Source organism: Vogesella lacus, from assembly GCF_979366295.1.
In genome coordinates this window covers 168,570-354,091 of sequence record NZ_CEETQT010000004.1, presented here as the reverse complement: position 1 = coordinate 354,091, position 185,522 = coordinate 168,570, and the positions used below count along the sequence as shown (strand labels likewise).

General features: G+C 61.5%; 171 protein-coding genes, 3 tRNA genes, 1 pseudogene and 1 riboswitch (1 of these 176 only partly in view). Of the genes and pseudogenes, 72 read left to right on the top strand and 103 right to left on the bottom strand.

The genetic code is table 11. The features are described from left to right. From ACZ9W6_RS07450 to rsmD, 6 genes are all read right to left on the bottom strand, one after another. The coding region (locus tag ACZ9W6_RS07450; RefSeq protein ID WP_465190462.1) for a GTP-binding protein at nucleotides 1-202 on the bottom strand (202 nt) is incomplete at its 3' end. Between the two features lie 33 nt (nucleotides 203-235). Then, nucleotides 236-310 (bottom strand) — tRNA-Thr (locus ACZ9W6_RS07445). A gap of 11 nt (nucleotides 311-321) precedes the next feature. Next, a tRNA-Gly gene (locus ACZ9W6_RS07440) sits at nucleotides 322-395 on the bottom strand. Between the two features lie 51 nt (nucleotides 396-446). Further along, nucleotides 447-531 (bottom strand) — tRNA-Tyr (locus ACZ9W6_RS07435). A gap of 130 nt (nucleotides 532-661) precedes the next feature. Then, nucleotides 662-913 carry a YfhL family 4Fe-4S dicluster ferredoxin gene (locus ACZ9W6_RS07430; protein ID WP_465190461.1) on the bottom strand — a complete coding sequence of 84 codons (252 nt, stop codon included), beginning with the start codon at nucleotides 911-913 and terminating at the stop codon, nucleotides 662-664. A gap of 75 nt (nucleotides 914-988) precedes the next feature. Beyond that, nucleotides 989-1,546, bottom strand: coding sequence for a 16S rRNA (guanine(966)-N(2))-methyltransferase RsmD (gene rsmD, locus ACZ9W6_RS07425; protein WP_465190460.1), 558 nt, complete (start codon nucleotides 1,544-1,546; stop codon nucleotides 989-991). Between the two features lie 170 nt (nucleotides 1,547-1,716). Between rsmD and ftsY the strand changes: the two genes are divergently transcribed. The 4 genes from ftsY (at nucleotide 1,717) to rpoH (ending at nucleotide 5,461) form a co-directional block, all read left to right on the top strand. Next, on the top strand, nucleotides 1,717-2,886 hold the full coding sequence (gene ftsY / locus ACZ9W6_RS07420) for a signal recognition particle-docking protein FtsY (RefSeq protein WP_465190459.1): 1,170 nt from the start codon (nucleotides 1,717-1,719) through the stop codon (nucleotides 2,884-2,886). A 38-nt stretch (nucleotides 2,887-2,924) separates the two neighbouring features. After that, nucleotides 2,925-3,578, top strand: coding sequence for a cell division ATP-binding protein FtsE (gene ftsE / locus ACZ9W6_RS07415; protein ID WP_465190458.1), 654 nt, complete (start codon nucleotides 2,925-2,927; stop codon nucleotides 3,576-3,578). After that, complete coding sequence (ftsX, locus tag ACZ9W6_RS07410) at nucleotides 3,575-4,483, top strand: permease-like cell division protein FtsX (RefSeq protein ID WP_465190457.1); 909 nt, start codon at nucleotides 3,575-3,577, stop codon at nucleotides 4,481-4,483. Before ftsE ends, ftsX begins: the two co-directional genes overlap by 4 nt. 117 nt (nucleotides 4,484-4,600) lie before the next feature. Next, complete coding sequence (gene rpoH / locus ACZ9W6_RS07405; protein WP_465190456.1) at nucleotides 4,601-5,461, top strand: RNA polymerase sigma factor RpoH; 861 nt, start codon at nucleotides 4,601-4,603, stop codon at nucleotides 5,459-5,461. 48 nt (nucleotides 5,462-5,509) lie between these two features. Here rpoH and ACZ9W6_RS07400 read toward each other — a convergent pair whose 3' ends face one another. Genes ACZ9W6_RS07400 through ACZ9W6_RS07385 form a run of 4 tightly spaced genes read right to left on the bottom strand, consistent with a single transcriptional unit; the run spans nucleotide 5,510 to nucleotide 10,058 of the window. Beyond that, the gene (locus tag ACZ9W6_RS07400) at nucleotides 5,510-7,243 is read right to left on the bottom strand and encodes a PglL family O-oligosaccharyltransferase (RefSeq protein WP_465190455.1); all 1,734 of its coding nucleotides are present in this window, start codon (nucleotides 7,241-7,243) and stop codon (nucleotides 5,510-5,512) included. A gap of 55 nt (nucleotides 7,244-7,298) precedes the next feature. Continuing rightward, entirely contained in the window at nucleotides 7,299-9,101 is a 1,803-nt protein-coding gene (locus ACZ9W6_RS07395; RefSeq protein WP_465190454.1) for a PglL family O-oligosaccharyltransferase, read from the bottom strand. A 60-nt stretch (nucleotides 9,102-9,161) separates the two neighbouring features. Further along, the gene (locus ACZ9W6_RS07390) at nucleotides 9,162-9,590 is read right to left on the bottom strand and encodes a pilin (protein ID WP_465190453.1); all 429 of its coding nucleotides are present in this window, start codon (nucleotides 9,588-9,590) and stop codon (nucleotides 9,162-9,164) included. Between the two features lie 39 nt (nucleotides 9,591-9,629). Continuing rightward, nucleotides 9,630-10,058 carry a pilin gene (locus ACZ9W6_RS07385; protein WP_465190452.1) on the bottom strand — a complete coding sequence of 143 codons (429 nt, stop codon included), beginning with the start codon at nucleotides 10,056-10,058 and terminating at the stop codon, nucleotides 9,630-9,632. Between the two features lie 197 nt (nucleotides 10,059-10,255). On the opposite strand from ACZ9W6_RS07385, the gene bioA reads away from it, so the two are divergent. The 3 genes from bioA to proB are packed head-to-tail and all read left to right on the top strand — an operon-like array spanning nucleotide 10,256 to nucleotide 14,358. After that, nucleotides 10,256-11,608: an adenosylmethionine--8-amino-7-oxononanoate transaminase gene (bioA, locus tag ACZ9W6_RS07380; RefSeq protein ID WP_465190451.1), complete on the top strand. Its 1,353-nt coding sequence runs from the start codon at nucleotides 10,256-10,258 to the stop codon at nucleotides 11,606-11,608. An 18-nt stretch (nucleotides 11,609-11,626) separates the two neighbouring features. Next, nucleotides 11,627-13,198, top strand: a complete 1,572-nt coding sequence (locus ACZ9W6_RS07375) for a hypothetical protein (RefSeq protein ID WP_465190450.1) — start codon at nucleotides 11,627-11,629, stop codon at nucleotides 13,196-13,198. A gap of 41 nt (nucleotides 13,199-13,239) precedes the next feature. Continuing rightward, nucleotides 13,240-14,358: a glutamate 5-kinase gene (gene proB, locus ACZ9W6_RS07370; RefSeq protein ID WP_465190449.1), complete on the top strand. Its 1,119-nt coding sequence runs from the start codon at nucleotides 13,240-13,242 to the stop codon at nucleotides 14,356-14,358. A gap of 73 nt (nucleotides 14,359-14,431) precedes the next feature. Here proB and ACZ9W6_RS07365 read toward each other — a convergent pair whose 3' ends face one another. The 5 genes from ACZ9W6_RS07365 to ACZ9W6_RS07345 all read right to left on the bottom strand — a co-directional run bounded on the left by ACZ9W6_RS07365 (nucleotide 14,432) and on the right by ACZ9W6_RS07345 (nucleotide 18,067). Continuing rightward, complete coding sequence (locus ACZ9W6_RS07365) at nucleotides 14,432-14,827, bottom strand: hypothetical protein (RefSeq protein WP_465190448.1); 396 nt, start codon at nucleotides 14,825-14,827, stop codon at nucleotides 14,432-14,434. 104 nt (nucleotides 14,828-14,931) lie between these two features. Beyond that, nucleotides 14,932-15,966, bottom strand: coding sequence for a Holliday junction branch migration DNA helicase RuvB (gene ruvB / locus ACZ9W6_RS07360; RefSeq protein ID WP_465190447.1), 1,035 nt, complete (start codon nucleotides 15,964-15,966; stop codon nucleotides 14,932-14,934). Nucleotides 15,967-16,151: 185 nt separating this feature from the next. Continuing rightward, nucleotides 16,152-16,937 carry an outer membrane protein OmpK gene (locus tag ACZ9W6_RS07355; RefSeq protein WP_465190446.1) on the bottom strand — a complete coding sequence of 262 codons (786 nt, stop codon included), beginning with the start codon at nucleotides 16,935-16,937 and terminating at the stop codon, nucleotides 16,152-16,154. 156 nt (nucleotides 16,938-17,093) lie between these two features. After that, nucleotides 17,094-17,417, bottom strand: a complete 324-nt coding sequence (locus ACZ9W6_RS07350) for an MGMT family protein (RefSeq protein ID WP_465190445.1) — start codon at nucleotides 17,415-17,417, stop codon at nucleotides 17,094-17,096. After that, nucleotides 17,417-18,067 (bottom strand): MBL fold metallo-hydrolase, encoded by a 651-nt coding sequence (locus ACZ9W6_RS07345; protein WP_465190444.1) that lies wholly within the window; start codon nucleotides 18,065-18,067, stop codon nucleotides 17,417-17,419. The genes ACZ9W6_RS07350 and ACZ9W6_RS07345 overlap by 1 nt, the downstream gene beginning before the upstream one ends. A 236-nt stretch (nucleotides 18,068-18,303) precedes the next feature. On the opposite strand from ACZ9W6_RS07345, the gene gap reads away from it, so the two are divergent. Beyond that, on the top strand, nucleotides 18,304-19,314 hold the full coding sequence (gene gap, locus ACZ9W6_RS07340) for a type I glyceraldehyde-3-phosphate dehydrogenase (RefSeq protein ID WP_465190443.1): 1,011 nt from the start codon (nucleotides 18,304-18,306) through the stop codon (nucleotides 19,312-19,314). A 103-nt stretch (nucleotides 19,315-19,417) separates the two neighbouring features. On the opposite strand, the gene ACZ9W6_RS07335 is transcribed toward gap, so the two are convergent. From ACZ9W6_RS07335 to ACZ9W6_RS07325, 3 genes are all read right to left on the bottom strand, one after another. Then, nucleotides 19,418-19,861 carry an Lrp/AsnC family transcriptional regulator gene (locus ACZ9W6_RS07335; RefSeq protein ID WP_465190442.1) on the bottom strand — a complete coding sequence of 148 codons (444 nt, stop codon included), beginning with the start codon at nucleotides 19,859-19,861 and terminating at the stop codon, nucleotides 19,418-19,420. A gap of 301 nt (nucleotides 19,862-20,162) precedes the next feature. Further along, nucleotides 20,163-21,803, bottom strand: a complete 1,641-nt coding sequence (locus ACZ9W6_RS07330; protein ID WP_465190441.1) for a sulfatase-like hydrolase/transferase — start codon at nucleotides 21,801-21,803, stop codon at nucleotides 20,163-20,165. 59 nt (nucleotides 21,804-21,862) lie between these two features. After that, on the bottom strand, nucleotides 21,863-23,881 hold the full coding sequence (locus ACZ9W6_RS07325; protein ID WP_465190440.1) for a BCCT family transporter: 2,019 nt from the start codon (nucleotides 23,879-23,881) through the stop codon (nucleotides 21,863-21,865). A gap of 302 nt (nucleotides 23,882-24,183) precedes the next feature. On the opposite strand from ACZ9W6_RS07325, the gene phoB reads away from it, so the two are divergent. From phoB to tal, 3 genes are all read left to right on the top strand, one after another. Then, nucleotides 24,184-24,873 carry a phosphate regulon transcriptional regulator PhoB gene (gene phoB, locus ACZ9W6_RS07320; RefSeq protein WP_465190439.1) on the top strand — a complete coding sequence of 230 codons (690 nt, stop codon included), beginning with the start codon at nucleotides 24,184-24,186 and terminating at the stop codon, nucleotides 24,871-24,873. 3 nt (nucleotides 24,874-24,876) lie between these two features. Continuing rightward, nucleotides 24,877-26,184: a phosphate regulon sensor histidine kinase PhoR gene (phoR, locus tag ACZ9W6_RS07315; protein ID WP_465190438.1), complete on the top strand. Its 1,308-nt coding sequence runs from the start codon at nucleotides 24,877-24,879 to the stop codon at nucleotides 26,182-26,184. Nucleotides 26,185-26,339: 155 nt separating this feature from the next. After that, the gene (gene tal / locus ACZ9W6_RS07310; protein ID WP_465190437.1) at nucleotides 26,340-27,401 is read left to right on the top strand and encodes a transaldolase; all 1,062 of its coding nucleotides are present in this window, start codon (nucleotides 26,340-26,342) and stop codon (nucleotides 27,399-27,401) included. Nucleotides 27,402-27,463: 62 nt separating this feature from the next. Here the strand turns inward: tal and ACZ9W6_RS07305 are convergent, their stop codons facing one another. Then, nucleotides 27,464-28,321, bottom strand: a complete 858-nt coding sequence (locus ACZ9W6_RS07305; protein WP_465190436.1) for a LysR substrate-binding domain-containing protein — start codon at nucleotides 28,319-28,321, stop codon at nucleotides 27,464-27,466. 96 nt (nucleotides 28,322-28,417) lie between these two features. Between ACZ9W6_RS07305 and ACZ9W6_RS07300 the strand changes: the two genes are divergently transcribed. Beyond that, on the top strand, nucleotides 28,418-29,350 hold the full coding sequence (locus ACZ9W6_RS07300) for an EamA family transporter (protein ID WP_465190435.1): 933 nt from the start codon (nucleotides 28,418-28,420) through the stop codon (nucleotides 29,348-29,350). Further along, on the top strand, nucleotides 29,319-29,522 hold the full coding sequence (locus ACZ9W6_RS07295; RefSeq protein WP_465190434.1) for a 2-hydroxymuconate tautomerase family protein: 204 nt from the start codon (nucleotides 29,319-29,321) through the stop codon (nucleotides 29,520-29,522). The genes ACZ9W6_RS07300 and ACZ9W6_RS07295 overlap by 32 nt, the downstream gene beginning before the upstream one ends. Before the next feature lie 92 nt (nucleotides 29,523-29,614). Here ACZ9W6_RS07295 and ACZ9W6_RS07290 read toward each other — a convergent pair whose 3' ends face one another. After that, nucleotides 29,615-30,370 (bottom strand): methyl-accepting chemotaxis protein, encoded by a 756-nt coding sequence (locus tag ACZ9W6_RS07290; RefSeq protein WP_465190471.1) that lies wholly within the window; start codon nucleotides 30,368-30,370, stop codon nucleotides 29,615-29,617. Nucleotides 30,371-31,080: 710 nt separating this feature from the next. Next, nucleotides 31,081-31,614 (bottom strand): PAS domain-containing protein, encoded by a 534-nt coding sequence (locus tag ACZ9W6_RS07285; protein ID WP_465190433.1) that lies wholly within the window; start codon nucleotides 31,612-31,614, stop codon nucleotides 31,081-31,083. 250 nt (nucleotides 31,615-31,864) lie between these two features. Here ACZ9W6_RS07285 and ACZ9W6_RS07280 point away from each other — a divergent pair, with 250 nt between their 5' ends. The 3 genes from ACZ9W6_RS07280 (at nucleotide 31,865) to ACZ9W6_RS07270 (ending at nucleotide 34,583) form a co-directional block, all read left to right on the top strand. Next, entirely contained in the window at nucleotides 31,865-32,314 is a 450-nt protein-coding gene (locus tag ACZ9W6_RS07280; protein WP_465190432.1) for a hypothetical protein, read from the top strand. 174 nt (nucleotides 32,315-32,488) lie between these two features. Further along, nucleotides 32,489-33,685 (top strand): winged helix-turn-helix domain-containing protein, encoded by a 1,197-nt coding sequence (locus ACZ9W6_RS07275; RefSeq protein ID WP_465190431.1) that lies wholly within the window; start codon nucleotides 32,489-32,491, stop codon nucleotides 33,683-33,685. A gap of 76 nt (nucleotides 33,686-33,761) precedes the next feature. Further along, nucleotides 33,762-34,583, top strand: coding sequence for a hypothetical protein (locus tag ACZ9W6_RS07270; protein WP_465190430.1), 822 nt, complete (start codon nucleotides 33,762-33,764; stop codon nucleotides 34,581-34,583). 183 nt (nucleotides 34,584-34,766) lie between these two features. On the opposite strand, the gene ACZ9W6_RS07265 is transcribed toward ACZ9W6_RS07270, so the two are convergent. The 3 genes from ACZ9W6_RS07265 to ACZ9W6_RS07255 form a co-directional block, all read right to left on the bottom strand. Further along, nucleotides 34,767-38,093: a DNA translocase FtsK gene (locus ACZ9W6_RS07265; protein ID WP_465190429.1), complete on the bottom strand. Its 3,327-nt coding sequence runs from the start codon at nucleotides 38,091-38,093 to the stop codon at nucleotides 34,767-34,769. A gap of 115 nt (nucleotides 38,094-38,208) precedes the next feature. Then, nucleotides 38,209-39,132, bottom strand: coding sequence for an EamA family transporter RarD (rarD, locus tag ACZ9W6_RS07260; RefSeq protein WP_465190428.1), 924 nt, complete (start codon nucleotides 39,130-39,132; stop codon nucleotides 38,209-38,211). 89 nt (nucleotides 39,133-39,221) lie between these two features. Further along, nucleotides 39,222-40,127, bottom strand: coding sequence for a LysR family transcriptional regulator (locus ACZ9W6_RS07255; RefSeq protein WP_465190427.1), 906 nt, complete (start codon nucleotides 40,125-40,127; stop codon nucleotides 39,222-39,224). 179 nt (nucleotides 40,128-40,306) lie between these two features. Here ACZ9W6_RS07255 and ACZ9W6_RS07250 point away from each other — a divergent pair, with 179 nt between their 5' ends. After that, nucleotides 40,307-40,483 carry a hypothetical protein gene (locus ACZ9W6_RS07250; protein WP_465190426.1) on the top strand — a complete coding sequence of 59 codons (177 nt, stop codon included), beginning with the start codon at nucleotides 40,307-40,309 and terminating at the stop codon, nucleotides 40,481-40,483. A 74-nt stretch (nucleotides 40,484-40,557) separates the two neighbouring features. On the opposite strand, the gene ppc is transcribed toward ACZ9W6_RS07250, so the two are convergent. Further along, nucleotides 40,558-43,266 (bottom strand): phosphoenolpyruvate carboxylase, encoded by a 2,709-nt coding sequence (gene ppc, locus ACZ9W6_RS07245; RefSeq protein WP_465190425.1) that lies wholly within the window; start codon nucleotides 43,264-43,266, stop codon nucleotides 40,558-40,560. 52 nt (nucleotides 43,267-43,318) lie between these two features. Between ppc and ACZ9W6_RS07240 the strand changes: the two genes are divergently transcribed. From ACZ9W6_RS07240 to ACZ9W6_RS07220, 5 genes are all read left to right on the top strand, one after another. Continuing rightward, nucleotides 43,319-44,212, top strand: coding sequence for an AEC family transporter (locus ACZ9W6_RS07240; protein WP_465190424.1), 894 nt, complete (start codon nucleotides 43,319-43,321; stop codon nucleotides 44,210-44,212). A gap of 176 nt (nucleotides 44,213-44,388) precedes the next feature. After that, nucleotides 44,389-45,324 (top strand): hydroxymethylbilane synthase, encoded by a 936-nt coding sequence (gene hemC, locus ACZ9W6_RS07235; protein ID WP_465190423.1) that lies wholly within the window; start codon nucleotides 44,389-44,391, stop codon nucleotides 45,322-45,324. Between the two features lie 3 nt (nucleotides 45,325-45,327). Then, on the top strand, nucleotides 45,328-46,062 hold the full coding sequence (locus tag ACZ9W6_RS07230; protein WP_465190422.1) for a uroporphyrinogen-III synthase: 735 nt from the start codon (nucleotides 45,328-45,330) through the stop codon (nucleotides 46,060-46,062). A gap of 144 nt (nucleotides 46,063-46,206) precedes the next feature. Continuing rightward, nucleotides 46,207-47,241 carry a uroporphyrinogen-III C-methyltransferase gene (locus tag ACZ9W6_RS07225; protein ID WP_465190421.1) on the top strand — a complete coding sequence of 345 codons (1,035 nt, stop codon included), beginning with the start codon at nucleotides 46,207-46,209 and terminating at the stop codon, nucleotides 47,239-47,241. Between the two features lie 3 nt (nucleotides 47,242-47,244). Further along, a complete protein-coding gene (locus ACZ9W6_RS07220) occupies nucleotides 47,245-48,453 on the top strand; it encodes a heme biosynthesis HemY N-terminal domain-containing protein (protein WP_465190420.1) in 1,209 nt (402 codons plus the stop codon). An 87-nt stretch (nucleotides 48,454-48,540) separates the two neighbouring features. On the opposite strand, the gene ACZ9W6_RS07215 is transcribed toward ACZ9W6_RS07220, so the two are convergent. Further along, nucleotides 48,541-49,242 carry a pseudouridine synthase gene (locus tag ACZ9W6_RS07215; protein WP_465190470.1) on the bottom strand — a complete coding sequence of 234 codons (702 nt, stop codon included), beginning with the start codon at nucleotides 49,240-49,242 and terminating at the stop codon, nucleotides 48,541-48,543. A gap of 132 nt (nucleotides 49,243-49,374) precedes the next feature. On the opposite strand from ACZ9W6_RS07215, the gene ACZ9W6_RS07210 reads away from it, so the two are divergent. From ACZ9W6_RS07210 to ccoG, 5 genes are all read left to right on the top strand, one after another. After that, a complete protein-coding gene (locus ACZ9W6_RS07210; RefSeq protein ID WP_465190419.1) occupies nucleotides 49,375-50,511 on the top strand; it encodes a GGDEF domain-containing protein in 1,137 nt (378 codons plus the stop codon). 88 nt (nucleotides 50,512-50,599) lie between these two features. Next, the gene (locus tag ACZ9W6_RS07205; protein ID WP_465190418.1) at nucleotides 50,600-51,109 is read left to right on the top strand and encodes an N-acetyltransferase family protein; all 510 of its coding nucleotides are present in this window, start codon (nucleotides 50,600-50,602) and stop codon (nucleotides 51,107-51,109) included. Beyond that, nucleotides 51,106-51,729, top strand: coding sequence for a LysE family translocator (locus tag ACZ9W6_RS07200; RefSeq protein ID WP_465190417.1), 624 nt, complete (start codon nucleotides 51,106-51,108; stop codon nucleotides 51,727-51,729). Before ACZ9W6_RS07205 ends, ACZ9W6_RS07200 begins: the two co-directional genes overlap by 4 nt. Before the next feature lie 80 nt (nucleotides 51,730-51,809). Continuing rightward, a complete protein-coding gene (locus ACZ9W6_RS07195; protein ID WP_465190416.1) occupies nucleotides 51,810-53,648 on the top strand; it encodes a diguanylate cyclase in 1,839 nt (612 codons plus the stop codon). 99 nt (nucleotides 53,649-53,747) lie between these two features. Beyond that, nucleotides 53,748-55,127, top strand: a complete 1,380-nt coding sequence (ccoG, locus tag ACZ9W6_RS07190; RefSeq protein ID WP_465190415.1) for a cytochrome c oxidase accessory protein CcoG — start codon at nucleotides 53,748-53,750, stop codon at nucleotides 55,125-55,127. Here the strand turns inward: ccoG and ACZ9W6_RS07185 are convergent. Together ACZ9W6_RS07185 and ACZ9W6_RS07180 are read right to left on the bottom strand one after the other, a co-directional pair. Continuing rightward, a complete protein-coding gene (locus ACZ9W6_RS07185; RefSeq protein ID WP_465190414.1) occupies nucleotides 55,124-56,434 on the bottom strand; it encodes an aminotransferase-like domain-containing protein in 1,311 nt (436 codons plus the stop codon). The genes ccoG and ACZ9W6_RS07185 overlap by 4 nt on opposite strands. Nucleotides 56,435-56,501: 67 nt before the next feature. After that, nucleotides 56,502-57,290 carry a substrate-binding periplasmic protein gene (locus tag ACZ9W6_RS07180; protein ID WP_465190413.1) on the bottom strand — a complete coding sequence of 263 codons (789 nt, stop codon included), beginning with the start codon at nucleotides 57,288-57,290 and terminating at the stop codon, nucleotides 56,502-56,504. A gap of 154 nt (nucleotides 57,291-57,444) precedes the next feature. Between ACZ9W6_RS07180 and ACZ9W6_RS07175 the strand changes: the two genes are divergently transcribed. Together ACZ9W6_RS07175 and ACZ9W6_RS07170 are read left to right on the top strand one after the other, a co-directional pair. Continuing rightward, a complete protein-coding gene (locus ACZ9W6_RS07175; RefSeq protein ID WP_465190412.1) occupies nucleotides 57,445-58,050 on the top strand; it encodes an FMN-binding negative transcriptional regulator in 606 nt (201 codons plus the stop codon). Nucleotides 58,051-58,349: 299 nt separating this feature from the next. Beyond that, nucleotides 58,350-59,999 carry a methyl-accepting chemotaxis protein gene (locus ACZ9W6_RS07170; RefSeq protein ID WP_465190411.1) on the top strand — a complete coding sequence of 550 codons (1,650 nt, stop codon included), beginning with the start codon at nucleotides 58,350-58,352 and terminating at the stop codon, nucleotides 59,997-59,999. Here ACZ9W6_RS07170 and ACZ9W6_RS07165 read toward each other — a convergent pair. Beyond that, nucleotides 59,996-60,871, bottom strand: a complete 876-nt coding sequence (locus ACZ9W6_RS07165; RefSeq protein WP_465190410.1) for an HD-GYP domain-containing protein — start codon at nucleotides 60,869-60,871, stop codon at nucleotides 59,996-59,998. The genes ACZ9W6_RS07170 and ACZ9W6_RS07165 overlap by 4 nt on opposite strands. Before the next feature lie 258 nt (nucleotides 60,872-61,129). Between ACZ9W6_RS07165 and ACZ9W6_RS07160 the strand changes: the two genes are divergently transcribed. The 8 genes from ACZ9W6_RS07160 (at nucleotide 61,130) to ACZ9W6_RS07125 (ending at nucleotide 68,615) form a co-directional block, all read left to right on the top strand. Further along, nucleotides 61,130-62,125 (top strand): class I SAM-dependent methyltransferase, encoded by a 996-nt coding sequence (locus ACZ9W6_RS07160; protein ID WP_465190409.1) that lies wholly within the window; start codon nucleotides 61,130-61,132, stop codon nucleotides 62,123-62,125. A gap of 80 nt (nucleotides 62,126-62,205) precedes the next feature. Beyond that, nucleotides 62,206-63,750 (top strand): diguanylate cyclase, encoded by a 1,545-nt coding sequence (locus ACZ9W6_RS07155; protein ID WP_465190408.1) that lies wholly within the window; start codon nucleotides 62,206-62,208, stop codon nucleotides 63,748-63,750. Between the two features lie 15 nt (nucleotides 63,751-63,765). Beyond that, nucleotides 63,766-64,263, top strand: coding sequence for a YgjP-like metallopeptidase domain-containing protein (locus ACZ9W6_RS07150; RefSeq protein ID WP_465190407.1), 498 nt, complete (start codon nucleotides 63,766-63,768; stop codon nucleotides 64,261-64,263). 108 nt (nucleotides 64,264-64,371) lie between these two features. Continuing rightward, on the top strand, nucleotides 64,372-65,991 hold the full coding sequence (locus ACZ9W6_RS07145) for an NAD(P)/FAD-dependent oxidoreductase (RefSeq protein ID WP_465190406.1): 1,620 nt from the start codon (nucleotides 64,372-64,374) through the stop codon (nucleotides 65,989-65,991). 287 nt (nucleotides 65,992-66,278) lie between these two features. Then, complete coding sequence (locus ACZ9W6_RS07140) at nucleotides 66,279-66,929, top strand: YiaD family glycine zipper/OmpA-like lipoprotein (protein WP_465190405.1); 651 nt, start codon at nucleotides 66,279-66,281, stop codon at nucleotides 66,927-66,929. A gap of 34 nt (nucleotides 66,930-66,963) precedes the next feature. After that, nucleotides 66,964-67,203, top strand: coding sequence for a Lar family restriction alleviation protein (locus ACZ9W6_RS07135; RefSeq protein ID WP_465190404.1), 240 nt, complete (start codon nucleotides 66,964-66,966; stop codon nucleotides 67,201-67,203). A gap of 30 nt (nucleotides 67,204-67,233) precedes the next feature. After that, nucleotides 67,234-67,950 carry a substrate-binding periplasmic protein gene (locus ACZ9W6_RS07130; RefSeq protein ID WP_465190403.1) on the top strand — a complete coding sequence of 239 codons (717 nt, stop codon included), beginning with the start codon at nucleotides 67,234-67,236 and terminating at the stop codon, nucleotides 67,948-67,950. Between the two features lie 20 nt (nucleotides 67,951-67,970). After that, nucleotides 67,971-68,615, top strand: coding sequence for a tetratricopeptide repeat protein (locus ACZ9W6_RS07125; RefSeq protein WP_465190402.1), 645 nt, complete (start codon nucleotides 67,971-67,973; stop codon nucleotides 68,613-68,615). Here the strand turns inward: ACZ9W6_RS07125 and ACZ9W6_RS07120 are convergent. The 3 genes from ACZ9W6_RS07120 to ACZ9W6_RS07110 all read right to left on the bottom strand — a co-directional run bounded on the left by ACZ9W6_RS07120 (nucleotide 68,599) and on the right by ACZ9W6_RS07110 (nucleotide 74,338). Next, the gene (locus ACZ9W6_RS07120; RefSeq protein WP_465190401.1) at nucleotides 68,599-70,509 is read right to left on the bottom strand and encodes an ABC transporter ATP-binding protein; all 1,911 of its coding nucleotides are present in this window, start codon (nucleotides 70,507-70,509) and stop codon (nucleotides 68,599-68,601) included. The genes ACZ9W6_RS07125 and ACZ9W6_RS07120 overlap by 17 nt on opposite strands. A 182-nt stretch (nucleotides 70,510-70,691) precedes the next feature. Further along, nucleotides 70,692-72,512, bottom strand: a complete 1,821-nt coding sequence (locus ACZ9W6_RS07115) for a phosphoenolpyruvate carboxykinase (GTP) (RefSeq protein WP_465190400.1) — start codon at nucleotides 72,510-72,512, stop codon at nucleotides 70,692-70,694. Nucleotides 72,513-72,703: 191 nt separating this feature from the next. Next, entirely contained in the window at nucleotides 72,704-74,338 is a 1,635-nt protein-coding gene (locus ACZ9W6_RS07110; RefSeq protein ID WP_465190399.1) for a methyl-accepting chemotaxis protein, read from the bottom strand. Nucleotides 74,339-74,549: 211 nt separating this feature from the next. Here ACZ9W6_RS07110 and ACZ9W6_RS07105 point away from each other — a divergent pair, with 211 nt between their 5' ends. Continuing rightward, the gene (locus ACZ9W6_RS07105) at nucleotides 74,550-74,831 is read left to right on the top strand and encodes a hypothetical protein (protein WP_465190398.1); all 282 of its coding nucleotides are present in this window, start codon (nucleotides 74,550-74,552) and stop codon (nucleotides 74,829-74,831) included. A 74-nt stretch (nucleotides 74,832-74,905) separates the two neighbouring features. Here the strand turns inward: ACZ9W6_RS07105 and ACZ9W6_RS07100 are convergent, their stop codons facing one another. The 7 genes from ACZ9W6_RS07100 to ACZ9W6_RS07070 form a co-directional block, all read right to left on the bottom strand. After that, nucleotides 74,906-75,124, bottom strand: a complete 219-nt coding sequence (locus ACZ9W6_RS07100) for a YdcH family protein (RefSeq protein WP_465190397.1) — start codon at nucleotides 75,122-75,124, stop codon at nucleotides 74,906-74,908. 115 nt (nucleotides 75,125-75,239) lie between these two features. Continuing rightward, entirely contained in the window at nucleotides 75,240-79,367 is a 4,128-nt protein-coding gene (locus ACZ9W6_RS07095) for a DEAD/DEAH box helicase (protein WP_465190396.1), read from the bottom strand. Nucleotides 79,368-79,450: 83 nt separating this feature from the next. After that, the gene (gene hemL / locus ACZ9W6_RS07090) at nucleotides 79,451-80,728 is read right to left on the bottom strand and encodes a glutamate-1-semialdehyde 2,1-aminomutase (protein ID WP_465190395.1); all 1,278 of its coding nucleotides are present in this window, start codon (nucleotides 80,726-80,728) and stop codon (nucleotides 79,451-79,453) included. Between the two features lie 181 nt (nucleotides 80,729-80,909). Further along, complete coding sequence (locus ACZ9W6_RS07085) at nucleotides 80,910-81,233, bottom strand: thioredoxin family protein (protein ID WP_465190394.1); 324 nt, start codon at nucleotides 81,231-81,233, stop codon at nucleotides 80,910-80,912. 33 nt (nucleotides 81,234-81,266) lie between these two features. After that, the gene (locus ACZ9W6_RS07080) at nucleotides 81,267-81,638 is read right to left on the bottom strand and encodes a hypothetical protein (RefSeq protein WP_465190393.1); all 372 of its coding nucleotides are present in this window, start codon (nucleotides 81,636-81,638) and stop codon (nucleotides 81,267-81,269) included. Nucleotides 81,639-81,749: 111 nt separating this feature from the next. Next, the gene (locus ACZ9W6_RS07075; RefSeq protein WP_465190392.1) at nucleotides 81,750-82,370 is read right to left on the bottom strand and encodes a hypothetical protein; all 621 of its coding nucleotides are present in this window, start codon (nucleotides 82,368-82,370) and stop codon (nucleotides 81,750-81,752) included. A 37-nt stretch (nucleotides 82,371-82,407) separates the two neighbouring features. Beyond that, nucleotides 82,408-82,818 carry an EamA family transporter gene (locus ACZ9W6_RS07070; RefSeq protein ID WP_465190391.1) on the bottom strand — a complete coding sequence of 137 codons (411 nt, stop codon included), beginning with the start codon at nucleotides 82,816-82,818 and terminating at the stop codon, nucleotides 82,408-82,410. 102 nt (nucleotides 82,819-82,920) lie between these two features. Here ACZ9W6_RS07070 and ACZ9W6_RS07065 point away from each other — a divergent pair, with 102 nt between their 5' ends. Continuing rightward, on the top strand, nucleotides 82,921-83,805 hold the full coding sequence (locus tag ACZ9W6_RS07065) for a LysR family transcriptional regulator (RefSeq protein ID WP_465190390.1): 885 nt from the start codon (nucleotides 82,921-82,923) through the stop codon (nucleotides 83,803-83,805). A gap of 47 nt (nucleotides 83,806-83,852) precedes the next feature. Here ACZ9W6_RS07065 and ACZ9W6_RS07060 read toward each other — a convergent pair whose 3' ends face one another. The 5 genes from ACZ9W6_RS07060 to ACZ9W6_RS07040 form a co-directional block, all read right to left on the bottom strand. After that, nucleotides 83,853-84,314: a CYTH domain-containing protein gene (locus tag ACZ9W6_RS07060; protein ID WP_465190389.1), complete on the bottom strand. Its 462-nt coding sequence runs from the start codon at nucleotides 84,312-84,314 to the stop codon at nucleotides 83,853-83,855. Continuing rightward, complete coding sequence (locus ACZ9W6_RS07055) at nucleotides 84,304-84,714, bottom strand: DVU_2496 family lipoprotein (protein WP_465190388.1); 411 nt, start codon at nucleotides 84,712-84,714, stop codon at nucleotides 84,304-84,306. Before ACZ9W6_RS07055 ends, ACZ9W6_RS07060 begins: the two co-directional genes overlap by 11 nt. Further along, nucleotides 84,714-85,133 (bottom strand): CopD family protein, encoded by a 420-nt coding sequence (locus tag ACZ9W6_RS07050; protein ID WP_465190387.1) that lies wholly within the window; start codon nucleotides 85,131-85,133, stop codon nucleotides 84,714-84,716. Before ACZ9W6_RS07050 ends, ACZ9W6_RS07055 begins: the two co-directional genes overlap by 1 nt. 129 nt (nucleotides 85,134-85,262) lie before the next feature. Continuing rightward, nucleotides 85,263-86,075 carry a M48 family metallopeptidase gene (locus ACZ9W6_RS07045; RefSeq protein WP_465190386.1) on the bottom strand — a complete coding sequence of 271 codons (813 nt, stop codon included), beginning with the start codon at nucleotides 86,073-86,075 and terminating at the stop codon, nucleotides 85,263-85,265. 22 nt (nucleotides 86,076-86,097) lie between these two features. Next, nucleotides 86,098-86,262 (bottom strand): rubredoxin, encoded by a 165-nt coding sequence (locus ACZ9W6_RS07040; protein ID WP_465190385.1) that lies wholly within the window; start codon nucleotides 86,260-86,262, stop codon nucleotides 86,098-86,100. A gap of 60 nt (nucleotides 86,263-86,322) precedes the next feature. On the opposite strand from ACZ9W6_RS07040, the gene thiD reads away from it, so the two are divergent. From thiD to ACZ9W6_RS07020, 4 genes are all read left to right on the top strand, one after another. After that, nucleotides 86,323-87,171 (top strand): bifunctional hydroxymethylpyrimidine kinase/phosphomethylpyrimidine kinase, encoded by an 849-nt coding sequence (gene thiD / locus ACZ9W6_RS07035; RefSeq protein ID WP_465190384.1) that lies wholly within the window; start codon nucleotides 86,323-86,325, stop codon nucleotides 87,169-87,171. Next, complete coding sequence (gene thiE, locus ACZ9W6_RS07030) at nucleotides 87,168-87,785, top strand: thiamine phosphate synthase (RefSeq protein ID WP_465190383.1); 618 nt, start codon at nucleotides 87,168-87,170, stop codon at nucleotides 87,783-87,785. Before thiD ends, thiE begins: the two co-directional genes overlap by 4 nt. 75 nt (nucleotides 87,786-87,860) lie before the next feature. Beyond that, nucleotides 87,861-88,418 (top strand): arsinothricin resistance N-acetyltransferase ArsN1 family B, encoded by a 558-nt coding sequence (locus tag ACZ9W6_RS07025; RefSeq protein ID WP_465190382.1) that lies wholly within the window; start codon nucleotides 87,861-87,863, stop codon nucleotides 88,416-88,418. A gap of 51 nt (nucleotides 88,419-88,469) precedes the next feature. Continuing rightward, nucleotides 88,470-89,258, top strand: a complete 789-nt coding sequence (locus ACZ9W6_RS07020; protein ID WP_465190381.1) for a DinB family protein — start codon at nucleotides 88,470-88,472, stop codon at nucleotides 89,256-89,258. A 36-nt stretch (nucleotides 89,259-89,294) separates the two neighbouring features. On the opposite strand, the gene ACZ9W6_RS07015 is transcribed toward ACZ9W6_RS07020, so the two are convergent. The 3 genes from ACZ9W6_RS07015 to ACZ9W6_RS07005 form a co-directional block, all read right to left on the bottom strand. Further along, entirely contained in the window at nucleotides 89,295-90,878 is a 1,584-nt protein-coding gene (locus ACZ9W6_RS07015; RefSeq protein ID WP_465190380.1) for a GGDEF domain-containing protein, read from the bottom strand. Nucleotides 90,879-91,031: 153 nt separating this feature from the next. Next, nucleotides 91,032-92,198: a benzoate/H(+) symporter BenE family transporter gene (locus ACZ9W6_RS07010; RefSeq protein WP_465190379.1), complete on the bottom strand. Its 1,167-nt coding sequence runs from the start codon at nucleotides 92,196-92,198 to the stop codon at nucleotides 91,032-91,034. A 111-nt stretch (nucleotides 92,199-92,309) separates the two neighbouring features. Further along, nucleotides 92,310-93,752 (bottom strand): hypothetical protein, encoded by a 1,443-nt coding sequence (locus ACZ9W6_RS07005; protein WP_465190378.1) that lies wholly within the window; start codon nucleotides 93,750-93,752, stop codon nucleotides 92,310-92,312. A gap of 125 nt (nucleotides 93,753-93,877) precedes the next feature. Between ACZ9W6_RS07005 and ACZ9W6_RS07000 the strand changes: the two genes are divergently transcribed. Continuing rightward, on the top strand, nucleotides 93,878-95,332 hold the full coding sequence (locus ACZ9W6_RS07000; RefSeq protein WP_465190377.1) for an aminotransferase-like domain-containing protein: 1,455 nt from the start codon (nucleotides 93,878-93,880) through the stop codon (nucleotides 95,330-95,332). A gap of 23 nt (nucleotides 95,333-95,355) precedes the next feature. Then, nucleotides 95,356-95,700: a hypothetical protein gene (locus ACZ9W6_RS06995; RefSeq protein WP_465190376.1), complete on the top strand. Its 345-nt coding sequence runs from the start codon at nucleotides 95,356-95,358 to the stop codon at nucleotides 95,698-95,700. 72 nt (nucleotides 95,701-95,772) lie between these two features. Here ACZ9W6_RS06995 and ACZ9W6_RS06990 read toward each other — a convergent pair whose 3' ends face one another. Then, nucleotides 95,773-96,513, bottom strand: coding sequence for a sporulation protein (locus tag ACZ9W6_RS06990; RefSeq protein ID WP_465190375.1), 741 nt, complete (start codon nucleotides 96,511-96,513; stop codon nucleotides 95,773-95,775). 131 nt (nucleotides 96,514-96,644) lie between these two features. Here ACZ9W6_RS06990 and ACZ9W6_RS06985 point away from each other — a divergent pair, with 131 nt between their 5' ends. Then, on the top strand, nucleotides 96,645-97,745 hold the full coding sequence (locus tag ACZ9W6_RS06985) for an NAD(P)/FAD-dependent oxidoreductase (RefSeq protein ID WP_465190374.1): 1,101 nt from the start codon (nucleotides 96,645-96,647) through the stop codon (nucleotides 97,743-97,745). 8 nt (nucleotides 97,746-97,753) lie between these two features. Here ACZ9W6_RS06985 and ACZ9W6_RS06980 read toward each other — a convergent pair whose 3' ends face one another. The 8 genes from ACZ9W6_RS06980 to ACZ9W6_RS06945 form a co-directional block, all read right to left on the bottom strand. Then, nucleotides 97,754-98,287, bottom strand: a complete 534-nt coding sequence (locus tag ACZ9W6_RS06980; protein ID WP_465190373.1) for a hypothetical protein — start codon at nucleotides 98,285-98,287, stop codon at nucleotides 97,754-97,756. Then, complete coding sequence (locus tag ACZ9W6_RS06975) at nucleotides 98,284-99,060, bottom strand: substrate-binding periplasmic protein (protein WP_465190372.1); 777 nt, start codon at nucleotides 99,058-99,060, stop codon at nucleotides 98,284-98,286. The genes ACZ9W6_RS06980 and ACZ9W6_RS06975 overlap by 4 nt, the downstream gene beginning before the upstream one ends. Then, nucleotides 99,041-99,838: an MOSC domain-containing protein gene (locus tag ACZ9W6_RS06970; protein ID WP_465190371.1), complete on the bottom strand. Its 798-nt coding sequence runs from the start codon at nucleotides 99,836-99,838 to the stop codon at nucleotides 99,041-99,043. The genes ACZ9W6_RS06975 and ACZ9W6_RS06970 overlap by 20 nt, the downstream gene beginning before the upstream one ends. A gap of 72 nt (nucleotides 99,839-99,910) precedes the next feature. Then, a complete protein-coding gene (locus ACZ9W6_RS06965; protein ID WP_465190370.1) occupies nucleotides 99,911-101,071 on the bottom strand; it encodes an E22 family MetX-like putative esterase in 1,161 nt (386 codons plus the stop codon). Between the two features lie 127 nt (nucleotides 101,072-101,198). After that, nucleotides 101,199-102,890, bottom strand: coding sequence for a pyridoxal phosphate-dependent decarboxylase family protein (locus ACZ9W6_RS06960; RefSeq protein ID WP_465190369.1), 1,692 nt, complete (start codon nucleotides 102,888-102,890; stop codon nucleotides 101,199-101,201). Between the two features lie 195 nt (nucleotides 102,891-103,085). Further along, complete coding sequence (locus tag ACZ9W6_RS06955) at nucleotides 103,086-104,021, bottom strand: hypothetical protein (RefSeq protein WP_465190368.1); 936 nt, start codon at nucleotides 104,019-104,021, stop codon at nucleotides 103,086-103,088. A 160-nt stretch (nucleotides 104,022-104,181) separates the two neighbouring features. Further along, nucleotides 104,182-105,798: a DUF4214 domain-containing protein gene (locus tag ACZ9W6_RS06950; protein WP_465190367.1), complete on the bottom strand. Its 1,617-nt coding sequence runs from the start codon at nucleotides 105,796-105,798 to the stop codon at nucleotides 104,182-104,184. Between the two features lie 99 nt (nucleotides 105,799-105,897). After that, on the bottom strand, nucleotides 105,898-106,503 hold the full coding sequence (locus ACZ9W6_RS06945) for a LysE family translocator (RefSeq protein ID WP_465190366.1): 606 nt from the start codon (nucleotides 106,501-106,503) through the stop codon (nucleotides 105,898-105,900). 145 nt (nucleotides 106,504-106,648) lie between these two features. Here ACZ9W6_RS06945 and ACZ9W6_RS06940 point away from each other — a divergent pair, with 145 nt between their 5' ends. Both ACZ9W6_RS06940 and ACZ9W6_RS06935 read left to right on the top strand, forming a co-directional pair. Continuing rightward, nucleotides 106,649-107,092, top strand: a complete 444-nt coding sequence (locus ACZ9W6_RS06940) for an Lrp/AsnC family transcriptional regulator (protein ID WP_465190365.1) — start codon at nucleotides 106,649-106,651, stop codon at nucleotides 107,090-107,092. 199 nt (nucleotides 107,093-107,291) lie between these two features. After that, entirely contained in the window at nucleotides 107,292-108,608 is a 1,317-nt protein-coding gene (locus ACZ9W6_RS06935; RefSeq protein ID WP_465190364.1) for a methyl-accepting chemotaxis protein, read from the top strand. Between the two features lie 42 nt (nucleotides 108,609-108,650). Here the strand turns inward: ACZ9W6_RS06935 and rsgA are convergent, their stop codons facing one another. Then, nucleotides 108,651-109,715: a ribosome small subunit-dependent GTPase A gene (gene rsgA / locus ACZ9W6_RS06930; protein WP_465190363.1), complete on the bottom strand. Its 1,065-nt coding sequence runs from the start codon at nucleotides 109,713-109,715 to the stop codon at nucleotides 108,651-108,653. A gap of 378 nt (nucleotides 109,716-110,093) precedes the next feature. Between rsgA and ACZ9W6_RS06925 the strand changes: the two genes are divergently transcribed. Then, the gene (locus ACZ9W6_RS06925; protein ID WP_465190362.1) at nucleotides 110,094-110,402 is read left to right on the top strand and encodes a hypothetical protein; all 309 of its coding nucleotides are present in this window, start codon (nucleotides 110,094-110,096) and stop codon (nucleotides 110,400-110,402) included. On the opposite strand, the gene ACZ9W6_RS06920 is transcribed toward ACZ9W6_RS06925, so the two are convergent. The 3 genes from ACZ9W6_RS06920 to ACZ9W6_RS06910 form a co-directional block, all read right to left on the bottom strand. Then, complete coding sequence (locus tag ACZ9W6_RS06920) at nucleotides 110,344-110,781, bottom strand: VOC family protein (protein WP_465190361.1); 438 nt, start codon at nucleotides 110,779-110,781, stop codon at nucleotides 110,344-110,346. The two genes, ACZ9W6_RS06925 and ACZ9W6_RS06920, sit on opposite strands and share 59 nt — an antisense overlap. Next, nucleotides 110,778-111,971 (bottom strand): MFS transporter, encoded by a 1,194-nt coding sequence (locus ACZ9W6_RS06915; RefSeq protein WP_465190360.1) that lies wholly within the window; start codon nucleotides 111,969-111,971, stop codon nucleotides 110,778-110,780. The genes ACZ9W6_RS06920 and ACZ9W6_RS06915 overlap by 4 nt, the downstream gene beginning before the upstream one ends. A 272-nt stretch (nucleotides 111,972-112,243) precedes the next feature. Continuing rightward, nucleotides 112,244-113,044 carry a substrate-binding periplasmic protein gene (locus ACZ9W6_RS06910; protein ID WP_465190359.1) on the bottom strand — a complete coding sequence of 267 codons (801 nt, stop codon included), beginning with the start codon at nucleotides 113,042-113,044 and terminating at the stop codon, nucleotides 112,244-112,246. A 355-nt stretch (nucleotides 113,045-113,399) separates the two neighbouring features. Here ACZ9W6_RS06910 and ACZ9W6_RS06905 point away from each other — a divergent pair, with 355 nt between their 5' ends. Next, nucleotides 113,400-113,891 carry a DUF4405 domain-containing protein gene (locus ACZ9W6_RS06905; protein ID WP_465190358.1) on the top strand — a complete coding sequence of 164 codons (492 nt, stop codon included), beginning with the start codon at nucleotides 113,400-113,402 and terminating at the stop codon, nucleotides 113,889-113,891. Nucleotides 113,892-113,897: 6 nt separating this feature from the next. Here ACZ9W6_RS06905 and ACZ9W6_RS06900 read toward each other — a convergent pair whose 3' ends face one another. Then, a complete protein-coding gene (locus tag ACZ9W6_RS06900; RefSeq protein ID WP_465190357.1) occupies nucleotides 113,898-114,743 on the bottom strand; it encodes a LysR family transcriptional regulator in 846 nt (281 codons plus the stop codon). Nucleotides 114,744-114,854: 111 nt separating this feature from the next. Between ACZ9W6_RS06900 and ACZ9W6_RS06895 the strand changes: the two genes are divergently transcribed. Continuing rightward, nucleotides 114,855-115,577 (top strand): SDR family oxidoreductase, encoded by a 723-nt coding sequence (locus ACZ9W6_RS06895; protein WP_465190356.1) that lies wholly within the window; start codon nucleotides 114,855-114,857, stop codon nucleotides 115,575-115,577. Nucleotides 115,578-115,597: 20 nt separating this feature from the next. Here the strand turns inward: ACZ9W6_RS06895 and ACZ9W6_RS06890 are convergent, their stop codons facing one another. Next, a complete protein-coding gene (locus ACZ9W6_RS06890; protein ID WP_465190355.1) occupies nucleotides 115,598-116,386 on the bottom strand; it encodes an AraC family transcriptional regulator in 789 nt (262 codons plus the stop codon). Between the two features lie 93 nt (nucleotides 116,387-116,479). Here ACZ9W6_RS06890 and ACZ9W6_RS06885 point away from each other — a divergent pair, with 93 nt between their 5' ends. Both ACZ9W6_RS06885 and ACZ9W6_RS06880 read left to right on the top strand, forming a co-directional pair. Continuing rightward, nucleotides 116,480-117,694, top strand: coding sequence for an MFS transporter (locus ACZ9W6_RS06885; RefSeq protein ID WP_465190354.1), 1,215 nt, complete (start codon nucleotides 116,480-116,482; stop codon nucleotides 117,692-117,694). Nucleotides 117,695-117,888: 194 nt separating this feature from the next. Continuing rightward, a complete protein-coding gene (locus tag ACZ9W6_RS06880; RefSeq protein ID WP_465190353.1) occupies nucleotides 117,889-118,170 on the top strand; it encodes a hypothetical protein in 282 nt (93 codons plus the stop codon). 323 nt (nucleotides 118,171-118,493) lie between these two features. Here the strand turns inward: ACZ9W6_RS06880 and ACZ9W6_RS06875 are convergent, their stop codons facing one another. After that, nucleotides 118,494-119,810 (bottom strand): serine hydrolase domain-containing protein, encoded by a 1,317-nt coding sequence (locus ACZ9W6_RS06875; RefSeq protein ID WP_465190352.1) that lies wholly within the window; start codon nucleotides 119,808-119,810, stop codon nucleotides 118,494-118,496. Nucleotides 119,811-120,531: 721 nt separating this feature from the next. On the opposite strand from ACZ9W6_RS06875, the gene ACZ9W6_RS06870 reads away from it, so the two are divergent. Further along, nucleotides 120,532-121,434, top strand: coding sequence for a hypothetical protein (locus tag ACZ9W6_RS06870; RefSeq protein ID WP_465190351.1), 903 nt, complete (start codon nucleotides 120,532-120,534; stop codon nucleotides 121,432-121,434). An 86-nt stretch (nucleotides 121,435-121,520) separates the two neighbouring features. Here ACZ9W6_RS06870 and hutH read toward each other — a convergent pair whose 3' ends face one another. From hutH to hutC, 5 genes are all read right to left on the bottom strand, one after another. Continuing rightward, the gene (gene hutH / locus ACZ9W6_RS06865) at nucleotides 121,521-123,056 is read right to left on the bottom strand and encodes a histidine ammonia-lyase (RefSeq protein ID WP_465190350.1); all 1,536 of its coding nucleotides are present in this window, start codon (nucleotides 123,054-123,056) and stop codon (nucleotides 121,521-121,523) included. Between the two features lie 87 nt (nucleotides 123,057-123,143). After that, entirely contained in the window at nucleotides 123,144-124,832 is a 1,689-nt protein-coding gene (gene hutU / locus ACZ9W6_RS06860) for a urocanate hydratase (protein ID WP_465190349.1), read from the bottom strand. 58 nt (nucleotides 124,833-124,890) lie between these two features. Further along, nucleotides 124,891-125,823, bottom strand: coding sequence for a formimidoylglutamase (gene hutG, locus ACZ9W6_RS06855; RefSeq protein WP_465190348.1), 933 nt, complete (start codon nucleotides 125,821-125,823; stop codon nucleotides 124,891-124,893). A 4-nt stretch (nucleotides 125,824-125,827) separates the two neighbouring features. After that, complete coding sequence (hutI, locus tag ACZ9W6_RS06850) at nucleotides 125,828-127,063, bottom strand: imidazolonepropionase (protein WP_465190347.1); 1,236 nt, start codon at nucleotides 127,061-127,063, stop codon at nucleotides 125,828-125,830. 182 nt (nucleotides 127,064-127,245) lie between these two features. After that, complete coding sequence (gene hutC / locus ACZ9W6_RS06845) at nucleotides 127,246-127,974, bottom strand: histidine utilization repressor (protein ID WP_465190346.1); 729 nt, start codon at nucleotides 127,972-127,974, stop codon at nucleotides 127,246-127,248. 82 nt (nucleotides 127,975-128,056) lie between these two features. Here hutC and ACZ9W6_RS06840 point away from each other — a divergent pair, with 82 nt between their 5' ends. Both ACZ9W6_RS06840 and ACZ9W6_RS06835 read left to right on the top strand, forming a co-directional pair. Further along, nucleotides 128,057-128,923 (top strand): D-hexose-6-phosphate mutarotase, encoded by an 867-nt coding sequence (locus ACZ9W6_RS06840; protein WP_465190345.1) that lies wholly within the window; start codon nucleotides 128,057-128,059, stop codon nucleotides 128,921-128,923. Nucleotides 128,924-128,957: 34 nt separating this feature from the next. Beyond that, on the top strand, nucleotides 128,958-129,560 hold the full coding sequence (locus ACZ9W6_RS06835; protein ID WP_465190344.1) for a hypothetical protein: 603 nt from the start codon (nucleotides 128,958-128,960) through the stop codon (nucleotides 129,558-129,560). A gap of 64 nt (nucleotides 129,561-129,624) precedes the next feature. Here ACZ9W6_RS06835 and ACZ9W6_RS06830 read toward each other — a convergent pair whose 3' ends face one another. Then, entirely contained in the window at nucleotides 129,625-130,350 is a 726-nt protein-coding gene (locus ACZ9W6_RS06830; RefSeq protein WP_465190343.1) for a 16S rRNA (uracil(1498)-N(3))-methyltransferase, read from the bottom strand. Nucleotides 130,351-130,497: 147 nt separating this feature from the next. Here ACZ9W6_RS06830 and ACZ9W6_RS06825 point away from each other — a divergent pair, with 147 nt between their 5' ends. Continuing rightward, nucleotides 130,498-131,289, top strand: a complete 792-nt coding sequence (locus ACZ9W6_RS06825; protein WP_465190342.1) for an inositol monophosphatase family protein — start codon at nucleotides 130,498-130,500, stop codon at nucleotides 131,287-131,289. A 128-nt stretch (nucleotides 131,290-131,417) separates the two neighbouring features. Here the strand turns inward: ACZ9W6_RS06825 and ACZ9W6_RS06820 are convergent, their stop codons facing one another. The 4 genes from ACZ9W6_RS06820 to ACZ9W6_RS06805 all read right to left on the bottom strand — a co-directional run bounded on the left by ACZ9W6_RS06820 (nucleotide 131,418) and on the right by ACZ9W6_RS06805 (nucleotide 135,831). After that, nucleotides 131,418-132,506: a tetratricopeptide repeat protein gene (locus tag ACZ9W6_RS06820; RefSeq protein WP_465190341.1), complete on the bottom strand. Its 1,089-nt coding sequence runs from the start codon at nucleotides 132,504-132,506 to the stop codon at nucleotides 131,418-131,420. A gap of 102 nt (nucleotides 132,507-132,608) precedes the next feature. Next, nucleotides 132,609-134,198 (bottom strand): SEL1-like repeat protein, encoded by a 1,590-nt coding sequence (locus ACZ9W6_RS06815; protein ID WP_465190339.1) that lies wholly within the window; start codon nucleotides 134,196-134,198, stop codon nucleotides 132,609-132,611. Nucleotides 134,199-134,419: 221 nt separating this feature from the next. Beyond that, a complete protein-coding gene (locus tag ACZ9W6_RS06810) occupies nucleotides 134,420-135,313 on the bottom strand; it encodes a DMT family transporter (RefSeq protein ID WP_465190338.1) in 894 nt (297 codons plus the stop codon). Next, nucleotides 135,310-135,831, bottom strand: a complete 522-nt coding sequence (locus tag ACZ9W6_RS06805; RefSeq protein ID WP_465190337.1) for a MarR family winged helix-turn-helix transcriptional regulator — start codon at nucleotides 135,829-135,831, stop codon at nucleotides 135,310-135,312. The genes ACZ9W6_RS06810 and ACZ9W6_RS06805 overlap by 4 nt, the downstream gene beginning before the upstream one ends. Nucleotides 135,832-135,919: 88 nt before the next feature. Between ACZ9W6_RS06805 and ACZ9W6_RS06800 the strand changes: the two genes are divergently transcribed. Together ACZ9W6_RS06800 and ACZ9W6_RS06795 are read left to right on the top strand one after the other, a co-directional pair. Next, entirely contained in the window at nucleotides 135,920-136,792 is an 873-nt protein-coding gene (locus ACZ9W6_RS06800; protein ID WP_465190336.1) for an EamA family transporter, read from the top strand. A 70-nt stretch (nucleotides 136,793-136,862) separates the two neighbouring features. Continuing rightward, entirely contained in the window at nucleotides 136,863-137,474 is a 612-nt protein-coding gene (locus ACZ9W6_RS06795) for a nitroreductase family protein (RefSeq protein WP_465190335.1), read from the top strand. Nucleotides 137,475-137,477: 3 nt separating this feature from the next. Here the strand turns inward: ACZ9W6_RS06795 and ACZ9W6_RS06790 are convergent, their stop codons facing one another. The 6 genes from ACZ9W6_RS06790 to rarD (ACZ9W6_RS06765) all read right to left on the bottom strand — a co-directional run bounded on the left by ACZ9W6_RS06790 (nucleotide 137,478) and on the right by rarD (ACZ9W6_RS06765) (nucleotide 143,009). Next, nucleotides 137,478-138,620: an MFS transporter gene (locus ACZ9W6_RS06790; RefSeq protein ID WP_465190334.1), complete on the bottom strand. Its 1,143-nt coding sequence runs from the start codon at nucleotides 138,618-138,620 to the stop codon at nucleotides 137,478-137,480. Nucleotides 138,621-138,713: 93 nt separating this feature from the next. Next, nucleotides 138,714-139,352, bottom strand: coding sequence for an alanyl-tRNA editing protein (locus ACZ9W6_RS06785; protein ID WP_465190332.1), 639 nt, complete (start codon nucleotides 139,350-139,352; stop codon nucleotides 138,714-138,716). Next, nucleotides 139,349-140,230 carry a GNAT family N-acetyltransferase gene (locus ACZ9W6_RS06780; protein ID WP_465190331.1) on the bottom strand — a complete coding sequence of 294 codons (882 nt, stop codon included), beginning with the start codon at nucleotides 140,228-140,230 and terminating at the stop codon, nucleotides 139,349-139,351. Before ACZ9W6_RS06780 ends, ACZ9W6_RS06785 begins: the two co-directional genes overlap by 4 nt. 36 nt (nucleotides 140,231-140,266) lie before the next feature. Continuing rightward, nucleotides 140,267-141,541, bottom strand: coding sequence for a GNAT family N-acetyltransferase (locus tag ACZ9W6_RS06775; protein ID WP_465190330.1), 1,275 nt, complete (start codon nucleotides 141,539-141,541; stop codon nucleotides 140,267-140,269). After that, a complete protein-coding gene (locus tag ACZ9W6_RS06770; RefSeq protein ID WP_465190329.1) occupies nucleotides 141,541-141,738 on the bottom strand; it encodes a hypothetical protein in 198 nt (65 codons plus the stop codon). Before ACZ9W6_RS06770 ends, ACZ9W6_RS06775 begins: the two co-directional genes overlap by 1 nt. Nucleotides 141,739-142,097: 359 nt before the next feature. Continuing rightward, nucleotides 142,098-143,009 carry an EamA family transporter RarD gene (gene rarD, locus ACZ9W6_RS06765; RefSeq protein ID WP_465190328.1) on the bottom strand — a complete coding sequence of 304 codons (912 nt, stop codon included), beginning with the start codon at nucleotides 143,007-143,009 and terminating at the stop codon, nucleotides 142,098-142,100. Between the two features lie 382 nt (nucleotides 143,010-143,391). Between rarD (ACZ9W6_RS06765) and ACZ9W6_RS06760 the strand changes: the two genes are divergently transcribed. Together ACZ9W6_RS06760 and ACZ9W6_RS06755 are read left to right on the top strand one after the other, a co-directional pair. Then, nucleotides 143,392-146,892, top strand: coding sequence for an indolepyruvate ferredoxin oxidoreductase family protein (locus tag ACZ9W6_RS06760; protein WP_465190327.1), 3,501 nt, complete (start codon nucleotides 143,392-143,394; stop codon nucleotides 146,890-146,892). 90 nt (nucleotides 146,893-146,982) lie between these two features. Further along, nucleotides 146,983-147,447, top strand: coding sequence for a GNAT family N-acetyltransferase (locus ACZ9W6_RS06755; protein ID WP_465190326.1), 465 nt, complete (start codon nucleotides 146,983-146,985; stop codon nucleotides 147,445-147,447). Here ACZ9W6_RS06755 and ACZ9W6_RS06750 read toward each other — a convergent pair whose 3' ends face one another. Continuing rightward, nucleotides 147,448-147,675: a hypothetical protein gene (locus ACZ9W6_RS06750; RefSeq protein WP_465190325.1), complete on the bottom strand. Its 228-nt coding sequence runs from the start codon at nucleotides 147,673-147,675 to the stop codon at nucleotides 147,448-147,450. A 246-nt stretch (nucleotides 147,676-147,921) separates the two neighbouring features. On the opposite strand from ACZ9W6_RS06750, the gene ACZ9W6_RS06745 reads away from it, so the two are divergent. After that, nucleotides 147,922-149,643, top strand: coding sequence for a GGDEF domain-containing protein (locus ACZ9W6_RS06745; RefSeq protein WP_465190324.1), 1,722 nt, complete (start codon nucleotides 147,922-147,924; stop codon nucleotides 149,641-149,643). A gap of 49 nt (nucleotides 149,644-149,692) precedes the next feature. After that, nucleotides 149,693-149,837: riboswitch (FMN riboswitch) on the top strand. A gap of 172 nt (nucleotides 149,838-150,009) precedes the next feature. Beyond that, nucleotides 150,010-150,636, top strand: a complete 627-nt coding sequence (gene ribB / locus ACZ9W6_RS06740; RefSeq protein ID WP_465190323.1) for a 3,4-dihydroxy-2-butanone-4-phosphate synthase — start codon at nucleotides 150,010-150,012, stop codon at nucleotides 150,634-150,636. A 55-nt stretch (nucleotides 150,637-150,691) separates the two neighbouring features. On the opposite strand, the gene ACZ9W6_RS06735 is transcribed toward ribB, so the two are convergent. The 6 genes and pseudogenes from ACZ9W6_RS06735 to ACZ9W6_RS06710 form a co-directional block, all read right to left on the bottom strand. Next, entirely contained in the window at nucleotides 150,692-151,771 is a 1,080-nt protein-coding gene (locus ACZ9W6_RS06735; protein ID WP_465190322.1) for an NYN domain-containing protein, read from the bottom strand. A 63-nt stretch (nucleotides 151,772-151,834) separates the two neighbouring features. Continuing rightward, nucleotides 151,835-152,581, bottom strand: coding sequence for an SDR family oxidoreductase (locus ACZ9W6_RS06730; RefSeq protein ID WP_465190321.1), 747 nt, complete (start codon nucleotides 152,579-152,581; stop codon nucleotides 151,835-151,837). Nucleotides 152,582-152,584: 3 nt separating this feature from the next. Next, on the bottom strand, nucleotides 152,585-153,178 hold the full coding sequence (ruvA, locus tag ACZ9W6_RS06725; RefSeq protein ID WP_465190320.1) for a Holliday junction branch migration protein RuvA: 594 nt from the start codon (nucleotides 153,176-153,178) through the stop codon (nucleotides 152,585-152,587). A 45-nt stretch (nucleotides 153,179-153,223) separates the two neighbouring features. Further along, nucleotides 153,224-154,138, bottom strand: coding sequence for a UbiA family prenyltransferase (locus tag ACZ9W6_RS06720; protein WP_465190319.1), 915 nt, complete (start codon nucleotides 154,136-154,138; stop codon nucleotides 153,224-153,226). 129 nt (nucleotides 154,139-154,267) lie between these two features. Next, the gene (gene ampD / locus ACZ9W6_RS06715) at nucleotides 154,268-154,819 is read right to left on the bottom strand and encodes a 1,6-anhydro-N-acetylmuramyl-L-alanine amidase AmpD (protein ID WP_465190469.1); all 552 of its coding nucleotides are present in this window, start codon (nucleotides 154,817-154,819) and stop codon (nucleotides 154,268-154,270) included. A 99-nt stretch (nucleotides 154,820-154,918) separates the two neighbouring features. Next, a pseudogene (locus tag ACZ9W6_RS06710) lies at nucleotides 154,919-155,296 on the bottom strand (GNAT family N-acetyltransferase); the annotation flags it as partial. A 168-nt stretch (nucleotides 155,297-155,464) separates the two neighbouring features. Between ACZ9W6_RS06710 and ACZ9W6_RS06705 the strand changes: the two are divergent. After that, a complete protein-coding gene (locus tag ACZ9W6_RS06705; protein WP_465190318.1) occupies nucleotides 155,465-156,004 on the top strand; it encodes a hemerythrin domain-containing protein in 540 nt (179 codons plus the stop codon). Nucleotides 156,005-156,074: 70 nt separating this feature from the next. On the opposite strand, the gene ACZ9W6_RS06700 is transcribed toward ACZ9W6_RS06705, so the two are convergent. From ACZ9W6_RS06700 to ACZ9W6_RS06685, 4 genes are all read right to left on the bottom strand, one after another. Then, a complete protein-coding gene (locus ACZ9W6_RS06700; protein WP_465190317.1) occupies nucleotides 156,075-157,619 on the bottom strand; it encodes a DHA2 family efflux MFS transporter permease subunit in 1,545 nt (514 codons plus the stop codon). Between the two features lie 9 nt (nucleotides 157,620-157,628). Next, nucleotides 157,629-158,816, bottom strand: a complete 1,188-nt coding sequence (locus ACZ9W6_RS06695) for an EmrA/EmrK family multidrug efflux transporter periplasmic adaptor subunit (protein ID WP_465190316.1) — start codon at nucleotides 158,814-158,816, stop codon at nucleotides 157,629-157,631. Between the two features lie 157 nt (nucleotides 158,817-158,973). Beyond that, nucleotides 158,974-160,380 (bottom strand): efflux transporter outer membrane subunit, encoded by a 1,407-nt coding sequence (locus tag ACZ9W6_RS06690; protein ID WP_465190315.1) that lies wholly within the window; start codon nucleotides 160,378-160,380, stop codon nucleotides 158,974-158,976. A 79-nt stretch (nucleotides 160,381-160,459) separates the two neighbouring features. After that, nucleotides 160,460-160,966, bottom strand: a complete 507-nt coding sequence (locus ACZ9W6_RS06685) for a MarR family transcriptional regulator (protein ID WP_465190314.1) — start codon at nucleotides 160,964-160,966, stop codon at nucleotides 160,460-160,462. 171 nt (nucleotides 160,967-161,137) lie between these two features. Between ACZ9W6_RS06685 and argH the strand changes: the two genes are divergently transcribed. After that, nucleotides 161,138-162,520: an argininosuccinate lyase gene (gene argH / locus ACZ9W6_RS06680; protein ID WP_465190313.1), complete on the top strand. Its 1,383-nt coding sequence runs from the start codon at nucleotides 161,138-161,140 to the stop codon at nucleotides 162,518-162,520. Between the two features lie 67 nt (nucleotides 162,521-162,587). On the opposite strand, the gene ACZ9W6_RS06675 is transcribed toward argH, so the two are convergent. The 7 genes from ACZ9W6_RS06675 to ACZ9W6_RS06645 form a co-directional block, all read right to left on the bottom strand. Next, the gene (locus ACZ9W6_RS06675; RefSeq protein WP_465190312.1) at nucleotides 162,588-165,089 is read right to left on the bottom strand and encodes a TonB-dependent siderophore receptor; all 2,502 of its coding nucleotides are present in this window, start codon (nucleotides 165,087-165,089) and stop codon (nucleotides 162,588-162,590) included. A gap of 42 nt (nucleotides 165,090-165,131) precedes the next feature. Next, nucleotides 165,132-166,085: a FecR family protein gene (locus tag ACZ9W6_RS06670; RefSeq protein WP_465190311.1), complete on the bottom strand. Its 954-nt coding sequence runs from the start codon at nucleotides 166,083-166,085 to the stop codon at nucleotides 165,132-165,134. Continuing rightward, nucleotides 166,078-166,569, bottom strand: a complete 492-nt coding sequence (locus tag ACZ9W6_RS06665) for a sigma-70 family RNA polymerase sigma factor (RefSeq protein ID WP_465190310.1) — start codon at nucleotides 166,567-166,569, stop codon at nucleotides 166,078-166,080. The genes ACZ9W6_RS06670 and ACZ9W6_RS06665 overlap by 8 nt, the downstream gene beginning before the upstream one ends. A 168-nt stretch (nucleotides 166,570-166,737) precedes the next feature. Continuing rightward, on the bottom strand, nucleotides 166,738-168,018 hold the full coding sequence (locus ACZ9W6_RS06660) for a PepSY-associated TM helix domain-containing protein (protein ID WP_465190309.1): 1,281 nt from the start codon (nucleotides 168,016-168,018) through the stop codon (nucleotides 166,738-166,740). A gap of 95 nt (nucleotides 168,019-168,113) precedes the next feature. After that, nucleotides 168,114-170,570, bottom strand: coding sequence for a TonB-dependent siderophore receptor (locus ACZ9W6_RS06655; RefSeq protein WP_465190308.1), 2,457 nt, complete (start codon nucleotides 170,568-170,570; stop codon nucleotides 168,114-168,116). A 100-nt stretch (nucleotides 170,571-170,670) separates the two neighbouring features. Next, nucleotides 170,671-171,597 carry a FecR domain-containing protein gene (locus ACZ9W6_RS06650; protein ID WP_465190307.1) on the bottom strand — a complete coding sequence of 309 codons (927 nt, stop codon included), beginning with the start codon at nucleotides 171,595-171,597 and terminating at the stop codon, nucleotides 170,671-170,673. Further along, nucleotides 171,597-172,076 (bottom strand): sigma-70 family RNA polymerase sigma factor, encoded by a 480-nt coding sequence (locus ACZ9W6_RS06645; RefSeq protein ID WP_465190306.1) that lies wholly within the window; start codon nucleotides 172,074-172,076, stop codon nucleotides 171,597-171,599. Before ACZ9W6_RS06645 ends, ACZ9W6_RS06650 begins: the two co-directional genes overlap by 1 nt. A 215-nt stretch (nucleotides 172,077-172,291) precedes the next feature. On the opposite strand from ACZ9W6_RS06645, the gene ACZ9W6_RS06640 reads away from it, so the two are divergent. Further along, nucleotides 172,292-172,552 carry a hypothetical protein gene (locus tag ACZ9W6_RS06640; RefSeq protein ID WP_465190305.1) on the top strand — a complete coding sequence of 87 codons (261 nt, stop codon included), beginning with the start codon at nucleotides 172,292-172,294 and terminating at the stop codon, nucleotides 172,550-172,552. Nucleotides 172,553-172,657: 105 nt separating this feature from the next. Continuing rightward, entirely contained in the window at nucleotides 172,658-173,482 is an 825-nt protein-coding gene (locus tag ACZ9W6_RS06635; protein WP_465190304.1) for an AraC family transcriptional regulator, read from the top strand. 1 nt (nucleotide 173,483) lies between these two features. On the opposite strand, the gene ACZ9W6_RS06630 is transcribed toward ACZ9W6_RS06635, so the two are convergent. After that, nucleotides 173,484-174,062 (bottom strand): LysE family translocator, encoded by a 579-nt coding sequence (locus ACZ9W6_RS06630; protein WP_465190303.1) that lies wholly within the window; start codon nucleotides 174,060-174,062, stop codon nucleotides 173,484-173,486. A gap of 220 nt (nucleotides 174,063-174,282) precedes the next feature. On the opposite strand from ACZ9W6_RS06630, the gene ACZ9W6_RS06625 reads away from it, so the two are divergent. The 4 genes from ACZ9W6_RS06625 (at nucleotide 174,283) to ACZ9W6_RS06610 (ending at nucleotide 178,286) form a co-directional block, all read left to right on the top strand. After that, the gene (locus ACZ9W6_RS06625; protein WP_465190302.1) at nucleotides 174,283-174,714 is read left to right on the top strand and encodes a hypothetical protein; all 432 of its coding nucleotides are present in this window, start codon (nucleotides 174,283-174,285) and stop codon (nucleotides 174,712-174,714) included. A gap of 9 nt (nucleotides 174,715-174,723) precedes the next feature. Next, nucleotides 174,724-175,332, top strand: a complete 609-nt coding sequence (locus tag ACZ9W6_RS06620; protein WP_465190301.1) for a superoxide dismutase — start codon at nucleotides 174,724-174,726, stop codon at nucleotides 175,330-175,332. Then, nucleotides 175,329-176,219, top strand: a complete 891-nt coding sequence (locus tag ACZ9W6_RS06615; protein WP_465190300.1) for a ZIP family metal transporter — start codon at nucleotides 175,329-175,331, stop codon at nucleotides 176,217-176,219. Before ACZ9W6_RS06620 ends, ACZ9W6_RS06615 begins: the two co-directional genes overlap by 4 nt. Before the next feature lie 345 nt (nucleotides 176,220-176,564). Then, nucleotides 176,565-178,286, top strand: coding sequence for an ATP-binding cassette domain-containing protein (locus tag ACZ9W6_RS06610; RefSeq protein ID WP_465190299.1), 1,722 nt, complete (start codon nucleotides 176,565-176,567; stop codon nucleotides 178,284-178,286). 118 nt (nucleotides 178,287-178,404) lie between these two features. On the opposite strand, the gene pgi is transcribed toward ACZ9W6_RS06610, so the two are convergent. The 5 genes from pgi to zwf form a co-directional block, all read right to left on the bottom strand. Further along, entirely contained in the window at nucleotides 178,405-180,048 is a 1,644-nt protein-coding gene (gene pgi, locus ACZ9W6_RS06605; RefSeq protein WP_465190298.1) for a glucose-6-phosphate isomerase, read from the bottom strand. Nucleotides 180,049-180,086: 38 nt separating this feature from the next. Further along, nucleotides 180,087-180,941 (bottom strand): transcriptional regulator HexR, encoded by an 855-nt coding sequence (gene hexR / locus ACZ9W6_RS06600; protein ID WP_465190297.1) that lies wholly within the window; start codon nucleotides 180,939-180,941, stop codon nucleotides 180,087-180,089. Beyond that, nucleotides 180,934-181,920: a glucokinase gene (locus tag ACZ9W6_RS06595; protein ID WP_465190296.1), complete on the bottom strand. Its 987-nt coding sequence runs from the start codon at nucleotides 181,918-181,920 to the stop codon at nucleotides 180,934-180,936. The genes hexR and ACZ9W6_RS06595 overlap by 8 nt, the downstream gene beginning before the upstream one ends. Further along, entirely contained in the window at nucleotides 181,901-182,578 is a 678-nt protein-coding gene (pgl, locus tag ACZ9W6_RS06590; RefSeq protein WP_465190295.1) for a 6-phosphogluconolactonase, read from the bottom strand. The genes ACZ9W6_RS06595 and pgl overlap by 20 nt, the downstream gene beginning before the upstream one ends. 115 nt (nucleotides 182,579-182,693) lie before the next feature. Beyond that, nucleotides 182,694-184,166, bottom strand: a complete 1,473-nt coding sequence (gene zwf / locus ACZ9W6_RS06585) for a glucose-6-phosphate dehydrogenase (RefSeq protein WP_465190294.1) — start codon at nucleotides 184,164-184,166, stop codon at nucleotides 182,694-182,696. Between the two features lie 260 nt (nucleotides 184,167-184,426). Between zwf and edd the strand changes: the two genes are divergently transcribed. Further along, on the top strand, nucleotides 184,427-185,522 hold the 5' portion of the coding sequence (gene edd / locus ACZ9W6_RS06580) for a phosphogluconate dehydratase (protein ID WP_465190293.1). It continues 746 nt past the right edge of the window; only the first 1,096 of its 1,842 coding nucleotides appear in the window; the start codon lies at nucleotides 184,427-184,429; its stop codon lies beyond the right edge, outside the window.

The window sequence follows — 185,522 nt, the reverse complement described above, 5'->3', positions numbered from 1 at the left end:
CGTGAGCGGTATTAATGGTAATACCACGTGCTTTTTCTTCTGGCGCGCTGTCGATCTGGGAGTAGTCCTTAGCTTCGCCACCGAACTTCTTGGACAGAATGGTGGTGATAGCTGCGGTCAGAGTGGTTTTACCATGGTCTACGTGACCGATGGTGCCAACGTTCACATGCGGTTTTGTCCGCTCAAACTTTTCCTTAGCCATGGCAATTCCTTGACAAGCGATTACTAGAAAATATGGTGCCCATGGGCAGAATTGAACTGCCGACCTCTCCCTTACCAAGGGAGTGCTCTACCCCTGAGCTACATGGGCCTACTTTATCCTGGAGCGGGTGAAGGGAATCGAACCCTCGTCGTAAGCTTGGAAGGCTTCTGCTCTACCATTGAGCTACACCCGCCTACTAACCTGGCCGATCTTCCGATTCAGCACCAAGACATTAATTTTATTCTGGTGGCGGGAGAAGGATTCGAACCTTCGAAGGCAGAGCCGTCAGATTTACAGTCTGATCCCTTTGACCGCTCGGGAATCCCGCCGCTGAAGAAGCCCGAATATTATAGACGGGCTTTCAGGTCGTCAACTTTTTTTTCAAAAAAAATCGAAATTTCTTTGAAAAAATTTACCACAGACCAAGCGCACAACAATTGACCGTGGAAAAACAACAACTTAAGCCTTGCCGGTAATTACCAGATACTTCTGATGCAACTGCTCTTGCGTTTCCGGATTCGACGGATCAAGCGGAATGCAATCAACCGGACAGACTTGCTGGCACTGCGGCTCGTCGTAATGACCTACGCACTGGGTGCAAAGATCAGGATTGATTTCGTAGATTTCCTCACCTTGCGAAATTGCATTGTTCGGGCACTCTGGCTCACAGACATCGCAATTGATGCACTCGTCGGTAATCATCAAAGACATAGTAAATTCCTCAAGTATTAACGGATGAATTCTGGCACCGGGCCAACACTGTCGCAAGCCCACGCCGTTATATGCTTATTCGGCCCCATCGGCCACAGCGAGCAACATAAAGCTCACCGCCCCGGCCCGACCTTGCCGGTGTATATCCCAGCCTTGCAGATCCAGCGCCTGATCTGCTTCAACATAAAGCAGGCCACCTGGTTTCAGGCGCGAGCGCAACTGCGCCATCAGCGGCTGCTGCAGATTTTGTGCATAGGGCGGATCCAGGAAAATCACATCAAAACACTCTGTAACATTCCGCAACCACTGGACTGCATCAGCAGCCAACAGTTCGACTTCCTGCGCCCCCAACAATTGTTTCGCTGCTTTCAACGCGGCAAACGCCTGTCGGTCCTTTTCTATCATTACGACTCGGGCTGCCTCTCTAGACGCCGCCTCAAAGCCCATTGCACCACTGCCGGCAAACAGGTCAAGACAACTCGCGCCATATAGATAGTCAGCCAGCCAGTTGAAAACCGTTTCACGCACGCGATCAGGGGTTGGCCGCAAACCGGCAACATCCGGAAATGCCAGCATGCGCCTGCGGTATTTGCCGGCGATGATCCTCACCTTGTTAGATTTTTGCTGGGCCATCTCAGCTCGCAGTAACAACAAAGCCCGAGATTCTACTGCATTTTGCCTTGCAATCTGTTTGCAATACATCAACTTGCTCGATCACGTGTCGATCTTGCTGCAGCTTTATGTGCGTATGCGCTTTTGCCGGTACAATCGCGCAAGCTCACATTTATTGTCTGTATATAAGCATGTTCAGTTTCTTCAAGAAAAAAACCCCACCACCGGCCACACCGGAAATTCAGCCAGAACTGCCAGTGCAGTCTCAAGCCGTTGTAGAGACGCCGGCACCTGCACCTGCACCTGCACCTGCACCTGCACCTGCACCTGCACCTGCACCTGCACCTGCACCTGCACCTGCACCTGCACCTGCACCTGCACCTGCACCTGCACCTGCACCTGCACCTGCACCTGCAAATTCTGCGGCACCCGCTGAAAACACACCACCAGCCAAGCTCAGCTGGACCGAACGACTTAAAGCCGGCCTCGCCAAGACCCGCGACAAGCTAGGCAAGCAGCTTGCCGGCCTGTTTGGTGGCGGCAAGATTGACGAAGATCTTTATGAGGAGCTGGAAACAGTTCTGCTGACTTCCGATATGGGCATGGACGCTACCAGTCATCTGCTGAAAGATGTGCGCGAGCGCGTCAGCCTGCGCGGCCTCAAGGATTCCAGTGAACTCAAGGGCGCGTTGAAAGACTCCTTGCAAGAGCTGATCCAGCCTCTTGAGCAGCCGTTGCGCACGGATGGTCACAAACCCTACGTCATCATGCTCGCCGGCGTGAACGGTGCCGGCAAGACTACCTCCATCGGCAAGCTGGCCAAGTACTTCCAGGCACAAGGCAAGTCGGTAATGTTGGCCGCAGGTGACACTTTCCGTGCCGCAGCTCGCGAGCAGCTGATGGCCTGGGGCGAACGTAACAACGTGACCGTTATTGCCCAGCAAAGTGGCGATGCCGCCGCCGTCTGCTATGACGCCATGCAGGCTGCAGTCGCGCGTGGCATTGATATCGTCCTGGCAGATACCGCCGGCCGCCTGCCGACTCAGCTGCATCTGATGGAAGAGATCAAGAAGGTCAAGCGCGTCATCCAGAAGGCACTGCCGGATGCACCGCACGAAGTGATTCTGGTACTGGATGCCAATATTGGTCAGAACGCACTCAATCAAGTTGTGGCCTTTGATGATGCGCTGGGCCTGACGGGCCTGATCCTGACCAAGCTTGATGGCACAGCCAAAGGCGGCGTGATTGCCGGCATTGCCAAGCAACGTCCGATTCCGCTGCGCTTTATCGGTGTCGGCGAAGGCATTAACGATCTGCGCCCGTTTGTCGCGCGCGACTTTGTCGATGCCCTGCTGGACTGATTGCGGCCAACCTTGAACCCTTGCGGAGTCCTGTTTGCATGATTCGATTCGACCAGGTAACCAAACGCTATCCCGGTGGTCACGAGGCGCTGAAGAATCTCAGCTTCTCGGTTGACGACGGTGAAATGGTTTTCCTTGCCGGCCACTCCGGTGCCGGCAAGAGTACCTTGCTGAAACTGATTTCCGGTATTGAACGCGCCACATCCGGCCAGGTTTTTGTCAACAACCAGAACCTGAGCAAGCTGCGTTCAAGCCAGCTGCCTTATGTCAGACAGCATATCGGCATTGTCTTTCAGGACCACAAAATACTGTTCGACCGCTCGGTGCTGGATAACGTCATGCTGCCGCTGGACATCATCGGCTTCGATCGCCGCGATGCCTTGCGCCGCGTGCGTGCGGCACTCGACAAGGTTGGCCTCGCCGGCAAGGAAAAAGTCATGCCGATTCGTCTGTCAGGTGGTGAGCAGCAACGTCTGTGCATCGCGCGCGCCGTCGTGCATCGTCCGAGCATCCTGCTGGCCGACGAGCCTTCAGCCAACCTTGATCGCGCCTATGCGCTGGACATCATGGAGCTGTTCAAGTCATTCCATCAGGTCGGTGTGACCGTCATGATTTCCGCTCATGACGAGACGCTGATGGAAGACTACGGTCGCCGCATCATCCGCCTGCGTGAAGGACAATTTGCCGCATGAAACATTATTTCTACCTGCACTGGCAAAGTGCCTCACGCGCGCTGCAACGCATGCTGCGCCAGCCAGTAGGCAATCTGCTCAATCTGCTGATGCTGGCCGTGGCACTGGCACTGCCCTGCTCCTTATACCTGATGGTCAACAGCTCGCAGCAATGGCTGGGTCAGCTGAATACCACACCGCAGATCACGCTGTTCATGGAGTTGTCCAGCGAGGCCGCCGATCTGGCTGCGGTCGAAAGCAGCCTGAAAAGTCATCCGAAAGTGGCAAACTTCGAGTTCATCGACAAAAGTCGCGCCTTGCAGCAGCTTGAACAGCAGAGCGGCCTGACGGCAATCAGCGAAGGCTTGGGCAATAATCCGCTGCCACACGCCTTTGTGGTGACGCCGAAGGCACTGGAGCCCGATAGCCTTGATCTGCTGCAGAAAGAACTGTCGGGCCTGCCTATGGTCGAACTCGCACAATTTGATGGCCTATGGGCGCGCAAGCTGCATGCCCTCGTCAGCCTGCTGGAACAGCTGACCTGGCTGTTGGCCGCCGTCTTTGCCGTCGCCATGGTGCTGATCAATCACAACACCATCCGCATGCAGATCTTGTCGCGACAGGAAGAAATCGCTGTCTCCAAGCTCATCGGTGCCACTGACAGCTTTATTCGCCGCCCCTTCCTGCACCACGCAGCCTGGCAAGGACTGTTCGCTGGCCTGTTGTGCTGGGCGCTCACCAGCTGGCTGACTCATGCGGCCAACCCTGCGCTGCTCGAGTTCTCGTCGCTGTACGGCATTAGCGCCAGACTGCTGCCACTGGACTTGGTCCAACTGCTGCAACTTCTCGGCATTTCCATACTACTCAGCATCTTTGGCGCACGCCTGGCTGCTGATAGTCATTTGCGACGCGTTCGCCCAAGTTAAGAGTTTTCGCCAATCACATTCATTAACAATGGCGATTGGCGAAACTTTTGGCCTTCTGGCACTCTCAATACACGAGTGCTAAGATAAAGCCGTCTTCTGTAGGAGGTCAGAGTATCCATGTCCACTATTGCCCTGCCCGTATTGTCTTCCAATGGCAGTCTGGAGCATTACATCCAGACCGTTAACAGCGTCCCGATGCTGACACCGGAAGAAGAGTTCGAGCTTGCCAGCCGTCACCAGCAACACGGTGATCTGGATGCGGCGAAGCGCTTGGTGATGTCTCACCTTCGTGTTGTGGTTTCCATCGCTCGCGGTTATTCCGGTTATGGCCTGCCACAGGCTGACCTGATCCAGGAAGGCAATATCGGGCTGATGAAGGCCGTCAAGCGCTTCGAGCCGAATCGCGGCGTGCGCCTGTTCTCTTTTGCCGTGCACTGGATCAAGGCCGAGATGCACGAGTTCATCCTGCGCAACTGGCGTCTGGTCCGCATTGCCACCACCAAGCCACAGCGCAAATTGTTCTTCAATCTGCGCAGCATGAAGAAAAGCTTTGCCGCCCTCAGCGATGCCGAAGCTCAGGAGATCGCTGCCGATCTGGGTGTCAAGCCTGAAGAAGTGCTCGAGATGGAAACGCGGATGAGCGGCCAGGATATTGCCCTGCTCGCCGATGACAATGACGAAGATGGTTACGCGCCGATTGACTGGCTGGCTGACGCGCATAACGAACCCACCGTCACACTGGAGCGTCGCGCTTTCGATCATCTGCAAAGCGATGGTCTGCTGGATGCGCTTGCCACGCTGGATCCACGCAGCCGCCGCATCATCGAGGCCCGCTGGTTGGCCGATGATGGTGGTGCTACCTTGCATGATCTGGCTGCCGAGTTTGGCGTGTCTGCCGAGCGCATTCGCCAGATCGAGGCCAAGGCACTGGGTAAAATGAAGCTGGCACTGAGTGCCGGCGCAGTCATCGACGCCTGATGCCGCTACTGCCGAAAAAAAAGACCGCCGCTGGCGGTCTTTTTTTATTCAGTTACCACTGGTTTGCCGGAAATGCTCAACCTGCAATTGCAGACTCGCCCAGGCCGGCTCGCTGGTAGCCAGAGCACGACTGAAGAATTGTGCGTAAGTCGGAAACGAGGCCAGTGCCATCTGCATGGTCAAGGCGGCTTCGCGTTGCTTGCCCTCTAGTGCCAGAAACTGCGCTTCCTTACGCAAGACATCCGGATACGGCCGCATTCGGACCATCTGCGCAATCCACTGTCGCTGCTCAGGCGGCGTTTGTGCCGATGGCCTCACCACATCATCCAGCATTGCCATTGCATGAAAGGCAAACAAAGGCTCCTTGCCGGCGATCTCCAGCAAGGCCTGCTGCTCTTCGGGCTGGCTCGGCTGATACAAGTCCTGAAGATTAACGTAACGGATACTGCCGTAGACCGACAGAAACAGCATCAATACGGCAACACCTTGCAGCAAGCGCGGGCAAGAGACCTCAACGCTCGGATTACCCGGCGCCAGCGCCAGAGCGATTGTCAGTACCGCAGGAAAATACAGATACCACAGCGGGTATTCCAGCATGCTGTGTGTCAGCGAGATCCCCAAAAGCAGCAAGGCGAGCTGATGATGAGGCTTGGCTTGCTTACCAAAGAATGGCAGCAATACCCAGAGCAAGCCCAGAGCAAACACGGCAAAGCCGATAGCCCCCATTTCAGCCAGCAAATTCAGCGGCAGGTTGTGCGAATTGGTAAACAGCCCGCTATTGACACCACTATCGGCAAAAATCGGCATCAACTGCAAACGCACACTCTCGGCGGCAAACTGCGACCAGCCAATGCCGAACAGCGGCGCGTGGACAAAACTCAACCACGCCTTATGCCACTCCGCCAGTCTTCTTGCCCCCATTCCATCAGAGTTGGCCGCAAGACGCTGGATACCGCTTGCCCCATGCGTGCCGCCGTCGGCAAACAACCACTGCCATAGCGGCTGGGCAAACTGCATGGCGAACAAGGCCAAAGCCGCCAGAGTCAGCCATAATAATGCCTGTCGTGTCGTATTTTCTCTGAATCGCCAGTGCCAGATCGCTGACACCCCCAAGATGATCACGATATAAAGCAGGGCCGTGCGCGAGCCTGCAATCGCCACAGAAAAGCCCAGCCATAACAGTAGAGCAATCGCCATCACGCGTCCGAGTCGGCCGATTGCTGCCAACCATGCCACGGCAACCATGCCCCAGCTCAGATAATGTGCGTATTGGTTACGTTGCCCGATATGGCCAAAGATATTACTGGTCGGATGCGCGCTGTCATAAAAGAGTAGCCCGCCCAAAGACTGGACCAGGCCACTCCACTGGATGATGCCGATCAGCGATTGCAACAGCGCACCGATAACCAGCCCCCAACAGAGATAGACAAGTAGTAATTCTTCGCCGATTTCCTCTCGCAGGCTGGCCAACGCGATGGCCAGCATTGCCAAAGCCAGAAAGGACAGTGCCACCGCGTAATTCATGCCCGGGAACATGATGGCCACCAGTTGCGGCTGCAGCGCCCAAACCAGCGCGAGCAGCACCAGCCAGATCGCCACTCTGGGAATCCCGAGTATTCTGGCAGGCGACAGAATCGCTCCCAGCGCAGCCAGAATCACAACGGAAATCTCGCCCCACCATTGCGGCAGGGGCAAATAGTGAAAGCGGGACAAAAACGGTAAAAACGAGATGGCCAGCAACAATCCGGCTGACAATCTCAAGCGTGAACTTCGCTCAAACATGATCAGGACCAGCTACAGAAAACGCGAGCATACCTGAATGCCCCGAGCTTGACTCTCATGGCAAGGGTCGATCCAGATAACTGCTGGCGACACTGGCCACAGCTGCCTTGTCGCCCTTCTCTTTGGACAGTTTTACAGCCGAAAATACCAGCTGTTTCAATGGCTGAATCTCGTGCTCCCGATATTGCGACAGTACCAGCAACATGGTTGGCAAACTTGCCGGATAAGCAGAGATTGCCATCGTCATCGCATCTTTCGCACCAGCCGGATCTGCGGCCAATGCTCGCAAAATCGCCAGATTGGTCAGCAGGGAGGGATATGGGCGGTATCTGACCATTTGTTCGTAATGATGCAGCTTGATGGCGACATCGCTGGCGGTAGGCACCAGATAGTTACTCAACGCAAGCTCGGCCTCGAAAACAAAGAAGGGGTTGCGCGCAACGGAGAAAATTCTGTCGACACTCTCCGCATTGACCTTAGCGTCGGGACCCGGCGCCTGGCTATCCAGAATCGTCCGGTAAGCCGGGTAGGCTGTCAGCAAATACCCTGCGGCCAAGATCACCAACAGCAACTGCCCCCACCAGCGCATGCGATAGCGTATTTCCAGCGCAATGACCTCTCTGGGACTGAGTGCCAGTACAAAAAAGAAAACAACCAGAAACGGCAGATACCACAAGGGATATTCAAACAGCGAGTGGATCAATAACACCACTGCCAGCATCAGCAGGAAAACATTCTCCGGGCTGTGATTACGTGGCAGCAGATATGGCCACAGACAATAAGCCACTGCAGCTGCGGCAAACAAGGTTGCCGGCCAACCTGTCTCTGCAAGCAGCTGGAAGAACAGATTATGACTATGGGTAAAAAGACTACTCTCAGGCACCTTGGCAAAGCCACCAAATGCTTCAAGCCATGTTGAATAATAAGCCCACTCACCAAAACCAACTCCAAACCATGGAAAGTGCTGTGCCAAGAGCCAGGCTTTTTGCCACTCGACCTGCCTACGCTCACCAAAACCTTCCCCAGCGAGCCGCGCCAAGCCGGAACCCAATGCTCTGCCAGTAAGGGCATCTGCGATGACAGGCCCTAAATACTGCATCAGCAGTGTCAGAGCTGCCCAAACGGCAAGCCGGATCGCCAGTGCGCGACTTTGCAATTTCAAAAAAAACACAACCGAAAAACAAAAGAATGCCATTGCATAGGCGATGGGCAATCGGCCACCACTCCAGGCAATGACAGTAGCAAGCACCAACATGATCGCCAGCGCCAAGGCACCGGTTAGGACTTTACGCTGCCACAGGTAAACGGCAGCCAACCCTGACCAGGTAAGAACATGAGCCAGCTGATTACGCTGCGAGATGTTGCCGATGATGTCGTGATTTACTGTAAACATCAGCCAGCCTCTGGCCAGCTCGGCCAGCTGCAGCAACTGCAGCAGAGCAATGACAGATTGCAACAAGCCACTAGCCAGGACTGCCCAGGCCAAAGCCCCGACAATCCGCTCTCTTGATAGCGTTTGCTGCAAAGACGCAAAGATACCTGCAGCAAAGATGGCCATCAGAATTGCTGCCATTTCCGACATCGGCAACAGTCCGGAATGCAGCGCGCTGTAAGGCAGAAAAACCAGCAACCACCAGCTGATTGCCAAGACAAGAAACGGAGGCAGATGCCAAGGCTCATTACGGCACAAAGAGTTACGCCCAAACAAACCGCAAGCACCGGCCAGCACTATCATCAATATCGCTGTCGCATTGCTCCCCCAATCCGGCATTGGGGCATAGCGCATCACATTCAGAAAAGGCAATACACTGATAGATACCAGTGCAGCAAGTAGTAGATGATCAGTTTTGATTTTCATGAATACACAAAACAGAAATGGGGTGCCAAGGCACCCCATTTATTAACTTAAAGCACGATATTAGCTGCGGCAGCTAGCAGGCAGCCATTTTGCCTGCAAGATAGTACCGGACGCAGCGCAAGCCCAAGTGATGGAGCCGGAAGACGCGCTCGGAGTAATTGTCAATTCAGCATTGGACGCCACCTTAGCGTTGTAAGTAACAGTAATGACACCAGAGGTACCCACAGCAACAGAAACAACCGCATTACCTTTGATATCGGTAGCCGAAGCCATACCAGCTGAGGCATTGGTGGTCGGCATAGCACCATTAGCCGAATAGTATTCAGTAACCGCTGTCTTGGCAGAGCCAGCCAGCTGCAGACCTTCAGAAACGTGCGCACGCTTGGTGTAATCCTGATAAGCAGGAATTGCAATAGCCGCCAAGATACCGATGATCGCCACAACGATCATCAGCTCGATCAGGGTAAAACCTTGTTGTACTTTCTTCATGGTGAAAATCTCCTAAGAAAACTAAAAAACAGCCTCAAATCAATCACGACAATTGCTTGGCATCAGACGATCGATGCCGGCATCACCATGACACTTCCAAACGAATGCCCCAGAAACATTTTCCAGGGGCTCAAGCCACATATGCGCACCACTGGATACTTTCTGATTTAGCTCAACCTGTATCAGTACAATGCTGCCTGATGCAACCAGATCCAGCCGGGTAATGGCTTGTCCCCAGTAATCCGTGGCTGAAGCGATCCCGGCAGAAGCATTACTGCCAGGCCAGCTTCCCATGCTTGCACGATACTCCTCGACCGAAGCACGCACGCCAGAAGCGATACTCAAAGCCTCAGTCAAATATGCTCTGCGAGTATAATCCTGATAAGCCGGAATGGCTATGGCAGCAAGAATGCCCACAATTGCTACCACAATCATCAGTTCTAAAAGCGTAAAACCTCGCTGCATCATGCTGCCCCATAATCCAGCGAAGCTGCTGGCGAAAAAACATCAGCAAAACCCGTACCAGTTTAATGCAAAGCAAGACTATGCCAACCTGGCGCAGAACCGTATTCTCCAGTCCCGAGCATTCATCACGTAACAACTGACAACGCATGACAACTTCAGTCATGATTGTGCCGAAAATTGTCAGTTACGAAAGCCCAACCATGTCCCTTAACCACGAATGGCTAGCCCGCAGCAAGCAATCCGTCTGGCACCCCTGTACCCAGATGAAACGCCATGAAACGCTGCCTATCATCCCCATCGCCAAGGGCGATGGTATCTGGCTGGAGGACTTTGATGGCAATCGCTATATCGATGCAGTCAGCTCCTGGTGGGTCAACCTGTTTGGCCACAACCAGCCCAGGATCAAGGCGGCATTGCACGATCAGCTGGAACAGCTTGAGCACGTGATTCTGGCAGGCTTTACGCACCAGCCAGTGATTGAATTATCCGAAAGGTTGGCCGCACTCAGCGGCCTTAGTCACGCCTTTTATGGTTCGGATGGCGCGAGTGCCACTGAAATTGCCCTGAAAATGAGTTTTCATTACTGGAAAAATCAGGGACAAACCGCCAAGCAACGCTTCATCTCGCTGGAAAACAGCTACCACGGGGAAACCATGGGTGCGCTGGCCGTCACCGATGTACCGATTTTCTCGTCGACCTATGCGCCGCTGTTAAAAGAAAACATCCGGGTGAGCACACCTGACTGGCGCCAGGCAGGCAGTGGTGTAAGCCCGATCGAACATGCCCATCATTGTGCCGACCAGCTGGCCACTCTGCTGGCAAATGAAGGTAGCACAATTGCCGCCATCATCCTCGAGCCATTGGTGCAGGGCGCAGCCGGCATGGCGATGTATGACCCGGTTTATCTGCAACGCGTACGCCAGCTGTGCGATCAATACGCCATTCACCTGATTGCCGACGAGATTGCAGTAGGCTTTGGCCGCACCGGCACGATGTTTGCCTACCAGCAGGCAGATATCCGCCCTGACTTTCTGTGCCTGTCCAAAGGCATTACCGGTGGTTATCTGCCTCTGTCCTGCGTCCTGAGCACTGACCAAATCTATGATGCGTTCTATCACGATGAAATCAGCCGTGGTTTTCTGCACTCGCACAGTTATACCGGTAACGCCCTGGCTTGTCGGGCAGCACTGGCCGTGCTCGACATTTTCGAGCAGGACAACATACTCGAACGCAACAAAGAGACAGCAAGCTGCTTCAGCAATATTCTGGCGCCCATCGCCGCACATGGTTCGGTACAAAACTTCCGGCACTGTGGCATGATATGGGCATTCGAGGTCGTCAGCGATCGGGCCGATTTCAGTGTTGCCAGCTTCCAGCTGGCACTACAGCAAGGCTGTCTGCTGCGCCCTATCGGCAATACGGTTTACATCATGCCGCCCTATATCATTGAACAGTCTCATATGCTGCAAATCCGGGATACCTGCCTGCTGATACTCGAACAGCTGGGTAGCACAACCGGGACTGACAGCAAGGCAGACACTGTGCTGCCCTGAGTCCAATCTGGAATCGCCATGCGAAGCCTGAACCTGCCAAAAGCCAATGACGATGCCGCCTTGGCGATGAGTGACCCGGACGAGCTGGCCAGATGGCTGGCCATGCTGCCCTTTGCCCAGCCGCAATACTGCGCCCAGTTACTGACTGAGCAAGTCGAACAGCTATTGCAATGCCAGCTTGAGCTGTCACGACGGATTCAGCTTCGAACGCACTTTCTGCAGACCATCGAGAAAATCCTGCCGGCACTACGGCAAGAGCAGCGCCATTACCTGCTGGTGCAGCCATCCCGCTCCTGGAAGTGTGCGGAAACCGCACAAAGCCTGTGGTGGTCATTGCATCGTCTCGACAAGCTGATTGTGGTCGAACGCTACGCCAGCAACTGGCTGCTGGCACGCTATCGCAGCAAGATTTCTTTGTTGACTGATGCGATGCACAGCGCACGGACGCTGGCTTTCCACAGCGCCAGCGACTATCTGCCACTGCCACAGGGCTACTGGCATGATCTTTATCAGCTATGGCAACTGGCATGCGAAGAGTCACCAGAGGAAGAGCGCGAATGCCGCTTGCAGGACGGGCCTGCCGTGCTGTTCCGCCAGATTGTCCTGCTGGGCATGACGGCCAGCAACCGCTTTGCCCAGGCCGAGCAGGAGCAGCTGCAAGCCATGATCCGCAAGTATGCGCCGCTGCTGGCCCTGCATCCGGCTGACGATAATCAGCAGGCTGCCTTCCTGTTTCATCCGGAACTCGACGCCCCGCCACGCTTTGTCAGCGGCAAGCGGCCCGCACTCGAAAGCCATAACTTCTGGTGGCATGCCGACACCAACGCCATCCTGCCCTTGCTGCACGAACGCATCGCCGTGCTGACCCGCATGCACTTTGCCCAGAAAAGTCATGACACGGCCGACGAACGTTTGCTGACCAAGAATCTGCTGCAGCAATGGAAAAGCCCGCAGACCCGACGCAGTACCCGCTATCAGAAACATGAGGAAATACAGCTGGTCAGCCAGATACAAGCCTGCTGGTTTGCGGCCAACCTTGATAACTGGCAACCGCCCTCCTGGGACAACACTGGGGACGATAGCGAAAACACATCAACAGCCCCTGCACCACCTCCGCCGCCAGCGCACTACAGCATGGTCAACCTCAGCAGCCAGGGCATGCAGCTGCGCGGCATGCACAGCCAGCACAATATCCGCTGCGGCGAACTGGTGATGCTGCGTACCGGCGAACAATCGTGGCAGCCCGGCCTGATCCGCTGGATCAACAACATCCACCACGGCACCCTGCTCGAATTCGGTGTCGAGTTCATTGCCCAGCGCGCCAATGCCGCGATGACCATTCCGGTCATTACCTTTTTGCAAGACCGGCCGCAAATGGCCTTGCTGCTGCCAGCCATCGATGTGCTGGATCAGCCCAGCCTGTTGCTGCTGCCCGGGCGGCAATTCGAAGACCTGAAAGAGTTCCGGGTATTCAGCAGCAAAGGCGAACAGCGCCTGCGTCTGACCCGTCTGTTCCAGCAAAGCAGCTTTTATCAGCTGTGCGAATTTCGCTACGAGAGCCAGCCTGCCGCACCGCACCATCCGCAATAGTTCGGTTACACTGCCTGTTTTGCCATTCTCGGGAAATCAGCATGCAATCGGTCATTCATAGTGCGACTCGCGTCGTCATCAAGGTCGGCTCCAGCCTCGTCACCAATGATGGCAAAGGCCTGGATATGGCCGCACTGGCACGCTGGGCCAGCGAGATTGCCGATCTGAAACGCCGTGGCAAGGAAGTAGTGCTGGTTTCCAGCGGTGCGATTGCCGAAGGCTGTCAGCGCCTGGGCTGGGCCAAACGCCCGAAGGCAGTACACGAGCTGCAAGCCGCCGCCGCGGTAGGCCAGATGGGGCTGTGCCAGGCTTACGAAAGCGCCTTCCGCGAACATGGCCTGAAAACCGCCCAAGTCTTGCTGACCCACGAAGACCTGTCCGACCGCCTGCGTTACCTCAATGCCCGCACCACGCTGTCTACCCTGCTGGCGCTGAATGTCGTGCCCATCATCAATGAAAACGACACGGTAGTGACCGACGAAATCCGCTTCGGCGATAACGACACGCTGGGCGCACTGGTAACCAATCTGATCGAAGCCGATGCGCTGGTGATCCTCACCGACCAGAAAGGCCTGTATACCGCCGACCCGCGCAAAAAGCCGGATGCCGAATTCGTGCACGAAGCGCGTGCCGGCACGCCCGAGCTGGAACAAATGGCCGGTGGTGCCGGCTCCAGCGTCGGTACTGGCGGCATGTACACCAAGATCATCGCCGCCAAGCGCGCCGCACGCAGCGGTGCCGATACGGTCATCGCCTGCGGTCGCGAAGCCGATGTGCTGTCGCGTCTGGCCGATGGCGAAGCCATCGGCACCCAGCTGATTGCCGCCACCAGCCGCCTGGCCGCCCGCAAACAGTGGCTGGCCGATCATCTGCAGCTATCCGGCAAGCTGGTGCTGGATGATGGCGCGGCACTGGCCGTACGTGAAAAAGGCACCAGCCTGTTGCCTATCGGCGTGCTGGCGGTGGAAGGTTCTTTCCTGCGCGGCGATGCCGTAGTGTGCTGCGACCAGCAAGGTGCAGAAGTCGCGCGCGGCCTCGTCAACTACAGCTCGGAAGAGGCTCGCCTCATCATGCGCAAGGCCACCCGCGATATCGAGGGCGTACTCGGCTATCTGGTCGAGCCCGAGCTGATTCACCGCGACAATATGGTCACCCTGTAAACAAGGTTGGCCGCAATGAAAAAAGCCCGGAATCTCCGGGCTTTTTTCATTGCGGCCAACCTTTGCTCAGGGATCAGGACTGATCCGGCTTGTCGTGGCGCGACTCGATGGCACGCACGATCACATAAGCCACCATGGTGCACAGGAAAAACAGCAGCATTACCCAGGCGATCTGCGACAGCGTATCAATGGCCGTGCGGTAAATCTGCACCGTCCAGCGCACACCGGTCATCTCTACCGCATTCTCGCGGCCATTCGGGATGAACTTTTCCAGATCCCAGATGCGCACACCGCCGGACACGCCGACCACCACAATGGCGAAGCTCATATACTTGCGCCAGGCCTCACCCAGCTCGGGGCCGACAATGCGTGCCAGAATGGTCTTCATCGCCCCATCAAAGAAGCGCACCACCAGCACCGAAGTCACCAGTGCCACCCCCAGCGTTACTGCCAACATGGCATAGAACATTACCTATCCTCACAATTTGCCGACTTGTTCCAGCCGCGCATTGTACGTCGAAGTCAGCGCTTTGCCTCAGCTTCACACCTGCCGGCCGTGGCAAGCCCGCCACATCAATCCTTCTGTGGCAAACCAAAATGCTGGTAAGCCAGCGCCGTCGCCATGCGGCCGCGTGGCGTGCGCTGCAGATAACCCTGCTGGATCAGATACGGCTCGATCACGTCTTCGATGGTATCGGTCGACTCGCCAATCGCCGCCGCCACATTGTCCAGCCCGACCGGGCCGCCACCGAATTTTTCCAGCACTGCCGACAACAGCTTGCGGTCCATCACGTCGAGGCCAGCCGGATCGACATCCAGCATCTGCAAGGCGGCATCGGCGATATCCGCCGTCACCACGCCATCAGCTCTGACCTCGGCATAGTCGCGCACCCGGCGCAGCAGGCGGTTGGCAATCCGCGGCGTGCCGCGGCTACGCCGGGCGACTTCGAAGGCACCGTTGCCGGACAGCTGTACATTCAGCAGACCCGCCGAGCGGCTGACAATCTTGGTCAACTCTTCGGCGTTGTAAAACTCCAGTCGCGCCACGATGCCGAAACGGTCACGCAGCGGATTGGTCAGCATGCCGGCACGGGTGGTGGCACCAACCAGGGTAAACGGTGGCAGATCGATCTTCACCGAGCGCGCCGCCGGGCCTTCGCCGATCATGATGTCGATCTGGTAGTCCTCCAGCGCTGGGTAAAGGATTTCCTCAACCACCGGGCTCAGGCGATGAATCTCGTCGATAAACAACACATCGTGCGGCTCGAGATTGGTCAGCATCGCCGCCAGATCGCCCGCGCGCTCCAGCACCGGGCCGGACGTCTGGCGCAGATTGACGCCGAGTTCGCGCGCCACGATGTGCGCAAGCGTGGTCTTGCCAAGGCCGGGCGGGCCGAACAGCAACACATGATCGAGCGCTTCGCCGCGACGTTTGGCGGCCTCGATGAAGATTTCCAGTTGCTCGCGGGCTTTTTTCTGGCCGACATACTCGTCCAGCAGCTTGGGACGCAGCGCGCGCTCCAACGCTTCTTCCTGCTCCGAGGCTTTTTGCGGGGTGACAAGGCGGCGCTCGGGGGCTCCACCGATCAGTTTGTCGGTTTCAATCATGGCAGGCGTCCAGCATGGCAAACCGCCCGATTCTACCACCGCCCCTGCCGGCAGGCGTTTTTCTGCCGGCTGTAATCTTGCGGGTTCACTACTTTGCGCTGGGACAAACCGCTGTTGTCAGGTGACTACAGCTTTTGCAGGCATGAAAAAAGCCGGGCAAGCCCGGCTTTTTAGACTGTCACGACTTAGAAGTTGTACTTCACGGTGGTGATCAGGGCATTCTGCCAGCTGGCAGAGCCCAGCTTCTGGTCAGCGTAACGGTAGGTCAGGCCACCGGTCACGTTCTTGGTGGCATTCCACCACAGCGATACGGCGCCGTTGTGGGCAACCTTGTTACCGGTTACCACGTTGCCGTTCTGCGCCATGGTCAGGAACTTGTCTTCGCGATCGAATTCGATCTCGTGCCACTGGGTAACCATCATGTTCTGGCCAGCAACATTGAAGCTGTAGCCCAGTACCCAACCGGCCATCATGCCGTTGCGGTCAGCACCGATGCCCTTTTTCAGTTCCTGGTGTGCGCCGATGAAAGGCTTCACCCACAGATTGCCCTTGCTCAGGCTGGTACCCAGACCAACAACACGGTTCTGGTCGAAGAAGCCGCCATCACGGAAATCGTACACGTGAGCGTAAGCCTGAACCGGCAGGCCGGCTACAGTAGCCACGTTGGCGCGAGCCACGATCTTGGAAGCGTAGCGACGGTTCTGGCCGCCAACTTCGTTATCGGATTGGGTCGGGTTTTCGATGTCCACGAAACCATACAGCTCGCCCCAGTTACCGCCCATGCCGCCTTCAGCTTCCAGGTAGCCAAAGTCCTGCTTCTGGCCGAATGGGCCGCTGCCGGTACGTGCTTCGGTACCGTCAGACCAGTCCAGCCAGTTGGCGCTGATGTTGCTGAAAGAGTAGTCGGCGTGAGCCAGCGATGCACAGCCGGCCATTACTACGGCTGCCAGCACTTTGCGAGTCATCTTCATGGATTATTCCCTTGTTGTATCAATTCTGCCGATGTCCTGAACGGCAGGGGCGCGGATACTAGCAAGGTGAGGGCGTGACGCGAAGGCATGTGGCCGATTCATGCAAGATGCTGTCGCTTTATCGCGTTTTAATTACATTTAGCTGAAATTTGATAATTATTTCCGCATAAAGCTATGCACTGGCCATCCAAACTGACGCAAATCGATACTGCCATTGGCACGAAAGGCTATGCCTTCCGACTGCAGCAGCGCACGCTGCAAGTCGGCTTCGGGTGTGCCGGGGCGCGCCAGGCGGCCGCTGCCGGCCACCACGCGGTACCACGGCAACTCGTCTTCTTCATGTGCGGCCAACAGTTTGCCGACATGGCGCGCATGACGCGGATAACCGGCCAGCGCCGCCAGCACGCCATAGCTGCTGACCTGACCCGGCGGAATCTGACGGATACAGGCCAGCACGGCGAGTCGGAAGGCGGCGTCCATCAACCGTAGCGCCGGTCAGCCACAAAGGGATTGTGGCGGCGCTCGGCACCGATGGTGGTAAACGGGCCATGACCGGGGACGACCTTCATGTCCTCCGGCAGCGCGAAAAGCTTGCTGCGAATCGCGTCTATCAGTTGTTCGTGATTGCCCATCGGGAAATCCGTGCGGCCGATCGAACCCTGAAACAGCACATCGCCAACAATACAAAGGTTGGCCGCACGGCTGACAAACACCACGTGGCCGGGGGTGTGGCCCGGGCAGTGCAGGACATCCAGCACCTCTTCACCGACTGTCACCTGATCGCCCTCTTCCAGCCAGCGCTCCGGCGTCAGCGGCTCGGCACGCGGAAAGCCGAACATGGTGCCTTGGCTTGGCAATTGATCCAGCCAGAACGCCTCGGCCTTTTGCGGGCCTTCGATGGCCACGCTCAGCTGGTCGGCCAGCACCCGCGCTGCGCCGGCGTGGTCGATATGGCCGTGGGTCAGCAGCAGCTTTTCTACCGTCAGCCCTTTGGCCTCGACGGCTGCCACGATGCGGCCAACGTCGCCACCGGCATCGACCACCGCGGCCTTGCGGCTGACATCACACCAGATCAGCGAACAGTTCTGCTGGAAAGGTGTTACCGGAATCACTTGAAGTTGCAAGGCCATGTGAAAAGTCCTGACAAGGTTTATCAATAAGGAATGGCAACATTGTGTCATGCGCTCAGGCCGCGGCCAACCTTGCGCAAACGGGACCTTGTTGGTAGTCCGTCGCCTACAAAAAAGTAATCTATTGAGTACAAGGCCGGATAGCGCAAGGATAGATGCCATACATCACGCCAGCGCTGGCACAGCATGCCAAGCGCACTGGCGAAAACAGACTGTCATACTCGAGGTACAACATCATGGCACTGAAACTGGCTATCAACGGTTATGGTCGCATCGGCCGCATGGTTCTGCGCGCCTGGCAGGAAAACTTTGCCGACAAGGATATCGAGATCGTTGCGATCAACGATCTGGGCAAACCGGAACTGCACGCTCACCTGACCAAGTACGATTCCATTCATGGCCCGTTCCCGGGTACCGTCGCGCTCGAAGGCGACAAGCTGGTCATCAACGGCAAGCCTATCCAGCTCTTGTCCGTGCGCAACCCGGCCGAGCTGCCATGGGGCGAGATGGGCGTAGACATCGTGCTGGAATGTACCGGCATCTTCACCAAGCGCGACAAGGCGGCCCTGCATCTGCAAGCCGGCGCCAAGAAGGTACTGATTTCCGCGCCGGCCGATGATGCCGACGCCACCATCGTGTACGGCGTGAACCACGACATCCTGCGCAGCGATATGCAGGTTGTCTCCAACGCCAGCTGCACCACCAACTGTCTGGCCCCGCTGGTCAAGCCGCTGAGCGACGCCATCGGCGTAGCCCACGGCCTGATGACTACCGTGCATTCCTACACCAATGATCAGGTGCTGCTGGATACCGAACACAGCGATCTGCGCCGCGCGCGTTCTGCCGCGCTGTCGATGATCCCGACCAAGACCGGTGCGGCTGCAGCCGTCGGTCTGGTACTGCCGGAACTCAAGGGCAAGCTGGATGGCTTCGCGGTGCGCGTACCGACCGCCAATGTGTCGCTGGTTGACCTGACCTTTACCGCCAGCCGCGATACCACCGTAGCCGAAGTGAACGAGATCGTGACCGCTGCGGCCAATGGTGCACTCAAAGGCGTGCTGGAAGTGAATACCCTGCCGCTGGTTTCCATCGACTTCATGCACAACCCGGCATCCAGCGTGTTTGATGCCACCCTGACCCGCGTGATCGAAGGCCGTCAGGTGAAAGTGCTGTCGTGGTACGACAACGAGTGGGGTTTCTCCAACCGCATGCTGGACACTGCCCAAGCCTGGGTAGCGGCCAAATAAGTTTTGCCGGTGCCCGTGTGGAGCGGGCACCAACGTTCTTTGGTTTCTGTTGCTTCTTCGTGCACGGCACAACTGGCCTGCCCCTCACCGGGCAGGCATTTTTTTATTCTTCGTCGCGCGGCATCGGCATTCTGGGCGGGATAGGCGTGTCGATGATGATGGAAGTCTTGGTGTCGCCATACTGCATCAGGCGGGCGATCAGCTCTTGCAGACTGCCCATATTCGCCACCGCAACCTTGATCATCAGCCCGCTGGTGCCGGTAATCGAATGACACTCGATGATCTCGGGCATCTCGCGCAGGGTATCCAGCACGCTGTAGTACTCGAGGTTTTTCACGGTCAGCTCGATCAGGCACAGAATGGGCAAGCCCAGCTTTTCCGGGTTGATGATGGCGCGATATGCAGATAACACACCGGATCGTTCCAGCTTCTCCACTCTTTCCGCAACAGCAGGCGCAGAAAGACTCACGCGCCGCGCCAGCTCGGCATAGCTCAGACGGGCGTTTTCCTGCAGTGCAACAACGATTTTGCGGTCAAATTTGTCCATACCTTCGATTCAAAAGCAGAAGCTGGAAAAATACATTGTATACAAACTACGAAGCGAGAAAATCCTTCGATTACCCATTATCCCTCCCACAGCCTCCACGTACAATTCGCCCCGTGTTGGTGGCAAGGGTCCGCGCCCGAACCCCGACTTTCTGGATCTGTTAAGGATGTCTGCCAGGCAGACGTCTCTGAACTGTTCTGGTGATCTCTTTGTCCCTGGTCTTAGTGTTTGGGGCCCGAATGGCCGCAAACCGACCCTTAGTCGCCTGCTCCTCGCTGGAGCAGGCTATTTTTTTGCCTGTTCAGCGCAGTTGCAGCCAGTCGCTAAGCAGCAGCGGCTGGCCATAATGCAGACGTCCGCCCTTTTCCGCCAGCGGCATCAGCCCGTTATCCTGAAACAGCAGCTTCCCCAGCAGATAGTGTTGTCCCGCCCGCCATTGCGGATTCTCCACCCGCACGCCCAGTCTTGCGGCCAACCAGTGCGCCGCCTCGTAATGGCTGATATGACTTTGCGCCGCCAGCGTCTGCAACGCGCCTTCCGGGGCCTCGCGCGCCAGTAACAGCATAGGCACATCGGCAACCTCCGGCCGCAAATCATTGTGACCCCAACGCTGTTCTTCGCCGAGCAACTGGCCGTGATCGCCGGTAATCAGCAGATAACGCTCGCCCTGCAACGCCTCGAAACGCTCGACAATCTCGCCCAACACATCATCGGCGTACAGCAAGGCATTATCGTAGGCATTGCCCTTGCGCTCGGCGTAAGGCAGCGATTTGCCGGTCGGCCAGCGCGCAAACTGCGGATGCTGCTGATAGTTCTGTTCGTACGGACTGTGGGCGCTGCGCAGGTTCAGCATCACGAAGGAAGACTTGCGGCCAACCTTGTGCTCATCCAGCAAGGCCGGCAGGGTGTGGTCATGCTGGCGCGCAAACCGCAGCGGATGGTCTTCGCGGCTGATGGCGGTGTCGATGTACTGGCTGCCGACATAAGCCAGCAATTTGGATTCCTGCGCCGACAGCCAGTAAGTGCCAAAGCCCTGCTGCCGCGCCAGCCGGAACAGGCTGTAAGGCTGCTGGCGCAACAGTTGATGCTGGCCCGGCTGGCTCACCAGATTGACGAAGCTCGGCAAGGACACCGCCGTCGCCACCCCAGCCGCAATGCCGGGCCGCGCCAGCAAACCCGGCACCGCGGCCAACCTTGGCGTGGTAGGCCGCGCATAGCCCAGCACACCCAGCCGGCTGCCGCGCAGCGAATCCACCATCACCACCCAGACATGACGCGCGCTGGCCGGCTGGTAATGCAGGCGATACGCCGCCACCGGCGGCAAGGCCAGGGGCTTGTGCTCGCGCCCGGCCAGCCGCACCACGTAAAAGGCAAAACTGTTGAGGCTGTTATGCAGGCTGCTGCGCGTCGGCCCCGGCTGGAAGGCATCCAGATCGCGATAGGTGGCGCGCCACGGCTTGGCCAGCAGGATGGCCAGCACCAGCAGCGCGCCCAGCCATTGCCAGCGCCGCGGCAGATGCAGCCGGTAGCGCCAGTGCAGCCAGCACAGTGCGCCATAAGGCAGGCCGACTGCCAGCAGCACATGCCAGTGGTCGGCCAGATGATGACTGCCGGTTTGCCAGACTTCGCCAGGCTGGGCAAACAGGCTGACCAGCTCGTCGGCCGATACCGGCTGGCCGCTGAAAGACAGATTGCCCAGCTGCACCAGCTGCATCAGCGCCAGCAAGCCGAACAGCGGCAACACCAGCCACGGCTGGCCAAGCAGAACGAGGCCGAGCGAGAAAATCAGCAGCACGACGACATAGCGCAGTTCCAGCTCGGCAAGGTTGGCCGCAACGAATTGCTGCTGGATCACATCGTCCAGCAGCAGCAGTCCGGCGCTGGCCAGCACCATCAGAAGAATGCGCCAGCTGCGCTTGCCAAATCCTGCCTGCCACGCCATGAGTCTGTCCCGCACAAAAGGCAGTCAGACTCTGGCGGCTACAACTGGTTCGTCACTACTTATGGTGCAGTGCGGTAATGAGACGGTGCCTGTGCCAGCAAACGGGTGCGTTCATCCTGCATCAGATGCAGATAGCGCTCGTACTGACGCAGTACGTCGGCAATCACCTCGTGCGTCTGCAGATACTCGATGTTGTAACCCTCGCGGCCATCGGCAAAGAAGGTCTGCGGCACATGGCTGCTATCCGGCGTCTCGCCCGCCAGCGTGCGCTGGTTCAGCACATAAGACGGAATCGCCCTTTGCACACAACGCACGCCGTACACGAAGTCGCGCAGGTCCGGCTGACGGATACGCAGCGTTGCCACCTCCGGCGTCAGCGCCACCTCGGCGTGCACGCCCTGGCTTTCCATCTCGCTGGCAACTTGCTTCATGGCGCTGGCCACCGTCTGCTGGATGAAGCGGCCAACCTCGGCCTCGTCCGGCTGATCAAGCAGCGCACGCAAACGCTGTTTCCAGTGCTGGCCGCTCCAGAAGGCGGTGCCCGGTGCCAGTTCCTGCTCGCTATGCAGTGCATCGGCACGAAAACCGCGCCACAGCCCCAGACACAGCACCACCATTACCGCAGCAAACGGCAAGGCACTGAGCAAGGTCATCGCCTGCAAGGCCTTGAGGCCGCCTGCGGCCAACAATACGCCGGCAGTCAGGCCGAGCAGGGCCGTCCAGAACAGGCGCTGCCACAGCGGTGCGCGCTCGTTGCCACGGCTGGCAATCGCATTGACCACAAACGCCCCCGAATCAGCCGAGGTAATGAAGAACACGGCCACCAGCACCACGGCCAAGCCCGACAGGATTTCGCTACCCGGCAGGTAATCGAAGAAGCGGAACAACAAGGCATCAACGTTGGCCGCCGCCAGCGACAGCTGACCGGCCGCCTGCTGGCCATCCAGCCAGATCGCGGTATTGCCGAATACCGTCATCCACAACAGGTTGAACAGCGTCGGCACCAGCAAGACGCCGACAATGAATTCGCGCACGGTACGGCCACGCGAAATGCGGGCAATGAACATGCCGACAAACGGCGACCACGAAATCCACCACGCCCAATACAGCAGCGTCCAGCCGCCGAACCAGCCCTGCATGTCCTTTTCGCTATAGCTGAAGGTGCGGAATGTCAGCTCCACCACATTGGCCAGATAGTGGCCGGTATTCTCGCTGAATACATTCAGCAGATAGCGCGTCGGGCCGGCAAACAGCACAAACAGCATCAAGCCGACCGCCAGCAGCAGGTTCAGCTCGCTCAGGCGGCGCACGCCCTTGTCGAGGCCGGAAGCCACCGAGATCGCAGCCAAGGCCATCACCACCGCGATCAACCCGAGCTGGAAGCTCAGCGTGGCGGTATCCCAGCCGGTCAGCTCGCCAAGGCCGGCGCTGATCTGCAGCACGCCATAGCCCAGCGTGGTGGCAATGCCGAATACCGTACCGACCAGGGCAAAAGTATCCACCGCATGACCGATCGGGCCATTGATGCGCTTGCCCAGCAAGGGATACAGGCCGGAGCGGATAGTCAGCGGCAGGCGATAACGGAAACCGAAATAGGCCAGCGCCAACCCGACTACCGCATAAATCGCCCAGGCATGCAGGCCCCAGTGGTGGAAGGTCACCAGCATCGCCTCGCGCGCCGCCTCCTTGCCACCGGCCGCCACGCCTGGCGGTGCCAGATAGTGCATCATCGGCTCGCCGACACCGAAGTACATCAGGCCAATGCCCATGCCGGCCGCAAACAACATTGCCAGCCAGCTGGTAAAGGAAAACTCGGGTTTGGCATCATCCGGCCCGAGGCGGATATTGCCGAAACGGCTGGCCGCAACACCCAGCAAAAACAGCAGGAAAATGGCGACCGACAAAACATAGAACCAGCCGAAGCGCGAAATCACCCACTGCTGGGCATCCGCAAAAAAGTGCTCGGCACCGGCCGGCTGCAAGACCGCCCACAGCAGCAAAGAGAAAATCAGGACAAGCGCGGGCGCACTGACGGCCGCAACCAGGGTTGTTTGACGTGGAGACACAGCAGTATCCATGCAATCCTTCCTTGTTCAAGAGAAGTTGGCAGGACATTGCATGTCACAAGCGGCGTACACTGTGAGGATTAGGATGAGCGCGACAACAATTCGTAGAAGGTTTGCGAATCAGAGGCTTGCGACAGGCAACGAAGGACTGTCAGTCTAACACAAATATATTTTCAACAAAACTAAATGCCATTTGAGACAGCGCACCCGCTTTTTCCAATCATCTCAATTTGCATTTGGCGATGAAGTGTCATATTTCTGTAACGCTGCTTTCCTATCCTTGCCACCATTGATCATGTAAGGATGTCCCACCTATGGCTGCCAACATTCTGCTGGTCGAAGACGAACCAGCGATCCAGGAGCTGATTGCCTTCAACCTGACCCAGGCCGGTCATCACGTGCTGCGCGCCGGTACGGCCGAAGCGGCAATGATGCTGGTCAAGAACGCCCTGCCCGACCTGATCCTGCTAGACTGGATGCTGCCCGGTGCCTCGGGTGTCGAAATCGCACGCAAGCTGCGTGCCGACGAGCGTACCCGCCAGATCCCCATCATCATGCTGACCGCCCGCTCAGACGAGCAGGACAAGATCCAGGGGCTGGAAGCCGGTGCTGACGACTACATCACCAAGCCTTTCTCGCCGCGCGAAATGCTAGCCCGCATCAAGGCCGTGCTGCGCCGCCGTGCACCGCAGATGACCGACGACGCCGTCGAAGTCAAAGGCCTGCGCCTTGATCCGGCCACCCACCGTGTGCTGGGCAATGGCGGCACCATCGATCTGGGCCCGACCGAATTCCGCTTGCTGCACTTTTTCATGACCCATGCCGAGCGCGTGCATTCGCGTACCCAGCTGCTGGATCAAGTGTGGGGCGACCATGTATTTGTTGAAGAGCGCACGGTAGATGTCCACATCCGCCGCCTGCGCAGTGCACTGGAACCTACCGGCCACGACAGTCTAATCCAGACCGTGCGCGGCACCGGCTACCGTTTCTCGGTTCAGGGGTAAATCTTGAATCAGTTCCTGCAGCGCTCCCTGCTGTGGCTGTTGGCCATCAGCCTGGTCTCGCTTGGTTTCTCGCTGATCTTTGGCCACGCCATCGGTCTGCTGGTGCTCAGCCTGTCGGCACTTTGCTGGCTGAGCTTCCACCTGTTTCACATTGCCAAGCTGCTGCAATGGCTTAGCCGCCCTTCGCCCGGTCGCATCCCCGAGGGTTATGGCTCCTGGCACCACATCTTCATGTCGCTGTATCGCCGTGCGCGCAAGCAAAAGCAAAGCAAGCGCAAGCTGTCCAGCATCCTTGAGCGCTTCATCCACGCCGGCAAAGCAATGCCGGACGGCGTGGTGGTGCTTGACGAATATGACCGCATCGAGTGGGTGAATCCGATGGGTGTTCAGCATCTGGGCCTGCATCCGGTTGATGATATCGGCAGCCAGATTCTCAATCTGGTACGCCAGCCCGGCTTTCATGACTATATGGCCGAGCAGAGCTACAGCCAGCCGCTGATCATGCATACCACCAGCCCGGCCGAACGTGTGCTGTCCATTCAACTGGTGCCATTTGACACCACGCGCAAGCTGCTGCTGTCACGCGACATCACCCAGCTGGAGCGGGTACACACCGTGCACCGCGACTTTGTGGCCAACGTTTCCCACGAGTTGCGTACCCCGTTGACCGTGGTCGGCGGCTTTCTCGAAACCCTGTCCGACATGGACAATGTCGATGAAGCCACCCTGCGCCAGTTCTTGCCGATGATGCTGGAGCAATCGCGTCGCATGCAGAGCCTGGTCGAGGACCTGCTGACGCTGTCGCGCATCGAAAACAGCCCGCGCGCGATTGCCCTCGAGAAAATCGACATGCAGGCCATGCTCGAGACACTGATGGTCGAAGCCGAAGGCTTGTCGCAAGGCCGCCATCGCGTGCAGCTCGAACAGCAAAGCGAGCGCTGGATCTGGGGTCACCAGCAAGAGCTGCATTCGGCCTTCGGCAATCTGGTGTCCAATGCCGTGCGCTACACCCCGGACGGCGGCGATATCACCCTGGGCTGGCACATCCGCCCGGATGGCCGTGGCGTGTTCAGTGTGCAGGACACCGGTATCGGCATCCCGCGCGAGCACATCCCGCGCCTGACCGAACGTTTTTACCGTGTCGATCGCGGCCGCTCCCGCGGCAACGGCGGCACCGGCCTCGGCCTTGCCATCGTCAAGCATGTACTGATGCGCCACCATGCCCGTCTGGATATCCAGAGCGAGCCGGAAAAAGGCAGCTGCTTCAGCGTGATTTTCGATGCCGAACAGCTAACCAGCCCCGAGAGCTGATCTCCCTGTCAGGCAAGGCCTGCTACCGCAAGGTGGCAGGCCTTTTTGCCATGTAGTCGCTTTGCTTCACCGCGCTGACGCGCTACGATGACCTGCTCTAGCAGTGCGTGCAAAGACACGCACGCATTCCATGACACTGACTCCGGAATACCGACATGAACCGTCTGCAAGCCATCCGTCCTTTCGGCCAGCGCATCTGGCTGGACAACCTTTCCCGCGAACTGCTGCAAAGTGGCGAACTGGCTCGCCTGCTGGAGGAAGACGGCATTGCCGGCGTGACCTCCAACCCGGCCATTTTCCACAAGGCGATCAGCACCGACCCGCGTTATCGCGAAGAACTGGCCCAGCTGAAAACCGATGCCAGCCTGAGCGCCGAACAGCGTTACGAAAAACTGGTGGTGGCCGACATCCAGGCCGCTTGCGACCTGAACCTGCCGCAATACCAGGCTACCAAGGGTGACGACGGTTATGTCTCGCTGGAAGTATCGCCCGAGCTGTCGCGCGACGAAGCCGGCACCCTGGCCGCCGGCCGCCGCCTGTGGGCCGAGATCAACCGTCCGAACGCGATGATCAAGGTACCGGCCACCCGCGAAGGCATCGCCGCCTTCCAGCAGCTGACTGCCGACGGCATCAATGTCAACATCACCCTGCTGTTCTCGCTGCAGCAAGTCGAAGCGGTATGGGATGCCTATATCGCCGGCCTGAATGCCCGTCACGCCGCCGGCCTGCCGCTGGGTCATGTCAAGGCCGTGGCCAGCTTCTTCCTGTCGCGTGTTGACAGCCTGCTGGACGCACAACTGCCGGCCGAGCTGCAGGGCAAAGTTGCCGTGGCGCTGTCCAAGGCTGCTTACCAGCGCTATCAGGAGCGTTTCCACGGTGAAGAATTCGCCGCACTGAAAGCCGCCGGCGCACGTGCCCAGTTCCTGCTGTGGGCGTCCACCGGCACCAAGAACAAGGCCTACTCCGACGTACTGTACGTCGAGAGCCTGATCGGCGAAGAAACCGTGAACACCGTACCGGACGCCACCCTGGCACTGTTCCGCGACCACGGCAACGCCGCCGCCACGCTGAACACCGGCGCTGACGAAGCACGCGCCACGTTGGCCGCAGCCGCTGCTGCCGGCATCGACTTCGATGCCATCGGCGAGCAACTGCAAAACGACGGCCTGGTGCTGTTCGAAAAAGCCTTTGCCGAACTGCTGGTGCTGACTGCCTGATCCGGCTGAGACCCTATAAAAAAGCGCCCGACGGGCGCTTTTTTGCTTTTCACCCGCGGCCGCTAAACCTCTGTGCGAGCGGCAATCAGCTGTTGCAAGGCATCGAGTGCCGGCAGCTGGCGGCCGCTGCGGCGAATCATTACCGTCTCGGCCGCCGCCACCGGTTCCGGCAACAGATGGCTACGCACCGCTGCTGCCGTCGGCATCATCGCCAACAGTGCCTGCGGCACGATGGCCACGCCCATGCCGCTGGCCACGCAGCTGATCATCGCGTGATAGGAACCCAGCGCCACCACGCGGCCCGGCTGGGCTTTCTGCCCGGCCAGCCACTGCAGCAAGCGGCCACGGTAGGCACAGCCGTGATCAAAAGTCAGCAGGGTCAGCCCGTTGGCGGCGGGCAGCATCATCATGCCCGGCGGGCTGATCAGCAACAGGGTTTCGTGGCTGAAACTTTGCCACTGCAAGCCGGCCTCGCTGCCCGGGTCGCACACCAGCGCGGCATCGAGCTCGCCGGCACGCACGGCGGCTTCCAGCTGGGCACTCGGACCGGTACGCAATTCCAGCTCGACCTCGGGATATTGCTGGTGAAACTCGGCCAACAGGCTCGGCAGATGTATCGCTGCCGTGCTTTCCATCGAGCCCAGGCGCAGGCGGCCGCGTGGCGTATCGCCCGCCACCGCCTGTTTGGCCTCTTCGGCCAGTGCCAGCAGCTGCTCGGCGTAGCCGGCCAGCACCGTGGCCGCCGGGGTTGGCCGCAAGCCACGGCCGTCACGCTCGAACAGGCTGACACCGAGGCTGTCTTCCAGCTGGCGGATGCGGGTGGTGACATTCGATTGCACGCGATGCAGTCGCCGCGCAGCGGCCGTCACCCCGCCTTCGCTCAGCACGGCGCGGAAGATCGCCAGATCGGCAAGGTCCATTATCGTTCTCCATACGAGATGAATGGCTTCATATTAATTCATTATTCATGAAGTCATAGTCATGGCACAGTCAGCTCGTCCCCGACGGAGAGTGTCATGCCTACTGCCAAACCCTGGACCGCGTATGCCTTTGCTGCCGGCTGCGTGCTGATCTGGAGCAGCTTCATGCTGATGTCGCGCCTCGCCGGCTTAAGCGTACTGACGCCGTATGATGTGCTGGCTTTGCGCCTGCTGTGTGGCTGCGCGGTGCTGGCCTTGCTGCCAGCGGCACCCAAGCTGGACAGCAAGCCGCCGCGCCTGTGGCTGATGGCCGCGCTCAGCGCCATCTGCTTTCCCCTGCTCAGCTATGCCGCCGCACGCTGGGTGCCGGCCGCCCATCCGGCCTTGCTGGCCGCCGGCATGCAGCCTTTTATGCTGGCGCTGTTGCTGGTGGTGCTGGGCAAAGGTTGGCCGCAAGCCATACGCCTGCCCGGCTATCTGCTGCTGGCACTCGGCCTGGTGCTGCTGGCGCTGAATCAAACTGCGGCCAACCTTGGACAATGGCTGGGGGATGGCATGTTGCTGCTTGCCGCACTGGCCTGGGTCAGCTACGGCCAGCTGTCGCGCACCGTCACTATCAGTGCCTGGCAGCTCACCCGCTTTGTGACCCACAGTGCCACGCTGCTGTATCTGCCGGTTTACCTGCTGTGGCTGCCCAAACAGCTGCATCTGGCCGATGCCGCTACCTTGCTGAGTCAGGGGCTGTTTCACGGCATTGTGCCGACCATACTGGGCATGCAGTGCTATCTGCGTGCCAGCCAATTGCTGGAGCCGGCACAGCTGGCGGGTTTCATGGCATGGATACCGGTGGTCACCGGCGTGCTGGCCATTCCGCTGCTGGGCGAGCCGCTGTCGCCACTGCTGATGCTGGCCTTGCTGTCGGCCAGTCTGGGCGCCAGCTGGCTTTGTTACCCGCGCCTGCCTGCTTTTTTGTTCAAACCACGCGAAAGGAAACGCCATGCCTTATGTGAATATCAAGATCACCCGTGAGGGTGCCAGCGCCGAGCAAAAGGCCGAACTGATTGCCGGCGTGACCCGGCTGTTGCAACAAGTGCTGGACAAGAACCCGGCCACCACCGTGGTGGTAATTGACGAGGTGGACACGGACAACTGGGGCATAGGCGGCGAAAGCGTTACCGTGCGCCGCGCACGTGGCAGCTAAGGTAACGCCATCCCGCCTGGCTTTTTGCCCGCCCCAAAAACAGACTCGACCCTGGCGGGTCGAGTCGGGTAACAGCGGGCAAGACAGCGGTTTCAGGCAGGCTGCTTCGCCCGCTTGAGTATCGCGCCTGCCGCCTGCTGGCTATCCTGCGCGCCAACCAGTGCTTCCAGCCCTTGCTGCAGGCTGTCACTGGCCGATTCCAGCGTGCTCATCGCGCTGATGATGGCCTCTTCCGGCAAGACACCATCCTGTCGCGCCAGACCCAGTGCCACGCTGATCTGCGTGCGAACTTCACCATCCAGCTGTTGCAGCTCGCGCTGCTGTGCTGATGAGGCCAACGCCAGCAGGGTTTGTGGCAGCACGGCAAAGTCGGCCGCCACCTCGCCGCCCTCTTCCAGCGCGTGGTAAGCCTGCTGCTTGTGCATCACGTGGGCGATTTTCTGCAAGGACAGCTGCGACTGGTCGCGCACCCGCAAGACCTGGCTCAGCATCTGTTCGGATTGTTCGGCCAGCGTGGCAAAGCGCTCGCGGAAGGCTTCGACCGAGGATTTCACCTCGACGGCAATACCGCCCGCCGCACCGGCGCGCTGCTGCATTTCGTCAATCCGGCTCGACAGCGTCGACAGCACCTGCTGCACCTGATGTGCGGTGTTCTTGCTGCGCTCGGCCAGTTTGCGTACCTCGTCAGCCACCACGGCAAAACCGCGGCCCTGTTCGCCAGCACGTGCCGCCTCGATGGCAGCATTCAGCGCCAGCAGATTGGTCTGGTCGGCAATATCCGAAATCGCCGCCAGCGAGCCGGCAATGCCCTGCCATTCGCCAGCCAGCGCCTGGCTGGTGGCATTCATGCTGGTGACGCTGGTGGCAATGGTATCCAGCTGCCCGGTCAGCATGGTGGCACTGTCGAGGCTGCTGCGGGCGCCTTCGGCATTGTCGCCGGTGATGCGACCAACCTGCAGCATGGCTGCATGAATCTGGTCCAGATCCTGCTGGCTGCTGGCCAGATTGCTGCGCAGATGCGGGTTGTTGAGCGCCGACAGCCGCGAGGACAGTCGGTTGCGGCGCACGAATTCGTCATTGTCTTCCATCGCCTGGATGGCGGTATCCATCGCCGCCAGCGACTCGGCCAGCACGCCCGGCAAGCCGCCACGCTGTGGCCGGCGGCCATAGTCGCCCTTGCTGACCGAGGCAAAACAGGTGTTGACCTCCTTGAAGTAGGTCTCGACCTGATCGAGAAAATCATTGAGCTCCCACGCTACCAGGCCGACTTCGCCCATATTGCGCGTATCGGTAGCGCGGTGATGCAACTCGCCCTTGCACGCCAGCTGCAGCTGCTCGTGCAGCGTCTCCAGCAGGTGGAAAATCTTCTCGGCATTACGCCACAACAACACGCTAAGTACCGCGGCAAAGGCGACAAAACCCATGCCCAGCCACTCGTGCATGCGATCGTTGAAGAAGAAGCCGGAAACCACATACGCCAGCAAGAGCAGATTGAAGGCCAGCAACCACCAGACAACCTGGGTGCGCAATAGTGGCGGCCAACGTTTACCAGCCATTTTCATTTGCTGTTCTCCAGAGCCAGTACGAATTGCTGATAACTGCAGCCTTTCTGTTCCAGCATGTTCAAAAGCCAGGCCATCGAAGCGTCCGGCGCATCAGCCTTGCCGTTTTGCGATTCCAGCTTGCACATCTGCTCGTACACCGGTACCAGCGCGGCGATGCTGCTGCGCTTGGGCTGGCGGCGCACCGAGTAATAGCCCGCCAGACGGCCATCAGCGGTGTAATCCGGGGTGATATTGGCAAAGACCCAGTAATGATTGCCATCCGAGGTAAAGTTTTTCACGATGCCGAAAAACTCTTGCCCCGCCTGCAGCGTTTTCCACATCAGGCGGAAAACCCCGCGCGGCATGTCCGGATGGCGAATCAGCTTGTGCGGCTGACCCAGCAGATCATGCTCGGCATAACCGGCAATGCGCATGAAAGTACGGTTGGCATAAGTGATATGCCCGCTCGGGTTGGTCTTGGTAATGATCAGGTCATCCGGTGCCAGCAAGATCTCGCGGCCGCCGGATAAGCGGGTGGACGGTTTCATGGCGTATCTCGACAAGGGTAAGGTCGGGGGCACTATACCGCCGTGATGTGACTGGAATTGCCAGCAACATCCGATAATTGTGCTGTGTCAATTCCAATATCATAGTTGTATATCTTATGCAACATCCTTGCGATGCCACCTACTACCAAATAGGTAGCCGAGACGCCTTAATGAAAATTTAATATAAATGTCATTTATGAATAATATATATGTATAGAATCTTGGCATCCCCAATTTTCAGGAAATAGTCATGAATGCTGCCAAGCGTATCCGCAAGATGATGGAAGAATCGGCCGGCAATGATGCCCAGCTGGATGTGCTGAAGGATCTCGCGATGAGCTTGCAACTTGGCCAGGCATTCGAACTGTCCCGCCTGTATCAGATTGACTACCCCTATTTCAAACTGGCACTGACCCTGCTGGACGACTGGCGGCTTGATCACCACATCGCCAGCCGCAGCAAGCTGGTCGAGCGCCTGTTCTGCCTGTCGCCCGAGTTGATGCTGCCCGCCGAAGCCGAAACAGCAAGCACCTCAGAAATTGTCGCCACAGAAACGGCTGCTGCCGATACCGACAAGCAAGACGATAGCGCCAGTGCTGCACCGCCTGCATGCGAAATCGACGTCACACCGGCAGCCAGCATCGAGGCCACACCAGCCAAGACGACACGCAAGCGCAAACAAACTGTCACGCCGGCATAACATCACGACGGCACAATGATTCCTGACAAGCGTTCCGGATCTGTTTCTGCCTGTCCCTGACTGTATATGCTTTGACCCGCCACTCTCCCGGCGGGTTTTCTTTTGCCGCTTTGCGCCGGCCTGCTTGTTTGTCATCATGCGGTTACCTGCCACCGACTCTGACTGGTTGTTTGCATGACCCCGACACTGACGCTGCAACAAGCCCGCCACCTGCATCTCGCCGCCCAGGGCATGTTGGCCGCAAACCGGCGCAAGGCCGGCAAGGCCGATGTGCTCGCCGCTATCCGCCGCATGGCGCTATTGCAGATCGACACCATCAGCGTGGTCGCGCGCAGCCCTTATTTCGTGCTGTTCAGCCGCCTTGGGGCTTACGAGCCAGCGCATCTGGATGCGCTGCTGGCCGAGGGCGAACTGTTCGAATACTGGGCACACGAAGCCTGCTTTGTCCCGCGAGAAGACTATCGTTTGCTGCGCCACCGCATGCTGGACCCGGCAGCGATGGGCTGGAAGTATTCAGTCAACTGGATGCAGCAACACCGCAGCGAAATCGACAGCCTGCTCGCCCACATCCGCGCCAACGGCCCGGTACGCTCGCGCGACTTCGAGCGCAAGGGCGGCAAAGGCAATGGCTGGTGGGACTGGAAGCCGGAAAAGCGCCATCTCGAAGTGCTGTTCACCTCGGGCGAACTGATGGTGAGCCGGCGCGAAAACTTCCAGCGTGTCTATGATCTGGCCGAGCGCATCTTGCCCGACTGGGACGACGCACGTGACCTGCCAGACCCGCACACTACCCGCCTCGACATCACCCGCCGCAGCTGCGCCGCACTGGGCCTCGTCAAGGCTGAATGGCTGCGCGACTATTACCGGCTGCGCCGTGGCGAGGATGCGGCCAACCTGCGTCATCTGGCCGGGCTTGGCGAGCTGTTGCCGGTCAAGGTCAGCGGCCTCAAGGGCGAGTTTTATGTGCACCACAGCCTGGCCAACGAGCTCGCCCTGGCCGCAGAGCAGCAGCTGAGCGCCACCGCCTGCAGCCTGCTGTCTCCTTTCGACCCCATCGTCTGGGACCGCAAGCGGGCCAGCGAGCTGTTCGGCTTTGACTACCGCATCGAATGCTATACGCCGGCCGACAAGCGCCAGTACGGCTATTTCGTGCTGCCACTGCTGGTACGCGGCCGGCTGGTCGGCCGCCTTGATGCCAAGGCGCATCGCGCACAAGGCATCTTCGAAGTGAAGGCGCTGTATCTGGAAGACGGCATCAAACCCGGCAAGCAGCTGCAACAGGATATCGACCGCTGCGTCCAGCGCGCGGCCGACTGGCATGGCACGCCGCAACTGCAATGGGGCCGGCTGCCAGACGCCTGGCCGGCCTGAGCAGTCAGCTTGCCACGCTAAACCATATGTCATTGCAGTCGATATAATGGGCATCCCGCCGCGAGATGCCCACCTTATGTCCACCATCCATTCCTATCGCAGCAACCTGCTGCCCGAGCGCAAGCTGCGCCTGCAAAATGCGACCGCAGAAAAAACCGCCGCGCAGATTCGCGACACGCTGAAACGCGCGCTCGAAAAGCCCGCCAACACGACACAGCCGGCGGCCAGCCAGCAGCGCAAGGATGCGGCCAAGGCGCGCATCATGGAGCTGAAACAGCGGCTGGACCTGATGCAGCGTTTTTCAGGCCTGGGCAAAGCCAACCCGCAACAGGTCGCCCAGCTGGCGCGCGAGCTGAAAAACCTGGTCGCCCGCTACGCCGGTCTGGAGGGTGGCAGCAGCCCGCTGGGCATGACGGCGACGGCGATGCCGGCTGACAGCAACAGCACTGCCACTGACAACACGGCAGCGGCAACGGCAAGCGCAGAACAAGCTGCGGCCAACGTGGCCACGCCTGACACCACCGAGAGCAAGGCGGAAGCCGATCAGGACGAAGACGCCGCCGACAACACGCCAAACCCAAACGACGTTCCCGCCAACAACCCGCAACAGGCAAACAGCAGCAATGGCGCCGACCAGGACTTTTTCAGCGAGGCCAAAACCCTGGCCCGCCGCATCAAGGCCATGTTGCAGCAGGAAAACCGCCAACTGCATAACGAAGCCGAACAGAAGAAACTCAGGCAAGCCCGTGAGGCGATTCTGGAGATGGACAAGATGCTGCGCGATGCCGAAAGCGCCGTCGCGGCCGACAGCCAGCCCGTCGTCAGCAGCACACAATACGATGCCAGCGGCAGTGCCGGCAGCGAGGTGACCGTTAGCAGCATTTCCATCCATATCTGAAACCAGGCAGTAACTGCGGCTAACAAACAGCCACCGACACCTGACACCGCTGGCAGTAACGCATCCCTTCACCCTTGCTGGCACAGCGCTCAACGTAGTCGCCAACTGGCGAGATGGGCACAAAACGGCACAAGGGCAGCCCGCGGGCTGCCCTTGTCTTTGCTGCCTTGTCGCGCAGAATCCTCAGAACTCGCGCTGTGGTACCAGCACGGTGCGGTTGCCGTTGTTTTCCATCGCACTGACGATGCCGGCCGCTTCCATGTCCTCGATCAGCCGTGCCGCGCGGTTGTAGCCGATGCGCAGCTGCCGCTGTACCGAGGAAATCGACGCCTTGCGCGTGCGCAGCACGATTTCCACCGCCTCGTCGTACAGCGGGTCGGTCTCGGTGGCCGCGGCCAACCTGCCCTTGGCCTCGGTCTGCTCGTCGTCCGCCTCGCTCTCGCCGGTCAGCAGGCCCTCGATATAGTCAGGCTCGCCCCACTGCTTGAGGTACTCGACCACGCTGTGCACTTCCTCGTCGGTGACAAACGCCCCGTGCACGCGCTGCGGATAACCGGTGCCCGGCGGCAGGAACAGCATATCGCCCTGCCCCAGCAGGCTCTCGGCCCCCATCTGGTCGAGAATCGTGCGGCTGTCGATCTTGCTCGATACCTGGAAGGCCACCCGCGTCGGGATATTGGCCTTGATCAGACCGGTAATCACATCCACCGACGGGCGCTGTGTCGCCAGAATCAGGTGAATGCCGGCGGCACGCGCCTTCTGTGCCAGGCGCGCAATCAGCTCTTCGATCTTCTTGCCAGCCACCATCATCAGGTCGGCAAACTCGTCCACCACCACCACGATGAAAGGCAGGGTGTACAGCGGCTCCGGTGTTTCCGGTGTCAGGCTGAAAGGATTGCTCAGACGTTGGCCGCGCGCCTCGGCCGCCAGCACTTTTTCGTTGTAACCGGCCAGATTGCGCACGCCCAGATGGCTCATCAGCCGGTAGCGCTTTTCCATCTCGCCGACACACCAGTTCAGCGCATTGGCAGCCAGCTTCATGTCGGTCACCACCGGTGCCAGCAGGTGCGGAATGTCGTTGTAGATCGACAGCTCCAGCATCTTCGGGTCGATCATGATGAAGCGCACCTCATCCGGCGTCGCCTTGTACAGCATCGACAGGATCATCGCATTGACGCCGACCGACTTGCCCGAGCCGGTCGTACCAGCCACCAGCAAGTGCGGTGCCTTGGCCAGATCGGTCACAACCGGCGCGCCAGAAATATCCTGCCCCAGCGCCAGCGTGAGTTTTGACGCCGAGCGGGTGAATACCTCGGCACCGAAAATCTCCGACAGACGGATCATCTGCCGTTTCGGATTCGGCAGCTCCAGCCCCATGCAGGTCTTGCCCGGAATGGTCTCGACTACGCGAATCGACGCCACGCCCAGCGCCCGCGACAAGTCTTTGCCGAGGTTCACCACCTGGCTGCCACGCACACCGACCGCCGGCTCGACCTCGTAACGGGTAATTACCGGGCCGGCATAGGCATCAACCACCGATACCTTCACCTTGAACTCGGCGCACTTTTCCTCGATCAGGATGCCGCGGTCGATCAGGTATTCCTCGTTCTGCACCACTTTTTCCGCCTCGGGCGGACGCAGCAGCTCCAGGCCCGGCAAAGCCACATCACCGTACACCACCGGCGGTACATGCGGCTTGGCCACTGGTGGCGTGGCCAATGCGGCCTCTACCGTCGCGTATTGCGCTTCGAGTTCGCGCAGGCGCGCCAGCTTGGCAGCCAGCGCCTCGCGGCTCTCAGGGTTGGCCGCAAGCTCTTCGGCGGAGATTTCGTCCGCCGCTGCCGGCGCATACGCGGCAGGGTTCTGCCACGGTGGCAGATCGCTATCGGCACTCGCTACGCTGGCGACTGCCGCACTGCTGCGCAAAGGCTGGCTGATGGCGGCCGCAGGTGTCGCTTCAGCTGCATCGACAAAATGCCAGCCCGGGCCACCGGCCGGCTGTTCGTCCAGCGCGCGCGCCGGTACGTGGGCGGTTTCATCCGGCCAGCGCCAGCCTGTAGTCGCGCTGTTCGGTGCGGCAACATCAGCTGACAAGGTAGTGCTGACAGGCTCGCTGGCGATTTCGCGCTCGACAGCTGCTGACCACGTGGCTGCAGGTGCTGATGCAGCGGGTGTAGCGGGTGTAGCGGGTGTAGCGGCCACGACAACAGCTGCTTCCGGCAGTTCTGACTCAGGGCTGATGGTGTCGGCTGGCGGCAAAGTTTCGGTAGCCAGTGGCGCTGGCGCTACCACGTTGGCCGCCAACACTTCCGCGCTCTTCAGCTGGTAGCTCGACGCCGTCACCACGGTGCCGAATGGCGGCCACAGCGGCTGGGCGGCCTTGTTATCCGTGCTGTCTTCATGCTGTCGGAACGGCTCGTCGCTCGGCAATGCTGTCTCCAGCTCGGCCGGCAGCTCGTCTGCTGCCCTCTCCTCTTCTGCCAGCAACAGCAGCGGCGGTCGCGCGACCTCTTCTTCATGCGGCTGCAGCGCATCCGGAATCAGCAACATCGGTGGCTCTGCTGCTGGCTCTGCGACTGGCTGCGGCTCTGGTTCCGGTGTGGGCTGCGGCTCAGGCAACACCTCATCGGCCTCTCCGGCCGCCAGTGCTTGCTGCGCCTGGCGCTGCTTGAGCTCAGCCTCGCGCCGCTTGCCCAGCAAGGATTCGCGCAGCTGCTGGCGTGCCTGCTCGTTCAGCTCGGCCAGATGTTCGCTGCGGCTAGGCTCGAAATGGCCCAGCAGCGGCTCGCGGTAATCGCTTGGCGTGGTGGTGGTTTCATGCAGGACAACGAAAGGCTTGGGCGGCTCGGGAGCCTCATCGCGCTCGGGATGCAGCTGGCGCACGGCATCGCGCACCTCTTGCGGATCTATCACCGGCAGCACCGGAGCCTTGACCAGCAGCTCGCGGCGGGCGCGGCGTTCGTGTGCGGCCAGTTTCTCGCGGCGGCGCACATCGTATTGCAGATTGCGCTGCACTTCGGCCAGACCGATCACCGGCTTGGCAGCTTCGCGTTGCGGCTCAGGTTTCTTGCGGATGTAACGCGGCACGGCCAAGGGCAGCTCGAGTGTCGGCAGGGCTTCGCTGCGTGGCGGCGGCTCGACAGGCGCCGGCTGCTGGCGTCGTTCGCTCTGGCGTCGTTCGCTCTGGCGGCGTGGCTCGCTGCGTGGCAGCTCGTGGCTGAGCGGCTCCGCCGCGAGTGCGGGAGCTGCCTCTGCAGCAGGCGGCGTGACCGTTTGTGCCGGCGCGGCAGGCTCGTCCGTCTCGGCCAACTGTCGCCGGCGAGGCTGCCAGACTTGTGGCGCATCCGGCTCTTCCTGCTGCCACTGCGGCTCGTCATCCTCCTGACGCAGCGACTCGCCAGACCACCAGGCCTGCCACCCCTGTTGCAGACGGGCCTTGTCTATCCAGCCACGGTGCCAGGCATACGCCAGCGCCGCAGCCCCAATCAGTAACAAGATCAACAACCACATGCACTAATCCATCCAAAGGCTTTGATTCATGCCATATCACATGACATCGCGAAGCCGCATTGTACACGCAGTGCCCGCCCCTGCCTTGCTGGCAATAAAGTGCAAAGTACCGGCCTCAGTGCGCGCTTTTTTGCTGTAAATGCAGGCGTCTTTGCTGACGCAGGGTATGTATGCCGGTCAGCACGATGGCCGCCCAGATCGGGCCGTAAGTCAGCAGGCTGTCGGCGGCTACCGGCTCGCCCAAAAGCGTAATCGCCAGCACGAACAACAAAGCCGGCTCGACATAACCGAGCAAGCCCCACAGCCCCAGCGGCAGCAGATGGCTGGCCGCGATATTGCACAACAGCGCCACAGAGCTGAGCAGGCCCAGGCCCGGCAGCAGCAGCCAGTAGCGCGCATGTTCCAGCACGCCCCATGCTGCCGGCCCCTGCCAGACAATCCACGCCAGTGCCAGCGGGAACATCAGCAACATCTCCAGCGCAAAACCGCACACCGCATCAATGCCGCTGTAACGGCGCAAGACGAAGTACGGCGGGTAGCCCAGCACCACCAGCAAGGTTGGCCACGCCAGCCCCTGGGTGCGCCAGATTTCGTGTGCCACGCCAAGCAAGGCCAGCAGCACCGCCGCCTGTTGCAGGCGATACAGCCGCTCGCCAAACAGCGTGCGGCCAACCAGCACCATCACCAGCGGACAGAGAAAATAGCCTAGCGATACCGACACCACATGGCCGTTGAGCGGTGCCCACATGAACAGCCACAGCTGCACACCCATCAGCGCCGCCATCAAGGCCACCATCCCCAGCAGGCGTGGCTCGCGCCACATGCGTACAAACGTCGCGGCAAACAGCGGCCATTTGCCGCTCAGGCGCAAGATCAGCAGGATGCCCGGCAGCGTGCAGGCAATCCGCCAGGCAAAGATCGCCAGACTATCGAGCGGCACCAGCAGGGTGACATAGCCGGGAAGCATGGCAAACAGGGTCGAGGCCGCCAGTGACAGGGCAATGCCACGGCCGGATAGTGCAGTTGCTGAGTGGGACATGATGGTTCCGGATCGGGTTTGCCGGACATAGTGCCCAAGCCGGCACGATCTATGCAATAAGGGAATCCGGCAATCCCTCAGCCGGTCACTCAGTCAGCCCGATCTTCAAACGCGGCGCGCAGCCGTGGCAGCATGAATTCGCAGAACACCGTGTACTTGCGCGGCATGGGCTGGCGATACGAGTAGACCAGATACACCGGCCAGCGCTCGGCACGCCATGCCGGCAACACCCGCTGCAGCTGGCCGCTGCGGCAATACGGCGCGGCCATATAGTTGGGCAGTATGCTCATGCCCATGCCTTGCAAGGTCGAGGTCAGGCAGGTCAGATACGCCGAGCACTCCAGCACCGGCGCGGCCGCCAGCCAGCTGTGCTGTTCATCGCCACAGTAAAGACTCACCGGCTCGCCTGCGGCATGGCTGATCAGACCCGCAGACTCCAGCTCGGCCGGATGTTGCGGCCAACCTTGCTTTTGCAGCAGCGAAGGTGCGGCATACACGCCCTCTTCGACCACGGCCACCAGTCGCGCTACCAGCGACTCGTCCACCACATTGCGCGCACGCAGGCAGAAGTCCAGCACATCTTCGACCGGATCCTGCACCCGGTTGTCGATGTCCAGCCGCAACCTCAGGCCCGGATAGGCCATGCCCAGCTCGCCCAGCACGGTGGCCAGCACTTGCGAAGTCGACACCATGGTGCTGATGGCCAGCGGGCCGCTGACTTCCTGCTGGGTGCCATCCACCGCCGCCTGCATCTGTTCCAGCGAGCGGCGCAAGGCCTCGGCATGCGGCAGCAACTGCTGCCCCGCCTCGGTCAGCGACAGGCGACGCGTAGTGCGCAACACCAGCATCGCGCCCAGCTGCTTTTCCAGTGCCTTCAACCGCAGGCTGACCATGCTCTTGGTGCAGCCCAATACCTCGGCCGCTGCCGTCATGCTGCCGGTACGCGCAATCGCTTCAAAGGCCAGCACATCATCGGCCGGTGGCATGTGTTTCATAGCGGCAAAACTCGTGTTTAAAAGGATTTTGCTGCCTGAGCGGCGGCCAGGCTCTGCCGCATCAGGCTGGCATTATTGTTTTGAAAAACTCGACAGATAGTCAAGGTTTTGGGCGTTTATCCGCCAACACCCATCAATTAAGCTTCACTTATCAAGTCAAGGACAACAGTGAGGCAAACATGATGATCTGGCAACAACTCCCTAAGCTCTATCGCAAGACCCTGTCGGCGCTGGCGCCGTCGTGGCAGCCAGAACAGGCGCTGCCTTGCGAATTCGATGACTGCGATTGCGATGCCCGCCGCCGCGACATACAGCGCGAAGAGGCCCGCCAGCTGGTACGCCAGCGCTTTTTCTGAGCGGTGTCAGCATGAACAAGGGCAGCCCGCAGGGCTGCCCTTGTTGTGTTTACAGCAAAGCCTTGCGGCCAACCTTAGCCACTGTTACGCAGCCCGGCCGAGATGCCGTTGATGGTCAGGTGAATCGCGTACAGTGCGGCGGCGTCGTCCGGCTCCTGACGCAGACGCTCCAGCAATTGCACCTGCAGCAGGTTCAGCGCATCCAGATACGGCAGTCGGGTGTCGAGACTGCGCGCCAGCGTCGGATTGCCTTGCAGCAGCTTGTCCTGCCCGGTAATGGCAAAGAAAGCCTGCAGGGTGCGGCCGTGCTCGGCATTCAGCCGCGCAAACAGACTGTCGGCCAGGCTCTGGTCCGCCACCAGACCAGCGTAGCGGCGGGCAATCTGCAGATCGGCCTTGGCCAGTACCTGCTCCATATTGGACAGGATCACCTGGAAGAACGGCGAGGCCGCATGCAGGGCGCGCAGCTGGGCCAGGCCCTTGTCCTCGCCATGACGGGCGAGGAAGTCGGCCACGGCCGAGCCAAAGCCATACCAGCCCGGCAGCATCACCCGCGACTGCGACCAAGAGAACACCCACGGAATCGCGCGCAGGTCCTTGATGCTGGCCAGCGTCTTGCGCGAGGCCGGGCGGCTGCCGATATTCAGCTTGGCAATCGCGCTGATCGGCGTCGCCTCCATGAAGTAGGACATGAAGCCCGGCGTCTCGACCAGCTCGCGATAGGTGCGGAAGGCGGTGGCAGACAGCTCGGCCAGCACACTTTCGTCGGTATGGGCGGCGGCCACCGGTGCCAGCGTAGATTCCAGCGTGGCGGCGACCAGCGCCTCGAGGTTACGGGTGGCGTTGTCGGGGTCGGCAAACTTGGCGGTGATGATCTCGCCCTGTTCGGTAATGCGGATGCGGCCAACCACGGTACCGGCCGGCTGCGCCATGATGGCCTCGTAAGACGGGCCGCCACCGCGACCGACCGAGCCGCCACGGCCATGGAACAGGCGCATTTTCACGCCGGCGGCGTCAAACACGCGCACCAGGCGCTGTTCGGCCTGGTACAGCTCCCACTGGCTGGTCAGATAGCCGCCATCCTTGTTGCTGTCGGAGTAACCGAGCATCACCTCTTGCACCCCGCCACGGCTCTTCAGCAGTTGCTGGTACCACGGCAGCGCAAACAGCTGCTGCATGATGCCGTGCGAGGCATCGAGGTCGGCGATGGTCTCGAACAGCGGTACCAGATTCAGGCCGATGGTCGGGATGCCGCCATCCAGACGCAGCAGGCCGGATTCCTTGCACAGCAGCGCCAGCGCGAGGATGTCGGACACCGTCGCGCAGTTGGAGATGATGCACTGGGCAATCGCGCCCTCGCCCAGCTCGCGCTGCACGATGGCCGCCTCGCGGAAGATCGCCAGCTCTTTCTGGCTGTCTTCGCTGTAATTGAGGAAAGGCGAATACAACAGGCGCGGCGTGGCCAGCTCGCGCAGCAGCACGCGCACACGCGCCGCTTCGTCCAGCGCCGGGTAGTGCTCGAGGTTGGCCGCAGCCAGCAGCTCGGCCACTACGGCGGCGTGTTTTTCGGCATGCTGGCGCAGGTCCAGCGGCATCAGATAGAAGCCGAACACATCAACCGCCCGCATCAGCCGGCCCAGACGGCCGTCAATCAGCAGGCCGCTGCCGTGCGCACTCAGCGAGTCAGCCAGTACTTGCAGATCAGCCAGCAAGGCGGCGGCATCAGCATACGTTTCACCAGCTGTCCAGCGGCCGCGCTGTGACAGCCCCAGCTCGGCGGCCTTGGCCGACAGGCGGCCTTCGATGCTGGCCAGCGCCAGCCGGTACGGCTCTTCCTGACGGCTTTGTGCGGTATCCGGCGAATGTTGCGCCAGCAAATGCACGGCCATCGATACCTCGATATGACGGGACGACAGCGACAGCTCACGGTACAGCCCGGCCAGCTCGTAGAAATAATGTTTGAAGGCGACTTCGGCCTGACGCGTCACCGCATGGCGCAGCACCTTGGCATCTACATTCGGGTTGCCATCGCGGTCGCCGCCGATCCAGCTGCCGATACGCAGGAAGGACGGCACGTCGGCCTTCTTGCCCCACAACTCGCCGATCTGCTTGCCGAGTCGATCGTACAAGGCCGGCAGCGCCTGGAAGAAAGACAGCGGGTGGTAGGCGACGCCGTTTTCGATTTCATCGGCAACAGTCATCTTGAACGAGCGGATTTCGGTGGTCTGCCACAGGGCGTGAATCACGCGCTGCAGCTTGGCCTCGACTTCCTGCTCTTCTTCCGGGGTAATCTCTGGCGAAGACAGCTGCAGCAGGAATTTGCGCACGGCGCGATGGCCGTCCAGCACGCTCTGGCGCTGGACTTCGGTCGGGTGGGCGGTCAGCACCGCGCTGACGCTGGCTTCCTGCAAGGCATTGTCCAGACTGCTGAAATCGACGCCGGATTCATGCAGCTTGCTCAGCGCATGGCTGAGGCTGCCGCGCTGTGGCGCACTGCCGGCACGCTGGTGGGCGCGGCGACGGCGCGCGTGGTGCAGGTCTTCTGCAATATTGAACAGCTGCGAATACAGGCCACAGGCACGTACCAGCGCTGCCGTGGTGGCAGGCGACAGGCGCTGCACCAGTTCGTCGGTGTGCTGGTCGTGCTGTTGGGCACCGGCCGGAATGGCGCGGATTTCCTCGACGACTTCGGCGCCTTCCTGCTCCAGCAGCAGGGCCTCCAGCAAACGGTTGAGACGCGCAATGTCATTGCGCAGCGGCAAGTCCTTATCCTGATCTGTCATACTCCGATTTCCCTAATTGTTATGTGTTCCGGCATCCTGCAGGATGCGCGTCATGTCGCCAGCACTCATTCTTTTACCAGACTTCCTGCTGATCCTGTCCGGCTTTGCCCTCAGGCGCAGCAATCTTTTGTCTGCCGCCTTCTGGGCCGAAACCGAGAAATTCGTCTACTTCGTCCTGTTTCCGTCGCTGCTGTTCCGCTCGCTGGCCCGCGCCACGCTCGATCTGCAAGCCAGCCTGCCGATGCTGGCACTGGGCCTGTGCTTTACTGTCAGCGCCTTTTTGCTAGGCAACCTCGCCAAGCCTTTGTTCCGCATGAGCCAGCAGAGCTTTGCCGCCGGCAATCAGGGCGCCTACCGTTTCAACACTTATGTCGCGCTGGCGGTAATGGGCACGCTGGCCGGCAATGACGGCATTGCGGTGATTGCCCTGCTGTGCGGCGCCATGGTGCCGGTGGTCAACCTGATGGCCGTCTGGCAACTGTCGCGCGACAGCGAACAGGGCATGCTGCAAGAGCTGCTGCGCAACCCCATCATCTGGGGCATCCTCGCCGGCCTTGCGGCCAACCTGTCCGGCCTTGTCATTCCTGCCCCGCTGTTCAAAGCCATCGATCACCTTGCCGCCGCCGCACTGCCGCTGGGCCTGCTGACCGTGGGTGCCGGCCTGCGCTTTGCCGCCGTGGCGCGTCATCTCGGCCCCTTGTGCTACTGGAACATCATCAAACTGCTGTTGCTGCCGCTGCTGACGGTCAGCCTGCTGCCGTATTTCGGCGTACAGGGCATCTACCGTGACGCCGCGCTGGTGATGAGCATGCTGCCCACCGCCACTTCGGCCTACATCCTGGCGGTACGCATGCGCGCCGATGGCCAGCTGGCTGCCGCCATGGTGACCACCAGCACGCTGGCCGGCATGCTGACCCTGCCTCTGATGCTGAGCTGGCTGCGTTAAAGCCGCGACCAGCCTGGCGCAATGCAACAAAACCATCCTGCCGCAAAATACCTATGCAGTGTAATTAAACTACACGTAATGTTGCAGCTACACACACCCTGTGCGGCATCAAGGTTGGCCGCAAGCTGCATGCTAGAATGGCGGCCATTGCCTATTGTCCCGACAGGACCCGTTCCATGAAGCAACTCGTTATCGCCAGCCGCGAAAGCAAACTCGCCATGTGGCAGGCCGAACATATCAAGGCCCGCCTTGAAGCCCTCTACCCCGAGCTGACGGTCAGCATCCTCGGCATGACCACCCAGGGCGACCAGATCCTCGACAAGACGCTGTCCAAGATCGGCGGCAAGGGCCTGTTCGTCAAAGAGCTCGAAGTTGCGCTGCAGGAAGGCCGCGCCGACATTGCCGTGCACTCCATCAAGGACGTGCCGATGAATCTGCCGGAAGGCTTTGCCCTCGCCGCGATCTGCGAACGCGAAGACCCGCGCGACGCCTTTGTCTCCAATAAATACGCCAGCCTTGCCGAGCTGCCGCAAGGCGCGGTGGTCGGTACTTCCAGCCTGCGTCGCGAATCCCAGCTGCGCGCGCGCTTCCCGCATCTGACCATCAAGCCGCTGCGCGGCAATGTGCAGACCCGTCTGCGCAAGCTGGACGACGGCGAATTCGACGCCATCATCCTTGCCGCCGCCGGCCTCAAGCGCCTGGAGCTGTCCGAACGCATCCGCAGCGAACTGGCTCCGTCCGAAAGCCTGCCGGCTGTCGGCCAGGGGGCTTTGGGCATCGAGATCCGTGCTGACCGCCAGGACCTGGTCGAACTGCTGGCACCGCTCAATCACGACGACACCCACGCCTGCGTCAGCGCCGAGCGTTCGCTGTCGCGCGTACTGGGCGGCAGCTGCCAGATTCCGATCGGCGGCTTTGCCACCATCACCGACAACGTCATCACCCTCGGCGGCTTTGTCGCCCACCCGGATGGCTCGGTGATGCTGACCGCCAGCGCCAGCGCGCCACGCGACTACGCCGATGCACTCGGTCGCGCCGTCGCCAAGAAGCTGCTGGATCAGGACGCCGCCCCGCTGATCGCCGCGGTCATCGCCGAACAGCAAGGCCGCTAAGCCATGCTGCCTGTGCTGCTGACCCGGCCTGCCGGCCAGCAAGCCGAACTGGCAGCGGCACTCGCCGCTGCCGGCCATCAGCCGCATGATTTTGCGCCGCTGGCACTGCAACCCGACACCACGGCACTGGCGCAGCTGCCAAGGTTGGCCGCACAAGCCGACTGGCTGGTCTTTGTCAGCCCGTCGGCCATCGACATTGCCTGGCCGGCGCTGGCTGACACACTGGCCTCAAGCACGCGGCTTGCCTGCGTTGGCCGCAAGAGTGCCGAACGGCTGGCCGCCGCCAGCGGCCGTGCGGTGCTGTTTCCGCCGGAAGGTCTCGACAGCGAAGCACTGTTGCAGCTGCCCGAGCTGCAGACGATGGCAGGACTATCCGTATTGATCATACGCGGCGAGTCCGGCCGTGCCTTATTGGGGGATACCCTGCAGGCACGCGGCGCGGCGGTGCGCTATGTCGCCGCCTACCGCAGCGTGGCACAAGCACCGGACTGGGCCTTGTTTGACCAGCTGCTGACCCGCAATGGCCGCCTTGTCATCCAGATCAGCAGCAGCGAGATCGCCCATGCGCTGTTTGCCAGCGCCGGGGCCGAACGACGAACACAGTTGGCCGCACAGACCTTTTGCACCTTTCATCCACGCATCGCCGCCACGCTGGCCGCTTATGGCGTACAGCATTGCCTGCACGCAGCTGATGGCAGCGCGACTGCACTTATCGAAAGCCTTGCCGCACTTGGCTGAATGAGGGCATGCTGAGGCCAATCAGGGTCAAGCTTGCTGGCAGCCCCCTGCTGCTGACGTTACAATGCACACAGAATGGCGGCACGAAACCGCCCCGATTGAACCTGGGCGCAAGCCCACTCACGCATGGTTTCTCCTCGTCCTATGAGCGATAGCACACCTGTTGTTGAGACCGGCACCCGCACGCCGGCGAAACCGACCGTCAATCTGGCGCTGATCATCGCCTGCATCGCGCTGGGCGTGACCGGCTGGCAGTATCTCGAAACCCGTCAGCAGCTCAATGCCGTGCAGCAGGCGCTGGCCAGCCGTCTGGCCGATGCCGGCGGCAGTGCCAAGGCCGTGCAGCAGCAGGTCGAACAGACCCGCGCCAATACCCACGAGCTGCAAGCCAAGCTGACCCTGGTCGAAGCCCGCGTCAACGAGTCGGCCGGCCAGTACGCCACCCTCAGCGGCATGTATCAGGAGCTGACCAAGGATCGCAGCGACTGGCTGTTGTCCGAAGTCGAACACACACTGGCGATTGCCAGCCAGCAATTGCAGCTGGCCGGCAATGTCAGCGGTGCCGTCACTGCACTGGAAATGGTCAACGACCGCCTGTCGCGCTTTGACAATCCGGCACTGATTCCGGTCAAGCGTGCCGTCGCACAAGACCTCGAGACCCTGAAGGCGCTGCCCTATCTCGACAGCGTCGGCCTGACCTTCAAACTCGATGCGCTGATGCAGGGTGCCGAAACCCTGCCGCTGGTGATCGACCATCACCGCCTTGATGGCGGTGAGCTGACCACGGTCAAGCTGCTGCCAGCCAATGCGCCATGGTGGGAACGTCTGGTCGCCGATGTCAGCCAGAGCCTGGGCGAGCTGGTACGCATCCGCCGCCTCGACAAGCCTGAAGCACTGCTGCTGTCGCCGGAACAGGCATTCTTCCTGCGTGAAAACCTCAAGCTGCGCCTGCTGGACGCGCGTCTGGCACTGATCCAGCGCGATGGCGCGACTTATCAGGCCGATCTCGCCGCAGCCAAGCAATATGCCGGCCGCTACTTCGACGGCAATGCCCAGGCCACACAAAAATGGCAAAACCAGCTGGCCGAGCTGGCCGAGGTCAAACTCAATGTCGCCCTGCCCGATCTGTCTGCCAGCCTGAAAGCCGTGCGTGAAACGCAGGGCAACAAAGAGGGCTAAACCATGAGATTCGTATTCTGGGTAGTCGGGCTGTTTGCCCTCGCAGTGCTGATCGGCCTTGCCTCGACCATCAACACCGGTTACGCCATCCTGTTCGTGCCGCCTTATCGCATGGAAGTGTCGTTCAACTTCCTGATCATCGCGGTGGTGCTGCTGATCCTGCTGGCTTATGCCGTGCTGCGCCTGTTGGGCATTGCGGCCAACCTGCCGCACGAGGTGCGCACCTATCAGCGCCAGAAAAAGCTCAAGGCCTCCCGCCATGCGCTGCGTGAAGCCGCGATCTCGCTGTTCGAAGGCCGTTTCCAGCGTGCCGAGCGCGAAGCGATCAAGTCCATTGACGACGAGTATTCCGCCGAAAACCGTGGCCTCGCGTTGCTGATTGCCGCACGCAGTGCCGCCGGCATGCAGGATGACGGCCGTCGTGACGGCTATCTGGCCCGTCTCGAAGACATGCCCGAACGCATCCAGCTGGCGCGTCACATGCTCGAAGCGCAAATCCGTGTCGATACCAAACAGCCGCTGGAGGCATTGGCCAGCATCGAACGCGCCCGCGCCATCAATGCCAACCTGACCTCGGCACTGCTGCTGGAACTCAAAGTCAGGTTGCTGTTGAAACAGCCTGAGCAGATTCTGGCGCTGACCGAAAAGCTGCTGAAATCCGAGGCACTGCCAGCCGAGCAGGCACGCCGCTACCGTCTGGTGGCCTACCGCCAGCAGCTGGCCGGTTTTACTTCAGCACGCGAAGTACGCGACTGGCTGAAGAAAGTGCCGAGTGTCGAGCGGCAGAATCCTGATCTGGTAGTCGAAACGGCACGTCAGTTGCTGGCACTGGAAAGCTACGATATGGCCGCCGAACTGATTGCCAGCGCCTTGTCGGACGACGAGCAGGCGACGCCGGAACTGGCGCGCGAGCTTGGCCAGCTGGCTGGCCACCTCGATAGCCAGCGCCGCCTGACCTTGATGCGCGATGCCGAAAGCTGGCTGAAATCGCGCCCGGACGACCATATGCTGTTGCTGGCACTGGGCCGTCTGGCGCTGGCCGAACAGCTGTGGGGCAAGGCGCAGAGTTATCTGGAAGCCAGCCTGTCACTGCAGCCTACCCTCAGCGCCCACGCCGAACTGGCGCGCCTGTGCCTGCGTCTGGAAAAAGGCGAACAGGCCGCCCAGCATCAGCAAAGAGCACTGGAACTCGCGCTGGAGCAAGGCCACTAGGCGGTGTGCGCCAAAACAGAAAGCCGTCACCCAGGGTGACGGCTTTTTTACGTCTATGTTGGCCGCAAGCCCAGCCTGGCCGCCAGCTCAGAATCCCAGCAAGGCCAGTTCTTCCGATGTCAGCAACCGCCATTCGCCTTGTTGCAACTCGCCAAGCGTCAGCTCGCCCATTGCCAGGCGGTGCAGCTGCTCGACACGATTGCCTGCCGCCGCCACCATGCGCTTGACCTGATGGTATTTGCCCTGGGTAATCGCCATATCCAGCACATATTCGTCGACTTGCGCCACCATGGTGGCCGCCAATGTTTCTGTTTCATCATGCAGCAGCACACCCTCGCGCAAAGCCGCGAGCAAGTCGGCGCTGACCGGATGTCGCGTGGTCACGCGATAGGTTTTGGGGATAAGTTTGCGCGGCGAGGTGAGGCTGTGGACAAATTGGCCATCTGTGGAAAACAGCAGCAAGCCGGTGGTATCCACATCCAGCCGGCCCACCGCTGACACGCCCAGATTGTTCAGTTGCCACGGCAGCAGGCTGTAAACGCTGGCGTGATGCTGCGGCTGGTGCGAGGTTTCATAATCGGCGGGCTTGTGCAGCAACAGATACAAGGGATCAGGCAGCGGCTGCCACGGCTCGCCATCGACCTCGAGCCGGCTTTGCTCCGGGTCAAAAGCTTCGCGCCAACGCGTGACGATGTCGCCATCGATGCTGACGAGACCGGCCTCGATCAGTTCGCGACAAGCCTTGCGCCCGCCAAAGCCTTGTTGTTGCAGATATCGGTACAGTTCCATAGCCGCAAGTCTAGCATTCATGCGGCAGATTCCATGCTTTCGCGTACTCGCCTTCTATCGCACTGCAGCATCCACGGCTTGGTTCGTGTTAGAATCATCGTCTTTTTTCGATAATTTCCGACCGCCGTCAATATGAATCTTGACCCGAGCACACTGCTCGCTGCCACTGCCATGACTTATGCACTAGGCGGCTTGCTGGTTTATGCCGGCAGGGACATTTACAACTCCCGCGGCGCGGAGTGGCGCTGGCTTGGCGGCTCGCTGCTGCTGGCCACGCTGTTATTCCTGCTTGGTCATCCGGACGTCGGCAGCCTGTCGGCAGCCTGGTTGTTGCTGCTGCCGCTGGGGCATGAGCTGTTGCAGGACTCAGTAGCCCGCCAGCTCGATCTGCGACGGCCATTCTGGTGCCATCGCTACAGCCACCTGGCCAGTGCCGTGCTGCTCTTGCTGGCCAAGGCCAGCGGTCAACCCGCGTGGCTGTTATTCACCGTCTTGCTGCTGCTGATCGGTTTTCAGGCCGGCATGGCCTGGCTGTTGTTGTGCAAGCCACGCAAGCGCAGCCATGCGGCCATGCTGCTGTCGCTATCGGGCATGGTGTTCTCGACTTATCTGCTGTGGCTGAGTGGCAAAGTCCTGCTATCAGACGGTATCGCCTCCCATGATGAAGGCCCCTTGATGTTGCTGCTGCTGGCCAACGCTCTGGTCATGCAGCTCTCCATCGTGCAGATCCAGCGCGACCAGCAATATCACCAGCTCAGCAGGTTGGCCGCACTCGACCCGCTGACCGGCATCTTCAACCGTCGCACCTTTTTCAATCTGGCCCAGCGCCAGATGTCCATTCATATCCGCCATCAGCGTGCGTTATGCCTGTTGATGATTGATCTGGACCACTTCAAGAAACTCAACGATACCTACGGCCATGCCTGCGGCGACCAGGCCTTGCGTGCCGTCGCCGATTGCCTGTGCGACATCGTGAGGCAGGGTGACTTGTTTGCCCGTATCGGCGGCGAAGAGTTCTGCCTGCTGCTGCCGGAAACCTCGCTGGAGGGCGGGCAGCTGGTTGCCGGCAAACTGCTGGAGGCGATCAACGCGATTCCTGCGGCCAACGTACAGAATGCATTGCCACTGACTGCCAGCATCGGCGTCGCCAGCATGATCCCGGCTCACCCGGGCGACTGGCAGCAGCTGTTTGATCGTGCCGACAGTTGTCTGTACCAGGCCAAAAAACAGGGCCGTAATCAAGTCATTGCTGCCGGCGCGCCAAACTGAACGAAACACTGTGTTCTGGCCGGCCGGACAGATTCACAAATGACATAACATGCCGCAGAATCAGGCATCCCTATCCGGAATGCCTGCCATGAAACCTCAACTCGAACTGGCGCTCGCCACCGACCTGCCGGCGATTGTCGACATCTACAACAGCACGATTGCCGGCCGCATGGTAACGGCCGATCTGGAACCGGTCAGCATCGCCAGCCGCCAGGCATGGTTTGATGCCCACCAACCGGAACGCCGTCCGCTGTGGGTGGTGCGTGAAAACGGCCGCCTGCTGGCCTGGGTCAGCCTGTCGGATTTTTATGGTCGCCCGGCCTATAACGGCACCGCCGAAGTCAGCATCTATCTGCACGAAGACGCACGCGGCCGCGGCCTAGGCAGCGCACTGCTGGCTGAAGTCATCGAACGTGCCCCCGCCTACGGTGTAGAAAACCTGCTCGGCTTCATCTTTGGCCACAACGAGCCCAGTCTTGCCCTGTTCCGCAAATTCGGCTTTGCCGAATGGGCACACTTCCCGCGCGTGGCCGTGCTCGATGGCATCCACCGTGACCTGATCATTCTGGGCAAAGCCCTGGCAGCACCCGCAGCATGATGCCTCTCGATCAGATCCTGCCCTTTCTCGCCGCTGCCATGCTGATTACCTTGTCACCCGGCCCTGATAATCTGATGGTGCTGACGCTGGGTATCAGCCGTGGCCGGCTGGCCGGCATGGTATTCGGCCTCGGTTGCGCGCTGGGCTGCCTCAGCCACACCCTGTTGGCCGCCATCGGCATCAGCGCGCTGATTGCGGCCTCGCCACTGGCATTCGGCCTGCTCAAATTTGCCGGCGGCGCTTATCTGATCTGGCTGGGCTGGCAGGCTATCCGCAGCACCGGCAGTAGCGTCGGCAACCGTGCCGACAAGCCGGAGCGGCTGCTGACCTTGTTCAGCCGCGGTCTGATTGCCAATGCCATCAACCCCAAGGTGGTGCTGTTCTTCCTTGCCTTCCTGCCGCAATTCATTCCGGCCGGCAGCAGCAATATCGCCGGGCAAACCGTGCTGCTGGGCAGCCTGTTTACCCTGCAAGCCGCCATCCTGTTCGGCCTGCTCGGTTTTTTTGCCGGGCATGCCGGCTCGTGGCTGCAAGGCGATACCAAACGTGCGATCTATCTCGATCGTATTGCCGGCACGGTCTTCATTGCACTGGGGGCCCGTCTGGTACTGACACCCTGATCAATAGCAAAGCACGGCGGGCTGAAACTTCATAGAATTCATGCGAGAATCCCGTCATCTTCAGACGCATCAGACCCGCAATGCGCTTACCGTCAGCCCGTCACCTTGCGCCGCATACCCTGCGCGCAATCATCACCAGCACTCTGCTTGCCCTGCTGCTTTTGCTGCTTGGCGTGCTGGAGCTGACCGGCTCGCATCACGAATTCACCCGCCAGGGCTACACCCAGGCCCGCGTCAGCAATCAACTGCTGTCTGAGTGGATACAGCGCGAGTTCCGCGAGATCGAACTGGTGCAGAATACGCTGGCACGCCAGCTGACCGAAGACGATTTTCGCCTCGATAATGACAAGAGTCAGCGCAGCGCGCTTGAAACCCGACTGGTACGTGCCATGCACGGCATTCCTCAGGCTTACGATCTGATTCTGGTCGACCCGCAGTGCAAGCTGGTTCTGTCATTCAAGGTGTCACCCGGCTTTGATGCGCGCGAGCGCAGCTACTGCAAGGCACTGCAATCCCCAGCCCGTAACGACCGTTTTGTCAGCGAACGTTTCCTGACCGTGGCCGGCGATCATGTGATTCTCGCCGCCCAGCGGGTACGCGGCGATGATGGCAAAGTGATCGGCCTGATCGGCACCGCGGTACGGGTCGAGCACTTCCAGACCCAGATCAACCGCGCGATGACCGGTTCGCACAATGACATCATGGTGTTTGCCGACCGTAATCTGCAGCTGCTGGCGCGCCAACCCATGCTGCCATCGCTGCCGGAAAAGCCGATAGATGACCCCGCCGCCAGAAAAATGCTGGCGGAGAACAAGCTGCAGGCCAGCTACGAGTTCACCTCCCCGCTTGACCATCGCACCCGTCTGCACCAGACCTCACAGATCGAAAACCTGCCCGTAATCGTGACGGTTGGCATAGACAAGGATGCCTTGTATCGGCCGTGGTGGGACAAGCTATACCTGTTTGCCGCCAGCTGGCTGGTCATGGTGGCACTGATCGTGTTTGCCACCCGGCGCTATCTGCAGAACATCCGCCTGGGTGAAGCACTGACCATGCATAGTGCGGCAATCGACCATGCTACAGAGGCCATCCTGATCGCCAATGGCGATGGTGTTGTCGAGTATGTGAACCCGGCCTTCACCCGTATGTCCGGCGTCGCCGCTGATGACATTCTCCACAAACAGGAACTGGGCCAGGTCTTGCTGGGCCATCAGCCCGAACTGCTGCAGGAAATGCAGCAAAGCATCCACAAGGGCGAAAGCTGGCGCGGCGAGCTGGCCAGCCAGCACCTCAATGGCAACCAGTATTACGAGACGGTTTCGGTGGCGCCGGTACGTGACCAGAACGGCCAGCTGGTACACCTGATTGCCATCAAGTACGACATTACCCCGGCCAAGAAACTGCAGATGGATCTGGAGCGGCTGGCCAATACCGACGAGCTGACCGGCCTCTACAATCGCCGCCAGTTCATGCAGCGTGCGCACGAGGAAATCGCCCGCAGCCAGCGCTGGCAGCGCCCGCTGACCATCGCCATGCTTGATCTGGACTTCTTCAAGCGCCTGAACGATCGCTACGGCCACGGTTTTGGCGACGAAGTGCTACGCCGCTTTGCCCACTGCATCGAATACAACGTGCGTCTCGAGGATGTTTGCGGTCGCCTTGGCGGCGAGGAGTTTGCCATCCTGCTGCCCGATACCGATCGTAATAATGCACGGCTGATCATGGAGCGCGTGCGCCATGCCGTTGCCGAGATCCGCCTCGACAACCCACTGGGTGGCGAGCCGGTCAGCTTCACTGTCAGTATCGGCATCAGCGAGCTGTATCCGGGCGAGGAAACGCCAACCCCGATGATTGCCCGCGCCGATGCCGCGCTCTACCTGGCCAAACAGGAAGGGCGCAACAATGTGCGCAGCAGTTGATCTGACTCGCTGTGTCCGTCCGATGCCGCTGCTCTGTGCCTGTGGCTGAGGACCTCGCAGCGCTATGCTCGGCCATCTTTCTCTGTATGGTCCCGCATCATGGCTGCCATCTTCGTCATTGCCCCGGCTGAAAAGCTCTACCCCAAACTGGCCACCGGCCGTTACAACAACTGGCGCGTCGCCTTTGTCCTTCTGACCCAGCTGATCTACTTTGCAGCGCCGTGGTTGAACTGGAATGGTCGCCAGGCCATGCGTTTCGACTTCGACACCATGCGGCTGTATTTCTTCGACCTGATTCTGCTGCCGCAAGACTTCATCTATCTGGCTGCCGTGCTGATCATCTGTGCGCTCGGTCTCTTCTTGTGGACCATGATAGGCGGGCGGCTGTGGTGCGGGTTTTCCTGTCCGCAAACCGTCTACACCCAGATCATGCTGTGGATAGAACGCGCCATCGAAGGGCCGGCCAAACAGCGTCAGGCGCGTGACCGCCAAGGCTGGAACGCCGCGAAAATCCTGCGAAAAGGCAGCAGCCAGGCGGTAATGCTGCTGTTTTCGCTGTGGACCGGCATCACGCTGGTTGCCTACTTTACCCCAATGCGCGAGCTGGCCAGCGAGCTGGCTGTTGGCCGCATGGGTTTCTGGGAGGCCGGCTTTGCCCTCGGCTATGCCGGTTTCACCTGGCTGCTGGCCGGACATCTGCGCGAACAGGTCTGCCTGCACATGTGCCCTTATGCCCGTTTTCAGGGCGCGATGTTTGATGCCCATACCAAGGTCGTCGCCTACGATAGCCAGCGGGGCGAGCCGCGCGGCAAGCTGCAACGCCAGTCGCTTGCGGCCAACCCTGTCGGCGCAAGTGCGGTCAAGCCAAAGGGCAGCTGTGTCGATTGCGGGCTGTGCGTGCAGGTCTGCCCGACCGGCATCGATATCCGCGATGGCCTGCAATACCAGTGCATCGGCTGTACCGCCTGCATCGATGCCTGCGACGAGGTGATGGACAAGATCGGTGAGGCGCGTGGCCTGATCCGCTTTGCCCCTTACGAAGAAAACGCCGGCCCGACGCCAGCCTGGTGGCAACGCCCGCGTGCGGCGGTGTATATCGCTCTGATCAGCGCCATTATTCTGGCCTGCACGGTTGGTCTGGCGCTGCACAAGCCTTTCCGTGCCGACTTCCTGCGCGATCGAGCGATCATGGCGCGCGAGAATAACGAGGGATATATCGAGAATGTCTACCAGCTGCGCCTGATCAACAGCAGCCACACAGGCCAGCGCTACGAACTGGGCAGCCAGCAAAAAGGCATCGTGGCGATTCACAGCCCGCTGCTGGAAGTCCCTGCCAACAGCAGCCGGGACTATATTGTCACCCTGCAGGCAGACCCGGCCGAGCTGGCACCGGGCAGCCACGATGTCATCGTCAAGGTCAAACAGCTGGGCAGCCAGCTGGAGCGTGAGGAAACCCTCGGCTTCCTGATGCCGCGCTAAACGGTTGTGGTGGCCAGTGCCTCAAACCAGCGCTGTGCCGCCGCGCCTTTACCCGGAATCGCATAACTGGCGTTCAGCCGCAAACCGCGTGCACCCGGCTCGCTGAAGCAAATCGCGCCATCTTGCAAGATGATGCCGGCACGCCCTGCCCCGGCAATCAGCTGAGCCGCACTTTGCGGCAAACTCGCCAGCCACAGGAAATAAGCCCCGCCTGGCCGCTCTTGCCCTTGCAACAAAGGCTGGCACAAGCTCTGCCAAGCACTCATGCGCTGCTGCAACTTGGTTTGCAAATGCTGCAGCAAGGCCTGATGGCGATTGCCGGCCAGCAGTTCGGCCAGCACCATCTGATTCGGCAAGGGTGAGGCCAGTGTCTGCGCCTGTTTCAACTGGCACACCAGCGGCAGATGGCGGCCTGCGGCCAACCAGCCGACGCGATAGCCGGGGGTCAGCGATTTGGAGAAGGTGCTGCAGAGCAAGACGCGGCCATCGCTGTCCTGTGCCTTCAGCGGCAAGGGTGTACTGCCATCGAAGGCCAGATGCCGATAGGCATCATCTTCGATGATGGCCAGATCATGCTGCGCCGCACGCGCCAGAATGCCGCTGCGCAAATCAGCAGACAGGCTGCGACCGTGCGGATGGGCAAATACCGACATCAGCGCCAGTGCCTGCACGCCGCCCTGTTGCAGCAGCGTGTCGAGTTCGGCCAGATCCGGCTCGCCATGCGCCGGCCAGTGCCAGCTCAATACCTCGACACCGTGCGTGGCCAGCCAGTTCAGCATGCCTGGAAAGGCGGGCTGCAGCACAATCACCCGCGGCTTGGCCACACCATGCAGCACCGCCGCAAACGCCAGCGACAAGGCCTCCATACCACCACAGGTAATCAGCACCTCGTCAGCATGCAATTGCCAACCCTCGCCATGCGCGAGCCGGGCAATCTGCCTTTGCAGCGCGGGCAAGCCGCTGGCAGCAGGCTCGGCCAGCAGAGATGGATACTGGCGCATCACATTGAAGAAGATACGGCCAAGCGGGCGGGTGTCGTACAAGGCGGGGTCGATAAATGGTGTACCGGCCGGCACGGTTGGCCGCAATTCGCGGCTGCCCGACTGGGTGACAACATAGGCGCTGCGCGGTCTGGCCTCGGCAAAACCCAGCCGCTCCAGCTCGTAATACGCGCGCCGTGCGGTATTGAGGCTGACGCCGTGCTGGCTGACCAGCTGGCGCAAGGAGGGCAAGGCATCGCCGGCCTGCAGATCGCCATGCTCGATCGCCTCGAGCACCCTGTTTACCAACTCTCCGTACTTGCTCAAACAACACTCCTACCGGTCGCTGTGCGCGCATTATGACGACAAGCAAGCAGGCAGGGAATGCCAATGATCAACGCTTGCGCTTGTCGATATCGGCGAATATGGCGTGGCGCGTCTGGGTGATCAGCAACTCCAGCTCACCGGTGTCCTTCATTTTTTTCAGCTCGCGGTTGAAGCGGCTGATCAGCTCGGCCCCTTGCGGATGGCGTCGCCAGATCACGATACACAGCGGTGTACTCCAGTAGGCACGAGCCATCGGCACGATGCGCGCTGCCTGCGAAGGTGGCAGATTGATACGGTTGGTCAGCTGGCCAGCCTCGCCTTCCATCGGGAACAGGTCGATACGGCCTGCGGCCAACTTGCGCAGATTGCTGACATCATCGCTGGCAATTTCGACTTTCAGCACACCGGTTTTCTCCAGCGAGGTGAAATCGTCCGAATAGAAATTGCCGGCCGTGATACCGAAACGGTAATTGGTCAGATCTTCCAGCTTGTTCCAGCTATAACTCTCGCCCAGACGATGAAACAGCACCATACGGAAGGGCAGCACCTCGTCGCTGAACAGCAGGTCCTTCAACCTGTCCTCGTTCGGCGTCCAGCCCAGACTGCCGTCAACATTGCCGTTGCGCGCCATCTGTATCGTGCGGTTGTTCGGATACCAGCCATATTTGACCGTCACATTGCCACGGCGAAACACCTCGCTGACCACCCGGCTCAGAATGCCGCCAAACGGCAGCTTCTCGCCCATGTATGGCGGATATTCCTGATTGGAAAACTGTACGGTCAGCGGTTTCTCAGCGGCCATTGCCGGCAACACCAACAGGCTCAGCAGCAACAAGATGACTTTGCGCAAGAACATGACTGTCTCCTTCCGGATACCTGACTTCAGCGTAGTGCGCACATGGCGATAACCCAAGTTTGGCCCTGTGACTCCGCGCATTTTTGGTTCTGTCAGTAACGCTGATGACACGGCATGCTGAACGGCATGAATTAAAGCCAAGGAAAACCTGCCGATGACTCTCTATATTCCTGCCGCATTCCAGAGTGATGCTGCCAGCCATATAGCCAGACAAGCCCCGTTCGCGACCCTGCTGACCTGTCCGGAAGGTCAGTTGCCGATGATCAGCCATCTGCCGCTGATCTTCGACCCGGAGCAACCCGATACGCTGATCGGCCATCTGGCCCGCAGCAATCCGCATGCCGATGTACTGTTCAGCGCACCCTCGATTGCCATCTTTCAGGCCGAGCATGGCTATATCTCGCCCGCCTGGTACCAGAGCAGCAATCTGGTACCGACCTGGAACTACCGGGTCAGCCATGCCGAATGTCAGGCCGAAGCCGTCAGCAACGCACAGCTGCTCGCCCATCTCGAAGCCTTGGTATTCAGCATGGAAGGCCCTGATGGCTGGTCCGGACAGCAACTGGCTGACGGGGTGCTGGAAAAAATGAGCCGCGGCATTGTCGGCTTCCGCTTGCGAGTCAGCCGCTGGCAGGCCAAGGAAAAACTCAGCCAGAACCGGAATGCCGCCGACCTGACAGCCGTGATCGCCGCACTGAGCAAGGGATCGGGCGAACAACAGGCCTTGGCCGCGGCCATGCGGCAATCCGCTCAAGCGTGAGCAGCCGTTCAAAATCACTATTTATAAATTAATGCCATATGATTTATATGGCATTTTAAATGTTATCTAAAAGCAACAATGCAATGCCAGGGAGATTGATAGTTGCCGACAAGGTTTCACTCTGAATAGTCCGCCAGGCGCACCGTGGTTATACTCGCCAACTTCGCATAAATGTTAAGCAGTCATCAACAAATACTCAGGGAAGCATCCGCTATCACGTGATGAGGGCAAAAGAGCCTCAAGGCCGGCCCGGTTGATGACATGCGACAGGAACGCCATTTCAATCACGGAGCATCGTCATGGGCCGCAACTGGTCATTTGCTGTTCGCATTACGGCAGGCTTTGCCATGCTTGCCAGCATCATCCTTATTCTCGCCTTTACCGGCACCTCGGCACTGAATCGTGCCCATCGCGATGTCGAAACACTGGCAGACCAATACCTGCTGTTCAGCCAGCAAGTACAAGGCAGCCAACTGGCCATCATCAATCTGCGCCGCTTTGAAAAAGACGCCTTCATTCATCTGGCCCAGCCAGAAAAACGCCAGGACTATTTTGCCCGCTGGGAGAAATCACTGGCCCAGGCAAGACAAAAGCTGAAAGAAGCGGCCACCATCGCGGCGGCCAACGATAGCCTGCGCGACAGCAAACTGGCCGGCCTGCAACAGCTGGAACAGGAACTCGGCCGCTACGAACAGGGCTTCCGCGCGGTTTACCAGCAAGTCGAGCAAGGCCAGATCCTGGATACCATCAGCGCTGATCTTGCCATCGAGCCTCACAAAAAAGCCGTGTCCAACGCCGAAAAAACCATCATGGCGCTGGTCGACAGCATCAATCAGGAAGCCGACAGGCTGCAGCAGGAACTGACTGACAGCACTGAAAGCGCGTCGATGCTGATGCTGGTGGTGAGCCTTGGCTCCCTGCTGCTGGCCATCGCGCTGACCGCCACCGTGGTGCTGTCGATCCGCCGTCCGCTGGGCCAGATCGGCCAATTGACGCGCCAGCTCGCCAGCGAACGCGACCTTACCCTGCAGCTGCCGGATTTCGGCCGTAACGAGATCGGCCAGGTTGGCCGCAGCCTGAACGAGCTGATTGTCACCGTGCGCCAGCTGATCAGCGAATCCCACCAGCACTCGGTCCGCCTGGTGGATGCCGCCGACCATCTGGGCAAGGTCAATCACGCGCTGAATCAGGCCAGTGCCAGACAGTCCGAAGCCACTACCGAGAGCGCTGCCGCGATTGAAGAGCTGACCGTCAGCATCAGCCAGATGGCCGACAATGCCAGCAAGGTAGCCGAACAGGCCAGCCAGGCCTCGACCGCCGCCAGTCACGGCCAGCAACAGGCGGATAGGGCAGTCAGCCAGATCGAAAAGATCGCGCAAAGTCTGGGCCAGACAGCCAGCACCATTGCCAGCCTGAACCAGCGCTCCGGCGAGATTGACGGCATTGTGCGCGTGATCAGCGACATCGCCGAACAGACCAATCTGCTGGCACTGAATGCGGCGATCGAAGCCGCCCGGGCCGGCGAAACCGGCCGCGGCTTTGCCGTGGTGGCAGACGAGGTGCGCAAGCTGGCCGAACGTACCAGCCAGGCCACCAGCGAAATCAACCAGCGCATCCAGGCGGTGCAACAAGACACGGCACTGGCTTACAACAATATGCAGCAGGCCAATGCGCTGATCGACAGCGGTGTGGAAGAAACGCGCAAGGTCAGCGCGGCACTGGCCGAGATCCAGTCCTGTTCACAAGCGTCAGAACAGCAGGTGTCGGAAATCGCCAGCGCCATTCGCGAGCAGAATCTCGCCAGTCAGGAAGTGTCGGCCAATGTCGAGCACATTGCCGATATGAATAACGAGACGCGCCAGTCGGTGGCCAGCGCCGCACAATTGGCCGAGCAGCTGGGCCGCCAGTCCGGCGAGCTGGACGCCAGCCTCGCCCGCTTCCGGATCTAGCTCAGCAGCCGTTGCCACCAGCGCTGCGGGATGGCCGGCCGCAGCGCCGGCCTCACCGCGGCAGCCATGCGATACACCATCGCCTCGTCAGCCCTTGGCTGGCGCGCCGCTACCGGATCGGTCTGGCCGGTCGGCGTCACTGACAAGCTGCCATCCTTGCGGCCAACCACATAAGTCATGGTGCAGGACGGGCAATAAACCTGATCGCCCTCGCGGCTGTGGCCGGTCAGCACGATGGTCGGGCCACAGACACCACAATGCTGCAGCGGAATGCCCGGCTCGCTGTGGCCGATGATGTGATCCAGCCGCCCGGCCTGACCCAGCGCCAGCACCTTGCGGCCAACCTCTTCATCAAATTGCCCGCCAAGATTTTCTTCGATGATCTGCAAAGCGCGTGCCAGCGGCATGCCGGCACGGTAAGGGCGTGAGCTGGTCATCGCATCCAGTGCATCCGTCACGCCGACAATCCGCGCCACCAGCGGAATCGCCTGTCCGCGCAAGCCCTCCGGATAACCGCGGCCGTCCGGCGTCTCGTGATGATGCAGCACCGCTGACATCGCCAGCTCGGCCAGCGGATGCGCCTGCAGCAAGTCGGCACCGATGCGCGGGTGGGTCTTGATCACCGCATATTCTTCCTCGCTCAGGCGGTCGCGCTTGTTGAGAATCGCATCGGGAATACCGACCTTGCCCAGGTCATGCAAAAAGCCGCCCAGCTCGATACGCGCGACTTCGGCCTCGTCCAGCCCCATGCTCTCGGCCACCAGCCGTGAAAACTGCGATACCCGCCACAGATGGCCGCCGGTATAGGCATCGCGGGCCTCGACCAGCATGGCCATGGTGAACAGCGACTGCAACAAGTCTGCCGATGACATGTATTCCCCTCTTTCCGATTCAGTGCTTGTGCCGGCTGGCAATCTCAGGGTTGATGCCGCGCCCTGCGGCCAACCTCCTGCCGGTCTACATTAATCTATTGAATGTATTTTCGATTGCTTAGTCATAGTACAAAGCCGATTCTTACAACACCCGCCCACATTCCGGCAGGACAGCCCGGCCGGCTCGGCGTACAATGCGCGCATTGATTACGGCCGGGCTAGCCCCCGGCCGTCTGCCATTCCAGATTGCGAGTTACCATGTCGAACCTTTTGTCCCTGCTGCAAGACGCCCGCGCGCGTCGCGCCCCACTGCTTGCCACGCTGCAAGCCGAACATACCGACTGCTACCGTCTGTTTGACGGTGATGCCGAAGGTCGTCCCGGCCTGACGCTGGATTGCTACGGCAGCATCCTGCTGGTACAGACCCAGGACGCGCCGCTGCAGGAAGACGAACAGGCGGCCATCGCCGAGCTGGCCGCCGGCGAGGCATGGACACTGGTCTACAACGACTGCCGTGGCGAGCGCCAGGATTACGCCAACGAGCTGGACGACAATCTGCTGTGGGAAGTCCAGCACGAGCGCCAGATCAGCGAAGGCGGTATCCGCTATCACTTCGAAGCGCGTCCGCAGGGCCAGCAAGTCGTACTGAACCTCGCCCAGCGTGCCGTGCGTCGTCGCATTCATCAGGCCGCCGCCGGCAAGGAAGTGCTGAGCCTGTTTGCCGACACCGGCAGCCTCGGCATTGCCGCTTCGCACGGTGGTGCAAGCTTCGTGCAGGCCATCGATCATCAGGATTTCCGCCTGCGTCTGGCACGTGCCAATGCCAAGCTCAACAGCCTGCCAACCCGTCCGCGTAGCCTGCACAGCGATCTGTTTGCCGCCATGCGCCAGCTGTCCGGCACCGGTCAGGCCAAGGTCGTGCGCCGCAAGAAAATGCCGGCCTTCCCTGAGCTAGAAGCCCGCCAGTTCGACCTGGTATTGCTGGATCCGCCGGTCTACGCCAAGAGCCCGTTCGGTGTCGTGGACAGCCGTAATGACTACCCGGCGCTGTTCAAGCACGCGCTGCTGGCAACCCGCGAAGGCGGCCAGCTGCTGTGCGTGAACCACGCCAGCGACATCGACGGCAATGCCTGGCTGGAGCAGCTCAAGCGCAGCGCCGCCAAGGTTGGCCGCACGGTGCACGAGGCACAGTGGATTCCGCTCGATCAGGACGTACCGGCCAGCCCGCTGCTGGCCGTACTACTCGAAGTCTGAGTCCCCACCCGGCGAAAGCCGGGTTTTTTTTGCCCGATCATTTTCTACACTCCAATAAACTGTCCTGCGCGGAGCCTGCCGTGTTGCAACCTGCCTTTCCGTCGTGCGAGTCGGCCCGCCTGGCCCTGTTGCAGCAGACTGCCCTGCTCGACACCCCGGCAGAGATCGAATTCGACCTCATCGTCCAGCTGGCTGCCCGGCAGTTTGGCGTACCGATCGCGCTGATCTCGCTGATAGACAGCCAGCGGCAATGGTTCAAGGCCAAGGTCGGACTGGATGCCTGCGAAACCGGCCGCGACATTTCCTTCTGCGGCCATGTGGTTGCCGACGAGAAAATGCTGGTGGTGAACAATGCCCTGCTGGATGACCGTTTTTCGGATAACCCGCTGGTCGTGCAAGGGCCTGAAATCCGCTTTTACGCCGGCGCGCCGCTGGCCATCAGCAATGATCTGATCATCGGCACGCTGTGCCTGATCGACAGCAAGCCACGCGAATTCGATCTCGCCGCCCGCGAGCAACTGCAGGCGCTGGCCGATCTGGTTTCCGAGCTGATCCGCAAGCGCATGGCAATCGAGCTGCTGCAACGCCAGCGCAATCTGCTGATCACCATCAACCAGGCGCAGATCAGCTTTCTGCTGGAGCGCGACATGGCCGCGGCCTGTCTGAGCATTCTGGTGCCCCTGCTCAAATCCACCCAAGCCACCCTCGCCTTCATCGGCAGCATCAGCAAAAAACAGTCAGACAAACAGCAACTCGATATTCCCAGTCTCGTACACCACGACAGTGACGCCATGTCCTGGCTGACGCCGCAACTGGACTACACCGCCGGCCGCTACCAACTGGCGCGCATGGACCCGATCTTCCAGCGCGTGTTCGAAAAAGCCCAGCTGCAATGCATCCAGCCTGGCGGCGGCAACCCGGTCGGCGTCAAATCGCTGCTGGCCATCCCCTGCCAGTTTCATGATGAGGTGCTGGGGGTGATGGTGCTGATGAACCGCGCCGGTGGCTTTGACAAGGAAACCATCCAGCAACTGCAGGCCGTCTCGGACAGCATTGCCACGCTATTGCATGTACGCGAGCTAGAGGACGCGCGCCTGCACGCCGAGCAGGAGCTAGCCCGCCAGGCTCAGCACGACATGCTGACCGGCCTCTACAACCGCCGCATCCTGCTGGAGCGCTGCATGCAGTCGCTGCAGCTGTATCGCCGCTACCAGCAAAACTTCAGCATCCTGATGATAGATCTGGACTACTTCAAGATGATCAACGATAGCCTTGGCCATGCGGCGGGCGATATGGTCTTGCGCGAGGTCAGTCAATTGCTGCTGTCGCTGGTCCGCGATTCGGACACCGTCGCACGCTGGGGCGGTGAGGAGTTCTGCGTGCTGCTGCCCAAGGAGAATGTCGAGCAGGCGATGCTGCTGGCACAAAGGCTGATCAACGCTGTCGGCCAGCTGCAGATTCCGTGGGCCGACAAGACCATCCAGCTGACCATCAGCATCGGGGCTGCCGGTATGCACAATCCGCAGGAAAGCCTCGATGACCTGCTGCAAAGAGCCGACTTTGCGCTGTACGAGGCCAAACGGCTGGGGCGTAATTGTGCCCATATGGCCAGTCCGGGTGACTGATGCGTACAATGCCGCATGTCCGCGCTTATCTATCTTTCTGCCTATCCCGCCAGCCTGCAGCAGCAGGTACAAACCCTGATCGACCAACAGCAGCTGGCCGGCTGGCTGGCCAAACGTTATCCGGACGGCCATGACGTCCAGTCTGACCGTGCACTGTACGACTATGTGCAGGCACTCAAGCAACGCTATCTGAAAAACGCTCCGCCACTGGCCAAGGTGCTGTACGACAACACCATGCACCCGGTGAAAGGCACGCTGGGCACCAATGCCTTCATCTCGCGCGTGCAGGGCGGCAAGCTCAAGAGCAAGAACGAGATCCGCGTGGCCACGCTGTTTCGCGATGGCGCGCCCGAGTTTCTCGAGATGATCGTGGTGCACGAGCTTGCTCACCTGAAAGAAAAAAACCACGACAAGGCGTTTTACCAGCTGTGCTGCCACATGATGCCCGACTACCACCAGCGCGAGTTTGACGCGCGCGTGTGGCTGACGGCGCGCGAGCTAGGCCTGCTGTAAGGTTGGCCGCATGCGGCCAACGTTGTCGCCGCCACTGGCCATCGCTACAATACGCACCCTGTTGATTTTACTGAACTATTGCGGCACAGCCCGCCGCCAGGAAACCCCATGATCCGCATTGCCGAAATCAAGCTGCCGCTCGACCATCAGGAACACGAGCTGCAAGCCGCCATTCTCGCCCGCCTGGGCATCGCCGCCAGCGAGCTGGCCAGCTTCACCGTATTCAAGCGCAGCTATGATGCGCGCCGCTCTTCACAGCAGCTGATCTACATCATCGACGCCGAAGTGGCGAACGAAGCCGCCCTGCTGAAGACCCTGCGCCACGACAAGCAGATCAGCGTCACGCCGGACATGACTTACTACTATGTCGGCCAGGCCCCGGCCGAGCTGTCCAGCCGTCCGCTGGTGATCGGCTTTGGCCCCTGCGGGATTTTCGCAGCCTTGATCCTCGCGCAAATGGGCTTCAAGCCCATCGTGCTGGAGCGCGGCAAGGAAGTGCGACAGCGCACCAAGGATACCTGGGGCCTGTGGCGCAAGAACGAGCTGAATCCGGAATCGAACGTGCAATATGGCGAAGGCGGCGCAGGGACCTTCTCCGACGGCAAGCTGTACAGCCAGATCAAGGACCCGCGCTACCTTGGCCGCAAAGTGATTGCCGAATTCGTGAAGGCCGGTGCGCCCGAAGAAATCGTCTACGTCGCCAAGCCGCATATCGGCACCTTCAAGCTGGTAACGATGGTGGAGAAAATGCGCGCCGAGATCATCGCGCTGGGCGGCGAAATCCGCTTCGAACACAAAGTCACCGACCTCTTGCTGGACGAGCAGGCCGATGGCCAGAAGCAGATGCGCGGCGTGGTGCTGGCCAATGACGAGCAGATCCTGTCTGACCATGTGGTACTGGCGCTGGGACACAGCGCGCGCGACACCTTCGAGATGCTGCATGCGCGTGGCGTGTATATGGAGGCCAAGCCGTTTTCCATCGGCTGCCGTATCGAGCACCCGCAATCGCTGATCGACCAGGCACGCTGGGGCAAACACGCGGGTCACCCGATTCTGGGTGCGGCCGACTACAAGCTGGTGCATCACGCCAGCAACGGCCGCGCGGTATACAGCTTCTGTATGTGCCCGGGCGGTACCGTGGTGGCCGCTGCCTCCGAGCCAGGCCGCGTGGTCACCAATGGCATGAGCCAGTATTCGCGTAACGAGCGCAATGCCAACTCGGCGCTGGTGGTCAGCATTTCGCCGGAAGACTATCCGGGCGAAGGCCCGTTGGCCGGCATTGCGCTGCAACGCCAACTGGAAGAGCTGGCATTCAAGCTCGGCGGTGAAAACTACGAAGCCCCGGCCCAGCTGGTGGGCGATTTTATGGCTGGCCGCGCCTCGACCCGGCTTGGCGAAGTCGAACCGTCCTACAAGCCTGGCGTGAAAATGACCGACCTCACCAGCATCCTGCCGCCGTATGCGGTAGAGGCGCTGCGCGAGGCCATTCCTGCGTTCAACAAGCAGATTCGCGGCTATGCGATGGACGACGCGGTGCTGACCGGCCTCGAAACCCGCACCAGCTCGCCGCTGCGCATTACCCGTGGCGAGGACTTGCAGAGCCTGAACGTGCGCGGCCTGTATCCGGCCGGTGAAGGTGCCGGCTACGCGGGCGGCATCCTGTCGGCCGGTGTCGACGGCATCAAGATCGCCGAGGCGGTAGCCAAAGCCGTGCTGAAGCTGGCCTGAGCCGACAAACGGGCACACGGCTTGCCCGGCGGGCATTTTGTTAACAGTCCGTAAGAAAGCCTATCGAAACGCGTGGCAACCCCCAAGTTGCACGCGTTTTTTGCTGCATGCCTGCTTATGTCATGATAAAACCGCGACAAGCTGGGGTGGCAGGGCCACTTTCGGCCATGCAAAAGCTTGGCGTATCGCCAATCGCGGTCGATAACTGTTAAATACGCCGGCATTGCCGTCTGCACTGCCAGACGAGCCGCCACCCTGCATCCTGTGATTTTCAAAAAGGAATGTGCATGAATATCCCGTTCAAATCCCTGCTGCTGGCTACTGTTGCCGTAACCCTGAGTGCCTGCGCCGTCAACCCGCAAACCGGCCAGCGCGAAATGAACAAGACTGCCACCTATGGCCTGGGTGCTGCGGCTGCTTGCGGCATCGTCGGTGCCATCACCAATGGCGGCAAGGGCGCACGCAATTCGGCGCTGGCTTGCGGCATCATCGGTGCCGGTGTCGGTGCCTATATGGACCATCAGGAAAAACTGCTGCGCGACAAGCTGGCTGGCAGCCAGGTACAGGTGCAGCGTGTCGGCGACCAGATCAAGCTGGTGATGCCGGAAAACATTACCTTTGCCACCGGCAGCTCGGCACTGGGTGCCAGCGCCGTGAAGACGCTGCGTGATGTTGCCGGCGTACTGGCTGAATATCCGGATACCACCATGACCGTGTCCGGCCATACCGACAATACCGGCACCCTCGCGCTGAACCAGCGCCTGTCAGAACAGCGTGCCGGCTCGGTAGCCGCCGTGTTGCAGCAGAATGGCGTGGCCAGCAGCCGCATCCACACTGTCGGCTATGGCCCGAGCCAGCCGGTAGCCGGTAACGACACCGCCGATGGCCGCGCGAAGAACCGCCGCGTCGAAATCGCCATCAATCCGGTCAAAGCCTGAGTCTGACTGACAGCATGCGGCCAGGGTTGGCCGCATGCTTTTTTGTTATGATGCCCGCCCTATTCCGCCATTCGTGATGATCATGACCGACAATACTGCCAGCCCGCTCAAACCCTGCCCGAAATGCGGCCAACCTGCCGAAGTCGTCAAGGCCGGCTCGCGCCGTTTCTGGGTGCAATGCAGCCATTACGCCGGTCAGGGCACCTGTTCGGCCATCGGCCAGCAAGCGGACAACCGCAAGGAAGCCATCGCGAACTGGAGCAAGGTTCGCTAGTGGTAGTCAGACTCGGATCGGGAAGCCATCATGCGTTTTCTCAGTCTTCTGTTGCTATTCTCGTCATGGGCCCACGCCGAAGCTTGGCGCGTGGCCGGTGACGAGCAGTTCCCGCCTTACAGCTATCTCGATAGCGCCCAGCAAAGCAGCGGCCTCGATGTCGAGCTGGTACAGACCATTCTCAAAACCGGCAATATCGGCCACAACTTGCGGCTCTACCCGTGGGAACGCGTCAAGCAAATGCTGGCTCGCGGCGATGTCGAGATGGCCTTCCAGTTTGCCGGCACGCCGGAACGCTTTGCCCAGTACCGCCTCGTTGGCCCCATCCGCCAGGGCACGACGGTCATCATCACCCGCACCGAGTTGCCCCTGCGTCAGTGGCGCAGCTTTGCCGATCTGAAACCCTATGTCATCGGCCAGGTGCGCGGTTACAGCTATGAGCCGGAATTCGACCGCGCCGAACTGACACGCGATCTCAGCGCCCAGAATCCCGCCCAGCTGCTGGCCATGCTGCTGGCTGGCCGCGTCGACGTGATTGTCGGTGACAAGACCCAGCTGTTATTTCTGGCCAGGCAGATCAATGCCACCAATCGTCTGCGCGTGCTCGACAAACCGCTGATTGTCATGCCGCGTTATGTGGCCTTCAATAAGATGGATGAGGCACGTGCCAGCGAGTTTGCACAGGCCCTCGACAGCGCACAGAAAGCCGGTGCGCTGGATGCCATCTTGCGGCGCTGGGGCGGCTAGACCCGGCGGGAGGACGCGCCATGAAGATCCTGCCACTCGTTCTGCTATGTAGTCTGTTTGCCCTGCCCGTTTCGGCGGCAGACGAAGTCAGCATCGTCCCCGGTTGGGAAGCTTATCAGCAAGGGGATATGAGTAGCGCCCGCGCGCAGTTCGAGCTGGCTGCCCAGCAGGGCGATCGCGTGGCCGCCTACAATCTGGCGATGATGCACTGGCGCAAGGAAGGCGGACTGTCAGACCGCAAGGCCGGCCTGCGCTGGCTGCAACAGGCGGCCGATGCCGGGCTGGCCCAGGCCGAGCACGCACTGGGCGTGCTGTATGAAAGCGGCGACACCGTCAGCCGCTCGCTGCCGCAGGCGACGTTCTGGTTTGACCGTGCGGCCAACCATGGCCTGACCGTTGCCCAGATCGATCTGGCTACCCAGTTCTATCTCGGTCGTGGCGCGCCACAAGACAACAGCCGAGCCGCCTACTGGTATCTGCGCGCCGCCGAACAGGGCGATGCCGGCGCGCAATACCTGATTGCCAGCATGTATGAAAAAGGCCTTGGCGTGCGGCTCGATATCGAACAGGCGATCCGCTGGTATGCCAAGGCCGGGGTGCAGGGAGATGTGGCGGCCAGCATGAAGGCAATCGAGCTGGCCAAACGCATCAGTCCTGCGTTGTGAGCTGGCCGGCTGTCTCGCCAGCGGCCGTGCCCGAGCCGGCAGCCAAGGCCTGCTCTTCTTCGGCATCGATTTCCTCGCCTAGGAAACCGCCACTCTGATGCGCCCACAGTCGCGCGTACAAGCCGCCCTTGGCCAATAGCGCCTCGTGTGAGCCCTCTTCGACGATGCGGCCCTTGTCGAGCACGATCAGTCTGTCCATCGCCGCGATGGTCGACAGGCGGTGGGCAATCGCCACCACGGTCTTGCCTTCCATCAGCCGGTACAGGCTGCCCTGAATCGCCGCTTCGACTTCCGAATCCAGCGCACTGGTCGCCTCGTCCAGCAGCAGAATCGGTGCATCCTTCAGCATCACCCGCGCAATCGCCACACGCTGACGTTGGCCGCCAGACAGCTTCACGCCACGTTCGCCGACATGGGCATCGTAGCCGGTGCGGCCATTCGGATCGCTCAGCGTCTCGATGAAATCATGCGCCTCGGCCTTGCGCGCCGCCGCCATCATGTCTTCGTCGCTGGCATCCACCCGGCCGTACAGCAGGTTGTCGCGCACCGAGCGATGCAGCAGCGAAGTATCCTGCGTCACCATGCCGATCTGCGCGCGCAGGCTGTCTTGCGTCACCTGACTGATGTCCTGGCCGTCAATCAGGATGCGGCCGGATTCCAGATCATAAAAACGCAGCAGGAGATTGGTGATGGTGGACTTGCCGGCACCGCTGCGGCCCACCAGACCGATCTTCTCGCCCGGGCGGATGGTCAGATTCAGGCCGTCAATCACCACCCGCTCGCCACCGTAGGCAAAGCGCACCTGATCAAACTTCAGCTCGCCGCGGCCAACCTTGAGCGGCTGCGCCTGTGGCGCATCGACAATCGCCACCGGCTTGCTCAGCGTGGTGATGCCGTCCTGCACCGTGCCGATCTGCTCGAACAGATTGGCCATCTCCCACATGATCCAGTGCGAAATACCGTTCAGGCGCAGCGCCATTGCTGTGGCCGCTGCCACCGCGCCGACACCGACCTGCCCCTGCATCCACAGCCAAACCGCCGCACCGGCCGTACTGGCAATCAGCAACATGCTGAGGAAGTGGTTGACCATCTCGAAGCCGCTGACCAGCCGCATCTGACGATAGGCCGTCTGCATGAACTCTTCCATCGCGCCCTTGGCGAAATCCGCCTCACGCGAGGAATGGGCAAACAATTTGACGGTGGCGATATTGGTATAGGCATCAGTCACCCGGCCGGTCATCAGGCTGCGCGCATCGGCCTGCGCCTTGGCGGCGACGCCCAGGCGCGGCACGAAGAACTTCAGCGTCAGCAGATAACAGGCCAGCCAGCCACCGAAAGGCAATAGCAGCCAAGCATCAAAACTGCCGACCACCGCCACCATGGTGACGAAGTAGATCACGATGAAGACCAGGATATCGGCCACGATCATCACCGTTTCGCGCACGGCCAGTGCCGTCTGCATCACCTTGGCCGACACGCGGCCGGCAAACTCGTCCTGGTAAAAGCTCATGCTCTGGCCCAGCAGATGGCGGTGAAACTGCCAGCGCAGGCGCATCGGGAAGTTGGCCGCAAGGCCCTGGTATTTGCACAATGCCTGCAACGCCACCAGCAAGACACTGCCAAACAGGATGCCAAGCAGGGTCAGCAACTGCTGTTGCTGCGTTTGCCACAGACTGGCCGGCTCGACTTTGGACAGCCAGTCAACAATATTGCCGAGCATGGCAAACAGCAGCGCTTCAAAAGCACCGATGATGGCAGTCAGCACGATCATGCAGGCGATCAGGCCACGCATGCCGACCGTGGCAGACCAGATAAAGGGGAAAAAGCCGGAAGGCGGCTGTTGCGGAGGGGCAGACGGATAGGCATCTATCCGCCGTTCAAACCAGCGAAACATAAAGAACACTCCTGACCTGCACCATGGAGAATGGGCAGTAAAGGGTTTATCGGGACGCCAACGATAATCCCGATTGCATTCTTGTGCAACTATTGGCCATAAAATGACAAATCCCTGCCTTAAGCAGGGATTTGTTGCCAAGCTTGGCCGCATGCGGCCAACTATCTCGAATCAGCGCGGACTCAGGACAAGGCGGCAGCCAGTACTTTGCGACGCTCGGCCAGCGCCGCAGGCAGCTTGTCGGCCAGCTTGGCAAACCACTCGTCGTGAGCAGCCAGCTCTTGCTGCCAGGCCGTCTGATCCAGCGTCATCAGCCGGTTGAAGTGCTGCTGGCCAAAGCCGTCCAACCCTTCCCAGTTCAGGTGCTCGTAAGACGGCACAAAGCCCAGCACGCTGTCGTGGGCAGCGGCAGTGCCCTGCACGCGGCCGATGATCCATTCCAGCACGCGCATATTGTCGCCAAAGCCCGGCCAGATGAACTTGCCTTCGTCGTCTGTACGGAACCAGTTCACGCAGAAGATGCCCGGCAGCTTGTCGACCTTGCCGGCCATATCCAGCCAGTGCTGGAAGTAGGCACCCATGTGATAGCCGCAGAACGGCAGCATCGCAAACGGGTCACGGCGTACCACACCCTGCGCCCCGAAGGCCGCCGCGGTGGTTTCCGAACCCATGGTGGCGGCCATGTAGACGCCGTCTTCCCAGCTGGCCGCTTCAAACACCAGCGGCACGGTGGACGAGCGGCGGCCACCGAAGATGAAGGCCGAGATTGGCACGCCGGCAGCGTCGTTCCACGCCGGATCCAGCGACGGGCACTTGGCGGCCGACACGGTAAAACGCGCATTCGGATGCGCCGCCTTGCGGCCGGTTTCCCTGGCGATTTCCGGCGTCCAGTCCTTGCCCTGCCAGTCGATCAGATGCGCAGGGGCCTCCTTGGTCATGCCTTCCCACCACACATCGCCGTCGTCGGTCAGCGCCACATTGGTGAAGATCACGCCTTCGTTCAGCATCGCCATCGCATTCGGGTTGGACTTCACCGACGTGCCCGGTGCCACACCGAAGTAGCCGTTTTCCGGATTGATCGCGTACAGCTTGCCGTCGGCTGCCGGCTTGATCCAGGCAATGTCGTCGCCAACGGTGGTGACTTTCCAGCCGTCGTAGGTCTTGGGCGGAATCAGCATGGCAAAGTTGGTCTTGCCGCAGGCGCTAGGGAAAGCCGCTGCCACATAGCTCTTTTCGCCCTTCGGACTTTCCACGCCCAGAATCAGCATGTGCTCGGCCAGCCAGCCCTGCTCACGTCCCATGGTCGAGGCGATGCGCAGCGCGAAACACTTCTTGCCCAGCAGTGCATTGCCGCCGTAGCCGGAACCATAAGACCAGATTTCGCGGGTTTCCGGATAGTGCACGATGTATTTGGTGTCCGGATTGCACGGCCACGGCTTGTCGGCTTCGCCTGCGGCCAACGGTGCGCCGACAGTGTGCACGCATGGCACAAAGTCGCCATCCTCGCCCAGCACCTCGTAAACCGCCTTGCCCATGCGCGTCATGATGCGCATCGATGCCACCACATAAGGCGAGTCGGTAATCTCGATGCCGATATGGGCAATCGGCGAACCCAGCGGGCCCATGCTGAACGGGATTACATACATCACGCGGCCAGCCATACAGCCATCAAACAGGCCGTTCAGCGTGTTGCGCATCTCGGCCGGTTCCATCCAGTTATTGTTCGGGCCGGCATCCTCGCGTTGCTGCGAGCACACATAGGTACGGTCTTCGACCCGCGCCACATCGGACGGGTCAGAGAAGGCCGCGTAAGAATTCGGACGCTTTTCCGGGTTCAGCGGTTTCAGGGTGCCGGCAGAAACCATCAGCTCCAGCAGCTGGCGATTTTCGGCATCGGAACCATCTACCCAATGAATGGCGGCGGGCTTGGTCAGGGCAGCGATTTCGGCTACCCAGTTGATCAGTTTCTGGTGGCGGACGAAGGACGGGGCTTGCACGGACATGAACAACCTCGGTTTTGGACGGGTTTAGGGTTAACCCGTATTTTCCCGCATTTGTAGTCCGATTGCTTCAGAATTATTTTTGAAAGTCGAAAAATTCACTGTTTTTCATCTGATTAATAGCAAAAACACTGCCATTAATCACAATGGCCGGTTAATTAAACCGACCAAAGGTAATTCCAAAACTACAAGCATCACACCTTGAAGCGCGAGATGCTGTGGTCGAGCTCGCCCGACTGCTGCTTGAGCCCGCTGGCAAGGACAGCTGCCTCGTTAACCGACTGTCGGGTACTGTCGTTCATCTGCGCGATCTGCTCGACGTTCATCGCAATACCCTGGCTGGCGATACTCTGCTCTTTGACGGCACTGGCCATTTCCGCCACCTTGCCGACGGCTTCCTGCGAATAACGATGAATGTCACCCAGCGCCAGACTCACCTTGCGGGTCTCGTCTACCCCGCTGCTGATCATATTGGCCGCTTCTTGCATATTGCCGTAAGCCAGCGTGGTGTCGCCTTGCACCGCGCGTATCCGCTCGGTAATTTCGTTGGTGGCACTGGTGGTGCGCTCGGCCAGCTTGCGCACTTCATCGGCCACCACGGCAAAGCCGCGGCCAAGCTCCCCCGCACGCGCCGCCTCGATTGCTGCATTCAGCGCCAGCAGATTGGTCTGGTCGGCAATATCGTGAATCACCCGCACGATGTCGCCGATCTCGTTCGAACGCTGATTCAGCGCATCCATGGTCGAGGAGGTCCTGGCGATACTGTCGGCAATGCGCTCGATCTGCACCTTGGCCTGATCTGCCTGCATGCTGCCGCTGCCGGCAGCCAGCGAGGTACTGCGCACATGGCTTTCGACTTCGGCAGCATTATCGGCCATCACATTGATGCTGACTGTCAGTTGCTCGATTGAGGCAGCGCTGGCCGCTGCCGCCTGCGACTGCATCGCCGCCGCCTCGGTAATATCCTGATTCACGCTGGACAGACGGTCTGCCGCACCGACCAGCCGGGCAGAGTGATCATGCGACTCGGCGATCAGATGGCGGATAGTCTGCAACAGCCCATTCAGCGAACTGCCGACGCGGCCGATCTCGTTCTTGCCAAACGATGGCAGCTGCACCGTCAGATCACGCTCGCTGGCCAGCGTTTCGGTCAGCACGCAGATCTGGTCCAGCGGCTGGCGAATGGAGCGGGTCACCAGCCAGGCCACGGCAATTGCCAGCAATAGTGCCAGTGCACCCAGTACCAGCATCAGCATCCGCGATTGCGCGATCTGGGCAATCAGCTCATTTTGCCGCGCAACAACCTCGCCTTCGATACCGGATACCAGCTCCTTGGTCAGCTCTTCGGTGCCGCGAATCTGATCCTTGAACTTGTCCAGCGCCTTGTTGGCATCGCTGGTCGCGGCAAAACTGCCGGCCTGCACGCCGGCATACACCTGAGCATAGCCTTCTTCATAACCCTTCAACCGTTCACGCAGCTGCCTGAGCTTGTCGACAGCGGCCGGGGCATCGTTAGCCTTTTCGGCACTATCAACCGATTGCCGCACGGCTGCCATCGCCTTCTGCCATTTGTCGTGATACTCGGCGTGCTTCTTGGCATCGGCCAGCGTGATGAAGCTGTCTTTCTCGTAACGGCGCAAATTACCGACTTCGGCCCGGACATTCTGCACTGCCTGATTGAATGCCAGATCCTGGCCCACCAGGCGGTTCACATCACTATTGATGCTGTGAAAGGCATACAGGCCATCAGCCACGATGATCAGCAACAACAACAGCACCACGAGAAAACCACCAGTAATCCTGCTGGCTATGGAAATATTTCTGAGCATGCCTGCCTCCCGGTATGCGTTTTTGCCTGCACAACAATGCAATAAGCATCAAGCATCTGATTCATAAAGTTATTTGCTCTGGCTTCAGCATAGGAAATTTCCGTCCAGCACAACACCCATATCCACCTGACCACCGCAGGCAACACTGACAACTTGCCATTTGCCGACGCAGCGCCTTCACTTCAAGAATCACTCGATGGAGACACCTCAAATGCTGATCACCGAAGAAGTCCTGTCTGCCCACTTCATGACGCTCAGACGCACCCCCTTCCCGCATGTGCTGATCGAGCAGCGCCTGCTGGCAATGGGCGGCAGCGGGCCGGATGGCATGAGTTATCGCAAGCAGGTGCTGGCAGCGGCTGGCTGGGGCTATGACGGCCTGACCCCGTTTGCCAAGCACCCGGACCTGGCGGCCAAGGCCTTCAACCGCATTCGCGAAGTGCTCGAAGAAAACAGCAGCAAAGACAGCCTGCTCGCCGCGCTGGGTGGCTGAGTAGCCAAACAAAAACCGCCAGCCCGATCGGGGTGGCGGTTTTTCATGTTGGCCGCAGAGCGGCCCGAGCATGATCAGGCGGTTGCAGCGGCCTTCAGGATCACATACAGCTCGTCTTTCAGCTTCAGTTTCTCTTTTTTCAGATCTTCGATCTCAACGGCCGAACCCGGCTCGATGCGGGATTCCATATTCTTGATCTGCTGGTCGATTTCATTGTGCTTGTCGAACAGGCGAGTGAAATGTGCGTCCTGACCTTTCAGGCTGGTAATCAATTCGCGATATTCCGGGAACATGGGCAACTCCTTCTATTCGGGTGGTTTCACTATTGCTTCACCACCATGCTATGCCTGCACCCAATATGGGTTCTTGATCCAGAACAAGTAAAGCGGCCAGCCCGGCCGCCCGCCTTTACTCGCCGCGCAGCAGCGCCAGCAAGGCCTCGGCATCGAGCTTGGCGCTGGCATCACCACCTTCCAGCAAGCTGTCGGCCAGATCCCGCTTGGCCGCGTGCAGCGCCACGATCTGTTCTTCGATCGTGTGCTCGGCCACCAGGCGATAAACCGTTACCGGACGTTGCTGACCCATTCGATAAGCACGGTCGGATGCCTGATCCTCGACCGCCGGGTTCCACCACGGGTCGAGGTGAATCACATAATCGGCCTCGGTCAGATTGAGGCCGGTGCCGCCGGCTTTCAGGCTGATCAGGAAAATATCGCCGTCGCCCTTCTGGAAGGCATCGACACGCTCCTTGCGTGCCCGCGCCGGCGTGGTGCCGTCCAGATACTGCAGACGCACGCCCTTGGCTTCCAGCAACTGTTTTACCAGTGTCAGATGGTCGACAAACTGGCTGAACACCAGCGCCTTGTGACCGTTCTCGATCAGCTCGTCGACCAGCTTTTCGAACACTGCCAGCTTGCTGCCGGACAGCTCGCTGTCCTTCATCACCAGTTTCGGGTGGCAGCAGAAACGGCGCAGACGGGTAATCTCGGCCAGCACCTGCATCGCGCTGCGGCCATCCTCGCCCTTGAGTTCGTCGATCTTCTCCACCGCCTGCTGGCGCAAGGCTTCGTACAGATGCAGCTCGTCCGGCGACAGCGGCACCTTGTGGGTAATTTCGGTGCGCGGCGGCAGCTCGGTCAGCACCTGGTTCTTGGTACGACGCAGGATGAAAGGCTGAATCAGGTTCTTCAGTGCGATACGCGCATTGTCATCGCCACGTTCGATCGGATGGCCGAAACGCTGGGCAAAGCGTTCCTGACTGCCAAGCAGGCCCGGATTCAGGAAGCGGAACAGGCTCCACAGCTCGCCCAGATGGTTCTCGACCGGTGTACCACTCGCGGCCAACCTGAAGTCGGCCTGCAGATCCATCACCGCCTGTGCGCGCTTGGTGCCGGCATTCTTGATCGCCTGCGCCTCGTCGAGCACCACGGTCTGCCAGTGCACAGCGGCAAACTGCGCGGCATCCTGCTGCAGCAAGCCATAGCTGACCACCACCAGATCATTGGAGGCCAGGCCTGCCAACGTGCGCTGCTGATGGTAGGCGCGCACTTTCAGCGAAGGCGCAAAACGCGCGGCCTCGGACAGCCAGTTCAGCGCCACCGAGGTCGGTGCCACCACCAGCTGCGGGCCGTCGGCCGCGCGAGTCAGCAATAGCGCCAGTGTCTGCACGGTCTTGCCCAGACCCATATCGTCGGCCAGACACGCGCCCACGCCCCATTTGGCCAGCCGCGACATCCAGGCAAAGCCCTCGCGCTGGTAGTCGCGCAAGCTGGCCTGCAGCGTGTCCGGTACTTCCGGGGTGAAATCCTGCAAAGACTGCAGGCGCGATTGCTGCTCCAGCCACGCGCCGTCGGCATTGCATTCGCCGACATCGCCCAGCATGCCGGCCAGTTGCGGAGCCAGCAGCGCCGACACACGCAGGCCATCGGCGCTCTCGTGATCGGCCAGCGCCGCCAGCGCCTGCAGCCTGTCCTTCATCGCCGAAGTCAGCGCCAGCCAGTCGTTATCACCGAGCTTGAGGAAGCGGCCCGGCGTCTCGCGCAGCAAGTCCAGCAGCTCTTTCAGCGCCAGCACGCGGCCGTCGTCCAGCTTCAGCTGGCCGCCCAGCACGAACCACTCGCCCTGCTGGCGGATACCCAGTGCCAGCTGTGGCAGGCCGCGCCGGCTCTTGATGCGCATGCGCTCGCCTTCCGGCCACACGCATTGCAGCAGCTTGTTATCCAGCGCCTGCAGTTCCGACAAGACTTCGAGCGCTTCCTGCGGCTCGGCCAGCAGCCATTCGAGCGACTCGCCCTGGCTTGCGGCCAACCTTGGACAGGCGTCAACTACCTGCTTGAGCGCCTTCAGTTCTTTTTTCAGCTGGCGACGCGCACGCACCGCCTTGCCATCGATTTCGCCGACCAGGTTCTCCAGCCCCTCGCCGGGGTTGAACCAGTTGCCACCCGGCAGCGGCCGCACCAGCAATTGCAGGCGCAAGCCTTCCTGCAGCGGCAACAGATGGGCGTACAGATGTTCGTCGGCGGCAACCTTGTCGATATGCGCAGTCAGCTCGGCCATATCGGTATGCACCGGCACCAGCGGCGCGATATCGCGGATCGCCTCCAGCAATTCGTTTTTGGCAGCGCGCGGCACCGACAGGCCCTTGCCCAGCACGGCCGCAATCTGCCGCACTTCGCGGCTGATCTGGTACACCGCCAACCGCGTCGGCGTCTGTTTCAGCCAGACTATCTCGCTTTCGGCATGAATCTTGCCCGGCACCAGCGCCAGGCGGATGGTGTCGCCCTCTTCCTGCAGCTGCATGGTGACGCTGCCGGCCACCACATCGAGTCCGACATCGGGCGCATCGCTCCAGAACACGGCCGGATGCCCCACCAGCAGCGGCAAGACTTTTTCGGCATCCAGCTCGTAGCTGCTGCCGCCATGATGATGTTCGTACTGCTGACGCAAGGCGGCGATGATGCGCTCGTCTTGCGCGCTCAGATAATCCAGCGTCTCGTCGCCTTCAAACAGGCGGCGCAGCGCCACGCTGCGGCCCTTGCTCCACTGGCCCTTGCCGGTCTGCTTCTGCTCGCGGGCTTCCAGCATCGCGCCATGCGCGCCGATACTCAGCCACCAGGCCAGACGGTTCTCGGCCTGGGTCTTGCGCGGCTCGCTGCTTTTCTGGTTGCCCGGGCCGATCTGGCGCAGCGCCTGCAGCGCCTGCTGCCACGCCTCCTGCCGACGCCAGGCCTGATGCAGCGGCTTGAGGCGGAACTGGCCATGCAGCACCGTCAGCTGCGCTTCGCCGCCAAACTGGGCGGCAATCAGCGCATCGACTTCGCCGGCCAGCCACAGATAGCCTTCCTGTTGCAGCTGCTCGACAAACTGGCGCAACGCCTGCTGCCACTGCGGCGTGCGCGCCGCCTTCACATCCAGCCAGTACAGCGCCAGCGCCAGCAACAGGCCATCAAGGCCGACCAGCTGGCTAGGCTCGGGGCTGGCGATATGGCCGCCCGGTACGCCGCCTTCCAGCTGCATCAGCAGATGCTGCAGCACATAGTAGCTATGGCCCTGATGCTGGCGGATGCCGCTGCTGATCGCGCTTTTCAGCGCCGCATTGCGTGCTGTGCTGTTGTCGCTGCCCAAGAGCGCGATGCAATACAGCGCGTTGACGTCGGCCGGCAGCTCGATCTTGCGCTGGCCGGTCTGGCTCTTGAGATCCTGCAGCCATTGCTGCAGCGTGCCGACCGCCTCGCCGTGGCGGCCGGAGGCCACATGCAGCAGGAACATGCCGCTGAGGGCAAAGCCCTCGCCGCTGCTGGCTTCGCGCAGCAGCAAAGGCAACTCGCCGCGCAGCAGGTATTGCCATTGCAGCAGGCTGGTCAGCTCGTCCCAGTCGCGGTAGCCGTCATCCAGCCGCGACAGCGCATAGCGGTAGCCCTCGCGGAAGGTGTCGGCGCGATAGTTGGCCTCGGGCAGATAATCGAGCAGCAACATCACCTGGATGTCGTCCACCAGCCGGTCAAACAGCTGGCGACCGGCGGCATTGGCAAATAGCCGCTTGAACGGCGCCTGTGGCAGCGCGCCGCTGTGATGACTGGCGGCCTGCTGGTAACGCTGCAGCCAGTCCTGTGCCGGTGCGACCTTGCCCTGCAAAATGGCCAGCCACAGCTGCAGCTGGATCTGCGCGAGGTCGGGCTTGCCGCGTGCCGTGCCCGGCGAGCTCAGGTGATCGGTCAGCAGGTCTTCCCAGCCCTTGAGCTCGACGGTGTCGTCCATCAGCTGCAACAGCACGCTGTTGCGCGCATTCGGTGCCACGCGGTAAGGCAGGCCGGAGGTGCGCACGATCCAGCCCTGGTGTTCGAGATCAGCCAGGAGATTGCCGAGCTTTTCGGTATTCACCGGTTTGCCGCCCTCGTCGCGGATCAGATTCAGCTGCAATAGCGTCAGCAGGCCAGCCTTGGTCTCGCCCGCAGGCAGAAGCGCCAGTGCATGCAGCACGGCACGATGGGCGGCGGTCAGTTGGTCTACGGTCGGTACGGTGAACAGATCGGACATTCGGCAGCAATCGGCAAAATTCGGAAAAAACAAAGGCCGCACACCCGGCAAAGGTGTGCGGCCAACCTTTGGGCAGCCGGTAATTATACGCGTGTCAGCGCGCGGCGGGCGGCGGCAATGGTCTGTTCGATCATTTCATCGCTGTGGGCGATGGAGATGAAGCCGGCTTCGTAGGCCGATGGTGCCAGATACACACCCTCGTCGAGCATGGCGTGGAAGAAGGCCTTGAAGCGCGGAATGTCGCATTGCGTCGCTTCGGCGTAGCTGGCCGGCACCTTGTCGCTGAAATAGAAGCCGAACATGCCGCCGACGCTGTCGGTGGTCATCGGCACGCCGGCTGCCTGGGCGGCCTCGGCAAAGCCTGCGGCCAACCTGGCGCTCTTGGCCGACAGTGTGGCGTAAAAGCCCGGCTGGCGGATCAGGCGCAGCGTGGCAAGACCGGCAGCCACCGACAGCGGGTTACCCGACAGCGTGCCGGCCTGATAGACATTACCCAGCGGCGCGATCTTGGCCATGATGTCGGCGCGACCGCCAAAAGCCGCCAGCGGCATGCCGCCGCCAACCACCTTGCCCAGCGTGGTCAGATCCGGCGTGATGCCGTGCAGACCTTGCGCGCAACCCAAATCCACGCGGAAGCCGGTCATCACTTCGTCGTAAATCAGCACCGCGCCGTGCTGCTCGGTCAGGCCGCGTAGTGCCTTCACGAATTCGGCCGATGGCTTGATCAGATTCATATTGCCGGCGATAGGCTCGAGGATCACGCAGGCAATCTTGTCGCCCAGCTCCTTGAAGGTATCGGCCAGCTGCTGCACATCGTTGTACTGCAACACCAGCGTGTGCTTGGTGAAGTCAGCCGGTACGCCGCCGGACGACGGGTTGCCGAAAGTCAGCAGGCCGGAGCCGGCTTTCACCAGCAGGCTGTCGGAATGGCCGTGGTAGCAGCCTTCAAACTTGATGATCAGGTCACGGCCGGTAAAGCCGCGCGCCAGACGAATCGCGCTCATGGTCGCCTCGGTGCCGGACGACACCAGACGCACCTGCTCGACCGATGGCAGCAAATCGCAGATCACCTCGGCGATTTCGATCTCGCCTTCGGTTGGTGCGCCGAAAGACAGGCCGCCCACGGCCGCCTCCTGCACCGCCTTCACCACTTCCGGATGGGCGTGGCCGAGAATCGCCGGGCCCCAGCTGCCGACATAGTCGAGATACTGCTTGTCGTCGGCATCCCAGAAATACGCGCCTTCGGCACGCTTCACAAAACGCGGCGTGCCGCCGACCTGGCCAAAAGCCCGTACCGGCGAATTCACGCCACCGGGAATGACTTGCTTGCCACGTTCAAACAGTTCGAGATTGCGGGACATTGTTTTCCTTTCCGGCGACCTTGCGGCCAACCTGTCAGCTTGTCTGCCGGATGGACAACCAGCCGGCGCGATGGGGTAGCGTGAGGCACGACGGCCTCACGACAGAATCGGGCAGGATTGTCCGGCAAATCGCGGCCGACAGCCAGCCTTGCCGGCAAATACCTTGCGCTGGCGCAGCCGCTCAGGCCTGCTCGTCAGCCAGCGCCTGCAAGTCGGCCAGTGACGTTGGCCGCACCACACGGGCGATTTCGACACCATCGCGCAGCAGGATCAGGCTTGGCCACAGTTTGACGCGATAGCTGCGCCCCAGGCGGCGGCCGGGGCCGTCTTCGACCTTGATATGGGTGATATCCGCCCGCGAAGCAAAGGCCTCGCGGATAAAAGGCTGCGCGCCCTGGCAATGCGGGCACCAGTCGACGCCAAACTCCAGCAGGGTCAGGCCGGGCAAGGCGTCCACGGCGCTGCGCTCGGGCGCGTTGGCAGAATAGCTAGCGAGATAGGTCATATTGGCAGGGCCTCTTCAGCAGGAAGGCACAGACTAGCGCATTTCCGCATTGGCGGCAGCCGGCTGCTTTTTCGCCTCGGCCCATGACAACGGGCACTGGCAGTGACTGCATTCATACAGCCGCGCATAACGTGCCTTGAAAGCCGCCACCCAGTCTTCGGCCAGTGGCAGTGCACGCCAGCAGCTGCCCAGAAAATCCAGCGCGCCAAACAGCAGATAGCTGTTGGTCAACAACTGTTTTTCGCCAAACTGCAGCGGGCTGTATTTCACCTCCAGCGGCGGGAGATTCTGCCAACCCGCCGCCAACAGCATATCGCGATGCTCATTCAGGCCGTAATACGGGTGGAGGGTTTTCAGCTCGGTATCGCAGTGCGGGCAATGCAGCACGGGCGCAGGCTTGCTCATCAGCATCTTTCGGGTATCGGTGACCGGCTTGGCGGCGGGGAAACATCAATGCGGCGAGATCATAGAACAGCATCGGCATAAATGAAATGCTCAAGCCGAGGCCCTGCCCGGCTAGCCATTGAACAGATAGTAAACGCGCTGCTGGCGCGGGCTGACCAGCAACAGGCCGATACGGCCATAGGCGTAATAGCTGCCCGGCTCGGCCAGCGCCGCGCTGGCCTGCGCCGCCAGCTGTGCATCGATATCAATGCAAAAGCCGTAACGGCAAATGTAGTCGCCAAGAACCAGCTGCCGCTGCCCGGGCGGGGCGCCCCAGCGGCTGTCCAGCGGCAAGGGCGTGGCCTGCCATTGCTCGTAATCGCCGCGCCATTCGCGCCCGGCCTGATCGGCATTTGGCGGCATCTCGTCAAAAAACGCGAGGCCACGCTGGTTGATCGCCGCCGCCACCGCCGGCGGCAAAGGATAGACGCGAAAGCCGGCCTCGTTGCCGCCGGGGCCGAAGCCCCACGTTTCCTCAAGCTGATAACTGATGCGATCCACCTGCAAGGCGTCCGGCACCACCTGCAGCGCCCACAGCCGTTCATAGTGGCGATACGCAAACAGCGGCATCGCCACCAGCGCCATCAGCAGCAAGGCAAAACCGTAGCGCGGCAAATGCCGCCACGCCTGCCACAGCAAGGCAAACAGCACCACGGGGATGGCCAGCAGAATCAGGGCGATCAGATAGAACATGGCGGGCAGACAAGGTTGGCCGCAAGGCGGCGAAGGCTTATTTCTGCAGCATCAGCCACAGCCCCGTCAAGCTCAGGCCGGCACCGGCCAGCCGCGGCAAGGAGAGTGTCTCGCGAAACAGCCAGTAGCCCAGCGGCAGCAACAGCAGCGTGCTCAATACCGTACTGCTGAGCCCGGCCACGCCCATGCTCCAGCCGGCGCGATACGCCAACAGGAAGCCCAGCTCGATGCCGAGAATGCCCAGCGCCACGCCCGCCGTGCTCCAGTCCATGGCACTAAGACTGCGGCTGCCGACCGCCAGCGGCAGCGCCGCCAGACACACCAGCATGGCCAGACCATAACTGATGGCGAGGGCCAGAAACGGGTTGACCCCGGCCGGTACCTGCTTGATCGACAGGTGATAGATGATGGAGCCGGCAACCGCCAGCATCAGTGCAGCCAGATACATATCATGCTCCGCCAGAGGGTTAAGGATCACCATGCTAGCGAAGGCCGACTGCTATAGGTAGACTGCCATTTTCACGCACCATCATAAGCAAAGCTTATAACCATGGACCTCGATACCAGCCTGTTGCGCAGCTTTGTCAGCATCGTCAATCACGGCAGCATCAACCGCGCTGCCCAGCAGCTGAACAAGACCCAACCGGCCCTAAGCCTGCAGTTGCGCAAACTGGAACAACAACTGGGCAGCACCCTGCTGCAACGCAGTACCCGTGGTGTACTGCTGACAGCTGCCGGCGAGCGCCTGTTGCCGCACGCACGCCGCCTGCTGGCGCTGACAGATGGCATCACCGGCCAGTACGCCAGCGTCGCTGCGGCCAACATTCCCTTGCGTATCGGCCTGCTGGAGGATCTGGCCGGCAGCTGCCTGCCACAGGTGTTCGCCGACTTCGCCGCCCACCAGCCCGGGCTCAGACTGTCAGTCCAGCTGGGCTTGAGTGAGGGCCTGTTACACAACATGGCGCAAGGCGAGCTGGACATCGTGGTCAGCGCGCCCTGCAGCGGGCAAACCCCGCCGGCGGTGGCCGACGAGACCCACGGCTGCCCGCTGCACTGGTATGCCGACCGTTATTTCACCCTGCCCGAAGGCTCGCTGCCGCTGGTGATGTTTGCGCCGCCCTGCACCTGGCGCGATCGCATGTTGGCCGCACTCGAACAAGCCGGCCAACCTTGGCATATCGTGTTCGAAAGTGCCAGCCTGCCGGCAGTACAGGCGGCGGTGCGCGCCGGACTCGGCGTCGCCGGCCTGCTGTGCGACACCGCGCCACCCGATAGCGTCGTCATCGCCCCGCCACGCCTGCCCGCACTGGGTACCGTACCCCTGGCGGTCTACCGCCCGCCGGGCAGCCGCCACCCGCAGGCGCAGGCGCTATCTGCACTTTTCTGCCGCGCGCTGGCGGCCATCAGCCAGAGCGCCGCCACAGCCGCACCATGAAAAAAGCCGCCAGCCCATGCGGGTGGCGGCTTTTTTGCGTGAAACGCTTACCAGCGGGTAAACGGATGCTTCGACAGATGCGCATTGGTAAAGCGACCATCGAAGGTGACTTCTTCACCGATCCATGCCGGCTTGTCGAAGGCGGTGTCTTCTGATGGCAGCTCGATCTCGGCCAGCACAAGGCCGGCGTTGTCGCCGAAGAACTCGTCAACTTCCCACACGAAACCACCCAGCTCGATGCGGTAACGCAGCTTGTCGACCACCATCGGGCACATGGCGTCCATGATGGTCTGCGCCTCGGTAACAGGGATGGTGTATTCGAATTCGTGGCGGCTGATCTCGCTGATCTGTCCTTTCAGCGTCAGCCACGCCTGATCGCCGACCACGCGCACGCGCACGGTGCGTTCCTTTTCTACCGACAGATAACCCTGGCGGTAACGCACACCCTCGGCGAGGCCTCGCCAGGCCTCACCATTCACCCGAAAACGGCGCTCGATTTCAACTGCCATCTTTGCTTGCTTCCTTCTTGATCGCGCGGGCCGGGGCTTTCAGACGCCAGTCGGCCTCGCGGTAGGGATAAACATCTTGCGGCCAACGTGCATCCAGCCGGTAGACAAACCACGGCTGGCCGGGCTGCAAACGATTGCCTTTGATCGCATCGTCGACATCGCTCTTGGCGGCCTGCACGCTGCAATACACCTTGCTGCCCGGATAATGGCCATCGCTGGCACGTTGCAGGCCGGGCGGCACCTGCTCGGGCGGCAGGCGACCGGGCATGGCGGCAAGGTTGGCCGCAGGCACATCGCCCAGGTCCTGCGCAGACAGGATGAATACGCTGTCAGTACAGTCCTGGCGCTGGCAGGCGCTGAGTGTCGCGGCCAGCAAAACGGGTAACAGAATGGCTTTCATCAGAATGGCTTGACGATGACGAGGATGATCACGGCCAGCAAGACCAGCACTGGCAGCTCGTTGAACACACGGAACCAGGTATGACTCTTGCGGTTAAGGTTGGCCGCAAAGTCGCGCTGCAGCTTGAAGCAGTAGCCATGGTAGCCGATCAGCCCGGCAACCAGGGTCAGTTTGGCATGTAGCCAGCCGCCATTGATGCCGAATCCCAGCATCAGGCTCAGACCGGTCAGCAGCGCCAGCACACCCAGCGGCGTCATGAAACGCAGCAGCTTTTGCGACATCAAGATCAGACGGCTGTGTTCGGCGCTGCCGTGTTCGACCATGGCCAGATTGACGTAGAGCCGCGGCAGATAGAACAGGCCGGCAAACCAGGACACCACGAAAAACAGGTGAAACGCTTTCAGGTAGAGATAGGTCATCGCTCTGGATACGCCTTGTGAGTGCGTAATGGGTTCGGGACGCCGGCCATTGTCCATCATGCGGCAGGGCTTGTCTTGATCCAGACAAAACGGCCGCCCGCTGGCGGCCGTTCTGGCGAATCATGATGCTTACTTCTTGCGCGCCGCCTGATACAGCGGCATCACGCGTGGCAGCAGTTTTTCGATTTCCTCGATACGCTGCGGGCCGGACGGGTGAGTCGACAGGAAGGACGGGCCGCTGCCGGCACCGGCTTGCAGCATCTTCTGCCACAGTGTCACCGCCGCCGACGGGTTGTAGCCGGCGCGCGCCATCAGCTCGAGGCCGATTACGTCGGCTTCGGATTCCATGGTGCGGCTATTGGGCTTGGACAGTGTCAGGTCGGTGGCGATCGAGGCCAGATCCATCTGCCCTTGCGACAGGCCGGCCAGCTGGCCGATCACGTTCAGGCCCAGATTCTGTGCCGCTGCCTGGCTCATGCCTTCGCGGCTGTGCTCGCGCAGCGCGTGGGCGATTTCGTGGCCGATGATGGCGGCCAGCTCATCGTCAGACAGACGCAGCTTTTGCACGATGCCGCTGTAGACCATGATCTTGCCGCCAGCCATCGCGTAGGCATTGAGCTGGTCCGACTCGGTGACATTGGTTTCCCAGTTCCAGCGTGCCGCATCGGGGCGGAACACCGGCGTCTGCGCGATCAGCTTTTGCGAGATGCCGCGCACGCGACGGGTCAGCGCCGCGTCGGTATTGAGCTTGCCCGCGCCCTGGGCTTTCTGTTTTTCCTGCAGGTAAGCCTGGGCCGAGGCCTGCTCGACCTCTTGCGGCGACAGCAGCATCAGCTGCTTGCGACTGGCACCGACTTCACCGCTCTGGGTGGTATTCACACAGCCGGCCAGCGCTGCCGGCAATACCGCCAGCCAGGCGGCACGATACAGCCACTGTTGCATGGGTTTGCTCCTTGTGTGGCGCTTAAAACGCCATCATTTCAAAATCATCCTTGCGGGCATCGCAATCCGGGCAAGTCCAGTTTGGCGGGACATCTTCCCACTTGGTGCCGGGGGCGATACCGTCTTCCGGGCGACCTGCCGCTTCGTCGTAAATAAAGCCGCAAATCAGACACATCCAGGTTTGCATGGTATTCAGCCTTCCCTCGGTTAAAATCGTATTGTAAATGAACCTGAGCTGAGAAACGCCTTGAGCCAAGACATCCCCCTGCCGCCCATCGTGCTGACGCTGGCCGGCTCCGACCCGACCGGCGGTGCCGGCATCCAGGCCGACATCCTGACCCTGGCCAGCATGGGCTGCCATCCCTTGTCGGTCATCACCGCTGTCACCGTGCAGGATACGCGCGGCGTGCAGGATTTTCTGGTGATGGACGACGAATGGGTACTCGACCAGGCACGCGCCGTGCTCGAAGACATGCCGGTCTCCGCATTTAAAGTGGGGATGATAGGCAGCGTCAACAATGTCGTGGCGATTGCCGAGCTGATGGCCGACTACCCCGACATCCCGCTGATCTACGATCCGGTACTGGCCAGCGGCGCCGGCGACGAGCTGGCACGCGAGGAGCTGATCCACGTGCTGCGCGACATGCTGCTGCCGCAAGTCAGCGTGCTGACACCCAACAGCCTCGAGGCACGCCGCCTGGCGGCCAACGATGACGAAGAGGACAGCGAGCTGGCGCTGGCCGATTGCGCCAAGCGCCTGACTCGTCTGGGCTGCGACTATGTGCTGATTACCGGCACCCACGAAGCCAGCCGCGATGTGGAAAACCGCCTGTACGATCTGTCCGGCGAAGTGCGCGTCGATACCTGGCCACGGCTGAATGGCAGCTTCCACGGCTCGGGCTGCACGCTGGCCTCGGCGATTGCCGGCCTCGTCGCGCGCGGTCTGGCGGTGCCTGAAGCTGTCAAGGAAGCGCAGGACTTCACCTGGCAGGCTCTGCGTTACGGCTTCCGCCCCGGCATGGGGCAATTCATCCCGGACCGTCTGTTCTGGGCCAATGACGATACCGCCGAAGGCGAGGAAAACGACAAGGCATGAGCAAAGCCATTCACGGTCTGTACGCCATTACCCCCGACACCGACGACAGCGAACGCCTGATCGAGCAGGTCAGCGCCGTGCTCGATGGCGGCGCGCGCATCTTGCAATACCGCAACAAGAGCGAAGACCAGGTGCGACACCTGTGGCAAGCCAATATCCTCGCCAGCCTGTGCCAGAGCCGCAATGCGCTGTTCATCATCAATGACGATGTCGAGCTGGCGCTGGCTGTCGGTGCCGACGGCGTGCACCTTGGCCGCGATGACGGCGATATCGCCGCCGCCCGCGCCCGGCTCGGCCCGGCCGCGATTATCGGTGCCAGCTGCTATGACAGCCTCGCGCTGGCCGAACAGGCAGTCAAGGCCGGTGCCAGCTATATCGCCTTTGGCGCGGTGTTTCCGTCTGCCACCAAGCCGGCTGCCGTGCGCGCGCCGCTGAGCCTGTTTGCTGCCGCCAAAGCGCTTGGTGTGCCCAGCGTGGCAATTGGCGGCATCAACGCGGCCAACGCGGCCGAGGTTATCGCCGCCGGCGCTGATGCGATTGCCGTGATCGGCGGCCTGTTCGATCACGATGATCCGGCGCTGGCCGCCGAAACCCTCAGCCAGCTGTTTGCCTGACGCCGCTGCGGCCAACCTTGGCCACAGGCACGGCAATTGCATGATGTCCGGCCCAGCCTTTTGCCGGACATCAGCATGACCTCCCCGTTCATTCGCCCTGCCACTTTCGCCGATGCCGCAGCCATCTGCGCGATCTACAACCCCTATGTGCTCGACAGCAGTATCAGCTTCGAAGAACAAGCCGTGCATCCTGACGAAATGGCCAATCGCATCCGCGATGTCGCCGATATGGGCCTGCCCTGGCTGGTGCTGTGCGTGGGGCAAGACTTGATCGGCTATGCCTATGCCACGCGCTGGCGCGCACGCCCCGCCTACCGCTACGCCGTCGAAACCAGCATCTACCTCGCGCCGCACGCCGGCGGCCGCGGCCTGGGCACGCAGCTGTATCAAGCCTTGCTGCGCGACTTGCAAGCACGCGAGCTGCACACCGCGATTGCCGGTGTCGCCCAGCCCAACCCGGCCAGCAATGCGCTGCATACCGCGCTGGGTTTCAGCCAGGTTGCCAACTTTCGTGAGGTTGGCCGCAAGTTCGGCCAGTGGCTGGACGTCGCCTACTGGCAGCTGCCGCTGAGCGAGTCTGTCGGGCCGGATACCACAGCCACAGCCATGCAGCCGGAAAAAGCTTGTCAGTAGACATCGCTCAAAGTAACGTATCAAAACGTTACGTTACTTTGGGGCACAGCCATGCACAACCGTTTTGACCTGTTTCGCCAGACCGAGCTTGGCCGCCAACTCGAGGCGCTGATCTGTGCGCCGCAGCGCTACAGCGAATACGCCGCGCTATCGCGTGCCGGCCTACCGGCCGTCACCGCACTGGTGCACGAGCTGGCACAGCACTTCCCTGAGCTGGAAACCGAGCAGACCGCACGCCAGTTTTGCGGGGCGATGGTCGGCGAGGTCATGCGTCAGCATGGCCACCAGTTGCTGCGCGCGCGCGGCCGCGTGCCTGGTGGCTATTTCAGCTATGGCGCGGTGTGGTCGGCGCTGCCGGTGGCGCAGGATTTCGCCAGTCTGCTGCAGCAATTTGCCGGCATGCCCGAGCGCGTTGCCCGAAAACTGGGCACGCTGGCACCAGCACAGCGCACACAGCGCCCGGCCGGCAGCGGTTTTTGTGCGCTCGAGCATCTGTGCCATCTGCGCGATCTTGACCGCGATGCCTTTCTGCCACGAGTACAGGCAATGTTGAACGAAACCCTGCCGACCCTGCACAGCGTGAATGGCAGCATCTGGGCCGAACAGCGACAGTATCTGGCGCAGGATTACGCACAGGCCGCCGCCGGCTTTGTCGCGGCGCGCGCCAGCCTGCTGGCGATACTGGAAAACTGTGGAGAGGCCGAGCAGCAAAGGCTGGCGGTGTGGAACGACAAACGTTTGAACTTGCAGGATCTGCTGGCCGATATGGTGGCGCACGATGCCACCCACTTGCTGGAAATCGATGAATTGCTGCTGGCGCTGCAAGGCGAACAGGCCTGACAGACTTGCGGCCAACCCTAAGGTTGGCCGCAAGCTTCAGACACTCTGGCAGACGCGGTTGCGTCCTTCTTCCTTGGCGCGATACAAGGCCTCGTCGGCACTCTGCAGCAGGACGCTGTAGTTGCGCTGCTGGCGGGCATCGACCACACCGCCCGAGAAAGTCAGGCCATTCAGCGTACTGCCATCATCCGGCGAGCTGATATGGCTGGCGGCAAACTGACGCTGCAGCAACTGAACAGTCTGCTGCATCGCACCGGCGGTAGCATCAGGCTGTACGATGCAGAACTCCTCGCCACCGTAGCGCACCACGAAGCCATCGCCATAAACGCAGGCCTGACACAGTCTGGCAAACTGGCGCAGTACCTCGTCACCCGTGCCGTGGCCATGACGGTCATTCACCAGCTTGAAGTGATCAAGGTCGATCAGCGCCAATGCCATCGGCCGCCCCTCGCCCAGATATTGCCCCAGCTGCTCGTACAGATAATGACGGTTATACAGCCCGGTCAACGGGTCATGCAGCGCCTGGTAACGCAGCTCCTGCTGCAGGGCATCAATCTCGGCCAGTCGCTGCTCCAGCTCGGCATTCAGTGCCGTGGCCTGCAAGCGCGCCACTTCGGTCTCTTGCTGACGCAGCAAGGCCAGATCGCGTTCGAAACCGATGCGCAAGGCCGCCTGATGCAGCATCGCCGTGCGCTGCTGGTAAAAACGGTAGCCGAGAAACACCAGCGACAGCATCAATACCGACAGCACCCAGTACACGGCAACCGCCGACTCGCGATACAGCGCCGCCTTGCGCTGCCAGTCCTGCAGATTGCTGCTGTCCAGCATCAGCACGCTGCGATCAGCCAGCCAGAACGACAGCCACAGAAAACCCAGCACCGAGGCCAGCATGAACAGCACGATGACCAGCATCGCCAGCGGGTCACGGTCGCTGCGCATCTGCGCCGGCCAGTGCTTCTCGCGCCAGCGCAATACCAGCGGCGTCAGCAACAGCAAGGGCATGACGGTAATCAGCGTCTGCACGGTATTGCCTACCCACCAACCCTGCCACAGGGTAAAGGCATCCAGCGCCGACAGCTTGTTCATGTAAGACCAGATAAACGAGCCGCTGGCACTGCTGACACCGGAAATGAAGCAGACCACCACGAACAGCAGAATCGCCGCCAGACTGGACGGCGCGTAAGTGATATGGATATTGCGGTAGACCAGTGCCATCAACAGCAGACCCAGCGGGTTGCTGAAAGAAAACAGGACTCCCCAGCCCAAGGGCAAGCCGGACAGCATCGCTACAAGGAAGGTGGCAGCAAAAGCCAGCCAGATGCCCCAACGGAAGCCGAACCACAACACCCACAATGTAGAGATGGTCAGCGGCGGGTAGATACTGATGAAGAAATCAAGACCGCCGACTTTCACCGGCAGCTGGTACCAGGAGTCGTGCAATTGCACCTTGGCCAGCCACAGTGAAATCAGCAGGGAAAACAGCCAGGCACCAAGCAGCAACAGGCTTGGTCTTTGCCCGAAGGAGGCAAGCACGCGGCCAACAGGCAAAGCATAGCTGCTGATAGGCCTGACGTGCTGCTCGTCCTCGGCAGCGAGGAAATTGTCTTTGGGGATGCTCATGTGTCGCGTAGCAATGGCGAAAGACGCTGGCCCTATCTTGCCATTGCTGCCTTGCAAAGTCAGAAATTCGTTATCGGTATGCCACAAAGAAATGGCCGGGCTGCAGAACAGGACGGCCATATTCTATAGATATCGACGCGAAATCGCTTTTCTTTATCTGTTTGTCCGCCACCGCATCATCATGGCTAGCAAGATGCCTGCCAACAATGCCCACAAGGGGGCACCGATGCCGGCAATGGTAATGCCCGATGCCGCCACGACAAAGGTCAGCAATGCCGCCTCGCGGTCTTTTTCTGGCGTCAGTGCCGTAGCCAGCGAGCTACTCAGCGTGCCGAACAAGGCCAGCGCCGCTGTCGTGGTCACCAGCGTCACCGGCAACAGCAGCAACAAGGCCACCAGCGCGCCGCCGATGGCAGCCACCAGCAGATAACACAGCGCCGCCACCATGCCGGCCTTCCAGCGCTCGGCCTGATCCGGATGGCAATCGCGGCCGGTACACATCGCCGCGGTAATCGCCGCCAGCACCACACCGTGGCAGCCAAATGGCGCCAGCAGCGCCGACACCCCGCCAAGCAGGCTGACCGGCGCGCGCGCCGGCAAGTCAAAACCGTCGTGACGCAGCACCGCCATACCCGGCAAAAACTGCCCGGTCAGCGCCACCAGCGCCAGCGGCAGCGCGATATTGCTGAGTCCGGCCAAGGTAAATACCGGCATGGTAAACAGCGGGCCGCTGGCTGCGGCCAGGGTGGTCGTGCCGGCATGCCAGCTGCCCTGCCACCACACCAGCACACAGCCAAGGGCCAAGGCCAGCATCAGCGCATAACGCGGCAACAGGCGGCGGGCGATGAAAAACAGCAGGGTCATCGGCAGCACCAGCGTCACATTGTCGCGCAGCGCCGGTACCAGCTCGACCACAAAGCGGAACAGGATGCCGGCCAGCAAGGCCGCCGCCAACGCCGGCGGAAATCGTTTCATCAGCGCATCAAACGCGCCGCTGATGCCGACCAGCCACACCGCCAGCCCGGCCAGCAAAAAGCCGCCGACTGCCTCGGGATACGTCACCGTCGGCAAGGCGGCCAGCAACACGGCCGCCCCCGGCGTCGACCACGCGGTAATCACCGGCATGCGCCAGCGCCACGACAGATACAGCCCGGCAATGCCGGAGCCGAAAGACACCGCCCACAGCCACGAGGCCAACTGGCCCGAAGACAGGCCGGCCTGTTGCGCGGCATGCACGATGATCAGGAAGGGGCCGGAATAACCGACCAGAATGGTCAGCACCCCGGCCAGCAAGGCGGAAGGCGGCAAGGCTCGCAACATGACAGACTCCGTAAACACGATGAACCATGCTCACACGCGGGCCGGCCTGCCGCTAGCCACAGTCAGGCAAACAGCCGGCTTCCCAGCACGCTTGTTATATAAAACAGTGAATCATCGCTGCCAGTAAAGCAGCACGGAACCCGCCAGCGCCACCAGCAACACATTGGCCAGCACCAGATACAGCGCAAAGCGGATCAGCGCCTGCTCTTCCTCCCGCTCGCATTTCGCCAGACTGCACAACAGCGCCACCATCGGCAGCGAGCCCAGAGCCGCATGTCCGGCGGCACTGTTCTGCACCGCGGCCAACAGCGGCAGCCACTGCGCCGGCAGGTCCAGCTGCGCCACGGTCGGCATCATGATGGCATTGCCCCCGACATTCGAGCCGGTGATATAGCCGGCCACGCCGCCAAACAGCGCCAGCGAAGCCGGCAGCCACGCCAGCGGCAGCGCCTGCAGGCCCAGCCGCAGCCCATCCAGAAAGCCACCCTTCACCAGTAATTGCGACATCAGCAGAAACAGCAGAATGGTCAGCAAGGGCCGCTGCGCGCGTGTCAGCCACGGCGCGAATGTCGCCTGCCGCGGCAAGCGCCACAGCAGCAGCAAATCCACCAGCAACAGCGCAAGGCCGGGCGAAGCCAGCGGCTGCCAGCTGACCTGCGCGCCCTGAATCAGCCACGGCGGCAGCACCAGATTCAGCAGCTTCAGCAACAGCACGGTCAGCAGCAAGGCAAGATAGGGCCAGGCGGCTGTCGGCAAGGCCAGCACATTGGCCAGACCGGGCCGCGTGTACAGCGCACCCAGCATCAGCACCAGCGCGGCGGCGCTGACACCGGCCAGCTCCGGCCCCAACCGCGCACTGACCAAATGCAGCATCGCCACAAACAGCAATGCCAGCACCGCCGCCAGCACATACCAGGGCAGGCGACGTTGGCCGCATTGCCATAGCGTCAGCCAGGCCGCCAGCACGAAGACCGCCGCACTGCTGCCCGCCGTCCACGCCCCGAGCTGCACGGCCGGCAAGCCGGCCAGTGCCGCACCGATCACTGTGGCCAAGCCCAGCGTGCCCCACGGCATGATGCTCATGCCGGCCAGTGCCACCCGCAAGGCCGCCGGCCGCGGCAACAAGGCCAGCAAAAGCGGCACCGTCGCCATCAGCGACACGCCAAAGCCGGTCATGCTCTCCAGCAGCGGCGCGAGGCCTAGCACCAGCATCAACGCCAGTACCACGCCCTGCCAGCCCAAGCGCCCCAACCATTGCGACAAGGCCGGATTGGCACCGTTGCGCTCGATCAGGATCACGAACAACAAGCCCGGCGCAATCACGCAAGCAGTGCTGGCAAACAGGATGGCCGTGTCCTGACTGATGGCCGCCAGCACCGGCCAGGAAAACGGCTGTGCCACACCGGCCAGCCACAACAGCAGACTGAGTGCCGCGCCACCGAGCGCCGCGTGCAAGGGCGGCCGGCGCAACAACAAGATCAGGATCATGACCAGTATCACTGGCGAAAACAGCAAGAACGTCATCAGGGCATTCCACAGGTTCGGATCAGACAAGCACCCCGCCAGCCGCAAGGCTGCAGGGCAAGGAAGCGACAGCCTGCCGCCTTGAGCGGCGCTTTACTTGTCACAATCAGCCAAACAGCATGGACAAGCCGGCAACTGTTATATAAAACAGCTGCATGACCGAACTTCCGCTTTACCGGCAGATTGCCGAGCAACTGCAACAGCGCATGGATAGCGGCGAGCTGCCACCCGGCAGCCGGCTGCCGCCGGTACGCCAGCTGGCGCGCGACTATGGCGTCAACACCCTGACCGCGCTGGCCGCCTATCGCCATCTCGAGCAGCAGCAAAGCGTGATCGCGCGCGCGCGTGCCGGCTTTTTTGCCGCACTGCCGGCCAGACACACGCCACGGCCGCCGCACTCGCCACTGCCGGCAGCGGCGGCGCTGGTGGATGTCAGTTCGCGCATGAACATCCTGCTGCAGCTGAACGACGCACGCATTCACACCCAGCTGCACATGGCCGAGGCCGCGGCCAACCTTTACCCGGCACAAGAGCTGGGCCGTCGCCTGCAGCTGGCGCTGCAACGACAGCCCGAACTGATAGGTGCCCATCTGCCGCAGGCCGAACACTGGCGGCTGATGCATGCGCTGCAAAAACTCGCCTCCGAGCGCGGGCTGGATTTGCCGGCCGACGGCCTGTTGGTGACCCACGGCATTACCGAGGGCATCAGCCTTGCGCTGCGGCTGCTGACCCGCCCCGGCGACACCGTGGCGGTGGAGACACCGGTGTATTTCGGCCTGCTGCAAACCCTGCAAGGCCTGGGCCTGCGGGTGCTCGAAATCCCCTGCACGCCGGATGCCGGCCTGTCGCTGGAGGCGCTCGAATTCGCGCTACGCCACGGCCCGCCGGTACGCTGTCTGGTGTGCGTGCCGCACTTCCAGAATCCCACCGGCGCGCTGATGCCCGAGGACAACAAGAAGCGGCTGCTGACCTTGGCGCGCAAGCATGGCCTCACCCTCATCGAGGACGATGTGTTCGGCGATCTGCACTATGGCCCACAGCGCCCGCTACCACTGAAAGCCTGGGACCGCGATAACGAGGTGATTTACTGCGCCTCCTTCACCAAGAGCTATGCACCCTCGCTGCGGCTGGGCTGGCTGGCCGGTGGCCGTCATCACGCGGCGCTGTTGCAGCTGAAGGCCAGCAGCACCCTGCTCGCCTCGCCGCTCTTGCAGGTGGTGCTGGCCGATGTACTTGAAAGTGGTGATTACCGCCGGCAAAACCGCATCTTGCGCCAGCAGTTGTACAGCCAGATGCAGGCCGCCTGCCGCGCCGTGGCCCGATACTTCCCCCGCGGCACGCGGCTGCGCCCGCCGCAGGGCGGCTTGCTGCTGTGGCTGGAAGGGCCGGAAAACCTCGACAGCCAGTTGCTGTTGCAGGCGGCACTGGCCGAAGGTATCAGCTTCGCGCCCGGCCTCGCCTTTTCGACCGAGGCGCGCTTTGGCCACTGTCTGCGCATCAATTGCGGCCAACCTTACACTCCGGCTTTTGACGCCGCGCTGGCCCGGCTAGGCGCACTTGCCTGCCAGCTGACGGGAACTTGCGCCCCGTCTGGCGACTCTCTTGCTTAATCAAACCGTAAATGGAGTACACCATGAATACCCCGCGTCTGCTGTTGGCCACCGCTCTGGCTCTGACTCTGGCCGCCTGCAGCGAAGAACAGACTGCCAAGCTGCAAGCCGGCGCCAGCGCCGCCATCGGCGTCGCCGGCAAGGTCGTCAACAGCAGCGAGCCACTGGGCGAGCTGGCCAATAGCGCCAGCGCCGCCGCCGGTGTGGCTGCCGGCCTTGGCCAGAATGCCAGCGCTGCCATCGGCGTCGGCAAGCGCGTGGTCGAAGCCGCTGCCGTGCTGAACCCGGAACTGGCACAGCAGGTTGAAGAAACCAAGCAGCAAGTCGATGCGGTGAAGCAGGCCGCCGACATCCTGCAGGGCAAGTAAGCGCTGCACTGCGACAAGCAAAAGGCCACAAACCTCGCGGTTTGTGGCCTTTTTTGTTGACTGCCCGACAGCTTACAGCGGCAGACGGCTGCGCAATTCGCCCGCCCAGTCGCGGTTGGCAAAGTCGGCGCCCATCACCAGCGACACGTAGAAATCGCCGCCAAAGCGCGCATCCACCTCGATCAGCACATGCACGTCCTGACCGTAAGGGATGAAGGTCAACTCCATTTCCTGGAAGCGGAAGCTGCCGCCGCGCGCCTTCAGTTCGAATTCCTGATAGCAGCCCAGTGTCGACATCACATTGCCGATACGCGCGGTGCCGACTTCGACGTCGGTAGTCGCCAGGCCCCAGCCCAGCTGTTCGAATGCGGCCAACATCGCCGCCACTTGTGGCGTCGGCAGCACTTCGATCAGGTCGCGGTCGCTGCCATCAACAGCATTGTCGATGGCCAGATCGGTGTGGATCCACACCGGCAGCGGGCGGCCGTAATGCGCCACGGCGTTGATCGGGGTTTCCAGCGGCAGGGTGATCTGGAACGGAATCTCGCGGTTCTCGCCGCTGCGAATGGTGAAACGCTCGGCCACACGCACCGCGCCCAGCGGCAGCGCACCGCGTACCTCGTGATCGCCGGACTCCTGCTCGGCCTCGCACATCAGCACCAGATCGATCTTCTCGATGTCCTGATCGGCATTGCCGCCTTGCACCACGACCTTGCCGTGCAGCACTTCACCCGGGCGCAGACGCGGGTTTTGCAGTTGGGTATCGACCTTGGCGCCACCGACGCCGATAGAGGCAAGCAGTTTCTTGAACATGTCTGTTATTCCGTATTGTGGTGACTTCGAATAGCCTGTGACTGATATCTGCGCGGCAGGTTCCGCGCCAGGCTGCCACTTTACCCTGCGGCCAACTATCGGTACAAAGCCTGAATCAACAGGAGAGCGTCATGGAAAAACTGGACTGCATCGTGATCGGTGCCGGCGTCATCGGCCTTGCTTGTGCGCGGGCACTGGCCAAGGCTGGCCGCGACGTATTCATCCTCGAAGCTGAACAGGCCTTTGGCCAGCACACCTCCAGCCGTAACAGCGAGGTCATTCACGCCGGCATGTACTACCCCGCCGGCAGCCTGAAGGCGCTGCACTGCGTGCGCGGCAAGAACATGCTTTACCAGTACTGCCAGGAGCGCGAGATTCCGCACCAGCGGCTGGGCAAGCTGATCGTCGCCCATCGTCCGGAGGAAATGTCGCAGCTGATTGCCTTGCAGGAAAAGGCACTGGTCAATGGCGTGCCCGATCTTGTCTGGCTGGACAAGCAATCGCTGCGCGAAATGGAGCCGGCGCTGGATGCGCATGCCGCGCTGTATTCGCCCACCACCGGCATCATCGACAGCCACGCGCTGATGATGGCGCTGCTGGTCGATGCCGAAAATGCCGGCGCGACACTGGCACTGCAATCGCGGGTCACCGCCGGGCGCTGTACCGACGAGGGCATCGTGCTGATTGTCGACGGTACGGAGGTGCAGGCAAAAACCGTGGTGAACGCCGCCGGCCTGTGGGCACATACTCTGGCGGCGCGTATTCGCGGCGTACCGCACGAGATCATCCCGCGCGTGCGCTATGCGCGTGGCGTCTATTTTGCGCTGCAGGGCAAATCGCCATTCTCGCGGCTGATCTACCCACTGCCCGAGCCGGGCGGCCTCGGTACACACCTGACGCTGGATCTGGGCGGCCAGGCGCGCTTCGGCCCCGATGTCGAGTGGATCAACCAGATCGACTACACGGTAGATCCGGATCGCGCCGAGAGCTTTTACCAGAGCATTCGCCGCTGGTGGCCGGATCTGCCCAATGGCGCGCTGTCGCCAACTTATAGCGGCATCCGCCCCAAGGTCATCGGCGAAGACCGGCCGGAAGGCGATTTTCTGGTGCAGGGGCAAGAGGGGCACGGCATTCCGGGGCTGATCAATCTGTTCGGCATCGAGTCGCCCGGCCTCACCGCTTGCCTGTCGATTGCCGACGAGGTGTTACGGCGCTGCCGCCAGTACTGGTAGCCGGCGGCTTAGCTGGCCAGCCGTTCGGCCTCGGCGAGGATCAGGCGGCGGATCAGCCCGCTGACTGGGCGGATCAGATACCAGTAGGGGGCGAAACGGTAAAGGCTGGCACGATCGGGACAGTAGACGCGGGTTTCGGTCTGCAGCAGGCGGCTGTCGCCCTCATCGCGCACCCGGAAACCCAGTAAAAGGTTGGCCGCACCGGCCTGCTCGCGGCGGCCGACAAAATCATCAATGCCCGAGAGCGGCTGCAGGCCGAAATCGCTCTGCCAGAAGCGGCCACGCAGTGCATAAATCAAACTGGTTTCATCCTGCTGCAGCAGAGTGAACTCATGCAGGCCGAACGGTGGCTTGTCCTGCAAGGCAGTGCGCCCCAGCAGGCGCGCCGGCAACTCGCGCAGCCACATCGCCTGACGCAATACGGGCAAGCGCTGTTCTTCTATACGGGGAATCGCCGCCAGCAGGGCGCCAGCGGCTGGCTGGCAGCGACGCTGATGACGCTCGACAAACTGGTAGGTCGGCAGCAGCTCATCCGCGCTCATGGTTGCGACTCGGCCTGATAGCGGCCAAAGATCTGGCTATAACGGGGACTTGCTTTCAGCTGGCTGATACGCCGGTCCAGCCGCTCGCGCAGTTCGCTGTCGCGCAGCAATACGGCAGCTTCATTCGGCGGCAGGATGGCATGCAGACTGGTCTGCGGCAGACTGGTCTGACCGCGATCACGCGCCAGGGTTTTCAGATTGGACTCAAACACCAACCGGTCGGTCAACACCACATCCACCCGCCCGCTCATCAGATTGTTCAGTTGCTGATACTGATCGAGGGTTTCCAGGTATTTGCCTTCGCCCACGGCCGCCAGCAAATCATAGCCGGCAGGCAGGATATGCGATGCGCCCTGCCAGGCCAGCACCCGCCAGCGCGACAGGTCGGCGGCATCGTCCAGCGAGATCTGGCGTCGGCTCAGGGTCACCGCGACATTATCGAAGCTGTGCAGGCTACGGCTGAAGCTGCCGATCAGCAGCTCGTGCTGCTGTTGCTCGCTGCTGATGCCATACAGGCCATCAAGATTACCGCTGCGATAAGCCTGGATCTTGCGCGCATACGGCAGCTGCACGACTTCGAGCCGCAGCCCCTCGTCTTTCAATACCTCGCGCAGCAGATCGACAGCAATGCCGTCTTTGCCATCCGCCATCACCCACGGCTGGATATCCGGATAAAAACCGACCCGGATGGTTTTCATCGGCAACTGTGCTGCCAGCGGCAGGCTGCATAACGCCAGCCCCAGCAGCGACCATCTAGTCGAATGCCACGCCACCTTCGATGACCTCCAGCTCGTCCCCCACGCGGATCACGCCGCTATTGCAGGCACGCAGGTTTACGCCAAAACAGACGCCCTCTGCCAGCTTGCGATAGCCGGCCAGCGTGCGCAGCGGTTGCTGCTCGGCATGCGGCTGTGCCGTGTCGGGGTCGATGGTGGTAAACACGCAGCGGGTACACAGCTTGACCCGCTCGAACTCGACCTCACCGATGCGGATGCGCTGCCACTCGTCTTCCTCGAAGGGGAAACTGCCGCTGACCACCAGATTCGGCCGGAACTGGCGCATGCTGACACTGGCGGCCAACCTTTCGTTCAGATCCTGCAGCGAAGCCTCGCCTATCAGCAAAAACGGCGCACCATCGGCAAACGACAGCGGCGTCTCGCCATCTTTCATCCGCCGCGTACTCTCGCCCAGCCACAGCAAGCGCAGCGGCTCGCCCAGATAATCGCTGAACCAGGCATCGGCTGCGGCATCACCGGCATAGGCGGTAAAGCCGCTCTTCCACACCTGGGCCGGATGCGGCTCGGCAAACATGCTTTCGCTCAGCGGCAAGGGCGGCATGCCGGGTGCGGTCATCAGCCAGCCATCTTCCGCGTGAATCGCCTCGACCAGCACCAGACGATGATGGCTGCGCGCGGTAATCTGGCTGCCATCCGGGCGCACCACCAGCCAGACACGGTCATGCTCCAGCCCCTGCGGCAACACCCGCGCCTCATCCAGCGCCTGGCCACGGCAGGATTTCAGCGGGTGGATAAACAACTGGCTCAATTGCATGGCGCGTCTCCGGTGGCTTGGCTAGCTCACCATGGTAGCCGATGGCGAGTCGGCTAACCATGTATTACAAAATCATTTTTTCAGGAACTTGCCGATGTGCTCGGCCAGCTGCGAGGTCTGCAGCAAACCATCCAGATGGCCGCCATCCCCCTCGATCACCGCCACCTCGGCCTGCTTGCCCAGTGCCTTCAGGCGGACGGCGGCCTTGTGCGACAGCTCAGGCGGAAACAGCAGATCGGAACGCGCCGGCATCAGCAGCACCCGCGCCTTGATGCGGCTAACGTCCTGTTCGATGTTGTAACGCTGGTAGGCGCGCGAGGTGTACAGCAGCGAGTTGGCATCCACTGCCCGCGCCCGCGCCGCACCGGCCTTGTCCAGCGCGCTCTCGATCAGGTAGCGGCCGCCAAGGTTGGCCGCAGGGTCTTTGCCCGGCTCGGCCCAGCGATAGGCATATTCTTTCTCGGCCCAGCCGTGGTGGCGCGCGGTCAGCGTCACCAGTTTCAGCGCTTCGGCAAGGCCGGCCTGCGGGCCGGGGCCGCTGTAGTAATCGCCCTGCTGCCAGGCCGGGTCCAGCCGCACTGGCATCGCCCAGGCATCCAGCATCGCCAGCGCATACGGTGAAATCGACAGCCCCGGCGAAATCACTGGCACGATGCGCTCGACCATGTCCGGATACTCGACCGCCCATTCAAAAGCCTGGATGCCACCGCCCGAGGCACCCACCACCGCCTGCAGCTTTTTCACGCCCAGCTGGTCGAGCAGCGCCTTGTGCACGCGCACGAAGTCCTTGGCCGTCACCAGCGGAAAGCGCATGCCGTAAGGCTTGCCACTGGCCGGATCGATGCTGGCCGGGCCAGTGGTAATTGTATTCGGATCTTTGACGTTGAGATTGGCGAGGGTGTCGGCGCTGATCACGAAGTATTTGTCGGTATCAATTGCCTTGCCCGGCCCGATCAGGCCGTGCCAGTAGCCGGGCGCGGCATCGCTGGCCTGATAGCGGCCGGCCGCATGTGAATTGCCCGAGTAGAAGTGCGGGATGAATACCGCATTATCGCCGGCGGCATTGAGCTGGCCATAAGTCTCGTAGCCAACCTTGAGCCCGGCAATATTGGCGCCGGCCACGGTGGTATAGCTGGCAAGCTGGAACTGCTGTTTCTGCACCAGCTGCTCGTAAGCGTGGGCGCCGCTGCTGGCCAGCAAGAGCACTGCCAGCAGCCATTTCTTGTTGTGCATGATGATCTCCTCCGGAAACCGGCAGCCCATGCTGCCAGCCCGGAAGATCATGCCACTGTTATTCCATGAACAAGCCATTTGAATACCAGTGACCGCCGCCAGCACATGCCGGCGTCGTTTTTATGCATCAACCCATCAGGTGCTCGATGAAGGCATCGATATGCGCGCGCGTGCATACCGGGTTCATGAACACGGCTTTTTCGCCGGCGATGTAGTGGTAACGGCCACGCTCGTCATACTCGGAACGCGCAATCGCCTGCACCCAGTTGGTGTAGAGGCCAACCTTGCCGCGCGAGGTAAAGATGTCGCGGTGGAAGGCAGTATTGCGCGCCAGCCGCTCGCCGTAAGCCGCATCGCTGCTTTGTGCCAGCTCGTAGGCGTACTCGGCTTCGGTATCCTTCACCCACTCCGGGTTGTAGATCTTGAAGCCGACGCTAGGGCCCTGGTTTTCCTGCGCGACCAGCTTCACGTGCGGGATGGACTTCAGGCGGTGACGGAAGTAGTTGGCGTTCTGCAAGCAGTGCGCCAGCGTGATCTGGTAACCCTCGATGCCCATATAGTTGAGCGCCGCATACGCGCCGAACAGGCCGCTGGCACCACGCGAACACTCGATGGTGCTCTGCAGATGGGTCTGGCCCTGGATATCGCGTTCGAAGTAGGAGAAGTTCTCCGGATCGTTTTCCAGCGCCTTCAGGTCTTCGGCGTTCTTGATCATCACCAGACTGGAGGTGTAAGGCACATAGCCCCACTTCTGGAAGTCCACGGTGAAGGAGTCGGCGTACTTCAGCTCGGCAAAGCGTTCGACATTGCGCTGGATACCGGCCAGCGTCACCGCATTGATGCCCAGCGGGTTGGCCGCAAAATCGTAATCGAGGAAGAAAATCATCGACCAGCCAATCGCCGCATCGACGTGGATGTGCGGCTTGACCTTGATCTCGAAATGCTCGCACAGGCGATCGCGCAGCTCGCATACCGGCTTGACGCGGTCGACACCGAAGGTATCGGTAGTACCCATGGTCAGCATGATGGTCGGCACCACATGCTTGAGCGAGAAGCAGGCCACCAGCTGGCGTTCCAGATCCTCCAGATCGATGTCGTTGTTGTTACCGACCTTGATACGGATGGTCTTGTTCTTGATGTCCACGCCCAACAGCGACAGGTTGGTGGTGTTCGAGTAATGACCGCCGTGCGAGTTGATGAAGCGGTAATCCTGATAACGGCCAAGGCCGGTGTGCTTGGCGTCCGGCAGGCTCTTGCGCAGGCCAATCAGGTAGCCGTACAGATTGCAGAAGGTACCGCCCTGGGTGAAGATGCCCGTCGCCTTGGCCGGGTCGTAACCCGCCAGCAGCGCCATCTGGCGCACCACTTTTTTCTCCAGATCCTCGGCCACACCGGCGTACTCGGCGTACACCAGATTCGGGTTGGCGAGGATGCCCATCTGCGCACCGTAAATCGCCGGGTCGCACGGCATGGTGATCACGTTCTCGACGCAGGACGGGTTTTCCCAATCCTTGGACAGCGCGGCGGCAAACAGCAGTTCATCTTGCACACCCGGCGCACGCATCGCCTGTGGAATCGCCACAGTCTCGCGCAGATCAGCCATGCGCGCCTCGCCCTCGGGCCAGGCGGCGATACGCTCATCCGGCGCCAGATGGCGCGCACGGAAGTTGTTCAGCGCGGTAAAGCCGGGGTCACGGTACACCGGCCACAGCTCGGGATCACGCGAGAAATACTGTTTCTTGACGGTGTCAAACAGACGGGAAAATTCGGGGCTGACGGCATTGGCCTGCTCGTCATGCAATAGTTGGCACGGACTCATCTTGCTCACTTTTGGCAGCAACACAATAAATCATGCTTTTAATCAGTAAAATAAAAGCATGATGACTTAATCACAAACGTGCTTTTGGCACGTTTACGAATCGCCGCGGATTGTATATTGCCGAAGTAATTTGTCAAATAACTTGACCGAATATCCAGATGCCTGTCGCTGCTTTGGTATTTCATCCACTCAGCATCAAGCCTGGCTACCGCGCCAGCCTCTGGCCAGCACCGACAGCGCCAGCCGCTGCCACGCCGCATCCGCATCGAATGCGGCCAACCTTTGCGCACTGCAAGCGAGCTTGATGCTGTGGCCATCGAGCGTGGCCGCTTTCTGATCGTGCTTCGTAGCCGATGGCTCGTCCTCAGCCAGCTCCGGCGTGCCGCAATACAGCCACAGCCCCAGCGCCGCCCACTGCAGTGGCTGCAAGGTTTCGTCCGGCACCTCATCCAAGCCGAGATGCTGTGCCAGCGACAAACAGGCCTCCCAGCCGGTCAGCAGATGCAGTGCGGAAAAGTCGCGGCTGGCGAGGAACAGCTGCCGCGCCCGCTGGCGGCTGGCGCGCGCACTTTCCGTCGGCAGGCGGGCCGGTAGTTTGGCCGCCACTTGCTGCAGGCTATATTCGATATCGGCAGTAATCAGCCCCGGCCGCGTCGCTACCTTGCGCCCGGCCAGACGCTGCCACAAAGACGCCATGTCCGGGTCGTCAGCCTGACCTGCGGCCAAGGTCGGCAGCGTGTAACGGCAAGTCAGCGCATAGGCGAGTGCCGCAATCAGCTCCGGCTCATAGCCACTGCGCAGAGCGTAGGCAAGACGAATCACGCCATGAAAACCGCCCGACAAGGGATGCGCCAGCGCCGCCTGCAGCACTTGCGGCCAACATTCAGGGTGGCCCTGCAAATAACGACGCAGCGCTGCCTCGGCAGTGGCATCAGCGACGCCGTCCTGCCAGTGCGCCAGCACACGACCATCATCCTGCAGCAGCTCATAGCGGCTGGTATCGGCCGTTTGCAGCGTCTCCGCCGCCATGCCCAGCTCGCGCATCGCCTGCCACTCCATCGGCAGATGCAGGCTCAAACCCTGACGATAGCTCCCCGAAAACACCAGCCACTGCTGCAGCAACTTTGTCATGTCAGGCTCTTTTATATAAACAAATGAGTTTATATAATTTAATACCTGATTATTTTAGTCAACTAAATTCAAACTGTTTGCCAAGGCAAAGTACTGCAGCAGAAGCGACACAGGCCAGTCAGAACCCCTGACCGGCCTGCGAATTTCGATAAAAAAAGTACTAGCCGTACAGCTGGTATTCGACCCCTTGCTGGATGCCGGCCAGTGTCAATGTGTAGTTTTCCGGGCTGTCGGCAATCTCAGCCAACACCAGACCCACGGTTTTCTGCCCGGTCTGCACGGCTTGCTGATAGAAATCCAGCCCGCTGGCATCGGGTGCTCGCCCCAGTACATTCTGGTAAAAGCCGGTCAGGAGTTGCTTGAGCTGTGCCGTATTCAAGGGCTGGGCCACATCGACCTGATACAACTGCCTGAATTCTTCGGCATAGAGAAAGTCCGTCGCCATGCGCAAGGTATCTTTGCCAAGCTCGGCCTGCCGGATCCAGTAGCCCAGCCCCCCAGCATCCGGTACGCGATCAAATGCCGCCTTGTACAACCGGTAAATACCGCCAGTACTGGTTGCACCCTCGGTATCAAAAGCCAGCACCTTGTCGGCAAAACGGAATCTCTCGGCATTGCTGACCTGATCCTGTACACCGATGCCGCTGACAGTCACGTTACCCGCAGTAATATTGATGCTGTAGCTGGCACGCGCCTGGTCATAAAGCAGCGTATCCATACCTTTGCCGGCATCGATGACATTCGTGCCGCCGCCACTGCGGATAAGGTTGGCCGCGTCGTTGCCATAGATCGTGTCATTACCGCTGCCGGCATTCACATTCTCGATCAGGCAGCCGTAAGCAATACCCAAGGCATTACTGCCATCATAAGTAGCAGTCTGGCCGCCATTATTGGCAGGGGCGGCTATCGTCAGTTTGGAATAGCTGCCCGGCCGCAAGTCGATAGTGCAGTCGCTACGGTAATTGGCCAGATCCAGCAGATCAGTCCCACCTGCATCCCAGATGGTCTCGAAAAATGGTGTCGAGGGGTCGAAGCGATAAACATCATCGCCGCTGCGATAGCTGGTATTTGCGCCATACAGATGCTGGATAGCGGCAATATCCAGCACCATCGGAGTGTTGTGCCAGATGAAATAGGTATCCCAATCGCCATTGGCAGCCTGCGGATAAATATTCTTGGCATCGTTGTACGACATGACCGAGTAATTACGGTTATCCAGTTCAGCCGGCAAAAACGGGCCACTGCTGCCACCGTAGCTACCTGGGTGCTTCAAACCCAGTGCATGGCCGATCTCGTGCATCAGCGCTTCAAAATTGTAGTTGCCAAGCTGCCACTCGGTGCTGCTGGCCTCGCGCGAGCTGATCCAGACATCACCCGCCTTGGCCCAGTAATCATCCGGGTAAGACGCCCAACCCCAGGTGGAGTCCGGCAGCACCGAAGAAAATGCAAAGCGCAAGTCACCTACCTGGCTGGCACTATCGTCGGTTTCGACAAACTTGATGTTTGCCACATTGCTCCAGAGCTGCAAGGCTTGGCGAACCGCCACAATCTGGCTGCTGTTCAAGCCAAAATGCTGCCCCGTGCCAGGTTCATTCTCCGCACTATAGTTGGCTTGCCAGTAGGCACTCGCCCCATTCTGCCAGGGGAAGCTGTAGCTGATGCTGCGGTCTGCAGCCAGAGACCACTTCACCAGCTCTTCATTCAGCAGCGGGTTGATCAGGCTGTTGGTACTGCTGGTGAAATAGGCAATTGCAGAAGAATCATTCGGGCTGGGCATGGCAGACCTGCAAGAAAGTTAGACGGAAATATCGAAAAACATACTAAATGAATATTACGTCAGAACCCTGCAAGCGCCACCCTCTGCCGCTACATTCTTTCAGAACAACTGCAACAACAAACCCGCCGCAAAACCCAGCAGCAACACCCCGCACAGCCTGTCCAGCCAGCGTCGTCCGGCCAGCCCTAGCCGCATCAGCAGGCGGCCGCCGCCAAAGGCCAACAGCCACCACCAGAGTGCCGAGCCAGCAAATACGCCGGCCACCATCTGCAAACCGGCCGTAAGCGAAGGCTGACTGCCACCGGCAAGACTGGCAAATACCGCGATGAAGGACAGGATGGTCAGCGGGTTGCCGAGCGTCAGCAGCAGCGTCGACAGATAATCGCGCCACAGCGCCGGGCCGGACGCCAGCTTGGCCGCACTGCCCGCCGGCTCACGGCGCAGGGTTTGCCAGCCCAGCCAGGCCAGAAACAGACAGCCGGCCACGCCTAGCGGCTTGGCCAGCGCTGTCAGGCCGGCAATCAGCGTTGCCGACCCCAGCACGCCCGCCAGCGCAAACAAGCCGTCTGCGGTCGCTGCGCCGAGGCCGGTGACAAAACCGGCACGCGCGCCCTGACGCAGCGTGCGTTCGATACATAACAGCCCGATTGGCCCGACCGGCGCGGCAATCGCCAGACCGATCAACATGGCTTGCAGAAACAGCATATTCCCTCCCCTGACGGTGACCCGTGCATCGCCGGATCCGATAGCACAGTCTGCGCTGATCATCCGCAAGCAGCCATGCAGAACTTAAGGCAAGACGCTAATCTGCCTTTAACTTTTCCGGCCAATCATGCAAAGGACTTTTCAAATGGAAATCGACAGCAAATCGTGGGCGATTCTGGCCGCGCTGCAGGCCAACGCCCGCCAGTCACTGACCGAGCTGGCACAGAGCATAGGCATGTCGGTGCCGGCGGTATCAGAGCGGGTCAAACGACTGGAGGAGGCCGGGGTGATTCGCGGTTATTTCGCCGAGGTGATGCCGCTGAAAGCCGGCTTTGCGCTGTCGGCACTGGTCGGCATTACCGTGCCGCAGCCGGCCAAAAAGCAGTTGCTCGACAGGTTGGCCGCCATGCCCGAGGTGCAGGAATGCCACCACGTCACCGGCAATGATTCTTATGTGTTCCGGGTACTGGCGCGCGATGTCAGCCATCTGGAGGGCCTGGTTTCCCAGCTGAATGACCTTGGCGAGACCCGCACCAGCATCATTCTGTCGACACCGATCAGCCGCAAGGCCGTCTTGCCACCCAGATGAAATATATTTTGGTATAATATTGCCCCCTGCATCATGCACAAACACAGCCATAAAAGCCGTTTCCGCTGCCTATGATGCAGTAAGCGACAAGCCACCCCGCCACCGCTTGCCGCGCCAGATGCCATGCCGGAGCAGTCTTTTGCCAGCGACACCCGCTGCGGTCCGACATCGTTCCGCCCCGGGTGTCACGAGAAACGATATGTTCAACAAGAAACTGAAGCAACAGTTGGCCGCACAGGCCGAGCGCCTGCAATTGCTGGAGGCAGAAGCCCAGGCGCTGGAGCGCTCTTATGCCGTGATCCGTTTTGACCTCGACGGCACGGTATTGGAAGCGAATGACAACTTTGTGCGCAGCATGGGCTTTAGCCGCGCCACAGACATCATCGGCCAGCATCACAGCCGCTTTTGTGAACCGCAATACGCCGCCAGCGCCGACTACCGCCAGTTCTGGCACAAGCTGCAGCAGGGCGAGTTCTATCGGGGCCAGGTACGGCGGCTGAATGCACAGGGTCAGCCCGTCTGGCTGGAAGCCACTTACAACCCGATCCGCAATGCCGAGGGCGCAGTGTGCGGCGTGATCAAGTTTGCGGCCAACGTGACTGCCCGCGTCAACGAGGCAATTCATGACCGGGCCACCTTGCAGGCGCTGCACCGCTCGATGGCGGTAATCGAGTTTGATACCGAAGGTGTGATCCAGACCGCCAATGACAACTTCCTGCAGGTAATGGGCTACCGGCTGGAGGACATCCGCGGCAAGCATCATCGCCAGTTTTGCGAGCCGGACTTTGCCGACAGCGCCGAGTACCGCCAGCTGTGGGATACCCTGCGCGCCGGACGCTACTTCAGCGGCAAGGTCAAACGGCTGGCCAGGGATGGCAGCGAGCGCTATCTGGAGGCCAGCTACAACCCGATACTGGACGACCAGGGTCAGTGCATCGGCGTGATCAAGTTTGCCTCCGACATCACCGCCCGCATCCACCAGGCCAGCGAAGAGCGCGACAGCGCGCTGTTTGCCTACCAGATGTCGCAGCAGGCACAGCAACAGGCACAAAGTGGCGTCGGCCAGATCAGCGACAGCGTGCACGGCATCCGCGAGATGGCCGGCAGCATCGATACCGCCAGCCACAATGTGCATGCACTGGGCGAGCAGGCGCGCGCGATTACCTCCATCGTGCAGACCATCCGCGATATCGCTGATCAGACCAATCTGCTGGCGCTGAATGCCGCCATCGAGGCTGCGCGGGCTGGCGAGACCGGCCGCGGCTTTGCCGTGGTGGCCGACGAAGTGCGCAAGCTGGCCGAACGCACCGCCAGCTCCACCACCGAGATTGCCGGCATGGTCAGCAATATCCAGCAGCAGACCGACCAGGCGGTGCAGGATATGGGCGCCATCATCGAACAGACGCGCCAGACGGTGAATCTGGCGCAGAGTGCCGGCGACAGCATTGCCCGTATCCGAGAAGGGGCGGATCAGGTGGTCGAGGCCATCGGCCGCATGGCAGCCGGCAAACAGTAAACCCGGTGAAAACGCGGCACCAGAACAGGTGCCGCGCCACCATCAGACGCGCCCCTTGCGCTTGTCGATCTGCCGTATCGCCTTGCTGCGCTGCTTCCACACCGCCTGCTCGGCCTTGCGCTCCAGCGCGCTCTGTTCCAGCCGGCGAGCTTCCCGCATCAGCTTGTGATAATTGCCCAGCCGGTCGGCATCGACACTCGCGCGCACGGCGCAGCCCGGCTCCTGCTGATGCCGGCAATCGCGAAACTGGCAATCGGCAGCCAGCGCCTCGATATCGGCAAAGCTCTGCGCCAGCGCGTCTTCGTCCAGATCAGGCTGCAGGGTGCGCACGCCGGGCGTGTCGATTAGGCAGCTGCCATCCTGACACGGGTGCAGGCTGCGCGCGGTCGTGGTGTGGCGGCCACGGCTGTCGTCACTGCGGACTGCGCCGGTCAGCTGGCGTGCTGCGCCGATCAGGGTATTGGCCAGCGTGGATTTGCCGGCCCCGGACGAGCCAAGCAAGACCAGCGTCTGGCCCTGCCCCAGCCACGGCGACAACAGCTGGCGACTGGACTCGGCGCTACCATCCAGCGCCAGCACGTTGAGCGCCTTGCCAAGGCGATCCTGCACTGCGGCCAACCTTTCTGCCACTAGCTCGGGCGCGTAAAGATCGGCCTTGCTCAGCACCACCACCGGCGTGATGCCGGCGGCAACGACCATGCTGACAAAGCGCTCGAGCCGGCGCAGGTTGAAGTCGCCATCCAGCCCCATCACCAGCAAGGCAGTGTCGATATTGCTGGCAATGCGCTGGCGCTGACCGTGGCTGTCACGACGCAGCAGCGCGGTTTGCGGCGCGATGCGTTGCTGCAGCCAGTAGCTGCCGGCTTCATCACGCCGCGCCAGCACCCAGTCGCCAACCGCGAGGCCGGCCTCATGCTGCAGGGCCGTCTGGCTAGCCGGCAACAAGCGTGCAAGGTGTTCCTGTTCGCCATCGTGCAATTGCACGCTGTCGCGATGCACGGCGCTGATGCGCATAAGTTGGCCGCAGGCGTTCTCGGCCAGGATTTGTTGCAGGTAAAGCGGGGTCAGACCGATGCGCGCGAGGCGCGGAAAATCAAATTCTGTCATGGGGAAATCCGTGTCAGCTGCGGCGTGAGATCACGCGACAGCAAGCCTGCAAGCAGGCAAACGCGGGCAGCACAAAGCCGCCGGCACTGGCAAGACGGGGCCAGTCAACACGGGGAGTCAGGCAGGGGAAAGCTTGCGCCGGATGGCGCGGTAACAGCAGATTAGGCTGCTGCTATCAGGAAGAGGTCTTACCCGCTCCGACCGTGACTGGCAGGGTGGCAATATCCAATTTATCCATGGTCAGTCTCCTTCTGGTCGGTGGGAAAGGCTGGCAGTGTGCGCCCGCCATCAAGGTACCGTCAACGGATTTGTCATGACCGGCCGCCAGGCGTAAGCTCTGTGCTTGCCCGCTGTCGGGTATTTTGTTACGGAGAAAAAATGCACACCCTGAAACCGCGCAACCCGCTGGCGCACAGCGCCATCATGCGCAAGGGCGGCGCTCATCAGCGCAGCCACAGCAGCGCCCGCTTTGCCGGCAAACAAGCCATGCTTGCCGAACTGGACGACTGGCAAGACGATATGTACGCCGTGCCACTGGATGATGAACAGACACAAGGCACAGCGGAAGAAAAACCGGGCTGCGGCCCGGTTTTTTCATGGCAAAGGCCACTGCGGCCAACCTTGCGCCTTACTGCATCGAATGCAGGCCGATCATATTGCCCTCGCTATCGCCAATCAGCGCGATAAAGCCGTATTCGCCAATCGCAAACTTGCTGCGATACAGCTTGCCACCATTGGCCGACGCCCGCTCTGCCTCTACTGCGCAGTCTTCGCAGGCAAAATACACCAGCGTGCCACCGATGCCCGGCGGACAACCATCCATCTTCACCAGCGCACCACCGGCACCATAACGGCTCATCTCCGAGGCAAATGCCCACATCTCCAGCTCGTGCCCGCCCTCTGGCGCGTTCAGCAAGGCCAGCTCGGTGTTGAACACCGCCTGATAAAACGCTTTGGCCCGCGCCATATCCTCGACATAAATCTCGAACCAGCCTACCGGATTACCATCCATCTTCTGCTCCCTTTCCTTGTTGTCAATCAAGCGTTCTGTTTCCTTGCGGCTCACGCTGCTGCTTTCGCTTCCGCGACTTTCAGCGCCGGCTTGCTCCAGCAGGCGAAGCCCGCCAGCAAAGCCATCGCCATCGCGGCCAACAGATACGGTATAGCCGAAGACAGCTCGTACAGTGCCATGCACAGCACCGGAATCAGCACCGTCGCGCTACCCTGCGCCATGCCCAGCGTGCCGGCGGCAGCGCCTTGTTCGTTCGGCGCGACAGCATTGGCTGTCATCGCCTGCATGGACGGAAACACCTGGCCGATACCGGCAGCAATCAGCACATAGCCCAGCATGAACAGGCCCTGCACGCTACTCAAGGCCGCCAGCAGCATGCCGACACTGGCCAGCCCCGCGCCGCTCATCAGCCAGCTGCGCGGCGCAACGCGCGGCAGACGACTCACCAGCAACTGGCACAGCACCAGCGCCAAACCGACCATGCCCAGCGTCTGGCCGGTAAAGGCAGCGGCCGCGCCGTGTTTCAGCCCGAAACGGTCGAGCGCGACAAAACCGATACACATCTGCGCCGTCACAATCGCCGTCATCGCCAGAAAGCCGGCCAATAGCGGCAGGCGCAAGCGGCTGTCACGCCACGACAGCTGACTGCCGCTGGTCGCCAGCTCCTGCTTCGGCGCCGGCAGGCGGAACAGCAACAGGCAGGCGAACACGCACAATACGGCGGCGGCAAACAGCGGCATGGTCAGCCGATAGGCGGCCAGGGTGCCCAGCAAAGGCGGCCCCAATACCATGCCCAGCGCATTGGATGCGCCCAGCCGCGCCATCATGCCGGTACGCTGCTGCGGGGTAGAACAATCGGCAATCCACGCTGCCGAGATCGTCGGCACCCCGCCGTAGTTCAGGCCGACCAGCGCGCGAAACAGCAAGATGCCGCAAAAGCTCAGCCACACCGGCCACGCCCACAGCTGCAACAGATCGGCCACCAGCGCCAGCATGCAAAAGCTGGCGGTAAAGCCCCAGGCCGCCCAGCGCAACACCGGCAAACGGCCACGACGATCGCTCCAGCGCCCCCAGCGGCGCGCCGTCAACACCCAGCACAAGCCGGACAAGGACACGATCACGCCACCATGCCATTCGCTGAGGCCAAGGCTGCGCACCAGCGGGCTGATGATGGTAATAAAGCCCATCATCGCGGCAGTAAATAGCGCATTGATGATGAACAAACGAGCAAGAGAATCAGGCATGTATGGCAAGCACTCGCAAATGAGAATATCTATCGATAATATTGAATGACGTTCAAATTAACAAGACAGCAGTCATACCGGCTGCCCGTCACCTGCCCGGAACGGACTGGTTTAGCGGCTGGCTACAGGGGAATCACGAGTGAATTACGGCCGACAAGCAGACGGCATCGGGCCTGCCAGCAGCAGTCTGGCAAGGCATGACAGCCTTTTGGGGAGGGAGAAAGCAGCAGCGGCCAGCCATGGGCTGAGCACCTGCTGCTCAAGGTGTAAAGCTAGCGCCCGGGGCCGGGCACGATCTGGCGCGCCTGCTCGATATAGATTTCCTGACGGGTCTGCTCCAGCAATTTTTGCAGCTGGCCGGACTGGCGCATGCGGCGTAATTCGCGATTGAAGCGTTGTATCAGCTCGGCCGCCTGCGGATGCTTGCGCCAGATCACCACGCATAATGGCGCGGTAAAAAAAGCCTTGGTCTGCGGCACGATATGCTCGGCCCGCGCCGGCGGCAAAGCAGCACGCAAGGTCAGCATGCCGGCTTCCATATCCATCGGAAACAGGTCGATGCGGCCAACCTCCAGCTTGCGAAAATTGCTGACATCATCGCTGGTGATATCCAGCTGCAACTGACCGTTCTTCTGCAGCCGCTCGAAATCGCTGGAGTAAAAATTGCCGGCCGTCACTCCGATGCGCAAGGGTGCCAGCTCGGATAAATGCTGCCAGCCATGCTGGCGATCCTTGCGCTGAAAAAACACCATGCGCAGATGCATCACCGGCTCGCTGAACAGCAGATCACGCTTGCGCTCATCGCTCGGTGCCCAACCCAGACTACCATCCGTCTGGCCATTGCGCGCCATCTCGATGGCACGCTGGTTGGGAAACCAGTCGTAGCGCACATTGACCTGCGCGCGCAAGAAAACCTCATTGACCAAGCGTGACAGGATGCCGCCAGCGGGCAGCGCCTGCCCCATATACGGCGGATATTCCTGATTGGAAAACCTGACATTCAACCATGGCTGCTCTGCCATGGCATGGCTGGCCAGCAGCAGCAACAGGCCGTAATACCACCACCTTCTCATCCTCGACCTTTTGCCTGTTTGTTTTCGTTATAGGGTCAGCATTTTTACAATTAATAACTTTAAAATCAATCCATTAAATTTAAATTGAACAATTTATAAAGCACAATTGCAACAATGCGGCCCAGCGGGCAAACAAGACATCCTGCCAGCCTGCGGCCAAGACGCCAGAATTCCGGTATAGCCCACAATGCCGGCGAACCGGCAGGCAAAATGGCGTCATCCAGCCTAATCCTTAAGGGATTTGGCAAGGCAGCCACCCGCGCAATAACTCTTAACAGCCCGACACAATGCCGACACCGGCCAGCAGCAGGGTCGGCACTAAGCTCCTGGCATTGCCAATCTGCAAGGAGCTACCATGAAAGCCGCCCTGTCGCGCCACGCTACCCCGCTTACCACCGGCCTGTTCATCGTCTCGACGGTATCAGGCATCGCCCTGTTTTTTCACCTCGGCAGCAATCTGTTTCACAGCATGCATGAATGGCTGAGCATGCTGCTGATCCTGCCGTTTGCCCTGCATCTGTGGAAAAACTGGGGGGCGTTTGCCGGCTACCTGCGGCGCAAGCAGCTATGGCTGCCGCTCTTGCTGTCACTGTTGGCCGCACTGGCCTTTGCTTTTGCCGCCGCCGGTGACAGCCGTGGCGGCAACCCTGCCTTCAAACTCAGCAATGTCGCAATGGATGCGCCAATCAGCCAGCTTGCCCCGCTGCTGCGCAGCGAGCCGGATGCCCTGCTGGCACGCCTGCGCAGCAAAGGCTTGCAGGTACAGTCGGCCAACGACAGTGTAAAGGCGATTGCCGGCAGCAATCATCGCGAACCGATGGCCGTGCTGGCCGTCTTGCTGCCCTGAGCGATCTCAAACCGGCTCAGCCATGCCCCGGCCAGCCAGCTGCTTGTGCAGCCATTGCAAGGCCGGGCTGTCTAGCGCCTGTGCGGCATAGCACAGGCCGATGCGCCGGCTCAGCGTCGGGCTAAGCAGGGGCAGCGCCCGCACGCCCGGCTGACCCTGTAACAGCGACAGCGGCAGCAAGGCCACACCCAGGCCGGCGGCCACCATCTGCCTCGCCAGCCGCAAACTGCCCGCGCGCGCCGCCAGCGTCAGCGCCACCCCGTGTTCGCCATGCATGGCCAGTAGCCGCTGATGCGAGGGATGATCCGGGCAGGTAATCCAGTCCAGTTCGGCCAGCGCCGTGATATCCACCGCCGCAGGCAGGTTGGCCGCAGCCTCGGCCGATACTGCCAGCTGGTAAGGCTCTTCCCACAGGGGCAAAAACAGCTCGTCCTCGCAGCGGTTTTCCTCTGCGGCCAACCTCGCCTCGCCGCTACAACCCGGCTGCACGCTCAGCAACAGGCCCGGCACCTGCTGCCGGGCAAAGCGCAACAGCGCCTCGATATGGCTGTCGGCCACATCCTCCTCTACCCCCAGCGTCAGCGGCAGGCAGCTATTGCGCTGGCGAAACTGCGTCTGCAATTGCTGCGCCTGCGCCAGCAGCCGTCTGGCTTGCGGATACAGCAGGCGGGCCGCCTCGCTGACGGCGACGCCGCGTGCCTGCCGCTCGAACAGGCTGGTCTGCAGCGAGTCTTCCAGCTGGCGGATGGTGACCGACAAAGTCGGCTGGGTGATATGCAGCCTTTGCGCCGCCGCCGTGATGTTGCGCTCTTCAAATACCGCGACAAAGGCCTTCAGCTGGCGAATATCCATAGATAAATCCGATGCCTGACAGAGAAATTAATCATTTTTCAGTGTGAATGACGGCTAATACACTTTGCCCATCACTCAGTCATCCATTTTATCTATTAATCGGAAGAAGTCATGACCAAAGCTCTGATCATCATTACCGGTGCCAGCTCCGGCATCGGCGAAGCCACCGCCCGCCTGTTTGCCAGCCTTGGCCACCCGCTGCTGTTGCTGGCCCGCCGTATCGAGCGGTTGCAGGCGCTAGCCCTGCCCGCCAGCCTGTGCCGCGCCGTCGATGTGCGCGACCGTGCCGCCATCTTGGCCGCCGTGGCCGAGGCCGAGGCGCTGTACGGCCCTGCTGACGCCATCATCAACAACGCCGGTGTGATGTTGCTGGGCGAAGTCGCCAGCCAGGACCCAGTCGAATGGCAGCGCATGCTGGACGTCAATATCGGCGGCGTGCTCAATGGCATTCATGCTGTGCTACCCGGCATGCAGGCCCGCCGCCACGGCACCATCATCAATATCAGCTCGATTGCCGGCCGCAAGACCTTTCCCAACCATGTGGCCTATTGCGGCACCAAATTTGCCGTGCATGCCATCAGCGAAAACCTGCGCGAGGAAGTCGCCGGCCACGACATCCGTGTCATCACCATCGCGCCGGGTGCGGTAGAAACCGAGCTGCTCGGCCACACCAGCAGCGAGGCCATCAAACAGGGTTATCAGGAATGGAAGGCGCAGATGGGCGGCGTGTTGCGCGCCGAGGATGTCGCCGACACCATCCGCTATGCCTATCAGGCACCGCAAAATGTCTGCATCCGCGAAATCGTGCTGGCCGCCACCCGGCAGCCTGCCTGAGTCTGGCGCGCGGCCGCCACTCAAGCAGCCGGCTGGATGCTGAAGAATTCGCTGGGTACCACGCCGAACTGGCGGCGGAACATCGCGGTAAAGGCGCTGGGGCTGGCATAACCGGCATCCAGCGCCACATCCAGCACCCGTCTGCCGGCGGCCAGCTGCGCCAGCGCATGCATCAGCCGCGCCTGCCGCCGCCAGGCCCCGAAGTTCATGCCGGTGGCGCGCTGGAAGCGGCGCTGCAGCGTGCGCACATCCACGCCCAGCCACGCCGCCCAGTCTTCGCTGCTGCGCTCGTCGTCCGGCTGCGCCTGCAGCCGCTGGCACAGCGGCGTCAGCAGGTCATCATCCGGTAGCGGCAAGGCCAGTGGCAAGGTTTCCAGTACCTCGCATTCCTCCAGCAGCAGCGCCAGCAGGCGAGCGGCGCGGGTATCGGGCAGCACCGGCGGCGGGGTGCGCACCGCGGCCAGCAGCAGCTCGCGCCACAGCGGCGTGACTGCCAGCACGCAACATTGCTGCGGCATGCCGGCCAGTGCGTGCGGTTGCACATAGACGCTGCGCACCTGTGCCGGGCCTAGCATATGCACCTCGTGCCAGTGGCCGGGCGGAATGTAGATGGCGCGGCTGGGCGGCACGATCCACTGCCCGCGCGGGGTGAGCACGCGCATCACGCCGGCAATGGCGTACAAGAGCTGGGCCGTGCTGTGGGTATGCCGCACGGTGGCGTAGCCGGCGGGGTAATCCTGGGTCTTGCCTATCATCAGCGTGGCGCTGGTGAGCAGTGGCGGGTGGATATCTTCGATCAATGCAGACATGCCGTTTTCTCGATAGTTGATGCCCGTACGCAGCAAGACAGGCAGTGATGGCGATTCTAGGATGGGTGACCTTCCCCCCACAAGGAATCCGTCATGAACACCGCAACCTCCGCCGCCCCGGCTGCGGCCAACCTTGCTGCCAGCACTAACCCACCGCACTGGCGCGTGATCGGCGCCGTCAGTGTGGCGCACTTTCTCAACGACCTGATGCAGTCGCTGATCCTCGCCATTTACCCGCTGCTGAAGGGCAATTACGCGCTGAGCTTTGCCCAGATCGGCCTGCTCACCTTGGTGTACCAGTGCACCGCCTCGCTGCTGCAACCGATGGTCGGCATCGTCACCGACCGCCGGCCACAGCCTTACGCCATGATGCTGGGCATGCTGTCCACGCTGGCCGGCCTGCTGTTGCTGTCGCAGGCGACGCAATATGGCTGGCTTCTGCTGGCCGCCGCGCTGATCGGCACCGGCTCGTCCATCTTCCACCCCGAGTCGTCGCGCGTGGTGCGCCTCGCCTCGGCCGGCCACAAGGGCCTGGCGCAGTCGCTGTTCCAGGTCGGCGGCAACGGCGGCACAGCCACCGGCCCGCTGCTGGCCATGCTGTTGATCCTGCCCTATGGCCAAGGCAGCCTCGCGTGGGTGGCAGTACTGACACTGGTCGCCATGGCCGTGCTCTGGCAAGTCGGCAACTGGTATCGCGCCCAGCTAGCGCACGCAGCCCAGCGCAAGGCCAGCGTGGCGGCCAACCCGCTGTCGCCGGCCGACACCCGCAAGACGCTGGCGGTGCTGATGGCACTGGTGGTGACCAAATACACCTATATGGCCAGCCTGCACAGCTACTTCACCTTTTATCTGATCGAGCGCTTTGCGCTGCCCACCGCCAGCGCGCAGCTCTACCTGTTTGCCTTCCTGCTGGCGGTCGCCGTCGGCACCCTGCTCGGCGGGCCGCTGGGCGACCGCATCGGCCGCCGTCGCGTGATCTGGTTTTCCATCTTCGGCAGCGCGCCGTTTGCACTGGCGCTGCCACACGTTGGCCTCAACGCCACGCTGGCTTTGGTGGTGATCATCGGGCTGATTCTGTCGTCGGCGTTCTCGGCCATTCTGGTGTACGCGCAGGAGCTGCTGCCGCAGAAGGTCGGCACCATTTCCGGCCTGTTCTTTGGTCTCGCCTTTGGTGTGGCCGGCCTCGCCGCCGCCTTGCTGGGCCAGCTGGCGGATCATGCCGGCATCCAGACCGTATACCAGCTGTGCGCATGGCTGCCACTGGCCGGCATCATCGCCGCGCTGCTGCCGGAACTGCGCAAGCGCTAGCCTGATAAATCATTACCACCTGTCTGCCAGCCATAAACTGCCGGCAGACAGGCCATGCCGACCATCCCGGCGCAAAAATGACATTAAACTTGACATGATTTGCCAGCCACCACCAAGATTCGCCATCGAAAACACATGGAATATCACGAGGCAAACAGCGCTGGCACACTGGCACCAGTACCTCGTTCAGTCTGATGGAAAACCTGTCCGAAGATATTGTCAAAGGCGTGCTGCGCCTGATCGGCGCTGTCTGCCGCCTGCTGTTCTGGCTGGTCATTGACTGCGGCTGCTACCGCTTGCCGTGGTATCTGGGTTGGCCGCTGTGCCGCCTGCTGAGCTTTGGCCGCTTTCCGGCTGAAGACATCAGCGACTATTCGCGCTCAAGCCTCGGCACGCGCCTGCTGGTCGCCCTCGTCGGCCTGCTGGGCATCGCCTTGCTGATTGCGCTAGTCATCTCCCAGACCGGCAGTTACTGAGGCGCCACCCCGGCCTTGCCGTTCACTCAAGGTCGGGGGCTACAGTTGTGCTGCCAATGCGCCAAAACGGTCGCTGCCGCCCGCGCCAAATCCGCTGCGCTCTGTCTGAATGGCATCCACCGCAAGCGCCTGGCCTTGCCCACACCCGAGGCGAATCCGAAACGACGTTGGCCGCAAACTTTGCAGTCTGCGGCCAACGTTCTGAGGGATTTATCTCGGTCAATACCGGGCGGCTTTGCCTTCTGCCCAGACAGGATTCGCGATGCTGATGCCTGCAAGCAGGCAAGGCCACACCCACGTCAGCGAATGTGGCCTTGGCCCGATCAGCGCTTCATCAGATATTCGGCGACAGCCTGATAGGCCGGCAGGCTGGTCGGGTCATTGGCACTGTTGGCCGCTTGCGGGTGCGAGGCAAAGCGCACAATCACCATCTCGGCGGTCGGGTCGATATACAGCGTCTGGCCGTGCACGCCACGCGCGGCATAGGCACCGTGCGCATTATGGAACACCCACCACATGCTGCGATAACTGCCGCCCGGCAAGGCGCGATAGCCCGCCTTGGCAAAAGCCTGCTTGTCGCCGCCGGCACGAATACTTTGCACCACCGAGGCAGGGAACAAGGCGCGGCCATCAAGCTTGCCGCCATCCAGCAGCAACTGGCCGACCCGCCCCAGATCACGCAAACCGGCGCTCAGGCCGCCACCGGCAAACGGCGTGCCCTTGCCATCCACCGTCATTAAGGCCGCCTGCTCTGCCCCCAGCGGCTGCCACAGCCGCTCGCCCAGCAAGGTTGCCACATCCTTGCCGCTTACCCGCGACACAATCCAGCCCAGCACATCGGTATTGACGGTCTTGTAGCCAAAAGCCTGGCCATGCTCGCCCTGCTGGCGCACAGTCTTCAGATAGTCGAAATAACCGACCGGCCCGCGATAGCCTGCCGGCTTGGGCAAGGGGCTGGCCGCAGCGGCATAGGCCCACACATCCGCCTTCGGGTCAGCGTAGTTTTCGCTGTAAGCCAGCGCCGTCGTCATGTCCATCACCTGGCGCACCGTAGCGCTGGCAAAGGCACTGCCTTTGAGCTCCGGCACGATATCCACCACCCGTGCTCCTTCATCTAGACGCCCCTCGGCCACCAGCATCTGCGCCAGCAAACCGGTCAGCGATTTGGTCATCGACATCGCCGCATGCTTGCCATCCTCGGCCAGACAGCCGCGATACTGCTCGTACACCACCTTGCCACGATGCAGCACCAGCACCCCGTCGGTAAAGTTGGCCGCCAGCGACTCGCGCCAGCTCATCGGCTGGCTGGCCCCGCTCGGGGTAAACATCACGCCATCAATGCCCGCATCCAGCGCATACGGCAGTGCGCGTGGCGCGCCCAGCCCGCGTTTCACCTCGCGCGTCGGCAACAGCTCCTGCATATGGCAAACCGACCAGCGCATCTTGGGAAAGCTGAAAAAATTGCTGTCCGGCTGCATCACCAGCTTTGCCGGCGCGGGCGGAAAGCCCTGCATCCAGCCCATTTTCTGCGGATCAGAATCCGCATCCGTCCATGCCGGAGCCGCCATCGCCACGCCCGTGACACCCGCCAGAAACCATGCGGCCACACCTCGCTGCCAGCTGCCTTGTCTTGCTGCCATATATCCTCCTGATCCTGACCGTCCCGACCACCAGACGGCCTTGCCGGCCATCATTCCTCACCATGACTATGGCAATAAAATCAAAAACTGTATGGAAATGTGCAGGCAAACGCTGCTGACAGGCTGTGCCAGCCCGATAGCACCACCGCCACGGGGACATGGTGCGGGTGGCTGCTCCGTCAGTGAGTAGCGGTTTTTAATCGGGACGAGCAGAAAGGAAGTTGGCCGCAAGCCTAAACCCTGCCCGACGCCACCCTTGCCCGTCAGCGCGAGCCGGGCAAGCTGCTGTGCCACGGGTTTTAAGCCGCCGCTTGTCCGAGTGGCGAGCCGTTAGCGATCTGCGTGCAAATCTTTGATTTGCTCAGCGATGCGATTTGGCGGCGCCCGTGGTGCAGCAGATTGCACGGGGTTTCGAGCAGCGGCAGGCGAGCCGGGGTGCAAGGGGGCGGCGGCAAGCCCCCTGCCCGTCATGCCGGGCGGAACCGGCATGCAAAACCAGCATCCGCGCAGCGGATACAAAACCCAAAACGACGTTGGCCGAAAAACCTCACGGCATGCGGCCAACCTTGGTCATGATGAATCGCGGTGAACGTTGGGCTTCATTTCATTCAGCCCAACCTACGTGCTGCGGATATTGTTGTCACCATTCACGTGATTAGGGCTTGACATACTTCACTCAGTGAATGTAATGTTCATCAACTTCATTCAGTGAGTGAACATCATGAGTTTACTAATCAACCTTATTCATTCCGCTGCTAAGGAATTTGACGATAGAACCTATCCTCCAGAAGTCTACTATCACTTGCTCGAGCAAATTCAAAGTGCGAGCACCCCTACAGACCTTGGCCAAGCATTATCGCGGGCTATTGCGTGGAAAGATGGAAAAATCAGACGAGATCCGAATGGCCCCTACATTGCATTTCCATCCAACACACACTATCGGATCGAGAGCACAAAGCCAAATACCCTTGATGATAATCACATAAAAATTCTTTGTTCTGATGAATTTTTTAATTGGGCAGCACTAATCCGTGAACTAAATCACTTTGAAGTTAATTTGATTCTTGATCTAAATCGTCGTTTCAAACTTTGGTCTAGTGTTGTAATTCCAGTTTTTGTTTTGCATTGCTTGCGTCCACAAGTATTCCCAATTGCTGATCGGTGGGTCTTACTCGCCTACAACCTTTTCGCACTAGATCCAGATGGCTCACTTGATATCAACACGAGGGTATCTATTGAGTCATATGCAAAGTATCAGGCATGGTGGCTTCGCTTATTAGCAGAGGCAGGAATTAATCCTATGTCTGCGCAATTTAATCAACTGAAATTGATAGATTCTGGCCTTTGGTCATTAGGCAAGCGAGCTTCGGCCATAGTAAAAACTCTTGAACATGAAAAAGACGATAGCGAAAAAATCGACACTGTTACCAGTTTACCCAATCTAGAGATGGGCACTGACTCGAAAGACTTCAAACTACGAGCTATTGCATTAAGAAACAGTGGTAAAACCCAGAGACAGGCAATTATTGATGCAGCAGCAGAACTAGGAATAAAACTCAAACCATCATATATCAATTATCCAGGTAGCCACTTTGAACGTTGGAGGAAACAAGGATTGGCATGAACAAGATGTAGAAAAAGGGCAAGCCTCGCGACTTGCCCTTTTTCACATCCCCTTGCGGCCAACCTTGGCCGCAAGCTATCCCACCCTTACAGCGACGGCAGCAGGCCGTCGATGGCGAAGCGGTTGTACTCGGCACGCGAGATCAGCGCGGCGGCTTTCTCGATGTCCGGCGCGAAGTAGCGATCCTTGTCGTAGAACGATACCTCGGCACGCAGCATGGCCTTGGCGCTTTCCAGCGTTTCAGCTGCCTTGTTCGGCGCGCGGAAGTCTACGCCCTGGCAGGCTGCCAACAGTTCTACCGCCAGAATGCCGGCGGTGTTGTCGGCCATATCGCGCAGGCGGCGGCCGGCGAAGGTGGCCATCGATACGTGGTCTTCCTGGTTGGCGGAGGTCGGCAGGCTGTCAACGGAGGCCGGGTGCGCCAGCGACTTGTTCTCGGATGCCAGTGCCGCGCCGGTGACCTGGGCGATCATGAAGCCGGAGTTCACGCCGCCGTTGTTGACGAGGAACGGTGGCAGCTTGGACAGGTTGCTGTCGATCAAGAGGGCCATGCGGCGTTCGGACAGCGAGCCGATTTCGGCAATCGCCAGTGCCAGATTGTCGGCAGCAAACGCGACCGGCTCGGCGTGGAAGTTGCCACCGGACAGGATGTCGTTGTCGGCCGCAAACACCAGCGGGTTGTCGGAAACGGAGTTGGCTTCCACCAGCAGCACTTCGGAGGCCTGACGGATTTGCGTCAGGCAAGCGCCCATCACCTGTGGCTGGCAACGCAGGCTGTACGGGTCTTGCACCTTGCCGCAGTTGACGTGGCTTTGGGCGATTTCCGAGCTGTCACCCAGCAGTGCGCGGTATTGCGCGGCGGCGTCGATCTGGCCTTTGTGGCCGCGTACCTGATGGATGCGGTCATCAAACGGGGTGCGGCTACCTTGGGCGGCTTCGACCGACATCGCGCCGGCTACCGAGGCGGCGACGTACAGGTCTTCGGCGGCAAACAGGCCTTCCAGCGCGAAGGCGGTCGATGCCTGGGTGCCGTTCAAGAGCGCGAGGCCTTCTTTCGGCGCGAGGGTAATCGGCTCGAGGCCGGCGGAGCGCATCGCTACCGCGCCCGGTACGCGCACGCCGTCGACAAAGGCTTCGCCTTCGCCGATCAGCACTGCGCTCATATGCGACAGCGGGGCCAGGTCGCCGGAAGCGCCAACGGAGCCCTTCTGTGGAATCACCGGATAGATGCCCTTGTTGAACAGGGTGATCATCGCGTCCAGCACCACGCGGCGGATGCCGGAGAAACCGCGTGCCAGCGAGTTGATCTTCAGTGCCATCACCAGACGCACGGTGCTGTCTTTCATCGGCTCGCCGATACCGGCGGCGTGCGACAGCACGATGGAGCGCTGCAGCAGTTCCAGCTCTTCCGGCGCGATCTTGGTGTTGGCCAGCAGGCCGAAACCGGTGTTGATGCCGTATACGGTGCGGTTTTCAGCCAGCACGCGCGCCACGGTGGCGGCGGAGGCGTCGATGGCGGCGTGGGCAGCCGGGTCCAGTGCCAGCTGTACGGCCGGATTGCGCGCGATATGACGCAGCTGGGCCAGGGTGAATTTGCCCGGAGTAATAGTGATGGTGCTCATGGTGGTCTTTCCTGTTGCGCAGCCAGTTTCTGGCCACGACGAGTATTCGGGTGCTGCGGCCAACCTGATGAGTTGGCCGCACGCGGATTACTTGATCATCGGCAGCTTGAGGCCAAAACGCTTGGCCGCGGCCACGGCTTGCTCGTAGCCGGCATCGGCGTGGCGCATTACACCGGAGCCGCAGTCGTTCACCAGCACGCGGGCCAGACGCTCGGCAGCGGCGTCGGTACCGTCAGCCACGATTACCATGCCGGAGTGCTGCGAGTAGCCCATGCCTACGCCGCCACCGTGGTGCAGCGATACCCAGCTGGCGCCACCGGCGGTGTTCAGCAGCGCGTTCAGCAGCGGCCAGTCGGATACGGCATCGGTGCCGTCCTTCATGGCTTCGGTTTCGCGGTTCGGGCTGGCTACCGAGCCGGTGTCCAGATGGTCACGACCGATCACGATAGGTGCTTTCAGTTCGCCATTTTTCACCATCTCGTTGAAGGCGAGGCCGGCAATGTGGCGCTCGCCGAGGCCGAGCCAGCAGATACGTGCCGGCAGACCCTGGAAGCTGATGCGCTCGCGCGCCATGTCCAGCCAGCGGTGGGTGTGCTTGTTGTCAGGGAACAGTTCCTTGATCTTGGCGTCGGTCTTGTAGATGTCTTCCGGGTCGCCGGACAGCGCCACCCAGCGGAACGGGCCCTTGCCTTCGCAGAACAGCGGACGGATGTAGGCCGGCACGAAGCCCGGGAAGTCGAAGGCGTTCTTCACGCCCTTGTCGAAGGCGACCTGGCGGATGTTGTTGCCGTAGTCCACGGTCGGGATGCCCATGGCCTGGAAGTCCAGCATCGCCTGTACGTGCACCGCGCAGCTCTGTGCCGCTTCGTCGGTGAGGCGGGCGTGCAGTTCCGGCTTGGTCTGCGCGTCTTTCCACTGTTCCACCGTCCAGCCGATCGGCAGGTAGCCGTTGATCAGGTCGTGGGCGGAGGTCTGGTCGGTGACCAGGTCCGGCTTGATACCGCCGGCCTGGGCGCGTTTCACCAACTCCGGCAGCACTTCGGCGGCGTTGCCCAGCAAGGCGATGGAAACCGCTTCTTTCTTGGCAGTGTGTTCCTTGATCAGTTCCAGCGCATGGTCGATGTCACGCGCCTGCTTGTCGACGTAACGGGTACGCAGACGGAAGTCGATGCTGCTCTGCTGGCATTCGATGTTCAGCGAGCAGGCACCGGCCAGGGTCGCGGCCAGCGGCTGCGCGCCGCCCATGCCACCGAGACCGGCGGTAAGGATCCACTTGCCCGACAGGTCGTTGTTGTAGTGCTGGCGACCGGCTTCGACGAAGGTTTCGAAGGTGCCCTGTACGATGCCTTGCGAGCCGATGTAGATCCAGCTGCCGGCGGTCATCTGGCCGTACATGAACAGGCCCTTGCGATCCAGCTCGTTGAAGTGGTCCCAGTTCGCCCACTTCGGCACCAGGTTGGAGTTGGCCAGCAGCACGCGCGGCGCGTTGGCGTGGGTCTTGAACACGCCGACCGGCTTGCCGGATTGCACCAGCAGGGTTTCGTCTTCGTTCAGCTCTTTCAGGCTGGCCAGAATCTGGTCGAAACATTCCCAGTTACGCGCAGCGCGGCCGATACCGCCGTATACCACCAGACCTTGCGGATTCTCGGCCACGTCCGGGTCGAGGTTGTTCTGCACCATGCGGTAGGCCGCCTCGGCGATCCAGTTCTTGCAGTTCAGTTCGGTGCCGTGCGGGGCGCGGATGACGCGGCTGGCGTCAAAACGTGGGTCAGTCATGAAAAGCTCCTAGGGGGTTCGCTGTGTCAGGTGTTGTGTTGTAGCCAGGCGGCCAGCGTTATCGCCGCAGCTGACGCGTAATGCTCCAGGCCAGACGCGCGGCGGCTTTGGCACCGTGGCTGTCCTGATCAAAAACCGGGTTGAATTCAACAAGGTCGGCACCGGCCAGCTTGCCGCTGCGGGCAATCTTGGCCACCAGGGTCTCGACCACGCTGATGTCGACGCCGAAGCCGGCCGGAGCCGACACCGCCGGCATTTGCGCGGCAGGCAGCACGTCCAGATCAATCGTCAGATAAACGGCATCGACGCTGTCGATGAACTCGGCCAGCTGGTGACGCGCATCGGGCAGCTGCCATGGCGTCATGTCGCTGTCGAGCCGCCACTCGGCACCCAGCTTGGCCGCAGTCTCGAACAGTGCGCGGGTGTTGGCGGTTTCAGCCACACCGAGGCACAGATAGCGGAAAGGCTGGCCCAGCTCGCCACAGGCGGCGGCAATCTGCGCAAACGGCGTGCCGCTGGTGGCTTCGCCCGCGGTACGCAGGTCGAAGTGGGCATCAAAGTTGACGATGCCGATGCGCTTGCCGGCGTGGGCACGCGCCAGACCCAGCCAGTGGCCATAGGCCGTCTCGTGGCCGCCACCGAGTACCAGCGGCAGGTGGCCGGCCGCGACGATGTCGCTGACCGCTGCGGCCAACCTTTGATGTGCGGCATCCAGATCGCCGTCGTCGCACACCACGGTGCCGGCGTCGTACAGCGGCAAGGTCGGGTGGTAGGCGAGATTCGCCAACGCCTTGCGCAGCGCCAGCGGGCCATTCACCGCACCGGTGCGACCCTGATTGCGGCGCACGCCTTCGTCACAGGCAAAGCCCAGAATGGCGATGCCGGCCGGCTGGCCAGCGGCCAAGGGCTGTACCACCTGATGCCAGCGGCGGGCGGCGTCGCCCTCGGCGGCGTCGATACGGCCGCTCCACATGCTCATGTCGATAGTCATTGCATTAACCCTCGTGCTGCACCACGCCACGGAACACGCGGCGGGTCAGCGGATTGGTGCCGAGGCCGTAAACGATCTCGGCCGGATGTTCGATGTCCCACAGCAGCAGGTCGGCCACGAAGCCTGCGGCCAGCTGGCCATGCGTCTTGCCACGACCCAGCGCCTTGGCGGCGTGGCGGGTGGTGCCCAGCAGCGCTTCTTCCGGCGTCAGGCCGAACAAGACACAGGCCTGATTCATCGCCAGACGAATCGAGGCAAATGGGCTGGTACCCGGATTCAGGTCGGTCGACACCGCCATGGCCACCTTGGCCGCACGCAGCTTGTTCACCGGCGGCTTTTGCGTTTCGCGCAAAAAGTAATACGCGCCCGGCAGCAACACCGCCACGGTGCCGGATTCGGCCAGCGCGGCGACGCCAGCATCATCCAGATATTCGATATGGTCGGCCGACAGGCCGCCGAATTCGGCCACCAGTGCCGCGCCATGCAGATTCGACAGCTGCTCGACATGACCTTTTACTTTCAGGCCGTGTGCCTGTGCCGCCTCGAACACGCGGCGGGTTTGCGCCGGTGAAAAGCCGACGCCTTCGCAGAATACGTCCACCGCCTCGGCCAGACCTTCTTGCGCGGCAGCGGGGATGATCACCTCGCACACATGGTCGATATAGCCGTCGGCATTGCCGGCGAATTCCGGCGGCAGCGCGTGGGCAGACAGCAGCGTGGTAGACACTTCCACCGGCAGCGCGGCTTCAAGCCGGCGCGCGGCGCGCAGCTGCTTGAGCTCGTCACTCAGCGTCAGGCCGTAACCGGATTTCATCTCGATGGTGGTGACGCCTTCCTTCATCAGCGCCTTCAGGCGCGGCAGGCTGACGAGGGCCAGTTCGTCTTCATCGAGACGGCGGGTGGCGCGCACGGTAGAGATGATGCCGCCGCCTTCGGCCGCGATCTGCTGGTAAGGCACGCCGGTCAGGCGCTTTTCCCACTCGGCAGCGCGGTTGCCGCCGTACACCAGATGGGTGTGGCAGTCGATGAAGCCCGGCGTCAGCCAGCGGCCCTTGCCGTCGATGATCTCGCCGGCGTCGGCAAAGGCGCGCAATGCGCTGTCTTGCGGCAGCACGGCATGAATGCGGCCGTCCTTCAGCCACAGGGCGTGACCTTCGAGTGCGCCATACGGCGCAGGGTTGGCCGCATCGCAGGTGGCGAGGCGGACATTGATCCACAAGCTCTGGTCGGGTCGGGACATGGTGATTCTGCTGCTTCGATTTAATTGTATATACATTTAGACCAAGAATGCGCGCAGGTCAAGTCCAAGCTTCTGCTGCAATGCAACACAATTAATCCGGTAACAAGCAAAAAAACCTTTAAAAACAAAACGCCACATCGAAATGTGGCGTTGTCGGGCTTGTTGCTTAAATGTATATACAATTAAGTTTTGCGTACCCGCGTCTGCGAACGCAGCTTGTACTGGCTGCCCGGATGCAGCAGGCGGGCAAAGCTCACCAGATGCTTGCCCGACCAGGTACGGCGCAGCACACGCAGGCAAGGTTCGGCCGCCGTCACCTGCAACAGCCGCTGCTCTTCGGCATCCGCCAGCACCGCCTCGACGGTGTGCTCGACATCGGTCAGCGGGCAGTTGCGCATCAGCCAGGCATTCGGCGTTTCGCGGCTGAAGTCATTCAGCAGATAACCGGGCGCCCATTGCGGGCTCACATAGCGGTCTTCGATCTGGATGGCGGTATCGTCCTCGAAGTGCACGATCAGCGAGTGATATACCGGCTCGCCCATGCCCAGCTTGAGTCGCAAGGCCACCTCGTCGCTGGCGGTTTCCTCGCGCACAAACACCAGCTCGGCGCGATAGGCATGGCCACGCCGCGCGATTTCCTCGGCGATATTGTTGACGTCCAGCAGCGGCGACTCGGCCTTGCGCTCGGCCACATAGGTGCCGTCACCGGCATAGCGGATCAGCACGCCCGCCTCGGCCAGATCGCGAATCGCCTTGTTCACCGTCATGCGCGACACGCCAAACTGGCGCGCCAGCTCGACCTCGGGCGGGATCTTGGCACCGGGCGCAAAGCTGCGCTGCTTGATGCCGTCGAGGATGAAATCGCGGATGCGCAGGTAATGGGGCTTGGAAACGGGTTTGCTGGCTGTCATGGCGCTGATTGTAAATTGCTCTGGTCAAAAAGCCCAACTGGCCTTACGTTATGGCTATTGTGCACCGAACCGGAATAACACCATGACGCATCCAGTCCATCCTGATCTGCTGGTTGCCGGCGTGCGCGCCATCGAACTGGCAGACGGCGTACCCGGCCTACGCTTCACCCATGAGCTGTTTTCCGCCACCCTCAGCCTGCAGGGCGGCCAATTGCTGGATTTCACCCCCGCTGGCGGCAAGCCGCTGCTTTACCTCTCGCCTGCGGCCAACCTTGTGCCCGGCAAGGCGATTCGCGGCGGTGTGCCCTTATGCTGGCCGTGGTTCGGCAAGCACCCGACTGATGCCAGCCGGCCGCAGCACGGCGTGGCGCGTACCGCGATGTGGAGCGTCAGCGCTATTGCCCGCCACGAGTTCGGCATCACCGTGAAACTGGCCGGCCCGCACGACGGCACGCTGGAATCCACGCTGACACTGGAATTCGGCCGCAGCCTCGCCATCACCCTCAGCACCCACAATGCCGGCAAGGAGCCGCAGCGCATCAGCCAGGCGCTGCACAGCTATCTGGCGGTATCGTCCCTGCCTGACACTCGGCTGCAGGGCCTCGGCGGCCTGCCTTATCAGGACAAGCTCGACGGCGGCGACAAGATCTGGCCCGAGGGCGACTGGCAAGCCAGCGGCCCGTGCGACACGGTGGTCAACGGCGCACCGGCGCTCAACCTGCAAGATCCGGGCTGGCAGCGCCGCATCGAGATCGGCAGCGAAGGCTCGGCCAGCACCGTGGTGTGGACACCGTGGCAAGCCGGCGCAGCAGCACTAGCCGACCTGCCCGACGACGGCTGGCAGCATTTTCTCTGCGTCGAGACAGCCAATGCCGGCGCGGATAGCCGCGAAATCGCGCCGGGCGCCAGCCATCATCTGCTGCAACGCCTGACGGTAGTGCCGCTATAATCGCTTTCTTTTGTCGAACCGGATGTACAGAAGCATGCTCAAGCCCGATCGCCTCGATCGCTACCTGCCGCTGGTTTTCCCCAGCGGTGTGAAAGTCAGCACCTTTGCCAAGCACTGCCCGCAGTGCAAAACCCTGGCCAAGGCCGGCCATATGCATGGCGTGGCCCTGATGGTAGTCGACCGCGCCTTCATCCTTGCCCGTGGCACTTGCCCGCAATGCCGCCACGAGTTCGAGGTGAAATGCATGTTCGAGGACAACAAGCAGGTGCATCCGGTGATGTTGCCGACCTGGCTGATGCGGCTCTTGCTGAACTGGCACGCACGCCAGCTGCACAAGCGCGGCATGCCGCTCAAGCCCGAAGCCACGGCCGCCGGCAGCGACAGCCAGCCGGCCGACAATATCGCCCACATCCCCAGCGGGCTGATCCTGCAAAGTGCCGACCCGGCCGTGCGTCTGGCCAGCGAGCAGCTGGGCCGCTTTCTTGACCAGCCGATTCCGGCCTGGGTCGAGTATCGCGGCCAACGTTTCGACTTTGCCCGCACCATCGCACCGGCCAGCCAGCCAAGGTTGGCCGCAGACGAGCTGCTGCTGGACCGTCATCTGGTCTACAAGCCCGGCCTGCACGCCATCGCCTGATCCGGCCGCAGCAAAAAGCCCCGCTCGCTTGAACGGGGCTTTTTTCATGCTTTAGCGCGGGCAATCAGCAGTAATCGCCCCACACCGTCTGCATCGCACTGGCGGCGGCCAGCGCGGCGGTTTCGGTGCGCAGGATGCGCGGGCCAAGGCGCAGCGGCGTCCAGCCGGCCTTCAGCCCCGCCTGCTCTTCGGCCAGCGACAGGCCGCCTTCCGGCCCCGCCATCAGCCAGGCGCGCGCCGGCGCGGTGGCGATATCGGCCAGCTTTTTCTCGCCCAGCGGCGACAGCATCAGATGCACATCGGCCGGCGGCAGGCTTTGCAGCCACTGGGTGTAGCTCATGATGGGCAGCACTTCGGGGATGTGATTGCGGCCGCTTTGCTCGCAGGCCGACACCACGATTTCCTGCCAGCGCGCGATGCGCTTGTCGGCACGCTCGCCGGCCAGCTTGACGATGCTGCGCTCGGTCGCCAGCGGCTGAAACACGCTGACGCCCATCTCCACGCCTTTTTGCAGGGTAAATTCCATGCGGTCGCCGCTGGAAATCGCCTGCGCCAGCCCCAGCCACAGCGGTGACTCGCGGCTGACATCGTCAAAACGGCTGATTTCACACAGCACTTCACGCTTGGCCAGCTGGCGCAGCACGGCCTGATACTCGCCGCCCTCGCCATTAAACAGGGTGATGCTATCGCCCTCGCGCAAGCGCAAGACATTGATATGGCGCACTACCGTATCGGGCAGAGACAGCTCGAGGTTGGCCGCAAGCGGCCCGGCAACGAAAAACCTGGGCATAATTTGTTGAAAGTCTGGGTTGATGCCGGTATTTTGCTTGTTTTAGCCGTGCGGCCACAAGCCGCATGGCAACACCGCCCGAAAAACCGCTGCCGGCCAGCCGTTTTTGGCGCGGTATCCCCCAAAAGGCATTGCAAGGAGCGCATTATGCAGGTGGTAGACGAGGTAATCCGTGTCGCACGCGCCGTGGCCCAGACCGAGGTCATGCCGCGCTTCCTGCGCGTCGGCAAGACGCGCAAGGACGACGGCACGCTGTTTACCGAAGCCGACCTCGCCTGCCAGACTTACCTGCAGCGCGAGCTGCCGCGCATCCTGCCGCATCCGGTGCTGGGCGAGGAAATGACGCGCGAAGAACAGGACGCGCTGTGGGACGCCAACCCCGACGGCCTGTGGGTGGTTGACCCGATCGACGGCACCACCAACTTCGTCAACGGCCTGCCCTACTTTGCCATCTCCATCGCGCTGATGGTGCGCGGCGTCAGCCAGCTGGGCGTGATCTACAACCCGGTGTCGGACGAAATGTTCTACGCCATGCGCGGTCACGGTGCCTATATGAACGGCAACCCGCTGCCGCTGAAAACCACGCGTAACAGCATGGGCGACGCGATTGCCGCGGTCGAGATCAAATACCTGCGCTCCGGCAAGCTGGCCACCCGCATGAGCAGCGTCGCCCCCTTCGGCAGCCAGCGCAGCATGGGCTCGTCCACACTGGACTGGTGCTTCCTCGCCGCCGGCCGCTACGACCTCTATCTGCACGGCGGCCAACGGCTGTGGGATTACGCTGCCGGCACGGTGATTTTTGAAGAAGCCGGCGGCCAGCTCGCCAGCCTCAACACCGACGATTACTGGGCCGACACCATCTGGAAACGCTCGGCCATCGCCGCCCTCGACCCTGAACTATTCAGCCAATGGCACCGCTGGGTAAGACAAAACCAGTAAACCCGGCTTTACGCGACAGAAAAAAACATTGCGGCCAACCCTGGATAAAGGTTGGCCGCAATGTCTTGGTCACTCACCGGCATAGCGAACCCACAAGCACCCGCGTTCTGTGCCTGCCAACAGCGTAATCACTTGCTACCGGAGGTGCCCAGCATGTGCTCGAAGAACTTGCCCTGCCAGCGGTTGTGCCAAGCTTCTGCGGCGGCTTCATCGGCCGCCACAACGATGCCCAGACGGTAAATCCAGCTCAAGGCTGCCAATGCATCAGTATCCTTGTCCTCGCCATCCTTCAGCACTTGTTGCAGCAAGACAGCTTGCTGCTCAGGCTCCGCCTGCAGCAGTGCTGACAATAGCGCCGCCCCGGCAGCCTCCGCCGCGACCGCCTTGCCCAGCCAGAGCACTGCTTGCGATTTATCCTGCCCTACACCGCGGCCTTGGGCATGCAAGAGCCCCAGCACCAGGCTGGCCTGGCCATCGCCCTGTTTTGCCGCCTGCAGATACCAGTGGGCCGCCTCTTTTTCCTGACGCGGTAGCCGCTTGTCCAGCAAATACAGTCGGCCAAGGGCTTGCTGTGCTCGGACATCACCACCCGTCGCCGCCTGTCTGAACCAGTAAAGCGCCTGGGTGATGTCCTCTTTTTCGTAAAGTAGCGCCAATGCCAGCGCAGCACGGGCAAGACCGGCACTGGCAGCCTGACGGTAAAGTGCGATTGCCTGTTTTTCGTCCTCTTCAACGCCGCTACCCAGCTGATACAAACCTGCCAGCTCGTATTGCGCCTGACTGAGTCCTTGTGCGGCCGCCTTGCGCCACCAGAGTGCGGCAAGGCCATCATCCTTGATAACGCCATGCCCCTCACGATGCAGCCAGCCCAGCGAGTACTGCGCCATTGGCAGATTCTGCTCGGCAGCCTTGCCTATCCATTCTGCGGCAGTCAGCCAGTCTTGCGCTATGCCTTGCCCTTCCAGAATCATCAGGCCCAAGGCCAGCTGGCTCTTGGCCATTCCCTGGCTCGCGGCACGTTGCAGCCAGCGTTCGGCCTCGCGGTAGTTCTTGCCGCCATGATGCAAGATGCCCAGCTGGTATTGCGCCTCGGACTCTCCTGCGTCTGCGCGCAGCTGCAAATCATTGGGTATCGGTAATGCGGTACTGGCGGCATAAACACCCGCCGGCATTAACAGTGCTGCCAGCAATATGACTGCGCCTGACAGTTTTTTCATGATGTCTTTCTGCCTTGTTCTTGTTCAGGGTTTGCGAAGTTTGACGGTGAATGCCAGGTGGACCCACCCGGCAAGCTCGGGCATCCAGGCCTGGCCGCAAAGCTAGAGCAGGAAAAATTGGGCTGGCTCATACCCGTAGTCAACAGCAAATCGGTACATGCCTCTGGCAAGCTCTAGATCCACGCTGCCAAATAGCCCCAGCTCGTAGCACAAGCCTTTGATCATCGCGATAACTGCCACCTGGGTATTAGTCCGTTCACCCGTTTTGATCAGGTCCAAAGGATCAACATCTCTCAGCATGTTTATCACCTCGTGCAGATCTTTCCCAGATTCAAGTATGCCGATGAGGCCATCAGGCAAACTGCCTTTGCCTTGCTTGATCAAGCGATTCAGCCAGATACCGGCTTTATCGGCATCCTTGTCTGCACCCAGCCCGAAGCCGTAAGCCACCGCCATCCAGGCCATTGCCCCAATATGATTGCCCTCTGCGGCCTGCTGAAACCACTGCATGGCCTGTAGCGGATCTTTCGCCACGCCCCGGCCAAATAATGTCAGTAGCCCCATTTCATGGCGGGCATCATTATCACCCGCTTGCGCCGCCTGGTTTATCCACTTGGCAGCAGTTTTGAGGTCCTTGTCTCCGCCCTCACCCAGAATGAACATCCACGCCAGCAGGCGCATGGCCTCGGTGGATTGCCCATCTGTCGCGGCGCGCTGGTACCAGTCTTTGGCCTGCCGCAAATCCTTTCCAACCCCAAGGCCAGCGTAGTACAACATGCCCAGACGCCACTGCCCTCGGGCCGAACCCTGTTCGGCGCTCTTGCGAAACCACTGATAAGCCAGTTCCGGGTCTTTGCTGATGCCACCCAGACCATGAAGGTGCATAAATCCGAGAGCCTGTTGCCCTTCGGCGTAGCCCTGATTCGCGGCCTTGCGGTACCACTCCACGGCCTGCTTAATGTCTTGCGCCACGCCCTGTCCATACTCATACATAGCTCCTAGCCCATACTCTGCCTCGGCATAGCCCTGCTCTGCCGCCAGCCGGAACAAAGCCAGCGCCTTGTCGTATTCGACCTTGCCATCCAAACCCTGATGGTAGGCCATGCCCAAGCGATATCTGGCGCGGGCATCCGGCTTCTCGGCGGCCTGGCGTAGCCAGCGCATGGCTGCAAGCGGATCGCGCGGCAGACCATTGCCACCCTCGGTATACAGCTCGGCCAAATCCACTTGTGACGCGGTCAGTCCCTGCTCGGCAGCCTGACGCAGCCACATCACCGACTTGGCCAGATCCTGCTTCACGCCACGCCCGGACGAGTACAGCAGCGACAGATTATGCTGAGCCTCCGGATCACCCTCTTCGGCCGCCATGCTCAGCCAGTAGTAGGCGTCATCATCACTCTGCCGCACGCCCAGCCCTTCCATATACAGATAACCAAGGCTGCTTTGTGCTTCGACATGACCACGCTCGGCCGCCTCGCGATACCACTGGGAAGCCTTGAAATAATCCTGCTGCACGCCATCGCCTAACTCGTATTTCAGCCCCAGTGTGAATTGTTCATCCTCATCACCCGCTTCGGCTTGCGTCAATTGCTGGTTCAGTCTCGGTGCCACACTGCTGGCAGCCAATGCGCTCGACTGTCCACCGAGCAGCAGCATGATGATCAGGATTTTTCTGGCTAACACTCCACTCATTTCCTAACTATTCTCATGGCATTTATCGGCCTGCATAATCGCTGACATGACCGTATTTGTCAGTACCGATGGCAATAAGCCGGCAAGCCCGCCCCAAAAACATTGCGGCCAACCTTGGATCAAGGTTGGCCGCAATGTTTTATCACCATCACCTGCTGGCAAGCAGCCGGATAGAAAAAAGGCCACGTGCCTATACACGCGGCCTTTTCGCCGTTGGCGGTTTAACGGCTGACAATCAGCATCATCCCCGCCACGCTGATGGCAGCACCCAGCCAGCCGGCCAGGGTTGGCCGCTGGCGGGTGACGACCCAGATCATCGGCAACACCAGCACCGGCGACAGCGCCGACAGCATGCCGACGGTGGCGACATCGCCGCCTTGCAGCGCCACCATGATCAGCGTCATGCCAAGCCCCAGCGCCACGATGCCGTTCAGCGCCAGCTGGCCGAGCATACGCGGCGTTGGTGCGTTGTTCATGCGTGCCAGCCGGCTGCCGCTGGCCCACAGCAGCCAGTTGGCCGCACAGCCGACGCCCATGCGCAGGGCGCTGGCGGTGACCGGCTCCAGCCCCGCCGCCATCGCCGGTTTGGCGGCAAAGGTGCCGATGGCCTGACACAGGCCAGCGGCCAGCCCCAGCAGCACGCCGATTTTCAGGCTGGTGGTTTTCTCCCAGTGATGGCTCTGCGCATCGCGGCGGCCAAAGGCAATCGCCACCAGCACACCGCCAAACACCAGCACGCTGCCGATGGCGGCGGTCAGCGTCAGCTGCTCGCCCAACAGCAGCATGCCCAGTCCGACCGAAAACACCGAATGGCTGGCAAACAGCAGGCCGGTGCGGCGCGGGCCGAGGCGGTTCATCGCGGCGAACATCAGCGCATCACCCAGGAAAATCCCGGCGATGGCCGAGATCACGATGGGCCAAAGGTTGGCCGCAGCGATGGTGCTCCAGCCGCCCAGCAGATAACTGGCGCTGCCCAACAGTAGCACGAGAAAAGTCAGGCGGATGCGGCTGAAGGCAAACGCGCCAAAGTGCCGCGCCGGCGTGGCGCCGATCAGCCCGCCGGCCGCCCAGCAAGCGGCGGCCGCGACGGCTGCCAGATCATAAGGTGACATCATTTGCCGTCTGCCGCCTCCAGCCTCGCCAGCAGCTGGCGCAAGCCCTGATCCAGCGCCTGATAGCTGTCGGGCGGCAAGGGCGCGAGGATGCCGGCCATATTGTCGACGTGGGCGCTCACCGCCTCGTCGATCAGCGCAAGCCCCTGCGGCGTCAGCTGCACCAGCAGGCTGCGCGCGTCATCGGGGTTGGGCAGGCGCACAATCAGGCCGCGCTCGGTCAGCAGCTGCAGCTGGCGCGTCATGGTGCCGGACGAAATCATCAGGCTGCCGTACAGCGCGGTCGGTGCCAGACAGTAAGGCGCGCCGCTGCGGCGCAGGGTAGCGAGGGCATCGAATTCCCAGCTGCACAAGTCAAAACGGCTGAAGGTGTCGCCCAGACGCTTATGCAGCAGGGCGGCACAGCGGCCCAGCCGGCCGAGCAAGGCCATGTCGGTGGTGTCGAGTTCCGGTCGCTCTTGCTGCCATTGCTGACGGATGCGGTCTACCGCGTCGCTTTGTGGTGTTTTTTCTGTGCTCATGAATTTTATCTTTCATTCGAGATATTTATCTTGAATTCAAGTCAATTAATGCTTAGGCTGCAATATATCTTGAATTGGAGATAAATACATGTCGACGCTACTGCGCGATACGCTGATTACCGCCATCGTACCTGTTATCTGGGGCAGCACCTATCTGGTGACCACGCAATGGCTGCCTGCCGGCCTGCCACTGACCGGCGCGGTGCTGCGGGTCTTGCCGGCCGGCCTGCTGTTATTGCTGTGGCTGCGCCAGCTGCCGGCCAGACGCGAATGGCCGCGCCTTGCCTTGCTGGCCTTCTTCAATATTGCTGCCTTCCAGGGCTTGCTGTTTGTCGCCGCCTACCGCCTGCCCGGCGGCATTGCCGCGCTGGTAGCGGCCTGCCAGCCGCTGATCCTGATGGCCATCTTGTGGCTGGCCGAACGCCAGCTGCCACGCCGCCTGGCTTTTGTCGCTGCACTCGTCGGCATTGCCGGCATGGCCTTGCTGCTGAATGCCGGCGCGCACAGCTGGGACAAGATCGGCCTTGCCGCCGCCGCAGGCAGTGCGCTGGTGGTGTGTGTCGGCATGTATCTGGCCAAACGCTGGGGCAGCAGCCTGCCGCTGTTGGCGCTGACCGGCTGGCAACTGCTGCTGGGCGGGCTGATGCTGTTGCCGTTGGCGCTGTGGCTAGAGCCGCCGCTGCCGGCGCTGACTGCGGCCAACCTTGCCGGTTATGGCTGGCTGTCGCTGGCCGGCGCGCTGTTTGCCTATCTGCTGTGGTTTCGCGGCCTGCAGAAGTTGCAGCCGGTGGCCTTGGGCGCACTGATCCTGCTGTCGCCGCTGACCGCCGTCACGCTAGGCTGGTTGTATCTGGGCCAGGCGCTGGATGGCGTACAGCTGGCCGGCATGGCACTGGTGCTGGCCAGTGTGTTTGGCGTGCAATACGGCAGCCAGCCACGCCCGCTTCCCCGCGCAGCCTGAAGCGGTGCTGAAACGATTTCACCGGCAGCAACAAGCTGCCGGCCCTGATTCCCCCCACCCGGAGTTCACCATGCAAGACATCGACAAGCTGTTGCAGCAACGCCGTTCGGTCAACCATTTCGACAGCAGCCGCACGCTGGAGCTCAGCGTGATCCGCGAACTGGCGGCGCTGGCAACGCTGGCCCCCAGCGCCTATCACCTGCAAAACTGGCAGTTCATCGCCGTGCACACGCCCGAGGCCAAGGCGCGGCTGTTGCCGCATTGCTATGGCCAGCAAAAGGTGGTCGATGCGGCGGTGACCTATATCCTGTGTGGCGAGCTGGACGGCCACCAGCGCCTGTCGCGCCAGCTGCAGCCGGTCGTCGACGCCGGCATCATGTCGCTAAGTCTTGCGGCCAACCTGAACGAAAACGCCAGCGCGCAGTTTGCCGCGCCACAAGCACAGCGCGACGAGGCGATGCGCAGCGTATCGCTGGCGGCAATGGCACTGATGCTGGCCGCCGAGGCGCGTGGCCTCGTCAGCTGCCCGATGAGCGGTTTTGATGCGGCGGCGGTGTCAGCCGAATTTGGCCTGGCAGAGAATCTGCTGCCGGTGATGCTGCTGCCGGTAGGGTATGAAGCGGACGGCAACTGGCCGCAAAAGCCGCGCCGCCCGCTGGATGAAGTACTGAGTTTACGCTGAGGCTCAGGCCGGCTGCGCCGCCAGGCGCGGCTCGCGCCCCAGCAACAGCAGGAAGCTGCCCAGACACAGCAACAAGGCCAGCACCAGACCGTTATTGCCCGAATACTGCATGGCCGCGCCGCTCAGCAGCGGGCCGCTGGCGCTGGCCAGCCCCCAGGTAATGCCGAACATCGCATTCACCGCCACCAGTTGCTGGCCGCGGAAACGCTCGCCGGCACGCACCAGCGCCAGGGTATAAATGCCGCCGGCCGCGCCGCCCAGCAGCGCCAGATGCGGCCACAGCCAGTCAGTGCCGACCACCCACGGCAGGCTCAGCAACAGCAAGCCACCGCTGACCCCGCAAAAACGGTGGGCAAAGCGGCTGCCCATGCGGTCTGACAGATAGCCGACCGGCATCTGCAACAGCGCATCGCCGACAAACAGCACTGTCACCAGCATGGCCGCCAGCCGCTCGCTATAGCCGTGCTGCACTGCGTACACCGGCAACATCGACAGCATCGCCGCATCGAAAAAGGCAAAGAAAAACACCGCAGCAAACAGCACCGGTACCAGCAGTACCAGCCGTGGCGACAGGCGGCCGTGCGCCTGCTCGTCAGCGGCGGCCGGCAGACTGGCCAGCGCCAGCAACAAGGCCGCCAATGCAAACAGGCTGCCCATCAAGGCCGGCGGCAGCAGCGAATCCAGCCCGAACATGCCGATCAGCAAGGGGCCGCACAGCTGGCTGCCGGTGTAGGCGGTGGTGTAGAGGCCGATGAAGCGGCCTTTGCTGTCTGCCGGGCTGTTATCGGCAATCCAGCTCTCGCCGAAAATCACCAGCATGCCGGTGCAAATCCCGGTCAACAGACAGGCGAGAAACACTGCCGCCGAAGCAGCCAGGCCGATGGCCAGCTGAAAGGCGATGCCGCCCAGCACGATGGCCAGCAGCAGCAAGGGCTTCAGCCCCAGCCGCCGTCCCAGCCACGGCGCGACAAAGGCCGCCACGAACATGCCCAGCGCCGGCGCCGACATCATCAGGCCTATCCAGGCGCTGCCCTGGCCGGCGGCATGCAGGCGCAGCGACAGCAATGGCAGCAGAAAACCCAGCACCGCCCCCGCCAGCGCGGCACTGAAAATGATGGCGCTGACCGCCAGACGATTGTTGCCCATCTTGCAAACCCAAGCGGAAAAACCGCTATGGTGCGCAAAAAAATGATGCGCCGCAACAATGACTTGGCGGTGCCGATCAGCATGCGCCACCGCTCAGGCCAGCGTGATCTCCACCCGCTCGCGGCCCTGGCCGACGTTTTTGCGCTTGAGTGCGATGCGGCCAACCTCGCCGGTGCTTTTCAGATGGGTGCCGCCGCAAGGCACCTGCGCTACGCCGGCCACCTCCCAGTAACGCCGGCCGGCGGCCTCGTCGCTGAAGGCGCTGATGATAGGCAAGTTGGCCGCAATCACCTCCTCCACCTCGGCCAGAATCGCCGGCAGATGCGGGCTGATCGGCGCGGCCAAGGCAAAGTCGATACGCGCCTTGTGTTCGGCGATATGCGCGCCGGTCTTGGCGATGCCGGCAAAACGGCGGCAGATGATTTCCAGCACCAGCTCGGCGGCAAAATGCAGGCGCATCAGCCGGTAACGGCGCGGCCAGTCGATCAGCACTTCGACCGCGTCGCCAACCTCAAGCGCATGATGATCCGCCAGGGTATACACCAGCTCCGCGCCATCCTTGGCCGCCAGCAACACCGGCCAGCCGCCTATGCTGCCGCTGTCGCTCTCCTGCCCGCCGCTTTCGGCATAAAAAATACTGGCGTCCAGCCGCACCTGCGCGCCAGCCACCGCCACGACACGGCTGAGCTGGCAGCTTTGGTAAGGATCTTGCCAGAAGGTCTTGCTGGTCATGACGACGTCGCCCGCTCTGCGGCCAACCTTTGGTAGATATCCGGCTCGCAGCGCTCCATCAGCCGTTCCGGCCGCGCCGGGGCGACAAAGCCGTATTGCGCGTACAGGCCGTGCGCGTCGGCGGTGGCCAGCATGAAGCGGCGCAGGTTCTGCAGCCGCGGGTGCAGGTCGATGTACTGCATCAACGCCTTGCCTATGCCCTGGCCCTGCGCCTCGGGAAACACGAACACATCGCCCAGATAGGCAAAAGTGGCGTGATCCGAAATCACGCGCGCAAAGGCCAGTTGGCGGCCATCGGGCGCATAGCCGCCTATCACCATGCTGCCGGCGAGCGAGGCCTCGAAAATCTCGCGCGGCAGGCCACGGCTCCAGTAGGCGTCTTCGCTCAGATAACGGTAGACGCGGGCCTGATCCAGCTGCGTCACGTCCTCGCTGAAACGCACCGGCGGCAACGGGCCGCGCAGTTGCAGCCAGCGCTGACCGCCCGGCTCGATGCCTTCGCCGCTTTGCTGCCAGCCCAGCCGCCGGTAAAACGCCAGCGCCTCAAGGTTGGCCGCATCGCATTTCAGCGTCGGTGCTTCGCGGCAGAACAGGCTGGCGGCAGCCAGCAAGGCGCGGCCTATGCCCTGGCCACGCGCCGCATCGGCAATATAAAGATGGTGAACAAAGCTGTCGGCCTGCCACAACGCAACAAAACCCAGCAGCTCGCCCTGCTCGCCACTGGCCACCAGCACCATTTCATCGGCGGTATCGCGGTCAAAATCGGCGCTGGCGAGCTCGGCGGCCTCGCGCCAGACAAAATGCCGACGGCGCACCTCGTGATAAATCGCGCGCAACGCCGGGCGCTGGCAAGGCTGCATGGGGCGGATATGGAACATGGGTGCTCCTGACGGATGATTCTCGGGGCCGGTGATTTATTGCGGCCAACGGCACAACGATACCTCGCGGCTGGCCAGCATGAAACCGAGCTTACGGTACAAGTCCAGCGCGTGGTAGTGCTCGTCAGCAACGATGATGACACGCGGCACCTGCTGTAGCGCCTGCACCCCAAGCTGGCTGACCAGCGCGCTGGCGAGGCCCTGCCGCCGGGCAGCAGGGGCCGTCATCACCAGCTGGTAACGGGCCATTGCCTGCCAGACAAACAGACCGGCGCTGGCCAGCAATTCTCCCGCGGCAAATACGCCATGAATGGCCCCCTGGCCACGTGCCTGCAGCTGCCGGTATTGCGTCTGCGCCCCCAGCAGAAAGCGCTGATAGCCGGCGGCATCGTGTGCGCTGTCGCGTGTCTGCATCGCCAGTTGCTGCCACTGCAGCCAGTCGGCCTCGTCCTGCAAGGCACGCAGTTGCAAGCCGGCTGGCAGTGGCTGCGACTGCAGGCAATCGCGGGTTGCCATCAGCACGGCGCTTTCATCGTAGTGATAGCCGGCAGCCAGCCAGTCGGCGTAGTGCTCGCGCCGCTCATCGTCGCCACGCTGCCAGCAAAAAGTACGATGACGAACCCGGCTGTCGCTGGCAAAGGCGCGGTCAAAACGCGCCTCCCACTCGGCCCGGTCTTGCGGCGGGCTGTCCGGCAGCAAGAGATTGCCGTAGTAAAAATCCGGCCGGTGCGGACTGGCCAGCTGCCAGCAGCCCTCCAGCCGCTGCATGCGACTGTGCGGGCTTTGCAGCCGCCATTCGGTTTCGATGCCGGGCAAGGCCACCGCCAGTGCCAGCTGCACGCGCTCGCCTATCTGGCGGCTGTGGACAAAACCCAGCCGCGTCGCCAGTTGCTGCGCTGCCAGGTTGGCCGCAGCGGTGTCGGCCTCGATGCGGTGTACGCCCAGCTGATTGAAGGCCACTGTCAGCAGGCAGCCGGCTGCCTCGATGGCATAGCCCTGGCCCCACCACGCTTCGCCCAGCTCGATGCCGAAACTGGCCTCGCCGTGACGCTCGGCCAGCCGCACACCCAGCGAGCCGATCAGCGTGCCGTCGTGCAGGGTAATCGCCAGCTGCCAGTAGCGGCGCGGCTGCTCCGCCTGCCAGCCGATGAAACGCGCCAGCAGGCTGGCGCTGAATTCGGCGGTCAGCTCGGATGGCGCGTAATGGCGGCCGAAATGTTGGCCGCAGCGCAGTGCCGCATAGGCAGCGGCATCCTGCGGCACAAAGTCGCGCAGCTGCAGCCGCGCAGTAGAGAGTGGCAAATCAGGCATTACAGGCCTTTCGCGGCTGACCACTGCGTATGCTCGTGCCAGTGCGCTTCGGCCCAGGCCGGACGGGCAGCCAGATCGTCAGCGCGCGACAAGCAGCGGGGCGAGTCAGAGAGGGTGAGATGAGTGGATGAATGAAGGTGCTCGTCGCCGAGCACGTCGCGCAGCAGATGCCGCGACAGGCTAAAGATCAGTGCCATGATGGCTTTCCTTGTAAAGAGCGTGGCCGCTGGGGCCGGTAACCCGCCCGGGTGGGCGAGAAAAGAACGAGCGGCCATTGTTGACAAGCCATTACGCCATTGTCAACACCGTTTGACTTTGGCATGTGATTGCCATCACCTGTTGCGCACGGGCTGCCGGCCGTCGGCGGCAAGGAAATCTGCGGCATGTCTGGCTCCTTTTGGCCATCAAGATGGCCGAAAGATAGGAGCCTGCGGCATGGCCGTCTTGCGACTTTCGGCGAATCGCATCGCCGCTTCGGCCAGTGCCGCGCAAGACACCCGGCCATGCAAAAGGCCAGCCCGGACGGGCTGGCCTTTTGGCAGTAATCAAGCAATCATCAGGCTCGCGCCAGACGTTTTTCCTTCCAGTAACTGAACAGGCCGTGGCCCGAATACAGCGCCAGCGCCGCCCAGATCAGCGCAAAGCCGATGGCACGCTCGGGGCCGAAAGGCTCGCCGTACAACAGCACGCCCAGCATCAGCTGGATGGTCGGGCCGAGATACTGGATCAGGCCGACGGTGGCCAGCTTCAGTCGGCGCGCGCCGCTGGCAAACAGCAATAGCGGAATCGCCGTCACCACCCCCGCGCCCATCAGCAAGAGATCCAGCCCCAGACCCAGCGTGCCAAACGCGCCCTGCCCCTGGCTGTGCAGCCAGAACAGCAGGATCAGCGCCGGCGGCGTCATCATGAACGTCTCCAGCGCCAGGCCTTCGAGCGAAGGCAGCGGCGCTTTCTTGCGCAGCAGACCGTAGAGGCCAAAGCTGCCGGCCAGCGTCAGCGCCACCCACGGCAGGCTGCCCACGCCCAGCGTGATCCACGCCACGCCCAGGGTCGCGAGGCCGACGGCCAGACTCTGGGTGCGCGTCAAACGCTCGCCCAGGAAAAAGCGCCCGAGCAGCACATTCACCAGCGGGTTGATGAAATAGCCGAGACTGGCCTCGACCACGCGGTTTTCATTCACCGCCCAGATGTAGATCAGCCAGTTCAGCGACAGCAAAAACGACGACAGCGCGAAGATCTTCAGCTTGTGTACATCACGCAGCGCCTCACCCAGCCAGCGCCAGTTGCGCTGCCAGACCAGGATCATCGCGACAAACACCGCCGACCACACGATACGGTGGCAGAGGATCTGCAAGGCAGGCACCTCGTGCAGCGGTTTCCAGTACAGGGGGAACAGGCCCCAGATAAAAAAGGCAGCCGCCGCGTAGATGACACCGCGGCGGGTTTCCAGAGAGTCAGAGGTAGACATGAGACACCAGCAAGGTTGGCCGCACGCAAGGCTGCGTACGGTAATCCGGCACTCTACGCCGCCTCGGCATGGCACTCAATCGGCTGCGGCCGAACGCTGTGTTCAGGCTTTTGCCTGTGCGTGGCACGGTGGTGATGCTGCACTGGCACAATTGCCGCAGTCATGAAAATAAAGGGCAATATTTTTGACGTTTACGTTTACGTTAACTACCCTTCATCGCAGCAGAGATTACTACCAGACTGCAGCAAGACAGTCGGCAGGCACTACAACTAAAGGGATGGCAAACATCCCGCCGGACAAAGCAGCACCAGGACCCGCACAGGCATCCACAAGATCCGCCGCAGGCCAACATTGCCACAAGCACTGAGATGGAGGAGACACCATGTCGATACGCCACGTCGAACTGGAAGACAAATACACGGCCCCCACCGGCCACGTCCTGCTTAACGGTATCCAGGCGCTGGTACGCCTGCCGATGATGCAGCATGAACGCGATACCGCCGCCGGCCTGAATACCGCCGGCTATGTGACCGGCTATCGCGGATCGCCGCTGGGTAATGTCGACCAGACCATGCAAAAGGCCAGCAAATACCTGGCCAAGCATAATGTGGTCTTCCATCCCGGCCTCAACGAAGACCTCGCCGCCACCGCCGTGTGGGGCACGCAGCAGGTCAATATGTTTGAAGGCGCCAAGTACGATGGCGTGTTCTCGATGTGGTATGGCAAGGGCCCCGGCGTTGACCGTTCCGGCGACGTGATCAAGCACGGCAATGTGGCCGGCACCAGCCAGCACGGCGGCGTGCTGCTGATCTGCGGCGATGACCACGCGGCCAAGTCGTCCACCTTCCCGCACCAGTCTGATCATATCCTCGCCGCCAGCATGATTCCGGTGCTGTCGCCGTCCGGCGTGCAGGAGGTGATCGACTACGGCCTGCATGGCTGGGCGATGAGCCGTTATTCCGGCTGCTGGGTGTCGATCAAGGCGATCTCCGACACCATCGAAAGCGCAGCGGTGGTCGATATCAGCCCCGAGCGCGTCAAGACTCTCATCCCCGATGATTTCCCGCTGCCGGCCGACGGCCTGTCCATCCGCTGGCCGGACACCCCGCTGGCGCAGGAAAAGCGCGTGCTGCATCACCGCCTGTACGCGGCACTCGCCTATGCACGCGTCAACAAGCTCAACCATGTGACGCTGGATTCGCCCAAGGCGCGCCTCGGCATCATCACCTGTGGCAAGTCCTATCTTGATGTGATGCAGGCGCTGGACGACCTCGGCATTGACGAAAACTTGGCCGCAGACATCGGCCTGCGCATCTTCAAGGTCGGCATGGTGTGGCCGCTGGAGCCGGAAGGCGTGCGCCAGTTTGCCGAGGGGCTGGACGAGATTCTGGTGGTGGAAGAAAAGCGCCAGATCATCGAATACCAGCTGAAAGAACAGCTGTACAACTGGCGCGACGACGTGCGCCCGCGCGTGGTCGGCAAGTTTGCCGAAAAAGGCGAATGGGCACTGCCGCACGGTGACTGGCTGCTGCCGGCCGCCGGCGAGCTGACCCCGGCGATGATTGCGCGCGCGATTGCCAAGCGTCTCGCCCATATCTTTGACAGCCCGGTGATTCACGACCGCCTGAAGTTTTACGAGGACAAGGAAGCGCAGCTGGTGAAGCCGCGCGAGGCCATCGCGCGCATTCCGCACTACTGCTCGGGCTGTCCGCACAACACCAGTACCAAGGTGCCGGAAGGCAGCCGCGCCGTGGCCGGTATCGGCTGCCACTATATGGCGCACTGGATCGAGGGCGGCAGCACCAAGACTTTCACCCAGATGGGTGGCGAAGGCATTACCTGGCTGGGCCAGGCGCCGTTTACCGATACCAAGCATATCTTCACCAACCTTGGTGACGGCACTTACTTCCACTCCGGCCTGCTGGCGATTCGCGCGGCGGTGGCCGGCAAGGTCAACATTACCTACAAGATTCTCTACAACGATGCGGTAGCCATGACCGGCGGCCAGAATGTGGACGGCTATCTCGATGTGCCGATGATTACCCGTCAGGTCGCGGCCGAAGGCGTGGCGCGCATCGTGATTACCAGCGATGACCCGGACAAGTACCGCACAGCGCATGGCCTGAAAGAAGGCCTGGCCGCAGGCGTGGAAGTCTTTCACCGCCGCGAACTCGACCGCCTGCAAAAAGAGCTGCGCGAGATCGCCGGCGTCACCATCCTGATTCACGACCAGACCTGTGCTGCCGAGAAGCGCCGCCGGCGCAAGCGTGGCGAATTCCCCGACCCGGACCGCCGCATCTTCATCAACGAGCGCGTGTGCGAAGGCTGTGGCGACTGCGGCAAGAAATCCGGCTGCCTGTCGGTGTTGCCGGTAGAGACCCCGCTGGGGCGCAAGCGCAAGATTGACCAGTCCAGCTGCAACAAGGATTTCAGCTGCGTCGAAGGCTTCTGCCCGAGCTTCGTATCGGTGGCCGGTGCCAAGGTGAAAAAACCGGGCGGCGGCAAGACCAGCCCGGACAGCCTCGGCAGCCTGCCGCTGCCGAAACTGCCGGCGCTGCACGAGCCCTTCGGCATCATGGTGACCGGCGTTGGCGGCACCGGCGTGGTCACCATCGGCCAGGTACTGGCGATGGCTGCCCACCTCGACAACAAGGGCGTGACCGTGCTCGACATGGCCGGCCTCGCGCAGAAGGGTGGCTCGGTGTGGTCACATGTGCGCATTGCCGACCAGCAGGACAAGCTGCACGCGGTGCGCATTGCCGCCGGCGACGCCAATCTGGTGCTGGGTTGCGATCTGGTGGTCACCGCCGCCGAAGAAGCACTGGCCAAGATGCGCGAGGGCTTCAGCCATGTGGTGGTCAACAATTACGAATCGCCGACCAGCGCCTTCCTGAAGAATCCTGACGTGCGCTTCCCGGCACGCGAGATGAAGGATGCGATTGTCGAGTCGGTCGGCAAGCAGCACTTTGCCGAGGTCAACGCCACCCGCATCGCCACCGCGCTGCTGGGTGACGCGATTGCCGCCAATATGTTCATGCTGGGCTATGCCTGGCAAAAGGGGCTGGTGCCGGTATCGCTGGAGGCCATCATGAAGGCGGTCGAACTCAATGGCGCGGCCGTCAAGTTCAACCAGAGCGCCTTTGACTGGGGCCGTCATGCCGCGCATGACCTCGCTGCGGTCGAGCGTCTGGTCAGCCCGACAGCCGTGGTGGCCTTCACCCCGCGCGAAACCGTCGAAGGGGTCGAGCATCATCGCAGCAAGGAACTAGCCGCCTATCAGGACGACAAGTTGGCCGCACGCTACAAGGCACTGGTCGAGCGCATCCGCCAGCGAGAAGAGCAGATCAAGCCGGGCAGCAGCGTGCTGACACTGGCGGTGGCCAAGGCCTACTACCATGTGCTCGCCTACAAGGACGAGTACGAGGTGGCGCGCCTGTACAGCGATGGCGAGTTCCGCCGCCAGCTGGACAGCCAGTTCGAGGGCGATCTCAAGCTGACCTTCCACTTTGGTGCCAGCTGGATGACCGGCCACCAGCCGAAAAAGGTCAACCTCGGCGCGTGGGCGCTGAAGGCACTCGGCGTGATTGCGCGCTGCAAGCGCCTGCGCGGCACGGCGCTGGATCCCTTCGGCTGGCAGGCTGACCGCAAGCTGGAACGCGCAATGATTACCGAGTTCGAACAGCTGATCGGCGAGCTCGAATCACGCCTGACTGCGGCCAACCTTGGCACCGCCAGCGAGATGGTCAAGCAGTACGAACAGGTGCGCGGCTTCGGCCACGTCAAGGAAGCCGGCCTCAAGGCAGCGCACGCCCGTCTGGCCGAGTTGCGCAGGGAGCTGGATGCGCCAACACACAAGCCGGGCGACAAAAACGCCGTTGCCTGAATCGGGTAATTGCAATTGTCATCAAGCGGGCCACATGGCCCGCTTTTTTGTTACCATGTCGATAATTGGTATTTGATTGGACTTATCGATATGCCTGCCGACATTCTGGTCAAGCTGTATCAGCTGCCCGCGCCACTGCCGCTGCCTGAGGGCTATCAGTTGCGCCGCCCGCTACCGCACGAGCGCGACAAGCTCAGACAGTGGGTAGACCGGCATTTTGGCAGCGGCTGGGCGGCCGAGTGCGATACCGCCTTTCGCCAGCAACCGGCCAGCGTGCTGCTGGCTTGTGACGCCGAGGGCAAGCCGCATGGCTTTGCCTGTTACGACGTGACGGCGCGCGGCTTTTTCGGGCCCACCGGCGTGGCTGAAAGCGCACGCGGCAAGGGGCTGGGCAAGGCGCTGTTGCTGGCTGCCATGCATGCCTTGCAACAGCAGGGCTATGCCTATGCCGTGATCGGCAGTGCCGGGCCTATCGATTTTTATCTGCAGCAGCTGCCTGCCATGGTGATACCGGATAGCCATCCGGGCATCTACCCGCCGGCAACAGACTGGTAATCAGGAAGGAAACAGGCTGAGACGACGCGCATCATCCACCGCCTGGGCCATGTCGTGGCATTCGTTCTGCCACACCCAGACCTTGTGATGAGCATCGAAAGCTTCGATCAGCCACAGCTTGCCGCCATTGCCCAAGGCCACCAGCCGGGCACGCGTCGGGCGCTGGTAATTGAAAATCACCGCATCACGGTTTTGCACACCGGCAGTGACAGTTGCCATATTTCGCATGAGTTTGGGTCGCCATAATGTTGGACAACCGTAAAAGAGCAAATGCCATGCCAAGCGGCCTGACACTTGCCTGCCCTGCTATGGCGTTGTTGTATTTTGATGCAGATCAAGGCATTTCCCTGAATGTTTTCAACACAAACCATAGTCTCGGCAGGCCAGCGAGTATATAAAACACGATGTCCCGACAGCAGCCCAACCACCCAGGCTGCTGAGAATCCCAAGCCAGAAGCAGGGAATGCGCCAACCATGCCCACCACGCACCAAGCCAGTGCCAGACAGACACTGACAGCCAGGCAACAACGCTTGTCATTGCCAGACTTGCTGGCAGAGTCACGTCTGTGCGGCCAGAGCGGCAAGCACCAGATCGGCCAGGCCATGGCCGAGCGCGCCTTGCAACTGGCCGAGCAACACCAGCCGGAACGCACCGAAGCGCTGAGCCTGCTGGCCTTTCACCTGTCGCGGCTGGGCCATCTGGCTGATGCCATTCCTTATGGTCTGGAAGCCGCCTCGCGCCTCGATTTCATCAAACAGGCCGCCGCCCGCGCCGATGTGCTGTGCACCGTGGCGATGGCCTGCAGCGATCTGGGCCTTGGCCATGACGGCCTCAAATACGCACTCGAAGCACTGGCCGCAGCCCGCATCAGCGGCGATGCGCTGACCCTGAGCTGGGCGCTGAACCGCACCGGCATCTGCACCTTTACTGCCGTAGGTGATCTGGAACAAAGCGTCAGCCTGCTGCAGCAAGCCGCCCGGTTGGCCGCCGAACAAGGCGATGTGATTGCCCGCTTCAGCGCCATCAACAATATCGGCACCAACTACCGCCTGGCCGGCCTGCGCCAACGCACGATCCGGCCGCAACAGGCTGCCGATCTGCTGTTGCAGGCGCGCAGCTTCCTCGAAGAAGCGGCCGAGCTGTCGGCCATGATAGACAACCCGCATCTGCGCACCGCCGCGCTGATCAATGTCGCCGAAATCCTGGTAGACCTGCAGCAATTCGACATCGCGCGCAACTGGCTGCGCGAAGCGTGCAAGCTGGCGCGCAAGCATCGTTTCACCGTGCTGACCCGCCGCACCGAACTGGTTGATGCGCTGATCCTCAACCAGACCGGCCAGACCGCCAAGGCGATTGCCATTCTCGAGCAGTTGCTGCAGCTGTCGTCCGACCAGATCGAATTCGAAATGCTGGTGCTCGCCTACGAAGAGCTGTACCGCATGCTCAAGCATAGTGGCCGCTTTGAAGAAGCGCTGCAGCGGCTGGAAAAACTGCGCGAGCTGGAGCAGGACGTCGCCGACAAGCGCAGCAGCACCCAGGGCTGGGCACTGCGCAAAGAGCTTGAAATCACCAGCGCCCAGCTGGAAGCCGAAAAAGCCAAGCTGCACGCCGAACAGGAACGCCTGCGTGTCGCGCGGCTCGAAGCCGAGAAAATGGCGGCCGAAGCCCGCATGTGCGAGCTGGAACAGGAAGCACTGATCGACGCGTTGACCTCGGTCGGCAATCGCCGCATGCTGGATCGCGAAGGCCCGCCACGCCTGCTGTCGCCCTGTACGCCACAACACGGCGTCGCCGTGGTAGTGCTGGATCTGGACCACTTCAAATCGGTCAACGACCGTTTCGGCCACGCCATCGGCGACGATGTGCTGCGCAAGGTGGCCCAGCTGATCCAGCTGCACACTCGCGCCAGCGATCTGGTTACCCGCTATGGCGGCGAGGAATTCGTGCTGCTGCTGATGGACACCAGCCACGAAGCGGCCATTGCCTGTTGCGAGCGACTGCGCCTCGCGCTGATCGACTACGACTGGTCTACCCTGCACCCGATGCTCGGCGTCACCGCCAGCTTCGGCATGTCCTGGCATGCCACCCCGGCCGACTGGCACACTGCCCTGCTGGCGGCCGACCAGGCCCTGTATCTGGCCAAGCATCGCGGCCGCAACCGGCTGGAACTCGCGCGCCACAACGAGCCGGCTTGACAGCCCCCCACCCCTCGCCGACACTCTGCCTGCCCGCCACTTTGGCGGGCAACGTCTTCAGGGCGGGGTGAAACTCCCCACCGGCGGTATGGCCACAAGGCCGAGCCCGCGAGCGCCTTTACGCCAGTAAAGGGTCAGCAGATCTGGTGAAATGCCAGAGCCGACGGTGATAGTCCGGATGAAAGAAGATGAACACTGACCGCGCCATGCGGCCAGTGCGCTTTGCATATCGTCTTGCCACGCACCCGCCAGCCTCATCACGGCCAGCGGAGCGCTGTCTGGCGTCTGCAAGGTTGGCCGCCTGCGGCCAACCCTTTCCCCAGCCCGGTGACGTGTTTCTCAATCCACTACTTGAGGACCGTTTCCATGAACGCTCACACCGATATCCTGAACCTGCGCCTGCAGACCGCACTCGACGCCTTGCGCGCCGGCAAACCCGTCATCGTCGCCGACGATCACGACCGCGAAAACGAGGCCGATCTCATCCTCGCCGCCGATGCACTGACCGTACCGGAAATGGCGCGGCTGATCCGCGACTGCAGCGGCATCGTCTGCCTGTGCCTGACGCGCCAACACGCCGAGCGCCTGCAACTGCCACCGATGGTCGCCCATAACGACAGCCGCTACGGCACCGCCTTCACCGTCAGCATCGAGGCGGCCGCAGGCGTCAGCACCGGCGTATCGGCCGCCGACCGCGTCACCACCATCCGTGCCGCCATCGCCCCCGACGCCCGGCCCGGCGACCTCGCTCGCCCCGGCCATGTCTACCCGCTGATTGCCCGCGACGGCGGCGTGCGCGAACGGCGCGGTCATACCGAAGCCGCGGTCGAACTCGCCCGTCTGGCCGGTTTTTCGCCGGCCGGTGTGCTGTGCGAGCTGATGAACCCGGATGGCAGCATGATGCGCGGCGCCGAACTCGACGCCTACGCCGCCACCCACGACTTGCCGCAACTGACGGTAGCCGAGCTGGCCGAGTGGCTGGATAAGCAGTAAAGCATTTTACGGCCGACTGTATGTACAGTTGGCCGCATCAGATACCTCTAGCGAACTAGCGCACTTGCTTGTTTTTAGGCCGTGAAGAAGCTGAGGCTTTAGGTGCCGGTTTATTTTTAGCCAACCGAATAAACCTAGTTTGACCTGCATGACTGCGTTTCTCTATCAAGCTAGAAAATTGCTCGTCTATCAAGGCCTCAAGATTATTGACACCATAATCTTCAATTCTGAATCCGTTATGAATAATAGGTAGATAGCGCCTTACTGAACGAAGCGGAGCCCAATCACCAGCCATCGAAATGGATATTGCCTGTACCAATACTTTTCCCAGCGCATCTCGGCTAAGAGTTTCCGTACGTTTGCGCAACAAAATGCCGGTCTTACCATTGCTACAAGGCTTACTGTCAAACCAGCCGCACTCCTGAGCCAGTACTGACAACTTCTTATAGCCATAATTACGTGAATCGAAATCCGGCTTCCACTGCACCAGCAAACTACCGACCCCACCGAGATTTGCCCAGCCATCATCTGTTGATGATTTCTCTACAGCTAACTCTAGCAATTGGCGAAGCTCCTGATCCAGCACGCGAAATGGTGGCGGTGCGGTCACATTCGCCCTTATCTGCGGCTCAGCGACCTCCTGCTTAGGCACTAGCAATGACTCATCAGCTACTGCGTGTTCAGGTAGCGTAATCTCAGTCTCCGATTGTGCTTGCAGAATTTCCACATACTTGAATTGCGAGCAAGCCTTACGAAAAGCCTCAGGTGTTTTTTGCTCGCCAAAGCCCCAAACCGTGACTCCATCCTGCCGTAGTCTGGTGGCAAGGGAAGAAAAATCACTATCACTAGAAATCAGGCAGAACGTGTTATACCGACGGGTATGCAGCAAATCCATGGCATCAATCACCATGAAAATATCAGATGCATTTTTCCCTTTGGTATTTGGATACTGCTGCATGGGCTGGATCGCGTGCTCTGCACACAAGCTGCGCCAGCCATCTGAACGGCCAAAATCACCATATACTCTTTTCAGAGCCAAGTTGCCGGCGGTAGCAGCCTCCTCCAAGATGGCCGATATCCATCGAGTCGAAACATTATCAGCATCGATCAGGACCGCTACGTGCTTGTTATCCAATTACTCCCCCTGCCATGATTGGTGTAAAACCACACAATTATGCCATAGGAGTTTAGCACTTCATTAACGCCCGCCCGCCACCTCAATAAAACTGCCGGTCGTAAACGAGGCCTCGTCTGACAGCAGCCACAAGATGGCCGCGGCGACTTCTTCGGGCTGGCCGCCACGCAGCATGGGCACGGCGCTTTTCACGCGGTCGACGCGACCGGGTTCGCCACCATCGGCGTGCATATCGGTATAGATGAAGCCGGGGCGCACGCCGTTGACGCGGATGCCTTCGGCCGCCACTTCTTTGGCCAGACCGATGGTGAGCGTATCGAGCGCGCCCTTGCTGGCGGCGTAGTCGATGTACTCGTTTGGCGAGCCGGTACGCGCTGCCAGCGAGGACACATTGACGATGGCCCCGCCCTGGCCACCATAACGGGTAGATAACCGTTTCACCGCCGCACGGCAGCACAGCATCGGGCCGATGACATTGGTGGCCAGAATGCGCTGCCAGCGCGCCACATCCATATCGTCCAGTCGCATCTGCGTCTCGAGAATGCCGGCATTGTTAACGAGGGCCGACAGCGGGCCGAGCTGCGCCTCCACCTCGGCAAACAGCTGTGCCACACCGGCTTCGTCCGCCACGTTGGCCGCAATCGCCAGCGCGGTGCCGCCAGCCGCACGGATGTCGGCCACCACCGCTTCGGCCGCAGCGGCCTGACGATGATAATTCACCGCTACCGCCCAGCCGCGCTGTGCGGCCAACCTGGCAGTGGCCGCGCCAATGCCGCGACTGCCCCCGGTAACCAGCAGCACCTTGCCCATGGTTTATCCCTTCATCAGGTTTTTCAGCGCCAGTCGTACGCCGTCGCTGACGGTGACATCGGCCGGCAGGCCTTTTGTCGCCGCTGCGGCTTCTTTCTCGTTGTAACCCAGTGCCAGCAAGGCGTTGACGATATCGCTCTTCTCGTCCGGCGTGGCGGCAAACGGCAGGCCGCCGGGCACGGTGAGATTGCTGCCAGAAGCCAGCTTGCCGCGCAGCTCCAGCACCAGCCGCTCGGCGGTTTTCTTGCCGATGCCGGGCACCGAGGACAGGCGCTTGATGTCCTCGCTGGCAATCGCCACGGCCAGCTCGTCGGTGCTCATGCCGGACAGAATCGCCAGCGCGATCTTGGCACCGATGCCGGTGACCTTGATCAGCTGGCGGAAGGTTTCGCGCTCGTCACGGCTGCCAAAGCCGAACAGCAAATGCGCATCCTCGCGCACCACCAGATGGGTAAACAGCGTGACCTTCTGCCCCAGCGGCGGCAGCTGGTAAAAGGTGGTCATGGTGACGTCGACGTCGTAACCGACGCCGTTCACATCGACGGTAATTTGCGGGGGCAGTTTTTCAATCAGGTTGCCGGTCAGTCGTCCGATCATGAGCACTCTCGAAAAGGTTGGCCGCAGGCGGGGCGCGCCGGCCGCTCAGGCCAGCCACCAGGCCAAAGCCAGCAGCACGGGATGAAGATTAGCCGCCATGATAGTCGCAACAATCGCCGTGCGCAGATTGTTGTCGCGCAGCGCACGCCAGCTGATGCCGTACAGCAGTGCCAGCGGCAGCAGACTCAGCAGGCCGAGCGGCGCGGCAAGCAGGCCCGCCGCCGCACTCGACAACACCGCCAGCTGCAACAGGCTATAAGCGGCGCGCGCCGCCGCCGGCGACAGGCGCACCACCCAGTGGCGCTTGCCGGCCAGCGCATCGGCCTCGCGGTCGGGAAACTGATTGATGAACAGCAAGGCAGCGGCGGCCAGACCGGTAGACAGGAACAGCCAGCCCACCGCCAGCGACAGCGTGCCGTCCAGCACCTGCAACATGCCCAGCGGAATCAGCGCGAAGCTCGTCACCACCGCCAGCTCGCCCAGGCCACGGCTGTTGAGTTTCAGCGGTGGCGCGGAATAGCCCCAGCCCAGCAGCACGCCGGCAAAGCCGGTCAGCAGCAGCGGCCAGCCGGTCTGTGCCACCAGATACAGGCCGCCGATGATCACCAGCGCAATCAGCCCCAGCGCCAGCGCGGCCATCTGGCGGCGGCTGAGAATGGCTTGCTGGATAAAGCGGCTGCCGCCGGTGAACGGATAAATCCGGCCAAGGTTGGCCGCATCGCTGCCGTTATCGTGATCGGCGACATCATTGATCACATTCACCGCCGCATGGCACAGCAAGGCCAGCAGGATCGCCAGCACTGCCAGCGGCCAGCCGGCCTGCAAGCGCGCCAGACCGGCAACCGCGATGCCGGGCAAGGTGGCGGCCAGGGTGAGGGTGAGAAAAGACGGCCGGGTGGCCAGTAACCAGCGCAGCGGGCGCTGCTGCAGGCCGCGCAGGGCGGCTTCGGCTGAGCTCATGATGGCGATCCGCAAAAACACCAGCATAAACCCGCCAGACAGCAACGACCTGCTGCCGGATCAAACCGCCACGTTTTAGCGCGGGCAACAATCCCCACCCACCGGGCACAACGGTCTGGCCAGCGACGCTTATAGCTCGGGCAACGGCCGGCCGACGCTGGCAGCCAACCTTGTCCAGTCGAAATACGGGCCGGGGTCGGTCTTGCGCCCCGGCGCGACGTGCTCGTGGCCGCTGATTGCCGTCACGCCGCAGTCGCGCTCCAGCAGGGCCACCAGTGCGGCCAGCATGCGGTACTGCCGCTGGTCGAAAGGCTCGAAGTCGCAGCCTTCGAGTTCAATGCCCAGCGAGAAGTCATTGCAGCGCTCGCGGCCACGCCATTGCGAGGCACCGGCATGCCAGGCGCGCTGTCGTGTCGAGACAAACTGCAGCAGGCTGCCGTCGCGGCGGATGAAGAAATGGCAGGACACGCGCAGATGGCTGATCTCGCGGTAAAACGGATGAGCGTCCTCATCCAGCGTATTGCTGAACAGCCGCGCCACGCCATCGCCGCCATATTGATACGGCGGCAGGCTGATATTGTGGATAAGTAGCAGCGGCGTCGCCGGCTGTGGATAACTGTCGTGATTCGGCGACGGCAGCTGCTGCGCCTCGCGCACCCAGCCATCGGCCGCCAGCGTCAGCACAGGCTGGCTGTCGTCACGCGTCCACGCCAGATATTGCAGCTGCAGGCCATCGCTGGTGCCGGCCTGATGCGGATGCGTCGGCACAAAGCCGGCCTTGCCATAACAACGCAAGGCGGCAAGGTTGGCCGCAGCCGTCATCACCGTCACCTTGTCGGCCTCGGCCAACAGATGGTGCAGCAAGCGCCCGGCCCAGCCCTCGCCCAGCCGCGCCGGGTCGGTCAGCAGCCGGCTGATGTCGTAATGGCCGCTGCCGCGCGGCTCGGCCGCCAGCAGCGCGCACAGCTGCCCGGCCGCGTCATGCACCGCCAGCACCCGTGGCGTCACGCGGATATCGTCGGCGCATCCCCACAATCTTGGCAGCGCCGGATAGGCCAGCCAGCTGCATTCGAGCTGGTGCGCGGCATCGTGCAATTGCAGGGCGGCGGCAAGGCTGGCGGCATCCTGCGCCAGCGGCGCAACGGTAAACGGCGGCATGATGATTCCTGTGTGGGCGATGCGGCCAATGTACTGCATTGGCCGATATTCACCAATATTGCGCCTGATCAGCAAAGCCGCCGACAATTTGCCGCATATTGCCACACTGCGCTGCCCGTCAAACCCGCCGGGGCAGGCCCTCTCATCCGTTTACCAAGGAGTTCTGCCATGCTGAGCCTGGATGCCCTCGCCGCCTCGGTGGCCGCGCCGAGTTTCGACGAGCCGCTGGACATGCTGTATGCCTGCCACGACAAGGTGCGCCGTTTTTGCGGCCAACTTGATGCCCTGCCCGCCTATCTGGCCGAACACGGCCGCAGTCAGGCGGCGATCAACACCATAGACGGCATCGTGCGTTATTTCGACCTCGCCGGCCCCGCCCATCATCAGGACGAAGAAGACGAGCTGTTTCCGCTGATTCTCGAACGCCTGCCCGAGTCGGCACCGAAAATCGAACAACTCTTGGGCGAACACGGCTATCTGCACTCGCGCTGGAACGCGATTCGCGACGACCTGCTGGCTTTCAGCCGTGGCGAGATCGACGGCATTACCGCCAGCGAACTGCAGGAATTCGCGCGGCTGTACCGCGAACACGCGGCGCGTGAAGAACAATGGCTGTTCCCCACCGCCAGCCGCCTGATCAGCGAAGACGAGCTGGCCGCCGCCGGCAAACGCATGGCCGCGCGCCGCGGCAGCAAGTACGACAACTGAAGCGCCAAAAAAAAAACCGCACTACCAAGGCGGTAGTGCGGTTGCCACACGGGCCAGGGAATAAACCTGATCAATGGCCGGCGTCGACCGGCGCGGCCTGCCCGGCTTGCGGCTTCACCGGCTTTGACAGCCACACCAGCGCCGTCACCATCAAGAACAGCACACTACAGGCGAGGAACAGCTCGTTGGCGCCGATGAACATGCCCTGACGCGTGACATCACGCGCCAGCGTCGCCGCCGCCTGCTCCAGACTCAGGCCGGCCTGCTGCATCGCGGCCAGCGCCTGGCGCGTGGCTTCGTCGTACAGACTCACGTGCTCGCTCAGCTGCACATGGTGCACCGCCTCGCGCTGCTCCCACTGCCAGATGAATACCGAAGCGCCGATCGAACCGGCCAGCGTGCGCAGGAAGTTGGACAGACTGGCGGCACTGGCCAGCTGCTGCGGCTTGATATTCGACAGCGTGATCTGCGTCAGCGGCATGAAGAAGCCGGCAAGCGCGATACCCTGCACAAACTGCGGCCAGGCCAGATCGGCAAAGGTCATGCCGGGGTTGAAGGTCGCGTAACGCCACCAGAAGCAGAAGGCAAACATCAACAGGCTGATCGTCACCACCTTGCGCATATCAAGCCGGTGCGCGTTCTTGCCGATCAGCGGCGACAGCAACACCGGCAGAATGCCGATCGGTGCGGTGGCAAGGCCAGCCTCGGTGGCGGTGTAACCCAGCTGGGTCTGCATCAGCAGCGGCAGCATGACGATGGCGCCAAAATACAGCATGAAGCTGATGCTGATGGCGATCACCCCGACGGTGAAGTTGCGGTCGCGGAACAGCGACAGGTCGATCACCGGATGGTCGTCATGCAGCTCCCAGATCACCAGATAGCTGAGGCTCAGCAGCGCCACCACGCCATAGGCGATGATTTCGGCCGAGTGGAACCAGTCCAGCTCCTTGCCGCGATCCAGCATCATCTGCAGACAGCCAACGCCCAACACCAGCAGGATCAGGCCAAGCTTGTCGATAGGCAGCTGCAAGGTGGCGGTTTCGCGCTCGCGCAAGAGGCCCCAGGCCAGCCAGCAGGCGAGCATGCCGACCGGCACATTGATGAAGAAGATCCAGCTCCAGTGCCAGTTGTCCGAAATCCAGCCACCGAGAATCGGCCCGAAAATCGGCGCGACGATGATGGTCATCGTCCACAAGGCCATGGCCAGGCCGCGCTTGTCCGGCGGATAACTCTGCAGCAGCAAACTCTGCGACAGCGGAATCATCGGCCCGGCCAGCGCGCCCTGCAGCACACGGAACAGGATCAGCCATTCCAGGCTGGGCGCGAGGCCGCACAGCAGCGAGGACAGCACGAAGCCCAGCGTCGCCAGCATGAACAGCTTTACTTCGCCAAAGCGCTTGGCCAGCCAGCCGGTAATCGGCACCGAAATCGCATTGGCCACGCCAAACGAGGTGATCACCCAGGTACCCTGGGTGGTCGAGGCACCGAGATCGCCGGCGATGGTCGGAATCGCCACGTTGGCAATGGTGGTGTCCAGCACCTGCATGAAGGTGGCCAGCGACAGGGCGAAGGTCACCAGCGTTCTGGCACGACCTTCGAGCGGGGGGTGGCTCATGCGGCCTCCTTACTTGCCAAGGTTGGCCGCAACGATTTCGGCAACACGGGCATCGGCACGCGCCAGCTGCGCATCAAACACCTTGGTCGCCAGCGCCGGATCCGCCTTGGCATTGGCCAGCAAGGCACCCTCCTGCTTGCTGGTATCGACCTTGGCCGTCATCGACAGGCCAACGCGCAGCGGATGTTTGGCCAGCTCGGCGCTGTCCAGATTGATGCGTACCGGTACGCGCTGCACCACCTTGATCCAGTTGCCGGTGGCGTTTTGCGGCGGCAGCAGCGAGAAGGCGCTGCCGGTGCCGGCGGCAAAGCCGGCCACGGTGCCGTGATATTCGACATCGCTGCCGTAGAGATCGGCCTCCAGCACTACCGGCTGACCGATGCGCAATTCATGCAGCTGCACTTCCTTGAAGTTGGCGTCCACCCACAGCTTGTCCAGCGGCACCACCGCCAGCAGCGGCGTACCGGCTTGCACGCGTGCACCCGGCTGGGCGCTACGCTTGGCAATCTGGCCGGCAACCGGCGCACGCACCTCGGTGCGCGCTACGGCCAGCATCGCCTCGCGCACGGCGGCGGCGGCACGGGCAACTGCCGGCTGTTTTTCGGCGCTGTCGGACAGCACCAGCGCGCGACTGGCCTTCTGCTCTTCACGCGCGGCGGTCAGGGCTGATTCGGCTGCGGCCAGCGCGGCGCGCGCACTGTTGGCCGCATCACGCGCATGCTGCACTTCTTCCAGCGACACTGCCTGCTCTTTCAGTGCGGCTTCGCGGCGCTTGAGGTCGCCCTCGACGCGCTCCAGCTCGGCACGCGCGCGGCTGACTTCAGCCTCGCGCACCACGACTTGGGCATCAGACTTGCCACTGACCGAAATCAGCTGGCGAGTCTGGCGCACGGCCTGGGCCAGATCGGCCTCGGCACGCGCCAGCGCCAGACGGGCGTCGTTGTCATCCAGGCTCAGCAGCAGATCGCCAGCCTTCACCATCTGGTGTTCATCCACCAGCACCGTGCGCACATTGCCGGCGATCTGGCTGGAGACCGGAATCACATTGCCGGCGACATAGGCGTCGTCGGTGCTCTGGTGATTGCGCAGTGCCAGCCACCAGTAGGCGGTGCCCAACAGGGCCAGCACGATGACAATCTGGGTCAGCCGCTGCAAGGCGCGGCGGCGACCATTATTTTCGGGAGTTTGGTTTTCCATTTTCTTGTCCGGCTTGAGCTATCCCAGAGTCTCTTCACGCGCTGGCGAACCAGACCGGAACCCGTCGACAGCAGCGGAATTTGCCCAAGACAAATGAGCATGTCGCAGCCGTTGTTGACGCAGTACCGGTGCCGCGCCGCAGCGCGTGAAGCTACCCTCAGACGGGTTTATTGAATTCGACAGAACTACCCAGCGCGCGCAACAGCGCGGCCTGGGCTTGCAGACGCTGGCTACGGGTTTCCAGCAGGCTCAGCCGGCTTTGCAGTACGCGGCGCTGCTCGGCCAGCTGCTGACCCTTGCCGGCGAGGCCAGTAGCCAGACGGCTGTCGGCAATCGCCAGCGCCTGTTCGCGTGCGGCCAACTGCTGGCGGCCCTGCGTTTCGGCGCCGCGCATCGCCTGCAGCTGCGCCAGACGGTCGGCGCTTTCCTGCATCGCGTTCAGCAGCGTCTGGTTGTACACCGCGACGGCCTGCTGATAATCGGCATGGCTGACCGACAGGCGCGCATCCAGCTCGCCATTGCTGAAAATCGGCAGGCTCAAGGCCGGGGCCAGATGCAGCAGGCGTGCGCCGGGGCGCAGCAGATCGCCAAGGTCGGATGCCGACAGCGACAACAGCGCATTCAGGCTGAAGTCCGGGTAGTAGGCGGCACGCGCCATCTTGATGTTGGCCGCAGCGGCTTCGACCCGCTCGCGCGCGGCAGCCAGATCTGGCCTTTGCCCCAAAAGATTGCTGTGCCAGCCGGCGGTATCGAGCTGCCAGTCCGGCACATCGGCGGCCGGCAGGCGCTGGATATCGCCAGCAGCTTGGCCGGACAGCGCGGACAGCGCATTGACGGCCTGCGCCAGCCGGAAGCGGCTGCGTTCCTGCCGCTCGCGGCTCTCGGCCAGCTGGGCATCGAGCTGGGCCAGCTCGTCCGGCGCGGCCAGGCCAAGCTTTTGCCGGCTCAGGCTGATGGCGCGCTGCGCCTCGGCCAGCCGCACATCCTCGGCCAGCATGGCCTGCTGCCGCGCGGCGCTGCGCCACTCGACATACTGGCTGGCAATCGCCCATACCAGCCATTGCTGCGCATCGGCCAGTTCAAAGCCGGCGGCAGCCGCCTGACCGCGACTGGCGGCCAGCCTGGCGGCGGTCTTGCCCCAGAAGTCGCTGCGCCACGACAGCTCTAGCCCCAGCGTATTCAGGCTGGTCCACTGACCACGATATTGCGGCGGGTTGTTGCCGAACTCCGAGCTGCGATCGCGACTGACACTGGCCTGGCCATTGACGCGCCAGCCACTGCCGCTGGCGGCCAGCTCCATACCGGCCTCGGCCGCACGCTGACGCGCCGCTGCCATATCCAGGCGTGGATGTTGCTGGATGGCACGCGCCAGCAGCGCATCCAGCACCGGGTCGTGCAGCTGTTGCCACCAGTTGCCGGGCACCTTGGCCGTTTGCAGTTGCAAGGCCTCGGCCTGGATGAGATTTGCCTGTGGTGGGGACACACCAGGCGTCGCGCAGGCCGCCAGCAACAGGGGCGACAGCACGAACAAGGGGCGCAAGCGCCTGCCTATCTGATTCCGCATGTAATGATCACCTGCGTTACTAATTGCTGATAAAAGAACCGGCACGCAGGCCGGTTCGATGCTGGCTTGGCCAGTCTGTCTAGCCACCGAGGCGCTGCAGCAATTTGCGCAGCAGGCCATCCAGCAGCTGTTTTTCTTCTTCACTGAAATCGGTCCACAACTGGCGCAGCCGCTCGCGTTGCAGCGGCATCACCTCGTGGATGAAAGCTTCTCCGGCATCGGTCAGCCACAGCTCGGTCTTGCGTCTGTCCTGTTGCGATGGCTCGCGCCGCATCAGGCCGCGCTCGCACAGGTCATCCACCACACGGGTGGCATTGGTACGCGAAAACGCCAGCGCCGCCGACAGATCGGACGGGCTGATGTGTGGCTCGGGCTGCGAATACAGCACCATCAACGCCATCCAGGTCGTCTCGTTCATGCCATAAGCCTTGAGCGCCTCGTTGAAGTAGGCGCTCATGAAAGGCTGGATATGGTAGTAGAGCCGCGTCAGCATGACTTCCTGGCGCGGGGAACCGGGGATTTTGGCGGCGATGGTATCGCTGGCGATTTCACACGCCTGAAAGCTGGGGAGTTTCAATTCCGACATGGGCAAAATAATAACGTCCGTTACTAATTTCAACAAGAAAACTGCCGCCTTCTGTCGCAGAGAAGGCCGGCAAACTGTGGTATTGCGGCCAACGTTGGCCGCAGGCTCGGGCTGCGCCTATAATCCTTGCCCAGATTCGTCAAAAACTTACAACTTTGGGACACCCGCAACATGCAAGACGCGCACGCCTGGTCCGGCCGTTTCTCCGAGCCGGTTTCCGAACTGGTCAAGAAATACACAGCCTCGGTCGAGTTTGATCAACGTTTGGCCGAGTTCGATATCGAAGGTTCACTGGCGCATGCCGCCATGCTGAACAAGTCCGGCGTGCTGTCCGATGGCGATCTGGCCGCCATCCGTCAGGGCATGAGCGAGATCATCGCCGACATCCGCGCCGGCAATTTCGACTGGAGCGTCGATCTTGAAGACGTGCACATGAACGTCGAGCGCCGCCTGACCGACAAGATCGGCGATGCCGGCAAGCGCCTGCACACCGGCCGCAGCCGTAACGACCAGGTCGCCACCGATATCCGCCTGTGGCTGCGCGCGCAAATCGACATCATCACCGCGCTGATTGCCGAGTTGCAGACCAGTCTGTTGGATCTGGCCGAGGCCAATGCCGACACCGTGATGCCGGGCTTCACCCATCTGCAAGTCGCCCAGCCTGTGACCTTCGGCCACCACATGCTGGCCTATGTCGAGATGCTGGGTCGTGACGCCGAGCGCATGACGGACTGCCGCAAGCGCGTGAATCGCCTGCCGCTGGGCGCTGCTGCCCTTGCCGGCACCACCTTCCCGATCGACCGCCACTACACCGCGCAGCTGTTGGGCTTTGACGACGTGTGCCACAACTCGCTGGATGCCGTCTCCGACCGTGACTTCGCCATCGAATTCACCGCCGCCGCCAGCTTGGTGATGGTGCATTTGAGCCGCCTGTCGGAAGAGCTGATCCTGTGGATGAGCCCGCGCGTCGGCTTCATCGACATCGCCGACCGCTTCTGCACCGGCAGCTCCATCATGCCGCAGAAGAAAAACCCGGACGTGCCGGAGCTGGTACGCGGCAAGGCCGGCCGTGTGGTCGGCAGCCTGATTTCGCTGGTGACCCTGATGAAGGCACAGCCGCTGGCCTACAACAAGGACAACCAGGAAGACAAGGAACCGCTGTTCGACACCGCCGACACGCTGATCGACACCCTGCGCATCTACGCCGACATGATGCGCGGCATCACCGTGAAGAAAGAGGCGATGCGGGCCGCCGTGCTGCAAGGCTTCGCCACCGCCACTGACCTTGCCGACTATCTGGTGAAAAAAGGCATGCCGTTCCGCGACAGCCACGAAGTCGTTGCCTTGACCGTGCGCCACGCCGAACAGCAAGGCGTGGACATCGCCGACCTCAGCCTCGACACCCTGCGCACCTTCAGCACGCTGATCGAGCAGGACGTGTTTACCGTGCTGACGCCGGAAGGCAGCCTCGCCCAGCGCGACCACGTCGGCGGCACCGCGCCAAATCAGGTGCGCGCCCAGATCGCCCGCCACCGCGCGCGCCTGGCTGGCTAAAAGACTTGCGGCCAACCTTGGCAAGGGTTGGCCGCATGCATATGGCTAGTTAATTGAAACTATCCGCTTAGAAGCGATACGCCACCGAACCGGTGATGGTGCGGGCCTTGGTAAAGCCACAACGCCCCCAGGCGCAGTTGGTGTAGCCGACCTTATCCAGCAAGTTGGTCACGTTCAGGTCGTATTGCCAGTTGCGCAGCTTGTATTGCAGACGTGCATCCAACTCGGTATTGGCTGGCGCGCTGAAAGTTTGGCCTTCGATTGGCAAATCACCGACATAACGCACGCCAGCACCCAACTTCAAACCCGTCAGATTAAACAAGCCGCCATCGACATCCAGCCACGCCGAGGCCTGATGCAGCGGTACGCCCCCAGTGCGTTGGCCAATTTCGCTGGCCGTGGTGCTGCGCGTGGTGCGCGCATCGGTATAGGCGTAGCCGATGCTGCCAGACAGATGCTTGGTGAACGAGCCCTTGGCTTCCAGCTCGATGCCGCGTGAACGGATGGCACCTACCTGGATCGAATAACTAGGGTTAGCCGGATCACTCTTGGCCACATTGGTCTTGGTTAGCTGGTAGGTGGACAGCGACAGCAGCGGGCCATCTTCGCCGCGCGGCTGCCAGCGAATACCTGCTTCAAACTGCTCGCCCTCGGTCGGCTTCATTGCACTGCCGTCTTGCAGCTTGCCGATTTCCTGCTGGAATGACTGGCTGAAGCTGGCGTAGGGCGAGATGCCGTTAGCGCCCAGATAAACTACTCCGGCGTTGGCGCTGAATTGCTGGTTGCGCTGTACTTGTCTGGAAACGTTATCGATCTGCTTAACCCAGCTTTGCCGCCCACCAAGCAGAATTCGCCACTGCTGCCCCGCACTAATCTGATCTTGCAGGTATATGCCTGCTCCATGATTTTCAAAGTCATATTTGCCATTCTGGAAGCCAGTCTTGATGAAGTCTGGTTGTCCCCCATAAATCGGATTGAATAGATCGATCGGACCGAAGTTCGCTGTTGACCACACACCCTCTGGCGTTGATACCTGCTCTTTGCTGTAATCAATGCCTACGAGCAATTTATGACTTGTTCCTTTGAGGTCAATCCTTTTGGCAAAACGTACATCCCCGCTAGCATTGGCATCGTTTGCCGTGTAATTACGTGTGGCATAACGGTACAAGCTCCGCTGATCCGCATCCAACCGAATCGGCATCGAATAGTTCCAGGTAACTGCATTCCGGTTCAGTCTAAAGCTTGCGGACAGCTTGTTTCGGTCATCGAAATCATGCTCAAGTTCTGCTCCTATCCCCCAGCTCTCATTCGGGAAATCACCTTCATCTGGTTCACCCAAAAAACGATTTCTTGGAATTTCTCCCCATTTATTGGCTTGAACGCTACCAAGATAGGGCACTTGGTACTCCATGCCCAGATCACTCTTCTGGTAATAAGGCAATATGGTAATGCGGGTCCCCGAGAGCGGCTGCCATTGCAGACTAGGTGCCAAGTAGACACGATCGCTATCTACATAATCGACTTGTGAGTCAGAACGATTTGCCATAGCGGTAAATCGCCACAACAGTGCTTGATTAATTTCACCACCAAGATCTGCTTTTACACCTTGATGATTGAAACTGCCCACTTCGGCTACCAGTTCTTGCACCATGCCTGCACTTGGGCGCTTGCTGACACTGTTGACTACCCCGCCAGGACTTTGCTGACCATACAAGACCGACGCAGCACCTTTCAGATACTCGATCCGTTCAAGTCCATAAACATCCTGGTAAGCACCATTACCCCAGGCTCCACCGTAGGGCAATCCGTCTCGCAGAGACTTTCCGCGTTGCTGAAAGCCTCGCAAGACAAATGACTCTGTCGTTGGATCACTGCCAGATAAATTGATAATCCCCGGGGTATACCCCAGTACTTCTGGCAATCGTTTCGCACCGATAGCTTTGATTTCCTCAGCACCGACCACCGACACCGACTGCGGTGTCTCCACAATCGGCGTGTCTGTCTTGGTCGCTGTCGCGCTGCGCTTGGCGACGTAGCCTTTTACCGGACTGGTGGCGCTGGCTTCACTGCCGCCAAGGTTGGCCGCAGCACTGACGCGTACCGTCGGCAGCTGGGCTTCATTCACACCGGCCGCAACAACGGTAGGGTTGGCTGCAGACGGGGCGGTGGCGCTGACTTTGACCGCAGGCAGTTCGGCGACGGGCTTGATGCTGTAGCCCTGTGCGGTGCGCACGGCAGCAAAGCCGCTACCGGCCAACAGGGTGTCCAGGGCTTTCTCGGCACTGAGCTTACCTTGCAGCGCCGGTGCCTGTTTGCCTTGCAGCTGGCGGCTATCTACCACCAGCGCGATATTGGCCTGACTGGCCAGGCGTTGCAGGCTTTGTGCCAGCTCGGCAGCCGGCAGCTGCCATTGCAGGTCTTGGGCGTGGGCGGTCGGGGTGAGTACCGCCACGGCCAGGGCGAGGTGTACGGCCAGGGCCAGCGGGCGCAGGGTGTTGCGCGGATGTCTGCTTGTCATCTTGTTTTTCCATGAGTGCGTTGCGGCCAATCTGCCGCTATCACTATCCATAACGAAGCAAAATCACAAAGCGGAACTGCCCGCGCCATTTTTTTAATCGCGGCGGCTGATCAGGCGCAGCGGCCCCAGCTCGCGCACCTGCAAGGCGGGCAAGGTGTTTGCCAGCAGACGCAGCGATTGTTCTGGCTGCTGCAATGGCAGCACGGCGCTGACACGGATGTCGGCCAGTGCGGCGTGGTCGATGCGGCTCCAGCCCGGCAGATGGTTTTGCAGGACGGCCAGCACTTGCGGCAAGGGGATGTCATGCACAACCAGCAGGTTTTGCTGCCAGGCCTGTTGCTGTTCTTGCTGGTCAAGTTGACCAGTCTGGCGGATGCCCTGTACCGATAACAGCCAGTGCTGGCCTGCCGTGGCGATGGCCTGCTGTTGGCCGCTCTGGCTGAGTGCCACGCGTGATTCGAGCATCAGCAATTCGGTGCCTTGCTGGCTGTCGCGCACGATAAAGCGGGTACCGAGTGCGCGGATTTCGCCATGGCGGGTGCGGATGATGAAGGGGCGCTGGCGGTCGCGGCCAACGTCTACCAGCAACTCGCCGCCGTCTTGTTCGATCAGCCTTTGCTGCGAGTCAAATTCGACCTGCAGACTGGCGTGGCCGCGCAGTTCGAGGCGACTGCCATCGCTAAGGCTGATACGCTGCGCGGCGTCCGGTGTGCTGTGATAGTCGGCCAGCCAGGCCGGTTGCCACAGCGCCCACAGGATCAGCGGCAACGCGGACAAGGCTGCCCAGCTGGTGCGACGTTTACCGCGCAATGCGCGGCGCAGGGTGTTGCCGGCGGGCGGGATGTCCTGCAGCGCCTGCCAGGGTTGCAGCATGGCTTGCAGCTGTTGGGCGGCAGCGGCATGCGCGGGGTTGGCCGCTTGCCAGCGGGCAAACGCCTGCCGGTAGTATTGACGTGCGGTGGCATCGTCCACCGTCTGCAGCACCAGCCATTCGGCAGCCTGCTCGGCAAGGCTGGCAGCCGTGTCCGGATGGGGGTAATCAGCCATGTGCTGCTTGCCATTGCTGGCAGTGCAGCAGCACTTGCACCAGGTATTTGCGCACCATGCGTTCAGAGACGCCAAGACTGGCGGCAATGGCCGCTTGTGGCTCGCCATCCAGATAGTGGCGCACAAAAGCCTCGGCAGCCTTGGCTGGTACACCTTCCAGCAATTGCAACAGCCCTTCCAGCATCTGCAAGGCGGCCAGCAGCCGCTCTGGTGTCAGTTGATTACTATTGTCGTCATGCGCCAGCTCGGCCAGCCAGGCTTGCTCCAGCGTCTGGCGGCGGCGAAGGTCGATCAGGAGGTGACGGGCGGTGGTGGTCAGCCAGGCACGCGGCTCTTGCAGCGCAGACAATTGCCCGCCCAACTGCAATAGCCGGACAAAGGTATCGTGGGCGATGTCGGCAGCCTGATGGCGGCAGCTGAGCTTGCGTGTCAGCCACGACTCCAGCCAGACATGCTGCTCGCGATACACTCCTTCTGCTGACAAGGACATTTGCTGGCCCACGCTTGTTGAAAAACCGCGCAATCTTATATTGAAATGATAATGAGTCGCAACAATCAATCGCCATATAAAGCCAGTACACACTGAACAGCATTTGGTCACACAAGACACCTTGCGGCCAACCTTTCTCAAGGTTGGCCGCATCGTTTTACCTTAGCTGCCAGCCGCCAGCGCTGGCTCTGCCGCCTTGCCCTGCCCCTGCTTCTGCGCGGCCTTTTGCCGCCCTGCCCGTTTCTTCCACCAGATGTACACGCCCGTTACCGACAGCATCGCCACCGCCATGCCAAATACCGTCATGAACAGACGATACGGCAGGCCCCACACTTCGACCGAATGCAGTGCAAACAGCCAGTTGGTGACGGTGTCGCCCGCGGTATGGCTAGAGGGCAGATAGGCCTGCAGATATTTACCAGTGTTGGCGTCGAAGATCACCTCGGTCTGACCGCGGGTGTCGAACACGTCGGCGCTGGTGCGCGCTATGTAGCTGAAGGTGGCGTTGTGGTGGTTGTAATTGAGATTGCTCGCTTCATAGACCAACAGGCCGTGCTGACGCGCGAGTGTCTGCATATGTTTTGCACCGATCTCGCGCGCTTGCGGCCAACTCAGGCCCGGTTCGAATTGTTCTTCGGCCAGTGCCGGCTTGGCTTCTTTCAGCCGCTGGCTGTCAAAACCGGCGGCGTGCATCACCGGGATGTACACCTCGCTGCGCAGGTTGTAGGCCACACTACTCCAGGCAATCACCAGCAGCATCAGCCACAGCCACAAGGCTCCGGCGCGGTGCAGATCGAAATTGAGCTTGTAGCTGCCACCGCCACGGCGAATCTGCCATGACGGTTTCCAGCGCGCCAGCCAGCTTTTGCCATTTGCCCTGGCTTCGCCGGTTTTGCTCTTGCGCTGCGGTGCGGGGAAGGTCAGGTAGGTACCCCACAGGCAATCGAGCGTCCACAACAGCGCAACAATACCCATCGCCAGATAGCCCCATTCGCCCAGCACCAGGCTGTAATGCAGCTGGTAGATGAAGGGCATGATGCTGGCGGTGTTCAGGCTGAAGTCCTCCCACTTGCGAGCACCAGTGATGTCGCCGGTGTAGGGGTTGACGTAGATATCATCGACGGCCAGCTCGATATGCTGGTGGGTCTTGGGGTCTTCCTTGCCAGTCAGGTAGAAGTTGACGGCTTCATCCGGCTTGATCTTGAGCGGCACATAGTCGGCCATCGCCTGCGGGTAAGCCGCCAGCACCTTGTCGCGCAGCACGAGGGGATCCAGCGACCTGGCATCGGGTGTCGGCGGCGTGGCCTTGAGCATGGCCGGGTTAAGGGAGGCATCCAGCTCCTGATGCCAGACAAGCAGGCTGCCGGTGACACCGGCAATAAGCAAAAACGCCGCCATGGTCAGGCCGACATAGCGGTGCAGCAAAACAAGATAATGGCGCATGATGGGTGCTTGAATTCGGGGTAATGAAGGGGCCGGCCAAGACAATGCGGCCAACCTTGGCGAAGGTTGGCCGCATGCGTTACCACAGGTGGTATTTAGAACTTGTAGCTGAGGTCAAACTTCACTTCGCGCGGCACGGTCATATACCCACCCCAAGAAGCATTTCGAAGTGTGCGCTTGTTGCTGAGGTTGCTGACACTCAGGCGGCCATTCCATGCCTTGTGCTGATACCAGATCGCTGCGTCGTGCACGCTGTACGCCGGTGTCTTGACGGTGTTGTTGTCGCCAGCAAACGCATCACTCAGATAACGCGTCCCGAAGCCCAGCCCCAGCCCACGCAGAGTCCCTTGCTGCAAGGTGTACTCAGCCCACAGGCTGGCTTTCTGCTTGCGGGCATCGTTCAGGTAATTGCCCTGATTGCCGTCGTTGCTGCGGCTGATCTTCACCGGGTTGTAGCTGTAGTTGGCAATCAGCTGCAAGCCATCGAGCGGCTGCACGCGCGCCTCCAGCTCCAGCCCGCGTGAATGCACTTCGCCGGTCTGGACGTATTCGTTCGTTTGTCCCGGTGCCGGTGTTTGAACATTCTGCTTGCGAATGTCAAACAGCACCGCCGAGAAGAACTGCTTGCCGTCTGCGCTCTGGTATTTGCTACCAATTTCGAATTGCTGGCTGGTTTCCGGCTTGAACAACTGGCCTTTTACATCTTTGCCATCCAGCGGGTTAAACGCAGTTCCGGCGTTGAAGAAGGGTACCCAACCATTGCCCAGTACATAGCTGCTGCCCAACTGCCAGCTGGTGGCACTGGTTTTGCGCGAGCTGCTGCTATTGTCCAGCCGATTGGTCTTGTTTTGTCGATCGATATCATGGCGCACACCGGCCAGCACTCGCCAGTTACCAACGCTGATCTGGTCTTGCACGTAGACACCACCACGGCGCACCTCGGTGTCACTTTGTCGCCAGACTGTCGTCGGCACTTTGATATCCAGGTAATACTTCGGGTTGTAGATGTTCAAAGCGGGGGCTGGATCAGTCCAGGTGCGCTCTTCACTGTGGCCGCGCAGGTAATCCACCCCCAGCAGCAGGGTGTGCGCCAGTTCGCCGGTTTTGAACTTGCCGGTGATGTGCGTGTCGCTAGTCAGATAGTTCAGCTTATCGTGGCGCAATTCCGCATCCCGGCTGTAATCGCCATTGGCATCCGCCGAGCCGAATGCCCAGCCATAAACGTAGCTTTGCGTGAGCTTGCCGCGCTGCTGGCGCAGGCTTTGTTTGAACGTCCAGTTATCGTTCAGTTGATGTTCCAGCTCCGCCCCAATCCCCTGTTGCAATAAATCATAACTTTCAAAATTTGGTTCGACGTTGGTCACACCAGTAATTTCAAGGTTGGCACCGACATACTCGTCCGAGTTGCCGCCGCTACGGATATCGTGATGGCTAGCCAGCAGCGTCAACTTGGTGTCTTCGCCCAGATTCAGTGCCAACGAGGGGGCCAGATAGTCCCGGCGGCTGACATTATTGGTGGGTTTGATGATGAAGTCGTTTTCCTGATGCTGGACTACCAGTCGCCATTGGTGCGACGTATCCGCCAGCTCGCCCCCCAGATCGGCTTTGAATTTGCGCAGATTGTTATTGCCCAGCGTCAGGCCGATCTCGCTCACTGCATCGACTTGCGGACGCTTGCTCACCAGATTGACGACGCCACCCGGTTCATTCTGCCCGTATAGCGCACCGCTGACGCCACGAACCACTTCGACACGCTCCATGCCAAAGATTTCGAAATTAGGCGGTGCGTAAGGTGTTTTAAAGGTTGGTAGGCCATCGTGCAAGGTTTGCATATTGAATCCACGACTACTGCCAGACGCGAAATTAGCCTCGCTTACGCCAATGTCGGGCGTGACGCCACTCACGTATCCCAAGGCATCGTTCAGATTATCCGCCCCACGTTTGGCCATCTCGGTGGTACCAACAACGGTAATGCTGCGCGGCGTCTCCACAATCGGCGTGTCGGTCTTGGTGGCCGTGGCGCTGCGCTTGGCGACGTAGCCTTTTACCGAGCTGGTGGCGGTCGCTTCACTGCCACCAGGGTTGGCCGCAGCACTGACGCGCACCGTTGGCAGCTGAGCTTCATTCACACCGGGGGCAACAACGGCAGGGTTGGCCGCAGCCGGGGCGGTGGCGCTGACTTTGACCGTGGGCAGTTCGGTGACGGGCTTGATGCTGTAGCCCTGTGCGGTGCGCACGGCGGCAAAGCCGCTGCCGGCCAGCAGTTTGTCAAAGCCGGCATCGGCGCTGTAGTCGCCGTGCAGGCCGGGGCTTGGGCGCTTGCCGATCTGCGCCGGGTCCAGCGACAGCTGGACTTTGGCCTGGGCGGCAAAGCGGGCGAGTACATCGACTAGCGGGCCGGCTGCCAGGTGGTAATGGCTGATTTGCTGGCTGGCCGCCGGGGCGGCGTGGGCGGATGGCGTGGCGAGGGTGATGGCGAGGCCGGCCAGTGACAGGTGTACGGCCAGGACGAGTGGGCGCAGGGTGGTGTTTTGCTGGGTGTGCATTTTCATTTCACAAACGGGTTTGCCGGGGTGCCGCGCCTGATGACGCAGCTGTCCGGTGTTTGCCGTTTCAGCCGTGGCAAAGGCTCACGTTTGGCAAAAATATTTTTCAGGCGGCTGTCAGCCAGCTTAGCCAGGGGCCGAGGCGGTAGTGTTGCAGGCTGTGGCTGTGGGCCAGCAGTTGCAGGGCATCATCCGGCCGCTGTATCGAGTAGACGCCGCTGACGCGCCGCGTGGCGATGTCCTCGCTGCAGCGGATGCTGCCGGCGCGGTAGCGTGACAGCTCGGCCAGCACCCGCGACAGCGGCCAATTGCTGACGTAGAGCTGGCCTTGGGTCCAGGCCAATTGCTGTGCCGGTGCTTCGCCAAGTGGGATGTGCTGCTGGCCATCAAAACGGCGGCTGTGTCCGGCCTCGACACGGCTGTGCTGGCCATTGGCCAGTGTCAGCAAGACCGCGCCTTCGGTGACAACAAGGTTGGCCGCATCATCATCCAGCCGCACGGCAAAGCGGGTGCCGATGGGCTGCAGGCTGCCAAAGGGGGTGCGGATGTAGAGCGGGCGCGGGTCTTGCCCGGTGACAAGGATGATCTCGCCGCGCAGGAGGTGCAGCTCGCGCTGCTGCGGGCTGTCGTGCTGGCGCACGGCGCTGTCGGTGTTCAGCAGCAACTGGCCACCATCGGCAAGGCGAAAGGTTTTTTGTTCGCCGACGGCAGTGTGGTAGTCGGGCGCGGGCTGGCTGCTGCGCCAGCCCCACCAGCCGGCCAGCGGCACCGTGCCGGCCAGCAGCATGGCACGGATGACGCGCCGGCGGCTTGTCGGCTTGAGGCTGGCCAAGAGCTGGCGGGTTTGCGGCTGACGGCCGCCGGCGAGCAGGCTTTGCAGCTGGCCGGCTTTTTGCCAGGCGGCTTCGTTGGCCGCGCTTTGCTGTCGCCACCGCGCCAGTGCGGCGTGGCTGGCGGCATCATCGGGCGCTTCTTGCAGGCGGATCAGCCAATCGGCGGCCTCGACGAGGCTTTGCTTGTCGGGGGCAGTCATCAGTCCAGCACCAGCAGGCATTGCAGCAGCGCCTCGCGCAGATGGCGCTTGACGGTGGCCAGCGAGATGCCGAGGCGGCGGGCGATGTCGGCATAGGGCAGCTCTTCGATCTGCGCCAGCCAGAAGACTTCGCGACTGCGCGCCGGCAAGGCCGCCAGCAGGGCATCCAGCTGCAGTACGGTGTCGATCACCTGCAGGGCGGTTTCGGGCGAGGGCGCGTGAGCCGGCGGCAGCGTGGCAACGGCCTCGGCATAGGCACGCTCGACATCCTGCCGCCGCCATTTGTCTACCAGCAAGCCCTGGGCGATATGGCTGAGCAGCGCGCGTGGGCTGTCACTGTGCTGCGGCCGCGTCAGCAGGCGCAAGAAGGTATCGTGAGCCAGATCGGCAGCCTGCTGGCGGCAACCCAGTCGCTTGCCCAGCCAGCCTTGCAGCCAGTGATGGTGCTGCTGATACCAGTGCTCCAGTGTCGTGCTCATGACTGCCGCCAATTTATAGAAAACCAAATGATAACAAATATCAATAACTCATTACCATGGCTTACTCGCCTGGCTGGCGTTGTCACCAGCACACAAGGCAAATGCTGAGCCGCGAGGATTGATTGCCAGCATTGCAAACTGTCATGTTTTGCCGGCATATTGGCTTGGCACACCTGTGGTGTGTCACCACAATCAGACCGAGAAAAGGGAGCATCATGCGTAAACTGATCCTGCTGGCCGCGCTGGCCTTTACCGCTGGTACCGCCATGGCCGCCAACCCGGCTTGTGAAGCCAAGGCCACCGAGAAGAAACTGGCCGGTGCCGCCAAGAACAGCTTCATCAAGAAGTGCGAGAAAGACAGCATGGCCGCCACGGCGCAAACCAGCTGCGAAGCCAAGGCCAAGGAGAAAAAGCTGGCTGGTGCCGCCAAGAACAGCTTTGTCGGCAAGTGCGTGAAGGATGCCAGCGCCGGCTGATCTGCCGATACCACCATGAGAGCCGGCCGATAACTGCCGGCTCTTTTGTTTTACCGGCAAGGCAGGCTATGCTGGCCCTGATTCATGCCAAGTGAAAACATCACCATGCCACCATCTGCTTCACCTCCGCCTGCGCGCTTCTGGCGCGATGCCGCGCTGCCCTTTATCGAGTCACGCGCTGTCGCTGACGGGCGGCTGGTCTGCTACGAAAAGCACTCGCACGACACCTTTTCGCTTGGCGTGATCGACGGTGGCTACAGCCATTACCTGAATGGCAGCCAGCGCCACGAAATCAGCACCGGCTGCGTGCTGATGATGAATCCGGGCGAGGTGCATGCCTGCTCGCCGATTGCGGGTGCCGGCTGGGCCTATCGCATGCTGTATGTCGATCGTGACTGGCTGGGACAATTGCAAGGTGAACTGGGGCTTTCGCCGCATGGCGAATTTCAGCCACTGGCCGGGCAATTGAGCCTGGAGCCACAGCTGTATGCCGACTTCTGCCGCTTTCATGCCGAGCTGACAGCCCCGCACAGCGATGCCCTGCAAAAGGAAAGTGCCTGCGTGCGGTTTTTTGCTGATGCGCTGACGACCTTGTCGCATCAGCCGCTGCCAGTCATCCATGCACCGGACAAGCTGGCGCGGGCGGCCGATTTCATCCACAGCCATGCCACCGAGGCACTGAGCCTGCAGCAGATCTGCGATGCCGCCGCGCTGTCGCCGTCTTACCTGATCCGCGCCTTCAGCCAGCGTTATCACCTGACTCCGCATGCCTATCTGCTTGACTGCCGCGTGCAGCACGCCCGTCGCCTGTTGCGCAAACACCAGCCGCTGGCCGAAGTGGCGGCCGCCAGCGGCTTTGCCGATCAGGCGCATTTCCAGCGGGTGTTCAAGCGCCTGACGGCGGTGACGCCCGGCCATTACCGCCGCTGATTCAGAACAGCAGTACGGTACTCAACAGCAACAACACCGCCAGCACACGATTCAGCAGCCGCACCCGCGCCGCCGACTGCAGATGCCGCCCCAGCGCCATGCCGGCATAGGCCCAGCAAGCCAGCGAGACATAGCAAATCGCCCAGTACAGCGCGCTGAACTGCCACACCAGCAGGCTGTCATCACCGGCAAAAGCCCCCATGCCAGCCACCGATGCCAGCCAGGCCTTGGGATTCAGCCACTGCATCAGCGCGCCTTGCCAGTAGGACGGGCCGCGGCCGGCCTCCCCTTCGCCCAGCACCCCGTCCGCGCCGAACAGCTTCCACGCCATATACAACAAGAACACCGCGCCGGCCCATTTGATGACCTCGGTCACCCCCGGCCAGTGCAGCAGCAGCTCGTGCAGGCCCAGACCGATCAGCAATAACAGCAGGGTGAAGCCCATCGTCGCGCCGGTGACATGGCGCATGCTGGCGCGAAAACCGTATTGCACACCATAGGCAAGGCCTAGCAGATTGACCGGCCCCGGAGAAATCGACGCCGCCAGCGCAAACAGCGCCATAGACCAATACAGACTCATGAAAACTCCCTGAAGAGATAAACGAGTCTGCAGCCTAGAGAAATCAGCCACGCCGGTATTGAAGGAAATTACCCTGCCGCCTTCTTGTCCGTCTGTCAGCCTGGACGCAAGAGCCCGCGCGCGGTGTCGCCGATTCATACAGCCAAGCGCTTGCCAACTCACATCATATTAATGATAATGATTCGCATTTGATTGATATCAAGACGGAAGGACATCCATCATGCAGCCATGTCTGGCAGATCGCTGGCGGCAACATATCCAGTCCGGCAATCAGGCGTTTGACCGCCTGCGCAGCAAGCAGGCGATGTTCCATTACCGCGCCGCGCTGGATATCGCCCGCAGCCTGCTGGGCAACTGGCATGACGCCGAAGAAGCGCTGGCCATGCTGGTGGTGTCCTATCACAACCTGGCCGATCTCTGCCGCCAGCACCAGCACGCCGACGGTGCGGCCAACCTCGTCTGCCACATCCACAAGCTGCTGTGCCGCATCGCCGGCAACAGCCAGTACGACGCCGACTGGCAGCTGGCTGCGCAGCGCCACAGCCGCATGAGTTATGCCGAGCTATGCCGCCACCAGCAGGACTTCGGCCCGCATCCGCAAGTTGCCGCCGCGCTGCAATACCTCGCCCTGCCGCGCCCTGTTACCCACTGAGGACTCACCATGCACACCCTGCCTGCCCTGCCTTACGCCTATGACGCGCTCGAGCCTCATGTCGATGCGCTGACCATGGAAATCCACCACAGCCGCCATCACCAGACCTACGTCAACGGCCTGAATGCCGCGGTGAAAGACACGCCTTATGCCGACAGCCCGCTGGCCGATCTGCTGGCCGGCATCGCCCAGCTGCCAGAAAACCTGCAGGCCGCGGTCCGCAACCACGGTGGCGGCCACGCCAATCACAGCCTGTTCTGGCAGGTGATGTCGCCAACTGGCGGCGGTGAGCCGCAAGGCGAGCTGGCTGCCGCCATCGAGCGCGAGCTGGGTGGCTTTGCCCGCTTCTGCGAGCTGTTTACCCAGGCCGCCATCAGCCGCTTCGGCAGCGGCTGGGCCTGGCTGTGCGTGACGCCGGCGGGCAAGCTCACGGTGGAAAGCAGCGCCAACCAGGATAGCCCGCTGATGCACGGCCACACACCGATTCTCGGCCTCGATGTGTGGGAACACGCCTACTACCTGAAATACCAGAACAAGCGGCCGGAATACATCGCCGCCTTCTACCGCGTGATCAACTGGGCCGAGGTTGGCCGCAACTATCTGGCGGCGCGCGGATGAGCAGCGTCATCGCCCGCCACGCCTGGCGGCCGCGCTGGCGGCAGCTGCTGGGCCTGCTGATTTTCAGCGCCGGCATTCTGGCCGCCAGCAGCCAGCTGTGGTTACAGCTGCATGGCGATGTGCGGCTGTGGAATGCACTGCTGGCTGGCTTGATGGCCGCGCTGGCGACCACGCTCGGCGCGCTGCCGGTCTTGCTGACCCGCCAGCCGGGCCAGCAGGTGCTGGATGCCATGCTGGGCTTTGGCGCCGGCGTGATGCTGGCCGCCTGCGCCTTCTCGCTGATCGTGCCTGGCCTGGCTGCGGCCAACCTTGCCGGCTTTAAGCAGTCCACGTCTGCGCTGATGATTGCGGGTGGCATTCTGGCCGGCGGCGTGCTGATGTTGCTGCTGGAGCGCTGGCTGCCGCACGAGCACTTCATCAAGGGCGTCGAGGGCCAGAGTCATCACCGTCTGCAGCGCGTGTGGCTGTTCGTGTTTGCCATCGTGCTGCACAACATCCCCGAGGGCCTGGCCATCGGCGTCGGCTTCATCGGCAATAATGCGGCCGAAGCCAGCGCACTGGCCGGCGGCATCGCCATCCAGGACGTGCCGGAAGGGCTGGTGGTTGCCGGTGCGCTGGTGCAGGTCGGCTATTCGCGCCGCTTTGCCGTGCTGCTGGCGGCATTGTCCGGCCTTGTCGAGCCGCTGGCCGCTCTTGCCGGTGCCTGGCTTGGCAGCCACGCCACACTATTGCCGCTGGCACTGGCCTTTGCTGCCGGCGCGATGTTGTTCGTCATCAGCCACGAGATCATTCCCGAGTCACACCGTCAGGGCCACGAACGCCTCGCCACCAGCGGCCTGATGCTGGGCTTCGTGCTGATGATGGTGCTGGACACCGCCCTGGTCTGAGTCTGGCCAGATCTTCCCCCAAGGTTGGCCGCAGGCTGGCGGCCAACCTTGGCCCTGCCTGCCACCGCTTGTCGCCAGCCATCACGCCGGCGTAGACTGGCCACTTTCCTGCCACCTCTGCCGACAAGAAAGGAGGTTAAATATGGATTTTTCTTTGCGCACCAGACTGCTGGTTCGCGTTTCCAGCGCGTTTGAAAGCTCTTGCCTGCCTACCATCGCACTGCGATAAGCGGGTTCGAGCAAAGCCACACTCACTTCACCCCGAGTCCTTTCTCGACTCACCCTTTGTCGCCAGTGCTTCTGTTGACAGGGACGCCTACGTCCCGAGCAAGCGAGAGCACCAGCATGACAACCCTGATTTCCGCCCTGTCCATTCAACTCGATAATGGCCACGGCCCGCTGTTCCAGCAGCTGTCCTTTACCCTCAGACAAGGCGACCGCATCGGTCTGATCGGCCATAACGGCTGCGGCAAAAGCACGCTGCTGAAACTGCTGGCCGGCAAGATCGCGCCCGATAACGGCCAGATCCAGTACGCCGCCGCCTGCCGGCTGCAATGGGTAGAACAACAACTGCCACCCGCCCTGTCTGCCCTGGGCACCCTTGAGGCGCTGCAAGAAGCCGTGCCCGTCGAACAGCAATGGCGCGCCGACAGCCTGCTGGCCGAGCTCGGTCTGCAAGATGACGCCGCCACGCCGGTCGCCGGCCTCAGCGGCGGCCAACACACCCGGCTGCTGCTGGGCCGCGCGCTACTGCGCCAGCCCAATCTGCTGTTGCTGGACGAGCCGAGCAACCACCTCGACCTGCCGGCCATGCTGTGGCTGGAAGACTTCCTGTCGCGCTGGCCTGGCAGCTTTGTGCTGGTTTCGCACGATGCGCGCCTGCTTGATCGTTGCACCCGGCACAGCTGGATCATGCGCGATGCGCGGCTCTACCGTTTTGAGCTGCCCTGCAGCGCCGCGCTGGCGACCTTGGCCGAAGCCGACGAGGCCGCACGCGCGCGTCACGCCGGCGAGCAACAGGAAATCGACCGCCTCAACGCCAGCAGCAAACGGCTGGCGATCTGGGGGCGCGAGCACGACAACGAAAAACTGCTGCGCCAGGCCAGGTCGATGGAAAAACGCATCGACAAGCTCAAGGACGCGCAGACCTTTGTCAGCCGAGGCAGCCCGTGGCAACTGACGCTGCATGGCCAGGCCTTGGCCGCCGACCGCCTGCTGGCCTTCGAGGCGCTGCCGGTCAGCCCCGCCGCCGGCCTGCCCGCGCTTTTTACCGCCGAAAACCTGTGGCTGCGCCCCGGCGACAAAGTAGCGCTGCTCGGTGCCAACGGCAGCGGCAAATCGTCGCTGCTGCGCCAGTGCTGGGCAGACCGTCAGCACGGCGAGCCGCGCGCCGGCTGGCAATGGCATCCGCAAGCCAGCATCGCCTACTACGACCAGTCGCAGCAGCAGCTGGCCGACAACGCCAGCCTGCTGGAGGCGCTGTATCCGCTGGCACCGCTGCCGGAGGCCAACCGCAAGCAGGCGCTGATTGCCGCCGGCTTTGCCTACCCGCGCCACAGTCAGCCGGTTGCCTCGCTCAGCGGCGGCGAACGCGCCCGGCTGCTGTTCCTCGCGCTATCGCTGGCCAGCCATCACCTGCTGTGGCTGGACGAGCCGAGCAACCATCTTGATCTGGCCGGCAAGCGCGAACTCGCCAGCGCGCTGGCCGGCTTTGCCGGCGGCGTGCTGCTGGTCTCGCATGATCGCGAGCTGATCGAGGCCAGCTGCAACCGTTTCTGGGTGCTGCGCGATGGCAAGCTTGCCGAATGGCCGGATGCCGAGGCGGCTTATCAGGCGCTATTCGCCACACCCGCCACGGCGGCCAAGCTTGCGCCGGCAGCGCAGCCCGCCCCTGCGCCAACTGGCGCGGACGACGAGGCCGCTCAGTGGCAACAGCTGTATGCACTGGAAGCCCTGCTGCAGGCTGATCTCGCCCGCAAACCTCGCCATCAGAAACCGCTGCAACAGCAAGACTGGCGGGCAGAGATAGACCGGCTGGAAAAACTGCTGGGCTTGCAGGATGCCTGAGCAGGCATAGCAAAAAGCTTGGCCGCAGTGCCATCACGGCTTGCGGCCAACCTTTCCCTGCCAGCAAGAAAAACGGCTTGCCATCTGGCAAGCCGTTTTGTCGGGATCAGCCGCTGGATCAGCTGTTGGCTGCGCGATAGCGGCGGATCAGCGCCTTGGTCGAGCAGTCATGCGGCGCGTCGGCCAGCTTGCCGGCCAGCTCGGCATGAATGGTCTTGGCCAGTTGCTTGCCCAGCTCCACACCCCACTGGTCGAAGCTGTTGATATTCCAGATCACGCCCTGCACGAAGATCTTGTGCTCGTACAGTGCAATCAGGCTGCCCAGATTGCGCGGGTCGAGGCGGTCCATCAGGATGGCGTTGGTCGGGCGGTTGCCATCGAACACCTTGTGCGGCACCAGCGCTTCCAGCGCCTCGCCGGACAGGCCTTTTTCCACCAGCTCGGCACGCGCCTCTTCGGCGGTCTTGCCGCGCATGAAGGCTTCGGCCTGGGCAAATACGTTGGCCAGCAGGATCTCGTGATGGCCCGGCAGGCTGGAACGGTTCTGCAGCGACACGATCAGGTCGATAGGCGAAATGTGCGTGCCCTGATGCAAGAGCTGGAAGAAGGCATGCTGGCCGTTGATGCCGGTCTCGCCCCAGATAATCGGTGCGGTCTCGAAATCGACGCTCTTGCCATCGACACAGACTTTCTTGCCGTTGGATTCCATATCCAGCTGCTGGATGAAGGCTGGCAGACGGTGCAGATACTGGTCGTACGGCGCAATCACATGGCTGCCGCCGCCGTAGTAGTTGATGTACCAGATGCCTATCATCGCCAGCAGCACCGGCATGTTTTCTTCAAACGGCGCATTGTAGAAATGCTGGTCCATGATGTGAGCGCCGTTGAGCAGCTCGGTGAAATTCTCTTCACCCAGATACAGCATGATGGGCAGGCCGATGGCCGACCACAGGCTATAACGGCCGCCAACCCAGTCCCAGAATTCGAACATGTTTGCCGGGTCGATACCGAAGTCGGCCACCGCTTTCTGATTGGTCGATACCGCCACGAAGTGCTTGGCCACGGCTTTTTCGTCACGCGCACGCTGGACAAACCAGTCGCGGGCGGTCAATGCATTGGTCAGCGTTTCCTGGGTGGTGAAGGTCTTGGAAGCCACCACGAACAGCGTGGTTTCCGGGTGTACTTTCTTCAGGGTTTCCTTCAGCTGCGCGCCGTCTACGTTGGAGACGAAGTGCATATTCATGCGCGGATGGCCGAAAGGCTTGAGCGCCGAGCACACCATCAGTGGGCCCAGATCAGAGCCGCCGATGCCGATATTGACGATGTCGGTAATCGGCTGGTGGGTGTAACCCAGCCATTCGCCGCTGCGCACCGCATGGGTGAACTTGCCCATGCGCTCCAGCACCGAGTTGACCTTGGGCATCACATTGTCGCCATCAACCAGAATCGGCGAATTGGTACGGTTACGCAGTGCCACGTGCAGCACCGAACGGCCTTCGGTGCTGTTGATCTTTTCGCCCTTGAACATCGCCTTGATCTTGCCCGGCAGGCCGCTTTCGCGCGCCAGCTGCATCAGGCCTTTCAGCGTCTCGTCGGTGATGCGGTTCTTGGAGTAATCGAGAAACAGACCGCCGACTTCCAGCGAGTAGCGTTCGGCGCGTTGTTCATCCTGCGCGAACATCTCGCGCATATGCAGTTGTTTCGCCTCGGCGAAGTGCTCCCACAGCGCATGCCATGCCGGAAGCTCGGTCAGTTTGCTCATATTGACTCCAGTGTATGTGTTGCCGACTGTCACTTGGCTCAGTCGTGTTCGTCTTGATCAGCGCGCAGTCTTTTCTGTTTCAGGCTGCGCTTGGCTTTTTCCAGTTGGCCCGACAGACTCGGGCCGCGCCGCAGGGCGACGCCAACCGTCAGAATGTCGATCAACACCAGATGCAGGATGCGCGACAGCATCGGGCTGTAGGTCTCGCTGTCTTCCGGTGAGTCCACCGCCAGCGTGACGGTCGCGCGGCGTGCCAGCGGGGTATCCGGCACGGTAATCGCAATCACCGGCACACCACCGGCAATCGCGGTATCGACGGCATCCATCAGCTCGCGCGAACGGCCGGAGCTGGAGATCGCCACCACCACATCGTCCGGCGTCAGCACCGAAGCCGCCATCACCTGAATGTGGCTGTCGGCGTAGGCCACGGTCGGAATACCGAAGCGGAAGAATTTGTGCTGGGCATCGGCGGCGATGATGCCGGAGTTGCCCAGACCGTAAAATTCGATACGGCGCGCATGCGACAGCAGATGCACGGCCTCGTCTACCGCCTGCGGATTGATGTCGTTGCGACACTTGAGCAGCGCGGTGACGGTGTTGTCGAACACCTTGGCGGTGATTTCCGACACCGGGTCTTCCGGGCGCACGCTCGAATGCACATAAGGCACGCCACCTACCAGGGTGCCGGCCAGTTTCAGTTTGAAGTCGGACAGGCCGGTAAAGCCCATGCTGCGACAGAAGCGGATCACCGTCGGCTGGCTGACGCCGGCACTGGCGGCGATATCGGCCACCGCCGACTGCATCACGGTATACGGTTGCGCCAGTACCTGTTCGGCCACGCGGCGCTCGGCACCGGACAGTTTGTCCAGGTCGGCACGGATTTTCTCAAGCATGCTGTGCCTCCAGATAATCGTTAAGAGCGGTCTGTACCCCGGTCAGGGCCGGGTAGGCGCTATGTATCACGAATACCGGCAAGGCGGCCAGATAGTTGCGGCAACGGCCATGTGCCTCGAAACGCGCACGAAAATCGGAATTGGCAAAGAATTCGCCAAAACGCGGCACGATGCCGCCACCGATATACACGCCGCCAACTGCGCCGAGTATCAGCGCCAAGTTGGCCGCAGCCGTGCCCAGCATGCCGCAGAACAGCGCCAGCACCTCGCGACAGCGTGCGCACTCACCACTCAGGCCCTGCTTGCTGATCTGCGCTGCCGTCAGCTGGCCGGCCGGCTCGCCCGCTTCAGCCGCCAGCGCATCGTAAATCAGCTCGAGACCGGGGCCGGACAGGAAACGCTCGGCCGAGACATGTTCGCCAAAACGCCCCTTGGCGTATTGCCACAGCCGCCACTCGGCATCATTTTGCGGCGCGAACGACACATGGCCGCCCTCGCCTGCCAGCGGCAGCCACTGCCGGCCAGCCGGCACCAGCCCGGACACGCCAAGGCCGGTCCCTGCGCCCAGCAGCGCCTTCGCGCCGGCACGCACTTCGCCACCGCCGATCTGCTGCAATTCGTGCGCCGGCAGTTGTGGCAGAGACAGCGCCAGCACGGTGAAATCGTTGAGCACCAGCAAGGTGGTGAAGCCCAGTGCCTGACGGGTTTCCTCGATCGAAAACGCCCAGTGGTGGTTGGTCATGCGTACTTCGTCACCGGTAATCGCGGTAGCGATGCCGATGGCGGCGTGATGCACGGCGCGCGTGCCGACCTGCGTCAGGTAGTGGCGAATCGCCTCGCCCAGCGTGGCGTAGTCCTTGCACGGCAGCACATCGATGTCTTCGAGCACGCCGGGGGCGGTTTCCAGCGCAAACCGCGCATTGGTGCCGCCGATATCGGCCAGCAGACGCGGATAGGGATTAGGCAGACCAGTAGACATGGAGCGGCTTCTCCGACTGTTGCAGCACATGGCTGATAGGTTGGGCGGCAGTCAGGGTGCGGCAGGCTTCGTCCAGCACGCTGCGCTTGCGCTCGCCGGCAATCGCCAGATACAGCTTGCCGCTGCGCAACAGCTCGGCCAGCGTCATGCTGATGCGCGCATGTGGCGCGGCCGGCGGAATCACGCCGATCAGCGCCGCGGCATTGCCACGATCCAGCCCGGCGGCCAGCGCGGCCGCCTCGGGAAACAGCGAGGCGGTGTGGCCATCTTCGCCCATGCCCAGCACCACCACATCCGGTGTCTGCCAGTTGGCCGCAGCCGCCGCCACCGCGGCGTCAAGGTTGGCCGCATCATCGACCATGGCGACGAAACGCGCCGCAGCCGCCTGATCCTGCAACAGATAGTCCTGCACCAGGCCGGCATTGCTGTCGGCGTGGCCCGGCGGCACCAGCCGCTCGTCTACCAGGGTAATGCTGACCTTGTCCCAGGCCAGCGGCCGGGCTGCCAGCGCCTGGAAGAACGGCACCGGCGAGCGGCCGCCGGAGACGGCCAGTACCGCCTGGCCACGCGCGGCGATCGCGGCGGCCAGATCGGCGGCCACGGCGACGGCCAGCTGGCTGGCGCTGACGGCAGAAGATTCGAATTCGTGGAAAATCATGTCTGTTGCTCCCGTGCTTGGGGGGCGGGCACTGCGTGGTGCCCGTCATATTCTGTTGTTTGGCGTCACCGTTTACGGATGATCGCGCCGGGCAGCGAGGCCGCCCGGGTCAGACTCAGGCCTCTTCGTGCCAGGAAATGCCGTCACGCGACAGCAGGGCGCTGGACGCGGCCGGGCCCCAGGTGCCGGCGGTGTACTGCTTGGCCGGATTGGTGCTGCGCGCCCAGTTGTCCATGATGGGCTCGACCCAGCGCCAGGCTTCCACCAGCTCGTCACGGCGCATGAACAGTGCCAGCTTGCCGCGGATCACATCCAGCAGCAGACGCTCGTAGGCATCGGCGCGACGCACCTTGAAGGATTCGTGGAAGTCCAGATTGAGGTTCACCGGCTGCAGACGCTGGGTATCGCCCGGCTCTTTGGCCAGGAAGTACAAGCGGATGCTTTCTTCCGGCTGCAGGCGGATCACCAGACGGTTGGCAGTGTTCATGCCCAGCGGGCTCGGGAACAGATGGTGCGGCACATCGCGGAAGTTGATCACGATCTCGGCCAGTCGCTCCTGCATGCGCTTGCCGGTACGCAGATAGAACGGCACGCCGGACCAGCGCCAGTTGTCGATCTCGGCCTTGATGGCAACGAAGGTTTCGGTCTGGCTGCCGGCCGGAATGCCCTGCTCGTCCAGATAGCCGATAACAGGTTGGCCGCCAACGGCGCCGGCCTTGTACTGGCCGCGCACGGTCTTGCTGGCCACGTCCTGCTCGGAGAACGGACGCAGCGCCTTCAGCACCTTGAGCTTCTCGTCGCGCACCGCGTCAGCGCCAAGGTTGGCCGGCGGCTCCATCGCCACGATACACAAGAGCTGCAACAGGTGGTTCTGCACCATATCGCGCAGCGCACCGGTGTTGTCGTAGAAGTCGCCACGGGTGCCGACACCGATGTCTTCGGAAATGGTGATCTGCACATTGTGGATCCACTCGCGACGCCACAGCGGCTCGAACAGCGCATTGGCAAAGCGAATCGACAGCAGGTTCTGTACCGATTCCTTGCCCAGATAGTGGTCGATACGGTAGAGCTGTTCTTCCTTGAAGTGACGCGCAACCGCCTCGTTGATCTCGTTGGAAGAATCCAGATCGTGGCCCAGCGGTTTTTCCAGTACCACGCGTACCTTGTCGTGATTGAGGCCAACCGCGGCAAGGTTGTCGCAGATGCCTTCAAACAGGTCAGGCGCGGTCGCGAGGTAACAGACGGTCACGCGATCAGGATATTGCGCCAGCGCTTCGGCCAGAGCCGGATAATGTGCCGGCGTGGCGGCATCAACCTTCAGATATTCGACGCGCGCGAGGAAGCCGGCCCAGGCCGCTTCGTCAAACGCCTCCTTGATGTGGATACGCGAGCTTTTCTCGACCGAGGCCAGATACTCCTCGCGACTGATGTCGCGGCGGCCGAGTGCCAGGATGCGGCCATGATTGTTAAGCAGGCCGGCGGTATGGGCCTGGTACAGCGACGGCAGCAGCTTGCGCATGACCAGATCGCCGGTGCCCCCGAACAGCACCATATCAAAAGCCGGGGTGTGCAGGTTTGCGTTCTCCATCCTGTTTTACTCTCGCGTTCAGCATTGGTTTGGATGTAGTTATATTACCAAACACTTGCTTATTGTCCATGTGCATGCTCTTTACACCCCTATCGACTACACGGGTGTATCCCGCCGACAACAACGACATAACACACTGTTTCACAAGCATTTACTAACAACAATACCAGTAAGTTACCACTTTTTCTCGCGTAATTACTTGCCAACAAAGTGTAGTAAAACTACCATTCAGACACCATCAATCAGGTGAAACACCCGCCATGAGCCTGCACCCCGTACTGCAACGTGTTACCCAGCGCATCATCGAGCGCAGCCGCAACAGCCGTTCTGCCTATCTGGAAGGTGCGCGCGCCGCGATGCGCCAGGGCAAAGTCGAGCGTTCGCAACTGTCCTGTACCAATCAGGCTCATGCCTTTGCCGCCATGCCGGACGGCATCAAGATTCACCTGAAAGAAACCGCTCGCCCCAATCTGGCGATCGTATCTGCCTATAACGACATGCTGTCGGCCCACCAGCCGCTGGAAACCTACCCGGCCATCATCAAGGAAGAAGCCCTGAAGGCTGGCGCGACTGCCCAGTTTGCCGGTGGCGTACCGGCGATGTGCGACGGCGTGACCCAGGGCTTTGAGGGCATGGAACTGTCGCTGTTCTCGCGTGACGTGATTGCGATGAGCACGGCAATTGCCCTGTCCCACCAGATGTTTGATGCCGCGCTGTATCTGGGCGTGTGCGACAAGATCGTGCCGGGCCTGTTGATCGGCGCGCTGTCCTTTGGCCATCTGCCGGCGCTGTTCGTGCCGGCCGGCCCGATGACTTCCGGCATTGCCAATGACGAAAAAGCCAAGGTGCGTCAGCTGTACGCAGAGGGCAAGGTTGGCCGCGATGCGCTGCTGGCGTCCGAAATGGCGTCGTACCATGGCCCGGGCACCTGTACCTTCTACGGCACCGCCAACTCCAACCAGATGCTGATGGAGATCATGGGCCTGCACGTACCGGGCGCCGCCTTCGTCAACCCGAATACCCCGCTGCGCGATGCCTATACCCGCGCGGCAAGCCGTGTGGCCGTCGATATCTCGGCCCAGGGCAAACGTTTTACCCCGATCTGTGACGTGATCGACGAGAAGTCCATTGTCAACGGCATCGTCGGCCTGCTGGCCACCGGTGGCTCGACCAACCACACCCTGCACATCAATGCCATTGCCCGTGCGGCCGGCATCGATATCAACTGGGATGATTTTGACGAGCTGTCTGCGGTAGTGCCGCTGCTGGTGCGTGCCTACCCGAACGGCAAGGCCGATGTGAACCACTTCCACGCCGCCGGTGGCATGGGCTTCGTGATCCGCGAACTGCTGGATG

What these genes read in the sequence shown, in the direction of transcription:
- ACZ9W6_RS07270 (WP_465190430.1), top strand. Translation starts at nt 33,762, where the DNA reads ATGTCCACCATCCATTCCTATCGCAGCAACCTGCTGCCCGAGCGCAAG.
- proB (WP_465190449.1), top strand. Translation starts at nt 13,240, where the DNA reads ATGCAATCGGTCATTCATAGTGCGACTCGCGTCGTCATCAAGGTCGGC.
- ACZ9W6_RS06670 (WP_465190311.1), bottom strand. Translation starts at nt 166,085, where the DNA reads ATGGCTGATTACCCCCATCCGGACACGGCTGCCAGCCTTGCCGAGCAG.
- ACZ9W6_RS06885 (WP_465190354.1), top strand. Translation starts at nt 116,480, where the DNA reads ATGAACACCGCAACCTCCGCCGCCCCGGCTGCGGCCAACCTTGCTGCC.
- ACZ9W6_RS07010 (WP_465190379.1), bottom strand. Translation starts at nt 92,198, where the DNA reads ATGTTGCGAGCCTTGCCGCCTTCCGCCTTGCTGGCCGGGGTGCTGACC.
- ACZ9W6_RS07325 (WP_465190440.1), bottom strand. Translation starts at nt 23,881, where the DNA reads ATGGATACTGCTGTGTCTCCACGTCAAACAACCCTGGTTGCGGCCGTC.
- ACZ9W6_RS06835 (WP_465190344.1), top strand. Translation starts at nt 128,958, where the DNA reads ATGCTCAAGCCCGATCGCCTCGATCGCTACCTGCCGCTGGTTTTCCCC.
- zwf (WP_465190294.1), bottom strand. Translation starts at nt 184,166, where the DNA reads ATGGAGAACGCAAACCTGCACACCCCGGCTTTTGATATGGTGCTGTTC.
- ACZ9W6_RS06820 (WP_465190341.1), bottom strand. Translation starts at nt 132,506, where the DNA reads ATGAAAAAACTGTCAGGCGCAGTCATATTGCTGGCAGCACTGTTAATG.
- ACZ9W6_RS07280 (WP_465190432.1), top strand. Translation starts at nt 31,865, where the DNA reads ATGAATGCTGCCAAGCGTATCCGCAAGATGATGGAAGAATCGGCCGGC.
- ACZ9W6_RS07285 (WP_465190433.1), bottom strand. Translation starts at nt 31,614, where the DNA reads ATGAAACCGTCCACCCGCTTATCCGGCGGCCGCGAGATCTTGCTGGCA.
- phoB (WP_465190439.1), top strand. Translation starts at nt 24,184, where the DNA reads ATGGCTGCCAACATTCTGCTGGTCGAAGACGAACCAGCGATCCAGGAG.
- ACZ9W6_RS06945 (WP_465190366.1), bottom strand. Translation starts at nt 106,503, where the DNA reads ATGCTGTTTCTGCAAGCCATGTTGATCGGTCTGGCGATTGCCGCGCCG.
- ACZ9W6_RS06830 (WP_465190343.1), bottom strand. Translation starts at nt 130,350, where the DNA reads ATGCCCAGGTTTTTCGTTGCCGGGCCGCTTGCGGCCAACCTCGAGCTG.
- ACZ9W6_RS07105 (WP_465190398.1), top strand. Translation starts at nt 74,550, where the DNA reads ATGCTGATCACCGAAGAAGTCCTGTCTGCCCACTTCATGACGCTCAGA.
- ACZ9W6_RS07230 (WP_465190422.1), top strand. Translation starts at nt 45,328, where the DNA reads ATGCTGCCTGTGCTGCTGACCCGGCCTGCCGGCCAGCAAGCCGAACTG.
- ACZ9W6_RS07195 (WP_465190416.1), top strand. Translation starts at nt 51,810, where the DNA reads ATGCGCTTACCGTCAGCCCGTCACCTTGCGCCGCATACCCTGCGCGCA.
- ACZ9W6_RS06905 (WP_465190358.1), top strand. Translation starts at nt 113,400, where the DNA reads ATGAAAGCCGCCCTGTCGCGCCACGCTACCCCGCTTACCACCGGCCTG.
- ACZ9W6_RS07040 (WP_465190385.1), bottom strand. Translation starts at nt 86,262, where the DNA reads ATGCAAACCTGGATGTGTCTGATTTGCGGCTTTATTTACGACGAAGCG.
- ACZ9W6_RS07250 (WP_465190426.1), top strand. Translation starts at nt 40,307, where the DNA reads ATGATGATCTGGCAACAACTCCCTAAGCTCTATCGCAAGACCCTGTCG.
- ACZ9W6_RS07065 (WP_465190390.1), top strand. Translation starts at nt 82,921, where the DNA reads ATGGACCTCGATACCAGCCTGTTGCGCAGCTTTGTCAGCATCGTCAAT.
- ACZ9W6_RS06650 (WP_465190307.1), bottom strand. Translation starts at nt 171,597, where the DNA reads ATGACTGCCCCCGACAAGCAAAGCCTCGTCGAGGCCGCCGATTGGCTG.
- ACZ9W6_RS07240 (WP_465190424.1), top strand. Translation starts at nt 43,319, where the DNA reads ATGTCGCCAGCACTCATTCTTTTACCAGACTTCCTGCTGATCCTGTCC.
- ACZ9W6_RS07095 (WP_465190396.1), bottom strand. Translation starts at nt 79,367, where the DNA reads ATGTCCGATCTGTTCACCGTACCGACCGTAGACCAACTGACCGCCGCC.
- ACZ9W6_RS07130 (WP_465190403.1), top strand. Translation starts at nt 67,234, where the DNA reads ATGCGTTTTCTCAGTCTTCTGTTGCTATTCTCGTCATGGGCCCACGCC.
- ftsE (WP_465190458.1), top strand. Translation starts at nt 2,925, where the DNA reads ATGATTCGATTCGACCAGGTAACCAAACGCTATCCCGGTGGTCACGAG.
- ACZ9W6_RS06900 (WP_465190357.1), bottom strand. Translation starts at nt 114,743, where the DNA reads ATGGATATTCGCCAGCTGAAGGCCTTTGTCGCGGTATTTGAAGAGCGC.
- ACZ9W6_RS06875 (WP_465190352.1), bottom strand. Translation starts at nt 119,810, where the DNA reads ATGGCAGCAAGACAAGGCAGCTGGCAGCGAGGTGTGGCCGCATGGTTT.
- ACZ9W6_RS06660 (WP_465190309.1), bottom strand. Translation starts at nt 168,018, where the DNA reads ATGCGCCATTATCTTGTTTTGCTGCACCGCTATGTCGGCCTGACCATG.
- ACZ9W6_RS07375 (WP_465190450.1), top strand. Translation starts at nt 11,627, where the DNA reads ATGCGAAGCCTGAACCTGCCAAAAGCCAATGACGATGCCGCCTTGGCG.
- ACZ9W6_RS06810 (WP_465190338.1), bottom strand. Translation starts at nt 135,313, where the DNA reads ATGATGTCACCTTATGATCTGGCAGCCGTCGCGGCCGCCGCTTGCTGG.
- ACZ9W6_RS07355 (WP_465190446.1), bottom strand. Translation starts at nt 16,937, where the DNA reads ATGAAGATGACTCGCAAAGTGCTGGCAGCCGTAGTAATGGCCGGCTGT.
- ACZ9W6_RS07365 (WP_465190448.1), bottom strand. Translation starts at nt 14,827, where the DNA reads ATGTTCTATGCCATGTTGGCAGTAACGCTGGGGGTGGCACTGGTGACT.
- ACZ9W6_RS07175 (WP_465190412.1), top strand. Translation starts at nt 57,445, where the DNA reads ATGACTCTCTATATTCCTGCCGCATTCCAGAGTGATGCTGCCAGCCAT.
- ACZ9W6_RS07025 (WP_465190382.1), top strand. Translation starts at nt 87,861, where the DNA reads ATGACCTCCCCGTTCATTCGCCCTGCCACTTTCGCCGATGCCGCAGCC.
- ACZ9W6_RS06690 (WP_465190315.1), bottom strand. Translation starts at nt 160,380, where the DNA reads ATGCGGAATCAGATAGGCAGGCGCTTGCGCCCCTTGTTCGTGCTGTCG.
- ACZ9W6_RS06645 (WP_465190306.1), bottom strand. Translation starts at nt 172,076, where the DNA reads ATGAGCACGACACTGGAGCACTGGTATCAGCAGCACCATCACTGGCTG.
- hemL (WP_465190395.1), bottom strand. Translation starts at nt 80,728, where the DNA reads ATGTCCCGCAATCTCGAACTGTTTGAACGTGGCAAGCAAGTCATTCCC.
- ACZ9W6_RS06785 (WP_465190332.1), bottom strand. Translation starts at nt 139,352, where the DNA reads ATGACCAGCAAGACCTTCTGGCAAGATCCTTACCAAAGCTGCCAGCTC.
- ACZ9W6_RS07170 (WP_465190411.1), top strand. Translation starts at nt 58,350, where the DNA reads ATGGGCCGCAACTGGTCATTTGCTGTTCGCATTACGGCAGGCTTTGCC.
- rsmD (WP_465190460.1), bottom strand. Translation starts at nt 1,546, where the DNA reads ATGGCCCAGCAAAAATCTAACAAGGTGAGGATCATCGCCGGCAAATAC.
- ACZ9W6_RS07350 (WP_465190445.1), bottom strand. Translation starts at nt 17,417, where the DNA reads ATGGACGCCGCCTTCCGACTCGCCGTGCTGGCCTGTATCCGTCAGATT.
- ACZ9W6_RS06965 (WP_465190370.1), bottom strand. Translation starts at nt 101,071, where the DNA reads ATGCACAACAAGAAATGGCTGCTGGCAGTGCTCTTGCTGGCCAGCAGC.
- ACZ9W6_RS06980 (WP_465190373.1), bottom strand. Translation starts at nt 98,287, where the DNA reads ATGAGCGCGGATGAGCTGCTGCCGACCTACCAGTTTGTCGAGCGTCAT.
- hutC (WP_465190346.1), bottom strand. Translation starts at nt 127,974, where the DNA reads ATGACAGCCAGCAAACCCGTTTCCAAGCCCCATTACCTGCGCATCCGC.
- ACZ9W6_RS07335 (WP_465190442.1), bottom strand. Translation starts at nt 19,861, where the DNA reads ATGGACAAATTTGACCGCAAAATCGTTGTTGCACTGCAGGAAAACGCC.
- pgl (WP_465190295.1), bottom strand. Translation starts at nt 182,578, where the DNA reads ATGATTTTCCACGAATTCGAATCTTCTGCCGTCAGCGCCAGCCAGCTG.
- hutH (WP_465190350.1), bottom strand. Translation starts at nt 123,056, where the DNA reads ATGAGCACCATCACTATTACTCCGGGCAAATTCACCCTGGCCCAGCTG.
- ACZ9W6_RS07055 (WP_465190388.1), bottom strand. Translation starts at nt 84,714, where the DNA reads ATGAAAGCCATTCTGTTACCCGTTTTGCTGGCCGCGACACTCAGCGCC.
- ACZ9W6_RS07205 (WP_465190418.1), top strand. Translation starts at nt 50,600, where the DNA reads ATGAAACCTCAACTCGAACTGGCGCTCGCCACCGACCTGCCGGCGATT.
- ACZ9W6_RS07225 (WP_465190421.1), top strand. Translation starts at nt 46,207, where the DNA reads ATGAGCGATAGCACACCTGTTGTTGAGACCGGCACCCGCACGCCGGCG.
- ACZ9W6_RS07210 (WP_465190419.1), top strand. Translation starts at nt 49,375, where the DNA reads ATGAATCTTGACCCGAGCACACTGCTCGCTGCCACTGCCATGACTTAT.
- pgi (WP_465190298.1), bottom strand. Translation starts at nt 180,048, where the DNA reads ATGAGCAAACTGACCGAGCTTCCGGCATGGCATGCGCTGTGGGAGCAC.
- ACZ9W6_RS07150 (WP_465190407.1), top strand. Translation starts at nt 63,766, where the DNA reads ATGTCCGCGCTTATCTATCTTTCTGCCTATCCCGCCAGCCTGCAGCAG.
- ACZ9W6_RS07075 (WP_465190392.1), bottom strand. Translation starts at nt 82,370, where the DNA reads ATGTTCTATCTGATCGCCCTGATTCTGCTGGCCATCCCCGTGGTGCTG.
- ACZ9W6_RS07080 (WP_465190393.1), bottom strand. Translation starts at nt 81,638, where the DNA reads ATGAGCAAGCCTGCGCCCGTGCTGCATTGCCCGCACTGCGATACCGAG.
- ACZ9W6_RS07200 (WP_465190417.1), top strand. Translation starts at nt 51,106, where the DNA reads ATGATGCCTCTCGATCAGATCCTGCCCTTTCTCGCCGCTGCCATGCTG.
- ACZ9W6_RS06925 (WP_465190362.1), top strand. Translation starts at nt 110,094, where the DNA reads ATGCACACCCTGAAACCGCGCAACCCGCTGGCGCACAGCGCCATCATG.
- ACZ9W6_RS06595 (WP_465190296.1), bottom strand. Translation starts at nt 181,920, where the DNA reads ATGTCTACTGGTCTGCCTAATCCCTATCCGCGTCTGCTGGCCGATATC.
- ACZ9W6_RS06800 (WP_465190336.1), top strand. Translation starts at nt 135,920, where the DNA reads ATGTCGACGCTACTGCGCGATACGCTGATTACCGCCATCGTACCTGTT.
- ACZ9W6_RS06910 (WP_465190359.1), bottom strand. Translation starts at nt 113,044, where the DNA reads ATGAGAAGGTGGTGGTATTACGGCCTGTTGCTGCTGCTGGCCAGCCAT.
- hemC (WP_465190423.1), top strand. Translation starts at nt 44,389, where the DNA reads ATGAAGCAACTCGTTATCGCCAGCCGCGAAAGCAAACTCGCCATGTGG.
- ACZ9W6_RS06880 (WP_465190353.1), top strand. Translation starts at nt 117,889, where the DNA reads ATGGAAAACCTGTCCGAAGATATTGTCAAAGGCGTGCTGCGCCTGATC.
- ACZ9W6_RS07140 (WP_465190405.1), top strand. Translation starts at nt 66,279, where the DNA reads ATGAATATCCCGTTCAAATCCCTGCTGCTGGCTACTGTTGCCGTAACC.
- ACZ9W6_RS06720 (WP_465190319.1), bottom strand. Translation starts at nt 154,138, where the DNA reads ATGAGCTCAGCCGAAGCCGCCCTGCGCGGCCTGCAGCAGCGCCCGCTG.
- ACZ9W6_RS06635 (WP_465190304.1), top strand. Translation starts at nt 172,658, where the DNA reads ATGCCACCATCTGCTTCACCTCCGCCTGCGCGCTTCTGGCGCGATGCC.
- rarD (WP_465190328.1), bottom strand. Translation starts at nt 143,009, where the DNA reads ATGTCTACCTCTGACTCTCTGGAAACCCGCCGCGGTGTCATCTACGCG.
- ACZ9W6_RS06730 (WP_465190321.1), bottom strand. Translation starts at nt 152,581, where the DNA reads ATGGGCAAGGTGCTGCTGGTTACCGGGGGCAGTCGCGGCATTGGCGCG.
- ribB (WP_465190323.1), top strand. Translation starts at nt 150,010, where the DNA reads ATGAACGCTCACACCGATATCCTGAACCTGCGCCTGCAGACCGCACTC.
- rpoH (WP_465190456.1), top strand. Translation starts at nt 4,601, where the DNA reads ATGTCCACTATTGCCCTGCCCGTATTGTCTTCCAATGGCAGTCTGGAG.
- ACZ9W6_RS06870 (WP_465190351.1), top strand. Translation starts at nt 120,532, where the DNA reads ATGAGTTTACTAATCAACCTTATTCATTCCGCTGCTAAGGAATTTGAC.
- ACZ9W6_RS06620 (WP_465190301.1), top strand. Translation starts at nt 174,724, where the DNA reads ATGCACACCCTGCCTGCCCTGCCTTACGCCTATGACGCGCTCGAGCCT.
- ACZ9W6_RS07110 (WP_465190399.1), bottom strand. Translation starts at nt 74,338, where the DNA reads ATGCTCAGAAATATTTCCATAGCCAGCAGGATTACTGGTGGTTTTCTC.
- ACZ9W6_RS07305 (WP_465190436.1), bottom strand. Translation starts at nt 28,321, where the DNA reads ATGGACCTTGCCGATCTGGCGATCTTCCGCGCCGTGCTGAGCGAAGGC.
- bioA (WP_465190451.1), top strand. Translation starts at nt 10,256, where the DNA reads ATGTCCCTTAACCACGAATGGCTAGCCCGCAGCAAGCAATCCGTCTGG.
- ACZ9W6_RS07135 (WP_465190404.1), top strand. Translation starts at nt 66,964, where the DNA reads ATGCTTTTTTGTTATGATGCCCGCCCTATTCCGCCATTCGTGATGATC.
- hutU (WP_465190349.1), bottom strand. Translation starts at nt 124,832, where the DNA reads ATGACTGACCCACGTTTTGACGCCAGCCGCGTCATCCGCGCCCCGCAC.
- ACZ9W6_RS06840 (WP_465190345.1), top strand. Translation starts at nt 128,057, where the DNA reads ATGACGCATCCAGTCCATCCTGATCTGCTGGTTGCCGGCGTGCGCGCC.
- ACZ9W6_RS06695 (WP_465190316.1), bottom strand. Translation starts at nt 158,816, where the DNA reads ATGGAAAACCAAACTCCCGAAAATAATGGTCGCCGCCGCGCCTTGCAG.
- ACZ9W6_RS06935 (WP_465190364.1), top strand. Translation starts at nt 107,292, where the DNA reads ATGTTCAACAAGAAACTGAAGCAACAGTTGGCCGCACAGGCCGAGCGC.
- ACZ9W6_RS06685 (WP_465190314.1), bottom strand. Translation starts at nt 160,966, where the DNA reads ATGTCGGAATTGAAACTCCCCAGCTTTCAGGCGTGTGAAATCGCCAGC.
- ACZ9W6_RS07395 (WP_465190454.1), bottom strand. Translation starts at nt 9,101, where the DNA reads ATGAAAATCAAAACTGATCATCTACTACTTGCTGCACTGGTATCTATC.
- ACZ9W6_RS07430 (WP_465190461.1), bottom strand. Translation starts at nt 913, where the DNA reads ATGTCTTTGATGATTACCGACGAGTGCATCAATTGCGATGTCTGTGAG.
- ACZ9W6_RS06955 (WP_465190368.1), bottom strand. Translation starts at nt 104,021, where the DNA reads ATGACAAAGTTGCTGCAGCAGTGGCTGGTGTTTTCGGGGAGCTATCGT.
- ppc (WP_465190425.1), bottom strand. Translation starts at nt 43,266, where the DNA reads ATGACAGATCAGGATAAGGACTTGCCGCTGCGCAATGACATTGCGCGT.
- ACZ9W6_RS06760 (WP_465190327.1), top strand. Translation starts at nt 143,392, where the DNA reads ATGTCGATACGCCACGTCGAACTGGAAGACAAATACACGGCCCCCACC.
- ACZ9W6_RS07060 (WP_465190389.1), bottom strand. Translation starts at nt 84,314, where the DNA reads ATGGCAGTTGAAATCGAGCGCCGTTTTCGGGTGAATGGTGAGGCCTGG.
- ACZ9W6_RS06970 (WP_465190371.1), bottom strand. Translation starts at nt 99,838, where the DNA reads ATGCAATTGAGCCAGTTGTTTATCCACCCGCTGAAATCCTGCCGTGGC.
- ACZ9W6_RS07160 (WP_465190409.1), top strand. Translation starts at nt 61,130, where the DNA reads ATGTCGAACCTTTTGTCCCTGCTGCAAGACGCCCGCGCGCGTCGCGCC.
- ACZ9W6_RS06960 (WP_465190369.1), bottom strand. Translation starts at nt 102,890, where the DNA reads ATGAGTCCGTGCCAACTATTGCATGACGAGCAGGCCAATGCCGTCAGC.
- ACZ9W6_RS06775 (WP_465190330.1), bottom strand. Translation starts at nt 141,541, where the DNA reads ATGCCTGATTTGCCACTCTCTACTGCGCGGCTGCAGCTGCGCGACTTT.
- ACZ9W6_RS07020 (WP_465190381.1), top strand. Translation starts at nt 88,470, where the DNA reads ATGCACAACCGTTTTGACCTGTTTCGCCAGACCGAGCTTGGCCGCCAA.
- ACZ9W6_RS06770 (WP_465190329.1), bottom strand. Translation starts at nt 141,738, where the DNA reads ATGGCACTGATCTTTAGCCTGTCGCGGCATCTGCTGCGCGACGTGCTC.
- argH (WP_465190313.1), top strand. Translation starts at nt 161,138, where the DNA reads ATGCAAGACGCGCACGCCTGGTCCGGCCGTTTCTCCGAGCCGGTTTCC.
- ACZ9W6_RS07180 (WP_465190413.1), bottom strand. Translation starts at nt 57,290, where the DNA reads ATGTTCTTGCGCAAAGTCATCTTGTTGCTGCTGAGCCTGTTGGTGTTG.
- ACZ9W6_RS06750 (WP_465190325.1), bottom strand. Translation starts at nt 147,675, where the DNA reads ATGCGAAATATGGCAACTGTCACTGCCGGTGTGCAAAACCGTGATGCG.
- ACZ9W6_RS07145 (WP_465190406.1), top strand. Translation starts at nt 64,372, where the DNA reads ATGATCCGCATTGCCGAAATCAAGCTGCCGCTCGACCATCAGGAACAC.
- ACZ9W6_RS06815 (WP_465190339.1), bottom strand. Translation starts at nt 134,198, where the DNA reads ATGAGTGGAGTGTTAGCCAGAAAAATCCTGATCATCATGCTGCTGCTC.
- ACZ9W6_RS06700 (WP_465190317.1), bottom strand. Translation starts at nt 157,619, where the DNA reads ATGAGCCACCCCCCGCTCGAAGGTCGTGCCAGAACGCTGGTGACCTTC.
- ACZ9W6_RS06895 (WP_465190356.1), top strand. Translation starts at nt 114,855, where the DNA reads ATGACCAAAGCTCTGATCATCATTACCGGTGCCAGCTCCGGCATCGGC.
- ACZ9W6_RS07015 (WP_465190380.1), bottom strand. Translation starts at nt 90,878, where the DNA reads ATGAGCATCCCCAAAGACAATTTCCTCGCTGCCGAGGACGAGCAGCAC.
- ACZ9W6_RS06790 (WP_465190334.1), bottom strand. Translation starts at nt 138,620, where the DNA reads ATGGGCAACAATCGTCTGGCGGTCAGCGCCATCATTTTCAGTGCCGCG.
- tal (WP_465190437.1), top strand. Translation starts at nt 26,340, where the DNA reads ATGAACCGTCTGCAAGCCATCCGTCCTTTCGGCCAGCGCATCTGGCTG.
- ACZ9W6_RS07300 (WP_465190435.1), top strand. Translation starts at nt 28,418, where the DNA reads ATGCCTACTGCCAAACCCTGGACCGCGTATGCCTTTGCTGCCGGCTGC.
- ACZ9W6_RS07215 (WP_465190470.1), bottom strand. Translation starts at nt 49,242, where the DNA reads ATGGAACTGTACCGATATCTGCAACAACAAGGCTTTGGCGGGCGCAAG.
- ACZ9W6_RS06795 (WP_465190335.1), top strand. Translation starts at nt 136,863, where the DNA reads ATGCAAGACATCGACAAGCTGTTGCAGCAACGCCGTTCGGTCAACCAT.
- ACZ9W6_RS06675 (WP_465190312.1), bottom strand. Translation starts at nt 165,089, where the DNA reads ATGGATAGTGATAGCGGCAGATTGGCCGCAACGCACTCATGGAAAAAC.
- ACZ9W6_RS06780 (WP_465190331.1), bottom strand. Translation starts at nt 140,230, where the DNA reads ATGTTCCATATCCGCCCCATGCAGCCTTGCCAGCGCCCGGCGTTGCGC.
- ftsX (WP_465190457.1), top strand. Translation starts at nt 3,575, where the DNA reads ATGAAACATTATTTCTACCTGCACTGGCAAAGTGCCTCACGCGCGCTG.
- ACZ9W6_RS07290 (WP_465190471.1), bottom strand. Translation starts at nt 30,370, where the DNA reads ATGAATGCCACCAGCCAGGCGCTGGCTGGCGAATGGCAGGGCATTGCC.
- ACZ9W6_RS07165 (WP_465190410.1), bottom strand. Translation starts at nt 60,871, where the DNA reads ATGTCATCGGCAGACTTGTTGCAGTCGCTGTTCACCATGGCCATGCTG.
- ACZ9W6_RS07000 (WP_465190377.1), top strand. Translation starts at nt 93,878, where the DNA reads ATGACCGAACTTCCGCTTTACCGGCAGATTGCCGAGCAACTGCAACAG.
- ACZ9W6_RS06950 (WP_465190367.1), bottom strand. Translation starts at nt 105,798, where the DNA reads ATGCCCAGCCCGAATGATTCTTCTGCAATTGCCTATTTCACCAGCAGT.
- ACZ9W6_RS07045 (WP_465190386.1), bottom strand. Translation starts at nt 86,075, where the DNA reads ATGCAACAGTGGCTGTATCGTGCCGCCTGGCTGGCGGTATTGCCGGCA.
- ACZ9W6_RS06705 (WP_465190318.1), top strand. Translation starts at nt 155,465, where the DNA reads ATGCTGAGCCTGGATGCCCTCGCCGCCTCGGTGGCCGCGCCGAGTTTC.
- ACZ9W6_RS06745 (WP_465190324.1), top strand. Translation starts at nt 147,922, where the DNA reads ATGCCCACCACGCACCAAGCCAGTGCCAGACAGACACTGACAGCCAGG.
- gap (WP_465190443.1), top strand. Translation starts at nt 18,304, where the DNA reads ATGGCACTGAAACTGGCTATCAACGGTTATGGTCGCATCGGCCGCATG.
- ACZ9W6_RS06655 (WP_465190308.1), bottom strand. Translation starts at nt 170,570, where the DNA reads ATGAAAATGCACACCCAGCAAAACACCACCCTGCGCCCACTCGTCCTG.
- ACZ9W6_RS06615 (WP_465190300.1), top strand. Translation starts at nt 175,329, where the DNA reads ATGAGCAGCGTCATCGCCCGCCACGCCTGGCGGCCGCGCTGGCGGCAG.
- ACZ9W6_RS07085 (WP_465190394.1), bottom strand. Translation starts at nt 81,233, where the DNA reads ATGACCTATCTCGCTAGCTATTCTGCCAACGCGCCCGAGCGCAGCGCC.
- hutG (WP_465190348.1), bottom strand. Translation starts at nt 125,823, where the DNA reads ATGACTATCGACATGAGCATGTGGAGCGGCCGTATCGACGCCGCCGAG.
- ACZ9W6_RS07295 (WP_465190434.1), top strand. Translation starts at nt 29,319, where the DNA reads ATGCCTTATGTGAATATCAAGATCACCCGTGAGGGTGCCAGCGCCGAG.
- ACZ9W6_RS06640 (WP_465190305.1), top strand. Translation starts at nt 172,292, where the DNA reads ATGCGTAAACTGATCCTGCTGGCCGCGCTGGCCTTTACCGCTGGTACC.
- ACZ9W6_RS06625 (WP_465190302.1), top strand. Translation starts at nt 174,283, where the DNA reads ATGCAGCCATGTCTGGCAGATCGCTGGCGGCAACATATCCAGTCCGGC.
- ccoG (WP_465190415.1), top strand. Translation starts at nt 53,748, where the DNA reads ATGGCTGCCATCTTCGTCATTGCCCCGGCTGAAAAGCTCTACCCCAAA.
- ACZ9W6_RS07330 (WP_465190441.1), bottom strand. Translation starts at nt 21,803, where the DNA reads ATGGCGTGGCAGGCAGGATTTGGCAAGCGCAGCTGGCGCATTCTTCTG.
- ACZ9W6_RS07115 (WP_465190400.1), bottom strand. Translation starts at nt 72,512, where the DNA reads ATGTCCGTGCAAGCCCCGTCCTTCGTCCGCCACCAGAAACTGATCAAC.
- ACZ9W6_RS06630 (WP_465190303.1), bottom strand. Translation starts at nt 174,062, where the DNA reads ATGAGTCTGTATTGGTCTATGGCGCTGTTTGCGCTGGCGGCGTCGATT.
- ftsY (WP_465190459.1), top strand. Translation starts at nt 1,717, where the DNA reads ATGTTCAGTTTCTTCAAGAAAAAAACCCCACCACCGGCCACACCGGAA.
- ACZ9W6_RS06890 (WP_465190355.1), bottom strand. Translation starts at nt 116,386, where the DNA reads ATGTCTGCATTGATCGAAGATATCCACCCGCCACTGCTCACCAGCGCC.
- thiE (WP_465190383.1), top strand. Translation starts at nt 87,168, where the DNA reads ATGAGCAAAGCCATTCACGGTCTGTACGCCATTACCCCCGACACCGAC.
- ACZ9W6_RS07070 (WP_465190391.1), bottom strand. Translation starts at nt 82,818, where the DNA reads ATGTATCTGGCTGCACTGATGCTGGCGGTTGCCGGCTCCATCATCTAT.
- ACZ9W6_RS07255 (WP_465190427.1), bottom strand. Translation starts at nt 40,127, where the DNA reads ATGAAACACATGCCACCGGCCGATGATGTGCTGGCCTTTGAAGCGATT.
- ACZ9W6_RS07265 (WP_465190429.1), bottom strand. Translation starts at nt 38,093, where the DNA reads ATGTGGTTGTTGATCTTGTTACTGATTGGGGCTGCGGCGCTGGCGTAT.
- ACZ9W6_RS07345 (WP_465190444.1), bottom strand. Translation starts at nt 18,067, where the DNA reads ATGGCCTTGCAACTTCAAGTGATTCCGGTAACACCTTTCCAGCAGAAC.
- rarD (WP_465190428.1), bottom strand. Translation starts at nt 39,132, where the DNA reads ATGTCCCACTCAGCAACTGCACTATCCGGCCGTGGCATTGCCCTGTCA.
- ACZ9W6_RS06805 (WP_465190337.1), bottom strand. Translation starts at nt 135,831, where the DNA reads ATGAGCACAGAAAAAACACCACAAAGCGACGCGGTAGACCGCATCCGT.
- ACZ9W6_RS07400 (WP_465190455.1), bottom strand. Translation starts at nt 7,243, where the DNA reads ATGTTTGAGCGAAGTTCACGCTTGAGATTGTCAGCCGGATTGTTGCTG.
- ACZ9W6_RS06985 (WP_465190374.1), top strand. Translation starts at nt 96,645, where the DNA reads ATGGAAAAACTGGACTGCATCGTGATCGGTGCCGGCGTCATCGGCCTT.
- ACZ9W6_RS06990 (WP_465190375.1), bottom strand. Translation starts at nt 96,513, where the DNA reads ATGTTCAAGAAACTGCTTGCCTCTATCGGCGTCGGTGGCGCCAAGGTC.
- ACZ9W6_RS06995 (WP_465190376.1), top strand. Translation starts at nt 95,356, where the DNA reads ATGAATACCCCGCGTCTGCTGTTGGCCACCGCTCTGGCTCTGACTCTG.
- ACZ9W6_RS07120 (WP_465190401.1), bottom strand. Translation starts at nt 70,509, where the DNA reads ATGTTTCGCTGGTTTGAACGGCGGATAGATGCCTATCCGTCTGCCCCT.
- ACZ9W6_RS07220 (WP_465190420.1), top strand. Translation starts at nt 47,245, where the DNA reads ATGAGATTCGTATTCTGGGTAGTCGGGCTGTTTGCCCTCGCAGTGCTG.
- ACZ9W6_RS06915 (WP_465190360.1), bottom strand. Translation starts at nt 111,971, where the DNA reads ATGCCTGATTCTCTTGCTCGTTTGTTCATCATCAATGCGCTATTTACT.
- hutI (WP_465190347.1), bottom strand. Translation starts at nt 127,063, where the DNA reads ATGTCCCGACCCGACCAGAGCTTGTGGATCAATGTCCGCCTCGCCACC.
- ACZ9W6_RS06825 (WP_465190342.1), top strand. Translation starts at nt 130,498, where the DNA reads ATGCAGGTGGTAGACGAGGTAATCCGTGTCGCACGCGCCGTGGCCCAG.
- ACZ9W6_RS07100 (WP_465190397.1), bottom strand. Translation starts at nt 75,124, where the DNA reads ATGTTCCCGGAATATCGCGAATTGATTACCAGCCTGAAAGGTCAGGAC.
- ACZ9W6_RS07275 (WP_465190431.1), top strand. Translation starts at nt 32,489, where the DNA reads ATGACCCCGACACTGACGCTGCAACAAGCCCGCCACCTGCATCTCGCC.
- ACZ9W6_RS06755 (WP_465190326.1), top strand. Translation starts at nt 146,983, where the DNA reads ATGCCTGCCGACATTCTGGTCAAGCTGTATCAGCTGCCCGCGCCACTG.
- ACZ9W6_RS07390 (WP_465190453.1), bottom strand. Translation starts at nt 9,590, where the DNA reads ATGAAGAAAGTACAACAAGGTTTTACCCTGATCGAGCTGATGATCGTT.
- ruvA (WP_465190320.1), bottom strand. Translation starts at nt 153,178, where the DNA reads ATGATCGGACGACTGACCGGCAACCTGATTGAAAAACTGCCCCCGCAA.
- ACZ9W6_RS07125 (WP_465190402.1), top strand. Translation starts at nt 67,971, where the DNA reads ATGAAGATCCTGCCACTCGTTCTGCTATGTAGTCTGTTTGCCCTGCCC.
- hexR (WP_465190297.1), bottom strand. Translation starts at nt 180,941, where the DNA reads ATGCTTGAGAAAATCCGTGCCGACCTGGACAAACTGTCCGGTGCCGAG.
- ACZ9W6_RS06610 (WP_465190299.1), top strand. Translation starts at nt 176,565, where the DNA reads ATGACAACCCTGATTTCCGCCCTGTCCATTCAACTCGATAATGGCCAC.
- ACZ9W6_RS06940 (WP_465190365.1), top strand. Translation starts at nt 106,649, where the DNA reads ATGGAAATCGACAGCAAATCGTGGGCGATTCTGGCCGCGCTGCAGGCC.
- ACZ9W6_RS07050 (WP_465190387.1), bottom strand. Translation starts at nt 85,133, where the DNA reads ATGACCTATCTCTACCTGAAAGCGTTTCACCTGTTTTTCGTGGTGTCC.
- ACZ9W6_RS07385 (WP_465190452.1), bottom strand. Translation starts at nt 10,058, where the DNA reads ATGATGCAGCGAGGTTTTACGCTTTTAGAACTGATGATTGTGGTAGCA.
- ruvB (WP_465190447.1), bottom strand. Translation starts at nt 15,966, where the DNA reads ATGATTGAAACCGACAAACTGATCGGTGGAGCCCCCGAGCGCCGCCTT.
- rsgA (WP_465190363.1), bottom strand. Translation starts at nt 109,715, where the DNA reads ATGACAGAATTTGATTTTCCGCGCCTCGCGCGCATCGGTCTGACCCCG.